Origin of the sequence: Psychrobacter immobilis, assembly GCF_904846065.1 — a bacterium.
GTDB lineage: Bacteria > Pseudomonadota > Gammaproteobacteria > Pseudomonadales > Moraxellaceae > Psychrobacter > Psychrobacter immobilis_H.
The window spans coordinates 288,358-519,043 of the sequence record NZ_CAJGZV010000001.1 but is presented as its reverse complement, the minus strand read 5'-3'; the positions used below and the strand labels follow the sequence as shown (position 1 = coordinate 519,043).

General features: G+C 42.6%; 194 protein-coding genes, 7 tRNA genes and 1 other annotated feature (2 of these 202 running past the window's edge). Of the genes, 88 read left to right on the top strand and 113 right to left on the bottom strand.

Annotation, left to right across the window (positions count from 1 at the left end; translation table 11 throughout):
• Positions 1–250, top strand: the end of a protein-coding gene (locus tag JMW64_RS02245; protein WP_060490365.1) for a hemolysin family protein. It extends 1,025 nt beyond the left edge of the window; only the last 250 of its 1,275 coding nucleotides appear in the window; its start codon lies beyond the left edge, outside the window; the stop codon is at positions 248–250.
• Positions 251–261: 11 nt separating this feature from the next.
• Here JMW64_RS02245 and JMW64_RS02240 read toward each other — a convergent pair whose 3' ends face one another.
• Positions 262–978 carry a YggS family pyridoxal phosphate-dependent enzyme gene (locus tag JMW64_RS02240; protein ID WP_201552684.1) on the bottom strand — a complete coding sequence of 239 codons (717 nt, stop codon included), beginning with the start codon at positions 976–978 and terminating at the stop codon, positions 262–264.
• A gap of 399 nt (positions 979–1,377) precedes the next feature.
• Between JMW64_RS02240 and JMW64_RS02235 the strand changes: the two genes are divergently transcribed.
• The gene (locus JMW64_RS02235; RefSeq protein ID WP_045443495.1) at positions 1,378–2,433 is read left to right on the top strand and encodes a type IV pilus twitching motility protein PilT; all 1,056 of its coding nucleotides are present in this window, start codon (positions 1,378–1,380) and stop codon (positions 2,431–2,433) included.
• Between the two features lie 161 nt (positions 2,434–2,594).
• A complete protein-coding gene (locus JMW64_RS02230) occupies positions 2,595–3,716 on the top strand; it encodes a PilT/PilU family type 4a pilus ATPase (RefSeq protein ID WP_055123483.1) in 1,122 nt (373 codons plus the stop codon).
• Positions 3,717–3,863: 147 nt separating this feature from the next.
• Here the strand turns inward: JMW64_RS02230 and fur are convergent, their stop codons facing one another.
• The gene (gene fur / locus JMW64_RS02225) at positions 3,864–4,298 is read right to left on the bottom strand and encodes a ferric iron uptake transcriptional regulator (protein ID WP_045443492.1); all 435 of its coding nucleotides are present in this window, start codon (positions 4,296–4,298) and stop codon (positions 3,864–3,866) included.
• A gap of 327 nt (positions 4,299–4,625) precedes the next feature.
• Between fur and JMW64_RS02220 the strand changes: the two genes are divergently transcribed.
• Complete coding sequence (locus JMW64_RS02220; RefSeq protein ID WP_201552682.1) at positions 4,626–5,045, top strand: outer membrane protein assembly factor BamE; 420 nt, start codon at positions 4,626–4,628, stop codon at positions 5,043–5,045.
• A gap of 44 nt (positions 5,046–5,089) precedes the next feature.
• Here the strand turns inward: JMW64_RS02220 and JMW64_RS02215 are convergent, their stop codons facing one another.
• From JMW64_RS02215 to JMW64_RS02200, 4 genes are all read right to left on the bottom strand, one after another.
• Positions 5,090–5,470 (bottom strand): RnfH family protein, encoded by a 381-nt coding sequence (locus JMW64_RS02215; protein ID WP_227675949.1) that lies wholly within the window; start codon positions 5,468–5,470, stop codon positions 5,090–5,092.
• Positions 5,458–6,600, bottom strand: coding sequence for a hypothetical protein (locus JMW64_RS02210; RefSeq protein ID WP_201552680.1), 1,143 nt, complete (start codon positions 6,598–6,600; stop codon positions 5,458–5,460). Before JMW64_RS02210 ends, JMW64_RS02215 begins: the two co-directional genes overlap by 13 nt.
• A gap of 446 nt (positions 6,601–7,046) precedes the next feature.
• The gene (locus tag JMW64_RS02205; protein ID WP_201552678.1) at positions 7,047–7,715 is read right to left on the bottom strand and encodes a c-type cytochrome; all 669 of its coding nucleotides are present in this window, start codon (positions 7,713–7,715) and stop codon (positions 7,047–7,049) included.
• Between the two features lie 338 nt (positions 7,716–8,053).
• Positions 8,054–8,389: a c-type cytochrome gene (locus JMW64_RS02200; RefSeq protein ID WP_201552675.1), complete on the bottom strand. Its 336-nt coding sequence runs from the start codon at positions 8,387–8,389 to the stop codon at positions 8,054–8,056.
• A gap of 409 nt (positions 8,390–8,798) precedes the next feature.
• Here JMW64_RS02200 and yihA point away from each other — a divergent pair, with 409 nt between their 5' ends.
• A complete protein-coding gene (gene yihA / locus JMW64_RS02195) occupies positions 8,799–9,587 on the top strand; it encodes a ribosome biogenesis GTP-binding protein YihA/YsxC (RefSeq protein ID WP_201539847.1) in 789 nt (262 codons plus the stop codon).
• Positions 9,588–9,750: 163 nt separating this feature from the next.
• On the opposite strand, the gene JMW64_RS02190 is transcribed toward yihA, so the two are convergent.
• Both JMW64_RS02190 and JMW64_RS02185 read right to left on the bottom strand, forming a co-directional pair.
• A complete protein-coding gene (locus JMW64_RS02190) occupies positions 9,751–10,464 on the bottom strand; it encodes an HAD family hydrolase (RefSeq protein WP_201552673.1) in 714 nt (237 codons plus the stop codon).
• Positions 10,465–10,584: 120 nt separating this feature from the next.
• The gene (locus JMW64_RS02185; protein ID WP_201552671.1) at positions 10,585–11,595 is read right to left on the bottom strand and encodes an RluA family pseudouridine synthase; all 1,011 of its coding nucleotides are present in this window, start codon (positions 11,593–11,595) and stop codon (positions 10,585–10,587) included.
• 1,225 nt (positions 11,596–12,820) lie between these two features.
• Here JMW64_RS02185 and JMW64_RS02180 point away from each other — a divergent pair.
• Positions 12,821–17,134 (top strand): Rne/Rng family ribonuclease, encoded by a 4,314-nt coding sequence (locus JMW64_RS02180; protein ID WP_201552669.1) that lies wholly within the window; start codon positions 12,821–12,823, stop codon positions 17,132–17,134.
• Positions 17,135–17,238: 104 nt separating this feature from the next.
• Here JMW64_RS02180 and JMW64_RS02175 read toward each other — a convergent pair whose 3' ends face one another.
• Entirely contained in the window at positions 17,239–18,168 is a 930-nt protein-coding gene (locus JMW64_RS02175; protein WP_201552661.1) for a DUF808 domain-containing protein, read from the bottom strand.
• Positions 18,169–18,581: 413 nt separating this feature from the next.
• Between JMW64_RS02175 and JMW64_RS02170 the strand changes: the two genes are divergently transcribed.
• From JMW64_RS02170 to JMW64_RS02150, 5 genes are all read left to right on the top strand, one after another.
• Complete coding sequence (locus tag JMW64_RS02170; RefSeq protein WP_201552658.1) at positions 18,582–19,436, top strand: DsbC family protein; 855 nt, start codon at positions 18,582–18,584, stop codon at positions 19,434–19,436.
• A 270-nt stretch (positions 19,437–19,706) separates the two neighbouring features.
• A complete protein-coding gene (locus JMW64_RS02165; protein WP_201552656.1) occupies positions 19,707–21,065 on the top strand; it encodes a homoserine dehydrogenase in 1,359 nt (452 codons plus the stop codon).
• Between the two features lie 96 nt (positions 21,066–21,161).
• Positions 21,162–22,343 carry a thiolase family protein gene (locus tag JMW64_RS02160; RefSeq protein WP_201552654.1) on the top strand — a complete coding sequence of 394 codons (1,182 nt, stop codon included), beginning with the start codon at positions 21,162–21,164 and terminating at the stop codon, positions 22,341–22,343.
• Between the two features lie 428 nt (positions 22,344–22,771).
• Positions 22,772–23,620, top strand: coding sequence for a DUF2382 domain-containing protein (locus tag JMW64_RS02155; protein ID WP_045443477.1), 849 nt, complete (start codon positions 22,772–22,774; stop codon positions 23,618–23,620).
• Positions 23,621–23,878: 258 nt separating this feature from the next.
• Positions 23,879–24,523 carry a YsnF/AvaK domain-containing protein gene (locus tag JMW64_RS02150; protein WP_201552652.1) on the top strand — a complete coding sequence of 215 codons (645 nt, stop codon included), beginning with the start codon at positions 23,879–23,881 and terminating at the stop codon, positions 24,521–24,523.
• Between the two features lie 72 nt (positions 24,524–24,595).
• Here JMW64_RS02150 and JMW64_RS02145 read toward each other — a convergent pair whose 3' ends face one another.
• Together JMW64_RS02145 and secA are read right to left on the bottom strand one after the other, a co-directional pair.
• Positions 24,596–25,129, bottom strand: coding sequence for a hypothetical protein (locus JMW64_RS02145; RefSeq protein WP_198329586.1), 534 nt, complete (start codon positions 25,127–25,129; stop codon positions 24,596–24,598).
• A gap of 287 nt (positions 25,130–25,416) precedes the next feature.
• Complete coding sequence (gene secA / locus JMW64_RS02140) at positions 25,417–28,194, bottom strand: preprotein translocase subunit SecA (protein WP_201552650.1); 2,778 nt, start codon at positions 28,192–28,194, stop codon at positions 25,417–25,419.
• 491 nt (positions 28,195–28,685) lie between these two features.
• Between secA and mutS the strand changes: the two genes are divergently transcribed.
• Together mutS and fdxA are read left to right on the top strand one after the other, a co-directional pair.
• Entirely contained in the window at positions 28,686–31,826 is a 3,141-nt protein-coding gene (gene mutS / locus JMW64_RS02135; RefSeq protein WP_201552639.1) for a DNA mismatch repair protein MutS, read from the top strand.
• Between the two features lie 206 nt (positions 31,827–32,032).
• The gene (gene fdxA / locus JMW64_RS02130; protein ID WP_057758216.1) at positions 32,033–32,356 is read left to right on the top strand and encodes a ferredoxin FdxA; all 324 of its coding nucleotides are present in this window, start codon (positions 32,033–32,035) and stop codon (positions 32,354–32,356) included.
• A gap of 231 nt (positions 32,357–32,587) precedes the next feature.
• Here fdxA and JMW64_RS02125 read toward each other — a convergent pair whose 3' ends face one another.
• The 14 genes from JMW64_RS02125 to JMW64_RS02060 are packed head-to-tail and all read right to left on the bottom strand — an operon-like array spanning position 32,588 to position 47,200.
• A complete protein-coding gene (locus tag JMW64_RS02125) occupies positions 32,588–33,346 on the bottom strand; it encodes a glycosyltransferase family 2 protein (RefSeq protein WP_109592331.1) in 759 nt (252 codons plus the stop codon).
• Positions 33,324–34,373, bottom strand: coding sequence for a glycosyltransferase family 4 protein (locus JMW64_RS02120; RefSeq protein ID WP_109592329.1), 1,050 nt, complete (start codon positions 34,371–34,373; stop codon positions 33,324–33,326). The genes JMW64_RS02125 and JMW64_RS02120 overlap by 23 nt, the downstream gene beginning before the upstream one ends.
• Before the next feature lie 7 nt (positions 34,374–34,380).
• The gene (locus JMW64_RS02115; protein WP_109592327.1) at positions 34,381–35,238 is read right to left on the bottom strand and encodes a glycosyltransferase family A protein; all 858 of its coding nucleotides are present in this window, start codon (positions 35,236–35,238) and stop codon (positions 34,381–34,383) included.
• 9 nt (positions 35,239–35,247) lie between these two features.
• Entirely contained in the window at positions 35,248–36,069 is an 822-nt protein-coding gene (locus JMW64_RS02110) for a glycosyltransferase family 32 protein (RefSeq protein WP_109592325.1), read from the bottom strand.
• A gap of 11 nt (positions 36,070–36,080) precedes the next feature.
• A complete protein-coding gene (locus JMW64_RS02105; RefSeq protein WP_201552637.1) occupies positions 36,081–36,980 on the bottom strand; it encodes a glycosyltransferase family 2 protein in 900 nt (299 codons plus the stop codon).
• A 1-nt stretch (position 36,981) separates the two neighbouring features.
• Positions 36,982–37,953, bottom strand: coding sequence for a GDP-L-fucose synthase (gene fcl, locus JMW64_RS02100; protein ID WP_201552635.1), 972 nt, complete (start codon positions 37,951–37,953; stop codon positions 36,982–36,984).
• A 33-nt stretch (positions 37,954–37,986) separates the two neighbouring features.
• Positions 37,987–39,105 carry a GDP-mannose 4,6-dehydratase gene (gmd, locus tag JMW64_RS02095; protein ID WP_201552633.1) on the bottom strand — a complete coding sequence of 373 codons (1,119 nt, stop codon included), beginning with the start codon at positions 39,103–39,105 and terminating at the stop codon, positions 37,987–37,989.
• Positions 39,106–39,137: 32 nt separating this feature from the next.
• Positions 39,138–40,097, bottom strand: coding sequence for a GDP-mannose 4,6-dehydratase (locus JMW64_RS02090; RefSeq protein WP_201552631.1), 960 nt, complete (start codon positions 40,095–40,097; stop codon positions 39,138–39,140).
• The gene (locus JMW64_RS02085) at positions 40,094–41,200 is read right to left on the bottom strand and encodes a glycosyltransferase family 4 protein (protein WP_201552629.1); all 1,107 of its coding nucleotides are present in this window, start codon (positions 41,198–41,200) and stop codon (positions 40,094–40,096) included. The genes JMW64_RS02090 and JMW64_RS02085 overlap by 4 nt, the downstream gene beginning before the upstream one ends.
• Positions 41,201–41,216: 16 nt before the next feature.
• Complete coding sequence (locus JMW64_RS02080; protein ID WP_201552627.1) at positions 41,217–41,984, bottom strand: class I SAM-dependent methyltransferase; 768 nt, start codon at positions 41,982–41,984, stop codon at positions 41,217–41,219.
• Positions 41,977–43,128, bottom strand: a complete 1,152-nt coding sequence (locus JMW64_RS02075; RefSeq protein WP_201552625.1) for a glycosyltransferase — start codon at positions 43,126–43,128, stop codon at positions 41,977–41,979. The genes JMW64_RS02080 and JMW64_RS02075 overlap by 8 nt, the downstream gene beginning before the upstream one ends.
• Positions 43,109–44,398, bottom strand: a complete 1,290-nt coding sequence (locus tag JMW64_RS02070; protein WP_201552623.1) for a flippase — start codon at positions 44,396–44,398, stop codon at positions 43,109–43,111. The genes JMW64_RS02075 and JMW64_RS02070 overlap by 20 nt, the downstream gene beginning before the upstream one ends.
• A gap of 45 nt (positions 44,399–44,443) precedes the next feature.
• Positions 44,444–45,931 (bottom strand): mannose-1-phosphate guanylyltransferase/mannose-6-phosphate isomerase, encoded by a 1,488-nt coding sequence (locus JMW64_RS02065; RefSeq protein WP_201552614.1) that lies wholly within the window; start codon positions 45,929–45,931, stop codon positions 44,444–44,446.
• Positions 45,932–47,200, bottom strand: a complete 1,269-nt coding sequence (locus JMW64_RS02060; protein ID WP_201552612.1) for a sugar transferase — start codon at positions 47,198–47,200, stop codon at positions 45,932–45,934.
• 144 nt (positions 47,201–47,344) lie between these two features.
• Here JMW64_RS02060 and JMW64_RS02055 point away from each other — a divergent pair, with 144 nt between their 5' ends.
• Positions 47,345–49,216, top strand: coding sequence for a PglL family O-oligosaccharyltransferase (locus JMW64_RS02055; protein ID WP_201552610.1), 1,872 nt, complete (start codon positions 47,345–47,347; stop codon positions 49,214–49,216).
• 22 nt (positions 49,217–49,238) lie between these two features.
• Here the strand turns inward: JMW64_RS02055 and JMW64_RS14200 are convergent, their stop codons facing one another.
• From JMW64_RS14200 to JMW64_RS01945, 22 genes are all read right to left on the bottom strand, one after another.
• Positions 49,239–49,616 (bottom strand): pilin, encoded by a 378-nt coding sequence (locus JMW64_RS14200; protein WP_201552608.1) that lies wholly within the window; start codon positions 49,614–49,616, stop codon positions 49,239–49,241.
• A 308-nt stretch (positions 49,617–49,924) separates the two neighbouring features.
• The gene (locus JMW64_RS14240; protein WP_406947481.1) at positions 49,925–50,359 is read right to left on the bottom strand and encodes a prepilin-type N-terminal cleavage/methylation domain-containing protein; all 435 of its coding nucleotides are present in this window, start codon (positions 50,357–50,359) and stop codon (positions 49,925–49,927) included.
• Positions 50,360–50,688: 329 nt separating this feature from the next.
• The gene (locus tag JMW64_RS02040; RefSeq protein ID WP_320158178.1) at positions 50,689–51,150 is read right to left on the bottom strand and encodes a type IV pilin protein; all 462 of its coding nucleotides are present in this window, start codon (positions 51,148–51,150) and stop codon (positions 50,689–50,691) included.
• Positions 51,144–51,662, bottom strand: coding sequence for a type IV pilin protein (locus tag JMW64_RS02035; RefSeq protein WP_320158177.1), 519 nt, complete (start codon positions 51,660–51,662; stop codon positions 51,144–51,146). Before JMW64_RS02035 ends, JMW64_RS02040 begins: the two co-directional genes overlap by 7 nt.
• On the bottom strand, positions 51,663–55,655 hold the full coding sequence (locus JMW64_RS02030; RefSeq protein WP_201552606.1) for a pilus assembly protein: 3,993 nt from the start codon (positions 55,653–55,655) through the stop codon (positions 51,663–51,665).
• A 23-nt stretch (positions 55,656–55,678) separates the two neighbouring features.
• On the bottom strand, positions 55,679–56,518 hold the full coding sequence (locus JMW64_RS02025; protein WP_109591230.1) for a PilX N-terminal domain-containing pilus assembly protein: 840 nt from the start codon (positions 56,516–56,518) through the stop codon (positions 55,679–55,681).
• Positions 56,515–57,558 carry a PilW family protein gene (locus JMW64_RS02020; RefSeq protein ID WP_201552603.1) on the bottom strand — a complete coding sequence of 348 codons (1,044 nt, stop codon included), beginning with the start codon at positions 57,556–57,558 and terminating at the stop codon, positions 56,515–56,517. The genes JMW64_RS02025 and JMW64_RS02020 overlap by 4 nt, the downstream gene beginning before the upstream one ends.
• A complete protein-coding gene (pilV, locus tag JMW64_RS02015; RefSeq protein ID WP_227694036.1) occupies positions 57,558–58,139 on the bottom strand; it encodes a type IV pilus modification protein PilV in 582 nt (193 codons plus the stop codon). Before pilV ends, JMW64_RS02020 begins: the two co-directional genes overlap by 1 nt.
• A complete protein-coding gene (locus tag JMW64_RS14010) occupies positions 58,139–58,648 on the bottom strand; it encodes a pilus assembly FimT family protein (RefSeq protein WP_227694034.1) in 510 nt (169 codons plus the stop codon). The genes pilV and JMW64_RS14010 overlap by 1 nt, the downstream gene beginning before the upstream one ends.
• A gap of 366 nt (positions 58,649–59,014) precedes the next feature.
• Positions 59,015–59,866, bottom strand: coding sequence for a ComF family protein (locus JMW64_RS14005; protein WP_227694032.1), 852 nt, complete (start codon positions 59,864–59,866; stop codon positions 59,015–59,017).
• Positions 59,867–59,893: 27 nt separating this feature from the next.
• Complete coding sequence (locus JMW64_RS02000; RefSeq protein ID WP_201552601.1) at positions 59,894–61,321, bottom strand: phospholipase A; 1,428 nt, start codon at positions 61,319–61,321, stop codon at positions 59,894–59,896.
• A 359-nt stretch (positions 61,322–61,680) separates the two neighbouring features.
• On the bottom strand, positions 61,681–63,816 hold the full coding sequence (locus JMW64_RS01995; RefSeq protein ID WP_201552600.1) for a cytochrome c biogenesis protein CcdA: 2,136 nt from the start codon (positions 63,814–63,816) through the stop codon (positions 61,681–61,683).
• A gap of 67 nt (positions 63,817–63,883) precedes the next feature.
• A complete protein-coding gene (locus JMW64_RS01990; protein ID WP_201552598.1) occupies positions 63,884–64,447 on the bottom strand; it encodes a protein-disulfide reductase DsbD domain-containing protein in 564 nt (187 codons plus the stop codon).
• Positions 64,448–64,710: 263 nt separating this feature from the next.
• A complete protein-coding gene (gene gspG / locus JMW64_RS01985) occupies positions 64,711–65,178 on the bottom strand; it encodes a type II secretion system major pseudopilin GspG (protein ID WP_406947497.1) in 468 nt (155 codons plus the stop codon).
• Between the two features lie 625 nt (positions 65,179–65,803).
• Entirely contained in the window at positions 65,804–67,006 is a 1,203-nt protein-coding gene (gspF, locus tag JMW64_RS01980; RefSeq protein WP_201552596.1) for a type II secretion system inner membrane protein GspF, read from the bottom strand.
• An 81-nt stretch (positions 67,007–67,087) separates the two neighbouring features.
• Positions 67,088–68,140 (bottom strand): hypothetical protein, encoded by a 1,053-nt coding sequence (locus tag JMW64_RS01975; protein ID WP_109591219.1) that lies wholly within the window; start codon positions 68,138–68,140, stop codon positions 67,088–67,090.
• Positions 68,141–68,431: 291 nt separating this feature from the next.
• Positions 68,432–69,367, bottom strand: a complete 936-nt coding sequence (locus tag JMW64_RS01970) for an AraC family transcriptional regulator (RefSeq protein WP_045452534.1) — start codon at positions 69,365–69,367, stop codon at positions 68,432–68,434.
• Positions 69,368–69,899: 532 nt separating this feature from the next.
• Positions 69,900–69,975: transfer RNA gene (locus tag JMW64_RS01965), tRNA-His, on the bottom strand.
• A gap of 39 nt (positions 69,976–70,014) precedes the next feature.
• A tRNA-Arg gene (locus JMW64_RS01960) sits at positions 70,015–70,091 on the bottom strand.
• Positions 70,092–70,187: 96 nt separating this feature from the next.
• Positions 70,188–70,264, bottom strand: a tRNA-Pro gene (locus JMW64_RS01955).
• Between the two features lie 243 nt (positions 70,265–70,507).
• Positions 70,508–72,088, bottom strand: coding sequence for an McrC family protein (locus JMW64_RS01950; RefSeq protein WP_201552594.1), 1,581 nt, complete (start codon positions 72,086–72,088; stop codon positions 70,508–70,510).
• 11 nt (positions 72,089–72,099) lie between these two features.
• On the bottom strand, positions 72,100–73,560 hold the full coding sequence (locus JMW64_RS01945; protein ID WP_201552592.1) for an McrB family protein: 1,461 nt from the start codon (positions 73,558–73,560) through the stop codon (positions 72,100–72,102).
• Positions 73,561–73,906: 346 nt separating this feature from the next.
• Here JMW64_RS01945 and JMW64_RS01940 point away from each other — a divergent pair, with 346 nt between their 5' ends.
• Together JMW64_RS01940 and JMW64_RS01935 are read left to right on the top strand one after the other, a co-directional pair.
• Positions 73,907–74,608: a DUF4442 domain-containing protein gene (locus JMW64_RS01940; protein WP_198329573.1), complete on the top strand. Its 702-nt coding sequence runs from the start codon at positions 73,907–73,909 to the stop codon at positions 74,606–74,608.
• A 118-nt stretch (positions 74,609–74,726) separates the two neighbouring features.
• On the top strand, positions 74,727–75,215 hold the full coding sequence (locus tag JMW64_RS01935; RefSeq protein ID WP_201552591.1) for a RidA family protein: 489 nt from the start codon (positions 74,727–74,729) through the stop codon (positions 75,213–75,215).
• Positions 75,216–75,391: 176 nt separating this feature from the next.
• On the opposite strand, the gene gspE is transcribed toward JMW64_RS01935, so the two are convergent.
• Positions 75,392–76,945, bottom strand: a complete 1,554-nt coding sequence (gene gspE, locus JMW64_RS01930; RefSeq protein WP_201552590.1) for a type II secretion system ATPase GspE — start codon at positions 76,943–76,945, stop codon at positions 75,392–75,394.
• Between the two features lie 161 nt (positions 76,946–77,106).
• On the opposite strand from gspE, the gene JMW64_RS01925 reads away from it, so the two are divergent.
• Together JMW64_RS01925 and JMW64_RS01920 are read left to right on the top strand one after the other, a co-directional pair.
• On the top strand, positions 77,107–77,931 hold the full coding sequence (locus JMW64_RS01925) for a thiazole synthase (RefSeq protein WP_087814573.1): 825 nt from the start codon (positions 77,107–77,109) through the stop codon (positions 77,929–77,931).
• A 113-nt stretch (positions 77,932–78,044) separates the two neighbouring features.
• The gene (locus JMW64_RS01920; protein ID WP_109591211.1) at positions 78,045–79,484 is read left to right on the top strand and encodes a WS/DGAT/MGAT family O-acyltransferase; all 1,440 of its coding nucleotides are present in this window, start codon (positions 78,045–78,047) and stop codon (positions 79,482–79,484) included.
• Positions 79,485–79,537: 53 nt separating this feature from the next.
• Here the strand turns inward: JMW64_RS01920 and JMW64_RS01915 are convergent, their stop codons facing one another.
• Both JMW64_RS01915 and dxs read right to left on the bottom strand, forming a co-directional pair.
• Complete coding sequence (locus tag JMW64_RS01915; protein ID WP_045452546.1) at positions 79,538–80,365, bottom strand: inositol monophosphatase family protein; 828 nt, start codon at positions 80,363–80,365, stop codon at positions 79,538–79,540.
• A gap of 346 nt (positions 80,366–80,711) precedes the next feature.
• Positions 80,712–82,769, bottom strand: coding sequence for a 1-deoxy-D-xylulose-5-phosphate synthase (gene dxs / locus JMW64_RS01910; RefSeq protein ID WP_201552589.1), 2,058 nt, complete (start codon positions 82,767–82,769; stop codon positions 80,712–80,714).
• A 554-nt stretch (positions 82,770–83,323) separates the two neighbouring features.
• Here dxs and ribA point away from each other — a divergent pair.
• The 3 genes from ribA to JMW64_RS01895 all read left to right on the top strand — a co-directional run bounded on the left by ribA (position 83,324) and on the right by JMW64_RS01895 (position 85,903).
• Positions 83,324–83,995 (top strand): GTP cyclohydrolase II, encoded by a 672-nt coding sequence (gene ribA / locus JMW64_RS01905; RefSeq protein ID WP_045452548.1) that lies wholly within the window; start codon positions 83,324–83,326, stop codon positions 83,993–83,995.
• A gap of 30 nt (positions 83,996–84,025) precedes the next feature.
• The gene (gene hemF, locus JMW64_RS01900) at positions 84,026–85,021 is read left to right on the top strand and encodes an oxygen-dependent coproporphyrinogen oxidase (RefSeq protein ID WP_201552588.1); all 996 of its coding nucleotides are present in this window, start codon (positions 84,026–84,028) and stop codon (positions 85,019–85,021) included.
• 411 nt (positions 85,022–85,432) lie between these two features.
• Positions 85,433–85,903 (top strand): c-type cytochrome, encoded by a 471-nt coding sequence (locus JMW64_RS01895; RefSeq protein ID WP_045443409.1) that lies wholly within the window; start codon positions 85,433–85,435, stop codon positions 85,901–85,903.
• A 112-nt stretch (positions 85,904–86,015) separates the two neighbouring features.
• Here the strand turns inward: JMW64_RS01895 and JMW64_RS01890 are convergent, their stop codons facing one another.
• The 3 genes from JMW64_RS01890 to JMW64_RS01880 all read right to left on the bottom strand — a co-directional run bounded on the left by JMW64_RS01890 (position 86,016) and on the right by JMW64_RS01880 (position 88,490).
• Positions 86,016–87,002 carry a mechanosensitive ion channel family protein gene (locus tag JMW64_RS01890; protein ID WP_109591203.1) on the bottom strand — a complete coding sequence of 329 codons (987 nt, stop codon included), beginning with the start codon at positions 87,000–87,002 and terminating at the stop codon, positions 86,016–86,018.
• A gap of 115 nt (positions 87,003–87,117) precedes the next feature.
• Complete coding sequence (gene gloA, locus JMW64_RS01885) at positions 87,118–87,699, bottom strand: lactoylglutathione lyase (RefSeq protein ID WP_109591201.1); 582 nt, start codon at positions 87,697–87,699, stop codon at positions 87,118–87,120.
• Between the two features lie 152 nt (positions 87,700–87,851).
• Positions 87,852–88,490, bottom strand: coding sequence for a carbonic anhydrase (locus JMW64_RS01880; protein WP_045443399.1), 639 nt, complete (start codon positions 88,488–88,490; stop codon positions 87,852–87,854).
• Positions 88,491–88,982: 492 nt separating this feature from the next.
• Between JMW64_RS01880 and potA the strand changes: the two genes are divergently transcribed.
• From potA to JMW64_RS01855, 5 genes are all read left to right on the top strand, one after another.
• Positions 88,983–90,245 (top strand): spermidine/putrescine ABC transporter ATP-binding protein PotA, encoded by a 1,263-nt coding sequence (potA, locus tag JMW64_RS01875; protein WP_201552581.1) that lies wholly within the window; start codon positions 88,983–88,985, stop codon positions 90,243–90,245.
• Positions 90,245–91,123, top strand: coding sequence for a spermidine/putrescine ABC transporter permease PotB (gene potB / locus JMW64_RS01870; RefSeq protein ID WP_201552579.1), 879 nt, complete (start codon positions 90,245–90,247; stop codon positions 91,121–91,123). Before potA ends, potB begins: the two co-directional genes overlap by 1 nt.
• Positions 91,123–91,953 carry a spermidine/putrescine ABC transporter permease PotC gene (potC, locus tag JMW64_RS01865; RefSeq protein WP_201552577.1) on the top strand — a complete coding sequence of 277 codons (831 nt, stop codon included), beginning with the start codon at positions 91,123–91,125 and terminating at the stop codon, positions 91,951–91,953. Before potB ends, potC begins: the two co-directional genes overlap by 1 nt.
• Positions 91,954–92,061: 108 nt before the next feature.
• Positions 92,062–92,952, top strand: a complete 891-nt coding sequence (locus JMW64_RS01860; RefSeq protein WP_045452563.1) for a LysR family transcriptional regulator — start codon at positions 92,062–92,064, stop codon at positions 92,950–92,952.
• 321 nt (positions 92,953–93,273) lie between these two features.
• Positions 93,274–94,266, top strand: coding sequence for a tetratricopeptide repeat protein (locus tag JMW64_RS01855; RefSeq protein WP_201552575.1), 993 nt, complete (start codon positions 93,274–93,276; stop codon positions 94,264–94,266).
• A gap of 127 nt (positions 94,267–94,393) precedes the next feature.
• Here JMW64_RS01855 and JMW64_RS01850 read toward each other — a convergent pair whose 3' ends face one another.
• The 4 genes from JMW64_RS01850 to JMW64_RS01835 form a co-directional block, all read right to left on the bottom strand.
• Positions 94,394–94,765 carry a CrcB family protein gene (locus JMW64_RS01850; RefSeq protein ID WP_109591191.1) on the bottom strand — a complete coding sequence of 124 codons (372 nt, stop codon included), beginning with the start codon at positions 94,763–94,765 and terminating at the stop codon, positions 94,394–94,396.
• 61 nt (positions 94,766–94,826) lie between these two features.
• A complete protein-coding gene (gene tsaD, locus JMW64_RS01845) occupies positions 94,827–95,885 on the bottom strand; it encodes a tRNA (adenosine(37)-N6)-threonylcarbamoyltransferase complex transferase subunit TsaD (RefSeq protein WP_109591189.1) in 1,059 nt (352 codons plus the stop codon).
• A 351-nt stretch (positions 95,886–96,236) separates the two neighbouring features.
• Positions 96,237–96,746, bottom strand: coding sequence for a c-type cytochrome (locus JMW64_RS01840; RefSeq protein ID WP_109591187.1), 510 nt, complete (start codon positions 96,744–96,746; stop codon positions 96,237–96,239).
• An 84-nt stretch (positions 96,747–96,830) separates the two neighbouring features.
• Positions 96,831–97,229 carry a hypothetical protein gene (locus JMW64_RS01835; RefSeq protein ID WP_109591186.1) on the bottom strand — a complete coding sequence of 133 codons (399 nt, stop codon included), beginning with the start codon at positions 97,227–97,229 and terminating at the stop codon, positions 96,831–96,833.
• Positions 97,230–97,638: 409 nt separating this feature from the next.
• Here JMW64_RS01835 and rpsU point away from each other — a divergent pair, with 409 nt between their 5' ends.
• Both rpsU and JMW64_RS01825 read left to right on the top strand, forming a co-directional pair.
• On the top strand, positions 97,639–97,854 hold the full coding sequence (rpsU, locus tag JMW64_RS01830; RefSeq protein WP_010195908.1) for a 30S ribosomal protein S21: 216 nt from the start codon (positions 97,639–97,641) through the stop codon (positions 97,852–97,854).
• Between the two features lie 144 nt (positions 97,855–97,998).
• Entirely contained in the window at positions 97,999–98,448 is a 450-nt protein-coding gene (locus tag JMW64_RS01825) for a GatB/YqeY domain-containing protein (RefSeq protein ID WP_201552573.1), read from the top strand.
• Positions 98,449–98,495: 47 nt separating this feature from the next.
• Here JMW64_RS01825 and JMW64_RS01820 read toward each other — a convergent pair whose 3' ends face one another.
• A complete protein-coding gene (locus JMW64_RS01820; RefSeq protein WP_227694030.1) occupies positions 98,496–100,166 on the bottom strand; it encodes a M48 family metalloprotease in 1,671 nt (556 codons plus the stop codon).
• Positions 100,167–100,675: 509 nt separating this feature from the next.
• Here JMW64_RS01820 and JMW64_RS01815 point away from each other — a divergent pair.
• The 4 genes from JMW64_RS01815 (at position 100,676) to thiS (ending at position 103,035) form a co-directional block, all read left to right on the top strand.
• A complete protein-coding gene (locus JMW64_RS01815; protein WP_109591182.1) occupies positions 100,676–101,131 on the top strand; it encodes a sulfurtransferase TusA family protein in 456 nt (151 codons plus the stop codon).
• Between the two features lie 241 nt (positions 101,132–101,372).
• Complete coding sequence (gene rpoH, locus JMW64_RS01810; protein ID WP_198329691.1) at positions 101,373–102,236, top strand: RNA polymerase sigma factor RpoH; 864 nt, start codon at positions 101,373–101,375, stop codon at positions 102,234–102,236.
• Between the two features lie 96 nt (positions 102,237–102,332).
• The gene (locus JMW64_RS01805) at positions 102,333–102,710 is read left to right on the top strand and encodes a DUF423 domain-containing protein (protein ID WP_109591180.1); all 378 of its coding nucleotides are present in this window, start codon (positions 102,333–102,335) and stop codon (positions 102,708–102,710) included.
• Between the two features lie 124 nt (positions 102,711–102,834).
• The gene (gene thiS, locus JMW64_RS01800) at positions 102,835–103,035 is read left to right on the top strand and encodes a sulfur carrier protein ThiS (RefSeq protein WP_045443372.1); all 201 of its coding nucleotides are present in this window, start codon (positions 102,835–102,837) and stop codon (positions 103,033–103,035) included.
• Positions 103,036–103,272: 237 nt separating this feature from the next.
• Here thiS and hpf read toward each other — a convergent pair whose 3' ends face one another.
• A complete protein-coding gene (gene hpf / locus JMW64_RS01795) occupies positions 103,273–103,641 on the bottom strand; it encodes a ribosome hibernation-promoting factor, HPF/YfiA family (protein ID WP_060490316.1) in 369 nt (122 codons plus the stop codon).
• Positions 103,642–104,057: 416 nt separating this feature from the next.
• Complete coding sequence (locus JMW64_RS01790; RefSeq protein WP_201552571.1) at positions 104,058–105,713, bottom strand: RNA polymerase factor sigma-54; 1,656 nt, start codon at positions 105,711–105,713, stop codon at positions 104,058–104,060.
• Positions 105,714–106,026: 313 nt separating this feature from the next.
• Between JMW64_RS01790 and JMW64_RS01785 the strand changes: the two genes are divergently transcribed.
• Positions 106,027–106,923, top strand: a complete 897-nt coding sequence (locus JMW64_RS01785) for a nitrilase-related carbon-nitrogen hydrolase (RefSeq protein ID WP_201552569.1) — start codon at positions 106,027–106,029, stop codon at positions 106,921–106,923.
• A gap of 48 nt (positions 106,924–106,971) precedes the next feature.
• On the opposite strand, the gene JMW64_RS01780 is transcribed toward JMW64_RS01785, so the two are convergent.
• The 4 genes from JMW64_RS01780 to lptM all read right to left on the bottom strand — a co-directional run bounded on the left by JMW64_RS01780 (position 106,972) and on the right by lptM (position 110,902).
• Positions 106,972–108,006 carry a tyrosine recombinase XerC gene (locus JMW64_RS01780; protein WP_227694028.1) on the bottom strand — a complete coding sequence of 345 codons (1,035 nt, stop codon included), beginning with the start codon at positions 108,004–108,006 and terminating at the stop codon, positions 106,972–106,974.
• 14 nt (positions 108,007–108,020) lie between these two features.
• A complete protein-coding gene (gene dapF / locus JMW64_RS01775; protein ID WP_045443366.1) occupies positions 108,021–108,908 on the bottom strand; it encodes a diaminopimelate epimerase in 888 nt (295 codons plus the stop codon).
• Between the two features lie 260 nt (positions 108,909–109,168).
• Positions 109,169–110,524, bottom strand: a complete 1,356-nt coding sequence (gene lysA / locus JMW64_RS01770) for a diaminopimelate decarboxylase (RefSeq protein ID WP_201552567.1) — start codon at positions 110,522–110,524, stop codon at positions 109,169–109,171.
• A 93-nt stretch (positions 110,525–110,617) separates the two neighbouring features.
• Positions 110,618–110,902, bottom strand: coding sequence for an LPS translocon maturation chaperone LptM (lptM, locus tag JMW64_RS01765; RefSeq protein WP_201552565.1), 285 nt, complete (start codon positions 110,900–110,902; stop codon positions 110,618–110,620).
• Between the two features lie 674 nt (positions 110,903–111,576).
• Between lptM and JMW64_RS01760 the strand changes: the two genes are divergently transcribed.
• From JMW64_RS01760 to JMW64_RS01705, 12 genes are all read left to right on the top strand, one after another.
• A complete protein-coding gene (locus tag JMW64_RS01760; protein ID WP_109591163.1) occupies positions 111,577–112,809 on the top strand; it encodes an acetate/propionate family kinase in 1,233 nt (410 codons plus the stop codon).
• 215 nt (positions 112,810–113,024) lie between these two features.
• Positions 113,025–115,181 (top strand): phosphate acetyltransferase, encoded by a 2,157-nt coding sequence (pta, locus tag JMW64_RS01755; RefSeq protein WP_109591161.1) that lies wholly within the window; start codon positions 113,025–113,027, stop codon positions 115,179–115,181.
• Between the two features lie 282 nt (positions 115,182–115,463).
• The gene (locus JMW64_RS01750) at positions 115,464–116,378 is read left to right on the top strand and encodes a nicotinate-nicotinamide nucleotide adenylyltransferase (RefSeq protein ID WP_201552563.1); all 915 of its coding nucleotides are present in this window, start codon (positions 115,464–115,466) and stop codon (positions 116,376–116,378) included.
• A gap of 141 nt (positions 116,379–116,519) precedes the next feature.
• The gene (gene rsfS, locus JMW64_RS01745) at positions 116,520–116,933 is read left to right on the top strand and encodes a ribosome silencing factor (RefSeq protein ID WP_045443355.1); all 414 of its coding nucleotides are present in this window, start codon (positions 116,520–116,522) and stop codon (positions 116,931–116,933) included.
• Positions 116,934–117,158: 225 nt separating this feature from the next.
• Positions 117,159–117,941 (top strand): MOSC domain-containing protein, encoded by a 783-nt coding sequence (locus JMW64_RS01740; RefSeq protein ID WP_201552561.1) that lies wholly within the window; start codon positions 117,159–117,161, stop codon positions 117,939–117,941.
• Between the two features lie 202 nt (positions 117,942–118,143).
• On the top strand, positions 118,144–119,019 hold the full coding sequence (locus tag JMW64_RS01735; RefSeq protein ID WP_109591155.1) for an N-acetylmuramoyl-L-alanine amidase: 876 nt from the start codon (positions 118,144–118,146) through the stop codon (positions 119,017–119,019).
• A 211-nt stretch (positions 119,020–119,230) separates the two neighbouring features.
• Entirely contained in the window at positions 119,231–119,977 is a 747-nt protein-coding gene (locus tag JMW64_RS01730) for a pyridoxine 5'-phosphate synthase (protein ID WP_201552553.1), read from the top strand.
• Positions 119,978–120,242: 265 nt separating this feature from the next.
• Positions 120,243–121,433, top strand: coding sequence for a glycine C-acetyltransferase (kbl, locus tag JMW64_RS01725; protein ID WP_201552550.1), 1,191 nt, complete (start codon positions 120,243–120,245; stop codon positions 121,431–121,433).
• 77 nt (positions 121,434–121,510) lie between these two features.
• On the top strand, positions 121,511–122,536 hold the full coding sequence (gene tdh, locus JMW64_RS01720) for an L-threonine 3-dehydrogenase (RefSeq protein ID WP_201552548.1): 1,026 nt from the start codon (positions 121,511–121,513) through the stop codon (positions 122,534–122,536).
• A gap of 118 nt (positions 122,537–122,654) precedes the next feature.
• A complete protein-coding gene (locus JMW64_RS01715; RefSeq protein WP_201552546.1) occupies positions 122,655–122,825 on the top strand; it encodes a hypothetical protein in 171 nt (56 codons plus the stop codon).
• A 111-nt stretch (positions 122,826–122,936) separates the two neighbouring features.
• Positions 122,937–124,736: an HD domain-containing protein gene (locus JMW64_RS01710; protein WP_201552543.1), complete on the top strand. Its 1,800-nt coding sequence runs from the start codon at positions 122,937–122,939 to the stop codon at positions 124,734–124,736.
• Between the two features lie 466 nt (positions 124,737–125,202).
• Positions 125,203–126,024: a hypothetical protein gene (locus tag JMW64_RS01705; RefSeq protein ID WP_201552541.1), complete on the top strand. Its 822-nt coding sequence runs from the start codon at positions 125,203–125,205 to the stop codon at positions 126,022–126,024.
• 261 nt (positions 126,025–126,285) lie between these two features.
• On the opposite strand, the gene purL is transcribed toward JMW64_RS01705, so the two are convergent.
• Positions 126,286–130,284 (bottom strand): phosphoribosylformylglycinamidine synthase, encoded by a 3,999-nt coding sequence (gene purL / locus JMW64_RS01700; RefSeq protein ID WP_201552539.1) that lies wholly within the window; start codon positions 130,282–130,284, stop codon positions 126,286–126,288.
• Positions 130,285–130,687: 403 nt separating this feature from the next.
• On the opposite strand from purL, the gene JMW64_RS01695 reads away from it, so the two are divergent.
• Positions 130,688–131,182, top strand: a complete 495-nt coding sequence (locus JMW64_RS01695) for a pyridoxamine 5'-phosphate oxidase family protein (RefSeq protein WP_201552537.1) — start codon at positions 130,688–130,690, stop codon at positions 131,180–131,182.
• Between the two features lie 140 nt (positions 131,183–131,322).
• Here the strand turns inward: JMW64_RS01695 and JMW64_RS01690 are convergent, their stop codons facing one another.
• The 7 genes from JMW64_RS01690 to acs all read right to left on the bottom strand — a co-directional run bounded on the left by JMW64_RS01690 (position 131,323) and on the right by acs (position 138,426).
• Positions 131,323–132,078, bottom strand: a complete 756-nt coding sequence (locus JMW64_RS01690) for a hypothetical protein (RefSeq protein ID WP_201552535.1) — start codon at positions 132,076–132,078, stop codon at positions 131,323–131,325.
• A 214-nt stretch (positions 132,079–132,292) separates the two neighbouring features.
• A complete protein-coding gene (gene pgsA, locus JMW64_RS01685; RefSeq protein ID WP_201552533.1) occupies positions 132,293–132,964 on the bottom strand; it encodes a CDP-diacylglycerol--glycerol-3-phosphate 3-phosphatidyltransferase in 672 nt (223 codons plus the stop codon).
• 830 nt (positions 132,965–133,794) lie between these two features.
• Complete coding sequence (locus JMW64_RS01680) at positions 133,795–134,031, bottom strand: hypothetical protein (RefSeq protein WP_227675952.1); 237 nt, start codon at positions 134,029–134,031, stop codon at positions 133,795–133,797.
• Positions 134,032–134,163: 132 nt separating this feature from the next.
• Positions 134,164–134,415 carry a hypothetical protein gene (locus JMW64_RS01675; protein WP_193009251.1) on the bottom strand — a complete coding sequence of 84 codons (252 nt, stop codon included), beginning with the start codon at positions 134,413–134,415 and terminating at the stop codon, positions 134,164–134,166.
• Positions 134,416–134,548: 133 nt separating this feature from the next.
• Positions 134,549–134,977: an MgtC/SapB family protein gene (locus tag JMW64_RS01670; protein WP_193009250.1), complete on the bottom strand. Its 429-nt coding sequence runs from the start codon at positions 134,975–134,977 to the stop codon at positions 134,549–134,551.
• A 78-nt stretch (positions 134,978–135,055) separates the two neighbouring features.
• On the bottom strand, positions 135,056–136,234 hold the full coding sequence (locus JMW64_RS01665) for an NAD(P)/FAD-dependent oxidoreductase (protein WP_201552531.1): 1,179 nt from the start codon (positions 136,232–136,234) through the stop codon (positions 135,056–135,058).
• 230 nt (positions 136,235–136,464) lie between these two features.
• Positions 136,465–138,426: an acetate--CoA ligase gene (gene acs, locus JMW64_RS01660; protein WP_201552529.1), complete on the bottom strand. Its 1,962-nt coding sequence runs from the start codon at positions 138,424–138,426 to the stop codon at positions 136,465–136,467.
• A gap of 190 nt (positions 138,427–138,616) precedes the next feature.
• Between acs and JMW64_RS01655 the strand changes: the two genes are divergently transcribed.
• The 3 genes from JMW64_RS01655 to JMW64_RS01645 all read left to right on the top strand — a co-directional run bounded on the left by JMW64_RS01655 (position 138,617) and on the right by JMW64_RS01645 (position 141,648).
• Positions 138,617–138,793: a hypothetical protein gene (locus tag JMW64_RS01655; RefSeq protein WP_201552527.1), complete on the top strand. Its 177-nt coding sequence runs from the start codon at positions 138,617–138,619 to the stop codon at positions 138,791–138,793.
• Positions 138,794–139,015: 222 nt separating this feature from the next.
• On the top strand, positions 139,016–140,332 hold the full coding sequence (locus tag JMW64_RS01650; protein WP_201501872.1) for a BaiN/RdsA family NAD(P)/FAD-dependent oxidoreductase: 1,317 nt from the start codon (positions 139,016–139,018) through the stop codon (positions 140,330–140,332).
• Between the two features lie 347 nt (positions 140,333–140,679).
• Positions 140,680–141,648 (top strand): pirin family protein, encoded by a 969-nt coding sequence (locus tag JMW64_RS01645; RefSeq protein ID WP_201552525.1) that lies wholly within the window; start codon positions 140,680–140,682, stop codon positions 141,646–141,648.
• Between the two features lie 138 nt (positions 141,649–141,786).
• On the opposite strand, the gene nemA is transcribed toward JMW64_RS01645, so the two are convergent.
• The 3 genes from nemA to trpB all read right to left on the bottom strand — a co-directional run bounded on the left by nemA (position 141,787) and on the right by trpB (position 145,623).
• Entirely contained in the window at positions 141,787–142,890 is a 1,104-nt protein-coding gene (gene nemA / locus JMW64_RS01640; protein WP_055123564.1) for an alkene reductase, read from the bottom strand.
• Between the two features lie 399 nt (positions 142,891–143,289).
• On the bottom strand, positions 143,290–144,192 hold the full coding sequence (locus JMW64_RS01635; RefSeq protein WP_193011821.1) for a DMT family transporter: 903 nt from the start codon (positions 144,190–144,192) through the stop codon (positions 143,290–143,292).
• A 204-nt stretch (positions 144,193–144,396) separates the two neighbouring features.
• Positions 144,397–145,623 (bottom strand): tryptophan synthase subunit beta, encoded by a 1,227-nt coding sequence (trpB, locus tag JMW64_RS01630; protein ID WP_201552523.1) that lies wholly within the window; start codon positions 145,621–145,623, stop codon positions 144,397–144,399.
• A gap of 392 nt (positions 145,624–146,015) precedes the next feature.
• On the opposite strand from trpB, the gene JMW64_RS01625 reads away from it, so the two are divergent.
• Complete coding sequence (locus tag JMW64_RS01625) at positions 146,016–147,614, top strand: GMC oxidoreductase (protein WP_201552521.1); 1,599 nt, start codon at positions 146,016–146,018, stop codon at positions 147,612–147,614.
• A 229-nt stretch (positions 147,615–147,843) separates the two neighbouring features.
• On the opposite strand, the gene JMW64_RS01620 is transcribed toward JMW64_RS01625, so the two are convergent.
• Both JMW64_RS01620 and JMW64_RS01615 read right to left on the bottom strand, forming a co-directional pair.
• Positions 147,844–149,063, bottom strand: a protein-coding gene (locus JMW64_RS01620; RefSeq protein WP_406947480.1) for an IS3 family transposase whose coding sequence is annotated in 2 segments (ribosomal slippage) — positions 147,844–148,787 and positions 148,787–149,063 — 1,221 coding nt in all. Because the reading frame shifts where the segments join, the coding sequence is not laid out codon by codon here.
• Positions 148,672–148,788: a sequence feature (AL1L pseudoknot), on the bottom strand. Its footprint overlaps the gene before it by 117 nt.
• 12 nt (positions 149,064–149,075) lie before the next feature.
• Positions 149,076–150,752: a DUF4209 domain-containing protein gene (locus tag JMW64_RS01615; protein ID WP_201552519.1), complete on the bottom strand. Its 1,677-nt coding sequence runs from the start codon at positions 150,750–150,752 to the stop codon at positions 149,076–149,078.
• 466 nt (positions 150,753–151,218) lie between these two features.
• Between JMW64_RS01615 and JMW64_RS01610 the strand changes: the two genes are divergently transcribed.
• From JMW64_RS01610 to JMW64_RS01565, 10 genes are all read left to right on the top strand, one after another.
• The gene (locus tag JMW64_RS01610) at positions 151,219–152,238 is read left to right on the top strand and encodes a lipoate--protein ligase (RefSeq protein ID WP_201552516.1); all 1,020 of its coding nucleotides are present in this window, start codon (positions 151,219–151,221) and stop codon (positions 152,236–152,238) included.
• Positions 152,239–152,458: 220 nt separating this feature from the next.
• The gene (locus JMW64_RS01605; RefSeq protein ID WP_201552514.1) at positions 152,459–153,406 is read left to right on the top strand and encodes a PAAR domain-containing protein; all 948 of its coding nucleotides are present in this window, start codon (positions 152,459–152,461) and stop codon (positions 153,404–153,406) included.
• A 73-nt stretch (positions 153,407–153,479) separates the two neighbouring features.
• Complete coding sequence (locus JMW64_RS01600; RefSeq protein ID WP_109591117.1) at positions 153,480–154,172, top strand: hypothetical protein; 693 nt, start codon at positions 153,480–153,482, stop codon at positions 154,170–154,172.
• Positions 154,173–154,243: 71 nt separating this feature from the next.
• Positions 154,244–155,260 (top strand): PAAR domain-containing protein, encoded by a 1,017-nt coding sequence (locus JMW64_RS01595; protein WP_201554987.1) that lies wholly within the window; start codon positions 154,244–154,246, stop codon positions 155,258–155,260.
• 290 nt (positions 155,261–155,550) lie between these two features.
• Positions 155,551–156,120, top strand: coding sequence for a hypothetical protein (locus JMW64_RS01590; RefSeq protein ID WP_109591111.1), 570 nt, complete (start codon positions 155,551–155,553; stop codon positions 156,118–156,120).
• A 134-nt stretch (positions 156,121–156,254) separates the two neighbouring features.
• Positions 156,255–156,608, top strand: coding sequence for an IS630 transposase-related protein (locus JMW64_RS14000; protein ID WP_045456530.1), 354 nt, complete (start codon positions 156,255–156,257; stop codon positions 156,606–156,608).
• Positions 156,580–157,101 carry an IS630 family transposase gene (locus JMW64_RS13995; protein WP_406947496.1) on the top strand — a complete coding sequence of 174 codons (522 nt, stop codon included), beginning with the start codon at positions 156,580–156,582 and terminating at the stop codon, positions 157,099–157,101. Before JMW64_RS14000 ends, JMW64_RS13995 begins: the two co-directional genes overlap by 29 nt.
• A complete protein-coding gene (locus tag JMW64_RS01575) occupies positions 157,062–157,970 on the top strand; it encodes a tetratricopeptide repeat protein (protein ID WP_320158183.1) in 909 nt (302 codons plus the stop codon). Before JMW64_RS13995 ends, JMW64_RS01575 begins: the two co-directional genes overlap by 40 nt.
• A gap of 31 nt (positions 157,971–158,001) precedes the next feature.
• Positions 158,002–158,190: a lipoate protein ligase C-terminal domain-containing protein gene (locus JMW64_RS01570; protein ID WP_109591103.1), complete on the top strand. Its 189-nt coding sequence runs from the start codon at positions 158,002–158,004 to the stop codon at positions 158,188–158,190.
• A 79-nt stretch (positions 158,191–158,269) separates the two neighbouring features.
• Complete coding sequence (locus tag JMW64_RS01565) at positions 158,270–159,169, top strand: hypothetical protein (protein WP_201552510.1); 900 nt, start codon at positions 158,270–158,272, stop codon at positions 159,167–159,169.
• Between the two features lie 162 nt (positions 159,170–159,331).
• Here the strand turns inward: JMW64_RS01565 and JMW64_RS01560 are convergent, their stop codons facing one another.
• On the bottom strand, positions 159,332–161,467 hold the full coding sequence (locus JMW64_RS01560; RefSeq protein WP_201552508.1) for an NADPH-dependent 2,4-dienoyl-CoA reductase: 2,136 nt from the start codon (positions 161,465–161,467) through the stop codon (positions 159,332–159,334).
• A gap of 432 nt (positions 161,468–161,899) precedes the next feature.
• On the opposite strand from JMW64_RS01560, the gene JMW64_RS01555 reads away from it, so the two are divergent.
• The gene (locus JMW64_RS01555; protein ID WP_201552506.1) at positions 161,900–163,564 is read left to right on the top strand and encodes an AMP-binding protein; all 1,665 of its coding nucleotides are present in this window, start codon (positions 161,900–161,902) and stop codon (positions 163,562–163,564) included.
• A gap of 127 nt (positions 163,565–163,691) precedes the next feature.
• On the opposite strand, the gene JMW64_RS01550 is transcribed toward JMW64_RS01555, so the two are convergent.
• The 5 genes from JMW64_RS01550 to hemA form a co-directional block, all read right to left on the bottom strand.
• Positions 163,692–164,111 (bottom strand): DUF6691 family protein, encoded by a 420-nt coding sequence (locus JMW64_RS01550; protein ID WP_109591096.1) that lies wholly within the window; start codon positions 164,109–164,111, stop codon positions 163,692–163,694.
• A 74-nt stretch (positions 164,112–164,185) separates the two neighbouring features.
• On the bottom strand, positions 164,186–164,623 hold the full coding sequence (locus tag JMW64_RS01545) for a YeeE/YedE family protein (RefSeq protein ID WP_109591094.1): 438 nt from the start codon (positions 164,621–164,623) through the stop codon (positions 164,186–164,188).
• A gap of 161 nt (positions 164,624–164,784) precedes the next feature.
• A complete protein-coding gene (locus JMW64_RS01540) occupies positions 164,785–165,918 on the bottom strand; it encodes an aminotransferase class V-fold PLP-dependent enzyme (protein ID WP_109591092.1) in 1,134 nt (377 codons plus the stop codon).
• A gap of 388 nt (positions 165,919–166,306) precedes the next feature.
• Entirely contained in the window at positions 166,307–166,483 is a 177-nt protein-coding gene (locus tag JMW64_RS01535) for a hypothetical protein (RefSeq protein WP_170108286.1), read from the bottom strand.
• A gap of 100 nt (positions 166,484–166,583) precedes the next feature.
• Positions 166,584–167,939: a glutamyl-tRNA reductase gene (hemA, locus tag JMW64_RS01530; protein WP_055123581.1), complete on the bottom strand. Its 1,356-nt coding sequence runs from the start codon at positions 167,937–167,939 to the stop codon at positions 166,584–166,586.
• 551 nt (positions 167,940–168,490) lie between these two features.
• Between hemA and JMW64_RS01525 the strand changes: the two genes are divergently transcribed.
• The 10 genes from JMW64_RS01525 (at position 168,491) to JMW64_RS01480 (ending at position 177,555) form a co-directional block, all read left to right on the top strand.
• Positions 168,491–170,467 carry a tetratricopeptide repeat protein gene (locus tag JMW64_RS01525; RefSeq protein ID WP_201552503.1) on the top strand — a complete coding sequence of 659 codons (1,977 nt, stop codon included), beginning with the start codon at positions 168,491–168,493 and terminating at the stop codon, positions 170,465–170,467.
• 156 nt (positions 170,468–170,623) lie between these two features.
• Positions 170,624–171,256 (top strand): lipoprotein insertase outer membrane protein LolB, encoded by a 633-nt coding sequence (gene lolB, locus JMW64_RS01520; RefSeq protein WP_201552502.1) that lies wholly within the window; start codon positions 170,624–170,626, stop codon positions 171,254–171,256.
• Between the two features lie 66 nt (positions 171,257–171,322).
• Positions 171,323–172,303, top strand: a complete 981-nt coding sequence (gene ispE, locus JMW64_RS01515; RefSeq protein ID WP_201552500.1) for a 4-(cytidine 5'-diphospho)-2-C-methyl-D-erythritol kinase — start codon at positions 171,323–171,325, stop codon at positions 172,301–172,303.
• Between the two features lie 167 nt (positions 172,304–172,470).
• A tRNA-Gln gene (locus JMW64_RS01510) sits at positions 172,471–172,546 on the top strand.
• 244 nt (positions 172,547–172,790) lie between these two features.
• Positions 172,791–172,866 (top strand) — tRNA-Gln (locus tag JMW64_RS01505).
• 110 nt (positions 172,867–172,976) lie between these two features.
• Entirely contained in the window at positions 172,977–173,924 is a 948-nt protein-coding gene (locus tag JMW64_RS01500; protein ID WP_201552498.1) for a ribose-phosphate pyrophosphokinase, read from the top strand.
• A gap of 422 nt (positions 173,925–174,346) precedes the next feature.
• Positions 174,347–175,021, top strand: coding sequence for a 50S ribosomal protein L25/general stress protein Ctc (locus JMW64_RS01495; RefSeq protein WP_045443278.1), 675 nt, complete (start codon positions 174,347–174,349; stop codon positions 175,019–175,021).
• Positions 175,022–175,217: 196 nt separating this feature from the next.
• Positions 175,218–175,799: an aminoacyl-tRNA hydrolase gene (pth, locus tag JMW64_RS01490; protein ID WP_045443276.1), complete on the top strand. Its 582-nt coding sequence runs from the start codon at positions 175,218–175,220 to the stop codon at positions 175,797–175,799.
• Positions 175,800–175,899: 100 nt separating this feature from the next.
• The gene (gene panD / locus JMW64_RS01485) at positions 175,900–176,280 is read left to right on the top strand and encodes an aspartate 1-decarboxylase (protein ID WP_045443274.1); all 381 of its coding nucleotides are present in this window, start codon (positions 175,900–175,902) and stop codon (positions 176,278–176,280) included.
• A gap of 294 nt (positions 176,281–176,574) precedes the next feature.
• Positions 176,575–177,555 (top strand): calcium/sodium antiporter, encoded by a 981-nt coding sequence (locus tag JMW64_RS01480; RefSeq protein ID WP_055123587.1) that lies wholly within the window; start codon positions 176,575–176,577, stop codon positions 177,553–177,555.
• 62 nt (positions 177,556–177,617) lie between these two features.
• Here JMW64_RS01480 and JMW64_RS01475 read toward each other — a convergent pair whose 3' ends face one another.
• The 3 genes from JMW64_RS01475 to JMW64_RS01465 form a co-directional block, all read right to left on the bottom strand.
• Positions 177,618–178,271 (bottom strand): RDD family protein, encoded by a 654-nt coding sequence (locus JMW64_RS01475; RefSeq protein WP_201552496.1) that lies wholly within the window; start codon positions 178,269–178,271, stop codon positions 177,618–177,620.
• A gap of 241 nt (positions 178,272–178,512) precedes the next feature.
• A tRNA-Arg gene (locus JMW64_RS01470) sits at positions 178,513–178,589 on the bottom strand.
• Between the two features lie 187 nt (positions 178,590–178,776).
• Positions 178,777–178,866, bottom strand: a tRNA-Ser gene (locus JMW64_RS01465).
• 356 nt (positions 178,867–179,222) lie between these two features.
• Between JMW64_RS01465 and JMW64_RS01460 the strand changes: the two genes are divergently transcribed.
• Entirely contained in the window at positions 179,223–180,029 is an 807-nt protein-coding gene (locus tag JMW64_RS01460; protein WP_201552494.1) for a hydroxymethylpyrimidine/phosphomethylpyrimidine kinase, read from the top strand.
• A gap of 102 nt (positions 180,030–180,131) precedes the next feature.
• Here JMW64_RS01460 and JMW64_RS01455 read toward each other — a convergent pair whose 3' ends face one another.
• Both JMW64_RS01455 and proC read right to left on the bottom strand, forming a co-directional pair.
• The gene (locus JMW64_RS01455; protein ID WP_060490268.1) at positions 180,132–180,701 is read right to left on the bottom strand and encodes a YggT family protein; all 570 of its coding nucleotides are present in this window, start codon (positions 180,699–180,701) and stop codon (positions 180,132–180,134) included.
• Between the two features lie 152 nt (positions 180,702–180,853).
• A complete protein-coding gene (gene proC / locus JMW64_RS01450) occupies positions 180,854–181,687 on the bottom strand; it encodes a pyrroline-5-carboxylate reductase (protein ID WP_198332257.1) in 834 nt (277 codons plus the stop codon).
• A 218-nt stretch (positions 181,688–181,905) separates the two neighbouring features.
• On the opposite strand from proC, the gene JMW64_RS01445 reads away from it, so the two are divergent.
• Positions 181,906–182,418: a GNAT family N-acetyltransferase gene (locus tag JMW64_RS01445; protein WP_201552492.1), complete on the top strand. Its 513-nt coding sequence runs from the start codon at positions 181,906–181,908 to the stop codon at positions 182,416–182,418.
• A gap of 43 nt (positions 182,419–182,461) precedes the next feature.
• On the opposite strand, the gene tilS is transcribed toward JMW64_RS01445, so the two are convergent.
• From tilS to ppx, 3 genes are all read right to left on the bottom strand, one after another.
• Positions 182,462–184,072, bottom strand: coding sequence for a tRNA lysidine(34) synthetase TilS (gene tilS / locus JMW64_RS01440; RefSeq protein ID WP_201552490.1), 1,611 nt, complete (start codon positions 184,070–184,072; stop codon positions 182,462–182,464).
• A gap of 230 nt (positions 184,073–184,302) precedes the next feature.
• On the bottom strand, positions 184,303–185,106 hold the full coding sequence (locus JMW64_RS01435) for an acetyl-CoA carboxylase carboxyltransferase subunit alpha (RefSeq protein ID WP_201552481.1): 804 nt from the start codon (positions 185,104–185,106) through the stop codon (positions 184,303–184,305).
• 226 nt (positions 185,107–185,332) lie between these two features.
• The gene (ppx, locus tag JMW64_RS01430; RefSeq protein ID WP_201552480.1) at positions 185,333–186,859 is read right to left on the bottom strand and encodes an exopolyphosphatase; all 1,527 of its coding nucleotides are present in this window, start codon (positions 186,857–186,859) and stop codon (positions 185,333–185,335) included.
• A gap of 471 nt (positions 186,860–187,330) precedes the next feature.
• On the opposite strand from ppx, the gene JMW64_RS01425 reads away from it, so the two are divergent.
• Complete coding sequence (locus JMW64_RS01425; protein WP_227676045.1) at positions 187,331–187,669, top strand: DUF962 domain-containing protein; 339 nt, start codon at positions 187,331–187,333, stop codon at positions 187,667–187,669.
• 19 nt (positions 187,670–187,688) lie between these two features.
• Here the strand turns inward: JMW64_RS01425 and JMW64_RS01420 are convergent, their stop codons facing one another.
• From JMW64_RS01420 to JMW64_RS01410, 3 genes are all read right to left on the bottom strand, one after another.
• Positions 187,689–189,437 (bottom strand): AMP-binding protein, encoded by a 1,749-nt coding sequence (locus JMW64_RS01420; RefSeq protein ID WP_201552476.1) that lies wholly within the window; start codon positions 189,435–189,437, stop codon positions 187,689–187,691.
• A 281-nt stretch (positions 189,438–189,718) separates the two neighbouring features.
• Positions 189,719–191,020 carry a glutamate-1-semialdehyde 2,1-aminomutase gene (gene hemL, locus JMW64_RS01415; RefSeq protein ID WP_201554985.1) on the bottom strand — a complete coding sequence of 434 codons (1,302 nt, stop codon included), beginning with the start codon at positions 191,018–191,020 and terminating at the stop codon, positions 189,719–189,721.
• Between the two features lie 111 nt (positions 191,021–191,131).
• Positions 191,132–191,485: a zinc ribbon domain-containing protein YjdM gene (locus JMW64_RS01410; protein WP_055123598.1), complete on the bottom strand. Its 354-nt coding sequence runs from the start codon at positions 191,483–191,485 to the stop codon at positions 191,132–191,134.
• Positions 191,486–191,811: 326 nt separating this feature from the next.
• On the opposite strand from JMW64_RS01410, the gene ygfZ reads away from it, so the two are divergent.
• Both ygfZ and JMW64_RS01400 read left to right on the top strand, forming a co-directional pair.
• Positions 191,812–192,585: a CAF17-like 4Fe-4S cluster assembly/insertion protein YgfZ gene (gene ygfZ, locus JMW64_RS01405; RefSeq protein ID WP_109590736.1), complete on the top strand. Its 774-nt coding sequence runs from the start codon at positions 191,812–191,814 to the stop codon at positions 192,583–192,585.
• A 74-nt stretch (positions 192,586–192,659) separates the two neighbouring features.
• A complete protein-coding gene (locus JMW64_RS01400; protein ID WP_201552474.1) occupies positions 192,660–193,985 on the top strand; it encodes a D-amino acid dehydrogenase in 1,326 nt (441 codons plus the stop codon).
• An 83-nt stretch (positions 193,986–194,068) separates the two neighbouring features.
• On the opposite strand, the gene JMW64_RS01395 is transcribed toward JMW64_RS01400, so the two are convergent.
• Positions 194,069–196,282, bottom strand: coding sequence for a molybdopterin oxidoreductase family protein (locus JMW64_RS01395; protein ID WP_201552472.1), 2,214 nt, complete (start codon positions 196,280–196,282; stop codon positions 194,069–194,071).
• Between the two features lie 241 nt (positions 196,283–196,523).
• Positions 196,524–197,213: a TetR/AcrR family transcriptional regulator gene (locus JMW64_RS01390; RefSeq protein WP_201552470.1), complete on the bottom strand. Its 690-nt coding sequence runs from the start codon at positions 197,211–197,213 to the stop codon at positions 196,524–196,526.
• A gap of 503 nt (positions 197,214–197,716) precedes the next feature.
• Between JMW64_RS01390 and JMW64_RS01385 the strand changes: the two genes are divergently transcribed.
• From JMW64_RS01385 to JMW64_RS01375, 3 genes are all read left to right on the top strand, one after another.
• Entirely contained in the window at positions 197,717–197,920 is a 204-nt protein-coding gene (locus JMW64_RS01385) for a CsbD family protein (protein WP_045443240.1), read from the top strand.
• Between the two features lie 758 nt (positions 197,921–198,678).
• On the top strand, positions 198,679–199,341 hold the full coding sequence (locus JMW64_RS01380; protein WP_201552468.1) for a PepSY domain-containing protein: 663 nt from the start codon (positions 198,679–198,681) through the stop codon (positions 199,339–199,341).
• 295 nt (positions 199,342–199,636) lie between these two features.
• A complete protein-coding gene (locus tag JMW64_RS01375) occupies positions 199,637–200,008 on the top strand; it encodes a hypothetical protein (RefSeq protein ID WP_201552466.1) in 372 nt (123 codons plus the stop codon).
• 9 nt (positions 200,009–200,017) lie between these two features.
• Here the strand turns inward: JMW64_RS01375 and JMW64_RS01370 are convergent, their stop codons facing one another.
• Together JMW64_RS01370 and JMW64_RS01365 are read right to left on the bottom strand one after the other, a co-directional pair.
• Positions 200,018–200,329 carry a Nif3-like dinuclear metal center hexameric protein gene (locus tag JMW64_RS01370; protein ID WP_201552464.1) on the bottom strand — a complete coding sequence of 104 codons (312 nt, stop codon included), beginning with the start codon at positions 200,327–200,329 and terminating at the stop codon, positions 200,018–200,020.
• Between the two features lie 53 nt (positions 200,330–200,382).
• On the bottom strand, positions 200,383–201,030 hold the full coding sequence (locus tag JMW64_RS01365; protein ID WP_201552462.1) for a DNA-3-methyladenine glycosylase: 648 nt from the start codon (positions 201,028–201,030) through the stop codon (positions 200,383–200,385).
• 229 nt (positions 201,031–201,259) lie between these two features.
• Between JMW64_RS01365 and JMW64_RS01360 the strand changes: the two genes are divergently transcribed.
• The gene (locus tag JMW64_RS01360) at positions 201,260–202,579 is read left to right on the top strand and encodes a short-chain fatty acid transporter (RefSeq protein ID WP_060490252.1); all 1,320 of its coding nucleotides are present in this window, start codon (positions 201,260–201,262) and stop codon (positions 202,577–202,579) included.
• Between the two features lie 260 nt (positions 202,580–202,839).
• Here the strand turns inward: JMW64_RS01360 and purC are convergent, their stop codons facing one another.
• From purC to JMW64_RS01335, 5 genes are all read right to left on the bottom strand, one after another.
• Positions 202,840–203,553: a phosphoribosylaminoimidazolesuccinocarboxamide synthase gene (gene purC / locus JMW64_RS01355; RefSeq protein ID WP_109590721.1), complete on the bottom strand. Its 714-nt coding sequence runs from the start codon at positions 203,551–203,553 to the stop codon at positions 202,840–202,842.
• Positions 203,554–203,683: 130 nt separating this feature from the next.
• A complete protein-coding gene (locus JMW64_RS01350; protein ID WP_227685480.1) occupies positions 203,684–203,998 on the bottom strand; it encodes a hypothetical protein in 315 nt (104 codons plus the stop codon).
• A 35-nt stretch (positions 203,999–204,033) separates the two neighbouring features.
• Complete coding sequence (gene dapA / locus JMW64_RS01345; protein WP_201552460.1) at positions 204,034–204,939, bottom strand: 4-hydroxy-tetrahydrodipicolinate synthase; 906 nt, start codon at positions 204,937–204,939, stop codon at positions 204,034–204,036.
• Between the two features lie 498 nt (positions 204,940–205,437).
• Positions 205,438–206,646, bottom strand: coding sequence for a metallophosphoesterase family protein (locus JMW64_RS01340; RefSeq protein WP_201552458.1), 1,209 nt, complete (start codon positions 206,644–206,646; stop codon positions 205,438–205,440).
• Between the two features lie 259 nt (positions 206,647–206,905).
• Positions 206,906–208,270: a Do family serine endopeptidase gene (locus tag JMW64_RS01335; protein WP_406947495.1), complete on the bottom strand. Its 1,365-nt coding sequence runs from the start codon at positions 208,268–208,270 to the stop codon at positions 206,906–206,908.
• 971 nt (positions 208,271–209,241) lie between these two features.
• On the opposite strand from JMW64_RS01335, the gene JMW64_RS01330 reads away from it, so the two are divergent.
• Positions 209,242–211,614: a cation:proton antiporter domain-containing protein gene (locus tag JMW64_RS01330; RefSeq protein WP_227694025.1), complete on the top strand. Its 2,373-nt coding sequence runs from the start codon at positions 209,242–209,244 to the stop codon at positions 211,612–211,614.
• A 150-nt stretch (positions 211,615–211,764) separates the two neighbouring features.
• Here JMW64_RS01330 and tmk read toward each other — a convergent pair whose 3' ends face one another.
• Entirely contained in the window at positions 211,765–212,490 is a 726-nt protein-coding gene (tmk, locus tag JMW64_RS01325) for a dTMP kinase (protein WP_201552456.1), read from the bottom strand.
• A 106-nt stretch (positions 212,491–212,596) separates the two neighbouring features.
• Positions 212,597–213,889 carry an endolytic transglycosylase MltG gene (gene mltG, locus JMW64_RS01320; protein WP_201552454.1) on the bottom strand — a complete coding sequence of 431 codons (1,293 nt, stop codon included), beginning with the start codon at positions 213,887–213,889 and terminating at the stop codon, positions 212,597–212,599.
• A gap of 167 nt (positions 213,890–214,056) precedes the next feature.
• On the opposite strand from mltG, the gene JMW64_RS01315 reads away from it, so the two are divergent.
• A complete protein-coding gene (locus tag JMW64_RS01315; RefSeq protein ID WP_201552452.1) occupies positions 214,057–214,821 on the top strand; it encodes a DpnI domain-containing protein in 765 nt (254 codons plus the stop codon).
• On the opposite strand, the gene JMW64_RS01310 is transcribed toward JMW64_RS01315, so the two are convergent.
• Both JMW64_RS01310 and JMW64_RS01305 read right to left on the bottom strand, forming a co-directional pair.
• Positions 214,818–215,312: a hypothetical protein gene (locus JMW64_RS01310; protein WP_201552450.1), complete on the bottom strand. Its 495-nt coding sequence runs from the start codon at positions 215,310–215,312 to the stop codon at positions 214,818–214,820. The genes JMW64_RS01315 and JMW64_RS01310 overlap by 4 nt on opposite strands.
• Before the next feature lie 59 nt (positions 215,313–215,371).
• Positions 215,372–215,938 carry a hypothetical protein gene (locus tag JMW64_RS01305; RefSeq protein WP_201552448.1) on the bottom strand — a complete coding sequence of 189 codons (567 nt, stop codon included), beginning with the start codon at positions 215,936–215,938 and terminating at the stop codon, positions 215,372–215,374.
• Between the two features lie 155 nt (positions 215,939–216,093).
• Here JMW64_RS01305 and JMW64_RS01300 point away from each other — a divergent pair, with 155 nt between their 5' ends.
• On the top strand, positions 216,094–216,291 hold the full coding sequence (locus JMW64_RS01300; RefSeq protein WP_227694023.1) for a DpnD/PcfM family protein: 198 nt from the start codon (positions 216,094–216,096) through the stop codon (positions 216,289–216,291).
• Between the two features lie 6 nt (positions 216,292–216,297).
• Here the strand turns inward: JMW64_RS01300 and JMW64_RS01295 are convergent, their stop codons facing one another.
• Together JMW64_RS01295 and JMW64_RS01290 are read right to left on the bottom strand one after the other, a co-directional pair.
• On the bottom strand, positions 216,298–217,284 hold the full coding sequence (locus JMW64_RS01295; RefSeq protein ID WP_227694021.1) for an aminotransferase class IV: 987 nt from the start codon (positions 217,282–217,284) through the stop codon (positions 216,298–216,300).
• A 3-nt stretch (positions 217,285–217,287) separates the two neighbouring features.
• A complete protein-coding gene (locus JMW64_RS01290) occupies positions 217,288–217,956 on the bottom strand; it encodes a hypothetical protein (RefSeq protein WP_201552446.1) in 669 nt (222 codons plus the stop codon).
• Positions 217,957–218,400: 444 nt separating this feature from the next.
• Here JMW64_RS01290 and aroE point away from each other — a divergent pair, with 444 nt between their 5' ends.
• Complete coding sequence (gene aroE, locus JMW64_RS01285; protein ID WP_201552444.1) at positions 218,401–219,261, top strand: shikimate dehydrogenase; 861 nt, start codon at positions 218,401–218,403, stop codon at positions 219,259–219,261.
• 95 nt (positions 219,262–219,356) lie between these two features.
• Here the strand turns inward: aroE and JMW64_RS01280 are convergent, their stop codons facing one another.
• A complete protein-coding gene (locus JMW64_RS01280) occupies positions 219,357–220,484 on the bottom strand; it encodes an FUSC family protein (RefSeq protein ID WP_201552442.1) in 1,128 nt (375 codons plus the stop codon).
• 398 nt (positions 220,485–220,882) lie between these two features.
• Here JMW64_RS01280 and JMW64_RS01275 point away from each other — a divergent pair, with 398 nt between their 5' ends.
• Both JMW64_RS01275 and JMW64_RS01270 read left to right on the top strand, forming a co-directional pair.
• The gene (locus JMW64_RS01275; protein ID WP_201552440.1) at positions 220,883–222,703 is read left to right on the top strand and encodes an acyl-CoA dehydrogenase C-terminal domain-containing protein; all 1,821 of its coding nucleotides are present in this window, start codon (positions 220,883–220,885) and stop codon (positions 222,701–222,703) included.
• Between the two features lie 191 nt (positions 222,704–222,894).
• Positions 222,895–223,377, top strand: a complete 483-nt coding sequence (locus JMW64_RS01270) for a hypothetical protein (protein WP_201552438.1) — start codon at positions 222,895–222,897, stop codon at positions 223,375–223,377.
• 37 nt (positions 223,378–223,414) lie between these two features.
• Here JMW64_RS01270 and JMW64_RS01265 read toward each other — a convergent pair whose 3' ends face one another.
• Together JMW64_RS01265 and ybaK are read right to left on the bottom strand one after the other, a co-directional pair.
• Positions 223,415–223,789 (bottom strand): 5-carboxymethyl-2-hydroxymuconate Delta-isomerase, encoded by a 375-nt coding sequence (locus JMW64_RS01265; RefSeq protein ID WP_109590693.1) that lies wholly within the window; start codon positions 223,787–223,789, stop codon positions 223,415–223,417.
• A gap of 87 nt (positions 223,790–223,876) precedes the next feature.
• Positions 223,877–224,365, bottom strand: a complete 489-nt coding sequence (gene ybaK, locus JMW64_RS01260; protein ID WP_109590691.1) for a Cys-tRNA(Pro) deacylase — start codon at positions 224,363–224,365, stop codon at positions 223,877–223,879.
• Positions 224,366–224,623: 258 nt separating this feature from the next.
• On the opposite strand from ybaK, the gene plsB reads away from it, so the two are divergent.
• Complete coding sequence (gene plsB / locus JMW64_RS01255) at positions 224,624–227,422, top strand: glycerol-3-phosphate 1-O-acyltransferase PlsB (protein WP_109590689.1); 2,799 nt, start codon at positions 224,624–224,626, stop codon at positions 227,420–227,422.
• 146 nt (positions 227,423–227,568) lie between these two features.
• Here plsB and ettA read toward each other — a convergent pair whose 3' ends face one another.
• Positions 227,569–229,230, bottom strand: a complete 1,662-nt coding sequence (gene ettA, locus JMW64_RS01250; RefSeq protein WP_045443195.1) for an energy-dependent translational throttle protein EttA — start codon at positions 229,228–229,230, stop codon at positions 227,569–227,571.
• 437 nt (positions 229,231–229,667) lie between these two features.
• Here ettA and JMW64_RS01245 point away from each other — a divergent pair, with 437 nt between their 5' ends.
• On the top strand, positions 229,668–230,686 hold the 5' portion of the coding sequence (locus tag JMW64_RS01245; protein ID WP_109590764.1) for a flavin reductase family protein. 205 nt of this gene lie beyond the right edge of the window; 1,019 of the gene's 1,224 nt are visible here — the first part of the coding sequence; its start codon is at positions 229,668–229,670; its stop codon lies off the right edge, out of view.

Sequence of the window (230,686 nt, the reverse complement as noted above, 5' to 3'; positions counted from 1 at the left end):
GCGTACGGATAACTCATGGTTGATTGATGGTATGACTCCTATCGAAGACGTCGTACGCGCTTTAGATATCGTTGATCTGCCACGCAGTCAGAACTATGAAACCATTAGTGGCTTTATGATGTACATGCTACGCAAGATTCCAAAGAAAACCGATACTATCGAGTATGCCAATTATCGATTTGAGATTATCGCAACGGACAATCTCAAAATCACTCAGATGCTGGTGACTAGAATGGATGAGACTGCCTGATAAATAAAAATTTAAGCTCGTGCGCCAAATATGGCGCTACCAACCCGCACCATTGTCGAACCACTGGCTATCGCCTCTGTCATATCACCGCTCATGCCCATGCTCAGTGTATCCCAAGTATCTAGCTCTGCATGAGCCTCTTTAATCTCATCAAATAACTGCTTGGTACGGGTAAAAGCGTCCGTACCTCCCTTAGCAGGAATAATCATCAAACCACGCAGCTGTAACCTGTCATACCCCTTGATAGCAGTTATCAAATCAGGTAGCTGTGCTGGCAGGCAGCCTGATTTGCTTTCTTCGTTATCGATATTCAACTGAATCAATACATTCAGTGGTGGCAGCTCAGCTGGGCGCTGGTCGTTTAAACGCTGAGCAATAATGGCACGCTCAACCGTTTGTACCCAATCGAAATGCTCAGCAATATCGCGGGTCTTATTGCGTTGGATACTACCAATATAATGCCAAATAATGCCTTTAGTTTCTGGCTGTCGTTTTAGCATATCGATTTTTTCGATGGCTTCTTGCAAATAATTTTCACCAAAGTGCTGCTGTCCTTGCTGAGCCAAAGTAGCAATCATATCAGCTGGTTTGGTCTTGGAAACTGCCAGCAACGTCACACTATCTGCTTGTCGTGCCGCATGCTCACACGCTTGAGTCATTTGCTTACTCACTTGCTGCCAGCTCGCAATCAGATTTTGGCTATCAATGTTATTTTCTATTTCTTTCATATATTACTCACGAGAATAATTTAATCCATTTTTTAATCAGTCACTTTTAATGACTTCTATTTTTACTCACTTCTATAATGAACTTTTATTAATTAGGGTTAAACTTTATATAAATGTCTTCTAATCTAGATAAACTCAACAAGGATCGATCTATAAATCGATACTCATAATGACTAATTTTACATTTTATTGGTGTAGTAGATGGTTAATTGTCGGTAGTCTTGTTATTATATTGTTACATGGTTTAACATATGCTACTGAATATAATAGTAATGGTAAAGACCATCGCTACTCCTTTATTAACGTGACCGACTTTAATCAGATCGTTGATCGATTGATAATCACTCCCCTTTTTTGCTCTTTTGTCCTACCCTTATTGATTGATAGGAATATCCGATTATGGCTGAAAAAAACAATTTAAGCATCGAAGACTTGCTGCGCTTTACGGTTAAGCATAAAGCATCAGATTTACATATTTCAGCCGGTATGCCAGCAATGATACGTGTTGATGGTGAAATGACCCGTATTAATATGCCAGAGATGACTCATCAGGTTGTGCATCAGCTTATTTATGACATCATGAATGATAAGCAGCGCGCTGACTTTGAAGAATTTTATGAGACGGATTTCTCTTTTGAGATTCCCAATCTAGCACGTTTTCGGGTAAACGCATTCAATCAAAACCGTGGGGCAGGCGCTGTCTTTCGTACCATTCCGTCCAAAGTTTTGACAATGGAAGACCTCGGTATGGGTGATGTATTCAAGCGCGTGTCAGACTTTAAACGTGGCGTGGTATTGGTCACGGGTCCGACAGGTTCTGGTAAGTCCACAACGCTGGCTGCCATGATTGACTATATTAATGAGAGCCGTAAAGAGCATATTTTAACCATTGAAGATCCGATCGAATTTGTCCACGACTCCAAGAAAAGCCTGATTAACCAACGTGAGGTGCACCGCGATACCTTAGGTTTCGAGCCTGCATTGCGCTCTGCGCTACGTGAGGATCCCGATGTGATTTTGGTCGGTGAGCTACGTGACCTTGAGACCATTCGCTTGGCATTGACAGCAGCAGAGACTGGTCACTTGGTATTCGGCACTTTGCATACCAGCTCTGCCGCTAAAACCATTGACCGTGTCATTGATGTATTCCCCGCCGCAGAAAAAGACATGATTCGGGCGATGCTATCAGAGTCACTACAAGCCGTTATTTCACAAACGCTTTTGCGTCGTCAAGCAGGCGGACGTGTAGCAGCACATGAAATCATGCTCGGCACACCTGCTATCCGTAACTTGATACGTGAGAATAAAATCGCTCAAATGTACTCTGCTATCCAAACAGGTGCAGGTGAAGGTATGATTACGCTGGATCAAACGCTCAAAAACCTAGTAGCAAAAGGCACCATTAGTAAAGACGTAGCCCGTCCTTATGCCAAACAGCCTGAGGCATTCTTGTAATATTATTCATCGTGCGTCACCGGCTTATCTTGATTGATGTGTGAGTCAATAATACAAGCATTCATAAGCCATGATATGCCTTAATTCTATTGCTACTGGCGATTTTTAAAACATGATTTCAAATACTTTTTTAGTCGATTTACATCGAATGCAGGTACGATATGGACATTGATAAACTATTGCAGTTAATGATCAATAAAAATGGCTCGGACCTTTTTATTACCGCTGATGTAGCGCCTTCCATGAAAGTGAATGGCAAAATTTTGCCTGTCGGTAAAACGCCTTTAACTGCTGAGCAAACCATGCGATTGGTCAAAGGTGTCATGACACCAAACCAGCAAAAAGAGTTTGAAGAGACCAACGAGTGCCAATTTGCCATTGCTGATGAAGCACAGCAAGCACGTTTTCGGGTCAGTGCCTTTATACAGCGTGATATGGCAGGGATGATTTTACGGAAAATTGAGAATAAAATTCCGACTGTCGAAGAGTTGCGTTTGCCGCCCGCGTTAAAAGAGCTGGCAATGAAAAAACGCGGTATCATTCTGCTAGTGGGTGCAACAGGTACAGGTAAATCAACGACTCTTGCTTCTATGATCGGACACCGTAATCAAAACTCGCATGGTCACATCATTACCATCGAAGATCCTATCGAGTTTGTCCACAAACATCGTGGTTGTATTATTACCCAGCGTGAAGTTGGTATCGATACCCATTCATTTGAGGCAGGGCTAAAAAACACGTTACGCCAAGCACCCGATGTCATCTTAATCGGTGAGATTCGTAACCGTGAAGTCATGAGTTATGCTATTCAGTACGCAGAAACAGGCCATCTAGTGTTTGCAACGTTGCACGCCAACAACGCCAACCAAGCGATTGACCGTATCATTCACTTTTTTGAAACCAGTCGCCACAATCAGTTATTTATGGATTTGTCGCTCAACTTGCAAGCCATTATTGCGCAGCAGCTCATTCCCACTCCTGATGGTAAAGGACGCCGTGCGGCTATCGAAATTCTATTGAACTCACAGCTGATTAGTGATTATATCCGTAAAGGCGAGGTTCATGAAATCAAAGATGTCATGACACGATCGCGGGATAGCGGTATGCAAACCTTTGATCAGGCTCTTTTTGACTTATATGAGCAAGGAGAAATCACCTATAAAGAAGCGATTCTTCATGCTGACTCTCCTAATGATTTGCGCCTAAAAATCAAACTCAGCAGTAAGAATGGCACCGCCAATCTGGATGAAGGTGCGGATAACTTATCATTAGATATCAGTTAAGCATGGCTTTTGAGCGTTGTTATTCGTTTTTGCCATAAAAACTTATAAGAAAGCCCTCATATTATTATGAGGGCTTTCTTATTTTATATATGGCGATAATGTACTAAAAACGATATCAAATATAGAGCATGCTCACCAATTAAAAAATTACTTGATGCTATCCCGACACTCTTGGTCATTACAAATACCGTATAGCACCAATGAATGACCTGATAACTTAAATCCGTGCTTTTCTGCGACTTTAAGTTGCTCTTCTTCGATGACTTCGTTATGAAACTCTATAATCTTGCCACAAACATCACAAACCAGATGGTCATGATGCCCTTCTTGGGTAATCTCAAACACCGATAAATTATTTTCGAAGTTATGACGCTCGACGATACCAGCTTGCTCAAATTGCGTCAGTACTCGGTAGACAGTCGCTAAACCCACATCCTCACCTTGCTCTATCAGTGCCTTATAAACCTCCTCAGCACTCATATGATGCAACTCTGCACTCTCTAGTAGCTCTAAAATCTTGATGCGAGGTAACGTGACTTTTAATCCCGCTTTACGTAAATCTTGATTGGTAAAAGAAGCCATAATATCCCTTCTGACTGTGACAGTCTTAGCAAATAAAGAACCAAAAATATGAGATAAATAATCGTTAACGATTATTTTTTATAGTATATGAAACATTTTAATAACAGCAGACTGGCTGATTTGACCTCATGTCCAAGCCTGTTATTCTCTATAATAATCCTAACGCAAGTCTATGAATTTAAAATATAAATAATAAAATGACTCAGGTAGCATTTGGTAAATAATGTCGTAAGTGGTAGGAAATTGCAAGTAAATGACGTATCATTTGTCCAAGATTGTCAGCCAGACTCGCATTAACAACCTCTGGCTGCGCCTAATTCATTTCTTATGAGTCATCTTACCATGATAAAGACATTAACTTTTCGTCCGTTAAGCCCTACAAGCGTATTACGCAAGATTGTCATAACCAGTATGCTTAGCGCTACTGTCGCTGTGTCTGGCTGCTCATTATTGAGTGTTTATAAGATTGATTTGCCACAAGGCACTGCCATCACTCAAGCACAAGCGCAAAAACTGCAAGTGGGTATGAATCAAAACCAAGTCCTTTATATCCTTGGTAGCCCAGCTATTAGAGACACCTTAGAACCTAAGCGTTGGGATTATATTTACGATTACAAAGCAGGGACAGAAGGTAGCCGCAAGGGTATTGCTGATGTCAAAAATGCCAGTCAGCACTTAATTATCTACTTTGATAATAATGGTTTGGTCAATCGTATTGAAGGTATCGAAAGCCTGCCTGCCTCATAATCAAGAACGGCAACTGGCTTTGATGATAGATGGCGCAACATCGCTTAAACTCGAGATTTATTTTTGCGCTGAGACATGGGATCAGCGCTTAAGCTGCGATATACTTCGATACGATCAAAAGGCTGCAAGCGATAGCTGAGCGGCTGTTTTTGTGCATAGATACCCACATGCCAACGCTTCGCCGTTGGCGTGGTAATATCTGCCACTTGCTCACACCAACGTGCTAACGCTGGAAATTTCACCAACCACCCTGCCTGCCTCAATGCCTCATACAAACTTGTTTCATCATTAACTTGTAGGGTTAAATAATGCTGACATTTTGCATCTTCAGCGTATGCCAAATAAACAGTCATTAGCATGGTCTGCTCAGATGACGGCGCACAATTATTATCAGATTGAACGCCATTAGCAGTTAACTCAACCACTGCATCACCCAACCTATCAATGCCAATAACAGTGCTAGTGGCACAATCAAACGAATCGCTATTCGCCATAAGTTATAAAACGCTTCATTGCCAAAATTTAATGACTTACGCAGATGACTAATTTTCATCTGCCAACCCGCAAAGATAGACAGCAACAATACCGCTATGCTGCTAATAATCACTAAAAGTCCGACCAGCCAAACAGTTGGTATGATAACGACTAACAAAAGCGCCAAGACAAAGGTTAATACCAAACTGACCAGCAATCCAAACTTGTGCGCTAATTGCTGGGTACTATAATGCAGCAAATAGCTGGCGACAAATAACACCCCTATCCAATACGATAGCTGTCCAATCGGTGGCAATGCCATGCCACTAATAGATAACGCCACAACCCCAACGATCAATTGCAATATCCAAATCGGGAGTACCAACTTGGTTGCCCGATACTCACTCGTCGCACGGCTGCGAGCAGGTTTTTGCGCATTGATATTATCCGTGTCTACTGCTGTTGCCACTTGGTTCGTTACCAAGTTTTGACCAAACCAGTATAAACCTGTGCCTGCACCCACACTAACCAACGCTAACGCGACTGCACGCGCCCATTCATTTAAGCTGATATCAGTCATCGCAAAGTCAATATTGGGTAGGCCATTTGCCACGCCGAGCAACAAGCCTATCACCATTAATCCCAGGCCAATCGGTAATGGCGCAACGCCCAATAAACTGAGTAACACAGCAATGACCATCAGGCCAGCAGCGATCGCAAAATCTGGTATAGCAGGAGCGCTATTAAGCTCCGTCAATGCCGCCAAAATACCTGTGCTCGCGCCTGAGATCACTAACGCCGCAATCAGAATAGAGACCAGCGCGGCGAGCCAACCAAAACTACGCCATATTGGGCTGGCATCTGCTTCGCGAGTAAGCTTTTGCATCCCTGCTAATGGCGCATCGACACTACGATAGGCTAAGGCAATTTCCGCATAAACGACGGGCAAGGATACCAATACCATAGCCAATAGCCAGAGTAACCAAAAGTCAATCTCACCAATGGATGCTGGTGCAAACCAACGAAACAGCAGTAGCGGTAGCAGTGCCGCGATAAAATAAGAAGCATAACGGATCATCATAATCTAAATCCAAACGATCTAATACCTTTCACAAAAATGAGAATAGCTAGGAAAACGAGTGTCCGTACTACGCATTGTAGACGAAACAAGTTTGACACCGCCAATCATACTCTGTGGGTTTGGTATAAAGTGAATAACGATAATTTATCATGATACAGAGCAACGATAGGCCTCTGTAAGCAGTTTTATTTTATATAGTCGATTCCATTTAAAAGAAGCACAAGGTAACCAGAAGCAAATATATATTCAATACTTCAAGAGAGGTTAATGCAGCGACTCTTTTATAATGGAATAACTATAAGGTCTCTATAATATAAGGGATGAACAGTTATAAAAAAACCCCGAAATCGGGGTTTAATAATGAAACAATGGCGGATATATGGTCAAGTGCTTATTAATTTCAGCGAGGTAACGTGCATTAGGCACTCGTAGCTGATACCAATCAATTAGTGAACAGCACTGATATAATCTGACAAGATACGAATATCACGATCCGATAGTTTCGATGCGACTGTCTGCATCATGCCCATATCGCCTTCTTTCGCAGCATCATTGACACGTTTTTGCTCATCACTGTCAACATCATCAACACGGCCAGCCGCACGGAAGAGTTTTAGCTGAGTGGAGATGTACTGTGCATGCTGACCACCTAAGCGTGGAAATGCCGCCCAAGTATTACCAGCAGCGTCTGGACCATGACAGCCTGCACAACCGATGACACCGCGTGACTTGTCACCGCCTAAGAATAGCTTAGTGGCTTCTTGGTTGGTCGCAGGATTACCAAATCCAACACCCCAAGGCGCTTGGCTAGCATAATAACCAGCCACGTTGGCTAAATCTTGCTGCGATAAATTTGCAATTTGTGATTGCATAATACCGTTCTTGCGATAACCTGCTTTAAAGTTGACCAACTGTTTGTAAAGGTATTTTACGTTTTGGCCACCCAAGTTAGGCTGCGCAGGGACAACACTCACACCATCAACACCATGACAAGCAGCACAAACCGTTTCTGCAATTTGCTTACCGGCATCGACGTCGTACTCAGGAACAATAATAGCAGCTTGTACGCTGAAACTTGCAACGCATAAGCTGGCAGCAGCGATTAACTTTTTCATTGATACAAATCCTACTAGCTCGGCGTAAGCATTATTTAGAGTGATTGCACTGATAAGATACCTCATATAAACCACCCTACTATTGATTAGGTAGGTATATGTTTTAAGGTCTTGGCCACAAGCAGTCTGAAAGTACTTACTAACATCAGGGTTTATTTTCGATTATTATAGCAAGACTTTGTAGCATTTGCCTACTTAATCGTCACATCCATCAGTTTTTCTAACACATAGACAAGTATGCCAACAAAAAACAAAAAGCGCTTACAGGCTAAAAAACCCAGCGCTTTTTTAAGTTGTTTTATAGTGTGTCGTATTGTGTTGCTTTATCGGTCAGCGTCTCACTTACTCATGTACTCAATCAACTTACGATAATCATCATCGCTACAACTGTTACAAAGACCACCAGCAGGCATCTGCGTCATACCACTTTTGACGGAATTGATAAGTGTCGGCATGCTTTTTTGTTTGATAAGCTGTTGCCATTTGGCACTATCACCTTTTTTGATGGCGTTCAGCGCCCCACTATCGTGACAGGCAGCACATGAGTTATCATAGGTGGCTGCAATATCAGCAGCATTAGCGCTAGTCATGATAGCACTACTGAGCAGTAATACCGCTCCGCTACCTACTAAAACTCGATAGGTCTGGCTAAAAAATGCATTGATTGAAACCATAGAACACCTCCTTTTGATGCTTCTCTCGTTTAATCAATCTTGCTATTAAACGTCGTTCGTTCAGTATATCTTATTAAACATTGTAACAATGTATGTCGTATAAATATAGATAAATATAGTTTGGCTTTGGTAACGTATGAACAAAAGCGGCAACTTGCTCTAATGAGCGCTTATTTTAATGGTATTCTGTCATTTATGTGATGCTAATCATAGTTATTTCAATAAGTAAGATAAGTAATAGTATAGAATAGTCGGTAACTTGAAATGACTGTGTTTATGACCAATAAACATTGAAAGTTATGATGAATAACTTCGTAACGATTTTTTGTCTAATGCACTGTCTTCTCGACAACCAGTTGATTAAAATTTTATAACCGTATCCAATTTCTTAAAGATTAATGAGCCATTTATGAGTACCCCGTTTACTGATGTCGCCGCCGAACATGCATTGTTCAACACTAAATCTCGTCAAAAAATTCAGCAAACTGAGTTTATGATGTCAGCGCCTACTTTTCGTCTCTGCCCACCCGATATGGGCTTAGAAGTTGCCTTTGCAGGACGCTCAAACGCAGGTAAATCCTCTGCTATTAATGCCTTAACCAATCAGCGCCAACTGGCACGCTCATCTAAAACGCCTGGTCGCACGCAGATGATTAACTTTTTTAGTATTGGTGATGCTGATAGGCGTTTGGTGGATTTGCCAGGTTATGGCTACGCAGCCGTACCGCTTGAGATGAAAAAAGAATGGCAGGTTGAGCTAGAAGAATACTTGGTGGCGCGCTCAAGCCTTGCAGGTTTGGTGCTCATGACTGATATTCGTCATCCATTGAAGTTCTTTGACGAGCAAATGCTACGTTGGGCAAATGATGGTGAACTGCCGGTGCATATCTTATTAACCAAAGCAGATAAGCTAAAGTATGGCGCATCTAAAAATGCGTTACTTAATACTCGTAAAAGACTAAAAGAACTGGGATTGAACTGTAGCATTCAGCTATTTTCAGCACTAAGAAAAGAAGGTCTTGATGAGCTGGCTGGTGTCATGGGCAACTGGTATGAGTATCAGCTCGATGCAGACAAAATCATTGAATCCTCTTTTGCGTTACTAGAAGGCGCTGAGTTGGAAGAAGCGATCGAAAAAGATAACATCGAAAAAGACGCTATTGAAAAGGAAAGTACTCAGAAGGATAGCACTCAATAAGGATAGTGCTCAATAAGGATAGTGCTCAAAAATAAAACAAATAAATATCATCGTCTCCAAGTAAAAAGGGTTTATCATTATTATCGATAAGCCCTTTTTTTATTATCATTTTTTAGCATTCAAAAAGTTTTTTATTGAAGCACCTTTATTTAAGTGCTTTTAGTTAAGCACATAGAAGCTCAGCCAACGCTTGTGGCGTGTCAACCTGATAAGTGGGTTGCTGTGCGGCGAGCTCTGTAGGTGATGCTGTACCATAATTCACCGCAATACTGGTCATGCCCAGTCTCGTTGCCATTTGGATATCGTAGATACTGTCACCGATGAAAACAGCATTGGCGATTTGCTGCTGCGTATAATCCAAAATATCGGTCAACATCTGCGGGTCAGGTTTTGAGCCTGCCTCATCGGCACAGCGGGTCATCACAAAATAATGGTGGCTCTCTGAAGCATCTAATACGCGGTCTAAGCCCTTTCGCTTTTTACCAGTTGCAACCGCGAGACTTTTACCTTGGGCTTGTAGGGTCTGCAACATCCCTTCTATCGGCGCAAAAAGCGGTGTACTGTGGCTGTTGGCAATATAGTGGTCTGCATAGTTTTGCTGAATCGCAAGCTTTTGCGTGTCATTGGCTTGCGGATACAAAATCTCAATGCCATTCATTAAGCTCAGCCCAATGATGTCTTGTACAGCTTTATCGGTGGTCTGGAACCCATGCGCCTCTCCTGCCACATGCATTGACTCAACGATTAATCCAATGGAATCCATCAGCGTCCCATCCCAATCAAAAATAATCAGCGTCTTATCCGCTAAACGATGGCTGGCTGATAACTGAGTTCCTTTGGAAGCGCTAGAGATACTAGCGACAGATTGATTGCTCATAAATAGACCTTAACGAATATCAATAATAAATGGTAGATACGAAAACGTCACGGCGACTTATTAAGAAAAATAAGCGTTCGTGACGTTTAAAGTTAATGCTTAAAAATTTTATTTGGCGACTTATTCAGGCAATTTAATTTGCTCTGGCAACCAATCTGCCATGTCATCTGGTAGCGGTGCAGTAATAGTTTCATAGCCTGGAATGTCTAAACGCCACGCATGCAGACACAGGCGATGGACGCCTGATTTATCATGCACATTATATTTATCATCACCCAAGATAGCGTGACCAATATGAGCCAAATGCACACGGATTTGATGAGTGCGACCGGTCAGTGGTTTGGCTTCAATTAAACTAACTGGCTGATCAGCAATCATAAAACGACCATGAACGACGATATCCGTATGGCTTTCTTTAGATTGTGGGTCTTGCGCATCTACTTTGACGCGGCGTTCACCACTAGCAACTGTATAGCGTAGCAATGATGCATCAATGCGTTGCTCATTTAATGCTGGCTGACCTTTAGCGATACATAAGTAATGCTTTTGGATGGTTTTATCGACGAGATGCTGTTGCAACGCTTTTAACGCTGAGCGTTTTTTAGAAATCATCAATAGACCTGAGGTGTCTTTATCAATGCGATGTATCAGCTCTAGGTATTTTTTACCTGTCACTTCACGCATGGCTTCGATAACACCAAAGTCCAAACCACTCCCACCGTGAACGGCGATGCCAGAAGGCTTATTCAGTACTAACATTCCTTCGTCTTCATATACTACGCGCGCTAACAAGCTTTTAGCAAACTCGGCACTGATAATTGGTTTTTCGCGGGTAGCAAGTACCACTGGCGCGATACGTACCACGTCTTCACGCTGTACTCTGTCGTGCGCTTTGCAGCGTTTATTATTGACCCGAATCTCATCTGAGCGAATCATTTTATAGATATGCGGTTTTGGCAGACCTTTTAAACGGTTCAGTAAGAAATTATCCAAGCGCTGATCGTGTTGATGGCGGGTTACTTCAAGATAGTTTACCTTACCAAAGTTGCTGATTTCATCATCAGCGCTTTGCGGGCGTGTTTTACTATTAAAAATAGCAGGGGCTTCATGGGTAGGTGCGTCGTCAGTCATTTTTGGCTTCGTCATTTTTAGTTAGGTATTTACAGAAAGATTTGCTATAGTTTAGCATGTTGAGCGACAATTAAGCAGAGACTGCAGCAATAATCGTTGTTGTTGTTCTAAATAGCGCATTACCATATAGCGCATTACCATTTTTACGAACTTTTAATGAAAAGGTATTAGCGGTATACCCTGCAAACATTGTATGTTTAATCGGATTTTAGGGCGCAGTATCTGTTTAGAAATATCACTTGTAGATATTTATAGATATGTCCCCATAAATTGTAAAATGAAAGTATCGTACTGACTTTACTCAGTACCATAGAATAAATAGTGACACTAAATACCTTTGTGTTCATAAATTCAGCGTTGATAAGTTTGGCTAAGCGCCTGTTTATTGACCGATAATGACACTACATTGACTCACAACCTGCATGACAACGACTTTATTTGATAATTATTCATGATTTAATGACTGGTTATCTGGCGGTCCTTTAGGCAAGTGTAGTTGAGCAAGTATGGGTTGTTTAGCATTAGGATCGAGAAGTATATCGATAGCTGCCTACGTATTGGTGGTCAAACAGATAACGATAAAAAAGATATGAATACAGCACCACACCGATAGTTTGGTCATTTATTCTGTTTGCCAAGTACGCCCCGCTGATCACCGGAGCCGCGACACCTAACCGTAAAACACCCAAGATATTATTGACGTTATACCAGAAAGAACGATAAATAAAGAGTGACCAATTGCTTTACCTAAACAAATAATTGCTGAATATCACCATTTCATATAATGGTATTTATAACAGCGATATTATTGCTAGACTTTGATGGATGGATTGCAGCAGCATAACGCCTTTTGAATATCAGTATATTGAATCTCGTCATTGCCCGTCGCCTGCTCTTACAAAGTAAGCTGGCATGACTACCAATAAAGCTTGCTGATAGTAAAACTGAATCGCATGCTGACGCATTAATATTTGTACCAAACCTATCAATAATAGGATATAAATAGATAGCCTTACACCCTATAAATTTTATATTTACGTTAGTTTTGCTAACACACTTTAGGTAAAAAACAAGCCATTGACAAAGCCCAAGTGCTTTATTAACCCATGATTTACGTTCTATCGTTGATTAACATCTGCCCATGCTAATTTAAATATTAGCCATACTTGCCATTGCGCTCTAAAGCCCGTCTCGTCGTTGTTATGCGTACTCATAGGATACAAATATGAAACGCATTTTGATCAACGCTACTCAAAACGAAGAAATTCGTGTCGCCTTATGTAAAGGCAACCATCTTTACGATTTCGATCTTGAAAACCGTACTCGTGAACAAAAAAAATCCAATATATATAAAGGTCATGTGACCCGTGTCGAGCCATCGCTTGAAGCGGTGTTTGTCGAATATGGCTCACAGCGCCAAGGTTTTTTACCCATTCGTGAAATCTCTGCTGAATACTTAAGCGGTAATCCACGTGACGAAAACATCAAAAAGCTGATCAAAGAAGGCGATGAATTAATCGTCCAAGTCGAAAAAGAGGAGCGCGGTAACAAAGGCGCTGCCCTATCGACGTATGTCTCATTAGCTGGTCGTTATCTGGTATTGATGCCAAATAACCCTCGTGGCGGCGGTATCTCACGTCAAATTTCAGGCAAACTTCGTGAAGACATGAAGCGTATGCTAAGCAATCTTGATTTGCCAAAAGGTATGAGTGTCATCATTCGTACTGCGGGTATTGGTAAAACTCAAGAGGACTTACAGCACGATTTAAACCACCTTCTCAATATCTGGCAAGCCATTCAAGAACAAAATCAAAAATACCCGTCGCCGCGCTTGGTACATCAAGAAGCAGGCGTCGTAACCCGTGCTGTCCGTGATTATCTACGTGATGATATCGCTGAGATTTGGATTGATAATGAAAACGCTTATATTGAAGCGGCAGGTTTTATCGATGCAGTGATGCCAAAACAAGCAGAAAAGCTACGCAAATATACCGATTATGAGCCGATGTTTTCGCGCTTTAATATCGAAAAGCAAATCGAAACTGCCTATCAGCGTGAAGTGCGTTTGCCATCAGGCGGCTCAATCGTTATTGATCAAACTGAAGCACTAGTCTCTATCGATATCAACTCAGCCAAGTCGACCAAAGGTTCAGACGTTGCTGAGACTGCCTATCATACTAACCTTGAAGCAGCCGATGAGATTGCCCGTCAGCTACGTTTGCGTGATATGGGTGGTTTGATTGTCATTGATTTTATTGATATGAATGACAATAAGCATCAAAAAGAAGTCGAAAAACGTCTGATTGATGCCACCAAATATGACCGTGCACGTGTGCAATTTGGTGATATTTCTAAGTTTGGTTTGATGGAAATGAGCCGTCAGCGTCTGCGTCCATCGCTAGAAGAGTCAACTGGTTATATCTGCCCACGCTGCCATGGTAACGGCATGATTCGTGACTTGCGCTCATTGTCACTATCAATTATGCGTCAGATTGAACAAATCGCGCTAAAAGAACGTCAAGGCGAAGTACAAGCAGAAGTTCCAACAGATATCGCCGCCTTCTTATTAAACGAAAAACGTGATGCCTTAGTTTATCTTGAGCAAGACAGTGGCACGCGTATCACGATTTTGCCACACGCGCATTTAGAGTCGCCTAACTTTAAACTACACTTTAACCGTGATGGCTTTGCGCCTTCAAGCTATGAGCGTATTACGGATACAGCCCAAGAACATAGCGATTTGGGTTATGAAGTTGACTGGCAAACGGCTGAAAAAGAGCGTCCAGAGCAACAGCCAACGCGCCAGCCACGTCAGGTAGCGAGCAATGATACTGCTAGCCAATCAAACAAACCGACCAGTACAGCTGAGCATAGTAAACACAGTAACGACCATCGTAACAATAAGAATACGACCAACGTTTCATCGGCGCGCGCGCCACAAGCAAACAACAACCAGAGTGTGGCAGCCCCTGCCCCTGTTGCTCCAGTAGCAGCAACTACAGCTCCTGCACATGTTGAGACAGCAGCTCAGCCACAAGCAGTGGCGTGGTTATCAAACCTATTTGCGCAAGCACCACAAGCCTCAACGACGCCTAGCGTCAGTAGTCGTGATGCAGCGGAAGCCATTGAAGCACTAGTAAATAATGGCGCACAAAGCTTAGGCTCATTTGGACAAGTGGATAGCAGTGCCCTGAGTAATTCATCAACGGGTGCATCGAACAATGTACCAGCAAATCAGCAGAACAGTCAGAAAAATGACGAACAACCGTCCGACAACAACGCCAATCGTCAACAAGCGCGTCGTAGCTCAGACAGCGACACCGATGATGATAGCAGTAATGAAGATAGAAGAAGACGTAAGCCACGTAAATCTAGATCATCTAAACCTCGTCAAAGAAAAGATCAGGCAGAAGAGTCGAGCAATGAAGTAAGCGGCGATACCGAGAACAACACCTCAAATAATGCGGCAAATAACGCTGATGACAAGCAGGCTGACAATCGAAACAAACGTCAGCAGGAGACCAGACGCACGAATGAGCGTAACCGCAACAATCGTCAAGACAATAACCAGCAAAACAGTAATCGTCAAGACAGTAGCCACCATGCAAACGAGCGCAATGATGATGCTGATAAAGACAGTAATACGGCAGATGAGCAAACTCGTGCGAAGCGTAAATCGCATAGTCAACGCGGTTCACGTGGCAAGTTAGAGCGCGGCGAGACACTAACAGCTGAAAATATTAAGCAACCCAATCAGCAAGCGACGACAGGTGCAAACGGCCGAAAAAATCACTCTAACACGCGTCGAAATCAAGATCCTAATGAAGTCGTGCTACAGGTCAATGAAGCACCTGTTGAGCTGAAATCGCCAGAAGTCGTACACTTGTCTCTAGATGACAGTAAGTCTACACAGACAAAACCTCAATCTACTGAAAAGCAAAAATCAGCGAATGATGTTAATAAAGAAAGCAGTAAAAAAGAAGCTAATACACAGCAAAGTGATAATCAGCAGAGCAATGACAAAAAAATTGCTCCTGAAACAGCTGCTGTGAAGGGTAACGACGAAGGCACTGTAGCAACACATGATGTTAATGTTGATGATGTTAACGTTAGCACCACTGAGGACAAGGGACAAAATAATGCCCCGAAAACAGACAGTAACACTACTGACAAAAAACCTGCTGTAGATGAGCAACCAACATCTAACAGCGTTACCAAAGACCAAACTGACCATTCAAAATCTGTGGATACTAACGTGGACAGCGTAGCAATAACGCCAAAACAGCCCGAATCAGAATCGACAGAAAAAGCGAATAGTGACACTGTTGACGCTACCGACAGTGACGCCGATGTTAGCAATACCAATGACAGTCATAGCGCAAGTGGTCATAGCGCAAATGATAAGAACAACTCAGCACTGGCACTAACGCACGAAGCATTATTTGCCAAGCGCTACGTGACTGCTGAGAAGTTTGGTCAGGCTAGTAATGATCCACGTGTGGTTCGTAGTCAGCAAGCGCAAGTAACTCAACAACCATCAGTAGCTGAGCCTGTAGTGGTAAGCCCATCGACTATTCGTGGCACCGTTGGTGATTTTGTTCGTAAAGCATTAACAGATGCAGAAAGTCGTTTGAAAAATGACGGTGTCATTAGTTGCTTTATTGCTGCTATCGATGCACATACGCAGCAAGCAAAATCAGCTAACAAATCAGCCAACATTGGAACGAGCGTCACACCGACTGCTGATACTAACGTTGAGGACAGCAATTTCGACTTTAGCAACTATGGCTATCAGCCATTGGCGGCAGATTACCTGACGCGCTTTGAAACGATGACACAAGCGGTCAGTCAGTTTGCGGCAACGCAAGGTAAAACAGACGTCGAACCACGCGCCATTGGTAAGCGTGCTGGCAACGATCCACGTGGTCAACATCCTAGTTATCAGGAGCCCGCAGTGTTGAGTCTACCGACCGAACAAGTGGCTTATACTGAGCAAGCGGTTATTGAACATGATGATAACAATGCGGATGCTCATGATATTGAGGCAAATGCTTTAGCAAATCAAGCTCAGGCTGATAATATCAGTGCTCATAGCGAGCAGTTGTTAGAAGTGGATCAGGCGCTAGTAGAAGCAACTAACGAGCCGTCGAATGAAGGCACTGTTATAGCTGAGCACGTAGCAGCTGAAAAGATTGACGGGGCACATGACGATAGCGAAGCTGCTGACATTGAAGAGGCTAATACTCAAGAAGCTGACGTTGAAAAAATTAAGCCAGCAGATGAGCCTAAGGTAGAGCAACCTATCAATACCAAAGAAGCGGGCAAAGACGACAGTCAGGCTGCTAAGTCAAAAACCACGATTGCCAGTTATAAAAACATGATTGAGAATGTGGCTGAACAACTGCTGCCACAGACTGGTATGTTTAATTTGACCACACCAAAAGTACCAAAGGCACGTAGCCGTAAGCCTAAAACGGAGCATAAAAAGCCCACGCAAGCTGAAAAGCTAGAGGCTGATGACTCAGATAGCGAAAGCTAATCGTATAACTCCCAACGCAAAAGCCCCAAAGTTGTCAGCAACTTTGGGGCTTTTTTACGAAATAAAGTCACAATCAATATAAAGCTAAAGCACAGGTAACTGACTTAGTGTGCAGATGACGCTGTGTCGTCCTTTCCACGAATTTTACTAATAACTGTGAAGATAGCCACAACCGCAGCGCCAATGATAAAACCAATGACGCCATTTAATATCGTTGTCGTTAAGCTTTCAAAGATACCCGTTAAATCAGCGATATCCTCTACTCCATGATGTAAAAAGCCGATACCGTGTACCAAGATACCACCGCCTACTAAAAACATCGCCAACGTGCCAGCGATAGATAGAAACTTCATCAGTTTGGGTGCCGCTGCAAACATTAACTTGCCCAATTTTTGCTTGAACGCCCCTTCTTGTTCCATTAAATGCAGACCTGCATCGTCTATCTTCACGATACCAGCAACCAAGCCATAAATACCAATCGTAATACCGATGGCTAAAATAGACAGCACCAAGCTTCGTTCTAATAAAGTGGCGCTTGCCGTTGATCCCAAGGCAATCACGATAATCTCAGCTGACAGAATAAAATCCGTACGTACTGCACCTTTGATCTTTTCCTTTTCAAAAGCGACCAAATCTATAGTCTCATCAGCATTGGCTTGCCGACGAGCATTTTGCTCCTCATCATGCGGCAAAGCATGTGGCCAAAATCGATGAATGACTTTTTCAGCGCCTTCGTAAACCAAAAACAAACCACCACACATTAGTAAAAAAGTGACCAGCGGTGGATAAACAGCACTAATCAAGAGTGCCGCTGGTACTAGAATAAGCTTATTAATAAATGAGCCTTTGGCGACCGCCCAGACCACTGGTAGCTCACGATTGGCTTTGACACCCGTGACCTGTTCTGCGTTGAGCGCCAAATCATCGCCCAATACACCGGCGGTTTTTTTAGCAGCGACTTTGGTCATGACGGAAACATCATCCAATATCACACTGATATCATCAAGTAGGGTTAATAAACTGGCACCTGCCATGTGTGCTCCTTAGCAAAAATTTATTGAAATAAAGGGTTAAAAATAACTGATACCAATAGTTTTATATGAATTTTTATAAAAACACTGTTATTAGCCGTAGACTACAAGGGCAAGCGTTGATATTAAATAGTACAAATGTATCTTATTTTTTTGAATTGACGTTTATTTCTACTACTATTATCACCGCCCTCACCTCCCTATACCACCTCATAGCCTGTGGCTGTTATTTGCCATAAATATGTTAATATAGGCGACATGATTACTTACCTTTTATAATTATTAAATTGTAAAAAAACCTTTTAATTTTAAACCTTTAAGACAATATCGATACGTATTGCTTTATATAGAAATTTATTATCATTTTTCTTAAAACGACCTCACGATTAGGCACGATGCCTACAGGACACCTATATATGTCATCCCCGATTGCAAAAAACATCTTTGCTCATAACCGCTTTTCTCGAAATAATTTATCTCGCTTTATGATGAGTGCACTGCTTGTTGTGGTTGCTGCGGGCTGCTCAAACAATGCAGCAGATGCGACCAGCAACACCAGTATCGTCAATAATACCGATGCTAAAACCAGTACAAGTAACGTATCTGCTGATAGCGATGCTGCCGTGGTAAAGGCGTTGCAGGCGAATTTAAATACGTCTGGTATTGAAGAAAATATCATTTCAGCCGTACCAACAGATATGGATGGTATTTATTGGGTTACAGCGGAAGGACTGCCTTCTTTCTTTACTGATAAGTCTGGCAAACACATTATCCAAGGTCAGATTATTGCTGTTGGCGAGGCTCTGCCTGTCGATATCAGTGCGGCATTGGTTGCTAGTACCGCACAAGAAGCCCTAAAAGCCGTCGATAAAAAAGACATGGTGATTTATCCAGCAATAGGCGAAACGAAGTCAGTGGTCTATGCCTTTACCGATGCAGACTGTGGTTATTGTCGTAAATTGCATGAAGAGATGGATGATATCAATGCACGTGGTATCGAAGTACGTTATTTGGCATGGCCGCGCAGTCAGGAATCAGTGCCAAAAATGGAAGCCATTTGGTGTAGTCAAGATCGTAAGGCGGCCATGAATCAAGGAAAAATGGGCGCTGATGTACAAGCGCCTAGCTGTGCCAGCCCTGTACAAGAACACATGGCACTGGGTGCAAAACTTGGTGTGCGTGGTACTCCCGCTATCTTTACAGAATCTGGTCAGCAAGTAGGTGGCTATCTACCTGCGGCGGAGTTGGCTCAAGCTGTCGGTGCTAGCTAAAATCTGTTATTGTTTCAGGTATTTGTGATACCTATGACGATGGCGACATTGTGTAGACGTCACAACTGCTTGTCGGTATGATACGATAAAGCGCTATGAAAAATCAGCAGCATACTTTTTATTTGAGTATTTTTTATTCAACTGTAATGAGAAATCGATAAAGCTGCGACTGTCAAAATGCACGCAAATACTACAGCTAGTAGCGCATGTGCATTTGACTCTGTGACAGCGTTATCATTGGTTCATTATATTTAACCTCTTGAGGATACTGTGAGTAATTCCATCAAACTAGCGATACTTGGTCTGGGCACCGTCGGAACGGGCGTGATCAATCTAATCAATGACAACTTAAATGAGCTAAAACGCCGTAGCGGACGCGACATTATCATTACCGAAGTTGGTACGCGCCGTCATCGTGATGATATTAATCCCAATATTATGCAAAACAGTGACTTGATGGCAACTGCTGCAAGCGACAATGTCGATATCGTCGTCGAGGTGATTGGCGGTACGACCCTTGCCAAAGACGTAATTATGCACGCCATTAAAAACGGTAAGCATGTGGTGACTGCAAATAAGGCGCTATTGGCAGAACATGGCAACGAAATCTTTGCCTTTGCTGAAGAGCATAACGTCCATGTCGCTTATGAAGCAGCAGTCGCAGGCGGTATCCCCATTATCAAAGTCATGCGTGAAGCGCTCGCTGCCAATAAAATCGATTGGCTAGCAGGTATCATCAACGGTACTGGCAACTTTATCATGACCGAAATGCGTGACAAAGGTCGCCCGTTTGCAGACGTGTTGAGCGAAGCACAAGAATTGGGTTATGCAGAAGCAGACCCGACTTTTGATGTCGAAGGTATTGATGCGGCTCATAAACTGGCATTACTCGCCTCTATCGCCTTTGGTATTCCGCTGCAATTTGACAAGGTCTACTGTGAAGGCATCACTGGTATCACCTTACAAGACGTCAACTATGCGGAAGAGCTTGGCTACCGTATCAAGCATTTGGGCTTTGCCGTACGCCGTGATGGTCAAGGTAATGATGAGGCTTCTGGTATCGAACTACGCGTGCACCCAACGCTCATTCCGCAGGATGCGTTACTCGCCAACGTCAATGGCGTAAAAAACGCCGTACTGGTCAACTCTCATCCGCTTGGACAGACGCTATATTGCGGTGATGGTGCTGGTGCTGGCGCAACCGCTTCTGCGGTAATGGCCGATGTGATGGATTTGGTGCGTGTTCTAGGTAGCAAAGACAGTAACGATGAAAGCAACAGTAATCAAAACAACCACGGTCACCATGTGCCGCATTTAGCATTTATCCCTGAGCAGCTATCAGACACGCCCATATTGCGCGCTGAGCAGATGATTACCGGTTATTATCTGCGCGTACATGCTTATGATAGCCCTGGTGTGTTGGCAGATATTACTCGCATTCTAAGCGATGCTGGTATCAATATCGATGCGATTTTACAAAAACCTGCGCACAAAGTTGGTCAAGTTCCGGTTATTATTTTGACGTTGCCCGTGGTCGAAAGTCAGATGAATCTAGCCATCGAAAAAATTGAAAAATTAGAGACCATTACTGATAAAGTAGTACGCATTCGCTTAGATGAGCTAGCATAAAGCCTGCAGTTATTGAGCCTAAAAGATGCTATCTAGTCCGCGTTTGGTTTTAATTAAAACAAACTCATTTAAAATACGTAAAAAGGAATAATAACGATGTCAAATGATGCAATTGTAATTTTAAACGGCGCACGTACTCCAATGGGCGGCTTCCAAGGCGCACTAAAAGACATGAGCGCAACGGAACTTGGTGGTGCTGCTATTAAAGCCGCTGTCGAACGCTCAGGTGTGGCGGTCGATAGTATTGACGAAGTCATTATGGGCTGTATCTTGACCGCAGGCTTGGGTCAAGGCCCTGCGCGTCAAGCGATGCGTAATGCAGGTTTATCTGATTCAACTGGCGCTGTCACTATTAACAAGCTTTGTGGTTCAGGGCTAAAAGCAGTCATGCAAGCACATGACGGCATCAAAGCAGGTAGTTTCAATGTGGCAGTCGCTGGTGGCATGGAATCAATGACCAATGCGCCATACATTATGCCAGGGTCACGTGGTGGCTACCGTATGGGACATAAAGAAGTCAAAGATCACATGTTCTTAGATGGTTTAGAAGATGCTGAAACTGGCAAACTGATGGGTATGTTCGCACAGGAAATGGCTGATGAAAAAGGCTATACCCGTGAGCAAATGGATGCGTTTGCTATAGAATCGCTAAATCGTGCGCTCACTGCTATCAAAGACGACCACTTCAAAGATGAAATCACGCCAGTGACTTTTAAAACCCGTAAAGGCGAGCAAACCGTCGATACCGATGAGCAACCAGCGCTTGCTAATGCTGAGCGTATCCCTACTCTACGTCCAGCCTTCGCCAAAGATGGTACCATCACGGCAGCAAACGCCAGCTCAATCTCAGACGGTGCGGCAGCGGTTGTGGTCATGAAAGAATCGCAAGCAAAAGCTGAAGGCCTTGATTATCAAGCGCGTATCGTTGCAACCGCATCAAACTCTCGTCACCCAAGCGAATTTACCATTGCTCCGATTGGTGCAATTGAAAAAGTACTGGCTAGTGCTGGTTGGTCAGTCGCTGATGTTGACTTATGGGAAATCAACGAAGCGTTTGCAATGGTAACCATGGCGGCGATGGACGAGCTAAAAATTGACCATGCCAAAGTAAACGTTGAAGGTGGCGCTTGTGCACTCGGTCATCCAGTAGGCTGTTCAGGTGCTCGTATCTTGATCACGCTTATCAACTCTCTCAAGCGTACTGGCGGCAAAAAAGGCGTTGCAACACTTTGTATTGGTGGCGGTGAAGCCGTGGCTGTTGCTATTGAACTTGCTTGATACTCAAGTAGATTAATTAATCGATTGCTATGTTAAATTAGCTTCTATCATTATCGTTTATTATAAAATTTTCAACATATCAGGAACCGCATCGCTATTTGCTTTGCGGTTTTTCTGTGTCTATGACTCTTAAATAAGCTAGAAATATTGCTCTGTGTAAAGACACGTTAATCTTTGACCCCAGCTATGTTATGCCACTTACAGCGTATTACACGCAATTACTTCAAGCGCACACTTTGCTACCTTGCTCATATATCTCATCGAAAATCATGATGTTAAGATTCTTACAAGTCGATGTAGAGGCTACTCACATGGCTTGCTACACATTTTATTATAAAAATATTTTTACTAGAAATTTAACTTTTCCAAAACAACGATTGTTTTTAAAATAATTAATAATGATTAACTCATAAAAAAGGAAGACAACAATGAGCCAACTAATTCGTTTAAAAGATATCCAAGCTACTCATAAAGATTTAATCGGTGATGATTATTATGACCCAACAGGTAAAACTGCTTATGGCGTCAATGAAGAAAAAATCGGTAAAATTGAAGGTGCATTAGTAGAAGATACCACTGGTCGCATTCGTTATTTGATCGTTGATGCAGGCGGTTGGTTCAGTTCAAAAGAAGTGTTAGTACCAGCAGGTTTGGCACGTATCGTTGGTGATGACGTATTCTTTGACAGCTTGACCAAGTCTCAAGTCGATGCCATGGAAGTATATGACCATGATTATCAGTATAGCTATAAAGACCAGTATCAAAAGGATCGTCAAGCATTTGTCGCGGATACAGTTCCAGTTGCAGAGCGTATGGAGATTGCAGACCATGCCTATGACGCACCAAACACACTAGAGCTACTAGAAGAGCGCTTGACCGTCAATAAAGATCGTATCGTGGCAGGTTTGGTTAAAGTTGGTAAGCATATAGTGACCGAAGAGCGCAATGTCGATGTTGAGCTAGAAGAAGAGCATGCTAATATCCAGCGTACTAACGTAGATCGTCCAACAGATCGCCGCATCGGTGACATTGATGGCAATCAAACCATTGAAGTTGAACTAGAGGCTGAACGTGCCCGCGTTGGTAAAGACACTTATGTATCTGAAGAAGTAAACGTCGGTAAAACCACTGAACGTCATACTGAAACTATCGTTGAGACTATCCAACGTGAAGAATTGGATATCGATCGCGATGGCAACGTAGTAGACCGCGAAGGCAACATAATCGACCGTGATGGTATTACTGCAGAAGACGTACGCCGCGCTCGTGGTATGTAATACGCTAAACCGTCAGACTGTTTGGCTCTCATTAAAAAGTAAGAACGCCGAACAATACATGACCGTAATAAGCAGCTAAGTATTTTTACTTAGTGGATTAAGACCAGAGCATCCCTCTGGTCTTTTTTTGCTCATTATACTCAAAAATACTTAGGAATTAAAAATACTTAATGACATCTGATAAGGCTAACTTTGCAAAATTTGCAAAAATGGCTCTAAAATATTGTATAACGATTATTTGATAAAGATAAGGACATTATGATGACTAGCAATCACGACGACAGCATCCAGAACGATAGCTTTCTACAAGAGGCTTTACATAACAAGCAAGTAACACCAAACGCTATAACTGCCCCAATTGATACTCATAATGGCACAGTAGCTAATGACATAAGTAGTAATAACATAGATAAGAGCAATCATAATGTTGGACACTTAGAACTATTAGAAGAGCGTCCTGTCATCAACAAAGAGCGTTTAGATGTCGGTAAAGTAACGGTGACCAAGCATGCTCGTACCAAAACTATTGACGTGCCTATTGAGTTGGTAGAAGAATATATTACTATTCGCACCGAATACCACGATGCGAAAAGTCAGGACTTATTGTCAGGCAATTATGATGAAAAGGATATATTGCGCCATGTCGAGCCATCGTTAGATAGCAATGCGGTCGTTACCGTGAATGGCAAACAGATCGAAATTGGTGATGAACCGATTGAAATTGTCCTATCACGTCAAGTGGCTACTATTACTAAAGACACTTATGCTATCCAAGAAATCGATATCAATAAAACCACTCATACCCATACAGATAGTATCCAAGTAGTGCTTAAGCATGAAGAATTAGATGTGAAGGAAGAAGGGTTCTTGGCACATGAGTCTAGCGCCAATCCTCATAAATAATTTTGCTGACTCATTAAAACCAGACATAAAAAAAGCAACGTTATCGTTGCTTTTTTCTTGATTGCTTACTTATTATGAGGTTTTTTTACATTCATAAGTGCTGACATTCGCCGCATCTGTACCTGCTGTACGCATCACACCCGTCTCACGCGCTTCGTGTGCTACACGCCACTGGGTAAAGCCCTGACTGCCATCAATAGCAGTTGCTACTTCAAACACTTCTGGATTACTGGCATCATTGGTTTTATTTAATGTCACCGTACCCGTATCAGTCGCGATGACTACTTGTTTGGCATCTTCTTTATAAGTTGCATTAACTTTCAGCTCAGGTGAGCAAAGATAAGCTATTTGACTGACGCCACTATTTACCGAAGCTACGGTATCATCCTGTACTTCACTGAGCGATGCATCCGCTGTATCGACAACCACCTCATTAGGCTCAGCAGGTTCAGCGGACATCGGTACCGTTTCTTCGCTATGAGCACCATCATCTATACCCGCTTCTGTCTCTGACTGTTGTTGACAAGCACTAAGCGTCAGAACGCCAGCAAGTAAGCCAGTCAGCGCCACAGAAGTACGCAATTTTTTTAATAATTCTATAGTCATAACACTTTCCCCAATGAATATGTTAAACACTATAACGTGTCCATAAATTCACGCCTATGTTGAATTTGTAAGTAATCAATACGAAATATAGCCAACACGTTTGTGAAGAGTCAACTTTACTATCTACAAATAATATAGTCGATTCAAGATGATTTAGAGACAAAGAATACGAGCAAATACAGAAAAGCCCTTATCTACTTTAGATAAGGGCTTTTGAGACTAAGGAATATTAAAGATATATAAGCAGCAATGCTTAAGTATTTATTATCAATATTCGCTTATGAATGCTATATTTTACCATGACATTGCTTGTACTTAAGACCTGAACCACAAGGGCATGGGGCGTTACGACTGATATTCATACCAGCATATGGGTCTGCCTCATTGGCATTATTACCACTACCCACAATAGCACCTGCGACTGCACTACCAGCAAGATTGCGATTTTGCGCGGCGGATTTTTCAGCACCGCTATCCATATTATCAATATCACTATGCTCGAACTGCATTTGCATATGAGCAGCATTCTCACGCTGCTGTATTTCCAGCGCTTCTAGCTCTTCTTTGGTCGGAATATGGACACGTGATAAATCTTGAACGGTCTCAGATTTAATTGCGCCAAGCATCATTTGGAACAGCTCAAATGATTCACGCTTATATTCTTGCTCAGGGTTTTTCTGTGCATAACCACGCAGATGAATCCCTTTACGTAGCTGATCCATTTGGGTCAAATGCTCTTTCCAATGCTTGTCTAAACTTTGTAGCATAAAGTGACGCTCAAGCTGAGCAGCATCTTTTTCGCCCATCTGCTCACGGCGGCTATGATAGCGATCGATAGCTGTTTGGATGATTTTGGCACGTAAGCCTTCTTCATCTAAGCGGCGATCTTCATCGAGCCAATCATTGATCGGCATCGCAATCTTAAATTCATTTTCAAGCTCGTCTTCTAAGCCATCAACATTCCATTGATCATCGATAGAACCTGGTGGAATAAACTGGTTAATCATGGCGTTATAAACTTCTTCGTGCATAATCTCAATGGCTTCAAGTAAATCCATCTCTGCTAGCAAGTCATCACGCTGACCATAGATCACTTTACGCTGCTCATTGGCGACGTCATCATATTTCAACAGATTTTTACGCGCATCAAAATCGCGGCTTTCTACTTTACCTTGGGCATTTTCAATCGATTTTGAGACCATCTTATGCTCAATGGCTTCATCTTCTTTAAGACCCATGGCACGCATCATATTTACGACGCGGTCGCCAGCAAAGATACGCATCAAGTCATCTTCGAGCGATAAAAAGAAACGCGACATCCCAGGATCGCCCTGACGACCAGCACGACCACGTAACTGGTTATCGATACGACGTGATTCATGGCGCTCAGAACCAATGATATGCAAACCGCCAGCCGCAACCACTTGGTCATGTTTGACTTGCCATTCTGCTTTTAGGCGTGCCATTTCTTCAGGACTGACCGAATCGATATCTTCAATAAACGATTGCCAGTTACCACCAAGGATAATATCAGTACCACGACCAGCCATGTTGGTCGCGATCGTCACAGCCTTTGGACTACCTGCCTGCGCGATGATTTCGGCTTCACGTTCGTGTTGTTTGGCGTTGAGGACGTTATGCTTGACGCCTTCTTGATCGAGCAAGTAAGACAACTCTTCACTGGCTTCAATCGTCGCCGTACCAACCAATACTGGGGCACCTTTGGCTTGAATCTCTTTGATTTCGCGAATGATACCTTTGTATTTTCCTAACTTGGTTAAGAAAATCTGGTCATCCATATCGATACGAGCAATCGGCTCGTGCGTTGGAATCACGATGACATCTAAGTCATAAGTTGATTTAAATTCTGCTGCTTCGGTATCAGCGGTACCTGTCATGCCTGATAATTTTTCATACAAACGGAAGTAGTTCTGGAACGTCGTGGTCGCAAGCGTTTGGTTTTCTGCTTGAATTTCGACGTTTTCTTTGGCTTCTACCGCTTGATGCAGACCTTCTGACCAACGGCGACCCGGCATGGTACGACCGGTGTTTTCATCAACGATAACCACTTCACCATCATCGACGATATAGTGTACGTTTTTAACGAATACATGATGGGCGCGAATGGCAGCTTGTACGTGCGCCAATAATGGCAAACGGCTTGGGCTGTATAAACTTTCATTTTCACCCAACTCACCGACTTCGATTAAGAAGCGCTCAATTTTTTCATAGCCTTTTTCACTGATTTCGATTTGACGATTTTTTTCATCAATCCAGAAATCTTCTTCTTCGTTATTCTTATTGGCCTCTTCGTCTTTTGAGCGAATCAGCACCGGGATAATGGTATTAATCAGCGCATACATACGTGAAGAGTCTTCGGCTTGACCTGAGATAATCAGCGGCGTACGAGCCTCATCGATTAAAATAGAGTCAATTTCATCGATAATACAGAAGTTTAATGGACGCTGCTTTTTCTCTTTTAAACTAAAGACCATGTTATCGCGCAGATAATCAAAGCCGTATTCGTTATTGGTACCGTAAGTGATATCCGCTTGATAAGCGTCGATTTTTTCTTGCGGTGGTTGCTGTGAATAAATGACTCCGACGGTCATGCCCAAAAAGCCAAATAATGGACGGTTCAATTCAGCATCACGTGCCGCCAAATAATCGTTGACCGTAACCAGATGGACACCTTTACCACTGATAGCATTGAGGTACATCGCCAAAGTACCCATTAGGGTTTTACCTTCGCCGGTTTTCATCTCAGCGATTTTGCCTTCGTGCAAGGTGATACCACCGATCAGCTGCACATCATAATGACGCATGCCATTGACGCGTAATGACGCTTCACGGCAGACGGCAAATGCTTCTGGTAGTAATGCATCTAAGCTTTCACCTTGTTGGTGGCGTGCTTTAAACTCTTCGGTTTTTTGTTGTAATTGCTCATCAGACAGGGCTTGTACCGCAGCCTCTTGTGCGTTGATTTTGCTGACCACTTTGCGCATGCGCTTTAATTCGCGGTCATTTTTAGTGCCAACCACACTGCCTATAATCTTTGATAACATAATTTTTTGACCTATGGAAATATTCGATAATTAGTGCGCATTAGCCAAAGCTTCGCCCGCTGCCGCCTTGTCATTACAGTCATCACCTGACTAAGTACCTTTTGTTAACAAAGCACTGATTAATAAGGTACTGCCTAATGAAGTGTCGCCTAATGAAGTATCGCCCAATTAAGTGTGACGTCATTATATATGGTTATGACGCCGATGGATACAAGGGCAGCGAGTAGATATTTGCCGACGTAAAAGCGCGGCAGGACGTGCTAGAATAGTATTTACACTTTCACACTTCTTAGTCTTTCGACTGCTAAATTTGCGCGCTATGATGACCCTTTAATAAAGCTATTTTGGTAAAAATCAACCAGAATCTTGCAAATTAACCACTCATAAGCGAGTGTTTTTCTCATCTATTTTTTTACGCTGATATGTATATACCGTCGTACATCTAACGCCAGCCGACTAAAAACCCATTTAAGCATTATAAGAGACTCTGCATGACCGCTAAGCCATCCGCTCAAAACCTTAACGCCGCCAAACCTACTCCGTCAAAGTACGCAATATCAAAACAACAGACCGCGACACCTTTGACCGCCGATCAGTTGATGGTAGGCGATGCCGTTTATCACTTGGCAGATCATACGCCGATGATGGTGCAATATCTAACCATGAAAGCCAACTATCCACAAGCGTTACTGCTGTACCGCATGGGTGATTTTTATGAGTTATTTTTTGATGATGCCAAGCGCGCGGCACAAATATTAGACATCACCTTGACTCGCCGTGGTACGGATAAAGCGGGCAATACCATTGCCATGGCAGGTGTGCCTTTTCATGCGGCCGATAGCTACATGGCAAGGTTGATAGCTGCTGGGCAAACCGTCGTTGTGTGTGAGCAAATTGACGAATCAGCCACTGGCACTGACAACACGAATAACCCTTCCAATGCTCCGACGATGGGCGATAAGCAGAAAAAAGATAAAAGCAAATCTGCTGCTGGCAGTATTATGCGCCGTGAAGTGGTTAAAACGCTGACCGCAGGGACAATTACTGATGATGCTTTAATTGCGCCCAATCATACGCCAACTGTGGTCGCCATTGATATCGAGATACCTAAATCGAACAGCAAACAACCTATGCAAGCTGCCATTAGCCAAATGGATTTAGCTGCTGGAACACTAACGACGCAAACGCTTAGTGCCAGCTATAATAACAACCATGATGATGTTAAAAATTTGCAAACGCAAATGCTGACGGTGCTGGCACGCTTTGCGCCTAGTGAATGTATCGTTAGCGAAGCACTTAACGACCGTATCGGCGAAGATTGGATGCTGTGGCTACGTCAACATCTCGACTGTCCTATTATCCAAGTGGCGGCAAATGACTTCCATCGTGAGCATGCCAGCGCAACCCTTTGCCAACAGTTTGACGTGCAACGCCTTGATGGACTAGGAATCAATGACGCACTTCTTGCCCAATCTAGCTGTGCGGCGCTCATACATTATGCACGGCAAACTCAGCAGCGTCATGTGCCACAACTTAATCAGCTGATCGTTGAGTACAGTGACGATTATTTAATTATCGATGCCAATAGTCAGCAAAATCTTGAGCTATTTACACCCGTTAGCAGCAATGGAACCTCATTAATATCTGTCCTCAATCATTGTCAAACACCGATGGGTCGACGCTTACTGGTGCAGCAAATGAAACGCCCACTGCGTCAGCATTCGCGCATTAATATGCGCTTAGATGCGATAACCAGTTTGTTAAATACTGATAAACAGCCTGAGCAAAGCTCGGGAAATATCTCATTAGTTACTAGCTTACGCGAAACCTTAAACGCTATTGGTGATATGGAACGTATTAGTAGCCGTATTGGACTAATGAGTGCTAAACCGCGTGACCTGCGTAAACTTGCTGAGGGTATTGCTAGTAGCGCCCAGCTTACGACGCTACTGACGAATGCAGATATTCGCCATGAGCAGGCAGGACTGTTGCCGATGCTAATGCAGCAATTGCCTGCGCAGTTACCTGCCGTACAGTCCGTCGCTGAGCTGATTGAGCGCGCTATTATTGCCGAGCCGCCTGCTCATATTCGCGATGGTGGCATGCTAGCCGCTGGCTATGATGAAGAGTTTGATCGCCTGACTCATCTCCATGACAATATCCAAGTAACCTTGGATGAGATGGTAGAGCGCGCGCGTTTAGAGAGCCAATTACCCAGTCTAAAAGTAGGTTTTAATAAAGTGAGCGGCTTTTATTTTGAATTGCCTAAAATGCAGGCAAAGAATGCACCAGCACATTTTATCCGTCGGCAAACGCTAAAAAGCAGCGAGCGCTTTATCACTGATAAGCTAAAAGAAGTTGAGACAGAATATCTCAGCGCGCAAAGCTTAGCATTGACCCGTGAAAAGCAGCTGTATCACGAACTCTTAACTGAACTCAGCAACCATTTAGCCGAACTGCAACAACTGAGCGCTGCGGTTGCGCAAATAGATGTGCTCAGTAATTGGGCACAGCTTGCAATTATTTATAACTGGCAGCGTCCAGTCATGAGTAACGACTCAAAAGAAGATAGCGGCTTAAAAAACAGTCACTTAAAAAATGGCTTGAATAATAACAATCAAACCAGTATCGATATCAAAGCAGGTCGTCATGTCGTCGTCGAAGCCGCACTAAACCCTATTCATACTCAAAGCAATACTCCTGCCAAGCATAGCAGCCATTTTGTCGCTAATGATTGTGCACTAGGCAGTGATGAAAACCCTGAAAGACTGTTGATGATTACTGGTCCTAATATGGGTGGTAAATCAACCTATATGCGCCAAACGGCATTGATCGTCCTACTTGCTCATTGCGGTAGCTTTGTGCCAGCAGCGAGTGCTCATATCGGCGATATCGACCGTATCTTTACCCGTATTGGCTCAGCGGATGATTTGGCGGGCGGCAAATCGACCTTTATGGTTGAAATGATTGAAACGGCTAATATTCTCAATCAAGCAACCAATAAATCGCTGGTACTGATGGATGAAGTCGGACGCGGCACAGCGACCACTGACGGTTTGGCCATTGCTCATGCTTGCGTTAATCGATTGCTAGAGATTGGCTGCCTGACATTATTTGCCACTCACTATTTTGAGCTGACAAAATTGGCGGAAAACTATAAAGAAAGCAGTGGAAGTAATGACAAACTTATCCGCAACGTCCATGTCGCTGCCAGTGAAATCGACGGTCAACTGCTACTACTGCATCAAATCAAAGATGGTGCAGCAAGCTCTAGTTTTGGTCTTCATGTGGCAAAAATGGCAGGGATTCCTACCCAAGTACTGGATGACGCCAAGCGCTACTTAGCAGATAACTTAAAATTGGACCCTAGCAGGTTAGAAAACGTGATAACCGTTGATGACAAAAATGAATTAGCTAAGTCAGTAAATGATAAATGCGATCATATGAATGGTCATGAAATAGAGAGAGATGATATAAAAATCACCAATCAATATCAAATAATGGCTGATATTCCACAACAAAATCAGCTGCTTAGCTTACAGGATGAACTAAGCGCGATTGATCCTGATACCTTAACGCCAAAGCAAGCGCATGATTTACTCTATCATTTGAAAAAAATCATTAGTCATTAAAGGGAATTGTCAATTAGCCGTAAAGGCGTTAAAATGTGCCTTATTTTCCAACTATTCTATGTAGCCCTTATCGTTGATTCAATTTAAAAGAAGATCATGGCAACCAAGTGCAGATGTATCAATAATACTTCAAGCACGGTGAGCACAGTAACTCTTTTAAAAGGGATGAACCATATCAGCCAATCCAATAACAGGTAGACCTCACTATGACCTTTGTCGTTACAGATAACTGCATTCTTTGCAAATACACCGACTGTGTGGAAGTCTGTCCTGTGGACTGCTTTTATGAAGGCCCGAACTTCCTCGTCATCGATCCTGACGAGTGCATCGACTGCGCGCTATGCGAGCCTGAATGCCCTGCCAATGCGATCTTCTCAGAAGATGAAGTACCAAAAGGACAAGAGATGTTCACCCAGCTAAACGAAGAGCTGGCGCAAAAATGGCCAAACATCACAGAGATGAAAGGACAAATGCCAGAAGCTGAAAAGTGGGATGGCGTGGAAGGTAAGATTCAGTATTTAGAGAAGTAATCCACATAGACTAGGGCGTGTCCTCATTTCAAAAATGGTGATAAAAACGAGATAAATTACCGTCAAACAAGGAAAATAGCACAGATAATATCAGGATATTAACCAGCTATTTAACGATTTTTGGCAAAATTTAGCCATTTTTAGCCCGTTTAGATATGATCAATTGAATTAAGGACACGCCCTAATGATAATAAATTCCAGCATTAAAAAAGCGATAATAAAATCTTTTTATTATCGCTTTTTTAATGCTTCATAAACATAAATTGAGAAAAACCATAGACTTGTTATCAGACTAAGCTTTAACTCTTTTCTGTATATATACCATTGCCAACTTGCTGCTCGAAACTTATTAGAAGATAAAGACTTATTTGATACGCGGTAATAAGCAAGTGGCTCTTGTACACAATATCCAATGCCAACTAGTTTAACTATTTCTAACCACATCAGATAGTCTTCGTGACCTATTTGTTTTTGATAAATTTTACCTATTAGATCACAGCGGTACATACCTGTGAGATTGCCTATCTGATTAGACTTTAACATATCACTAAAACTAAACTCTTCCTTATGTTTAACTTCTACAGTGTTAGCATTTGGCTTAACTCTAATATAGTTTGAACATACCAAGTCATATCCCTCTTCAATCTTGGTAATTTGTCTCTCAAGTTTGTACTTATCCCAGTAATCATCAGAATCTAAAAAAGCAATGATTTGCCCTTTCGCTTGAGCAATACCTGTATTTCTAGAGATGACAACGCCTTGATTAGTCGCGTTTTCAATTTGTATAATTTGAGGACTATTTATAACCTGATCTCTTATCACTCGACAGCTATCCTCTGGACAGGCATCATTAATAATAATGAGTTCCCAGTTGTTATAAGACTGAGTAACGACACTTGCAACCGCTTGTTCAATAGTCGTTCTAGCCTTATATACTGACATAATTATTGAAACTTTTAAATCGGTATTATTTATTTCTTTTACATTCATCGTCAATTAAGGTTATCCATTGATTAATAATCTGATCAGGCTCAAAGCGTTTAGCAGATATCAGTGCGTTAGCTGAAAACACTTGCCTAATAGAGTCATTATCTATCAAATAGCCTATTCTTTCAGCAAGCATTTCAACATTTCCATTTTCTACTAAGTAGCCGTCAATACCCTCACTGATAATCTCAGCTGGTCCTGAAGGGCAATTAAAACTGACTATGGGTAATCCTCGGCTTTGCGCTTCAATAAGTACAACGGGTAAACCTTCAAATCTTGAGCTCATAACGTAAAAAGCAGTATTGTCATAAACATTTTGAACATTATTTGTCATACGTTTTAAACGAATGTTTCTGAGTTTATTGTTTCTAACCATTTGTTCTAGTTTTTCTCGACTCTCACCTTCACCATAGATGTGAAGTGACCAATCAGGATAAATCTTTTCTACTAATGACCAAGCCCTGATTAAATAATCGTAGCCTTTTTGATAGGTCAGTCTTCCTATAGAAACAATAATTTTTGAATTATTTTGATGAGAGATTTTTTTTATTTTTAAGGGGGTAGCATTAGCTATGATTTTTACATTGTTAGAAAATCTCTTATAATTCACAGCATCATCATTAGTAAGCGTAACAATAACATCTAACTTACTATAGAGCCGTTTTCTTAGTTGCTTGAAGATCCAAGCATGAGAATCATAAGAAATATGCTCAAGACTCCAAATATTCTTAGTCTTGATACCGCTTAATAATAAAGCAGACGTCAGCTTACTCATTGTATGAATAATAACTATATCTGGATGGTTACTGTATATATACTGCTTACACTGATTAATAAAATACCAGCTATTTCCTTGGAACTTAATATCTGTCACTCGATCATTTAGATAGTAGGCATTAGCTAAAGTATTAACCTGCCTTGAAAGAATGGTTATTCTATAGAATGTGCTTAACTCATTTGCTAATAGAGAGGCTACTCTTTCTGTCCCGCCTCTGTCTTCCAAACTATTTATAATAAATATTATGTTCATTGTATAATCATTCACTAAAGTGAAAATATTTTTTTATCTTTCTTGGTATCACAAGTACCGCTTGTCCAACCTTATAATTTAAATGCTTACTACCTGAAATAAAATCCACAAATAATTTCTCATTTTCTGATAACTTAGCAAAAATTTTCGCATTTTCTACTATCATCTCATCAATAAATTCCATTACTACCTGCTGATTCACTTCGTTAACAGGTAGAAAATTCAGACCATAATCAAAATCATGTAGCATACCTTTATTATTCTGTCCTTGAATACCAATATGCTGAACGTAACTATTCTCTAAACACGCGAGTCTTATACCTTTTTTTTGAAGAATGGAAGACCACTGCCAATCAAAACCTTTAACATTTTCTTTAGGAATGTCATTTATAATGATATCAACAATCTCTCTAGTCATTACGACACCTGCAGCTCCTAAACTATTCTTAAACCCTAGTCCATTGACTGGTGGCTGAATGAAGTCGTGTTTATTAGAGTGATAAAGGGACAAAACACCATCCGTTTGAGGTAAATACTTTTTGACCATTGCTAACCAATCAGGACGAAATATTAGATCTGAATCAGCATTAAAAAAAATATAATCGTCTGTATTTAAAAAGTCTTTATACATTCTATACATATTCATGTCTGCTTTAAGATTGCTTTCTCTAACAACAATTTCAGTGGCAAAGGGCAGTATTTTCCATAGGTCATGCTGGTTAATTTCTGAACTGTTATCGTCATATACTCTTATATGCAGTTTCTTGCAATCTACAGAAACCTGTAAAGATTCTGCCATCTTCTTTATATAGTTAATTCTATTAAATGTAGCCACTCCAACCGTAATATTTGAAGTAAATGGCATAAATTATCCTTAATTTTTTAATACATCTTCATTAATTATTTCTTCTGTATCCTTGTAAATTCGCCTCTGAAAAACACGTCTTAACAATCTATTGCTCTCAATATTTTTTAAGACTTTGTCTCTCCATGAATTGATACGCCATTCACCAAAGAAACAATGAACGGCATAAGTTTCATGATTTAACTTGTCACCAACTAAGCTTCCATTGGGGAAAGTATGGCTTGGATGTATAATCGTATCATTAGGCAAGCTTTGTCTTTCGTCTTTATACTCAAACCCAAACTGCTTTAACACGTGAGCATAAATATCTGGAGCAACAATCTTGTCAAAATAAATACCATCCTCAGTTATGAAATGTTTATTTTCATACCATTCCATACAAGCCTTTATATAAGGATGCCCAGCGACTGCGCCCAAGACTGCAGCTTGAATAGTGATATCTCTGTCTTGTGATAGCTCTAAACCAGCTACTTTTGCTATTGCTAAAGTTTCTTCGTCAAAATAACTATCTACATTCTGCTCTACAGAGGTAAAAAATCCACACTTTAGCAATTCATCAAATTTCTGTTTAACAATGACATCAGTATCTAAATAAATACCACCTTCTGTGTATAAGGCATACAATCTTATATAATCCGCTGCAAATGCCCATTTTCTTTGCTGATAGGCTTCATGTACAAAGGGTATGGAAGTAATGTCAAATTTATTAGTATCCCATAGCACTAACTCATATTCAGGCATAGTCCTTTGCCAAGTTTGCATGCATTGTTGAATTTTCTCTGGCAGTGGATCGCCACTTAACCAGCAATAATGGATCTTTTTAGGTATCATCAGTTTAACCCTTAATTTTCTGTAAAGACTTTAGGCTTGCCTCTTAAGCTCTTCACAAAGTCTAGCAACCTAACGTATCTTTCTTCTGATAAGAGTCTTACGCCTTGTTTAGATACTTGATAGCGCATATGACCTTTTACTTTTACGGACAAAGGTATCTTAATTCTAAGTTTTTTAACAGCTTCATTCAATTCTTCATAACTTGCAATTATTCCACTGATCGTTGCCGATATACCGCCCAATGGCATTATATTGATGATAAAGGGTACATAGAGAAAGTTCTTATCTAAATTCTGTAATAGAAAATGACTATCTGATACAATTTTGAACTGTGTATCAAATTGCTGTCTAATGAACATATCCTTATTGTGGAAGATAGCGGGATGTGGTGGTAGTCTAGGTCTATTACCTTCCCACTTCCCTTGATAATGCTCCCAAGGCTCGCCCGAAATATATAGCTCCTTCCTACCTTTTTCGCTAATATGCATCACTTGTCCATAGACTAGCTCATAGTTTGGATAAGCATCTTTAAGATATGAAGCCACTTTTTCTAAAGTATTAGTCTCATATAATTCATCACCTGCACCGATGAATTGCACCCAATCACCTTTGACATGCTCAAGCGCTTTATTCCAAGCATCATAGATGCCCGTATCAGGTTCACTAAACCAGTAATCAATCAACCCACTATTTGCTTCAAGCATGGCAACCGTACCATCGGTTGAGGCACCATCGGCTATTATCCATTGTATATTAGGATAGGTCTGCTCTTTAATAGAGTCTATCGTCCAGTGCAGGTCTTGCATGACATTATAGGTAGAGGTGATTATAGTAATAATAGGCAAATCGCTGTGTTTGCGGACTTCATCCCAATCTTTTTGGCTTCCGCCTTGCTGTCTTTGACTAGTCATCTTATTCTCTAATCTCATTAGTTTGACAGAACCACTCATAAGTACTTTTGGTCCCTTGCTCAAGTAATATCTGTGCCTGCCAGCCAAAATTAGTTAGTAAACTACTATCTAATAGCTTACGCGGCGTACCATCAGGCTTGGAGTCGTCAAAGACAATCTGACCTTGATAGCCTACTATCTTAGCGATTAATAACGCTAGCTCTTTAATACTGATATCAGAGCCATAACCGACATTGATATGCGAGCACATAGGCGTCACGGCTTGCTGCCAAGTAGATTTTTCTAGCGTCATCACATGCAAACAAGCTGCTGCCATATCATCAACATGTAAAAACTCACGCTTGGGCGTGCCACTGCCCCAAACGACGACTTTAGGTATATCATTTTGCTTAGCTTCATGAAAGCGACGTAGTAATGCAGGAAGCACATGGCTGTTCTCAGGATGAAAGTTATCGTTTTGACCATAAAGATTGGTCGGCATAACACTACGAAAGTCAGTAGCATATTGCCTATTGTAGCTCTCGCACATCTTTATTCCTGCTATTTTGGCGATAGCATAAGGCTCATTAGTAGGCTCTAGATGACCAGATAACAACGAATCTTCAGTCATCGGTTGATCTGCATTCTTGGGATAGATACAGCTAGAACCCAAAAAAAGCAGTCTCTTTACATTAGTTTTGTGAGCGGCATGAATAATATGGTTCTGAATCATCAAATTATTATAAATAAAATCCGCAGGATAGCTACTGTTGGCCTGAATACCGCCTACTTTTGCCGCTGCCAAGAACACATAGTCTGGCTGATGCTTCGCAAAAAAGTCTGCTACTTGCTGCTGAGATAGCAAATCTAGCTCACTACGATCCGCAGTCAACAGATTATGATAGCCAAGCTTGGTTAACAAGCGAAAGATAGCACTGCCCACCATGCCTTGATGACCAGCGATATAAATCTTATCTGAATATTGCATAGGCATTGAACGCGCCCCTTTATGTATTCTTAGTATATTTCAGTCTTCGTGTGTCAATGGCAAGGAATAACCGTTAGCTAGTAACAGCGCATGGCGTTTCGCTATTGATAAGTCATAAGCGACCATCTCTTGACACATCTGCTGCGCGGTTATCTCTGGCTCCCAGCCTAGCTGAGTCTTAGCTTTACTTGGATCACCCAATAAAGTTTCGACTTCGGTAGGTCTGAAATATCTAGGATCTACTTGAATAATGACATCGCCGACTTTTACCGCTAGTGCCAAATCAGTAGATACCCCCGTAACGATACCTTTTTCTTCTACGCCTTCGCCCTTAAATTCAATGCTAATCCCTAAAGCAGCCGCTGACCACTGTACAAACTCACGTACACTATATTGCTTACCCGTCGCAATCACATAATCATCTGGCTCATCCTGCTGCAACATCAGCCATTGCATTTTGACATAGTCTTTGGCATGACCCCAGTCGCGTATTGCATCCATATTACCTAAGTACAAGCATTGCTCTAAACCCTGTGAGATATTAGCCAGTCCGCGAGTGATCTTACGAGTGACAAAGGTCTCGCCACGGCGTGGCGACTCGTGATTGAATAAGATACCATTACAAGCATACATGCCATAAGCTTCACGGTAGTTAATAGTCATCCAATAAGCATAAAGCTTGGCGACAGCATAAGGCGAGCGTGGATAAAAAGGTGTGGTCTCTGACTGCGGCGACTCTTGTACTAGTCCATATAGCTCTGAGGTCGAGGCTTGATAAAATCGGGTCTTTTTCTCTAGGCCTAGTAGTCTAATGGCTTCTAGCAATCGCAGTGTACCCATCGCATCGACATCAGCGGTATATTCCGGTGATTCAAAACTGACGGCGACGTGAGACTGTGCACCTAGATTGTAGACTTCGTCGGGTTGTATCTCTTGGATAATACGGGTCAAGTTGGAGGAGTCAGTCAAGTCACCATAATGCAAGATTAGATTTTGGTGCTCGACATGCGGGTCTTGGTAGATATGATCAATACGTTGGGTGTTAAACGATGAGGCACGGCGCTTGATCCCATGAACTTGATAGCCCTTCTCCAATAATAGCTCGGCGAGATAGGAGCCATCTTGTCCAGTGATACCAGTGATAAGGGCTTTTTTCATATTAGTTATTCCTGTGTTCATTAGTCACAAACTTACCAGTACTGATTTTCAATCATGTTTTCAATGATTTGAGGCAGCATAGTTTTAGCATACCAACCTAGCTTATCATTAATTTTTTTAGGATTAGCCTGACTAAAAACAATGTCTGAAGGACGATAAAATTCATCAGATTGAACGACATGATCTTGCCATTTCAATCCGAAACTTTGAAATGCTATATCTATAAACTCTTCCAAAGAATAACTCTGCCCTGTCGCTACTATAAAATCTTCTGGCTCATCTTGTTGAAGCATTAACCACATAGCTTCTACGTACTCTGGAGCCCAGCCCCAATCTCTATTAATATCTATGCGTCCTAAAGTAACTTTATCAATTTTACTTTCAGAAATCGCTCTAGCACTCTCAATTATTTTTTGAGTCACAAATCTCTTAGGTCTCAAAGGAGATTCATGATTAAATAAGATTCCTGTACAAGCGTAAAGATCATATGATTTGCGATAGTTATCTATTAACCAATATGCTGATGCTTTAGCAACTGCATAAGGAGAACTGGGTTTGAAAGCAAAGCTTTCATCAGCTACTGCTGACCCTACATCTCCATAACATTCACTCGATCCTGCCTGATACAGACGCACTGGTTTTGCGCTCATTCGACATGCTTCTAATATATTTAAAGTCCCTAATACTATACTTTGTATGGTCTCAGATGGTAGATCAAAAGATAGACCAACAGAGGACTGACCTGCTAGATAATATATCTCATCGGGTTCGACCTGATTTGTAGTGGTCAATACGCTTCTAAAATCTAAAGGGTCCATCGTAATCAGCTTTACTTTATCGACTATATTCAATCTAATTAGATTGATATTGTTGGAGTTTGTGGCATCTCTTGACGTACCCCAAACGCTATAACCTTTATTAAGCAAAAAATGCGCTAAATAACTTCCGTCTTGTCCTGTCATTCCGCAAATAAGTGCTATTTTTTGACTCATAATATAGACCTATATACTTCTAAAGTATCCGCAGCACATTTTTCCCAAGAAAAAATTTTAGTTCGTTCCAATCCTGCTAATATTAAGTCATCTCTAATTGAAGAATTATAAAGTACTTTTTCCATAGTATGACTTATATCCTCAACATCGGATGGTGAAAACTTCAATGCTGCCTTGCCTACTACTTCTGGAATAGAGCTAGTATTACTACATACTACTGGACAGCTATGATCCATCGCTTCAAGCGGTGGTAAACCAAAACCTTCATACAGTGACGGATAGACGAAGAGGGTGGCTTTACTATACAAAACTGATAGCATATTGTCTCCGCCTTGAATGTTTTTGACTTGGTTTTCTTCTAATCCTAATTCAGAAATATATCTTTTTTCATCCACAGAAAATTTGCCACCACCAAAAGCAACAATATCGAAGTCTTTCACTAATTTTTCTGATATAGAGACAGCTTTTAAGAATCTTAAAAAATTTTTATACCCTCCTCTATGCCCTACAAAAAGCAAAAAAGGTCTTTCAGAGTTATTAAAATTTTGATTTTCAATATGGGTTGATTTCACATCTGGTAGAGAATGATAGGCTAGATAAGTGACTGAAATATTTGATTCTGGAATATCATAAATTCTTAGCAAATCATTTTTGGTGGATTCAGATATGCAGATGACATGATCTGCCTGCTTGATAGTAATACTCTTTAAGTCAGCAGTATTATCTTTAACTGAAAAATCATCAGGAAATAATTCATGAATCATGTCATAGACAGTGATTACATTGATAGATTTTTTAATCTTGTTCTTATTGTTGTAGTAAGTACGATGTACGATATCTGGTCTTTTGATATTGAAGTAACTATCTGCTAAAACATTATTAGTTTTCAAAAATATGTTTGCTGTTTTGGGTAAATAAGTTGTCTGCTTGCCTATTACGAAGCTAGCTTCATACTTTTGGATGTACTCGTTTTTATGGAGTCCAGCAAATACCTTCATGTCTATGCTCTCGTCATACAATTGGAACGCTAGCTCAGTATAATATCTCGATATCCCACCATATTTCTGCATGTTAAAAATTTGATTGTCATAAGCTATTTTCATCTAAGTAGTCCGTTAATTATCTGACGATCTGCTGATGATCTGCAAATGTTCTAGAAGTCATCAAAAATCTACTAATTACCTTGGATACACCATAATTTGAAAGTCTAGATAATTTTATTTTGGTAGAAGATATATGATTACGAGTCAGAATATGAATAAATCCATCTGAATAGAATCTCAAGTCATACTTTTTAGCTATATACTCTAAAGTTTCATGAGAATAGAAAGAGATATGTTGACCATGATCTAAACCAAAATACCACCACTCTTCAGGTGAAGAATTATGTTTAGGATAAAGCTCTGTCGTAAATATAATAGTATCTGATATACCTAATAGATTTTCAATTTCCTTAATAGGATTGACGAAGTGTTCAAATACTTCGAAAGCAGTCACTGCTTGTAAAAAGGTATCCTTATTCCATTCAAAACCTTTAGAAAACAGATTATCTGTATATTTATCTTCCCAATAGAAATTAAAACCAATATCTCTCATCATTCTTACTAGAACACCATAACCTGCAGCATAATCAAGGTATTTTCCATTCTTATCGAACACAAAGTAAAGTAGAAATGTTAACTTTTTGGAAATTAACAAGTTCCTAGATATATAGCCTGTATCACTTGTATTAATAGGTTCTTTGTAAGCTTCATCTAACCAATATGGTTCTTCTGTTTGGATGAACTTACATTTAGAGCAAAGATAATATTGAATTACGTATTTTTTAAGAATTAATGCTTTGAATTTTTTTGTTGAAGCTGAATTACAAACTTTGCATTTAGTCATTCAGAATGGACTCCAATGATTCTTTTAAATTCACAAAATAATTGTCATGCGTATTCTCAACACAAAAGTGTTCTAGATTTTTTTTCTGCAAATTTATTATCTCTTCATCATTTAGATCCAAAGATTTCCTAATAGCTTTATCGATTTCTCTATAGCTAAAATCTTTGATGACTATTCCATATTCCAAATTAACACTTGTTTCTTTTGTTGCAATAGGAATTAACGCACCATTCATTATGGTCGTCACTAAACTTGCACAACCTCCTTCCGAACATGAAGGGAGTATAGAAAAACTACATTTTTTCAAAATATCTTCAAATTCAATCGTTGTTATATCAACAAAGCCGTACACATAGATATTGGCTGATTCAAAAATTTCTTCGCTGTATACACGTATGAACTCTTTTTCATAAAAAATATCACCGCATATATGCAAATTTATGTGACTATTTATAGAAAAATAGTCTAATAGCAAGTCCAAGCCTTTATGAACTAATCCAGAGCTTCCAAACCATAGGAAATGCCTATTAGAGTCTGACTCTCTTTTCTCAATAATTTCTTTAGCATCTTTAGTTACATAGCATGGTACAGGAATAGAATGAACAGCCCCAGAATAATGCTTCTTGTAAGTTGAAGCGCATTCTTCGTTACCTAAAGCTATGATCCCATCAACTAACGTAGTCTGATATGACCAAGTTTTGTCTACATACCTAACAGACCCTGTTATCCAAATTCCTTTTTTATGATAAACATCTTTCAATCGTTGAAGAGTAGCTGTGTTCTGATGACAAACATGCATACCTGTACCATAGTATATGGTTTTCATCTCTTTAGTAGAGTTCTCAAAATAAAACTTGAATATATCGCCAAAACCTAAGATTACATCATAGTTATTCATATTGCTAATACTAGTCGTTGTGTATTCGATAATGTCTACTAAGTAGCCCAAATCATCCATTGCTTTAGCTAAGGCTTTAGCTTCGAAATAATTAGTATGAGAGAAACTCTGTTTCCTAAAAGGTTGTGTTATATAAGATATTAAAACCTTTTTATCATAATTTTTATTATAGTAATTTTTTATTGGTCTTTTCCGCCATAGATTCACTAAATATACTAATTTTTCTCTAAAAATTTTTTTTATCATTCTTAATAATTCCCAAGGTAAATACTGTTTTTATAATTTTCCTCATATCCAAATCGAAGATGGAAAATAACAGCATAGTTATCAATAGAGCCATTATTATTGAAACTGAAGCTCCATAAGCTCCATATTTAGGAATCAGAAGTATATTAGAAATGATATTTAATATCGCTGCTAAACTATGAAAATATAAAATTGAATATTCTTTACCTTGTATAATTTTAGAGTAGTTCCAAGATGAATTTAAATAGATGAATACATTGACCCATATTAGAATGACTACTATGTTTGCAGCTTCTTTGTACTGATTACCATATGTTACTAATACAATATATTTAGAAAAAATTGTAGTGAATAGTGCGATAGTGAAGGCTATCCAGAATAGAAAAGATGTCAATAAGCCCAACCTGCTATCATAATTTACAGGATCGTTTTTAACGTTAATAAGAGCTGGCGCTAGAGAGCTAAGCAATAAACCAGGTAGGAAATACCAAAGATTAGTTAATTTGTAGGCGGCTGAATACAATCCAGTCTGTTTCTCACTGGTGAACTGCTTTAACATTACCATATCTATATTTGAGAAAGTTACGAAACATAACCCACCTATTAGCAAAGGCCAAGAATCCGCTAACAACCGCTTCGCCACTACTTTATCAAACTGCCATTCTCTTAATGAGTGATGCGTCCTTTGCCAATAGAAATAAATCAAACCTAGCGATAAAATAACAGTATCAAACACCCCTACGATAGCAAAAGCGAGTAATGAAGCCTCATTCAATATCAGCACAATTTTAACAATACTCGATATTGCCAACGTTATGGTATTAGCAAAGGCCACATATTTCGATAACACCGACGACTGATAGTAGAAGTCTATGACATTAAAGCTCTGAAATATCGTACCACTGGCGATAATAAAGATCAGTAGATTGGTATAGCTATCATTACTAGTGAACTGTACGCCCAGCCATAGCAGCGGTAACATACAGAGTGAGCCAATGAGCTTTAAACTAAACGCCGTACCTAATAATACGTTGCGTTGTGAGTTATCTTTTACCAGCTCCCTAACCACAATACTATCCAAGCCAAGGGTAGCGATAGCGGTAAACAGAAATACAAAACTCTGCGCGTAGCTTAGCAGTCCAAACTGCTCAGGACCTAGATATCGCGCGATCCAAATGCCTACGAATAGCCCCATAAACATACGTAGGACTTTTTCGCCCATTAGCCATGCCGTATTGGCACCGTAGCGCCTGATACCTTCATGACCCAATAGCTGTGCTTTGAGTAATAGTAGCCTATTCCACATCAGGCAAATTTATCCACGACCATAATTATCTTCTAGCCTGATGATATCGTCTTCCTCTAAATAGCTCCCCGACTGTACCTCTATCATCTCAAGTGGAATACTCCCTGGATTGGATAAGCGATGTACAGCGCCCAAAGGAATATAAGTCGATTGGTTTTCGCTGAGTAGCATCGTCTTATCATCGCATAGCACCTCTGCCGTACCCTTCACTACCACCCAATGCTCAGCGCGGTGATGATGCTTTTGGAGGCTTAGGCTAGCTTTTGGCTGCACGCAGATACGCTTAACCTTAAAGCGCTCGCACTCATCAATACTTTGGTACCATCCCCACGGTCTATAGACTCTTCGATGTATGTTGGCCTCTACACGCTTGTCCTCGTTAAGTTTATTGACTATCTTTTTGACATCTTGGCTATGCGACTTGTGCGCGATCAATAGCGCATCATCGGTATCTACGACGATCAAATCCTCTACGCCGAGCAGACTGACTAAGCGCTGTTCGGTATGCACGTAACAGTTAGAGGTATCAATACCGATGACGTCCCCTAGCCAAACATTGTCATCATTATCAGCGTTATCCGTCTTTTGGTAGTCATTGACCGCTTGCCACGTTCCTAGATCGCTCCATGCTGTGGTTAACTCAAACATGCCTAACTGGTGGTCGTCTTTTATACTATTCGTACAAGGCTCTATCACCGCATAGTCAATAGAATTACTGGGTATAGCTTTGAATAGCTCAGCGTTAGGGCGAATAAAAGGCAGGTCTAACTTTTTGCTCTGCCAAGCGCTAGACACGCCTGCATAAATATCATTATCGAATTTTTCGATAGCGGTCAGCCAAAACTGGCTTTTGACGATGAAGACGCCACTGTTCCAATAGAAGTTAGACTGCTCAGTATATTGTTGTGCAAGCTTTAAATTAGGCTTTTCGACGAACCTTGCGATTTTATGATAACTAAACTCAGTGCTATCAGTTTGACATTCGATATAACCATAGCCTGTCTCAGCATAACTAGGTTTGACCCCTAAGGTCGCTATCTTAATCTTATTAGCAGTTACTGCGCTAACCGCATTATTCAAAGTTGAGCAAAAGTCATCATTATCATTAATAGCATGATCGGCAGGTAATACTATCAGTACCGCATCTTCGTATAGCTCATTAGCTTGTAAAGCAGCCAATGTCAAAGAAGGCGCGGTGTTTTTAGCTACTGGCTCTAGGATAATTTCTGCGGAATGGTCAATTTGATGTAATTGATCCAACACTAAAAATCGATGCGATTCGTTGGTCACGATAATAGGTTTTTCTACTCTTAGCTTATTCTGAGTTAAAGACGCAAGTCGTATTATGGTTTGTTGAAACAGAGAATGCTCGCCTGCCAGTTTTAAAAACTGTTTGGGATAGCTCTCGCGTGATAGCGGCCATAGGCGAGTACCAGAACCGCCACATAATATGACAGGAACAACAGTAATTTTATTATTATTATTTGTAGCAAACATCTACCGCGCCCCAAATCCTGTTACCATCGTCTGTATCGTCTTAATCACTATCAATAAGTCTAATGTCAATGAGAAGTTTTTAATATAAAAGAAATCATGCTCTAACTTTACCTTCGTTTCATCTTCGTCACTGGCATACCCTTGCATCACTTGCGCCCAACCTGAGATACCTGGCTTGACGATATGGCGATAGCGATAGAAGGGTATGGTCTCATTAAAGCGTTTGACGAAGTCGAGCTGCTCAGGTCTAGGCCCGATTAAGCTCATATCACCTTTTAGCACATTGACGAACTGCGGCAATTCATCAAGACGTGTCTGCCTAATAAAGCTACCAAACTTGGTCACTCGCATATCGTCGCTAGTTGCCATCTGCGCGCCATTGGCTTCTGCACTGGCTACCATACTGCGAAACTTATACATGGTAAATAGTTTACCACCTTGGCCTATACGCTGCTGCGTAAAAAATATTGATTCCCGATTGTAACGGTTTTGCCACTTGATTATGCTAGCTATCAAAAGCGCTATCGGAATGACGATAAACGCAGTAATTAGGATAACTAGCGTATCCAGTAGCCGTTTCAATAGCAAATAGCTCTGTGATGGTAGCAGCGAGCCCAGGTTATTCTCATAGAGGTGTTTGATAGGCAATCGGCCAGTCAGCGACTCTCGCACTTGCAGCACATTGTAGACGGGCGTGCCTTGAAGTGCCGTTTCTGCTAACAGCTGCTCCCATTGAGCTGTCAAACTACTGTCTGCTAGATCCGCCACTACCGCATGAAAAGGCAAGCGTGGATGACTAGCAGGTTCAAAACAGGGGGGTAATCTAACCCAACGCACGTCAGTAATATCTAGCAAGCTTTGGCAGCGTCCTATAGGCACGTAAGCTATCGTCACTTGCGTCACCGCGCGTAGATAAATTTGCGATATAAAGCAAAATAGCACACCTATAATTGCACTAGTAGATAGATAATAGACTGAATAGGGTAAACGAAAGATCAGCAGTATCAGTCCCACTATTAAACCAACACTTAGTAATGTCGGCAGTACGGTTATCATAGACTTCTGCCCAGGGAACTGGGTCAGTCGCTCCAATCCAATTATACTTAGAACTACAGCGCTACTACTCGCAATGACACTATGAACCTGCGTGAGTTGTATATTATCAGCGATTATATAACCCCAAAATAGCAAGACTGCTGGAACGACAGAGACGATCAGCCACCCTACTAGGGTACGTACGCTTAAGTATTGCCAAAGATGCTGCTGCATATTCTTGCTGATCTCTTGATAAATTTAAGCAATAAGACATTATTTACTATTATTCGCCTTTAAGGTAAAAACAACTTTCTACAGAAAAGTTATCAGTATAATACACTCATTACAATCCATAACAAAACTATAGAGATTGATAGTATGGCACTGATATCTAACGAGCGAACATTTACATGGCAAAACCTTCAGAGTGTCACCTCTTTTGATATTATGAAGGTATTGCTATTCTGTGCCGTTGCTTTACCTTTTTTCATCTATAAAAGAGCGGCGCCTCAGTTTGCCTTTTTTGCTGAGTTAACTAGCGTTATCTTTATCGCGCTCTTTATCATATGTGCTAGCCTAGCCATCAAACGCTCAGAGCACTTTATCATACCTAACCGTCTTAGTGTCTTTCTTGCCATTTTCGCAAGCTATCTTGCCATTGATATGTATATTAATCAGCCAGTATATCCTTCTATACAGTGGCTCTATATTGGTTCTATCATATTAGGAGCATTGTTAGCATCTGTGACAGTCTCCTTATGCTATGCCCATAGTTATCAAAAAATATTTCGTCTGCTATGTTACTGCCTAATGATAGGTGCTGTGTTACAAGACCTTGTTGTCTTACTGCAAATGCAGCATCAAGAGTGGCTCTACGGTTGGATATACACTATCGAAGTCGGTGGCTCATACTCAGGTAACATAGGTCAGCGTAATCTACTAGCCCATTATCTTTCATGGGGCGTGTTGGCTACTGGTTATCTCGTGTATAGCAAAAGCATAAACAATCTAGCTGGATGGGGGCTCATCATATTCCAGACTGCTATTATGGGTAATATTAGCTCTAGGGCGATACTCGTTTATACACTCGCTATATTAGTTTTCGTCATTATCACCACTATATGGCAGAAACAACTACCAAGTCGGCTTTTCAAAATAATAGCTGGTATCACACTACTCATCTTAGCTTTTCAAGTTTTGACATCGCCGCTTTTAGCAATGATACAACCTACCTCTCAACTGGAGGACAATAGTATAGCGCGTATGGCGACGGGCTCTGGAATATTATCCAGAATGTCTGAGTGGCATAAGGCATGGTTAATATTTTTAGAGCACCCTTGGTTTGGTAGTGGCTGGGGTAGTTATGGTTATGAAGGTTTCATCATGTCTTCATCCCCTGAGTTCACCCACACCCCTTATGAGAATAGACTGTTTTCTCACTCTCATAGTCTTATCTTCAATCTACTAGCTGAAAATGGCATTATAGGCACGCTGATTATTTTAGTTGGGTTTGGGTATGTAATTAAGCCACTCTTTACCAAGGATTGGCAAGTCGAGACGGTATTTCTACTGTCCATGCTTATCGTCACTGGTGTTCACAGCTTAGTCGAGCTTCCATTGTGGCATGTACACTTCTTCATCGTGTTTGTCTTACTAGTAACGATTCTAATTAGCACCCTTACTGCCAGTTATCAGCAAAGTCATTACTCGCAGTCTTCTATTTTAAAGCCCGTAGTCATTGCTATCGGGATAACCTATGCTTTACTAGCGGTTCAATTATATTATTACTATTGGCAAATGGAGCAATATACCTATGCGTCTGACAAAAACGAACAAGAGCGCCTAACAACTGCACAAAACATATTGGCTGTGGGTCAAAAGCAGCCGTTATTGAGTGCTTATAGTGATTACCTTGCTAGTTCTTATCTAATAGGTTTGTCTCCAGATAAAATACCTACAAGCTTTCACCAACCTTTGAATAATTTTTCGCATTATTTACCACAAAAGAACTTAGGTATTTATTATTTAGCAACGCAGTGTGATACAGAAGGTAAATGGAGTGACAACCAATGGCAATATTACAGTCAATTAAAGCATTATTACAATAATGTCATATCTAGCACAAGCATTGTGCTAGATATGACGGATCGCTGTGATGCTGTATTTAAGAAAATATATACAGAATGTAAAAGCATCAAGTTGGAGTCCAATCAAAAACCTATATGCTCTTATCCATACGTTAATGAATGAAAAGAGTAAAGGTAGTGATAATCTAAGGCAAAGTTTTGCAGGGGTTACCTTTAGATATATCACACTGGATAATGGTAGTGGCTGTGGACCTAGAGGTTGCTGTGATGATCTGCTGGGTAGCGACAGTCCAACTGGACGCATCTGTCATTGTCAAACAACTATCTAATACCGGGGCCTCGGGTACAGAATCGGCCTCTTGGTCATTAAGCGCTAAGAAGACCTGATTGCTATATGCTTTGGCTTCACCCAAACAAGCATTGTCATTAGCTCTAGACGTAAATACAACATAGCTTGGTATAGCAATAGCTGCTAATAAGCTAATAATAGCAGCTACTATCATAAGCTCTATCAATGTAAAGCCGGTTTGACAGTCGTAATAACGTTCTGAGATCTTAAACATTATAGTCACTTAATAGTAAGTCATAAGATAATACTGCATGCACTATGCCACCATTAGTACGGCAACCAAAAACCATCTATATGATGTTTTTAATCATATAAATATTCACTAATGACTTTAATCAAATTTGAAATATTTACATGATAAAATCTCTTGATAGATATTTGAATGTGATTAAGCATAATTAGAAATCTGCTTACCCAATATCATAATCTATGTTTGAATAATAAAGACATGCACAAAAAAGCCGAACATATTGTTCGGCTTTTTTTAATATAGTTTCTATTGCATATATTTACTAAATAAAATTAACGGCCTGTGATTGTAGTACCAGCTACTAATTCACAGTTACCACCGTTTGAAATATCACACTTCACTTGATTGTCACCAGGTGCTTTTGGTGTAAAGATAACCGAGTCAGTGGCTAAGGTAACTTGTGCAGTAGTATTTACTGCGGTCAAAGGTGTAGCACTGGCTGCTTCAACGTTAGCACCATCGCAAGCACTTTGATTTTCATATAGAGAGGCTAGCAATATACCACCTGAGCCTTGTGTGCTTGAAGGATCTTGTAACTCAATAACTGCTATGTTAGAAACAGATTTAGCTTCAGCTAAGCATGCGTTATTAGCCGAGCGCTTAGTATAGTTCTGGTAAGCAGGAATAGCGATCGCAGCCAAGATACCGATGATAGCAACAACGATCATTAGTTCGATTAAGGTAAAACCTTTTTGAGCAGTGTTCATAAGAACTCCTTTTGGGGTATATAAAGATAAGTGTCTGTTATTGATACAGCCGCACTTTATCTTTAGTAATATAATCTATTTTCTCTTAGAATAATTAATGCATATAACGTGCCAAATTTTAATCACGAATAGCTTAAAGTTACAATGCTTGAATAAATCATGGCGTTTATTGTTTAAACGATATCATTGTCTAAAAAACTATATATAGGATACAAATAATATTGCTGCAACCCTACTAATAATTGTCAATCCAGTTACTGTATAAAAGTAATTTGTAAGTATGACTGACATTTTTTGTCAGTTTTGAATATTCTTTTGCTGATATTGTGTTAGTTCCATTCATCAGCCATACCACATTTTTGATTTAAACCGCTACCTCGACATTTTTCCCCCTCAAAATTGAGAGTAAGTATGCCGTCATTGGCCATTTGAGTGCCAGATATAGGAGCAGCAGTGAGTATCCAGTCTCTGTCATCAAACCCAGTACCATCGACGGAAGTGATGCTAATGTTGTACAACGCCGTACCCGTATTAGGAAAAGTAGTACCTGCACCACTGACAGTATTATTGAATATCTCGTTGAGTGGAATACGGTCATAGCGTTTATAGGCAATCTTATTGGCTTCTATTCGTGATCCTATCTGTTGCATTTCAGACATCATATCGACGCGCTTACCCTTTTCTATATACCCCTGATAACTTGGATATACAATCGCTGCTAATATGCCAATAATAACAACGACGATCATAAGTTCGATAAGTGTAAAACCATTCATACCTTGCTTTACCATATCTTGCTCCCAAGTCCACAATTCTGTACTGACCCAGCCGCTACCATTATATTACTGGCTTTAGATTCACACTTAACGCCTTGACTGGTATAAGCCAACATAGGGCTGTTTTCGACCAAACTACCAGCACGCGGTGTTGCTACCATCACCCAGCTATTGGCAGGCGAGGCTGTGGACAAAGAGACAGCAATAGGAGTAATGGCTGAGCTAACATGCATGATACGTATAGCATAGTTATGAGTCGTTGCACTACTACCGTTAGGAACATATACCGTATTGGCCGTAGTCGACCATCCACTACTTGGTGTAAATCCTCCATAGGTCAACGCTTTTGCTCGCCACTGCTCAAGCTCTATACTTAACCTGAGCATGTTTGCTTCGGCTTCGCTCTGTGCATTTTTTCGCACATATTGCCTATAAGATGGAACTGCAACGGCGGCCAGTATCCCAATTATCATGACAACTATCATCAATTCAATGATAGTGAATCCGCGCTCAAAAGGTCGCCGCACTTATCGCTCCTTCCATTCCATGGGATCTAGCTGCGAATCTGTCACTACTTTACAGCTAGTACCCTGACAATTTAATTCTTCAGTAATAGGATTGACAACCAAATCAATTTTACCGCCGCCACAATTCCCACTTGGACAAGAGTTTTCTAGTACTACAACACTGTTTTTTACATCACCGTCGAAATTACCGTCTGCAATAATGTTATCGACGATACCTATACCTGCATTAGAGACGTAACGCGTTTTTCGCACTGCCCAATTTCCAGTAAGATTGCCACTGGCGTCCAACCCTTTACTCAAACATACACCGTAAGGTAAGCATAGTTGCTCTCTCTGAGTACGTCCAGTCACACCTGCAGAACAAGTACCTGAAGTATCTCCCACATTAGGATTGTAGACGGTAGTGAATAACAAACCAGCTATCGCATCTGGCTGGTTAAACATCTTGAGACCTCTATTATTTGTCGAAATAGCCTGCGTACCATTAGTCTTGGCTTCAGACCACATCGTTAATGGCATATACCAACCAAGTTTTGTATAGTTGTCCATTGTCGTTTTGATTGTATTGTTATTAGTAAACTCACCAGAGGTGTTGGTGGTGAGCTCTACTAAGTTTGTAGGTGTTATTGCTGTTTGCTGCTTTAGAGTCAGCGTCACGTTTGCACATTCATCGACCGTAGTATCCTGAACGTCGTAACAAAACAAATCAGGACGTGCAATATCCTGATCTACAAAAGTATAGATGCGATCGGCTACGTTTCGTTGTGCTGTGACAGGAGAGCTTCTATCGCCCGTACCTACAGTTACTAGCCCCACAATATCAGTGCCTTCACCTAGCCTAGTAAATGTCACTAATGGTTTTTCATATATTCTTGGAAGTGCATCAGTCCCACTAGATGCAGCATTAGTACCGCCAGCGGACAGATCAAGTACCTTAGTGACTCTTTTGACAGAAAAGTCACGAGCATCTGTGGCACTATTAATATCTACTCGCCATACTTGCCCACCCAAGTCTGCAAAAACTATTTGATCTGTTAGTCCATCGTAGTTTCTATCTAGCACTCGAACTTCAGTGACTACACTATGCTTCATATCTGATGCTTGAGTGAACTTACTGTTTCCAGCGCCATTATTGTCGCTGCTCGTCCACCACAATAAATCGCCATTACCTGAGGTCGTATTAAAGCTGTTTTCGTTAGTTGCATTCGGAGCAGTAGATGTTGTTTTATCAACTTCTTCTTGACCTACTTGAACCATATAGATGCCGTTGCCTTGAGCAGTGGCTTTGCCATTACAGTTTGCTAGCGTATTGGTCGTTACAGCTGTGCCAAGTTTAAATTTAGTATCTTCATAACAGCGATCGTAACCACCAGCCAAGAAATTTACCATGACTCGCTTACCATCTTTCATGACATAGCCTACACTAGGCTCAGCAAAACTAAGACCCATTTTTGCATATGCTTTTTGTTCATTGCTATTAGTAGTAGCGTTGGCAACAATGTCATTTTTGATCCCTTTTGCAGTTGCACTACCATCAATAGCATAGGTCGAACCGACTGAATAGATCATTTTAGGATCAGTGAGGTCAGATAAATTAAGACCGTAATACATAGACCCACCCATTCTCAGGCCACCAAAAGCAAGAGACTGTAATGCTTCAACTTTTGTACTTGTATATTTGTAGTTGGTAAATACTGTCCAAGGCCCATCAACACCAAATATAGACTCGCTAGCCACTCTATCAGGATCAACAAAACTGGCGCCTTGCTGCTCTAAAATATGCTTAGGGATAAAGGTGAATACTTCTTCACCTGCTTTATTCGTACCATAGTCTGTATCCTTGATAACATGAAGTGCACCATCAAGTGAACCATATAGCACGTAATCTTCGCGTTTAGTATTATCAATTGAGCCATCTGTCTTCAATTCTGCTTTCTTAGAGATCAGCTGTGGCAAAGAATGCAATACGCCACCCAGCTGTTTTTTATTTATATTAAATGCTACCCCAGTCGCTTTTGTATCATTGACATCCAACGTATTTGCCACTGGAAAGCCTAAAAAATTTAAAAGTTGTTGCTTTTGAGTCGGAGTGTAAGTCGTCAGCGCATTAAACCCTACTGGCTTAGCTGAAGCCGTAAGTGCACTAGTACCAATACTTTTTAAGCTTCCACCTTGGTTGACAAAGAGCTTACGGCTGTTATTATTTTCAAAGATATGCTGATACGTGCCACCTACCTGAGGTTTTCCTTGATCAGGCCGTCTAGCGTCTGCGCGACTTGTATTAATGATAGTGTTATAAAGATCAGAGGTATTTAATGCAAATACCCCATCCTTGTCAGTAAAAACCACCTTGTTGTCTTTATCGACTAACGTTCCATTTTTTATATTATATTTTTTAAGGTTTCCTCTCCATAACTTTTTAGGAGATAAAGGGTCTGGGTCAAGTATTGGCAGATAGGCAAATTTACGTGAAGTAGATACATTAAGATCATCTAGAGGTACGGCCATACTGCCTGTAGAGATAGGAGGAATAACAGTGGTTAATTTACCTGTCAAGGACTTGACGCTATTTACAATATCTTGTGCACTCTGTGCATAATAAAAACCACCTTGACCTTTAATACCTAGATTACATAGTTTTTTGACATTATCATCAGAAGCGGCATCGCAATCCACTGTTGTTGTAGCATTTTGCAGGCTACTATACTCACCACCAAACCCAACCGTCGCTGTTTTGATCGCAATCTCACTTGGGTTGGCAGTGTTTAATAGCTTATCAGCAAAGCTAGACATACAACTCCAGCCAGATTCATCTCTATAATCGTCATCACTACAAGTGACTGACAAAGAGCCTGAGGTTGAGCCTACGGGCGTTAAGGCGTTGTTCATAACCGTTGTGGCAATGGTGGCACTCGATTGGTTAGGTTCACCATCCGTTAAGAAATAAATACCATTACCCGCGCAAGTTTTATCACTTGGAGGTAGAGGCGACGCATAGTACTTTTCGTCGTCGGTCTTAGTATTTTTTGGTGAATAGGGGAAGCCGCTATAAATATTATTGGTAAAGTACTGCTCCTTAATTGGATAAGGACTAATGTTGTTACTGGTAATCAAGGGATCATTAGCCGCTACCTCTTTTTTGTAATAAGAAATATAGTGGTCACGCCGCCCATAATATGTATGCCGTTCCCAACCTTGTTTATATTCAATATCACCATTTAAATCGCTGGTATATAACGGCCTCCCTAAGTCTCGCCAGTTATTACATTCTATGAAATTGCTACTGGCACTAATTAAGTTTATATTAATAGGCTCCCAACCTACGCATACAGCATCTTCACGTCCGTAGCCAGTATTACTTGTTTGATTATTACGAAAAGTTTCTTTTTCTAAGGTAAAGATATTCTTTATTAACTTATTAGTCGTCGTACCCATCATATACGCCCCAGCCTCGGCATAAGCTTGAGCAGCCGGTGTACCTCCATCCGGCTTGAGATCTTTAATGAAGTTATCTATATCTGTCTTATGTGCGGCATCTAACTTTTTAGCAGGTATATCGATATGCCCGTTTGTAGTATAACTGCCAGATTGTTTAGGGTAAGTACCAATAGCAATTTTGACAATACCTTGCAAATCGGAGTCTTTAACCAAATCAGAAACGCCCATCTTGAGGCTATCGATACGGCGAAAATACTTATCACTTCCTACTTTACAGTAATATCTTGGGTAAGGATAACTTGAACTATTATCAGTATAAAAATAGCGACCATTATATTGACAGCCACTAGGAGCATCAACATCATTCATACTACCTGAGATATCTAGCATCAAAGTAATGACTGGCAGTGCCTCTTGCGGACCTTTATATATTTCCAAGTCACCATGACGCTGCAAGCTGGCCTGAGCAGTGGTAGATATCATAAATGATGTGACTGCTACCGTTAACGTTTTAAGCTGCCACGAATGAATTTTTTTAGCAACTGTATTATTCATAATATTTACCTTAATTCTAGGAATCAGCTTAAGCAGCGCACGCCAATAGGTTTAGACTTATAAGCTTGCATTTGAGTGTTGTATGGTACGCCAAGATTTTCAAGACAGGCATCGATACTGCATTCTATAAACAATTCAGGACGTGTCGCATAATCCGAATTTTCGGCCTTAACTTTTTCTTCACACTTATCTTTTAGAGTATCTGTATTTACAGTCTTTAGGCACGCGTTTATTTTTGCAGTAGCAGCATTAGAGAATGCTGGTATCAGCGAGGTTGCATACACTTCAAAATTCGCACATTCAAATGGAGTTTGTCCTGTCTGAGAAACTTGATCATCTGTAAATGTTTTATCACCCTCTAGACTATAAGGTAATGCATCGTTAGCTGAGCTTTTTGCAAACGTCATTTGAGTAACAGTGCGACTTTCACCAACATAATCTTCAGAGTCACCTACATCGCAAAACCCATCCTTCTTTCCAGAAATATATCCTGTACCATCAGATGTTTTTTCTGTTAATTTATTTTGATTAAAAAACCTATTAGTTTTTGGTCGTACACAGAATATGATTTCACGTCCAATATACTGCTTGCCAGGTCTAGTTACATAGCCTCTGACATTATCAACACTATTGCCCTTACCTAAAGACCTATCTTCTTTTTCAAGTTTATTAAATGCTGCATCAGTAGATTGAAAAGTCAGCTTTCCAACTTGTGAAGCAGTAGCAAGCTTTAAATCAGTACTACTTCTTTGAATAGCTATAGTACCAACCAATGTTATTAAGATAAGTACTAATAAAACCACAATCAGTACTGCGCCTGATTCTGAACCTTTGATATCGTCACCTTTAGAAGTAAATATCATGGCTTACCTCGTGCATTACGAATTAATGTGGTAGTTTCATATACATTTCTTAAATATTTACTATCATTAGCGGCTAAAGTACTAAGTTGTTGGTTGCGTTTATCCAATATATTAAATCGCAAGCTATTGTTCTCTTGCTTAGATACTGTCGCAGTATCAGAGTGAATTAATAGACCAACTTGTAAGCTCACGATGCGCTGTCCCATTAGTGTAGTAGGGTCTGAAGGAATGGGCCGATAGACAAGTGCTAAGTTCGTGGGGTCTGTAGCAAAATTATCTTGTGCAGTAGTGCCCAGCAGTACCCTAAAATAATCTACATTAGGAATGACAATCATGCCACTTCCTTTGAGCTTAGCTAAATTTGGCGCTGTTATGTTTATGCCAGCACTGTTAGCATCAGCTTCATTATAAGTGTAAATAAGCGAAGCACATGCTAGCCCATTTTTGTTTGGCGTCACAGATGTATCACGACGAACAAAATAACGCTCTACAACATAGTCTTCCTTATCCACACTTTCCCCATCACAAGTAAACATACCGTTTTGATAAGCCTGATATTGTATAGTCAATTGATCACTCTTAGTGACCCCTTGTATATTACTCAGACTATTTATCGATTCATTAGCAGAAAGTATGTCTGTTGGCAAAGCAGTAGAGCCACTTTTTAACCCGTTTAAATTAGATTTAGACCATGGGCTGGTGGATCCACTACTAGGTGCTGTACCTGTAGGTCTAGTTAGGACCACCCCTCCCTGCGGAGTTAGATAATTTAAATAAAATCCACTAGTGGCATTTGAGTTTGCTCCATAGTTTGCTCTTCGAAGATGCTTACTAAAACCATCTATACCAAATACTGCATTATCCTGAAGCTGCGAACCCGCTTTTTGTCGATTGTTATTGACACTACTAGTATAGAATATCTGCAATGCTGCTGCAGATATTAGCAACCCTAATATTAAGGCAACCATTAACTCTATCAAAGTAAAACCATATTGACCCATGCGAATATCTATATATATAGGATAACTTTTTTGCTTCATTAGGTTATCTCCATAAACATGCAAGTCGCGCTTGGATGATATATACCACCTTTAGTAATCGAGTCATCTTCATTGGTTTTTTGAGAGGTCAAACAGTCCATTCCGCCTTCAGGGTTACTATCAATACCGATAGTAGGTCTAGTATTACCCCACGCACTAACTAGGCACCATGAATACATAATATTAGTAGCCGTTTGACCACCAGTACTAGGACAAGGATGCAGATTAACTGTAAATCCATGATTATTCATATCTTCGGTATATAGATAAGCTTCAGCGGTAGCTAACTGAACTGGTGTGCATGCCGTTTTATCAGTACCATAGAGCCCACAACTTTTCCCAGGCGCATTGGTTGCTGGAGCATTAATTGCAGTCTGATAAGCACTAATGGCTGTTGGGTTGAGTCTTATTTTTTCACCCATATTTCGCATCATCACCAAAGATTGAGTACGCTCAAGAGATTCGTCGGTAGCTTTTATCGCTTGACCTTGCATAGCTGCAAAACCTAGTACAGCGATCGCTAAAATTAGTAGGGACACCATCACTTCAATTAATCCAAAACCCTGTTGATTAGTATCCATTAGCAATTCGTCCCTGAACATTCAAAAGCCCGTTTCGTATTTACTCTCACTCGTTGTGTCGTAGCTCCAGCTCTAGTATCCCCTACATTGATTACTACATTAGCAGGCATGATACCGCTGACACCTTCTGTTATCATGCCTTCTTTACTAATTGATAGAGTCGTTGCTGTAGTAGGATTGAAACTTAATACACTGCTATCACTTAAGCTATAGCTAGTAATAATAACACCTTCATTGTTCCGTAATTTAATATCATTACTAGTGCCACTATAAGCCCAAGTGGTAGTACTACGTGAAATAGCACTTTCAGCTTTTGCTCTTGCGATAGAAGTCTGAATTAAAGTAGATGTTGCTTTTATTTGATTGCTTGCTAATTGCTCGATGATACTAGGCCCAGCAATACCGACAATAATAGCCAATACTGCAATGGTCACCATCAGTTCAATCAGGGTAAATCCTGAGTTGGTTGTTCGTAGCGTAAGTGGTAGATTATTTGTAGATGCGTTCACATCAAATCCCTATTTATAACGGCAATTTTATAATAACTATTGTTTGTCTAATACCAATACTGAACCAAAAAACTAACAATGAATTCATATTTTCGTATCATTTTTGCCAGTCTTTTTATTGTTATTTAATAAAAATGATGCAATTTTTGTTCCATAATATTTAACAAAAGTTTTGCATAGAAATAATAATAGCTATAACAGTTATGCAAGCTATTTAGAAAATATCATTTTATAAGAAATGCTATTGAGTAATAAGCACAATATTTTGGGAGTTAATAACAAATAAATATATATTATTTTAATAATATAGCGTTAAGGCAACATATTAGCAACATATTAGTGATTATCAATAGAGAGGAACAGATTTTAAGACTGATTTCCATGCGCTAAAGCATAGGCAGAAAGATGGTATTTATGATTGGTTTGAATATCTGACATGGTGACTGTCTCAGCCGAGGTAAGCAGTGTACGTCCCAATGCTTGTAAACTGGCACCCGTGGTCGCAACATCATCAAACAATAATAAGCGTTTCACAGGAGGTTTTTCGATTAAAACAAAAGCATTGTCTAGATTACTCAGGCGCTCAGCACGTGTAAGCCCTTGCTGACTGACAGTGTCGTCAATACGCTTTACACCATGCCATAAAGGTATCTGCCAATGCTTAGACAATTGCGCGGATAAAATACTAACAGGATCGAAGCCACGCTTGACCAGTCGTTGCTCGGTTGTTGGCATGGCGATAATCACGCTATTATCATGATGACAACCATGAGGACGTGGTAGCTGACGTATAGCATGTAACAATAACGGCAATTTGGTCATGTCTTCATGATGCTTAAAAGCTCTGATCGCTTGACGCAGCGGATACTCATAATAAGTCGCCGTTTGGATAGATAAAACCGTACCAGCAGCAATATCAACATTGAAGGATTTCGGCAACCACGCGATACTGTCATGACAATGTGAGCAAAGTAGTCCGCTGTTAAAACGGTGGTTAAATTGCTGGCGCAAATTAGCAAAAAACGAAGGATCGTTTGGCAAGGGGTTTAGAGAGTGCGGTGTAGGATCAGCCGTTGGCAAGCTACTAATATTTGATAAGAGGTAATTTTGAGATAGCTGAGATTGTGGCGTGCTGCGATAAACACGGCACAACTGGCAGCGTATATCGAGATACTCTGCCAGCCATAGTCCAGTTTGATAAGGCGCTAAAAGTCGCATGGACAATTGTCAAAATGTGCGCTGATATTAGAAACCTTTCCAATCATTCAGTACGATACCAAAGCCAATAGAGGTATTTTCGTGGTTATAATCGATGATAGATTCGCCATAGCCTTGGAAAATCTGCACAAAGCCATTAACATTTTCTGATAATGGATAAATATAATCGACTTGCGCCGCCCCTTTGTTGGTGCTTGGATTGTAGCGCAATGTACCGCTCAGGCTCTGTTGATCAGGCAAATCATATAAGAATTTGATATCACCGTAACCCATGTAGTCTTCGATATCTGGATTGTCTTCACTGCTGCTGCTTTCACTATTCACTCGAGCCCACAAGCGCGGTACGATTGATAGCTTACCCCACTCTGCCCCTGCCATGAGATAAGCACGGTTCCATGAGCGTGATAACGGATCGTCTTGTCCATTAGAATGATGAATGGCACCAGCACCAAGCATACGAAGACGACCACCAAAAGGTAAATCTGCGGTCACTGGCTGAGTCAAAAATATTTCAGGCTGATAATCGGTGGCACGGAATGGTCGCGAGTTGTCTTCGTTATAAACTTGCCAATGTGACTCTTGGGTATAACCAAACCACAAATCAGCACTGGTATCGAATAAGTCTTCGGCAACTTTGGTCTTCAAAGACAACTGAAATTTTAGTTCAGTATTGCGTATGTCATTAGAAGTAAAGGACTCAGTTTCCTGTGACGGTGTGCTTGGATCTAGGTTAGGGTCAAAGGTATAAAATACTGGCAATACATAGGTTGGTCGGTATGGTCTGACGGTCCAAGTCCCACGCTCACTGTTTTTATCTAGATCATAGGATAAACTAAGCGGTGTATATTTTTCGATATCTTTTTGAGTGACCCCAACATTTTCTAGAACTTGTGCTTCTCTTTGCGTTAGCCCAACGGTGTCTAAACCTTCATTAGTAGCAGGCGCGCGCGCAACTGAGTCAGTAGCGGCATTATTAGCACCAGCAATGGTAGATTTCTCTTCTACAAAGACAACTTGCGGATTACCTGAAAGCGTACTTTGAAAGGTTTTTGCCAAATCTACTGGCTGCTTAGTTGTGGTGTAGCTCGGCGTTTTACCTTCTTCGGCTACTTTGTCAAAGCAAGCCAAACGGGCGGCACTGGTCTGTACTTGGGTACATTCAAAAAACAATTTTGCTTGCTGAGCGATAAATTCTTTACTGACTACTTGGCGATCTTGCGCAGCTGTATTGGCATCCTGTGACACCTGATAATCTTCAAACTCAAACGCTGCCTCCGGTACTGGGAACTCATTATCGCTCTGAGTTTTATCGGCAGCTTGGACTTGCACGGTAAAGCAGGTTAGCGCTAGACCAACAGCAATATTCAAATAATGCTTTCTTGTCTGAAATAAAGTATTTTTGCGCGCTGTAATAAGAGGCATAGGGCGGCGCTGTGCGGTGATATGGGAAAACATAAGTGTCCTTTATCTAACTGACATTATCGCCAGCAGAGTATATAAGATAATGAGTATGACCATTAGCGTCATCGCTAAAATAAACCCAATGACATTCAGACATAGAAGTCAGCAATTACAACGAGTAATGCGCCTTCAGCATTGTTGCTTTATTGTAATGAAAATGTGTGTACTATACTAGCCTTATCGCTGCCCTATACCAATGTAAATATCAATAATCAACGCTAAACCAAATACTTAGCGTCAGGATGATAAGTAACCATTGGTAAAAATAAAAGAGCCAACGTACTGTATGAATAGTACATTGGCTCTTTTGTATTGTTAAGCCTTTAGAAAAGACTTATTCGTTTTATTAAGTATCAGTTATTAAGCATCGTCAACGTTTGCTCAAATTCTGGACGATCAATCTCACCTACTTGTTGATTGGTCAACTGACCATCTTGATAATACAGCAATGCTGGCGGGCCAAACAATTTATAGCGCGCTAAGATTGCTTTAGAATCGTCAGTGGTTTCTGTTATATCCAGTCTCACCAACTGCCAATCCTGCATCTGCGCTGGACGATTATGAAATAAGTTTTTATCCATAATACGGCATTCGATACACCATTCAGCAGTGACATCGACAAGCACTTTAGGGTTGGCGGCGATAATGGCATCTAACTCAGTCAGCGTTGTGACGGTTTTATCTGTTGTATTACTCATGGCTGGCTGACCAGTCGTCTGCATCATCGGAGCAGCACTTAAAGATGCCAGCGGATGCAAGCTATCATCGTTACCCAACGCCGCGCCGATGATTAAACATGTTGCCCAAATACCGGCAATTAACCCTAATGCTTGGGTCAGCATACGACCTTTACCCAACCAACTCCACGCCCACATCGCTACAACCATAAACCATAACGCCCATACCATTAGCATCACGGGTGAGATAAAGACGCGCTCAATTAATAATAAAGCAACGGCAAAGAGTAATAAGGCAAAACCTTGCTTGACCCAGTTCATCCACGCGCCCGCTTTCGGCATAATTTTACCTTGGGTGGCTCCAATTAAGATAAGCGGTGCGGATAAACCAAAACCCAGCATAAATAAAGCCGCAAACCCAAGTAGTGGACTACCAATCGTCGATACGGCAAGCAGTGCCCCAAACAATGGCGCAGAAACACAAGGCGATACTACGAGCGCAGATAAGAAACCCGCGATTAAACTACCGCCCGTACTGCCCAGCTTGCTATCCCCTGCTTGACTCAAGCCTTGCATTTTATTACTAATAAATCTCGGTAAGCGGATACTAAACACACCCAGCATATATAGTGCGAGTAGGACAAATACAATCGCAAAACCAATCAGGATAATGGGGTTTTGTAGCCAGCCGATAATGCCTAATGATTCACCAAACACGGCGATAACTGCGCCCAAAATACCATAAGCCGTTGCCACGCCAATAGCGTAACTGGTGGTGAGAATAACACCGCGTTTCACCGTTGGGTTTTCCTCACGGGCAACGATATTGGCAACGATTGGCAACATTGGTAGTACGCATGGTGTCAATGCCAAACCCAGCCCTGCTAAAAACAATAATACCAATGCCAACCAAGGATGAGAAGCCAAACCAAAAGGATCGCTATCAGTGGCATTAGCTCCAGCAACAGTATTATTGGTTGTTGCTGGCACTTCACTTGTCGCAGTGCCATCGACGCCTTGTTCATCTGCGCCAGAAATCGTATTGGTAGCGCCAAGCTCTCCATCTAAAGCCTCATCATCCAACAAGGCATAATCAATCACCCCATCATCAGTCAGCGCTTGCTCTGCTGCAAGACTATCGGCAACCGTTGCACTTGACTCGGCGGTATTGTCATTACCTGTCAGACTGTTGTTGTTAGCAGCTTCTTGAGTAGAAGTACTGGCGCTATTTCCTGGAATTTGTGGCGTTGCAGCAGCGATATCAATTGTCGTTTTAATTTTTTCGGGTGGATAGCATAGTCCTGCTTTGGCACAACCTTGCCAGCCAATCACCACGGCGGCATCGTTGACGCTTTTACCACTACTACTGCTCAAGGTCGTCGTAGCCACCATATTCGCTTGGTCAAACACCAGTACTTTTCCGAATGTCGGATCATCGATTGACACTGGCTTTTGACTAAAGGTAAAAGGCGCAGCGGTCACGCCAGCTGGCAACGTCAGTTTGATTTGGGCTTTATAAACATAATGCTCAGGCGTAATGTCAAAATTAATGGCTAAGCGCGTGCCATTATTGGTAGCTTTACTGCTATCGCTGACTTGGAAGGCTTTGTCGACTGGTAAAAACTTCGTCTGTGCCGCACTTTTATCACTGCTAAATAAATCACCCAGCCCTGCCGCATGAGTCATCATGGGCATCGCAGCCAGTCCTGTAAACAACGAGCTACTAGAGACCGCAAATGCTAGTAGATAAGATTTTTTGGACGAGCGATGTACCGTTAGCGATGGTTTTTTTTCTATTGTCTTGATGGACATGAAGAGCTACCTATTTATTACCTAATATGCTATTTATTACCAATATTTGAGTCGATCGGCTTGTGGTCTATTTGCGTGTCACGGCGATATCAACCGTGGTTTTGATTTTCTCTGGCGGATAGCACAGCCCAGCTTTTGCACAGCCTTGCCAGCCAATGATAATCGGTGCATTTTTTGCGCCTTTACCATTGTTAGTAGTCAGAGTCGTGGTTGCTACCATATTTTTTTGGGTAAAAACGGGAACCTTACCAAAGGTTGGGTCGTCAATGGAGACCGGCGACTGACTAAAAGTAAAAGGGGTTGCACTCACGCCTTTAGGAAAACTGAGAGTAAGCTGATCTTTATAGACATAATGACCTGGCGTAATATCAAAATTAATAGATAAGCGCGTGCCCTTAGACGTGGCCTTAGTGCTGCTGATAACTTGAAACGCTTTATCGACAGGCAAAAACTTCGATTTTTCGGCACCGTTATTAGCAAATAACTCGCCCAAACCTGCAGCTTGAGCGCTCATAGATGCCATCGACAACCCTATCATCAATGAAGTACTCATGATTGCAAGTGCGTGAGACAACTTAGAGACTCGTTTATTTGTAATGGCGCCTTGTAAATTGAGTTTGTTGGTAAACATGAGTAATGACCTCTACTGGCTGATTTTAATGACAAATGAGCGGGGCGATATGACTGGTATCAAACGTATAGCTTGTTGGAAAAATGGATGGTTTGACATTATCTATGGAATGCCACGCCATTTATTTACTGATATAAAAATATCAACCAATAAGGTCTTATTGGTTGATATTTAAGAGCATTAGAGCGACCGTCACCAATAAATATACTATGGAGTAAGGGATCGTTAGCTACCCATATTTTAACTGCTCATCAAGCTAGTACTTATAATTGGGCATAAAGATCAGCATCTTGACCTTCGCCGCCTTGCTGACCATCTGCACCCAGCGAGAATAAATCATAAGGACGACCTTCACTGCCTGGGGCGACATATTGCATCTCGTTTTCCCAGCCATCTGTTGGATAGCCGCCTTTGATATAACCACCATCTGGGTAGTTTTTGGCCTCTGCTGGCGGTGTGGTTAATGCTTCTAAACCTTGTGCGGTAGTCGGATAGCGCGAATTATCAATCTTATACATATCAAGGGCGTTGGATACTGTAGCAAGCGCTGTTTCAGTGGTCTTGACGCGAGCTTTATCACTTTGTCCCACCACTTTCGGGACAACTAAGCCTGCAAGAATTGCCAAGATTACAATCACGACCATGATCTCGATCAGAGTAAATCCAGACTGGTTATTACGGATAGGCAGTGGCTTGTTGGCTCTCATAGGAGCTGGTTTGTTGGCACTCATAGCACTTGTTGGCATAGTAGTTACTTGAATTTTGTCAATTATAGTCATCGCTTTTATCATCGCTTTTGGCATCAGGGTGATGTAAATAGGAAAAGTGGCGTTCAAGTAACATTAATGATCGGCGTATTAATGAGCACTGAAACGATTATCACTATAAACCATGATTTTATTTTTATCTAGGGCGTGTCCTCAATTCAATCGTTTACTTTCTAAATGGGCTAAAAACAGCTAAATTTTGCCAAACATCGTCAAATAGCTTGTTAATATCTCGATATTATTTGCGCTACTTTCCTTGTTTGACGGCAATTTATCTCATTTTTATCACAATTTTTAAAATAAGGAAACGCCCTAGCATCGCAAGTAGATTGTTATGAACCTTGACTTTTATAAGCATCAATATTGAACCACAGATTGAACCACAGCATGACGAGTAATATTTATAAGGATAACTTTTGACTGACGCTTACTATAGCTTGATGGCTGGCTTTACCCTAATAAAAACGTGACTCAGTCAACAATCTACAACAGTAAGCAAATCTTAAGAAAGCTAGCGTAATATTTAGTAAGATGGCTACAATAGAAATGTGAGCGGGAGGCACACAAGCTCAGAAGGCTTAAGTGCTCATTATCCTGCCAGATCATTCATATTGACAATCGGCAGCATCACTGCCATTACGATAATCATGACTACCACGCCCATCAGCACTAGCATCAACGGCTCAAGTAGCGATAATAGGGTACTGATAAAGTTAGTGGCTTCCGCTTCCTGCATATTGGCGGCGCGGCTGAGCATATTTTCGAGCTCGCCTGAGTTTTCACCACTTTTAATCATTTGCACCATCATCGGCGGAAAGTAACTGGACTTTTCTAATTGACTCGATAAGCTTGAGCCTTCCGTCACCCTATCAGCCGCAGTGATGATGGTTTTTTGAATGTGTAAATTGGTCGTCACCGCCGCACCAATATGCAATGCCTCAATCAACGGCACCCCTGAGCGTACCAATATCGCCAATGTACTGGCAAAACGTGCTGCATTCAGCCCTTTTGATAACCGCGCCAATATCGGTAGTCTTAGCACGATGCTGTCTATCGCTAACTTACCCGCTTGCGTCTGCGCGAAACGATAAAACAAAAACGCCGTTCCGGCCAATACTAGCAGCATCAGCCACCACCACTGTGTAATGAGGTTAGATAGGCTAAGAACAATTTGGGTAATGAGCGGTAGCGCTTGCTCAGATTGCTCAAACACTTTGACAATTTTGGGCACCACAAAACTCATCAAGCCCATGATCACGCCGACTGCCATCACCATCAGCACAATCGGATAAACCATCGCGCCTTGGATTTTCTTTTGCAATGCAAAGCGGTTTTCGGTGTAATCTGCCAACTGGTTCAAGATTAAATCCAAGTGACCTGACTTTTCTCCTGCCGCAATGGTCGCGATATATAGTGGTGGAAAACTGGCGGCTTGCTGCAATGCTCGCGCCAAGCTCAAACCCTCTAATACATGCGAGCGCACGGCAAGCATGAGAGATTTAATATGGGTTTTTGGTGATTGTTTGGCGACGGCGGCAAGCGTTTCCTCTAACGGAATACCCGCTGCCAATAATACCGACAATTGACGGGTCAGCAATACCAACTCGTAAGCAGACGGTTTTTTATAGCGGTTTTTATTCTGGTTTTGTCTATCATTGACGGCACTGACTTCAACGGGCGTCCATTGTTTATCACGCAGCTGCTGGCGAACTTGTCGAGCAGAATCACCTTCGAGCAAGCCTTTTTGCACACTGCCATGGTCATCTAACGCTTTATAATGATAAGCGGGCATAGCAGCGAATATCCTAAAGTGGTCAATAAGAAAAGGTAATAAACAAGGACTTATAAAGGAGGTCTATCGAGATTTAATGGCTTAAAAAAGCGGCGTAGAATCGCTACTGTCTGGCATCAAACCTTGCAATAACAAAACATCTAAGTGCTGCTGCTGCAGTTTTTTATCGAAGTCGTTGACCTCAGCAATGAGCATTCTCTCGATACGCTTGTCACTGGCAAAGACACTCAATCGTGCACAGATAACTGCCAACTGATAAATACGTTTTTTACAGTAGCCATCCAGCCCTTGTAGCAGTCTAACCATGTATGGCGTCTCAAGACTGGCATAATCGTAATCAGCTATAACCTGCGAACCAAGTGCCGTAACACCATAGCTAATAGATAGATGGGCACAAAAATAACAGCTGAATAAGTAGCCAACGACATGTCCAATATAATAGCCGCGGTCATAGGTAAAACTACTCACACCGAAGTGCCCAAGTACATAGCTATTTAGACTGCCTTGATCACGAATAGGCTTACTGTTCTTTAATTTGCCAACGGTGGCAAAGCATAGCGGATTTCGCCCATCTTGAGTAGTCAGTTGCCAACCTGCTGGCTGCTGAGCTGGCATATGACGGACAATATCAGCGATAATGTCATCGACCACATGCAGCTGCTGCCAAAGACGCTCTAATCCATCGGTATCCATCAAGCCGCGTTTATCAAGCTGCTGTGCCAGCAAGTATTGCTGATGTTCTGCGAATTGTGATTTGAGCGTTTGTACCAAATAAGTAGGTCGCGTGGCAGCGGATGCCATATATAATAATCGCGTACGCTCATGCTGGGTACGATACAGTGCCACACGCTGCTCGGCAATATTCATCTCGCTAGCAGCAGGCTGTTGCACCGTGCTATGGGTATTAGACAACTCATCAGCTGCGCCTTTAACGACCTCTTTAACACCTACCTCTTCAATATCTGTCAGCGTAAACAGTGCCAATAACATCGCTTTGTCAGGTGTTGCACCCGCCTTGTCTTTTTGACCATGCTTGACATTGCTTGGATTCATATCGCTTTGTTTTTTAGCGGACACAGCTGAGCCTTGTTGGCTATTGGCTCCTGCGCGTGGCTTTGCGGTCGGTTCAGTCATAACATACCATCAGCAGCAAAAATAAATATCATTTAGAACAAACGATCTGACCACCATACAGTGACATATCTTACGCTAAAAACAAGCGTTTGCGCCTAGATGACTCATTATTCCATAGTACCTGAACACAAGCACATTGTCAGCTGTCCATCGTCAAAATACTCCCTATCAATACCTGTCAACCATAGACGAAATATCTTCATAAAAGTCTCATACTTCGCTATGAGAAAACAAAAAAGCGTTAAGGGCCTAATGGCAACCTTAACGCTTTTATGGTGTATTAACGATACGTTATGCGATATTTTCTTGTTGATATTGTTGGCGATAGGCTTTTGGTGATACTCCATAAACGCGCTTAAATGCTTGACTAAAGGTCGAGTCTGACGCATAGCCAACCAACTCACTGATACGGCCAATACTGTTTTGCTGCAAGCGTAGATAACGGGCCGCCAAGCGCAAGCGATAATCAATGAGATAGGTCAACGGCGGCATACCAACTGTATCTTTAAAGCGCTGCGCAAAGCTTGAGCGTGACATTCCTGCGACTTCAGCCAGCTTATGAATGGTCCAGTTTTGATTGGGCGCTTGATGCATCGCTGCTAACGCCTTGGTCAAAAACGGGTCTTTCATGGCTTTTAGCCAATTTTCTGTGGCCTCAGGCAAACTTTCAATATAAACCCGCAAACATTCAATCATCATAATACTTGCCCAATGATTGATGATTGCGGTCTTGCCCATGCGCTCACGCTCGGCTTCTAAGGTCAGCAGCTTAATCTCGACATCAATGACCTCAAACCTACCGTCAGACTCATCGTTGATTTCAGGCAAAATCGCAGGCAGCACAGACAACAAAGGACGTATCATTTCTTTATCATACTTGCATTCAATCAATATCAAAGACGAGTTAGGATCACCGTTGCCATCGATATCAAGGGTGTTTTCCTTACAATGAGTCAGCAACTCATCTAGCGGTAGCGCATCGTCACCATTATGATCTAAGGCATAGCTCACATGCTTATGAGCACTGGGAATCATAATCATATCGCCTGCGTGCGCCTGTCGCAAACCATTGCCGACATCGATGCAAAAGCTCCCAGACATCACTAAATAAAACAAAATCGTATCTTGTCTAGTGATGGAATAAGACCAATTACCAGTCCCATTCAAACGATAATACTTGGTTTCAAACAAATGCACGTTTTGTAGCAATACGCTCAATGCGTCCATCAATCACTTCCTCAATAATATAAGATCCATAGCAGCGCATCTCAGACAAGCACTCACATCCCTACTACGGTCTTAGGCTTACTTAATCTATTCAATATATTTTTTAACTGACCTTTGGTTTTCTTAACACTCGTATCATCTTCAATGGATCACTTCTTAATGGATGACCTAATATATCAACGGGCTTTAAGACCTTATCATGATGCATCACTAAAAGCGTTGCCTTTGTTATTCTATATTTCGTTATCCTATATAAAGGCGGTTAAAGAATAACAAAGCAGGTTTAAGGCACGTACAGAGGTAACGAGCATCTCAAAAGAGAACCCATAATAAAAATAAATGAGACAAAAGGCCAGTAAATCAATAGACAATCAAAGGGCTGATAAGTCTACAAATTTTAATCGCAGAAGGTAAGATAGGTTAAAACCAATCATACAGGCACAAAAAAAAGCCAAACATGGCAAGTATTATTATTTAGAATAAGGTTTTTATAATGAGGTATAACAAGGAGAGGATAATGCAGAATAAAATATGGGGCGACTGATGGGACTCGAACCCACGACAACCGAGATCACAACCCGGGGCTCTACCAACTGAGCTACAACCGCCATAACTATTGCCTAATGAGGCAAGATTTGCAGGCTAAATGGTGCGCCTGGCAGGATTCGAACCTGCGGCCACCTCCTTAGAAGGGAGATGCTCTATCCAGCTGAGCTACAGGCGCTCTTAGAGGACTTTTATATACTAAAGCAAGTTTTAAATAAATCTAAAACTAAACCATTATACATAAAAAAAAGCCTGTAAGGCTCTTAAAAATAGATGGTCGGAGTGATAGGATTCGAACCTACGACCCTCTGGTCCCAAACCAGATGCGCTACCAAACTGCGCCACACTCCGAAATTTCTATTATCACGATAGTTTGTTGATTAACTCGTTGTTGACAATACCACTAACTTGTTAACGTTCCTTGCTATCGAGGTGCACATATTAAGGGGAAAAGCCGATGGTGTCAACACCTATTTTTAATTAATTTAAAAAAACTGCTAAATTACTTAAAAAACGCTCATTTATCATAAAAACCACTATGATAAATTCTTTTCTCCACGATGCTAAGTACTACTTACTCATCGACAGCGCTCATTATACTCTATTCCTATCAGGAAGCAAGCTGCCGTTTATCGTACCAGTAAGAACATTGAATGGTACGAGCCACAATGGCGCAGGACTCACTTTTTCATCAGTAGCATTATGGCTATTATCATGGTTGTTAGCGCCATCAGTCTTTTTATAATCATGCACTTGTTGGCTGAGCGCAACTGGCAACCGCTCATTATCTTGTACTGGATAAACCAGCCACACCTGCCCTGCTTGATAGGGCTGAGCGTAACTCATCAATTGATAAGCATCGCTGGCACTAATGCTGGCTGTCTGTGATAAATATTTCCATTTAATATCGATGACATGGCTATAGTGACCTTTTTCTCTAGCTTCAATAACCGCAGTGCTACTCTGATTTTGACAATTATCATCAGCATCAGTTTTATATATGAGCAAATCAGGCCGTATGGACAAACATGCGCGCCCTTCTGCATCCGTTAGCCAGATACTTTGCGTTTGATATAACGGCTGATATTGTTGACTCACTTGCTGAAACATCGAGGCAATGCGCATACTTGCCCATTGTTCAAAGGCTTGATTCATATCAATCAGCAAGCATAAACGCGGAGACGACAGATTTTGCTTGAATGGTTTATTTGGCGCAATACCATTACCTGTTGCCACATTGGACTGCCTTAGTAACCAATAAGCCATATCTAACAACTGCTGAGCAGCTTGTAATTGCGGTGCTCGAAGCGGTTGCACGGCTAACTGACGCTTTGCTTGCTCGTATATCGACTCTAACTGTGTCAGCTCTTGATAACTCAACGCCGCTACTCGCTGCCAAGCCTGCAAAAATTTAGGCGCAGCTGCTTTCGATAGCGTTGATTGAAAAAATAAAGGTGTCATCAAAACCAACGTGCTCTTAATCAGCCGATTACCTAGCATGTCTTGGCTCAGTATACTGCTCTCACAGACAAACTTATGCGGCTGCATGCTGTTGTGGCGCAATTGTTCTTTGATGAGCAGTCGACCTTGTAGCGATGCTTGATTATCGACCTGCGTCTGATAGTGTTTGCTTGGTCGATAATGTACCAGCCGCTGCAAAAACTGCGTGATAAGCCAATCTGACAATGGCAGTACAGCTATCGATAGCGGCGACAATTGACTGCTAAGTTGACCTAGATTTTTTGTATGGGGTAGCTTGTTTTTGGCATGACTGCTATTGGTCAAATCCGATAGCATGTCCTGCACCCATTGGCGAGTTTGCCCGATATCGGGGCGATGACTGGCATTCTGTGAAAGGTATGATTGCTGCGCGACTTGATCGCTAGAAGTTTTTGCCGCGAGTTTGGGTAATATCTCAAGCGTCATGCCGCTGGGCAGTAAAATAACCCCTATATAATGTCCGACTTTTAATTGCCATTGTCCCTGTCTGCGCTTAATGCTAAAGACCGCAAACTCTTGCGCCATCAACCAATGGAAATCAGATACCCGTAAGAAATCATGCGCTGTTAGACGCTGGTGTTCAAACACAGTGATGGTATTGGCATCAAGCGCATTAACGTTAGCACTGTCAATATTATTGGCTATGACTTTATGATTGAAACTTTTATTTATCAACGCTGAGTACCTTATGGATATAAACGTTGATAGACAGAGGGTTTGGCAAATTCACCTATCCCCGCAATGAGGTCGGCATTTATCTTATAGCCAGCTGTGCTCATAGACTGACCGAAAAATGCATTTTGACCAGTAAACAGCGGATTTTGACTACTAGCATTCACTTGGTCATTCACACTGTTATTGATCGATGCGTGGCTATCATGAATAAACCGCGCTCGCAGTGGCTGCTGCTCGTCTCTAAAGATATATTGCAAAGTACCCTCTTGCCCACCCGTCGCTTGCATTAACTGCGGAATAATTTGTTCAACCAACACCGCTTGCAATTGTCCAAGATCCGTCACTGACCATAAAAAAGCATGACCCAATTGCGCCTCCATTCCCAATGTTTGCGTGATGCGATTGTTCAAACCAGCTAAGAGCTTTGCCAAATCTACCATCGCCGCTGGACTGTCAGTTTCTGAGTTTTGGGGTACATGAATAATGGGTAATAATTCTGGTTGCGGTGGACATTCGATAAAACGAAAGCGCCGACGTAATGCCATATCAAGTGGTGCTAACGAGTGATCTTGGGTGTTCATCGTGGCATAAATATCGATATTGGCAGGGATGCTAAAAGCCCGTCCAGAATAGGCCAAATGAACGGTCATCGCGTTTGCCATGCCAGCCCGTTTGTCTGGCTCAATTAGACTGAGTAACTCGCCAAATACTCGTGACACGTTGGCGCGATTGATCTCATCAATTAAGATGGCATAACGCTGCTCTGGATCATTTGCTGCCCTTTGACACAGTTTTAAGAATGCACCATCCTGAATGGCGTAATTCATTTGAGATGAGCTATTCATTGTATGATTAGACGCTGCCATGACAGGACGAATGCCTTCGACAAACTCTTCATAGCCATAGGCTTGATGGAAGCTGACCATGGTAAAACGCTGCTGGCTAAAACCTTGATTTGGGTTATCTTGGCTTTGGTTGACACTGTTATCACGCTGCGCTTGCTGAAATTCGGCAAGTTGCTGCGATAGCTCTGTTAATAACTCAAAGCTTTCTGGCAGCAAATACCACGCACCACCCTCATCTTTATCAAAATAGGCTTGGCTGGCACGGTTTTTATAAGTCACAGTTTTTGAATTGGTAGGGCTATGCATTTGAAGGACAGACCAAGCCGTATTGCTTAAGTTTTTTTCGCGTGCATTCTGCGCCGCTTTCGCGACAAAGAACGCATGATTGACGATTTCAGGCACTTTTACCAGGTCTTGGTGTTTAGATTGGAAATCCAAAAGTACCAAGCATACGATTTCACGCCAGCTAAGCTCTTGCAATAGCTGCCCCAACAAATCTGCCTCATCGGCTCTCGGCAGATAGTCGGTATATCGCTTAGCAATTTGTAACAGTCGATAGGTTTTCCCCGTACCAGTAACGCCTGTATAAATGATATTGGTCGGCACATGAATTGACGTGTCAGGCATAGCTTCATCCAGCATAGAAAAAGGAAATAAGAAAAATAATCAATAAGATACACTAAAATGTCATCATTATAGCGTGGCTGTCTTTATGGCATCCAGCAGCACTGTTTATGAAAGCATCTGAGTGATACGATAGTGCTTTGAGCGATAGCATTCCTAGCATCTAGAGTATCATGACGTTAGCCCTATTTTATAAGCGCAGCAGTTCATGCTAATAATAGTAGGCAGACGGCGGTTAATGTACCATAGTGAGCATGGCAGCTTGCACAATAGGCATCCTATCAGCTGCTATGATGAAATATGTAACACTCAAAGCATCATTTAATCTATCTACATTAAGGAATTTTGTATGTCAGGATTATTAAAAAAACTCCCTAGCAAGCTAACCAATAAATTGCCAGCCAAAACCTCTGACAGCACAAGATCGCCCGTCGAAAAACCCAACAGCACGCTCAAGCCCATCAGCAATCAATTTACCAAACTGTTATCTATCACCAAATACTTACCTGCCAGCGCACGTTCGAGCATCTTATCCAAAGCCTTTGGTAAAGTGGTGCCATATGTGGGCACAACGGGCGTCTATTATGAAACGGTCGAACCCAACCAAGTCGTCGTGAGCTTAAACAACACCAAAGCGGTGCAAAATCATATTGGCTCTATTCATGCGGTCGCCATTACCTTACTTGCCGAAACAGCAACCGGTTTTATTCTGGGTTTAAACCTACCCTCTGACCGCGTACTATTGATTAAATCGTACTCGGTTAATTTTTATCGCCCGATTAAAAAAGGTCAAATTGCAGCAGTGGCATCTTTATCGGATGAGCAGCGCTTAGATATCCTAAATACACCAAAAGGCGAAATGGTAATTCCGTGCGTCATTCATGACCGTGAATCTGACAGTGATCGTGACCCTATCGTGGTTGAGATGACATGGGCTTGGATACCTAAGTCTGAGTTAGAAGCGCGCCGTCAGGGCAAGACCAGCGACAAGCCGCTAGAAGCTGACACTGAATCTAAAACAGAAGTCGAAGCTGAGCAAAACGACCAATAACTGGTTAAGCATAAGTAAGACATAATGTGTCATCTAGTGTGATGAGACATTATGTTTGTTAAACTTGTATAGTGCATTTAAAAAAATTGTGAAAAAAACGTATAATAAGGAGACAGCGATGTCCAAGATTACCCATAAATTGACTGCCCATTTAACTAAGGCGTTGCTCGTGGGCGCGTGCTCACTAGGCCTTACCATGACAGCAAATGCGGCGCCAATGGCAAATACCGCAAGTGTGACTAAATCTAGCCCTGTGTTTCTTGGTGATGGCGGTAATTATCCTTTTTCAGAAGCAGTACGGGTGGGCGATACGCTATACATGTCTGGACAAATTGGTTTTAAAGATGGCAAATTGGTCAAAGGTGGTGTCAAAGCCGAAGCCAAGCAAGCATTGGATAATATCAATGAAACCTTGTTAAAATATGGCTATCAAAAATCAGACATCGTCAAATGTATGGCTATGCTGACAGACATGGATGACTTTGACGATTTTAATAAAGTCTATAAAGCGGAATTGGCCAAACCTTATCCGGTACGTTCAGCCTTTGGCGTCGCTGAATTGGCTGCTGGTGCCAGCGTTGAAGTTGAATGCATCGCTGCAAAATAATAGCGATGTCACACGTTAAATTATTAAAAGCACTGAAGTATTCAAAACACTAAAGTATTCAAAGCAGTAAAGAATGACCATCAAATAACTGGCTACCATAGCCAGTTATCTTTTATCTGCTATACAAACCCTTTGGCTGAGGTACGTTGAACAATCACCAACACACCTTAAATATTTTATACAAGTATCGTGTCATCAGCTAAGGCACTCTCTTTCGTCACTCGTAGCACTTCCTCTAACGTCGTACGACCTGCAATGACTTTATGCAACCCATCCGCACGAATCGACGCTGTCTGCTGACGTGCGTACTCCTCTAGCTCATACTCGGCGGTATTACTATGAATCATACGGCGCAAGGTATCATCAACGGGCACCACTTCGTATATCGCCGTCCGTCCTTTAAATCCTGATTGATTGCATTTATCACAGCCAACTGGTTTGGGTAAATTGATAGGTTTACTTGTCAAAACTTTAGCGCCATTCTCTGAGACTGGCACAATACCAATTTCAGTAAATAACTTAGCCTGTTCGCTATCAGCCACTTGCCAGCCATGACAATGTGTACATAATGTACGCACCAAGCGCTGGGCGACGACACCAATCAGTGATGACGATAATAAAAATGGCTCAACACCCATATCTTGCAGACGCGTGACGGCACCAATGGCGGTGTTGGTGTGTAAAGTTGATAAAACCAAATGTCCAGTAAGCGACGCTTGTACGGCAATCTCTGCCGTTTCTAAATCGCGAATCTCACCAACCATCACCACGTCTGGATCTTGGCGTAACATTGCACGTAAACTTTTGGCAAAAGTCATATCGACTTTATTATTAACCTGCGTTTGCCCAATGCCATCGAGCTGAAACTCAATCGGATCTTCAGCGGTCAAGATATTACGGGTTTGGTCATTGAGATCGGTCAATGCTGAATATAACGTCGTGGTTTTCCCTGAACCTGTCGGCCCTGTCACCAAAATAATGCCGTGTGGGCGATGAATCAAGCGCTTGAGCTCGCTATAATCGTTATCAGACAGCCCTAAATACGTCATATTCAGGCGACCTGCTTGCTTATCTAATAGACGCATGACCACGCGTTCACCAAAACTCGATGGCAATGTCGATACCCGCACATCAACCTCACGCCCTGCCAGCCGTAAGCTGATACGTCCATCTTGTGGCACGCGTTTTTCGGCAATATCGAGCTTGGCCATGACCTTAATACGCGATACCAATAATGGCGCTAATTGGCGTTTTGGCGTAATAATTTCTTTTAATTCACCGTCAACGCGAAAGCGAACGACCAAGCGTTTTTCAAAGGTTTCAATATGGATATCTGAGGCGTTTAAACGTATCGCTTCGGACAACAACGCATTGATGAGACGAATGATAGGTGCATCATCTTGTTGATCCATCAAATCTTCAGTTTCAGGGACACTGTCTGCCAAACTATCGAGATCAGGATGGTCTTCGAGCCCAGCGGCAATATGTTGCGACTCACCAGTATTGCCTGCATAAGCGGCGTTCATGCGCTTTTCAAAGTCATCGGCGCTGATGCTTTCATAAGTGGGCACACCGCGTACACCTTGCTGCTGTAAAAATCGCACTGCCTCATTAATCGCTGATAATGGCGTGGCTTTGGTCAGCACCAAAGTCGCTGGCAGCTCAGGATCAATGGCAAGTATGGCCAAAATTTGATGGCGTTTCGCAAAACTGTACGGCAGTTGCATCATAAAAGCGACCTGATAGATAAAGATAAACTCAGAAAGAAACTCGTGTCAAAGCGTGGCAAACGTATTATGCTTAACTGGCTAAACCAAAAAAGACTGCAAGTAAGATTGCATGATTTTGTTATAATAGCATTTTGTTTTACTCGCCATTAGGATTTTCAGTTATGTCAGAGAACACAAGCACTGCTACTCATCCGACGCCCCTTTTACAAGACACTTTTACGGTCGGGAGTCGTACTTTTTCTTCTCGTCTGTTGGTCGGTACGGGCAAGTATAAAGATATGACTGAAACGGGCGCCGCCATTGGCGCGTCGGCAGCAGAGATTGTCACCGTTGCTATTCGTCGTACTAATATTGGACAAAACAGCAATGAGCCCAATCTACTTGATGTGATTTCCCCCGATAAATACACCATCTTACCCAACACTGCTGGTTGTTTCGATGCCGAGACTGCCATTCGTACCTGTAAGCTTGCTCGCGAGCTGTTAGGCGGGCATAATCTGGTTAAGCTTGAAGTATTGGGCGATGAAAAAACCCTCTATCCGAATGTGATGGAAACGCTAAAAGCTGCCAAAGTATTGATTGATGATGGCTTTGAGGTGATGGTTTATACCTCAGACGACCCTATCGTCGCTCAAGAATTAGAAAGTATGGGCTGTGTGGCAATTATGCCACTTGGTAGCTTGATTGGTTCAGGTCTTGGTTTGCTGAATCGTCACACCCTCAGCCTTATTATCGAAAATGCCAAAGTACCGGTATTGGTCGATGCAGGCGTTGGCACGGCCTCTGATGCAGCGCTGGCTATGGAGCTTGGCTGTGATGGCGTCCTGATGAATTCGGCGATTGCCAATGCGCAAAACCCAGTCATGATGGCCCATGCCATGAAGCATGCCATCTGGGCAGGGCGCGCGGCGTTCTTGGCGGGTCGTATGCCAATGCGTAAAATGGCGACTGCCAGCTCACCGCAAACAGGATACTTTTTTCAATAGCTTTTAAATTTAATGACCATTATTAAATTGATAGTATTTAATAAAAAGTCAGCTATAAAATAATAATAAAAGAAGTAACTTTTACTCAACTTATCGTCATAAAAGGATTTATTATGCGGCTTCTCACAGCAGTCGACCAGTTGTTTTTACTTCTTGAGTCGCGTAAACAGCCCATGCATGTTGGAGGTCTATTCCTATTCGAATTGCCAGAGAATGCGGGTAGCGGCTTTGTTTGCCAATTGGTCAAACAGATGCAAGATTCTGATGTGTCGCCTACCTTTCCTTTTAACCAAGTGCTTGAGCATTTGGCTTTTTGGAAAAAGGACAAGCATTTTGATGTTGAGCATCACTTGCATCATGTTGCCTTACCAAAGCCTGCACGGGTTCGCGAGTTGTTGATGTATGTTTCAAGAGAACATGGTCGGCTGTTGGATCGTGCCATGCCATTGTGGGAATGTCATGTGATTGAGGGTATTCAACCAGAAAACGAAGGCGACCCTGAGCGTTTTGCCCTATACTTCAAAATTCACCATTCATTGGTTGATGGCATTGCTGCCATGCGCCTTGTCAAAAAATCATTATCGCAATCGCCCACTGAGCCAGTAACGCTACCGATTTGGTCATTAATGGCACGCCATCGCAATCAAGTCGATGCGATTTTACCCAAAGAGCGCTCCGCATTACGCATCATTAAAGAGCAAATATCTACTATTAAACCTGTATTTACCGAACTGCTGGATAATTTGAAAAATTATGGTGATGACAGTTATGTCGGTACTTTTGATGCGCCGATGAGTGTGCTCAATAAACGCATCTCAGCATCACGGCGTATAGCCGCGCAGTCTTATGATATTCAGCGTTTTAACGATATTGCTGAGCGACTAAATATCAGTAAAAATGATGTGGTACTAGCGGTATGTGCGGGTGCTATTCGTCGTTATCTCATCTCCATGGATGCGCTGCCTAGCAAGCCACTCATTGCTTTTGTACCGATGTCGCTGCGTACAGATGACAGTGTGGCAGGCAATCAATTATCCTTTGTACTGGCCAATTTGGGCACGCATTTAGATGATCCCTTGAGCCGAATCAAACTGATTCATCGCAGTATGAATAACGGCAAACGCCGCTTTCGACGCATGAATCAAGCCCAAGTGATTAACTACAGCGTGATTGCCTATGCTTGGGAAGGTATCAACTTAGCGACCAGTCTATTTCCCAAAAAGCAGGCGTTTAACCTGATTATCTCTAATGTGCCTGGTTCTGAAAAACCACTATATTGGAATGGTGCACGTTTGCAATCGTTGTACCCTGCGTCTATTGTCTTCAATGGTCAAGCAATGAATATCACCCTTGCTAGTTATCTAGATAAGATTGAATTTGGGATTACGGCTTGTAGTAAAGCACTGCCGCATGTACAAGAAATGCTGACGCTTATTGAAGAAGAGTTGCAACTGTTGGAAACTACCAGTAAAGCGCTTAAGTTCCAAGGCATTACGGTTGAAGATAAAAGTAGCTATAAAGTTAATGGTAAAACAAAAAAGCTGGCTCCATAATGGAACCAGCTTTTTTGTTTTAATTTGTCTTAATAATTACGCTTAAGTGGTGCTTAAAATGCGTCACCCCACGTTGGAACAACCACTTGCATCAATGGCTTCAATAACTTAATGTTACAGGCGAAAATAGAGCCTGAAGTCATTGAGTTGTGTGCGCCTGTATGGTCAACCACCACGCCACGTGCTTCGGTCACGATAAGCTCACCTGCCGCGATATCCCAAGGCTTAATTGACATCTCAAAATAGCCATCAAAACGACCGGCAGCGACATAACATAAATCAAGCGCAGCTGAGCCTAGACGACGAACTTGACCGCCTGCTTCAGAGATCTTTTGCAAGCTTTCAAAATGCTGCTTGGCATAAGAGATGACTTCGCCATTGCGTTTACGCTCAAGCGGATGACCAGTGGTAAATAGACCACCATCAATCGTTTTGCGCTCGCTCACTTGCATGCGGCGATTGTTCAAGCGCGCGCCTTTACCACGGCTAGCAGAGAACATCTCATCACGGACAGGATCATAGATCACGCCATGTTGGGTTACGCCTTTATGCTGTACGGCGATAGACACACAAAACTGCGGCACACCATGGACGAAGTTTTTGGTGCCATCTAGCGGATCAATAATCCAGCACCAGTCTGCATCTTCACCGCGACCTTCTTGCATACCAAACTCTTCACCCAAGTACGAGTGATTTGGATAGCTGGCTTTTAGGGTTTCAATCGTCAGCTCTTCGCTAAAGCGATCAATACGCGTAACCAATCCATCAAGCCCTTTTGACTCAATATCCAATTCAATTTTATGGCGGTTTTGATGCGCATATAAAATCTCTTTACCAACTTTTTCAGCAGTACGTGCTGCGATGACGACCATGGGTTCCATAAATAACCTATTTGCTTGATGAATGAATGTCAAAAATAAGACGAGCTCTGTGCCCACAACATGCCAATCAGCCGCTGCATCACACTGTATTTATACGATTAAAAAAATGCGCCATTTAAAAGCGATGATCGCATTATACTAAAATTGTTCGATAAAAAACGAAAAAAACCATGACGTTCGCCAAACCAACCCAAATTTTGGTGGTCATCACAAACTGCGTAAGTTGTAAAAAAGTCAGCACCTACGACTAAGTAGGCGTTCGCTCTATCGATCGAGCTTTTATCTATTTAACCAATACTCTGTCCAAATGACAGCTAAAAATCTTAAAAATGTTCAAAGGTATAACTTACAACAGCAACTTTTCAAGCTGCCTTACCACACCATTAACATCTAAACCACAATCAGCCATTTGCTCTGCTTGTGAGCCATGGGCGACAAAGCGATCTGGAATGCCGATATTAATAACGGCAGGACGGTTATCTTTAAAGGCTGGTGATTCGTTAAGCAAATACTCATTTACTGCACTGCCCGCGCCGCCCATAATCATGTGCTCTTCCAAAGTCGCAATGTGTGTAATACCTTGCTCTAACAACTTTTCTAATAATGCCGTGTCTAAAGGTTTTACCCAGCGCATATTAATGACATGTACCTGACAATCTGATTCTATATCATTGTCAATTAAGCTTTCTGCCGCTTGCTGAGCCGTCGCAACCATGGTACCAAATACGAGTAGCGCCAGCTTTTTAGGCGCATCCTCACTACCTAATACCGACTCTATCACTGCCTCGCCAACGTTATAAGTCTGTGCTGGCGATGCGATAACTGCGCCAGTACCGACACCACGCGGATAGCGTACTGCCGTGCAGCCTTGATATTCATAGCACGTATTGAGCAAATGGTAGCATTCGTTTTCGTCTTTTGGCGCGGCGATCAGCATATTGGGCACGCAGCGTAAAAAGGCAAAATCGAATACGCCTGCATGCGTTGCACCGTCTTCACCGACTAAACCTGCTCGGTCAATAGCAAACATCACATCAAGGTTTTGCAAAGCCACATCATGAATCAGCTGATCATAACCACGTTGCAAAAACGTCGAATAAATCGCCACAATCGGTTTGACGCCTTGGGTTGCCATACCAGCAGCCAGTGTGACTGCGTGTTGCTCAGCGATGGCTACATCAAAAAACCGCTCCGGAAATTGACGGGCAAAATCAATCATCCCCGAGCCTTCTTCCATAGCAGGTGTGACGGCAAGCAGCTTATCGTCTGCGGTTGCTTTGTCACATAAGAATTGCCCAAACACTTGCGAGTATTTTAACGCAGGTTTGGTGTTGGACAGTGATTTTTCTGTGGCGACAGCCTGAGTATCATTCTTGACTTCGACAGGAAGCTTGCTGATAGCATGATAGCCGACGGGATCTAACTCAGCTGGGGCAAAACCTTTGCCTTTGGTGGTATAAATATGGACTAAAACAGGCCCTTTTATCTGCTTGGCAAGTGACAATACCCGCAGTAGCTCAGGGATATTGTGACCATCAAACGGACCAAAGTAGGTAAAACCAATCGCTTTAAATAAATTGTCTTCTAACTGCGGCACATCACGCATCTCTTTGTGACGCTTACGGCGATCAAAGCCTTGCATATCAGGGCGTTGGCATAGTACTGGCTCGCCTGCATCAGAGATATCAACCTGATATCCTGACTCCCACAGCATCGCTAAATGCCGTGAAAAACCACCGATAGAACAAGAGATCGACATGTCATTGTCATTTAAAATGACCAATAAATCCGCATCTTGTTGCACCGCATCATTCATCGCTTCAAACGCCATACCACCGGTCATTGCACCATCACCAATGATACAAGCTACTGTTTGCGCGCGACCTTGATAACGCAGTGCTAAGCTCATGCCTAGACCAGCTGAGATTGACGTCGATGAATGACCAACGCCAAAGGTATCGTAAACGGATTCTGCACGCTCAGGAAAAGCAGTCAAACCATCTTTTGAGCGAATCGTCGCCAACTGATCACGGCGACCCGTCAATACTTTATGAGCATAGGCTTGATGACCCACGTCCCAAACGATTTGATCTTGCGGCGTATCTAATAGGTAATGCAGCGCAATGGTCAATTCAACCACGCCCAAATTGGCACCAAAATGCCCACCGCTTTGACCTGCTGAATACAATAGAAATAGCCGCAGCTCATCAGCCAAGGTGATAAGTTGAGCAGTTGTCAGAGTATTAAGATCAGCTGGCGCTGCAATGCTATCCAGCAAAGGCGTATCAGGACGGACGCGTGGAATCACAGTATAAGTCTGCTGTAAATTCGACAGCTGGGCAGCAGAATCGACAGCTGGCATAGATACGGACTGAGACTGTGGGGAATGAGGTGACTGCTGCATAAACCGTACGATACCTACCAATCTGCTGACAAGACAGCCTCTTAGTGCATAATGCTACCTAAGTGACGTCAATAATATCTACACCATTACTGGTGTAATCGACCATATAACTGTTCATACATTTATTCAGGCAGCCTTTATGTCTTTATATCAACATATAGAAGCTGCGCCGAATAGCACATACGCTGCCGTAATAGACAGCGATGGAGCTTTGCTGTGGCGCTTTCATAACAAGGGATAATATTATGCCTTATTATTCTGCATCAATATCGGATGTTAGTGACGACATAGTAATGTAAGGGCAAAGACTTGTCACTGTATCCGTCAAAATAGTATGGCATAATAGCATTTATTTTTAATTGTCGCTTTAATCATCGTGCGTCGTTTGTGAACTTTGTGTGTTTTTATAATAAAGACAATCAGCATGCACTCTTTACGAATGAATTATACTGGCATTATCCTACTTTCATCATGCAGCTAGGATATCATCGCTGTTTTAATATGGTTAAAAAAGACCCTCTACCGCCACGCTTATCGGCTTATGCAGGACATTAATGTCATATCAATTTATTACCAGTGCCAAACTACCTACTCGTCATGGCGAGTTTGATATTCATATTTTTGAAAACGACGAAGGTCAAGAGCATGTGATGCTGACTGTTGGTTTGCCTGTCGTCGATCAACATACGGCGGACAACTCACCGAGTCAGACGGACGCCACGCGAGCAGAAAAAACCATTCCATTGATTCGTATTCATTCAGAATGCTTGACAGGTGATGCTTTTAGCTCATTAAAATGTGACTGTGGACCGCAGCTCAACACGGCGATGCAAGCAATACAAGAGACTGGCTGCGGGGCGATATTATATTTGCGCCAAGAAGGTCGTGGTATTGGTCTGACCAATAAGATTCGCGCTTACGCCCTGCAAGACCAAGGTCATGATACTTTAGATGCCAACCTCATGTTGGGCTTACCTGCGGATGCGCGCATTTATGATATGTGCGGCCCGATGCTCGCTCATATCGGTGTTGACGCCGTCAGACTCATCACCAACAATCCAGACAAAGTGGCTTATCTAACTGAGCACGGTATTAATGTCGTGGAACGCGTGCCTTTATTGGTTGGGGTGAATGATATGAATGCTGAATATTTAGCGACCAAGCGCGACCGCATGGGCCATTTATTAGATAAAGATTTCAATACCGCGTTACATCTTAATAAGTAGACATCAATACACTAAATAAATAGATATTTTATGAGTATTTCAAATACAGATAATAAGACAGAGCTATCAGCGACAGACTTAACAGTGCCAGCCAATAACGACATCATGCGTGTGCGTGAATTTTTGGTCGATTTGCAGGCTCGTATCTGTCAAGCCTTAGAAGCGCAAGAACGCGATGGTGGCGGCAATGCAACCTTTGTCCCTGATGACTGGGAACGTCCTGAAGGCGGCGGCGGTCGCTCGTGTGTCCTAGCAGATGGTGAGGTGATTGAAAAAGCGGGTGTGATGTTCAGTCATATTCACGTGCATAACTTGCCTGCTTCAGCCACTGCACGCCATCCCCATATCGCTGGTCGTAAAGCTCAAGCCATGGGTGTCTCATTGGTTGTCCATCCCAAAAACCCGAACGTCCCAACCAGCCATGCCAATGTGCGTTTGTTCGTTGCTGAAGCTGAGGGCGAAGAGCCTATTTGGTGGTTTGGTGGTGGTTTTGATTTGACGCCGTTTTATCCCGTACTCGCTGATTGCGTGCATTGGCATCAAGTCTGTCATGATCTGTGCGCGCCTTTTGGTGACAGCGTCTACCCTGATTTCAAGCAATGGTGTGATGAGTATTTTCACCTACGTCATCGTGATGAGCAACGCGGTATCGGCGGCTTGTTTTATGATGATGTCAATACAGAAAGTCGTGGCTGGGACTTTGAAACCTGTTTTAATTTTATGAAGGCGGTCGGCAACGGTTATCTTGACGGTATCATGCCCATCTTTGAGCAGCGTAAAGATACCCCTTATACCGAGGCACAGCGCGAATTTCAACTTTATCGCCGTGGTCGCTATGTTGAGTACAACCTTGTTTATGACCGCGGCACGCTATTTGGACTACAAAGCAATGGCCGTATTGAGTCTATCTTAGTCAGTATGCCGCCGCTTGCCAGCTGGCATTATCGCTTTGAGCCGACTGAAGGCTCGCCTGAGTTTGCATTGACCGATTTTTATCTAAAACCACGCGATTGGTTGACTCTATAGTTTGTGTGAATATAATAAAGGCTAAGGTATTTGTTAGCTTGTCTTTAGAGAGTATCAAGAAGGTCAGCTATCCACGCTGACCTTTTTATATGAGCGCAAATTTATATGAGCGCAAATTTATATGGGCGCAAATTTATATGAACGATAATCACTGACTCAAAAATTACGATGATATAACAACTAAATTTACGTCCACTGCACAGATAACCGTTACAATGAAAACTATTGTTGGAAAAATCCTTTAGAAGCGAATGCGTTTCCAAAAGATGATGAGGTAATTTTTATAACAATACGCTTTATTTAAAAGCAGTATTTAAAAGAAGCCTTTAAGTGCAGATACTTAAAAACAGTATGTAAAGCCAGCGTTTATAAGCGCGCCTACTACTAACCAATTTTACAGGAGTAATTCACATGGCACAGGTTCATACCAACCAATCATTAAAATCTATCTTTGGCATCACATTGATGGCAGCCGCCCTAGGTCTAACAGCGTGTAGCACTGCCACTGACCCTGATGTAAAAGCCCGCCAAGATAGCATGAAAAGCTATGGTGATGCGATGGGTGTCATGGGTGATATGATGAAAGCACCTGACACCTTTGATGCCGCCGTATTCAAAGAGCAAGCCGCATTTTTAGCAGAAGACGCTGCTACGCCTTGGAGTCATTTTGAAAATAAAGAAGCCGTTGGCAATGCGACTGATGCCGTTTGGTCAAATGCCGATGGTTTTCGCGCAGAAGCAGAGAACTTTCAAAAAGTCACTGCTGAGCTGAACGCTGCTGCACAAACAGCCACTAGCATCGACGATGTCAAACCAGCCTTTGGTGAAGTCGGCGCTAGCTGTAAATCATGTCATACCGATTTTAAAGTCAAAACTGACTAAATTGTCATAAATTGATATCGTAAAAAAATCCGCCATGTCATTTGATATGGCGGATTTTTATTTCGAAAATATTGTGTAAAAGGTAGTTCTTTAAAATAACGCGCTAAACAAATTACTCTGCTACAGCTTTATTAACATCGTTATTAACATCGATCGCCTTTTGCTCATGCAATTTATTCATAATCGATGTCACTGATGGATCACTCAAATCTATCGTGCGTATCGGGAATGGAATGTTGACGTCTGCTGCATCGAGTGCGCTCTTAATCTCTACGATCACTTGATGAATCGAGGTCACTTTGTTGGCTTGAGTGCCATCTTCGATAAACCAACGTACCATCAAATCAATCGTTGAATCACCAAAACCCGTAGCAATCACACTTGGCTGCGCTTTCTTCGATACGCTTTCGACTTTATCTAACGCCTGTAGAATCTCAGCTTTTGCTGCTTCGATATCATCTTCATAGCCAATACCAACAGCCACTTGCAAACGGCGCTGCTTATAGGCGGTATTGACAGTCAATGCTGAGGTATACAAATCAGAGTTGGGAATAACCACTTGCCGACCGTCATACGTCTTGATAGTCGTGGCGCGTATTTTAATATCCTCAACCGTCCCTTCATAGTCGCCTGAGACAATCTGATCACCGATGCGAAACGGCTCTGAGATCAGCAGCAAAATACCAGAGAGCAAGTTTTGAAAAATATCTTTAAAGGCAAAACCAATAGCGACGGAACCAATACCGAGTGCACCAATCAGCTTGGCAGGCGTAAATCCTGGTACGGCAATCACCATAGCAATCATAAAACCGATAAAGATGATGAGTGCGCCGCCTACTCGCTGAAACACTTTAACCAAATTCTGATGCCGACTGCGACTGCCTAAAAGTTTGTATACCACTTTTTTGAAGACAATCGATAGAAACCAAAAAATCAGAATAACAATAATTGATGCGACAAAATAGGGAATGCGTTCAACAAAGCCAACCACTATCTCATTTGCTGAATCAATGATGCTTTGATATGTCAGCACATCTGTTGTCACTGGTTCAGGCGCTATATTGGTATTTACTGTCGTTTCTGCCTCAGAGGTAGGCATCTAGACGTCACTCCTTTGGTTGGTTGGCTTTATGCTTCCATTCACTCGATTAATTGATTGTTTGACTGGGGCATGTCCTAGATTAACTGACGTATTGACATACCAGCCTGTCAAGCTAGCCCATTAAATTTGCTTGTACAATTTCAATCCAGTAGCCATCAACATCTTTGATAAAGGCAATGTTTTTCATACTGCCATCTTCTGGACGTTTTTTGAATTCGACATTATTTTTATCAAACCAAGCAACCGCTTCATCGAGACTAGGTACGCTAAAGCAGATATGCCCAAAACCTTGTGGCTCACCATTACCATCATGATAACTGAAGTCAGCTTTCGTTTCGGTACCATAATTATGGGTCAATTCTAAAATGCCGCGTTGACGGAAGGCAAAGATTTCCAAATCATCACCCGCGGGCAAATTGTCGCGCTCGCTTTCGGTTAACTTGGCTAAAAAGTACAAATCAAAACCCATATCAGGGAATTTTTTTACCGCCAGCAAAGTCATACCAAGGACACCGGTATAAAACGCCAACGACTTGGCAGGATCTTTGACACGTAGCATGGTGTGATTAAAAGTAAAACCTGTCGTCTGTACTGAGATAGGCTGCACACCATCGGTATTGACGCTGCTCGTTGGCTGGGCGATAAGTGATTCGTTATTATTATCAGTGGCTGAGCCAGTATTTGCTGTAGACATAGTCATCCTAATATTGACAAAATAGAGAGTTTAAAAGCAAGCGCGTGAATACTTTTTACGCGCTTGACCCTTTTATCATAATAAAAAATCGCGAAAGCATTGAGTGGGTTTTGTAAGAGCGCACACTTGGTGCTACCCATTTAACCGATTAATTAGCTGTCTAAGAAACGTACTTTTCCTGTCTCCAAATCATACTCTGCACCCACGACCAGCAATTGACCGCTATTGGTTAAATCCTCTAATGCCCGCGAGCCGTGTTTGAGCTGGCTAACTGACATACGGACGTTAGCGCGGATAGAGCGATCGACCAACTCGTCGGCATCGACATCTTGACCATTAGCAGTGGCCAGCTCATGCAAATTATAAACGCTTGGGCGAATGCGATCGACAATCGACTGCAAGTTGGGCGAATAGTTTTTCTCAGGATTGATCAGTGTCTCAACACAAGCCGTGACAGCGCCACAATGTGAGTGCCCAAGCACGACCACCAATTTTGTACCGAACTTTTCGGCCGCAAACTCAATCGAGCCAATCTGTGAAGGCGCGACGACATTACCAGCGACTCGAATAACGAACAAATCACCCAGACCTTGATCAAATACAATCTCAACTGGTACTCGTGCATCCGAGCAACCCAAAATAATGGCCAAGGGATCTTGATCTTTAACCAATTCAGGTCGTCTTTGCATTGTTGGATCAGTAGTGGTCAAACTATCTATGTAGCGCATATTGCCTTCTTTTAAAAGCGCAAGAGCTTCTTGACCGGTTTTCGGGCGTGTATCGTTAGGCATAAGACATCCTTTATCATTAATAATATTAGCGTTGTAAACAGCTTTACACACATGTATTCAAACATAGATTTGCGAATGGCTACTAACCTATCAGGCGCATTGTGTTTGTCTGCCATACCGTGATTGTATAGGAATAAAAACCAAAAAATGATAAAAAATTTTGTTTAAATATCGTCATAGAATGGCAGTTATTGCCAATCATACAGAATTATAAAGTTGGAAGTGAAACTGAAAAACAGAAATGCATTAGCCAAAACCGAGCATCAAACAGACAACACCGAACTATCAAGCATCAACAGCCATTGACAGCTTAATCGTGTTGCTCGCAGAACTTATAACGAACTTGCACTGATTTATATCAAGGGTTTGTTATAATACGCGGCGACCAAATCGGGTTTACACCCATCGCTTATATCCATATCAAATCACCTTGACCACAGTGTCCTAAATAAATAGCTGTACTGCGATGTCGGACACGTAGGAATAAATATTATGACCAATTCACCGCCAAATATGCACAGAGCCTCTGCATCAGCTCAAGATGACAAAGTACTACTGCAACTGACTGGTCTAAAAAAAACCTATGATCAAACTGAAGTATTAAAAGACATCAATCTTGATATCAAGCACGGTGAATTTTTGACGCTACTTGGTCCATCAGGCTGCGGTAAAACAACCTTACTGCGCCTAATCGCTGGTTTTGAGCAGCCAAATGCTGGGGCAATTTATCTAGACGGCGTACAGATGGCTGGCTTGCCAGCGGATAAACGTCCCGTGAACACAGTATTTCAACAGTACGCCTTGTTTCCACATATGAGTGTCGCGCAAAACGTTGCTTACGGGCTTAAGCTCAAAAAAGTACCGAAAGATGAGATTCAAACCCGCGTGCGCGAGATGCTCGCCATGGTACAGCTGGAGCATTTAGCCAATCGCAGGCCACAAGACTTGTCTGGTGGTCAGCAGCAGCGTGTCGCCATTGCACGGGCGGTCATCAATCGTCCTAAATTGCTGCTACTTGATGAGCCACTATCTGCGCTCGATCATAAGCTGCGTTTACAAATGCAATCTGAGCTTAAACGGCTGCAACGAGAGCTTGGCATCACTTTTGTCTTTGTCACCCACGATCAAGAGGAAGCGCTATCGATGTCGGATCGTATCGCCGTGATGAAAGATGGCACTTTTCAGCAAATCGGCACGCCTATTGAGATTTATGAAACGCCCGCGAATTTATTTACCGCCAAGTTTATCGGTGAGACCAATTTGTTTAAAGCGGAAGTCAGAGGCGTTTATCCTAACCAACCAGATCGCGACGGTCGCGTGACCAATGGCCGTATCGAAGTCGAAGTTTGTGAAGCACAAGCGCAAGATGGTCCGACCACCTTACGCAATTTACGCCGTCCTGATTTTGCTAACGACGTACAAGTGGGCGATATCGTTAATTTATTGTTACGTCCTGAAGATTTGCGAATTTATGACCCCAATGATAAAGAACATGGTGGCTTACTCGGGCGAGTGATTGAAAGCAACTATAAAGGTAGCACCTTAGATTCGATTATTGAATTAGCAAACGGTCACATTATTAAGGCTTCTGAATTCTTTGATGAGGACGATCCAAGCTTTGATTACAAGTTATATGAAGGTGTCAAAGTATCATGGGTCGATGGCTGGGAGTGGGTACTACCAGAAGACGGTACGCTTGATGATGAAGCCAATCATCAAGCTGCCAGTTTAGCTACTCAAAAGGATATTAGCTGATGGCAGGTCATAGCTTAGGCAGCAAAAGTCCTTTTCGTACCGTAACGCTCTGGCTGATTTGGGGTTGGTTATTGATATTTGCGCTATTGCCAAATATCTTAGTCATCGCTGTCAGTTTTTTGACCCGCGATAGCAGTGCTTTTATTAGCTTGCCTGTCAGCATCGACAGCTATATACGCATGATTGATCCGCTATATTTTGGCGTATTTATTCATTCGTTATGGATGGCAGGCATCACAACCATCATCTGCTTGTTACTTGGCTACCCTTTTGCTTGGCTGATAGCCAAAGCCAAAACCCGTTGGCAGCCGCTACTCATGATGCTGTTAATCCTACCATTTTGGACCAACTCGCTTGTGCGTACTTATGCACTCAAGTTACTGTTTGCCAATAATGGTTTGATTAATAAATCGCTGCTGGCAATCGGTATCATCGATACTCCTATCGATATTTTATACACGCAAGTGGCGGTGATTGCTGGTTTGACGTACTTATTGTTCCCATTTATGGTGTTGCCGTTATACGCAGTATTTACCGATTTGCGCAATGACATGCTACTCGCTTCACAGGATTTGGGCGCATCAAAGACCCAGACTTTTTGGCATATCATATTGCCATTGACGATGCCTGGCATTATCTCAGGGGTATTATTGGTGCTGCTGCCTGCAATGGGTATGTTTTATGTGGCAGATATTTTGGGTGGTTCACGCAATTTATTGGTCGGCAATATCATCAAAAACCAATTCTTGGATGCGCGTGACTGGCCATTTGGCGCAGCTGCCAGCGTGTTATTAACACTAGCAATGGCGGTACTATTACTCGCCTACCGTGCCAGTAGTCGCCGCATTGGCAAGACCAACTTTAATGAGGTGGCCTAATGTCTGATAGTTCACTGAATCATCAACTGAATAGCTCGGCAACTAAAAAAAGATCGTCTATTAAGATTGGCAGCATCGCGGCTAAAGGCTATCTTAGCCTCATTTATACCATGCTGTATTTGCCAATTATCGTCTTAGTCGTCATGTCCTTTAATAAGTCAAAAGTCGGCTATAACTGGGGCGGCTTTAGCTTAAAGTGGTATGAGTCGCTGTTGAATAACCAAGCGATGCTCGATTCTTTTTGGCATTCTATTGTATTAGGATTGGTCGCAGCCACCGTCTCAACTTTGATAGGAACGCTAACTGCTCTCGCGCTACATCGGTATAACTTTCGCGGTAAAGGCTTATTAAATGGGTTGTTATTTGTATTAATGATGTCGCCTGAAATTGTACTCGCTATTTCATTATTGGCATTATTCTTATTAATAGGGTTGCAATTAGGGTTCGTCTCGCTGTTACTCGCGCACATTACTTTTTGCTTACCGTTTGTAGTCATCACGGTGTTTGCACGATTGAGCAGTCTGGATGAACGCTTGATGGAAGCCGCACGCGACTTGGGTGCTAGTGAATCAACGATGGTGCGTACCGTGCTCATTCCTGTCATTCTGCCCGCAGTGATGGCAGGTTGGTTGCTCGCCTTTACCTTATCGCTTGATGATGTAGTGGTTTCTACCTTTGTCACGGGGCCCAGTTATGAGATTTTACCGCTACGAATTTATTCGATGGTACGGGTAGGACTCAAACCAGAGGTCAATGCCATTGGGACTATTTTATTGGTTGCCTCGCTGATATTGGTCATTATTTCGCAGCTATTATTGCGTCGACGCTAATTTATCGCTGCTCATTTAATATTGCTGATTAAAAATCGGACTTTGAATGAAAATCAGCGCTATATCGATTATAATGAATTTTTCTCACTTTAGCGGTTAGGTTGTCTTATGTTAGAGCTTCGTCATCTCAATACCTTAACCGCGCTACGAGCGCATGGCTCATTGGCGGCGGCTGCCGATGAATTGCACGTCACAGCGTCTGCGGTCTCGCATCAGCTAAAAGAGCTGGAAAATTATTACGATATCAGCTTGGTCAATCGCCGAACACGCCCGCTGACTTTTACGCCAGCTGGCAAGACGGTATTGGCATTGGCAGATAGCATCATGCCGCAGGTCACTCGTACCAAATCCAACCTTAAACGCTTAGCTCACGGTCAAGCGGGTAGATTACGGCTAGCCTCTGAATGTCACAGTTGCTTCGATTGGCTAATGCCGATACTCAATCATTACCGCCGCGAATGGTCTGATGTAGAGCTAGATTTTGCGACTGGTTTTGAGCCAGAGCCGCACCACTTATTGATGGAAGGTGATATTGATTTACTCATTACCACCAGCGATTTACCGATAGACGGTATCAGCTATCAGCCGTTATTTGAGTATGAAAGTCGCTTGGTGCTATCACCAACGCATGATTTGGCGGCGCAGAAATTTATTGAGCCAGATGACTTAACCAATGAAACCCTGATTGCGTATCCAGTGGAAGCCAAGCGTCTCGATATTATTGCCAACTTTATGACCCCTGCGCAAGTAAGCTTTGATAGTATTCGCACTACAGAGTTGACGGCGATGCTGATTCAATTGGTTGCTAGTGAACGCGGTGTGGCGGCGTTACCTGATTGGGTGGTTGCTGAATATGAGAAAAAAGGCTGGGTCGTCTCGCGTCCATTGGGTACGGGTGTGCATTGTCAGCTATATGCAGCGACGCGCACATCAAGCCAAGATACCGCTTATATGCAAGGTTTTGCGAATTTATTAGAAGGTATTGTGAAGCCGGTGTAGTATTTCACTATCTACTAAATTATTCCAGTTAAGAAATATCATCCGCTCTCTTACGCTATGACGAGCGTTATGGTAAATAACGGTACCCTAGTGAGGACTTGAAGGTTCGGCTGTGTGCTAATGATAATAAGAGTTTGAATTATGGAAATAATTCCAGTGTACTTCGTAGTGTACATAACAGGCATTGAACATATTCCAATAATGGGTCTTATATTAAATGAAAATTAGCACAAAAAAGCCACCGAGCCGACAGCTCTAAAATATACCTGCTAACATGTTATTAACTTTACAACCTTCCAACTTTATAAATAGAGACTTGCCATGTCACTGCTGAAAAACTCAGTCATATACAAGCTAGTAATTTTTATAGTATCAGTATTTTTTTCTATATTAGCCACTGCCTCACCATTATCAGATGCTGAAATATTAGCCTTCGCATCAGCGACCATACCGGCTGAAGGTTCAACGATATTTAATCCTGTGAAACCTGTAACGTACCCAAAAACAGATGCAGATATAGCTCAAGATCGAGCAGATATAGCTCGGGCTGAGGCAGATATAGCCCAAGCGCAAGCAAATACAGCTAATGAAGACGAAATACATTTAGCTCAATATCAAGCAGATTTAGCTCAAGATCAAGCAAGTTTAGCTCAAGAGCTAGCTACATCTATGAAATTTAAAAATATTAGCAATCCACTGGAAGTACTAGCAGAGCAAGGTGATGCTAAGGCTCAGTATCTTGTTGGAGCAGAGTATTTCGGTGGTTTTGGTAGTGTCAAGGATTCTAAAAAGGCGTTTGAGTGGTGGCAGAAGTCAGCCAGTCAAGGAAATATTGATGCTCAATCTGATCTTGGAGGAATGTATTTTCATGGCGATGGAACCACTAAGAATTATAAAAGGGGGATTGAATGGTGGGAGAAAGCAGCTAATCAAGGAAATGTTAAAGCTCAACATAATCTTGGTGTGACATATCACAAAGGTTATGGTACTTATGGCGCAGGTAAGGATTATAAAAAGGCACTTGAATGGTATCAAAAAGCAGCTAATCAAGGGGCAGCCAGCTCACAAAATAATCTTGGTTTTATGTATTTCGAGGGTCTTGGCGTCCGTCAAGATTATAAAAAGGCATTTAAGTGGTATCAAAAAGCAGCTAATCAAGGAAATTTTGATGGGCAAAACAACCTTGGTCGGATGTACTTCAAAGGCTATGGGGTTCGCCAAAACAAGGCTAAAGCTAAAGAAATATTTGGTAAGACCTGTGATGGTGGAAATCAAGCTGGATGTGATAACTATCGACTACTGAACCAAGAATAGAGTTCTGGGTATACCCCAACGGAACCACCTAATTAGGCTGATTAATCAATTAATAGACCACTTAAAACAGACTGGTATAATGGAACCACTTATATTAGACCATTATGCGAATGGCATCTATCAAAGCTTATAAAACCAGCTTAAAGAAGTAAAATCCGATAGCGGTTGCTAGTAACGTCAGTCCCACATGTAGCCCAACCAATCCCAAACCTGCTAGTAGTTTACCAGCATTGATAAAGGTAAAAACTTCTGCACTAAAAGTACTAAAAGTGGTCAATCCGCCCAAAAAACCGGTAATCACAAATAGTCGGACATTGGGCGATAAACTGCTGCCCACGCGCTCAAACCACACCAGTGCCAACCCTATTAATAGTCCACCCAATACATTAGCACCAAGCGTCCCAAGGGGTATCCAGTGGTGCAGCGGATTAAAGCGAGCCAACCATGCCCGCAGGCAAGCCCCAATGGCAGCCCCTAGTCCAATAGCAAGCCACTGCATAGTTCATCCTTAGGTTTAATAAAGGTTAACGGAGATAGTATTAGTATTGAGCAAAGCCGTCTTACACTGCTGGTAGCTCAGTCATCGGCCAACGCGGCACACAGCTCACCGCTAAATCATCAGACTGCCCTGCCTGCAAGCGCTCATAACCAGCATAAGCAATCATCGCCCCATTATCAGTACATAATGCAGGCGGCGCATAATGCACAGTGGCATTTATCTTGGCAAGCTCACTCTCCAAAGTTTCACGCAAATGAGTGTTGGCACTGACACCGCCCGCAATCACCAATCGACTCATCTCTACTTGCTTTAGTGCTTTCACGCACTTTCGCACTAGCGTATCGACGACTGCATGCTGAAAGCTGGCGGCGATATCGGCGCGAACTTGCGGATCGCTGTCCGTATTATTCCCTGAGCCACCTGAACCATCGGTGTCTTTAATAAGGTTATGCACGGCGGTTTTCATACCACTAAAAGAAAAATCTAATCCGCGATGTAGCATGGGTCTTGGCAAATTGTAAGCAGTTGGGTTGCCTGTTTCAGCCAATCTGGCAATATTGGGACCACCCGGATAGGGCAAACCTAACATTTTGGCGGCTTTATCAAAGCATTCACCTGCGGCATCATCGATCGACTCACCCAATATCTCATATTGCCCGACACCACGTGCGGCGATGAGTAATGTATGCCCACCTGAGACCAATAACGAAACAAACGGAAAGGCGGGTGGATTGGCACCCATCAGCGGTGCGAGCAGATGTCCTTCCATATGATGGATACCAATGGCAGGAATATCCAAACCATATGCCAAACTGCGCCCAAATAATGCGCCCGTCATCAGAGCGCCAATGAGTCCAGGTCCCTTGGTATAAGCAATGGCATCAATCTCGCTTTTCTTCACATTACACTGCTCTAACAACTCATTAAGCAAAGGCACCAACTTACGAATATGATCGCGACTGGCAAGCTCAGGCACAACGCCACCATACAGTGCGTGCAGCTCTATTTGTGAATACAGGACTTGTCCAACCAGCCCTTGATTGTCACTATTCATCTGCTCACTGTCAAAAATCGCCAGACCTGTCTCATCACAAGAAGTCTCTAAACCCAATACTTTCATATTTTTGCCTTTATCATACTTTGGTCTGCGTATTATTTTTTACAACGCTGCTATCTTTTAGGTCGTGTCGTCTTTTTAAAAATGGTGATAAAAATGAGATAAATTGCCGTCAAACAAGGAAAGCAGCGTAAATACTATCGAGATATTAATAAGCTATTTGACAATGTTTGGCGATGTTTGGCGATGTTTGACAAAGTTTAGCCATTTTTAACCCATTTAGAGGTTAATCGATTGAATTGAGGACACGCCCTAGTATCTGCCAAAAAACGTGCATAAAAAAACCGCCATTGTCAGTCACAATGACGGTCAGTTTAACAAATTTCAATGGTCAATATCTCTTAATATACCGGATCAGCTAACTGCTTCAATCATGTAATCTACAGCTGCGTAAACTTGGGCTTCACTGACCTTATCGGTGGCTTGGGCTGGCATCTTATTAAAGCCTTTTGCCGAATGCATGTGCAGCGTCTCTGTGCCTTTAGCCAGACGCGGCTCCCACGCGGCTTTATCACCATATTTCGGCGCGTTCAGCAGCCCTCCTTCATGACAAACCTTACAGTTGGTCTCATAAAGCTTGGCGCCTGCATCCGCAGCCAACACTTCAGGCTCCGCGGAGATTTCCTGCACTGGCTTATCTTCAATGACCGTCGTCTCGGTATCTGCCACAGGTTCAGGTGTAACGACTTCAGGTTCGACTATAGGTGCGTCTTCTACCACTGCCGTTGTATCGGCAGATTCATTGACAACAGCAGGCTCTTCAACCGCTGCATTGTCACCACTACAAGCAGTGATTGCTAATAGCGCACTTAAACTAATGGCAGATAAGACCAGTTTATTCATACGCTGCTGTTTACTTATCATGATCACACCTCTATTCGATATTTCATGTTAGCGACTGTTTATGACAGCGCATAAATTCAAAACCTATCAACCCACAAACCGTGATTAGTTCGTAGCTGGTTCAGCGTCAGCAGTAGGCGTTGCCGCCGTATCAGCAGCTGGCACATCTGCACTACTAGCTGGCATAACTGCACTGTCAGCGACAGCAACATCGCTATCCGTTGCATCTGTCATATCAGTAGCAGTCGTCCCTGCTTCAGCAGCTGCAGCACCATCTACTGTGCCATCAGCTTCAGTTACTGGCGCTGGAGCCGTTTCTGGGAACTCCATTTTTTCAGCTTCAGGTGCGTTTTTGCGAGCCAGCTCAGCGGCTTCATCAACGCGATCTTTTGCCAATACTTCGTGTGATTCGCCTTCTTTTTCACCACTACAAGCGCTAATGCCAAAGCCAAGAGCAAGGATAAATGCGGTGCTTAGCGCTATATTTAGTCCTGTTTTTTTCATTCCAACATCCTCAATAAAATACACATAAAATGGTTAATATGCTGACTATTATATGCAAATTATCATAGCATAAACTCCAACCAAACCGTTATAGACAGTAGGGTTTTTTATTCATAGTAATTTTATACTTTGCATTTATAGTTTCATTAAAGCGGGAGCAAAAACCTGCGTTCTAACTACTTTTCTAATTGTCTCTGCGTATTGTACCTTGCAACTTAATGATAAATATGGATTAATGTGCTAAAATCATTGACTTAACTGACATTTTTTATTAAAATGCTTGCCCTTGTGCTCATGCGCAAGATTATCCTAGTTTGAGCTGATGCCTGTAATCTTGAGATATTACGGCTAAATACTAATACACAGCCAGACTAATGCCCTTATATCTCATCCTAATCGAGGAGTCTTCATGCCTGCAGTTAAGGTTAAAGAAAACGAACCAGTTGACATCGCTATCCGTCGTTTCAAGCGTGCTTGCGAAAAAGCTGGCGTATTATCAGACGTACGTAAGCGTGAGTTTTATGAAAAACCAACGCAAGTACGTAAGCGTAAAAAAGCTGCTGCCGTAAAGCGTTATAAGAAAAAATTACAACGCGAAACTATTCGTACCACTCGTATGTACTAATCGATAATTCGATTAATTAAGTACAAGTGCTACATTAACGCCACTGTTATCCATTGATATCAGTGGCGTTTTTTATGCTACAATTTTTATTATTATTGCTTAAAAATTTGAATAAATACCTCTTAACAAATAAGGATAATAACAATGAGCCAACTGAAACAGACTTTATCAGACAATGTCAAAGTGTCTATGAAAGCGCGTGAGCTTGAGCGTGTCAAAGTACTGCGTAACGTGCAAGCGGTTATCAAGCAAATTGAGATTGACCGTCAAATAGAGCTTGATGATGCGCAAGTCTTAGATATACTGCAAAAGCAGCTAAAACAACGCCATGAGTCGTTGAATATTTTTACCGAAAACAATCGTGATGATCTGGCAACCAAAGAGCAGTTTGAGATTGATATCATCAATGAATTTATGCCAAAACAAATGGATGATGCTGAACTTGCGGCCTTGGTCAATGCGGAAATCGCTGCACAAGGCGCAACCTCTATGCGTGACATGGGCAGTGTGATGGGTGTATTAAAGAACAAAACCGCAGGACGCGCAGACCCTGCGCTCATCTCTAAGCTGGTGAAAGATGCGCTGCAAGGCTAGTAATTAGTGTCATCAAAAGCTAATGACGACATCGTAAAAATAACCGCCTAAGGCTCAAAGTCTTTGGCGGTTTTTACTGCTTTGATTTCTGCATTGATATTGGCAAGCAATGGACGGGCGCTACTGGCTTGAGCCGTGGTTTGTAGTTTTTCCGCCAGTTGTTTGGCTTGGGTCAGTGACGTCAACGCACTCTCGTAACGACTACTCCATAGTTGGTCATGACTGCGATAGCGTAGCGCGTTAATGGTGGCAATATTTTTCAGGGACGCAGAGTCGGTCATTTTTGCCAGTTTTTCATTGGCCAGTTGCAGACTTTGCCAAGCATAACGGTCGCTTGGCTGCTGCTCGGTCAGTGGTTTAAGCAACGCTTGGGCTTTGATGGGCTGATTGCTATTGGTAAGCGCTTCTGCCAAATAAAGACGCAGATCACGACGCTCAGGATAAACACGCTGCTGGCTGGCTAATACGTCCGCCGCTTGTGACCATTTATTCTGCTCCGTTAGAATTTGGCTATGAGTAATCGATAGTAAAGGCTCTAAATTTTGGCGCTGCGTAGGCGGCAGTCGATTGATTTCAGCCAGTAAATCGCTTGCCTCTGTAAAGCGTTGCTGTTCGCCATACCAGTTCATCAAAGCCAATTTGGCACCTATGCTATTTTTAGCAGCCGTCATTAGCACTGTCTCTGAGGCGTGTTTACCCGTACTTTGGACACGCCAATAGAGCAGATCAAACAACGCCTGATGGCGCTGCTGCTGATTTAGTGACAGTGAGGGATAATGCTGGGCACGACTTTGTGCTTCACTTAAGCGCTCGTTACTCAGTGGATGCGAGCGTACGAAGCTTGGTAAAAATCGATTTTCAACTTGGTTGAGCTGGCTACGTTGGTTCATCGTGGCAAAGAATCGCGGCATCGCCCTTGGGTCGTAGCCTGCTTGGGTCATGATTTGCATGCCCACCCGATCGGCCTCGCGCTCATTATTTCGACTAAATGCCATCGTGCTGTTCATCGTTGCCGTTTGGCTACCCATCATCACTGCCGCCGCTGCATCACCATCGACCGCCGATGCTGCAATCGCAGCCAGCATACCGCCTATCTGCATCAGCAAGGCCTTTTTGCGCTCATCAGCACCACTTTCATAATGGCGCTGACTGATGTGAGCAACTTCATGCGCCACCACACTGGCAAGCTCATCCATACTGCTAGCGGCCAGAATCGTCCCTGTATTGAGTCCAATGACACCGCCTGGTGCTGCAAAGGCATTGATACTTGGGTTATCAATGATAACCAAACCCATCGGCGCTTGCTGCCTTGCTTGCGCATTGAGACGCCAAGTCATGTCTTTGACCGTTTCTTGAATCCAAGGATCATGCTCCATTTTGATACGACCATTGACGTTCCGTAACGACCATTCGCCGAGCAATTTATTTTGATATTGCTCAGCGAAGCTCAAGCCTTGTCCGCGCAAATTGGGCAGATTTAGCTCTTCTGAGCCGGTGGTTTGCCATGAATTATAATTGGATGCCATCGCTTTGCTGCTCGTATTAGCATTATTAAGACTATTCTCGCTCATGGCAGCAGTGGTCATCGTCATTAGTATCGCCGACAACGCCAATTTAATAGCGCTCGATAATGCCATCGAACACGCGGCACTTTTACATTTTTTTCCCTGAGTCATGGGCGCATTACCAAGTATCGATTGTCTATTAAAATGGTTCAAGTACGTATCCTATGCAAGTGAGTAATGATACTGTTTTTGAAGTAAGGTGTTTTTGAAATAAGGTGTTTTTGAAGTAAGGTCTTTTCGAATGATTTTTTGACTAAACGTTTTTCGACTATACGAGCTTGCTGATATAAGGTCAATTCTAGTCTGCATTCGACTACCAATAACTCAGCTGTCCGTCACTATTGTGCAACATGGCTTTAGTCAATCCCCTATAAAATAGATATGGTGTCAGGCGCGCTCAGTCTACTATTTTTAGTACTTTTGCTCGTTTTCCTTGTATCTAAATTATCTTGAACAAACTATAGGTGATTCTAATGAACTGAATGTGACGTTGATTATATTCAACTTCAACTACATATCGGCTATTTGGTATAATGGCATTTCATGATTATAGGGTCTGGCCACTGCCGAGTGTCTTTTATGAATTACAGGCACTGTCATTGCGTGTTTGCGAATGTTCAATACAATCTAGTACAAATCAAAATATTTATAAGGTTTATTTTATGTCTGCTGATCGTCAGTCAACCACCGTATATTTTCCTTATTCTATAAACTTATCAGCAGATTTGTCTGATACTGAGCAGCAAGACATCAGCAACCTGTTAGACTTGTTACCAGCGCATACTGTCACTACAGATCATGAGGCGAATGAAACGCAGCCTGTTCATGTTCAACGTTTCGTTGATGGTCGCGGACTTGCTTGTCCAATGCCGCTGTTAAAAACCAAAGTGGCACTACGTGACGTCACAGCTGGCGGTTCATTATACGTGGTCGCAACTGATGCCAACTCACAGGCTGATATCACCGCTTTTTGTCAACAAAACCAGCAAACAAATGCCGCAAGTCAACTGCGATTAATCGTTAGTAGCATGACGGATCAGCCATCAGCGGATAGCTTATCAGCACAGCGTTTCGATACAATATATCACTTCATCATTACTAAAACTGATAGCAACTAAGTGTCGCTATCCTTTACAATTACAACTATAAAGATTTTTATCTGACTATTTGCGTCACTATTTAATCAAGGTCAAGAATATGGCTAATAATTCTACTGATACGGCAAAAACGAATAAAAAAGATGAGGCAGCTCCTATAAAAAACGAAGCACGTGATGCCGCATTAAAAGCTGCCGCCCAACGTCCACCTTATGATGCTAGCGCCTTAGGCGACACTAGCACCCGTGACTTAGTGCCAGCGATGCCGACTCATTTGTCAGCGCCTGGGGTCAATTTGGGCGCTTATATCAACACGGTGCACCAAATCCCAATTTTGACACCAATCCAAGAGCAAGAGCTGGCACATCGCTATTATGATGAAGGCGATGTAGAAGCGGCGCGTCTGCTCGTGATGTCGCACCTGCGTTTTGTGATTCATATTGCCCGCAGCTACTCGGGTTATGGTTTGCCGCAAGCAGACTTAATCCAAGAGGGCAATCTGGGACTAATGAAGGCTGTAAAACGCTTTGACCCGAATAAGGGCGTGCGTTTGGTGTCATTTGCAGTGCATTGGATTAAAGCAGAAATCCATGAATTTGTGATTCGTAACTGGCGCATTGTCAAAGTCGCGACCACCAAAGCGCACCGTAAATTATTCTTTAACTTGCGTAGTCTCAAAAAAACCAACAACCAGCTAACTCTAGAAGAGGCTGATGCCATTGCCAAGGACTTAAATGTCACACGCAAGCAGGTGTTAGAAATGGAATCGCGGCTTACCTCTTATGACGCCTCGTTTGAGGCGCAATCTAGCGATGACGACGATGGACGTTATGCACCGCAGCTATTTTTAGAAGATGGTATCGATCCTGCCGAGCAGTTAGAAGAAGCAGATTGGGAAGAAAGCAACTCATCTGCATTGATTGCGGCAATGGATACCCTTGATGAGCGCTCACGCGATATCGTGGAGCAACGCTGGCTCTCTGAGCAAAAATCAACCTTACACGAATTGGCAGCCGTCTACTCTATCTCAGCAGAACGCGTACGCCAAATCGAAAAAAATGCCATGGACAAAATCCGCGAGGCAATGACTATTGATAGCGTTATTTTGCCAGACGATATTCAGTAGTTATTACTTGTCAATAATTACTACCTGTAAATAGTTGTTACCTGTCAGGAATAATTGACTTTCAACAGCTATAGTTTTCAATAATACGAGTTTGTCATGTTAAATTGGATAGGAATTGCAGCGATCAATATGGCCATCGCCGTCGCTTTAGGGGCGTTTGGGGCGCATGGCCTAAAAAATATCGCCAGTGCTCAACAACTCGAATGGTGGCACACTGCAACACTTTATTTGTTTATACATGCGCTGGGTTTATTACTGGTTGGTCTGTTTATTCGCATGAAATATGCTACTCAAATCACTGCATGGCTATTACAAATTGGCATTATCATATTTGCTGGTAGCTTATATGCGATGACACTTGGCGCACCACTTTGGTTTGGCGCGATCACGCCTATCGGTGGTGTACTAATGATTGCAGGTTGGCTATGGCTAGCATTGTCATCATTTAAGATGAACAAATTGGTCGCAAAATAACCAATCGATCAAACAATAAGTAAGTTGCACTCTATAGCGTATCCTCGTTTTGAAAATGGAGATAAAAATGAGGACACGCCTTAGTACGCATAAAAGGATAAAAAATCATTAAGGAGTATATTTTATGAGTACCATTATCGTTAATGGTAAGAAACTACAGACTACCCATCAGACTGTGCAACTGGTCATCAATGAGCTTGGTCTTAGCCAAGGTCGTTATGCAGTAGAAGTCGATGGTGAACTGATTCCAAAGAGTGAGCTTGCTCAATTAAGTATCGCTGAAGGTATGAATATCGAAGTGGTACAAGCAGTCGGTGGTGGCTAATTAGCTAAAATGATGATCTATTGATTTGAAAATGAATGTGCTTAAAGAAATGTATTTAAAGGTGAGTTTTTAAAAAATAATTGCTCATAAAAAAGACCTCAACGTAGCAAACGTTCGAGGTCTTTTTCCGTTTTAGGCAATGTCATTTAGAGATATCTAAAAATGCGGCTATTTATACTATTTATTATTTCATCAGCCAGTAATCATTAACCTTTAAATATCCTAAACTCTATAACATTAGACTGCTGGAGCGGCATCATCTGTCATCAGCTCTTCATAGCGTCCATCACGCCCAGCACCCTGAGTCTTTTTGCTCTCCAACTTAGTTTTGTACTTGCGTACTTGTCTATCAAGTTTGTCTGCCATCTCGTTAATGGCTTTATACATATCATCGTCAAGCGCTTGGACAAACATCTCTTTACCCGATACTCGCATAATCGCTTCAGCCTTATGGCTCTTTATAGCACCGCTGTTATCTAATGATAAAATGACTTGAATACTTTGTATTTGATCAAAATGACGACCAATTTTATCAAGTTTTTCTTGAACAGCTGTGTTCATAGCGTCGGTAACACTGATATGGTGACCACTGATAGAAACATTCATATTATTGTCCTTTTATTATGACTTACATTGTTGCCTACGTTGTTGCTTACAATCAACAGATGAGCCAGCATTCCTGCTTTTTCACCCTGCCTTACCAACAATGAATGGGGTGTCTTTATTGATCAGCGCCTTTAGTAATCGATGCTTTTAGCAAAAATCGAACGTGTCCTTTCGTTGTCATTTTGATTAATGAGATAAGTAAATACGCTAAATCGACACTTAGATTTCGTTGTTGGTATGACTCTAATTTGTCATGAATATCAAATAGTAGCAAGACAGCAAAGTGTAATTAAATGTAATAAAAACGGTTGTTTCCTGAATGTTTCTATATAATCAAAAAATTTTATTTTTTATATTTATCAAGAAATATATTAGCGATAGCACGATTTCTCTCTTAACTCATTGAATTGTGACATTTAATATTTCTGTTTACGCTGAGTAGACGAGCCAATATTCATTGCTTCACGATATTTGGCCACGGTTCTTCTGGCGATATCGATACCTTCCGATAATAAACAATCTTTTATGCGACTGTCAGATAATGGCTTTTTGGCATCTTCATCGGCTATCAGTTGCTTAATCATGGCGCTAATGGCAGTCGATGAAATATCGCCGTCGGTACTGCTAACATGAGATGAAAAGAAATGCTTGAGTGAAAATAATCCCTGCGGCGTCAAAATTGTTTTACTGGTGGTTAAACGTGAAACGGTCGATTCGTGCAAATCCACTTCTTCCGCAATGGCTTTTAGAATAAGGGGTTGCATGGCTGTCGCGCCATGCTGCAAGAACTCTTGCTGATAACGCACGATACTGGTTGCCACTTTTAATAAGTTTTGATTACGCTCTTCAATACTACGAATAAACAAGCGGGCATCGGTGAGGTTTTCACGCAGATATTGATTGTCGGGGCTGTCATCACCGCGCTTCACCAAATTGGCATATTCTTGATTGACTCTTAGCTTTGGCATGGTGTCAGGATTGAGGCGCACATTCCAGCCGTCCTCTTGCGTCGATGTATCTGAACTCGTCTGACTCTGATGGTGACGTATAGGCGTGACCAAAACATCAGGAATATCATAGCTGGCTGGCGACTGAGTATAGTCTGGTTGGCTGCTTTGAAACAGCAGGCCAGGTGATGGATTCAAGGTACGCAGTAAGTTAAGCGCGGGGGTAATCTGTGCAGGCGCGAGTCCAGTCCGCTCAGTCAATGCTTTGATGTTATTGCTCACCAAATGCTCACTGGCTGACAATAATGCTTGCGCTTCTTTTAGATGGTCAGTATTTGCATCAAGCTTGGACAACTGAATCGCTAGGCACTCACTGAGATTTCGCGCCCCGACACCCAGCGGATCGCAAGACTGAATAACACGTAAAACAGCCATGACTTCATCGTGCTCAACCGATTCGTCCCATTGATAAAAACTTGCCATCGTATCGAAGCTTTGCAACAGCTCATCGATATCAAGCCGCACAAAACCCATGTCATCCATAGAATCCATCAGATAGGTTGCAATCAACATGTCCGCTTCTGAGAGATGCTTAAAGTTCAGCTGCCAGCGCACATGGTCTTGTATGGTGGCAGAAGTGCCGCCTTGATAACTATCAAAATCCTCGTCACTTTTGCTCCCCGAACTGCTTGCCGTAGATGCATAATTACTGCTATCAACACTATTTTCAAAGCTACTATAGTCGTCACTATCCATCGTATGATTGTCTATGGCACCATCATCGATACTGGCCTGCTGTAATTTGTCCAAGCTGTCACTAAAGTCTTCATCTGGTTCAGAGGTATGGGTATTACCCTCAGAGGTTGCGCTAAATGAGTCAATATCAGCACTCTGGTTCCAGCTATCAAGTGTCAATGACTCATCTACTCTATCGCCGCTGCCATAATCGTATTCATCTTCATCATCCTCAATACGTTCAAGCAATGGATTACTATCCAGCTTGGCCTGAACTTCTTGCGCAAGCTCAAGACTAGAGAGTTGCAGCAATTTAATGGCTTGCTGCATTTGCGGGGTCAGTTTTTGTGAGGTGCTCAGCGTGGTCGCCAATCCGAAAGACATACTCATGGGTGGCTTATTACACTCCGATACTGGTGATAGTCTATATATGTTGCCACTTAAAGTAGCGATTTAACGTTATCAGGACATGACGATAGCATTTTTCGTGGCAATTTTGCTATGATAATTTATAGACGGCCCAATACGCTTATTGCTCTCTACTTATAAAATCCTATAAATTTAACCGTTTTAGCATGAACTGCTAAATAATAAACAACCAAATCTTGTTGATAATAATAAGGCTATATAAAAAATACAAGGTACATGACACAAAACCTTCGAGCCAATTGAATCACTCTTAACATTAACCGAGAATAATACGATGAATGACCAAGCAAATAAACCGCACCTTGTCACTGCTGCGATTCAAATGAATAGCCAGCAAGACATCGAAAAAAACGTAGCGGCTATAAAAGCTGCCATCAGCGATGCCAGTCATCAAGGTGCTCACCTTGTTGTCTTACCTGAAAACTGCTGTAGCATGGGCGAGCAATTTGCCACCGCAGAGCGCTTTGATGCGCTATCAGCGACGATAGCAAACTATGCCAGTACTTACGGTGTCTATGTGCTGGCAGGCTCACTGCCCTGCCCTTATCGCCCTGATGGCGTCATCGTGCCTGATGGCAGACTGCGCCAAGTCAGTCAGCTATTTGCCCCTGACGGCACGCGAGTGGCACGCTATGACAAAATTCACCTATTCACGGCGACGGTAGCAGATAAACATGGCAGCTATAATGAAGCGGCGACGTTTGAGCCCGGCACACAGACTGTAGTTGCAACAATAGAAAGTAATCATGCTGCTTATCAACTGGGTATGATGGTTTGTTTTGATTTGCGTTTTCCCGCATTGGCACAGCGCTTACGTCAAGCAGGCGCAGACCTATTAAGTGCGCCATCGGCATTTACTTATTTAACGGGGCAAGCACACTGGTCGCTGTTACTTCGCGCACGGGCGTTAGACAGTCAGTGCATGGTCATTGGCGCAGCACAAGGCGGCGACCATGTTTATAAAAACGGTGATATCCGTCAAACGTGGGGGCATACCACTATCACAGCTTTTGATGGCACGATTATTAACAGCTATGAGGATAGTGAATTAAACAACGCTATTAATAAAGATAATAAAAATTATGCTTTGATCTTGGCAACCTTAGATAAACAGACTCAACAGCAAGGCCGCCAAAAAATGCCTATTTTTGATTGTCATCGTTTGGCGTAAGTCAGTTTCAATGCTGAGTACTGAATAGTAAGTATTGAATATCGAATATTAGGTGTTGTTTTCTTCGGTCCGTGTATGAGTCGCGCGCGGATGAGCGCGATCATAGACTTGCGTGAGTTTAGCAAAATCGACATGGGTATAAATTTGCGTGGTACTGATATCGCTATGCCCAAGCATTTCTTGCACCGCGCGCAAATCACCACTGCCCGACAGCATGTGCGAGGCAAAACAATGACGCAATAGATGCGGATACATATTTTGTGCGATGCCAGCACGGGTAGCCGCAACTTTGAGACGCTGCTGCACTGCCCGTGTCGATAAACGCGTACCCAATTTTTCACTAATAAATAATGCGCTGTCCATTTGCTCCACCCACAGATTACGATGCGGTAGATAACGACTAATCGCTTCTGCTGCCTTGATACCTAACGGCACCAAACGCGTTTTATTGCCCTTACCTGTCACTCGCACGCGCAAATCAGCCAAATCTACATCTACCACATCCAACGCGACCAACTCACCTACGCGCAGACCGCTGCTATAAAGCAATTCAAACATCGCTTTATCACGTAGCCATAGGCGCGCTTGTTCCGGTGTGTCAGGCATCTCTTGGTCAAGCAGCTGAGTGAGCAAATCAACATCAGCGATAGACGGCAGCGGTCGAGGACTACGTTTGAGCTGATAGCCAGTCGTTGGATTGATACGTGCCAAGTTCTCTTCTATCAACCAGCCATAAAAATGGCGAATGGCTGACAGCTCTTGCTGGACGCTAGCAAGTGCCAGTTTATCTTCATCCAAGCGTTGACTAATATGCTGGGCTAATTGGCGCTTATCGCAGCGCGTCCACGTCAGGCGTTTCCCACGTAAAAATAGCGCCAATTGGTTCAGTCCTGCAAAATAAGCGGTCAACGTATGCGGCGAATGATTGCGCACCGACAAGACATTAAGCCAACGATGCACGGGCGCTAACAAATCACGTAATGCAGCATCCGACTCTATAGCCGCGGCGTGCTCGACTGATAGCCATGCTTTTGCCTCAGAATCTGAGGTAGGCTCCATCGTATGATTGTTTTTATTAGACATAGCCCTATTATCCATTAGCCTTCTGGATTGGGCTTGATGCCCGCTTGTGCCATCAGACCATCTGGGCTAAATACGCCTTCGTAAACAAAGGCGGTCGGACCGGTCATCATCACTGAATAACCCGGCTGCCATTTGATGATCATACTGCCACCATAAAGCTGCGCACGCACGTCTTCGCCTTCATCGAGCCAGCCTTCGCGGATACCAACCGCTACTGCGGCACAAGCGCCAGTACCACAGGCTTGCGTCTCGCCGACACCGCGCTCATACACACGCAGACGAATGTGACGCTGGTTCATCACTTGCATAAAGCCGACATTGACACGGTCAGGAAAGGCGGGATGCGATTCGATGGCTTTGCCTAAGGTTTCAACGTCGGCATCGAGCACGTTATCAACTTTGATAACGGCATGCGGGTTGCCCATATTGGCAACATAAAGCTGTACAGGAGTGCCATTTACATCGAGATGATAGGCGTTTTGAATTTTGGTCGTGGCTCTGGGGGTAAAAGGAATCTCGCTTGGTTCAAACTTGGGCTTACCCATATCGACTTCGACCCAGCCATAACGATCAGTGGTCAATGAAATGATGCCGCTTGCCGTCTCAACACGCAAACGCTGTTTAAATGACAGTTTACGCGCTTGCACAAAACGGGCAAAACAGCGCGCACCATTACCGCACTGCTCAACTTCTGACCCATCAGCATTAAAAATGCGATAACTAAAATCAACGTCAGGACGCATCGGTGGCTCAACGACGAGCAGCTGATCAAAGCCAATACCCAAATGACGGTCACCCAGTAACTGTACCAAATCCTTGGTCAAATCTAAGCGCTGAGTCACCAAATCGATGACCATAAAATCATTGCCCAGACCATGCATCTTCGTAAATTCTATTAGCATATCCTTGTTATCCTATCCTATTTTTATGTATGTCTTATATTAGCACGCTGCCAGATACAATCATAACTATCACCGCTATCAAATACTAAGTTAACACGATGCTAAATCCACCTTGTAAAGCCAAACTGACATCTCTCATTAGAGCACGCCATAAAAAAGCCCATCATCAAAGACAACGGGCTTTTTATCTAGGGCATGTCATCAATCTGAACGAAAACGCCTAAATGGGCTAAAAATGGCTAAATCTGTTGGTCACCGATTTATTTACCTTGCCACAATACTTCGTCTGCATATAACGCTTCAATGGTTTCGCGTTTGCGAATCAGTTGATGGCTATCATCGGCTACCATTACCTCACTAGCACGCGGGCGTGAATTATAATTACTACTCATGGTAAAGCCATACGCACCAGCGCCTGTGATTGCTAAAACGTCGCCTGCCGCGAGCGACAATAAACGGTCTTTCGCTAAAAAATCACCCGTTTCGCAAATAGCGCCAACGATATCCCATGGCTGCGTGCCATCAGTGCCGATGCCATTCTCAGGCAAAGCACTTGGAATGACTGCCATTTCAGCTTGATATAACGCCGGACGAATCAAGTCATTCATTGCTGCGTCAACAATGGCAAAGTTCTTATGTTCCGTTGGTTTTAGCACATCAACCTTAGTCAATAATACCCCAGCATTTGCCACAATACTGCGACCCGGCTCAAAGAATACCGTTAAGCCAAGCTCGCTAAGTTTCGGTAATAACGCTTGAGCAAACTCGTCGATAGATACTGGTGTCTCATCGATATAACGCACACCCAAACCACCGCCCAAATCGATATGACGCAGCTCAATACCTTTATCATGTAAGTTATATATCAGCTCAATCACTTTATCCAAAGCCGCGACAAATGGCGCAACTTCAGTCAACTGCGAGCCAATATGACAGTCAATACCGACGATATCGATATGAGATAATTGCGCCGCTTGCTCATAGACGGCAACTGCGTCTTCGTGGGTGATACCAAATTTATTGTCTTTTAACCCTGTTGAGATATACGGATGCGTCTTGGCGTCGACATTCGGATTAACCCGTAGTGAAATTGGCGCAGGCTTATCCAATTTCTGTGCCACATCATTAATCAAAGTCAGCTCGCTGATTGACTCTACGTTAAAACAACCAATACCTTGGGTCAGGGCATACTCGATATCGCTATAAGTCTTGCCCACGCCTGAGAACACCACACGTGAAGCGTCACCACCTGCCGCCAATACCCGCATTAGCTCGCCGCGTGAAACGATATCAAACCCTGCGCCTGCTTGCGCCAATATACCAAGTACTGCAAGGTTAGAATTAGCTTTTACAGCATAACAAATCTGGTGCGTTAAACTGGCAAAGCTATCGCTATAAGCTTGATAGACATCCAAAATGGCTTGTTTTGAGTAGACATAACAGGGCGTACCATAGTGTTTAACCACATCATCAATGCTCACCTGCTCCATATACAATGCACCATCGCGATAATCTAGCGCGGGTAAATGGGCGGTTAAAGCTTGAGGATTAACATACAAGCCTTGCTCAGTTTGGATCGTGACAGATTCGCCAGTTTGTTGCTCAGAATGACTCATATAAACATCTCTAATTTCATCAGGTTACAAAGTTAAAAAAATCTTAGGGTGCACACCGAAATCTCGTTGACGGCATTGAGTTTTTAATAAAAATCAATAATCATTCGGGTCTTCACTGGGTTCCGGTAGCTTAAAATCATCCATTTCTTGATGACCATCATCTTGTGTCGAATAGGTACTACCCTGTATGTTAGCGCTATCCGTAGCTCCTTGAACCGTCTGGCTACTAGCGTCGGCGAGGTATAGATTGCCTTTTTGACCGCAACCCGTCAAACCCATTATAACCACCCCACTAATAATAAAAGTGGAGATAACACGGCGACCAAGATCAGCGACATTAGTGTGCTCAGTTTTCGAAAAGCGGTTAATAGTAAACATAGAATAGAGAACCTGTGACTTTGCAATGGCATGAGAATGATAAAAAGCACGAGTCATAAAGGCGATAGATCCAACCCTATAGACAGCTAAATAAAAGCTATCGCCATCGCTAAAAAATGACAATATGACTGCTTTGGATAATAGCATTATTACATAATGCTGTGTGCATACTGAATATCCCTAATCAATAAATTTGGACGAGTTTGGTTTTTCTAAGTTTTACTAGACCGTGCGACTGCCATTTACTAAGCGAGCGTTGATACTAGCGGTCTTAATGTATCGCTATAATGGTAAAACAGTCTATTATATTTACTTAGACAAATTTTCTTACAATTTATTATGAGCTATTATATTTGGCTGTAGCAGCCGACAAACCCTAGCGACACTCGGTGTACAGTTGTATTGTCTATACCACATTCTATCGATTTAACCCTTATAGTTATCGTGGTATAGCCCTAAAACTATGGTACATTATGTGTAGACCTTGCGACTGTGTTGAGGCGCTAGCATGCGACTTAACAAGCACTGATCAATAGTGCCAGCCCAAGAGTGACCAGAATCAGCAATGTACTTGCTTGACCTATGTCGGCATGGATGCGGCTGGTTTTTGTTTATTCAACCGGTACTCGTCTGTGATGAGTCACCCTTTACAAAATACAATCTAAGGACAGAGTATGAGCGCCAGCCTAACCACCACTTTTGATGACAAAAATACCGAAACATCGAATCTAATCAATCCCACCTTAGTCCTCAACTGTGGTTCCTCTTCTATCAAATACGCGCTGATTAGCGAAGACAATTCTATTCGTATCACTGGTTTGGCCGAAAACTTAGGGCTCGATACTGCTCGTATCAAACACACGACGTTAAATGGAGATAAGCTGGAAATCTCTATCTCAGGTGGTCGTCATCAGTTAGCACTACAAAAAATCCTTGAGCTATTAGAACAGTATCATTTCATCGCCGTTGGTCATCGCGTGGTTCATGGTGGCCGTGAGTACTCTGCAGCAGTCCGTGTCGATGAGCATGTGCTGGACGAAGTAAAACGCTTAAAAATACTCGCACCCCTACATAACCCTGCCCATGCTTTAGGTATCGAAGCGGTACAGGCGATTTATCCTGATATTCCTCAAGTCGTCGTCTTTGATACGGCCTTTCACCAAACCATGCCTCCTGTTGCTTTTCGCTACCCACTACCAAAAGCCCTATACGAAGAACACAAAATCCGCCGTTATGGCTTTCATGGTACGTCTCATGCCTATGTCTCAGAGCGTGCCAGTGAAATTACTGAGTCTAAAGGCCCACATGGCTGGCTTACAGCGCATCTGGGTAATGGCTGCTCGGCAACTGCCGTTTATGACGGCAAAAGTTTTGATACCAGTATGGGTCTGACCCCGCTTGAAGGGCTCATGATGGGTACGCGTAGTGGTGATGTTGACCCAAGTCTACACATACACCTAAAGCGCCAGCTCGGTATGAGCTTGGAAGAGATTGATGCCATGCTCAATAATGAAAGTGGTCTATTGGGTGTCTCAGGATTGTCTAATGATTTACGTACCGTCGAACAAGCGGCGAACGAAGGTCATGCAGATGCCAAACTCGCTATCGAGATGTTCTGTTACCGCGTCGGTAAATATCTTGCCAGCTTAAGCTGCGCGTTACCAGAATTCACAGGCATTGTCTTTACAGGTGGTATCGGCGAAAACTCAGTCACCACCCGAACCAGTATCCTAGAAGTGATGCGTCATTTCGGCATAAAAGTAGACGCTGACAAAAATGCGAGCTTGTTTGGTGGTAGCGAAGGCAGCTTCCACGCAGACAATAGCAGTATCGAGCTATGGGTTGTGCCAACTGATGAAGAGTGCCGTATTGCTCAAGAAACACGTGAAGCATTGGGCTTACTCTAAGCTCGACACTTTTTATAAGTTGCTTATATTATAAGTTACTTGTAATTTTCTCATAAGCTTCTAGTCGTCTTATAAGCTTTTATTCATTAGACGTGTTAAGTTATTTTTTTGCCCAGCGCTTCTTATACATAGCCTATGATGAGAAGCGCGACGTTTTACTCATTCCAGCAAGGATGAAGTGAGCTTTAAAAATATAATAAACCGTAGGATACTTTATGCAAACCATTTTACTAGTTCCCATCAGCCGTGGTATCGGCGTAACGTCAGCAGCGCTTGGATTGATCCGCGCTCTTGATTACAACGGTATCAAAGCGGGCTTTATGAAGCCATTTTTGCAAGATGATACACTTGATAAGCAAAACAGTTTAGACAGCTCAAGCGCGTTAGCAATGCATGCTTTTGGTCTGACGCCACCTAAATCTATCAGTCGGCAGCGTGTCGAGCGTATGATTGGTGATGGTAATCTTGATGACTTGATGGAAGAAGTGGTCGTCAATTATCATACTCTGGGCGATGATTACGATGTGGTGATCTGTGAGGGCTTAGTACCGACCACAGAGACCTCTTATGCCTCACAAATCAACCGTGCGATTGCCCATGCATTAGATGCTAGAATCATTTTTGTTAGCACTGCTGATACCAGTAAACCAGCCTATCTGGCTGATAAGCTTGACGTTCACGCTCGTGAGTTTGGCGGCATCGCCCATGAGCGCACACTCGGCGCGATTTTGATGCGTGTACATGACTTGCCAAATGCGCAAAGCACCGTAGAAAATCAAATCGTTGCCCCTGGTGAAGCGGTTGTGAGTTTAGATGAAGGCTTTATGCAAGAAGTCCAGCGCCTATCACCGCATTTTAATACTGATGCGTTCCGTTTAATCGGGGTAGTGCCATTCAGTGATTCACTGTCCGTGCCTCGTACGTGGGATATCGCCACTGAGCTTGATGCCAAATGGCTCAATGTCGGTGAAGCTAAGTCACGCCGTATTAACCGCATTAGCCTAACCGCACGCTCGGTCGCACGCGTCGATGAGGTGTTTAAACGTGGCACCCTTATCGTCGTACCGGGCGATCGAGATGATTTACTATTAGCAGCAGGTTTGGCTTGTATCAATGGTATCCCGCTGGCAGGATTGGTATTAACTGGCGGCGTCGAGCCGAGTGCAACCGTCGCTGAGCTATGGCAATCTGCCCTCAAAACAGGCATCCCTGTCATGAGTGTCGAAAGCGACAGCTATGAGACCGTACAAAGCCTCATGCACATGAGCGCAGAGATTCCAAGTGATGATACTGAACGTGCTGAAGAAGTGGCTCGTTATGTCGCCGCCCATTTAGATCTTAGCTGGATTAAAGACTATTTTAGTCAAAATCATGAGCCGCGCCTCTCACCATCTGCATTCCGTCATCAAGTGGTTAAAAAAGCACAAGACGCCAAAAAACGCATCGTGCTACCAGAGGGTTCTGAGCCGCGTACGGTTGAAGCCGCTTGTATCTGTCAAAGCCGCGGCATCGCCAACTGTGTACTACTCGCTAAGCGTAGCGATGTCGAGCAAGTGGCTAAAAATCTCGACTTAGTTTTACCTGAAGGTCTTGAAATAATTGACCCCGACACGCTTGATATGGATAAGTATATCGCTGCAGTGGTCGAACGCCGTAAAGGTAAAACCAGCGCAGAAGTCGCGGCTGAATACTTAAAAGACACCGTATATCTAGGCACGACCATGCTACAGATGGATGAAGTCGACGGCCTCGTTTCTGGCGCGATTCATACCACTGCCAATACTGTCCGTCCAGCGTTTCAGTTGATTAAGACCGCACCGCAATACTCGCTCGTATCATCAGTATTTTTTATGCTGCTACCTGAGCAAGTGGTTGTCTACGGTGACTGTGCCATTAATCCTGATCCAAATGCCGAAGAACTGGCTGAGATTGCCATTCAATCAGCACAGTCTGCTGCCGCCTTCGGTATTGATCCAAAAGTTGCGATGATTAGCTATTCTACAGGCTCATCAGGAACTGGCGCGGACGTCGAAAAAGTCACCCGTGCAACCCAAATCGTCCGCGAGCGTGCGCCACACCTAAAAGTCGATGGACCGCTACAGTATGACGCCGCTTCTGTCATGAGCGTCGGCAAGCAAAAAGCGCCTGATTCACCGGTTGCTGGGCAAGCCAATGTCTTTATTTTCCCAGACCTCAATACGGGCAATACCACTTATAAAGCCGTACAACGTAGCGCCAATGTAGTGAGTGTTGGCCCAATGCTGCAAGGTTTGAATAAGCCAGTAAACGACTTGTCTCGTGGAGCCTTGGTCGATGATATTATCTACACCATCGCCCTTACCGCTATTCAAGCTCATAGCGACGCGATTTAATTGCATTCAAATGTAGGACTAATTGCGCTATAGGTAACCGACTATCAACATGATGGTCGGTTTTTTATTGGCTACGTTTACAACTGACTTTTTAAAAAATTTTCATTACGGATAGCTAAGTGCTCATTTTACCTAGTATTTCAGCGCTTTTAATGACAGATGCCCGCTTGCCCTCTACAATAGCGCTACCATCGAAGCATTTAACTTAAAAAAGGTCAGCCGATAAAAGGGTAATATGCATCAACGACAACGTGCCTCTTATCTATTTTTACGCATTTATTTATGCCAAATACCAGCAAAAATCCTCAAAAAAATACACCTGCGCCAGCCATTCGTGCTTATCTTGGCGGCTCATTTGATCCCGTACATGAGGGTCATCTGCAAATGGCGATGACTGTTTATCAGCGTTTGCTACCGATAGCCAAGCAGCAACAGCGCGCGCTGCACGTGTCACTATTGCCCAATGCGCGCTCTCCCTTTAAAGAAAAAAGTACAGATCCTAAACACCGTCTGGCGATGTTAAAGCTTGCGACACTCCATACACCGCTACAAATTAATGAGCTTGAGCTGTGGCAAACACCGCCTGTTTATACCATCGATAGTGTACTCACGTTGCGCCAGCGTTATCCGTATGACAGTCTAATATTCATTATCGGTATGGATAGCGCGCTGAGTTTGAGCAAATGGAAAAACGGTTTAGAGCTTACCGATTACGTCAATCTTTGGGTGTTTAATCGTGATGACTTGTCTGATATTAATAATAAAAATAATCACCTGTTGGCAACCACGACTCATTCCGCCAACAAAACGTTAATCGCGCAGGATACGATGAACTTGCACGCCCAATTACCTGCGCAGCTGCAATCTTTACGCATCGATGCGCCTACTGACTTATTACAGCCAACCTCTCAAGCATCGACCGATAGCCATCTCTTGAAAAACACCCATCAAGGCCACATTTATATAGACTCGCGTCCTATCGCCACGATATCCAGTACACAGATACGCCAACAGTTACAGCCGACGGAAAATCGATCGAATATAATATCCGCAGCGGCAAGGCAAATGACATCTATCGCACCAATAAATGATATCATAGACAATACTGCACCCAATCCATTAGCTAAATGGCTAAATCCTGCTGTTTATCAATATATTATCGCCCATCAGCTATATTCTGCTGCTCAATTCCGTTAAAATCGCCTTATCTTTGTCATTTTGCCCATCCAGTCTCTACAGCTGACTGGCGACATCTAGTCCATTCGACAATGCCAACGCATGCAAATTGACGATTTACCTTTTTATTTTTAATATTGACGATTCAAGAGATCAAAATTTATGACCAACACCATGACTGAAGAACGCTTAAAAGAATGCTTAGCCGTTGTTGAGACCGCTCTAGACGATATGAAAGCGAAGAACATCACCGTAATGAATGTAGAAGATTTGACTGACGTAACCGAACGCATCGTTATCGCTGACGGTACTTCTAAGCGCCATGTACGCGCGATGGCTGACAATGTCGGTGCTGAGGCGAAGCAAGCGGGTTTTATGCCACTTGGTCGCGAAGGCGGTATCGACTCTGACTGGACATTGATTGATCTGGGCGCTGTCGTCGTGCATGTGATGACGCCACAAGCCCGTGAGTTCTATGACTTAGAAGGTCTATGGTCATCACCTGAGCAATTGGCTGAGCTGGTCGCTGTACCACGTGAAAAGAAAACTGCTGGTCGCCGCAATAAAAATAAATAATTTTATTTATTTTTATAACGCTGTGAAAACCAAAAAGACCAGATATCTATTCTGGTCTTTTTTTGTCTAAAATTTACCGTTCTAATACCCTTTCACCTACTGCTAAATTTTAAGCGGCTGAATGCTTAGCATTAGATGAATGATTAAGCTAAGATAATACGCATTATTAATACCAGTATTAAAGTAGCCTCTCCCCTAATAAATCCCTATAGATTAGGAAAACCTATGAGCTTAGAACCTATAAATATAGCAACGCTAATATCTTCTACCCCAAAAAATGTAGCCGACTTTAACCAAACCCTGCCGCTACATATCGCCAATCTAATCTGCGTCCGCGCTGGCAAAGCCATGCCATTCACCCGTGAGCAACTAAGTGCCATCGATAAAGCCCCAATCAAAGCCCCTGTTGCGGTCAATTTCATGGGATTGATTACTGATGAGCAAGCCGATCGCAAGCATCATGGCGGCCCACTCAAAGCCGTGCATCAACTGGCACCTGCAACTTATGAAAGAATCAATACAGAGTTTGGGCTAAACGTGCGCGTCGGTACATTGGGCGAAAACTTCACGACCGAAGCAGTAAATGATTTGCCTGAAATGACCGAATCTACAGTTTGTATTGGCGACGTTTTTGAATATGGTAATACGGCTACTAGTACAGATGATGTTGATAATTTACAACTGCGTATCGTGCAACCGCGCCGCCCCTGCTACAAAATCAATGATCAGATCGGACAGTTTACCAAAGTGCCGAATATCGCGGCATGGATCAGCAAACAAGGTATCGCTGGTTGGTATTTCAAAGTGGTACGTGATGGCATGATTAGCGCTGATTTACCAGTTTACTTGATAGAACGTCCCTATCCTTTTGCGACACTTGAGACATTATGGCAGCTATCAAATTCAAAAGAAAAATTTGCAGCGGAAGTCATTGAACCTTGGCTTGCGATTGAGTGTTTGGAGGACAGTTGGAAAAAGGTGTTGGCGAAGAAGATTCGCAAGAATTAAAAAAGCTTTCAAAGATATCTCGACCTCATCTATCTACTATCAATAAAAAAATAAAGGCAAGTATAGTCAATCCTATATAAATCAGATACGGTGTCAGGCTCGCTTAGTCTACTATTTGTAGTACTTTCGCTCGCCTTCCTTGTATCCAAATTATATTGAAACGACTATATCAAAGCTCACCTTTATTCACACAGAGCATTTCATGGTAAAAAACATCTTCTTAGCGTTTGGCTTAACACTGCCCTTGATTGGCTGCGTAACCACAACCTCTCCAGTCGCAACCACCAAGAGCTACATCGTGGACAGTAAAACCCACCAAGCCACTGGCAAAAGCGAGCGCATCAAAACCATCGTCCTGCACTATACGGTGTCAGACAACGACAGATCGATCAAAACACTGACCACAGGCAAAGTCAGCGCCCACTATTTATTGTTAGATAATGACGATGATAAAATCTATAATCTAGTCCCAGAAAACGAGCGGGCTTGGCATGCAGGTGATGGCGGCTTTGCAGGACGGACGATATTGAACGATACCTCTATTGGCATAGAAATCGTCAATGCAGGGATTGCGCCTAAGTATCAAAATGCATTAAAAGACGGTAAGTTGGCGTATCATCCTTATGAGCATTATGTCGCCTTTAATGAGTGGCAGATTAAAAAGGTCGCGGAGTTGGTGCAAGATATCACGGCGAGATATGACATTTCACCAAAGAATATCATCGGTCATTCTGATATGGCACCCTCGCGCAAAATAGACCCCGGTGCAAAGTTTCCTTGGGAGCAACTGTATAAGCAATATGGCATCGGTGCTTGGTATGATGACGCTGATAAGCTTGCTTTTATGGATACAGACACATTTGCAGCGGCCACGATACCTGAGCTTAAGCAGCAATTTCGAGACTATGGCTATCAGATTAACAGTAGCGACGAGTGGGACAAAGCCAGTCGCGATGTCGTCTATGCGTTTCAACTGCACTTTAGACCCCGTAACCCAACAGGAACGGTAGACTTAGAGACTTATGCTATTTTAAAGGCATTGAATAAGAAGTATGCTGATACCAATGATTTTTATTAGGGCATGTCCTCATTTTAAAAATGGTAATAAAAATGAGATAAATTTCCGTCAAACGAGGAAAATAGCGTAGATAATATCAGGATATTAACAAGCTATTTGACGATGTATGGCAAGATTTAGCCATTTTTAGCCCATTTAGAGGATACTCAATTGAATTGAGGACACGCCCTAATTATGTCATCAATAATAAACGAGCTGTACAAGGAATTTTATGAGCACATTGTTTAGCGTAAATTTGAATAAATTGGCTTTAATCCGTAACTCGCGCGGTACTGATTACCCTAACTTGTTGACCTTTGTGAAAAAGCTGATTGACCTAGGGGTTAAAGGCTTTACCGTACACCCGAGACCCGATGAGCGTCATATCAGATACCAAGATGTCTATGATATCAGTGCATTCTTAAAGGACTACCCAGAGATTGAGTTCAATATCGAAGGCAACCCAAATGAGCAGTTTTTAAAGATCATTCGTGAGGTAAAACCGCATCAATGTACGCTCGTACCAGACAGTGACGATCAGCTGACCTCGGATCATGGTTTTGATATCATTAAACATCATGAGTTTTTATCAACTTTAAGCAAAGAGCTGCAAGCCTTTGGTACGCGCTGTGCGGTGTTTATCGACCCTGATATCGAACAAATCAAAGCGGTCATCGAGAGCGATGTACAGACGATCGAGATGTATACCGAAGAATGGGCGCGCGCCTACAGTAATGGTAAGAGCGGCGACAATATTGATTTCGATGAGGTCAAGCAACGCTTTAGCGACTGTATTAATCTAGCTAATCAAAACGGTATCCGCGTCAATGCTGGTCATGATTTGAATTTGGATAATTTAGCTGATCTGCTCGCGCTTAGTGATATCGCTGAAGTGTCGATTGGTCATGCATTTACGATTGAATCACTGGAGCAAGGCATGGATAATGTCGTGCGTCAGTATTTAGAGATTTGTGGTTAGTCCATACTAGGGCGTGTCTTCAATTCACTCGATAGTCATCTCAATGGGCTAAAAATGGCTAAATCTTGCCAAACATCGTCAAATAGCTGGTTAATATCCTAATATTATCTGCGCTATTTTTCTTGTTTGACGGCAATTTATCTCATTTTTATCACCATTTTTGAAATGAAGACACGCCCTAATAAGCAAATAGTTTGGTTCTATCAGTAGTCTTAATATCTACATTATCAGCGCAAACGCTAATAATATTAAAAAAGGAATCTTTATGTATCAAGACTTTCAGAAACACCTACAACAAGAAATCAGCGATATACGTGAGGCAGGACTGTATAAAACTGAGCGCGTGATCACCTCTCCGCAAGATGCGCTTATCAAAATCACTGATGGCCGTGAAGTGCTTAACTTCTGTGCCAATAACTACCTTGGACTGTCTGACCACCCTGAAATTAGAAAGGCGGCTATCGAAGCCATTGAAAACTCAGGTTATGGCATGTCATCGGTGCGGTTTATTTGTGGTACACAAGATTTGCATAAGCAATTAGAAGCAGCGATTTCTAAGTTTTTTAATACCGAAGATACGATTCTTTATGCGGCCTGTTTTGATGCCAATGGCGGTGCCTTTGAGCCACTACTGACCAGTGAAGACGCCATTATTTCTGATTCGCTAAATCATGCTTCAATCATTGATGGCGTACGTCTGTGTAAAGCCGCACGTTATCGCTATGCCAATGCGGATATGCAAGATTTGGAGACGCAATTACAAGCAGCGCAAGCACAGCGTTTTCGTTTGATTGTGACCGACGGTGTGTTTTCGATGGATGGTAATGTCGCGCCAATGGATGAGATTTATGCGTTGGCACAAAAATATGATGCCATGGTCATGATTGACGAGTCGCATTCAGCAGGCGTGGTCGGTCACACTGGTGGTGGCGTGACTGAATTGTTCAATCTACGTGGTGATATTGAGCTGATCACTGGTACTTTGGGCAAGGCCTTTGGCGGTGCTATTGGCGGCTTTACCACGGGTAAAAAAGAAATCGTTGAGATGTTGCGTCAACGCTCACGCCCGTATCTGTTTTCAAATTCTATTCCTCCTATGGTGGCTGCCGCTGGGGTAAAAGCGTTTGAAATGCTATCGCAAGACAATACCCTACAAGATAAATTGCATGAAAATACCGCTTATTTTGTGAAGAAAATGCAAGATGCAGGCTTCGATATCAAGCCTACCGAATCGGCAATTTGTGCGGTCATGCTTTATGACGCCAACGTCTCACAGCAAATGGCAGACGCACTGCTTGAAGAAGGCATTTATGTGATTGGCTTCTTTTACCCTGTCGTGCCCAAAAACGAGGCTCGCATTCGTGTCCAACTCTCTGCTGCCCATACTCGCGAGCAGCTAGACAAGTGTATCACCGCCTTTATCAAAGTCGCCAAGCAAATGAAAGTGATTGATTAAGCGTCGTTCGGTATTTGTTCAGTATTCACTCGCTAGATTCAACCATTAAGTACAACACCGTTAAATAAGAGAAAAGTATGAAAGCACTGGTTAAAGCCCATGCCAAAAAAGGCATCTGGATGCAAGACATGCCAGAACCTACGGTTGGCATCAATGACGTTAAAATTAAAATTAAAAAAACCGCCATTTGCGGTACAGATTTACACATTTATAAGTGGGATGAGTGGTCAGAAAGAACCATCAAGACACCGATGATCATCGGACACGAATATGTCGGTATCATTAGCGAAATAGGCGATGGCGTGAAGCACTTTGAAGTGGGCGACCGAGTCACTGGCGAAGGACATATCGCTTGCGGGCATTGCCGTAACTGTCGCCGTGGCAAGCTGCATGTGTGCGAAAACACCATCGGCGTGGGCGTCGACCGCGATGGCGCGTTTGCCGAATATTTGGTGATACCTGCCGATAATGTCATCAAGCTTGATGAGCGTATCAGCGATGAGATGGCAGCCATCATGGATCCCTTCGGCAATGCCACGCATACTGCCCTTTCATTTCCTGTCCTTGGTGAAGATGTGCTAATCACTGGTGCGGGACTGATTGGTTCTATGGCGACAGCGATTTGCCGCTTCGCAGGGGCGCGTAATATTGTGGTCAGTGATATCAGTGATTATCGCCTAGAGCTTGCCAAAAAAATGGGCGCGACGATGACCATCAACCCAGCCAAAGGTGAAACCATCGAAGGTGCCATTGCTGAGTTAAAAATGCACGGCTTTGATATTGGGCTTGAGATGTCAGGCTCACCTCAGGCCTTTGATTCGATGATTAGTAACATGTATAACGGCTCTAAAATTGCGCTCTTGGGTATTTTGCCTAACACCACCACGGTGGATTGGAGCAAGATTATTTTTAAGGCGTTAACCCTAAAAGGTATTTATGGGCGCGAGATGTGGGAGACGTGGTATCAAATGGAGCAAATGCTGATTAGCGGTATTGATTTGTCGCCCATCATTACCCATCGCATGCACATCGATGACTTCCAAGAAGGCTTCGATATTATGGAAAGTGGGCAATGCGGTAAGGTGATTTTAAGCTGGGATTGATAACGTGGTGCGTCAGTATTTGAGGAGTCGTGATTAGGATTTCCATTATCACGACTGATAGAACGGCACTGATCTCAGTGCCGTTTTTTATAGGGTAAAATTATACGAGGGATAAACTATGAGCGATTCTGAAGCCGAAAAACTTGAAAAGTATTTAGCAGAAAAAGCCAAGCAAGATCAGGAAAAAGAGCCTGAGCCACTCTCTGCTTATGATGCTTGTGTGCTAAAGGAAAGTGCTAAGATTCATGAGTTGATAGCTGAGGCTCAGAAGCATTCAGAAGATGAGTAGTGGGATAAAAATATTTTTTATCCGTTAATCGTGCGTTTACGGTAAAATCGACCTATGTTTATAAATAATGTAAAACTAAAACGTTAAGTGAAAAAATAAAAGGGACTTACCATGAGCGCAGGCTTAATCAAACATCTAAGAAAGAAAACTGATGAAGACAGTAATACTAAAATATTGATGTCGCAATGGGAGTTTGATGAAAAGCTCGTCGGTAAGTCACTTGAAAATGTGGGTAGTTATTACCCACACTTTAGTAGTCACAACGAATCGCACTCTCAGCAAATACTTGTCAATATCGAACGTCTACTCGGTAGCAATATTGAAAAGCTAACAGCGACAGACACATGGTTAATATTAGAGGCAGCCTACTGGCATGATATCGGTATGCTATTTAATGCTGATGAAGTTCAAAAAGTCTTTGAAGAAGATGACTTTAAAGAATATGTCGAAAGCCTAGCTAATGATAATACACAAGACTTGCATGAATTTGCCAAAGTCTGGCATGAAGATGGTTGGAATAAAGCACTTGTCAATCATTCAGACCCACATACAGGCGTCGAAAAATACCGTCAGATGATTGCTGAATGGTATCGCCGTGGTCATGCCAAAAACTCAAACTCCGTGGTTTTAGATCCTTTTGAAAAACTCGGGATTACCTCACCTCGCACAGAACTTCTCCCAAAACGTATATATCGCTATCTTGGTCAAATATGCTGGGCACACGGTCTTGGTTTTGAAGATTATGTGATGAAAATATTACCCTTTCGCCAAACAGGCATGGGTACAGAAAATTGTCATCCTCGTTTTGTCGCCTGCTTACTACGCTTGGGTGATTTATTTGATATCGATGACAACCGCTTTTGTCCTGTAATGGCAAGGCAAGTTAGTAATATGCCCTCGTTTAGTGAGACGCATAAACATAAACATCAAGCGATTCGTGAGTTTCAGCTAGATAATGAAACGGTTAGCATAACGGCTGTTTGTAGTACGGAAATGGCATATATTGAATGTCGCAATTGGTTTGATTGGATCAAGGAAGAAATTCAAAATCAGATGTCGCAGTGGAAAAATATTGTGCCTAGTCGTGACTTTGGGTTACTTCCAACTATCAATAAACTTGATGTTGAGATGACTGATAAAAAAATTCTGCTTAATGATAAGCCAATGAAATTCTCGCTAGACGAGCGTAGTGCTATTGAGCTATTGCAAGGTAATAATCTATATAAAGATGATATGAGCATCTATCGAGAGCTTATTCAAAATGCCATTGATGCAACAATGATCAGGGTTTGGCTAGAGCATGGACAAGAACATAGTACTAAGAAATTGCCTAAAAATGCTAATCCTTACGACGCAGAAACTCGTGAATTATTCGGAGACTACTCTATTATCTTAGATTGTAAAAAAATCGCTGACGATGAAGATTCGACGTTATGGGAATTTAGTATTGAGGATAATGGTGTTGGCATTTCGCGTACAGACCTTGAGTATATGCAAAAAATTGCAGGGTCTAAAAACAATAAAGAGAAGAAAAAGATAATTTCCCAAATGCCAGAATGGATGCGACCTTCGGGTGAGTTTGGCATTGGTCTTCACAGTGCATTTCTTCTAATGAAAGACTTGCCTGCTAAACATCAGAAGATAACTATTTTTACAAAAAGTCGATTAACTAATGAAAGTTTAAAAATTGAACTTAACTCGCCATTATTTGGGAAAGCAGGATATTGTTTTATCGAAGAAATAGATGATCTTAAGAAGTTTGGTACTAAGCTTTATATTACAGAAAAGGCATCTAAGGTTGATATAAGAGATCATAGAAAAAATAAAAATAGTTTCCTAGAAATAAAGGACTTAGTATTTTATAAAGGGATAAAAGCTATAGATTTGAGTTTTCTGAAAAAAAATCACTAGTATAAAAAGACTGCTAAACCCACCATTAGTTTCAATAGCTTATAGCAAGAAATTATATGACTTAATTCCAATTCAAAATATAGATGATGATACAGACAATAGAAAAGGTTACTTTTGGAGTTCAAACGCTAACTCTGCAATAAAAATCTATTTTATAGATGAAAGTAAGGAGGAAACTACTTTTCAACGTTTGCACACTCTAAAGTATAAAGGTCAAAGAGTAAGTAGTTTCGATTCAAATGAAACGTTGGTTCATCTCCCCGACATCTTCAATATTAAAACACTTTATTACACAATTGATGTTTATAGTGAAAAAGCATCTGAAATTATTAGTCTGAGCCGAGAAAATATTTTAAATGAAAGCCTAATTAACTATAGAGCATTGCAAGCTTATAACGACTTAGTAAGTCACATAAAAAACTATAATGACGACATCTTAGATGACATGTTCAATTCCGATCATAGAATGGTAGCGTTATTTGAGAAGTTCTCAAATGAAGGTTTATCTACAACCAATGAGTCATGGAAAGAAATTTTTGTATCTAATAAGGGTTTTACAGTTGACGATATTTTAAACTGTAATAGTTTCTGCAATGCTCGAATTAGCAAAGACGACTTAAAACCTTTATCTAACATAATAAATATTAATGAAATACTAGTTTTTGAATCCTATTTATTAGATTCTTTATTAGAAGATGAGGGTTTTCAAAATACTCTCATAAGTAAGGGTTTTACTAAATATGAGATATTAGATGAAAAAGTTAATAAGGGCTATTTTCAATGTTTATATACAAAAGAAAATATAAAAACCTCTACTAATAGTCTTAGAAAAATTGATATACATCATATGCATTCAACGCTTAGTAACATTGATGACTTTTATAAAATATTTAATTGGAAGCATGCTATTGCACCATCAGAATTAGTCAAGGATATCTTAATTATAAAATCTTCTACTATTAGACATAGCTTCTTTAGTAACTGTATAAAAAATAATTTATTAAAAATTTTAAACAATAAGCTAATTAAAGGCTCTATTGTTGTGCCATTTATCAATAACACAGATGGAACTATAATAGAAATAGCTAATGAACAACTTGTTCAACTCGCTGATGCACCGAATGAAATGAAAGAAGAAATCGACCAAATTTATACTGATTTAAAAATGTTTGTAATAAATAAAACAAAAGAACAAAATTCTGAGTGGTACAAAGCATACATCAAAGGGAAAAAATTCGAAGCTGTTGATTTATCTGGTTTAAATGAACTATATAAATCTGCTACTTAGATAAAATAGTAGTCTTGAGGCGCGGTTTAGCCCCGACTGTAGCGGTATCCTGCTGGTTTGGGCGAGTTGCGATGGCTAGGTTTTGGGGTGACGACGCGAAGCAAGCGACGACCCAAACCGTAGCTAGCGCCGCGCCCAGACTGGCAGATACAAGCGGAAGGCGGGAAATAGCTCCCCTACTTCTTAAAAACCCAAATCCCAAACACAAAAAAGGTGAGCCGAAGCCCACCTTTTTTATTATCTAAAATTACTCAAACCAGCTTATCTTAACCAAGCCCGCGCATTACGGAACATACGCATCCACGCGCCGTCCTCGTCCCACTCTTCTGGTTTCCAGCTGTGGTTGTAGGCTTTTAGGTTACGCTCAGGATGCGGCATCATGATAGTGACGCGACCATCGGTGCTACATAGACCCGTGACACCACCGAGCGAACCGTTTGGATTGAGCGGATACGTCTCGGTTGGATGACCTTGGCTATCGACATAACGCATCGCGAGCTGACCGTGTTTAGCCATACCGTCGATTTCGGTATTGTCTAGTGTGGCATAGCCTTCACCATGCGCCACAGCGATTGGTAAGATGCTGTCTTGCATCCCTTTGAACAGGATCGACTTGGTACGCTCAACTTTTACATTGACCGTACGTGCTTCAAATCGAGCTGATTTGTTCGCGACGAAACGTGGGAAGTTTTCCGCACCTGGGATGAGGTCTTTTAACTGCGCCATCATCTGACAACCGTTACAGACACCTAATGAGAAGGTATCAGGACGGGCAAAGAAGCGGACAAACTGCATGCGTAGCTCGTCATGGAACAAGATAGAGTTCGCCCAGCCAGAGCCTGCGCCCAGTACATCACCATAACTAAAGCCACCACAAGCGACCAGACCGTCGAACTCACGTAGATTTATGCGGCCACTGAGTAGATCACTCATGTGTACATCGACCGCTTCAAAGCCCGCTTGGGTAAAGCCTGCTGCCATTTCTGTCTGACCGTTTACGCCTTGCTCACGCAAGATAGCGACTCTTGGTTTATTCTCACGGCTAGCCAAGTATGGCTCTTCAACTTTTTGATTGAGATCAAAGTTTGGCGCAGCGATCAGGCCTTTGTGGCTCGCATCAGCAATCAAGTCATACTCTTGCTGTACGCACGCTGGATTATCACGACGACGCGCGATTTGATAGCTGACCTGACTCCATTCTTGTTGTAATTCGCTACGGCTAAAGCTTAGAGTTTCATTACCCATGTGCAAAGGCGTTTGGATAATTAAGCTGTCTTCTTCCGAGCTTTGACCAACTAGGCTGAGCATATCGCTAACGTTAAATTCTTCTGCCAATTGCATTAATGCGGCGACGTTTTCAGGCAAGACTTGGATGACCGCACCCAGCTCTTCACTGAACAGCTGACCGAGTAAGTTATCATCAGTTAATGACAGCTTGATACCTTGACGACTGGTAAACTGCATCTCAGCAATCGTTGCAAGCAAGCCACCATCACCGATATCGTGATAGGCGCTGATGACGCCTTGCGCGTTGCCCGCTTGGATAAAGTTGAAGAAATCGATTAAATCGCTTGGTTTATCGAGGTCAGGACATTCATTGCCCAATTGACTTGCCGTTTGCGCAAGGATTGAGCCACCTAGACGTAATTTACCTCTAGATAAGTCAATACGGTAGAAGGCGCTATCACCGTTAATAAGTTCAGGCGTTAGGGTTTTTGCCACGTCAATAACAGGCGCAAAAGCGGTAATGACCAAGCTCATTGGCGAAACGACTGATTTATCCGTGCTGCCACTCTCGTCTTCATCCGTCCAGTTAGCACGCATCGATAGCGAATCTTTACCGACTGGAATAGCGATACCGAGTGCTGGGCATAGCTCTTCACCAACGGTATATACAGCGTCGAATAATACCGCATCTTCAACGTCTTCACCACAGGCTGCCATCCAGTTCGCTGACATGGTGATGTCAGATAGCTGTGCAATGCGCGCACCAGCGATGTTAGTAATCGCTTCACCAACCGCCAGACGTGCTGAGGCTTTTGGATTAATCAAAGCAACAGGCGTACGTTCGCCAACACTCATCGCTTCACCCGTCATCACCTGACCATCTAACGCTATAAGACCTGAAGCGGTAACGGCACAATCAGCGACGGGGACTTGGTAGCGACCAACATATTGATCACGCACCACCATACCCGTGATAGAGCGGTCACCAATACTAATGAGGAATGACTTGCTAGCGACAGTAGGATGACGTAAAACATCTTTGATGGATTCAGCTAGATTGACGTCGCCAAGCTCAAGCGGTGGCAACTCGTTTGCCTGTACGTTAAAGCTACGCTGCATCTGCGGCGTACCACCGAGCAATACTTGCATCGGCATATCGACAGGCTGATCGTCTAGCAATTCATCGGCGACATTAAGCTGACGGATTTCGGTCGCTGTACCCAAAATCGCATACGGGCAACGCTCACGCTGACAAATAGCGTCAAACTGGGCTTGGCTCTCTGGGCGAATCGCTAAGACATAGCGCTCTTGCGCTTCATTTGACCAAATCGCCATCGGTGACATACCCGCCTCAAGCGACGGAATGTGACGTAGATTGAGCACTGCACCCATCTCATGATCGTTGACCAATTCTGGCATCGCATTGGATAGACCACCTGCCCCGACGTCATGTAGCGAGACGATTGGGTTACCGTCCGCGCTGTTGTTACTAGAGTCGATATCATTACCAGCTAAGGCCCAGCAGCGATCGATAACTTCCTGACAGCGACGCTCCATCTCAGCGTTATCACGTTGCACTGAGGCAAAGTCTAAGCCTTCATCTAATGAACCGCTATCGACTGAAGACGCCGCACCGCCGCCTAGACCAATCTGCATCGCAGGACCACCAAGGACGATTAATAAATCACCTTGCTGAATGGTGTTTTTTTCAATGAGGTTGCGTTTGATATTGCCATAACCACCTGCCAGCATAATTGGCTTATGATAGCCGCGCATTTGGCTGCCGTCTTTTGCCGCTGACGTATCAAGCTGAAAACTACGGAAATAACCACATAGATTAGGACGACCAAATTCGTTTGAGAAGTTGGCTGAACCGAGTGGCGCTTCAGTCATAATTTCAAGGCTGGTTGCCATACGATCTGGCGTACCATAATCCTGTGTACTTACTTGACCTGATTGCTCCCATTTTTCAGCGAGCTCTGGGATATGTAGGTGTGATACATGAAAGCCTGTTAGACCTGCTTTTGGCTTACCGCCACGACCAGTCGCGCCTTCATCACGAATCTCACCGCCCGCACCTGTCGCCGCACCCGAATAAGGGGCAATCGCGGTTGGATGATTATGGGTTTCGACTTTCATTAAAATGTCGATTTCTTCTTGATGAAAGCCATAAGGATGAATTGAATTGGCATCCATCGCGTCAGTCGGGGTAGGATAAAAACGCATGCCGTTAGAACCTGCCATTACCGCGGCATTGTCTTTATACGCTGACAAGATACCTTGTGGATTGGCTTTATAAGTATTCTTAATCATTTGGAACAGTGACTTTGGCTGTACTTCGCCATCGACTGTCCATTCAGCGTTAAAAATCTTATGACGGCAATGCTCTGAGTTTGCCTGTGCAAACATCATCAGCTCAACGTCCGTTGGATTGCGTTTTAGCTCATTGACATAAGCATTCATCAGATAGTCAATATCTTCGACAGATAGCGCAAAGCCAAACTGGGTGTTGGCTGCTTCTAACGCTGACTGACCTTGTCCAATAACATCGATATGATTCAGTGATGCTGGCGCTTGATCGTCGAACAATTTACTGACATCGCTCAAGTCATAGACCAAGCTCTGCGTCATACGGTCAAACAACACCTGCTCAGCGGCAGTAGACAGCTTTTCACTGACTTCACCATCGATTGTTATGGTATAGACAACGACACGCTCAACGCGATTGATCGCAATTTCACAGTTATTAAAGATATCAGTCGCTTTACTTGCCCATGGCGAAATCGTGCCAAAACGTGGACCAACGATGACTTGTAATTGATTGCTTTTTGGGGCTTCAAGGACAGTGCTACTGTCGACAGCAAGTAAGTCTAGCGCTTTTTTATGCTCATCACCTTCTAGTTCTCGTGATAACACATACACTTGCTGGGTATGGATTTGGCTGACATTTAGCTCGGTTTTTTGCTGGAACTGACTGATGAGTTGCTGCGTCTGAAAATCGGTAAGAAACGGTTGTCCGGCGATGGTCATCATAAAGGCATAATCCGTAAGATCAAGGCATCTCTGCCATGCAAAGTAAATGGTCTGCGTATTATAACAAGAAGCCCTGTAATAAGCAGGTCTAAACCAAGATAAATTGCCGATACGAACCATTAAATAGTCATGAAATATCTGAGGTGAGTAAAATATTCGTTACTTTTCCCATACTCTCTTTTCATCGTAGAAACCTTTAGAGCATATCGTCACAATTTTTACTTAACCCTTATATTCCTTACAAACGCTGACATCGTATTACTGGCAGCCTATATAAATAGACCACTGATTATCGGTATTCTAAACACAAGTTGTTAGATAGCTAGAAACTAACAAATAAGAATCTAACTAATAAAAACTTCATAACTATTAATCAAATACTATAAAGAAAAGGAAATTTACTATGAGTAGACAAGACCATATCGATAAAGTGCAAGAACTGGTAAAAGACATTAAATTTGCCATGATGACCACTCGCACTCACGAAGACCATCTACATGCTTGCCCGATGACCACCAGCGAAACCAGTATCGGTGCCAAAGAAATCTGGTTTATCGGTGACAAGACCACCGAAACAGTCAAAGATATTGAAAAAGACCCACAGGTCAACTTAGCCTACGTCAGCCAAGATGCAAAAGACTATGTCTCAATTAATGGTAAAGCAGAACTGGTTGAAGACCAAGAGAAACTAGATGAGCTATGGTCGCCGATCTATAATGCGTTTTATGAGCAAGGTAAAGAAGATCCAAACATACAGCTGATTAAAGTCGTACCACATGGTGCTGAGTATTGGCTAAGTGGTAGTTCAGTCGTCAACATGTTTAAGATGACCACGGCTGCTGTGATGGATGGCAAAAAAGCGACGAATCTAGGTGAAAATAACTCAGTGACTTTATAAAAAAAACTCAGTGATCTTGTAAGAACTAGCAACGTTATAAGAAACCGTTATTTGAATGCAAAATAGCAGAATACAAAAACGCCAGTGGCTAAATGCGACTGGCGTTTCTTTATGTGTTATCTATTATCTATTGATAACCATTACTGTGGTGGTTTTGCATAGCCATTGTCAGCTGGATAAGCCTGTGGCTGCGCTGGCTTGGGCTTAGAAGGATCGTATAGCCCATAAACTGCCGTACCGATTATACCTGTGTTATTGATAGAGCCAGAGCTGGTATTAGCAGCATAGGCACTCTCTGGCTTGCTAAATATAAAGGATGCTACCGAACTCTGACTCTTGCGGAAGCCTTCAATCACCAAATCATCATTGGGATTTAGCACATATCCACTATCATAACGGCTGGCAGCGCTACCATTCAGGACATTTATTCCATCGACACTAGCGACGATTTCATAAGTATTGGCGCTGTTATTATGATATACCAAACGGTAGGCCTGACCCGCTTGACCTTGGACATAGTAATTGCCCGAGTCTCGATAAAGGGATAGTGCACCCGTATCTGTTTCCATCGAAAAATCAACCTTGCCCGCCAGTAGCGACATGCTATTTACCGCACGTCCATCATAGGCTTTGTCTGCATAACGAACCTGCATCTGCTCGATCGGATCACTACTCGTACGGCGCAGATCAACAGTCGTCACTTCAGAGTTGACATCATCACCCCATTTGGTACCCAAACGTTCTGATTCTGCTGCGTCCTGAGTAGAACGTTCTGCAATAGATTCTGTTTGAATAGTTGAGGATGATTGCTCCTGAATGTTTGAGCCAGAGGAACACCCCGTTAATAGTGCCAGTACCAATACAGCCGCACCTGACTGTGCCTGATATGAGGTCATACCTATTTCCTTATCTAGATAACGTTTCGTTCTAACTTAGCAAATTTCTTGTATTTTGTTTACTAATTTTTAGTATATATGAACCATACAAACAATGTCTAAGACAAATTGACACCATCAGCAGCATTTTAAGTAGACCATAAAAAACGCCAGTGGCAAATGCGACTGACGTTTTCTATTTAAATTTTATCATTTTTACGTTAAGGCTTTATACCTAACCACTTTGCTTCAAGTACGGCCAAGCAGCTCTTAGATAAATCATCATCGACCACAAAGTCAAAATAACGGCAGCAACCATCAGTACATAACCAATCATTTCAAGTGATTCCCAGTTGAGCAATAGCACCGTAATTGCCACCATTTGAAATGTTGTCTTGAGCTTACCCACATAAGAGACAGCCACGCTGGTACTTTTGCCCAGCTCTGCCATCCATTCACGCAGTGCGGATACCGCAATCTCACGTGAGATAATCACGATAGCGGCAATCGCCATTATAATATTGGGATGCCACTGCACCAAGATAATAAGCGCTACTGCTACCATTAATTTATCAGCGACAGGGTCTAAAAATCGACCGAAGGCTGAGATAACATTAAGCTTACGGGCAAAATATCCATCAAGCCAATCAGTAATCGCTGCAATAATAAAAACGCTAGTCAAAAGTAAATGACGTAATAAGCTATCACTAAATTCGCTCATGCCGACCCGCGCAATCACATTGTCTGAGATGGCAGGCATGCCAATTCCCATAGCAGGTGGCCAATAAGCAATCGCGACAAATAGCGGAATCATTAAAATCCGCGCGATAGTAAGGTTATTAGGCAAGTTAAAAATACTCTTGGTATTTTGCGGCTCCTGCGTATGCAAATGCGTATTCTCAGTCATGGCAAACCCAGTTTTATATAAACATATTAATGGTAGATAGCTTAGCATTTTTCACGCAGGTCGTCATGCCATCTCTTTAGCTATTCAGTTATCGATATAGTCAGTTGAATTTAAAAATAGTCGGTTGAATTTAAAAATAGTCGGTTGAATTTAAAAATAGTCGGTTGAATTTAAAAATAGCACAAGGCAACCGATTGTAGATGTATCTTTACTATTTCAAGCGAGATTAACGCAGTAATATTTTTATAGTGGAGTGACTATTAAAATTAATCAATCTTTCATATACAACTACAAAACTTTGCTACGCATTTTTCAATGCTAGATATGACACGACCAAAAGACTCATCTACTGGAGATGAAATATGACGTTAATTTTCTCTCTCATAAGCTCTAAACGTAATGTCATGTAACCAAAATAGCCAAACCGCTGTCAATTGCGCTATGATAGCGATTCTGATAAAAACACTTGTACACTTAAATATGTAAGTAAATATATGCAGTTATTGAATTAATCACCACCACCCTAATATTAGTTAATATAGAAAAACTCATAATAACAATAGGTCACAACCACTGCCTCTGTAGTTCCTTTACACGATCAGTTTTCCTCGGCCCACAGTTCCTCCTCTGTGGGCTCTTTTTTTGCCTACAATTTATGCTTAGTTAAAGGTTTTTGTTATATACAAGTATAACCATTTGCAAAAATCTGTATCGTTTGAGCAATAATCTAAGAAGTGGCATATTGCTTATAAGGAAAAACCCACCATAAGGTGGGTTTTTATAATACAAATAATGAAGCGGCGATGGCTTAATAAGACAAAGAAAGGTATTCAGAGCTTTACATCACTCAGTGTCATCGCAGTTATCTTAATTGGCACAGCGAATAGCCACGCAGTACCAGCAGTACAATAGAATCTGTTGTTATGATAAGACACGATTTGGGCAGTAAAATCGTTCGAATCTTGATCACACATAGCTTCTTCATCACTATTATCATCTACCGCACACCATATCTCATGGCAGCCATGCTCAAGCATTACACGAGTCAGCTCACTTCCTCTAAGCACTATATTCACCTCTAACTTCGTACTATTTTGTATATTATGTTATACGAATATAACTGTTTCTTAGCAATTTGGGTAGCTTTATTTTCAATTAAAGTATTACAAATTAATACACAAATTTTCAGTTATAAGCGGCTATAGATTTAGATCATCATAAAAAAGTTCTACTTTTTTTACTGGTATGGCGCATTGCCATTCAACGCCTTCTTTACAGGAGAATTTATCATTTTCAAAAGAAATAATGTGCCTTAGCGAATCATATTCAGTGCTATCGATACTAGCCATCGCTTGCTCGTCGCTCTCATTACTGACCGCGCATAAAACCTGCTTATCCCCTCGTGCTAGCATGGCACAAGTCAGCCCACTACCTCTCAATCTGGTACTCATAAACTATCCTTTATTTTCAACAATTTATAGATTTCTTGCTATATCATATAGATATAGAAATACTATATAGTATTGATTTATAGTCTCTTTAGTATTTAAGTGTATATGCAGGTTAACTCGTCGCACCCATCGCTTAGTGTTTTTTAACTTTAAAGGGCTCTGAGAATTGCAAAATCAAAAAACCAACGACCGATAATATAATGGCAATCTCATAACGACCGTAAGCCACCGAAATACCGATGGCACCTGTATTCCATAAGCTCGCTGCAGTGGCAGTGCCCTTTGAGCCTTTTTCATTTTTAAAAATCGCCCCACCACCGATAAATCCCATACCTGTGATGATGGCATACATGATTCTCGCTTCACCAGTAGCATCATAAATATCCATACCAACCAACATAAACGCGCATGAAGCAATGGTTACCAGTGGAAACGTCCTTAACCCCGCGCCGTTGTCTTTCATCTCACGATTAAGAGCAATCGGTAATGACAATACAAAGGCGATGCCCAACTGGAAAAAATGATAGCCCATCAGCTCTAAATCTATGTCGAATCCAAACATCGTTATCACCTTTTCATATTAAGAAAACACCCTTAAAGTCCAGTTTCGGATAGCGCAGTCGCTAAGTAAACTTGGCCATTATTTTGCTTTGTTAATTGCCTCAACCGTCTGTTGCGCCATTTGATAGCAACTTTCGATATTGCCTTGTCCGCACCAATCACCACTGACAATCCATTGATGAGACTCGTCTATCAAGATGCCTAATACTTCTTTATCACTATCAGTGACAGTGGCGGCATAACGCCAACGATGGCAATCTATTTGGCTAGGAGCATGTTCATCATTCCAATTCAATGCTTGCTTGGCAGCTATTAATAACTGCACTTTAATCGTCTCCATATCGTCATCGACATGCTGCTCTGACCAATCGTTGCGCGCATGAATAGTGACACTGGGTAGCAGGTCATCGCGAGCAGGTTTTTGATGCTCGATAAATATTCTATCGAGTATAGAGTTATTCAGATAAGCCACATCCCAGCGTGGCGCTGCTTGAGCGCTTAACATTTTTGGTAATGTATCAAAATTATCCCATCCTAACATCAGCGTATAGCACGCCAGCATTGTTGGCTTAGAAATCTTGGCTTGCTCAGCAAAGCCGCTCTCTGCCATTAGCTCTATGGTCTGACCATTAGGCGCGGTACATATCACCCAGTGAAAGTGACCTAGACTCGCACCAGTTTCGTCAAATAGCTCAGTTTTTTTATCAACCTTTGCCGCTATAGACCTGTCAAATTGAGCCAATGGCGCAACGCGGGTTTTAAATTTTATGGTGCTGTACTGCAACTCATCAGCCAGTGTACGTCCCCAACTGGTCATTTTTGGCGTACTAATATAGCGGGCTTGCGTGGTGTTCCATTGCTCTTTGATGTAAATATCAGGCGATTGAGTATCATGATTCGCTGGTGTTAAATCGATCACCTGCGCGCACCATGGCTGTAGCAATCCCGTCTCTAACCAAGGCGTAATGAATTGCTTAAAACTTGCCGTCTTGGCCGTAAAAAATTGTGCCCCAAATGCCCATTGCCAGTTTTTGCCAGTGTGGCTATCAGTACGATATCGAGTGGCTAAACGCCCTACACTACGTGACTTTTCAAAGACAGTAATTGGCGGTAAGGGTCTTTGCGCACTATCTTGTGCTATGTTTTGAGCAAAGGCGCGCTCTAATAATGTAGCGGTAAACAGCCCCGTCAAACCACCACCAATGATAGCGATTTTTGGTGATTCTGTAGCGACAGCGGGCAAAGAGTGATTGGTCATAATGACAGCAGGCCTCATATAATGTTTGATAAAAAAGGGAGCGATAATAGTAGGAATGTTTTAGATAATGTGGTTATCGTTAGATAAGATGGTTATAGAAAGTATTGAACCTTTAAAGTTTGTTGATATCAATATCGTCTGCGTAAAAAAGCCATGCTAGTTTTCATAACATGACTTTTCTGAACGCTAATCGTCTATTTACTGAACGTGCTTTTAATCGATAATTTAGCCTACTCTCCTCGCGCAGCTTTGACTACCTCAACCAGCTGATTAATCACCGAGCTATCCGCAAGAGTAGACAAATCACCCAAACCAACATATTGACCTGCCGCAAGGTTACGTAAAATCCGGCGCATGATTTTGCCCGAGCGGGTTTTGGGTAACGCTTCAACGATATGAATAGCATCCAAATTGGCAATCGGACCAATCTCAGCGCGAACATGTCGATTCAGCTCAGCCTTTAGCGCCTCTGTCTCTTTTTCACCCGATTTTAGAATAATAAAGGCACAAACGCCCATGCCGCGAATCTCGTGCGGCATCCCGACAATGGCGGCCTCCGCTGTCGCAGGATGCGCGACCACGGCGCTCTCAATTTCTGCTGTTCCCAGACGATGCCCTGCAACGTTAAGCACATCATCGACGCGACCTGTGATCCAGTAATGTCCATCTTCGTCACGCTGCGCCCCATCACCAGTGAAATAATAACCGGGATACTCACTAAAGTACGTCTGTAAAAAACGCTCATGGTCATTATAAATAGTACGCATTTGCCCCGGCCAACTGCTGTTAATAGCTAGGTTTCCTTCAGCAGAGCCTTCTAGCATAGTACCGTCACTATCAACAATCTCTGGCTTGATACCGTACAAAGGATTCATCGCTGCACCCGGCTTGAGGGCGACCGTGCCCGGTATCGGTGCCATGAGGATGCCGCCTGTCTCAGTTTGCCACCAAGTATCTACAATCGGACACTTGCCGCCGCCGACGACATGATAATACCAGTCCCATGCTTCTGGATTGATCGGCTCGCCGACTGTTCCGAGTAGTCGCAAACCTGAACGATCAGACTCCCTCACAAAGACATCGCCCTCCTTCATCATCGCTCGAATCGCCGTCGGTGCAGTGTACAGAATGGTCACATCGTGCTTATCGATAATATGACCGATGCGTGCCCATGTGGGATATTCTGGTACACCCTCGAACATCACCGTCGTCGTGCCATTGGCAAGCGGGGCATAGGTTGCATAAGTATGACCTGTGATCCAGCCTACGTCCGCAGTACACCAGTAGACGTCATCGTCTTTAATATCGAACACATCTCGAAAAGTAGAGAGAGCATAGGTGATATAGCCGCCCGTGGTATGCAGCACACCTTTAGGTTTGCCAGTAGAGCCAGAGGTATACAACAAAAATAGCGGGTCTTCGGCATTCATAACTTCTGGCTCGCAATGTTCTGACTCGCCATCGACCAAGTTATGATACCAAACATCACGGCGACCACTCATCGGTACAGAATTGCCCGTACGATGAACGACTATGACGTTGGTCACGCTATCAGTGCCATCCATATCTAGTGCCCGATCGACATTGGCTTTGAGCGGCGTATGCTTATTACCACGTAAGCCTTCATCAGCCGTAATGATGATTTTTGAGCGGCTGTCTATCAGGCGATTGCCCAAGCTCTCAGCAGAAAAGCCACCAAAGACCACGGAATGTACAGCGCCAATACGTGTACATGCCAGCATCGCTATCATTGCTTCAGGTATCATCGGCATATATAAGGTCACGCGATCGCCTTTTTTGACCCCAAGCTTACGCATGGAATTACCCAAGCGACAGACCGCTTGATGTAGCTCTTTAAAGGAGATGATTTTGTGCAGTGAAGGGTGATCGCCCTCCCAAATAATGGCAGGCTTGTAAGGATTTTTTTTGACATGTCGGTCGAGACAATTGACAGAGATATTCAACTCGCCATCCTCAAACCATTTTATGCGAAAATCATCCAAATCATAGTTAACGTCGCTGATTTTGGTCGGTTTTTTTATCCAATCGATCAGCTCGGCACGCTTCGCCCAAAAAGCATCATTAGCCTGAGGTGATTCGATAGATTTTTCGTAGTCTTCGCGATATTGTTCAGCGGTAGTATTGGCAGCAGCGATAAATTCGGCCGCAATGGGGAATGATTTTTGAGTCATCGTATTTGTCCTTTTTAATTATTATGACCTGCACGCATAACGGTCGAAAACGACTGCCTGTACAGGTGATAAGGGTCATCTTCCATAATGTGTGACACTCATGGTTAGTTTGACAAATAAGCAGAACGGTTGCAAGGTATCAAAAGCCATTCATAACAATATGCCTATATAGCGGTATACTTGCTCACCCATGATAAAATTTATTGACGAGGTGTGGTTTTGCATCTACTCGCTTTTACTATTGGTATTGGTATTGGTATTGGTATTGGTATTGGTATTGGTATTGGTATTGGTATTGGTATTGGTATTGGTATTGGCCAATTTAAAACATGTTTTGATTTTGGCACAAATTTTGATTTTGGTATAAACAAAGGCATCACCGTCCAGATATCAGATAACGATATGACATTTAATCCTTGTAACCTTGTATGAAATATGGACAATAGCTACACGCGAGATACGACGCCAAAATACACCCTTCACCAAACCCTCTTATTGACCTGCTGCTATAAAGATAAGCAATCGGCGTTGTTGATTCGATGACGGATTTGGTGGCTGGTTTTTAAACCTATTATTTTATGAGACTACCATGAGCAATCTGCGCAATGCATCACAATACACCCACTATGATGTCATCATCATCGGCGCTGGCGCGTCAGGGCTATACTGTGCGCTCACAGCGGGTCGCCGTGGTCGCCGCGTACTGGTATTAGACCATGCCAATAAAGCGGGCAAAAAAATCCTCATGTCAGGTGGTGGACGCTGCAACTTTACCAATTATTATGTGGAGCCTGAGCACTTTATCGGTGCCAATCAACATTTCTGTAAATCCGCGCTCAGTCGTTATCCCAGCTGGGAATTTATTGGTATGGTGGCAGCACATAAGATCCCTTACCATGAGCGCGAACATGGTCAGCTGTTTTGTGATGATTCAGCGCAAGATATTTTGACCATGCTCCTCGCGGAATGTACGGCAGCTGGTGTACAAGTAAAGCTAAATGCGCAGATTGACAGTGTGCAAGCTATCGAAAACGGCAAGAACGCCAAATTTGAATTACTGACCAGCAAGCAGCTTAGCAAAAAAGAAAAGCAAGAGAGAAAAGAATCCGCCAATCAAACCAAACTGCCGCAAACAGGCTACCGCTGTGAGTCACTCGTGGTCGCCACGGGCGGACTGTCTATTCCAACGATGGGAGCCAGTGGTTTAGGATATGAATTGGCGCAGCAATTTGGGCACACGCTGATCGCAACCGATGCCAGCTTAGTGCCTTTTACCTTTACGGATAAAACGGGCGAGCTTATCCGATCTTTGGCTGGTATTAGTTTGCCAGTCATCGCTAGTAATGAGCGCATCTCTTTTAAATTGCCCATGTTGTTTACCCATCGCGGGCTGTCAGGCCCTGCTATGCTACAACTATCAAACTATTGGCACACTGGCGAGACCATTAGTATTAACCTGCTGCCAAATATCGACATGACAGCGCTGCTCCTTGCGCACAAAAAATCGCACCCAAAGCAACTGATTCGGACGGTCGTCGCGGATTATACCGATAGCGGCGATGACAGTAATAAGTTACCAAAAAAGCTGCTTGCCGCGCTACAAACGCACCTTTGGGACGATATCAAAGATACCGAACTTGCCAATATTAAAGATGAGCGGCTGACGGAGCTTGGCGCGACTTTGAATGGCTGGCAGCTCAAACCCTCTGGTACAGAAGGCTATCGTACCGCTGAGGTGACCCGCGGCGGCGTAAAAACTGATGAAGTCTCCTCAAAGACCATGCAAAGCAACATGCAAGAGGGCTTATACTTTATCGGTGAAGTGCTGGATGTTACTGGTTGGCTCGGCGGCTATAACTTCCAATGGGCATGGGCCAGTGGCTTTGTCTGCGGTGAAGTGGTTTAACCTCATTTAATCATAACGATTTGGCATTGTTTAATCATAAACAGTGCTTATCGGCAGTGCTTACAGATAGCAATTATAAACAGCAATTATAAACAGCACTTATAAACAGCACTTATAAACAGCACTTATAAACAGCACTTATAAACAGCACTTATAAACAGTGCTATGGCTAAATGCCCAACACACCCTAACGAGATATCTCTATTTTTATTCTACTTAAGTTGCCTTTTATCGACATTAGACCTTGATAAATTATTAAAATAAACACAATATAGGTAGCTATAAATGTAGCGTAACTTAACAGAACTTTTTTATTAAAAAATACGTTTTGTCTGACGAGGTAATAAATGCGTCCTATTAAAAATATTCATGGTGATAAAGCGCCGCACTGGGTAGGTGACGGTTTTTATGTAAAGACCTTAATCAACCATCTTGACGACAACCCTCATTTTAATTATAGCCATACCGACCCTTTTTTATTATTCGATTATGGCAAACCAACGACCTTTCATCCGAACCCCAATTATAAAACACAGCCGCATGGGGTTGGACAGCATCCACACAAAGGCTTTGAAACCGTCACTATCGCCTACGAAGGTGAAATCAGTCATGCCGATTCAGTAGGCGGGCAAGGGATTATTCAAAAAGGCGATGTGCAATGGATGACCGCAGGTCGTGGCATCATGCACGAAGAGTTTCATTCGGAGGCTTTCGGTAAACGCGGTGGGGTCTTTAGTATGGTGCAACTGTGGGTTAACTTGCCAAGTGCGCACAAACTGACCGACCCAAACTATCAAAGCATCAAACGGGCAGATCTGCCTATCGTTGAGCTGATCGACAGCAGCAACCCTGATCACCAAACGATAATTGGTAAGGCGGCTATCATTGCTGGTGCGTGGCAAGAAATCACAGGCGCGGCAAATACCTTTACCCCGATTAACTTATGGGATATTGAGCTGCATACTGCGGGTGCGACGACGCTAAAAGTGCCCAACACCCACAATACACTACTGCTAGTACAAGAAGGTGAGCTACTGGTCAATGGTACGTCAGTCAGTGCCGGTAATTTGATTCAATTTGATGCGCCAACTCAGCACCGTACTGATGACCAAGCTCAGCAAACACTGGCTACTGATAACATTGAGCTGCATTATCCTGCTACCGAAAATGGCGAGCAAGCACCAGTCAAGCTTTTACTATTAAGCGGCGAACCTATCGGTGAACCAGTCGCAGGTTATGGACCCTTTGTAATGAATACCCAAGAAGAGCTCCGCCAAACGTTTCGGGATTACCAAACGGGCAACTTTGTCAAATAGTTAAAATACAGGCATCAAAAAGCCACCTGACGGTCTGCGTCAGGTGGCTTTTTATTATGTGCTTATGTATCGGCTAACGGTGAGGGTGTTTTTAACACACCTTAAGGTTAGCTAATCATAAGGGCAGCTGATTATCGATTATGCTTGGTTAAGGAATGGATAATCGGTATAGCCTTCATTACCGCCACCATAAAAACTCTCTGGGTGCTGCTCATTGAGCGCCGCCCCTTCCCGGATACGCTCAACCAAATCAGGATTGGCGATATAATCACGGCCAAAAGCAACCGCATCGATATAGCCTTCCTTGATATTTTTCTCCGCTTTTTCAGCCGTATAGCCACCAGCAGCGATAATCATATTATCAAAAGCATCACGGACACGCTGACGGAATGCATCACTATAAGGCGTGCCACCTGCCCAATCAGGCTCAGAGATATGCAAATACATCAGACCACGCTTATTGATCTGTTCAACTAGCCAGATGTTTTCGTCTTCGTTGTAGCCTGCTTCTACATTGTTAAACGTGCCAAGTGGCGAGATACGAATACCCACATGATCAGCATCCCACGCATCAACACAAGCATCGATAACATCAAGTGTTAAACGCGCACGATTCTCACGGCTACCGCCATACTCATCATCACGTTGATTGGTTTGCTCAACCCAAAACTGATGCAATAGATAACCGTGTGCACCATGAATCTCTACCCCATCAAAGCCTGCTTCTTTAGCATTTTTGGTCGCTTGGGCAAAATCAGCGATGACTTGCTTAATTTCGTCAAGGGTGGCTGGACGTGGCGTGGTCGCTTCAACGCGGATGGCGTGGTTATTGCTATCACGCAATGACGTACGCACACCGACATGCACATCAGACGCTGAGATCGGCGCTTTGCCATCAGGCTGCACGCTTTCATGCGCGACCAATCCTGTGTGCCATAGCTGTACGACAATTTTGCCACCTTTGGCATGGACATTATCAACGATGGTTTTCCACGCAGTGATTTGATCTTGGGTATGGATACCCGGCGCGCCAGCATAGCCCTTTGCCTGAAAAGATACCTGCGTCGCTTCAGTAATAACAAGCCCAGCACTCGCACGCTGTGAATAATACTCTCCAGCAAGTGCCGTCGGTACATCGCCAGGTTCGATCGAACGCAGACGTGTCAACGGTGCCATGATGATACGGTTTTTTAAGGTCTGCGTACCCATTTTTACGGGTTCAAATAAATTATCGTGTGCCATAAAAAGCCTTACTTTGTTTGTTTTTATGAGTTGGTATTCATTATTATGATACTTATTACTCTTAAGTAATTTGATCAAACTATGAAAACCTTCTAAGTTATTGGGTCAATAGAATGCATCGTTGCTTCGCTAATAGCTTAACTAGAAATAAGTGAAACACTACATTAACCAGCCATTTTCTTAATGAGGAATAGCTGCTTATATTCAAGTATAATTTACAAACAGATACATTTAATAAAGTTAATCTAAACTATTGGCATTGGATTTGGCAGTAACCCTCTCCATTGAAAAACATAAATAGCAGAATATTATTAATTACAAATAACTTGTACTCATAACCTCTCAGTCAAAAATCTACTCATCACCTATCCGCCTGAACGATGAATCAATCAAAGACCTTTATGACTTGAGCATCTTTTTAATAGACAACTCTAAAGATAGATACGTACCAAATAATATCACCATCGAGCCAATAATCGCTGGTGTGTCCAACGCCTCACCAAGCAGCAGATAACCAAAAATAATGGCAAAAATCGGAATCACCAAGGTAATACTGGTGGCGCGCATAGGGCCAATGCTTTTTATCAATTGATTCATAAAAATCAGAGCAATGGCGGTTGAAAATACGCCAATACAAATGACAGAAACCCAAGCAGTAAGGCTAATGCTTTTGCCATATGGGAATTCGTAGACCGCTATTGGCAGCATGATAATACTGGCAATGATAAGCGAACCTGCGGTAATAGCGACTGGTGAGACATTATATAAGTAGTTTCTGGTGATATTGGCACCGACGGCATAACCGACACAGGCCAGTAACGCATAGCCCATTGGTAGCAACCCTGAACTTGACTCAGCACCCTGACCGCTACCGCCAAATAAATTTTCACTCATCAAAATAATCACACCAATAACACCGATGACTAAACCGAGAATTTGCTTTCTTGACAGTCTGTCTTTAAAAAAGGTGCTGGCGATGAAACCGCTCATCATTGGCACAGACGCATTGAGCACCGCCAATACTCCAGCGTTTACCGAGCGCGCTGAAAAAGCAAACAGGATAAAAGGAATAGCCGCAGAAAATAATCCAACCAGCGTCAACACTTTCCAATTATCCCGTATGCCCTCTCTGTTTTTTGGGCTGATTAAAACAAAAACCAGCATGGTCAGCCCAGCCAAGACCACACGCAGGCTCGCAAAAGCCAACGAGCCAAATTCAGGCACACCAATACGATAAAAAATAAAAGACAGCGACCACATAAAGGACAGTGTCATAAAAATAATGAGGTCGCGGTTAGACATGAGTGAATCCTATCAAGCGTTAGACGACTGCTCCTGACTTATAAAATGGCGATTTATGAACTTCTCATTATCAAAAATTCATCATAAAAGCGCATTTATAAAAGGCTGAGTCGTAAAAAGTATCGTGTGATAAAAAAAACCTCGATGATAACTTTTTAATCGCTCAATGGGTGTTGTATTTTTTGTATTTATAGCCAATTTCTTCTACAAATTCACTTTATCCAAAATAAAATCAATGTCTTTATCGCCTCGCCCTGACAAATTGACCAAAATCGTCTCATCCGCTGACATATCTTTGGCGATTTTCATCGCATAGGCGATGGCATGTGCCGACTCTAAGGCAGGAATAATACCCTCAAGGCGCGACAATGCCATGAACGCTTCTAGACATTCAGCATCAGTTGCCGACTCATAAGTAGCCAGTTTTAAATCTCGCAGATGTGAATGCTGTGGTCCAACCCCTGGATAATCAAGACCGGAGGCAATCGAATGTACGGGAGCTGGCTCGCCTTTTTCATCGAGCAGCACGTAGCATTTAAAACCATGAATCTCACCTTTCACGCCGAGCGACATCGTCGCCGCATGATTAGGGGTATCCAGACCTTCACCTGCGGGTTCCACGCCTATTTTTTCTACATCTTTATCATCAAAAAAGCCGCTAAACATACCAATTGCATTGGAGCCGCCGCCAATACAGGCCACAACCTTATTAGGTAGCCTACCGGTCGTCGCTAGGAACTGCGCCCGTGCTTCATGTCCGACCACCGATTGAAAGTAGCTGACCATTTCAGGATATGGCGCTGGTCCCAATGCCGAGCCAATCGCAAACATACTGCTATCAAGCTCATTCAAATAAGTCTCAAAAGCGCTATCGACTGCTTCTTTTAGCGTACCCGCGCCACGCGAGACTGGCACGATATTGGCACCCAAAATCTTCATACGACTGACGTTTGGATGCTCCTTTTTAATATCGACCACACCCATGTGAATCTCACACTCCAAACCCATCAATGCTGCTGCCGTTGCCAACGCTACGCCATGTTGCCCCGCACCCGTTTCGGCAATCACCTTTTTTTTGCCTAATTTTTTGGCTAACAACACTTCACCCAGACAGTGATTAATCTTATGCGCGCCCGTATGATTTAAATCTTCACGCTTAAAATAAATCTGCGCGCCGCCGCAGTGCTCGGTCAAACGCTGCGCATGATAAATAGGACTTGGACGACCAACATAGGTCTCACGCAAGCGCTTCATCTCAGCAATAAAATCGTCATTTTTAATGATTTCACGAAAGCCTACTTCGATTTCTGCCATGGCTTTGGCAAGCTCAGGATGACCGATTTTGCCACCGAACTCTCCGTATAAACCATCGTCATTGGGCAAAATTGATTGATGTAATCCATAGCCAGTAGCGGTATTTTGCGTTGTCATAGTTAAGCCTTATTATTTTAAATGAAGTATTAGCATTAATATTTTTGCCGAATTATTTAGCTTTTTTAAGGATAAGAGTATTTCAATGTATTTGTGTTCTAGTACATTGAAACAAGATAATAAGGTAAATTCCCTATTTGGTCAAGTTTACGACTTACTATAAAAATAATTTGCTAAGTAACTGGTTAAGTCATTAACTAAAAACTTGCAAGAATAATCAGTGAATTAAAGTTCGACTTGCCTATAAGTATTACAGCAATCGTGTGACTGAAATAATAATGCAACCTATGTTTGCTAATATGATGCTCGCTTGGCTTAGCGCATCTTTGCGGTTGAAAGCTAATATTATTTCATACGGGCTTTTTAGCTTAAATATCAAATTAGGATACACCATGCAACGACGCCAACTGATTAAAGCCATGGGTTTAACCTTAGGGGCTATCAGCACCTCCGCTACGGTGAGTGGTTGCCAAGCGCTTGCCAAGCAGCCAAAGCTACCGAGTCAAGTCATCCAAGCTGGGCATTTTCCTAATATCATCGTTGGTAGTGGCTATGGTGGTGCGGTATCGGCGCTGCGATTGAGCGAAAAAGGTCATAAAGTGTTGATACTTGAGATGGGTATGCGCTGGGACAGAACACCCGAACATGATACCTTTTGCAAAATGATTAGCGCTGATAAACGCTCAAGCTGGTTTAGCAATATGCCAAACGCTCCTATTCCGATTCCAATCCCTATCAGAAAATATCCTGGGGTGTTGGATTTAATCGAATACGACGATATGAAAGTATTCGCAGGGCGTGCTTATGGTGGCGGCTCTATCGTCAATGGCGCGATTGCTATTCAGCCAAGACGCTCGCACTTTGAAGAAACGTTCCCTTGGATTGATGCTGATGAGATGTACGACACTTACTTCCCTCGTGCTATGCGAGAATTAAAAGTCAGCCAAATTCCGGAGTCATTTTTTAATCAATCCGAGCACTACGAATTTACTCGTTCAGCTGAACGCCAAGCCGAAAAAGCGGGACTAAAAACAGAGTTTTTCGGTAATAGCTACGATTTTGACTATATGCAAAAGGAAGCGAAGGGCGAAGTCTATAAATCAGGACTGGGCGGTGAAGTCATCTACGGTAATAACGCTGGCAAGTTCTCACTGGACTTAACCTACCTAAAAGACGCTGAAGCCACTGGCAACGTCACGGTAAAAACCTTGCGCAAAGTTAATAGCATTCAAGCGCTCGATAACGACCAACTGCGTTTAGAAGTCCATGTCATCAATAAAACTGGCGGTGTGGATGAAGTGGAGCATTACACTTGCGATAAGCTCTTCCTTAATGCAGGCAGTACGGGCACCTCAGAGCTGCTACTTAAAAGCCAAGCGGAGGGCAAGCTTAATAACTTAAACGAGCATATTGGAAAGCATTGGGGACCCAACGGCAACATCATGACGGGACGAAATTTCGTCCATGCGGCTGGCACCACCCAATCTACTATTCCGGTTAAAGGCATCAATATGTGGGACGGTGATAGAGGCGGCTCGAAGTACAAAATCTTTGCCGAACTCGCGCCATTACCGTTAGGGCTTGAGACTTGGACGACGCTCTATCTCGCCATCACTGACAATCCAGAACGCGGCAACTATTACTTTGACAAAGCCAGCAAAACCGTCAAACTGAATTGGAAACGCGAGCAGAATAAGTATTCAGTAAATGCTGCCAAAGAGCTGTTAGATAAGCTAGCCAAAGTAAATGGCGGCTCTACTTCAAGCCTTTTATTTACCAAAGGCTTCGGCGATAACTTCTGCTATCACCCACTTGGTGGCTGCGTATTGGGCAAAGCGACCGATGAGGTTGGACGCGTCAAAGGGCACGAAAATATCTACGTGCAAGATGGCGCGTTAATCCCCGGTAGCGCTGGCGTCAATCCGTATGTGTTTATTACCGGACTTGCCGAACGAAATATGGTGGCTATATTGAAGGAAGATCTTGGGTAGGTTGTTGGGGTTTGGTTAGATAAGAACAAAACGTTCTTTAGCGCTTTTCATCTAACAAGCTCTTATTGCGATAAGTTCTCAGGTTTCTGTCACTCTTACCTGTGCTAAACAAAGAATTACATGCACAACCCTATCTGCTACAGAGCAGTTGAATGCTCCTGATGGACTTATCGCATGGCATACATCATTATGAACCGCCCCGACTTTATCGGAGAGTGATTTACTTGAGTCAGGCAGCGATGCCTGACAGGGTTAAATTATCATAATACCGCTTTTCAAAATCAAAAGGTGACACATAACCAATCGTACTATGCAGTCGTGTTTTATTAAACCAGTCCACCCACTCAAGGGTTGCCAGTTCAACATCGTTCACACCAGTCCAGTTTTGCTTTAAATAATGAATCACCTCAGACTTATAAAGCCCATTGACCGTTTCAGCCAATGCGTTGTCATAAGAGTCGCCTGTTGTACCAACAGAGGCAATCACGCCAGAATCCGTCATTTTATCAGTATAGCGAATGGATAAGTACTGAACCCCTCGATCACTGTGATGAATGACATCTTTGGGATGGTTTCTATCTGCTATTGCTTGATTTAAAGCCGCCATCACCATATCGGTGTTCATACGATTAGATACCTTCCAACCAACGATAGCACGGGCAAACACATCAATAATAAAAGCGGTATAGACCCAGCCGCTTGTCGTCTTGATATAGGTAAAATCTGCAACCCACAGCTGGTTAGGACGATAAGCGCTAAAGTTACGATTGACTAAGTCATCAGCGCGCTTTTGGTCGTCACGGCTGTTGGTGGTAATCTTGCCTTTGCCACGCCAGACGCCTTGTAGGCCATACTGCTTCATTAATCGCTCTACGGTACACCGAGCAACCTTTAACCCGTCAGCTTTCATCTGCTGCCATACTTTACGCGCACCGTAACGGCATTTGCTGTCCTGCCAGATGCGTTTAATCTCGCTGAGATAGTAGTCGTCATGCTGACTGCGCAGTGAGCGTTTTTCAGGGTAGCTCTCCAAGTCTTTAGCACGGTGATAGGTTGATGGGGCAATCGGTAATACTCTACAGATCAGCTCGACCCCATAATTATTCTTATGATCGTCGATGAATTGAATCATGATTTTAGTCAGCGGTCGAGCTCCGCCTGGGCGAAAAAAGCGGCAGCCTTACGTATGATCTCATTGGCTTGCTTGAGCTCTCTGCATTCGCGTTCAAGCTCCTTGATGCGCTCTTTATCACTTTGCGCTTGCACCGATGCAGGAATAGTTTGATCGATGTGTTTTTTATGCCACGACCGCAGGGTTTCAGGCGTACAGCCAATCTTAGGGGCAATGGCTTGAATCGCTGACCATGTGGAGGGATAGTCGCCCAACGCTTCTATCAGCATGCGAACGGCGCGTTCTTTAATCTCAGGAGTGTAGGTTTGTTTTTTCATTGTCGTATTCTCTCAGAATGTTGAGTCTCCGACAATCCCGGGGCGGTTCACATCATTACGTATATTCCAACCTCTCTGTTCTGTAAGTAATACCCTAAAATAAAAAGATAAATCAATACCGAAACATTCTTTGACTTCCTCATCTCTAAGTAAGTCATCAAAGGTTCTTAATTGCAATCCACCTTGCCTATTTCTTTTTGAAGTTGCCCCTCCTGTTAATTCGACTAACGACCGAATAGCAGCTTCTGTTTGAGGTACTAATATGTGTATTGCTGAAATATAATCTTGATCCAAATACGCTTGTAAACCAGCATGGATAAGATCCTTTTTTGTTTCTTCAAATATAGGTGACGCTAATACAAAGTCAGTCAAATCTTGCACTTTTATATTGTAAACTTCTAACGCCTTTTTTAATGAATGCCTAAGAAAAAAGGCATTAGTATTTAAATTACTAGAAAGTTGGTGAATCACATGCCCTTCTAAGTCGTCTTCAACGCTGCCAATAGTTGCGATAGGTCTGCCTTTGTGATCTTGAATTGTCTTAGTAAAAAAGTATGTCAGCGGATAATTTTTTGCTAGCTCTAAAACTTGTTCCTCTACTTGATCTTTCTTTGGAATAAAATGTGCTGCAATTCTTACAAGTGTATTTTCTAGACCACCATTTGTCATTGAGTCGAGATAAGCTTCTAACTGTTCTTTTGGTATTTCTATGCTGTGAGAGAAGGATTGCATACTATCTACAACTTTTGGACCTATCTCAGTTATCTTTCTCGTTACTCGCTCTATGTCACTTTTCATATTGAAGCTAACATATATATTGTGCACATGTTGCAACCATGAAGAAGCTTGTATAGGTGCCACGTCATCGCACGCATCCTCGAAACTTCTACCAACTACCTTTATTACTCGAGTTGCTTCTTCTTTGTTTCCTTTAACTCTATAATAATCTGCTAAACGAACGCCTGCTGACTCACATCCCCATGGAGAGCTATCTTTAGAAAGCCGAGTTAATCGCTGCTCAAGATCTTCTATCAATTTTTCTCTTTGATCCTCAGATAGATACTTGCTCTTACCTAAAACAAAAAGATCGAAGCAAAACCCCCAAAGTCCCGCTCTACTGTCCTCCGCTATACGATCTTCAAGGTTAATAGCACTTTCAATACACCTTTCTATGAGATCGCTATTGTTAAAGCCAACTGCAACCTTGTAAGCTCTAATAATTTTTTTAATAGCGTCAGTCGGATGCTTACAAAGATCTTTATCTATTATCTCAAGAAGCGCGTTTATATAATCAACGGCAATAGTATATTCAGGTTTTTTGTTAATGGCAGGTTTAGAAAAATCCCATATAAGACCACAATAACGTGCTTTTAATATTGGGTTAGAGGTACTTTTTGATCTACTTATCCAGTGTTCCAAAACTTCTTCAGTAATCGAAGAAATGCTAGGACTTTCATAAGCCTTACCATCATCTCCAAACCATACCATCATAGGACCAAAGTAAGTGCCCCAACCACTCTGTTTATGCTGATAGTCCTCACAAAATCCAAATGCAATCCTCTCTGCAATAGACTCCGAACTTGAATCTTCGTGTGTAACTTCATTAATCTTTGTTGCAATGGATGACTCGGTAAGCTTTTCATCTGACTGATCTAATTCAACCATTAGCTGGGCTAGCTCAATATTCATCGCCATTCTCCGTTAAAACCATTCAACACTTTACTCAGCGAAATAATTTTTTATTTACTTAAGTTTAGTCCTAATAATAACATAGGAGTAAGTGAAGCTTTAAGATATCAATAGTCAATTTGAGGAGCGGTTTAGCCCTGATAGTAGCGGTATCCTAACGCAGACGATGGCGATGCGGACTATGGCTGGGGGCGGTCGCTCGAATGTTGGAACGCCACCAGACAAACTAGTTCGCACGCCATCGACAAGTTAGATACAAGCGGATAGCAGGATTGGCTCCAAAAACAACCATTCCTCGAAAATCTATAAACCCTCGTCCAAACCTCAATAAAAATACTTCGCCCTATCCTCACACCCCAAAACTCCCTACCCGTCCCCATTGAATTCCAACCTCGCATCAGCAACAATGACAGTATCTATTGATAAAACATAGTCTAGAAAAACCATTTAATAAAAAGGACACCCAATGAAACTGCGCATCTTAAAATCTGCCGTCACCAACCCTTGGTTTAACCTCGCGACCGAGGATTGGATATTTAATACGCTCAATCCCGACTCGCACACACTGTTCTTATGGCGCAATAGCGAGACTGTGGTCATCGGGCGCTCGCAAAACCCATGGGTAGAATGCAAAATCGATAAGATGGAAGAAGACAATGTGTTTTTGGCGCGGCGTCAGAGTGGCGGTGGCGCGGTGTTTCATGATTTGGGCAATACCAACTTTACCTTTTTATCGCCCAAAGACGACTACGATCAAGCAGCGAACTTTACCATCATCATCAATGCGCTAAAAAAGTTAGGCATAGACGCGGATTTATCAGGTCGTAATGACATGCAAGTCGGTGATAAGAAAATATCAGGCAGCGCCTTTAAACATGCAGCCGATCGTAGCTTTCATCACGGGACATTACTCGTGAACGCCAATATGCAGAAGCTCGGCGATTATCTCAATCCGCATCCGCTGAAACTGAAAGCCAAAGGCATCAAGTCCGTACGTTCTCGTGTCGCCAATTTGGTTGAGTTTAATGCAGACATCAATCACGAGATCTTATCCGATGCGATTATCGAGGCCTTTTGTGAATATTATCGTGACACTGATTATGGCGACACTACGCCAGTCGAAGAATTGGATGAAGCCACACTTGCAAAAGAGCCGTCATTAAAAAAATACTATCAACAAATGGCAGATTGGGATTGGCGTTTTGGTAAGACCCCTGAATTTACCCATCATATTGAGACGCGCTTTGATTGGGGCATTATTGATTTGCACCTTGATGTAAAGCAAGCAGTGATTACGGAGGTGGTTATCTTTTCTGATGCGTTAAATGTCGAGCTGATTGACCTATTAAAAGAGTCACTGACTGACGTTAAATATAATAAAGAAACTATTAAAGCAAAGCTGGACGAATTAGGTATAGGGCATCCTGAATTGGCAGCGCAGATTGATGACGTGTCTGTGTGGCTAATTGGAGAGATGGAAGGTTAGATTTTTGCTTGTTATTAATAATGAATAAAAGGACTCAATTTCCTTTTGTGTTCAATTTTTCAAAATCTTTCATAGTTTACGCCGACTGAGCTTGCCATATAATTTATACCTTTAAATAAACTTAAGTTTGATATTTTACGCTGTAGCCATCTATAATGTGATGCAAATAATAGAATCGCTATAACAATCCAAACTTTAAACGTTTAAGCAAGGTAGCACTATGGCAGCCTATATCACCGTCGGCGCAAAGACCTCTCACGGTGGGACGGTCATCTCCGGCTCACCGCACACCACTCATAACGGTATCCCAGTCGCGCGTAAAGGCGATAAAGTCATCTGTAAAAAATGCAAAAAGGTGACCACTATTCTTAGTGGTGATGCATCCTTTATTGTCGATGGCGCACCTATTGCTCGCGACGGCGATGTCACTAGCTGCGGCGCTAAGCTGATTGCGATTCAGCAAGCGTTTGCAGAGTCTGACTTTGATGTTGGCAGTATTGCACAGGCAGCGCCTTTGGTGTTTGCGAAGTCGGAGCCTGATGCTTTATTTGGGAATAGCTTTGTAGAGGATGATGAGGAGCCTATTGAAGATGACTATGTCATTACTAATTTAGGTGATGACGTTGATAAAATTGCAGCTGACTCACCTACTTTGCAGGAAAATATCAAAGATTTGCAAGAAGCAGATTGGAACATAATGTATGGTCCTGATTCTGGAGGAACATATACTAATTATGAAGATAGAGAAATAGTAGTTTCTGAATATTATAGAGATAAGCCAGCTATGGCTATGCATGCGCTCACTCATGAGGTAGGTCATGCTACCTATCAAGGAGAGATCGACATATCAAGTAGAGATGCTTATATTGATAGTAAGCTAAAAGGAGAAGGAGGCGCTGCGATTTACAGTGTCATGATCAGAGAAGAGTTACTAGATAATGGTGCCATAGATATTATGAAACCGCATAGTGATCCAAATGAGCTTAAAACTCTTGTATCAGCATATGAGAAATATGGTGATGATCATAGCGCTTGGAGTGAAGCGGGAAAAGTATATGGAAATCGTAAGACATCTACTACAGGTGAAAAATATAACGACTTTTACGGTAACCGTTATGATGAATATGAGAACGAAGGCAATTTAAATGAGCTGCTATTGAATTTTTAAAAATAGTATTTACTACAGTAAAATAAATTTTTACTAATAATAGTAGTTTATTAAAAAATATAGGTTGATACTTGTGAATAACGATAAAACAAAAAAAATCATTAGAAATATTTTACTATTAAGTACAATAATGTTTTATTGCACAACTGCCCACTCATCTATTACTATGAACAATGCATCCCATATAGATATTGATAGCTTAAATGAAGAAAAACGAATGATTTTTAACACAATTGACTATTTTTCAAATAACTACCCGTATTCAATTCATCAAGTTGAAAATTTTTATAACCATCAATTTCAATTAATTGAAGTAGCGCATGGTCTTAATAATTTTTTTGAAATTTCTCAGGACACAAACGAGCATCCTTTTATTCAGGACATAGACTTAAGGGTAAGTGATATAAATAGCAAGTTGCTTATTATTGATTTCAAAAATCCTATCTGCTTCAATAGTTCAGAATATAATAAATTAATATCTGATTACAAAAAATCTTATAACAGTCACTTTCAATCATACTACCGCGTTTTAGATAAAAAGAACGATATAGGAAAAGTCTTTCTGACCAATAGGTTAGTTATTGTTGGCATAAAAGATCACATAAGAGGCTACAGCTCCTCCTCAGATCAAAGCAACAACTCAAAACCTTTAAAAATAATCAGTGATTTAGAGAAAGAAAATAATAGTCGATGTATTACTAACTTAACATTTAATACATTTGATTCGATAAAACCAAAACGTTATGGTCGCTACATTAGAAAATAAACGATAGATAGTTCTGTGGTTTTATACTCGATGATACATAGCGCCCAGAATAGCTTAAATATCAGGGACACATCTACCCAAGTCTGGCTTTAAATATAAAGCTTTTATCGGAGGTAGTAAGCTCCGGCTCATCACACACACACCACACCACTCATAACGGTATCCCAGTCGCGCGTAAAGGCGATAAAGTCATCTGTAAAAAATGCAAAAAGGTGACCACCATTCTTAGTGGTGATGACTCCTTTATTGTCGATGGCGCACCCACTGCACGTGGCGGTGATGTCACCAGCTGCGGCGCTAAACTAATTGCCAGTCAGCAGTCATTTGCGGAGTCAGGTTTTGATGTAGGCAGTATTGCGCAGGCAGCGCCTTTGGTGTTTCCTAAAACTGATCCAGAAACTGTACTTTCTAACTTTGCAGCTTCTGACAACAAAGATTCTGTAGATGAAATGTCTGATGATGAGTTAGGGATGTGGGTTGACGTATCTACTGAACAAGCATTGAAAGACGGTGGGCTTTGGGCAGGAGCAGGTACTCCCGAAGAGCTAATTTATCAAGAACGTCTTAATTCTCTCTGGATAGATGTCAATGGTGATCGTGCTAAATATTATGAAGGTGTGCAAAAAATTGGTGATGAGGCGGGATTAGTTTTTGACATTATGTCATTTCCGCTAGGTTTGGGTGCTTTATCTGCTAAAACTAGTGTTAAAGCTGGACAGTACGTGATTCGAAAACGAGCGGTAAGTAATAACAATATCTACAGAGACTCTGAAAAAGGTTTCGACTGGACTTCTACTAAGAAAAGATATCCTAATACAAACCTAGCAGAGCATTGGAGTAAACATAGCAAAGAATTTCCTGAGCTAAAATCTCAAAATGACTACTATCGTCATGCTCAAGAGTTTGTCAGTGACCCTCCGCGTGGAACTTTAAATAAAACAAGAAAGAATGGTGATACGGTTTTATATAATCCGAAAACAAACACATTTGCCGTCAAAACGAAAGATGGTGCACCTCGAACAATTTTTAAGCCTGATGCTTCCACACATCCCTACTCAACTAATTTGGAATATTTTCATGCTCAATAGAGAGTTACACAGTTGTAAAATATGCGGTTACTATGATGAGGATTTCTTGCCATGGGGTCTTGACGGTGAATTCCCATTATATGAAATATGTCCTTGTTGTGAAGCGGAGTCTGGTTATGAGGACTTTACCTTAGAATCAATTATTCATAATCGTAATAAGTGGATTGAATCTCCAAAATTTAAATCGGATGAGAAATATAGAGAACAATTAGTTAACTACTTAGAATATTTAAAGCGCATTAAATAACCTAGTTTTGAAAAATATTATTGAGTATGTAGGAAAATAATCAGTGAAAATAAGAGGTAGAGAATATAAGTTTTCTGATATTTCACTTATTGCATTCGTTGTTATTTTATTTGTATGGACTGTAGACTTAGAACCAAATAAAGAGCTTGAAATATACCAACGAGAATTGGTTGAGAAAGAAAGCTGGCTTATATCCGAACTTGATACAATTGCTAAGTTTATGAACTTCAAAGTAAGCGATCATAGTTATTCTAATAGGGATGTGTGGTACACATCCAGATATGCAAGCCCCGAGTTTGACAAGAATAGACTGTTACATTTACATGGCTTTCTTCTCAAAGAAGGCTGGGTAGATATGACTGATAAAATTGACGAAAACGATTATATAGCTAATACCTCAAGTAGATCTGATAAAACAGCCAAACGTGTCCGTATTCTATGTAAGGATAAAGCTACCATTTTTATGTATATGACCGAAATGCAAAATGATTATCTTATTGATTTATTTAAAGCTCGTACTTTGGTAGAACTTAAGTATGATTACAGTTTATCTTGTTATGACTTGAATATAAAAAAACATGATAATTCTATTGCTATAGAGTTGGATAATTAATAGTTATAACAATTAAAAAAAGGATATTCAATGCATCAAAGAAAAAATACTACTCTCATTCAGTCTTTACTATAGTCAGTTCTTTTTAAATAAGATACAATCGTTTTAAAACAAGCGAAATGGCAGAATAACAAATGACCTATTCAGCAGATTTTCGAGCACAAGTGATTAAAAGTGTCAAAAACAAAGACATGAGTATCCGTCAGGCTTGTACTTTTTATAATATTAGCAAAACCGCATTACAGCGCTGGCTCAAAGATTCAAGTATCAAACAAACCCGGAATAAACCACCGACTAAAATACCGAATGAAGCACTCTTAAAAGACGTTGAACAACATCCAGATGACTATTTATATGAGCGAGCTAGGCGATTCAACTGTAGTAAGACCGGCATGCACAATGCTTTAAAACGCCTAGGTATCAGTCAAAAAAAAGACCTTAGAGCATCCAAAAGCCTGCCTGATAAAAAGAGCGTCGTATCAGAGTAAGCTTGATAGCTTTACACAGCAAGGCTATCCCATTGTGTATATGGATGAAAGCGGCTTTGAGGCTGAAACTATAAGACCTTACGGATACTCACCGATAGGCAAACCCTGTATCGACAGCTTCAACTGGCAAGCAAAAAAGCGCACTAATGTCATCGGTGCTTTGTATAAAAAGATGCTGTTTGCGCTTGATTACTTTGAACAAAATATCAACAGCCATATATTTTATGACTGGTGCAAGTTCACGCTAATTCCAAGTCTCAAGACTAAATGCGTGATCGTTATGGATAATGCCCGCTTTCATAAGAGCAAGCGTATTCAAAAACTACTGAACAGGCACGGTCATCGTATTCTATGGCTGCCACCCTACAGTCCTGATCTAAACCCCATTGAAAAGAAATGGGCTCAAGCTAAGTTTCTACGCCAAGGGTGGATGGAGAATAATCTGCCTAAGCTATTTCAGGATATGGGCTGTATTTATTTTATTGTGAACTGACTATATTAGCTACTTTATTATCAAATATATTAATCGTTTCCGCTTGTTCAGCTGAATCATCAAACGCACCAGTACTATCAAATCAAAGCACTCCTGCTGAGACCTATGATCTTGGCCTTGCCTACTATGAAGGCAACTCAGTTCCTGAAGATGATAACAAAGCTTTTGAACTATTTGAAAAAGCTGCCAATCAAGGCTATGCCCCTGCTAAACATTATCTAGGTATTATGTATTATGAAGGTTTAGGCGTAGATCAAAATTATCAAAAAGCATTTGAATGGGTTAAGCAAGCTGCTAACCAAGGAGATTCTGATGCTCAATTTGATTTAGGTGTTATGTACCACGAAGGTATTGCTGTTAAGCAAGATGATTTCAAAAAATTTGAATGGTTTCAAAAATCTGCTAACCAAGGAGATTCTGATGCTCAATATCGTATAGGCATCATGTATTATGAAGGTAGTGGTGTTGAGCAAAATTACCAAAAAGCAATGGAGTGGTATGTATTAGCTGCTGACAATGGATCTTTTGATGCTCAAAACAATATTGGCAATCTTTATGAAAACGGCTACGGCGTGCCACAAAGCTATACCGAAGCATTGGAATGGTATACCAAAGCTGCCGCTCAAGGTCTGGATTTAGCACAACTTAATATCGGTGGTCTCTACGAAAACGGCTATGGCGTCCCTCAAGACTATGACGAAGCTTTTGAATGGTACAAAAAAGCGGCCGATCAAGGCAATCAAGAAGCCAGTAATCGCATTGGTAGATTGGTCATGAATGGTAAAATTGATGATACTGGCATCACTATCTATAGCACTCAAGAAACGGGGCTTACATTGGGTGATATCGAGAATAGTTTAAACAACTAGAGTGATACGCAACTTGGTTTAATATTTATACATGATTGCTATCTTCTCAGATGCGCTAAACGTTGAATTGATTGATTTGTTAAAAGATACGCTGACGGGTATTAAATACGATCGCAATACTGTCAAAGCGGCACTGGATGGGCTAAAACAAGCGCATACGGAGTTGGCGGCGCAGGTTGATGATTTTGAGCAGTGGTTGGTTGGGGAGATGGAGAGTTAACTTTTCGCATATATGGTTCATACCTCTTATAAACTATATATTTATTTTTCCTTATAACAGCCTATTAAGGTGATTAACCATGTCGGACAGTCAAGATTCTATAGATAATGAGCTGAAAATAAAGATACCGAAAAGAGCGAGATTTATTGCTATAGGATGGCTTTTTACTTGTGGAGTCATTTTTTCTTTTTGGCTAAATTTTTCTCCTGATAATACAATACACTCCCTATCACTTGGCGACATTGGTGCATTTTTGTCGGGCATATTTTCTATATTAGCTTTCTATGGGTTTATAGAAGCTTACCTTATACAAAGTAAGGAGCTTAAATTACAGCGATTTGAGCTAAAAGAATCTATCAAAGTTCAGCAAGGTTCTGAAATAGCGCTTAAAGAGCAATCAAAAGCTTTGGAAGCTCAGTTGGCTATAACTGAAAAACAGTTTAATCAATATCAAGATGAATTAAGAGCTAGAGTGCCTATCTTTCGCATGCTTGGTAGGCCTTTGATAACGGTTAAAGCGATGGATAAAGAAGGTCAAACTTATCTGATTGATGAACTAGATTATATAAAGGACTTTAGTTCAGAAAACGTTCATGTTAATGACATTTTAGATAAATGCAGTAAATCTATCGAAATTTCATTTAAGTTAAACAACATTGCGATGGAATGCTACGTAACAGATATTAGTATAGTTAGGAATGATGTATTAGGTAATAACGGATTATTGACACCTATAAAAAAAGATGGTGAACATAATTCTATAGGTCAAATTGATAATTATCAGTTCTCTTTTAGTATTTTTGGGGATGATATAGACAAACTCAGTGTTGTGGGAAATTTTGAATATATATATAAGTTACTAAGTTCAATTGTCATAAAAATATCTTATAGAGGAAAAGACATCTCATCAACTGTACAATATTTACTGTACTATGAATATGGTTCATACTGTTTTATGGAACTTACCGATAAAGTATAAATAGTAATTATGAATAAGCATAATATAAGCTAGCTTATTAAAATTTCATAGAAATTAAAAAGTGAAGAAACTACCCGATCCTGAAATCGTAAACACCCAAACCTAAAAAAGACGGCAGGAAATAATATTCCTGCCGCCTCATAGTTACTTTCTATTTAACCATTAAATCCCTGCTGCAACCTCAGCACCATCACGAATCGCGCGTTTGGCATCTAGCTCAGCTGCGAGCTTAGCACCGCCGATTAGGTGATATTGAGCGTCTGGCGCATCACCGACATTTGGCATCAGCTCGACCACGGACTCTTGACCAGCACAGACCACGACGCTATCAACACGTAGCAACTGGCTTTGACCTTGGTTATTAGTGATCCAAATGCCTTCATTGGTGATCTTATCGTACTGAGCACCTGATACTTGGATGACGCCGTGTGATTTGACATGGGCGCGATGTACCCAACCCGAGGTTTTATTCAGCCCACTGCCCAAGCGACCTTTGGTACGCTGCATCAGATACACTTGACGTATAGGTTTGATGGCTTCAGGCTTAATCAGTCCACCGTCAGTTTGATAGTTGGTATCATTAGTCACGCCCCACTCTTCACGCCACTCTTCAATAGACTGCGCTTTTGGACGATAGCTTGGATCTTTTAGTAATTCAGGACCAAGTTCATCTAATGGCTGACCATGTTTGGCGGTCAGATATTCACTGACGTCAAAACCAATACCGCCAGCACCGATGACGGCAACCGTGTCACCAACTGATTTTTCACCAGAGAGTAATTCCGCATAGCTCATTACTTGTGGCAAATCCGCGCCTTCCAGTTTGCCAGCTAGGCTTCTAGGGACAACACCAGTTGCGACGATGACATGATGGAACTTGGCTTTCTCAAGCATGGCTTTATCGACTTTGGTATTAAGTTTAATCTCAACGCCTAAATGCTCAAGCTCATTAATATAATAGCGGATGGTTTCAAAGAACTCTTCTTTACCAGGAATGACTTTGGCGTAGTTAAACTGACCGCCCAAAATATCTTTGGCTTCAAATAGTGTCACTTCATGACCACGCAAGGCGGCAACATGAGCGGCTGACATACCAGCAACACCGCCACCGATAACGGCGACTTTTTTAGGTTTTTTGGTCTTCTTATAAACCAATTCTGTCTCATAACACGCTTGTGGATTGACCAGACAAGTTGAGCGTTTATTTTCAAAAGTATGATCGAGACAAGCTTGGTTACAGGCAATACAGGTATTAATGCGATCGGCTTCGCCATTTTTAGCTTTATTCACCCAATGGGCATCGGCTAAAAATGGACGCGCCATTTGAATCATATCAGCCTGACCACTAGCCACGATTTCTTCTGCCGTTTCTGGCATATTGATACGGTTAGCCGCCATCATGGGAATGCTAATATGCTTTTTAATTTCAGCAGTGAAATCAACAAATGCCGCACGCGGTACGCTGGTGACAATCGTCGGTACACGCGCTTCATGCCAGCCGATACCCGTATTCATGATGGTCACGCCCGCTTCTTCTAACGCTTTGGCAACGGTAATGACTTCGTCCATCACGTTACCGTCTTTGACCAGATCAATCACTGACAAGCGGAATAAAATAATAAAATCTTCACCAGCAGCTTCGCGTACGGCTTTGACGACATCGACCGCCAGCTTCATACGACCTTGAATATCACCGCCATATTCATCGGTACGTTGATTCACATGACGCGATAAAAACTGATTGAGCAAATAACCTTCTGAGCCCATGATTTCCACACCGTCATAACCCGCTTGCTTGGCAAGTTTAGCCGAACGGGCATAATCCTTTACCGTTTGTTCGATGTTTTTAATGCTCATCTTACGCGGCTTAAAGGGTGAAATTGGTGATTTTATTGGACTAGAGGAGACGACAAACGGATGATAGCCGTAACGACCACTGTGCAAGATTTGCATGATGATTTTGCTGTCATATTTATGCGCCGCACGGGTCACTCGTTGATGATTAATCACGTCAGCGCGCGTATTCATGGTACCACCAGCAGGGAGTAACCACCCTTCGCGATTGGGCGAGATACCGCCAGTAATCATCATCGCCACGCCACCTTTGGCACGTTCTGCGAAATACGCCGCCAGTTTACCGTAGTTATAAAAACGGTCTTCAAGCCCCGTGTGCATTGAGCCCATCACCATGCGGTTTTTAAGCGTGGTAAAGCCCAAGTCTAATGGCTCAAATAAATGTGGGTAGTGTTGATTGGTGCTAGCAGTTTCGATGGTATTGGCAGTACGGCTGGCGGACATATCATTTTCCTTATGAATGGTTTGTGGAAATGCTTATTAAAGCTGGCCGGGCTTTTTAAAAGTAAGATTTTTAAAAATGAGGCTTTTAGAAATAGTTAAGCGATAGGATTTAACATCACTGGTATCGTAACACACCGCCATTATCATCAGCTATGCAGACAAGCGACTGATGAGTGAACACTATGTGCATTAGACTAATTGATCATGTGATTCAATATAAGCAAGCGCTAAAAACATACTCGCTTTTCACAGAGCATTGTCTATAATGGACGAACAAATATTTACCGTGAGTCACCTATCAGCGAGTTGCTACAAGGAATGTCAGCAAAAATATTAACGGCTTATCAAATTGCGATAAATAGCGAAGCCAACTTTATAGCAAGTTTGTAGCGTATTCACTGAATTATAACAGCAAGATAAAGGACTATCCCCATGACAGACTTCCACACAGGTCTCGGCAAAAATACTGCCAACCATCAACCGCTTACCCCTATCGACTTTATTATCCGTAGCGCACAGGTCTATCCCGATAAAACTGCCATCATTTATGACGATTTAGAACACAATAACCTCATGCAAACGTGGCAACAGACTTATGACCGTTGTCGTCAATTGGCGGATGGTCTACGCAAATTAGGCATTGATAAAAATGACACAGTTGCGGTCATGATGCCAAACACCCCAGCGATGGTCGAATGCGCCTTTGGTGTACCTATGTCAGGTGGCGTACTTTGCACCCTTAATACCCGCCTCGATATCAATGCCCTGACCTTTTGTCTGCAACACTCAGAAGCCAAAGTGTTGATTCTAGACAGCGAGTTTGCTGAACATGCTGAAATTATCGACGAAGCATTTCCTAATCTCATCGTGATTCATGCGACAGATGCGGCGCTCAATACTGAACGTTTTGGACAAATGAGCTACGAAGCATTAATCGCCAGCTCAGACAGTTTGGATAATTGGGAAAAGCCGCTCGATGAGTGGGATGCTATCGCCCTCAACTATACCTCTGGCACCACGGGCAAACCCAAAGGCGTGGTTTACCATCATCGCGGTGCCACGCTCAATGCCGTCTCCAATATTTTAGATTGGGATGTGCCCAAGCACCCGATGTATCTATGGACGCTACCATTATTTCACTGTAATGGTTGGTGCTTTCCCTGGACGATTGCCGAACGTGCGGGCGTCAATGTCTGCTTGCGTAAGATTGATGCTGATTTGATTTTGCAGCTGATTGCCAAGCATAAAGTTAGCCATTATTGCTCAGCGCCTGTGGTGCATAATATGATTGCTGGCGGCAAGCCTGAATATAAAGACGCCATCAATCATGAAGTCAAAGGCTGGGTCGCTGGTGCGCCGCCGTCTGAAACCATGCTCGCTGCCATGGAAGCTATGGGCTTTCATATCTCTCACGTTTACGGTCTTACCGAAGTCTATGGTCCAGTCACCGTCTGCGCTGAGCAGCAAGAATGGGATGAACTGGATGTCGCTACTCGTGCACAAAAGAAATCACGTCAGGGCGTAACGTCACATTTGATGACTGGCTTTGAGCTGTTTAAACAAGGCACCACGGAGCCAGTTGCCGCGGATGGCAAAGAGATGGGTGAGCTGGCACTACGCGGTAACATGGTGATGAAAGGTTATCTAAAAAGCCGTAAAGCGACCGAAGAAGCCTTTGCTGATGGTTGGTTCCGTACTGGTGATTTGGGCATTAAATATCCTGATGGTTATATAAAAATCATGGACAGGCTCAAAGACATTATCATCTCAGGTGGCGAAAACATCTCTAGTATCGAAGTCGAAAACATCTTATATAAAATGCCAGAAATCCAAAGCTGTGCGGTCGTTGCAGCGCCGCATGATAAATGGGGTGAAGTGCCCGTCGCCTTTATCGAGATTCATGAAGGCAGCACCTTGCAGCGCGACACTGTGATGGAACATTGCAAGCAACATTTGGCGGGTTTTAAAGTGCCCAAATATATTATCTTTGCTGAAATTCCAAAAACCAGCACCGGTAAAGTGCAGAAATTTGAGCTGCGTCAAGCGGCTAAATCATTAGCACACGAAACGCCAAAAGTAACGGCTAGCGCTAAGTAAGACTTTATCATTAAGCCTTAATAATACGGAAGTATCGTTAATATTAATGAAGCATCATTGATGAAAAAGGGTCAGCCTAATCGAATTAGACTGACCCTTTTATTGCGCTAAAAAAACCAAGCCAATGTTAATTAAGCTTAGGTTCTAGCCACTGATACACCAACATCCCGACTATCATCGCAGGAATAAAGACATAAGCCTGCCACTGTCCTGTACCAAGCAGCACAATACCGGGGCCCGGGCAAATACCAACCAAACCCCAACCGATACCGAATAGCATCGCGCCAATCAGTAGTTTTTTATTAATAGTGGTTTTGGTTGGCATCTCAATTGATGACCCAGTCCAGCTGGTCTTTTGACGCTTAGCCAATTGTACACCGACTATCGCTACCATTAGACCGCCGCCCATCACCAGTGCCAGAGAAATATCCCATGCACCAAAGACGTCCAAAAAGCCCTGTACTTTAACAGGATCAGTCATACCTGATATCAGCAGTCCAAAGCCAAATAATAACCCTGCCAGTAATCCAATTATATTTTTTAGCATGTTTTTTCTCGCTGTCTTTATTTTTTCATAATAGTACTAAAATCTTTCTTCGCAACGTACTTTCTATGTGATGTTTAAATCAAACCCAAGACATGACGACCAATATAAACGGTCACAATACCAAATAACATAAAGGTCACCGTCGCCGCCATCGAACGTGGCGACAGTCGCGCATTACCGCAGATACCATGTCCACTGGTGCAACCTGAACCCAAACGTGTCCCAAAACCAACTAGCAATCCTGCCCCAATAAGCAGTGGCAAAGAGCTACTAATCTCTATATCAGGTAACGGTTTTACCAGACCATAAAGTAATGGCGAGATAACAAGACCAAGTATGAATAACACCTGCCACATCTCGACGCACTTGGGTTTAAGAAGACTTGAGAAAATACCACTAATACCCGCAATACGACCAATGCCCAATAGCAAGATGACCGTTGCAACGCCTAGCATCAGCCCGCCTACCAAGGAAATTGGCGTAAATGCCTGCCAGTCTATTTGTATACTCATAATAGTTACCTAAGCCAATTTTTATCAAAACAGTTTTGAATGTCGTTTTATATAAATACATTATATTATAAAATATAATAAATAGGTAAAAAAATACTGAACCCTCGTTACACGGGCTCAGTATTCTTTTTACTTAAAGAACATCTTACGAGATAAAGATATTATTTCGCCAATACTTCATCAAGTGCAGTTTCAAAACGCTGTACCGCTCCGTCTACATCGGTCAATTTATCTAGACCAAATAAACCTAAGCGGAACGTTTTAAAGTTATCTGGCTCACCAACTTTTAGCGGTACACCAGCAGCGATTTGCATGCCTGTTTCGGCAAACGCACTGCCTTTATGCATATCATCGCGATCGGTATAAGCAACCACAACGCCTGGCGCTTCAAAACCTTTTGCCGCAACGCTTTCAATGCCTTTAGCGGCTAATACTTCACGAATACGGTTGCCCAATTGCCACTGCGCGTCACGCAATTTATCAAAGCCAATCTCTTTTGACTCTAAAATAGTATCGCGGAATTGACGTAAGCTATCGGTTGGCATGGTGGCATGATAAGCGTGACCGCCATTTTCATAGGCGCGCATGACATTTAACCACTGCTTTAAGTCTAAGCTAAAGCTATCTGATTCTGTATTGTCTACTTTTTCGATTGCCGCAGCGCTTAGCATGACTAAGCCTGCACACGGAGTACTGCTCCACCCTTTTTGCGGGGCGCTGATGAGAACATCAATACCCAAGTCTTTCATGTCCAACCACACACAACCTGAAGCGATACAATCAATGACCAATAAGCCGCCAACGCTATGTACAGCCGCGCTTATCGCTTTGATATAGTCTGATGATAAAATAATACCCGATGAGGTTTCGACGTGCGGCGCAAAGACCACTGCTGGCTTCTCTGCTTTAATTTTAGCAACGGCTTCATCGATATCAACGGGGGCAAATGGTTTTGGTGACTCACCCTCTTCACGATGTGCCGTCAATACCGTAGACGACTTGGCGATTTTTCCTTTTTCTAAAATTTGTGTCCAGCGATAGCTAAACCAACCGTTACGAATAATGAGGCAATCTTCATCATTGGCCAATTGGCGCGCAACGGCTTCCATTCCATAAGTGCCAGCACCCGGCACAATCACCACCGCTTCGGCGTTATACACGGATTTTAGGTCGCTAGATAAGTCATTCATCACTTGTTGAAAGACTTTTGACATGTGGTTTAAGGCGCGGTCAGTATAGACCACTGAGTATTCTAATAAGCCGTTTGGATCAATATCTTGACGTAATGCAGTCATAGGAAGCTCCTAGTTTATAGTTAGATAGTTTAATTTTCTCAAGCATTGGCTATAGCAAAATCCAGATACTCTCTTAAACCAACCTGCCTTAATAACGCTAACCAATCTAGACAACTACTGTTCGCCAACTTAGCCAAATAATGCTTCTATTAGATAACATGGGTGTGAAATAACGTTTTTGTTAAATAATCTGGCTATCAAATAGCATTGCTGACCAATAGCATAGTCGTTAGATTGCATAGCAGCTAGATACTACTATGGGTAGTATTAACTGAATATTAATATTGGGTAATAGTCGAGAGCATGACGCAGGGTTGACGATATAGCACTTTATCCTAGCGCTATTGCCGTTGGTGATTGTGTTTTGCACGCCGTGTTTTTATTGATTTTAGACAAAGTCGTACAGAACAGGTGCGCCACTATAGGGGCTACGCGGTGGTAGGCTAATAATGGTCACTAACAACTGATGAGATGAATAGGCATCAAGCGAGAACATATACACTAAGGTTTTTGGAGAATAACCGCTCGCATATAACAAAAGATTATCATCGCTTAATATACTCATAACAGCTTGATATTAGCACTGATAATGCAGGTTGACAACGATATGTTTGCGCAATAATAACGTTTGCGCCACTTATGTTTTTTTGATCAGTCCATAATGGCTATCGACGTCCGCGATGAGCCTCTTGCAGCCCAGACACCACAAAGTCTAGCAACTCACTATCCCCTTCACGGGCAGCCTTGCGCATAAGCTTCGATGGTGCGTGGGTTAGCGTCTGCGTCAGGCGGCGTGACAGCTCAATGATAATATCTTCAGGACTGGCATTATCCTGTTGTAGCTTGGCAATGGATTCATGCAGGAGTTTATCTACTTGATCCTGCGTATGCGCGCGATACTGCTGAATGTCTTTACCGACTTGGCGCACTTGAAAGCTGCGATCCATCTCAACGACTAATTGGCTAACGAGCAATTCTGCATCAACTGCTGCTTGCCTCCGCTGTTCAATATTTCCAGCGATCACGTGTTGTAAATCATCGACAGAGTAGAGATAAACATCATCGATACGACTAATGGTCGAGTCAATATCGCGCGGTACGGCTAAGTCAATCATCAACATGGGCTGATAACGACGATGTTTCAGCGCGCGCAAAGTCATGGTTTTATCGATCAACACATCCATACTACCGCTACAGCTACTAACGATATCGGCTTCTGCTAAAACTTGTGGTAACTCTTGCAAAGGTCTGACTTCTACCAAGTGACCTGCGCGGCGCAGCTCCACTGCCAGCGCTTCAGCGCGCTCAGGGTTGCGGTTGCAAATAATCACGCGACCTACACCAAGCCCAGCAATGTGGGTGGCAACCAAACGGTTCATCTCACCTGCCGCGACCACCAGCAATGTGCGACTGGGTAAATCATCAAATATTTGCGTCACCAATTTGGCGGCCGCATAGCTAAGCGATACCGCTTGAGCACCCACTTGGGTCTCATTACGTACGCGTTTGGCAGCAGCAAATACTTGATCGATAATCCAGCCAAGCTGATTACTCAGGGCTTTTTGTTCTTGCGCGAGCTGTACTGAGCGCTTGATTTGACCGAGTATCTGCGGCTCACCCAATATCATAGAGTCAAGCCCTGCGGCGACCCTAAGCCAATGGGTCAGCGCGTGAGTGTCACGGTGTACATAAAGATAGGGATCAATCTCAGACAGTGACAACTGCTTAAAGTCAGCAAGCCACGCTTTAATTTTTAAGATATGAGCACTAATGGCCGCCGAAGATGTCTGAGCACCAACCGCGCCATTAGCAGACATAGAGGGGACATCTTGCGGCTCTGCTAGCTGCGGCACAAGCGCATAGATTTCCGTACGATTGCAAGTCGAAACAATCACACTGCCATCAGTAAAGGCCTCTAATTGTTTGAGCGCGATATTCACATCGTCACCCACAAGCGCCAAACGCTCTCTCAGAGCGACTGGTGCAGTTTTGTGATTGACCCCAATGACCACTAATCTCATTATTGATAGACCATAAACATGACGCTCACCTGCCAGCCCACGCTATCTCATTATTTTTAAAAGACAGTTGTAGACGACAGCGCTGAAAGGAAGACTTTAAAAGCCGCTTATTATATCATTATTGCCAGCTTTAATTAACACTCAGCTATCGATGATAGCTATTTGCTTGTATCTGGGCACATGAGTAACAAATCAACTACCGATACGATTGTTAAAACCAATATCTATGTTTTAGCGAGTGCTTATAGAAATGGATAGAAATCATTCGCTTACTTGACGTTAACTTGTTATATTTTCACAATATTTAGGCTAAGACTTACAACCAATGAAATACCTCGTTGATACAGGTTATCGGCCAATCCTACTTTGTTAGCAAAGACTTGGTAGAGCGGCGGCTATTAATAACGGAGTAACACGGGCACTATTGTTTATCCCATCAGTCTGCTTTTATAATGTCAGGCATGGGTACTCGTTACCAATAGTTAGTTTGAAATGATTAAAATAAAATTGTCTTATCGATATAGATGAACAATGGGCGAATACGGTTATCTATGATTTTTTTTGGGTCATTATTTCGATCACAACTTGCGCATGACGACCAATCTAATCTGCGTGCTCTATTGCATGCGGTTATCGAACGTCTGTGCCAGCGTTATAAGCTAACCTTGTCGTTGGCCTTTTGCCTATGCTTAGGATCGTCTTCCGTTCATGCCAGTCATCCTGATATCTCGCTCGAAGCCCATGTACCCAAACTATCCATTGAAGCCCATGTACCCAAACTATCCATTACTGATAAGAACGACAAGGCAGTCCGTAGCGACGGTATTGATAATAGCCGCTCAACGCTACCAGCAATTGCTCCTGCCAATACACAACCAATAGAAAATGTCGCCAATATTAATGGGTTAGCGCCAACTACCTTATGGCAACCTGAGCTCAAAGAGCCTAGCCTGTATGCGCTGCTTGATGCAGAATTCGCAGCAGATCGCGGTGATAGACAACGAGCGATTACCATCTATAAGCAGCAAGCATTTAAAGAAGATGCAACTGCCGTGTTTGAAAGAGCACTCAGCCTTTCTTTACGCACTGAAAGGGTTGAGAAATCGTTACAATTTGCCAAGTCATGGCAAGACCAAAATCCGGATCACGTGCCTGCTTGGTTTTATGTGGCGCATTTGGCCCTGCGAGCTCACGATTATCTGTTAGCTGGCGAAACCTTGAATCGTATTCTGCTTTATGATCCTCGAGCGGACTTAAGCGAAATCCTTATCGGTATCTATCCAAACAATGATGAAGACAAACGTGAATTACTTGCCGCTTTGCAACCACTAGATAGCGAGCTGAATGCCTCATTGTCGGTATTGAAAGCAGGGTTACTTTACCAATTTAACGAGCCTGAGATTGCCATTGTCCATATCAATCGTGCGCTAGAACGCCAGCCTGACTACGTACCTTTTATTACGCTAAAGGCAGACATACTGCGCAAAATCGTCACGGCTGAAACCGTCGTCAATTATGTGAGCCAAGCACGCCTGCGTAATCCCGATAGTAAAAGTCTCTATCTGTACGAGATTCGCTACTTGCTTGACTTAAAGCAAAGCCAAGAAGCGTGGCAATTATTGCTGGATGCCCATGGTCGCTTTGCTGATGATGCCGAGATTACTTTGTTGGCTGCGTTGGTGAGCTTAGACATCGAAGAATATAACAGTGCCGATGAGCTACTCAACATGCTCGCAAAAAACCCCGCTTACCTTGATCAAGCTTATTATTATCTTGGTATCAGTGCCGAGCGTCAGCAGTACTTTGACCAAGCCAAATACTATCTCAACGGTGTCATGCAAGAAGACTTGGTATTAGAGGCTCGTAGAAAAGTAGTGGCTTTTGAATTGCTTAACGATGATGTAGATGCGGCGATTGCCACTTTAGAAAAGCTGCGTAAAGACTTTAACGTCTTTGCGCCAGATACCTTTGTGCTACAAGCCGATATTTTATGGCAGCAAAATGAGTCCGAAGAAGCTCTGCGCCTACTAACCAAAGCTGCTCGCAAGTATCCTGATAATGAGATGCTCTTGTTTGCACGCGCCCAGCTCCTTGACGACAAAGACGACTATATCGTTAAGCGCACCTTGCTCAATCATCTGCAAGCACTTGACCCAACCAACCTCTCCTACCAGCTCAGTTATGCGCAGCTATTGCTAGCCAATGAACGCAGCTCTGAACAAGGATTGGCATTGGCCACCGCCATCATTCAGATTCGCTATGATGATCCACGTTATGACAATGAGGTGCACCTGCAAGCGCTGAATGTGCTAGCTGGCAATGCATTGGCCAATGAGAACTACCAACAAGTCATCGACTACCTGCAAACCCCTTACGATGTGTTTCCTACCTTGCGCTCTGGCAGCTTACTGCTGCGTGCTTATCAAGGTTTAGGCAACAATGAAAAAGTCAAGGCGTTACTCGCAGACTTGCAGCAGCGCTTCTCATTTGGGCAACACAATATCAATGACCGCATACAGCTTTACTGACCCGCCATTTTATAGTGGACAAATCGTTGCGTGCTATGATTACAAGGCACTCATAAGATACTAACAGCCACGCATAACTGAGTAACATACAACCATTAAGCTAATCTATTTTCGAAACAATGATTTCGTAAATTTGTCTATCTTTGAGGAAACATCATGTCAGTATTGGTCCATGCTAATAAGCCTAATAAATTGGCGCTATTCGCTGCCGTGACAACCGCGCTCGTCATCACGTCTGGTTGTCAATCACTAAAAACAGCCAACGCTACTAACCAACCCAGCACGACTTTACAAGGTCAAAACGCTGAGCCACCGCAAAAGCTTGAGAACTTTAATATCACTGGCAAAATTGGTGTGACGATGCCCGCCAATGACACCACAGGCACTCAAGGTGGTAGTGCGTTCTATGCATGGGGGCAGCAGAATGATCGCTTTGCCATTGAGCTGATCGGCGCGCTCGGCATTGGTAAAACCAACATCGAGTATAATGGTCAAACCGCCACTTTAGTCAGCGAAAAAACAGGTACCTTAACTGCTGATGATCCTGAGACTTTGCTCAAAAAGGCCACAGGGTGGCAAGCGCCTATTTCACAAATGCCCTATTGGATATCTGGTCGCCCAGCGCCTTCCGATAGCACACCACAGCTCGATGATCAGAATCGTTTAATCAGCTCAGTCAATGGTGAATGGACCGCAAGCTTCACCTATAAAGGGTCCGACAAGTTACCAAATAAAATCAGTGCTGTGCTGCCACAAGGCAATAAGGTAGTAATGACGATCAATCATTAAGACGTCACGCAAAAACGATAAAAACTGCTTATTACTTATTACCATAGCCGTCTACAACCAAACATTATGATTAAAAACCTAGCCGCTACGCCTACTTCCACCATCACCCGCTTATCACCGGCAAAGATTAATCTGTTTTTGCATATCACAGGTAAGCGTGCTGATGGTTATCATAATTTGCAAACCGTGTTTCGCCTGCTTGATTGGGGCGATTATTTGCATTTTTCAGTCATAGATGAAGCCGTAATTTTTACAGTAGATAGTGAATCTACGGCAAATAGTGAACTAGATGCCAATAATCTCTGTCATCAACTTCTAATATTGGCTGGTGCAGAGACTATAACTGCCGATATAGAAGACAACTTGATTTTTAAAGCAGCGCGTGTATTGCTAGCGGCTGCCATACAGTCAAATACTCTACCTGAGCAGTTAGCACAAGTGCATATCGCTTTAGATAAGCATTTGCCGATGGGTGCAGGCTTGGGTGGCGGCTCATCCAATGCCGCAACGACATTGATGATACTTAATGAAATTTGGCAGCTTAATTTTGATCAAGATACGCTTATAAAAATTGCTGCCACTATTGGCGCAGATGTGCCGATTTTTATCTTTGGGCAAAATGCGATTGCTATGGGTATTGGAGAGCAGTTAACCGCAATCAAGTTGCCCGACCAGCAGTATTTAGTATTGACGCCCAATGCTCACGTTAATACTGCCCAGCTGTTCGCGCATCCTAAATTACAACGTGATATCGCTGTGCTATCGGTTGAGACAATTAAACATAAACAAGCTGACTATGTACAACATTTAAACACGCCCTATCACAATGTCTTTACGCCAGTGGTGACCAGTCTTGCTCCTGCCGTCAGCGAAGCATTACGTTACTTACAAGGGTTAGAGGCGCAAGCACTCGGCACAGCACGAATGACGGGCTCTGGTAGCGCGGTGTTTTTGCCTTTGGGTGTAAGCGTGGCTACTGACAAAGCACTTTTAGCAAAGTGGATTGAAGAGGCGCCTTGTGCTGCCTATTTAGTTCGTAATCTATAAGTTAGGTTTGAGCTGTAGTACGAAGATAAAATGATTATAAATACAGCGTAAAGCGTTTTATTGACCCAATATTCATTTTGTTCTTGACCTATTTTTCAATAAAAGCCATAAAAAGGCGCAAATGACTTGCAAATTCTGAAAATTTAATTATAATAGGTCGCCTCAATAGGGGTATAGCCAAGTTGGTAAGGCATCAGGTTTTGATCCTGACATCCGTTGGTTCGAGTCCAGCTACCCCTGCCATTTTTTAGTACGAAGCGTTTGATATGCAGTGATCATAGGTGGTTTATAAATAGCCGCTTATCTTATTGACGTTGACAACGTTATCCCAGTTTCGGTATAGTTCGCAATGGACACCGCTAGGGAACAGTTATGTTTTAAATGGTTTATCCGTTTACAATATAGCGAACAGGTCGTGACGCTATTCTAACAATGACTTTTATTAAAAGTTGCTATTAGATATCGACGTACACAGCCTAGACATTACAGGGGTATAGCCAAGTTGGTAAGGCATCAGGTTTTGATCCTGACATCCGTTGGTTCGAGTCCAGCTACCCCTGCCATTTTTTACTGTAATAGTAGTCATCAAAACTTTTCACCACTCTTTTCTGAATTTGAGCAGTTTGACACTGCTTAGCGGTCGCTGCTTGAGTCAATCAATAGGACTTCTGTCATGCCTTATTTGGCGATTTTTACGGGTAATGCCCACCCTGAATTAGCAAAAACCGTAGCCGATCATCTCCATATACCTCTTGGTAAAGCTGACATCACGCGTTTTTCTGATGGCGAAATCGCCGTAGAAATCAAAGAACACGTGCGCGGTAAAGACGTGTTTATCATGCAGCCAACTTGTGCACCAACCAATGACAATTTGATGGAAATCATGATGATGGCCGATGCGCTGCGTCGCTCTAGTGCGGGTCGCATTACAGCAGTCATGCCGTATTTTGGTTATGCTCGTCAAGACCGTCGTCCACGTTCTGCTCGTGTGCCTATCTCTGCTAAAGTCGTTGCTGATATGCTCAATATCGTTAGTATCGATCGGGTGATGACTGTTGATTTGCACTCAGACCAAATTCAAGGTTTCTTTGACATTCCTGTAGACAATATCTACGGCACGCCTGTGCTATTGAATGACCTACAAAAACAAGATTACGACAACATCATGGTTGTTTCACCTGATGTAGGCGGCGTGGTGCGTGCGCGTGCTATGGCTAAACAGTTGGGCGATACTGACATGGCGATTATCGATAAACGCCGTGCCCGTGCCAATGAGTCGCAAGTCATGCACATCATCGGCGATGTTCGTGACCGTGATTGCGTCATCGTTGATGACATGGTTGATACCGCAGGTACGCTATGTAAAGCAGCTGAAGCATTGAAAGCAAACGGTGCACGTCGCGTATTGGCTTATATTACGCACCCTGTCTTATCAGGCAACGCACTACAAAATATCAGCAAATCTGCGCTAGACGAAGTCGTTGTTACCGATACGATTCCATTGTCTGAAGCAGCAAAAGCCTGTAGCAAAATCCGCCAAGTGAGTATCGCACCGATGCTTGCTGAAAGCTTACGCCGTATCAATAACGAAGAATCTATCAGCGCCATGTTTGACGCTTAGATTTTTAATGAGCACTTGCTCTACTTTCTGTTGGCAATGCTCGTTATAAAACACTGCTTAAGTTTAAAAAAAAGCGTCAAGTATCTTTACTTGACGCTTTTTTTGCCTATTGGCGCTGCACAGTCATTTTGCGTAGGTCTTTATTATTACTACAAAATCACGTATAATGCGCGCCTGTGCCAACCATTTGTTCGATTTAATTAGGTTGGCATTCTCAAAAGTGCTGATCATGCCCAAAAGTAACGATTGTCATGATAATGACTATCCAAAAAATCGTTATGATGAGCAAATGGTTACATTTAGCAATTGTGAATTTTATTAGCAATCATAAATGTTAGCTATCATCACGTATTAGTGGATTGGTCGCAAATCCACTTTTTTATGACCAGACACTTCATCATTCTTTTTATAGGATTATATCCATGAGCATTAATCATTTTGAACTAAACGCTGTTGATCGTTCTGCTGAGCAACAAGGTAAAGGTGCGAGCCGCCGCCTACGTAAGCAGAATCTAGTTCCTGCTATCATCTATGGTGGTAACGAAGAGCCAACGTCTATCTCAATCAAGATCAACGAGCTAGTAAAGTCACTTGAATTCGAAGCGTTCTTCTCACACATTTTGACAATCAATGTTGATGGCGTAGAGCATCAAGCGGTTATCAAAGACTTGCAACGCCATCCAGCTAAAGGCTTCCCAATGCATGCTGATTTCCAGCGCGTTGTGAAAGGTCAGAAAATCAACATGAACGTTCCTGTGCATTTTGCTGGTCGTGAAGAAGCGCCTGGTACTAAAGCTGGTGGTGTTCTATCAACGCTAGTATCTGATATCGAAATCGTTTGCCTACCATCACAATTACCTGAATACCTAGAAATTGACGTATCAGGTATGGAAATTGGTGATCTATTCCGTCTATCAGACATCAAACTACCTGAAGGCGTTATCATCTTTGATCTTGACATGGAAGATGCTCACGACCGTACTATCGTTAACATGCAGCCACCAACGGTTGAAGAAGTTGACGCAGACGCTGAAGAAGTTGATGCTGCTGACGTACCTGCTACTGAGCAAGGCACTGAAGACAAAGACGGCGAATAATAAACCACGGTTACATAGAGCACGCAACCTAGCGTCTGCTATGTAATACAAGGTTTGTTTAGTCAAAAAACAGCAGGTGATAAATATCTCCTGCTGTTTTTGTAAGTAAGGTTTGAAAAATAACGGATATGCTATGAATAAATAGCATAATCGCAAACCTTATGCCTCATTTATTCAATTTAAGCAGGGTGTTTTTATGGCCATAAAGCTTATTGTCGGTCTTGGTAATCCTGGTCAGCAGTATATGTTTACACGTCATAATGCAGGGTTTTGGTTTGTCCATCACTTGGCTCAGCAGTTCAACATTACCCTCTCTCATGATAAAAAGTTTCATGGAATCACAGGACGTGGGCAGATTCATGGGCATGACGTACGTCTATTGATGCCGCTCACCTTTATGAATAAGTCTGGTCAGTCAGTGGTGCCGATGGTGAAATTTTATGGCATTGAAAATGATGAGTTACTGATTGCTCATGATGAGCTCGATATTCCAGCTGGCAGTATCAAGCTTAAGACGAATGGTGGTCATGGCGGTCATAATGGTCTGCGTGATATCACCCCTCATATCGGCAACGACTTCCATCGTTTGCGTATTGGTATTGGTCATCCTGGTCATAAGTCTAAAGTTAGTGGTCATGTGCTCTCAAAAGCTGCGCCCGATGAACAGATTGCCATTGATAGCGCTCTGACAGCAGCGTTTGAGGCGCTACCATTATTACTAAATGGCGATATTGAAAAAGCACGTTCACAAATTAATGGCTTCAAACTGCCAGAATAAAATCATGCTTTAACCATAATAGCCTTTTATTTTAGCAAGTTATCCCCCATTAACCTTTTGATTTGAATCATTAATCTCAGTTACGCTAAGGAAGCAACCTATGCTACTTAATATGCTTAAATGCAAATTACACCGTGCTCGCGTCACCCATGCCGAACTTCATTACGAAGGCTCATGCGGTATCGATGGTGATTTATTGGATCTTGCTGGTCTGCGCGAAAATGAGTCTATCGATATCTACAATGTGACCAATGGCAAGCGCTTTCGCACCTACGCTATCCGCGCTGAAGCGGGTTCTGGTATCATCTCGCTAAATGGTGCGGCGGCTCACATGGCAGATTTAGGCGACATCGTTATCATCTGTGCCTATGCTCATTTTGATGAAGTAGAAGCGGCAACCTACCAACCAAAACTGGTGTATTGCAACGAAGATAACACCGTAAAAGACACAGCAAACATCATTCCGGTACAAGTGGCTTAAAGCACCAGAACACCGAAGATTTTTGGATAAAGCAAGGATAAATAATCGACTAAGCTGTTGAAGTTATTCTTATTATCCAACCAAAACCGCTATGCTAATATGAGAGCTGAATCTCCATTCTGATTCAGCTTTTTTTATGCCATTTTTATATGGCAAATTCACATTTTATACCACTCTTAAAAGATAAAGTCGTCAGAAAAATAAATGTCAGCGCTATGTTTTTAAGCTAAATGAATTTGACACGGCTAAGCGTATTTTTAGGTTTGGTATTAACACTAATAAGGAAACAAACTGATGTGGTTGGCAGTTATTGCAGTATTGATCGGACTAGCTATTCTTGTTTGGAGTGCAGACCTTTTTGTTGATGGCGCCACTGCCTTAGCAAAAAAATTCAACGTTCCCAGTTTCTTAATAGGTGTGTTGATTTTGGGTGTCGGTACATCCGCCCCTGAGATGGTCGTGTCGGTATTGGCGGCACTAGAAGGCAGCCCTGATTTGGCATTAGGCAACGCTTATGGCTCAAATATCATCAATATTGCGCTGGTACTGGGCGCAACCGTATTGATTAGCCCTATTATCATTCGTAAGGGCATCATCAAGCGTGATTTACCTCTATTGGTATTGATTACTATGGTCGCCGCATGGCAGCTGCGTGATGGGCAATTAGACCAAGCAGATGGTATTGTGTTGATAGCACTGCTGGTGGTGACTTTAGGCATTCAGATTGTACTAAGCTTACGTGAAGGCAACCATGAGCACGAAGGAGAACCCATAGCAGAAAGCGTTGATGCTGAACACATCGAGCAAACCTTAACACGGGGACTCATCAGCTTAGTTATCGGCATGCTTTTACTGGTCATTAGCTCGCGGGCTATAGTTTGGGGTGCAGTAGAATTGGCAACGCTGTGGGGCGTTAGCGAACTGGTGATTGGATTGACGATTGTTGCTGTGGGGACATCGTTACCTGAGCTGGTATCGAGCTTATCAGCTGCCCGTAAAGGCGAACACGACATGGCACTGGGTAATATTATTGGCTCTAATATATTTAACACCTTGGGCGTCGTTGGTCTCGCAGCGCTTATAGCGCCAATCACAGTCAGTCCAATCATCTTATCACGCGATATAGTGGCGATGGGATTGGTCACCTTATTACTCTTGGTATTGTGCGGGTTTGCCTTTATGAGTAAGCGTCCATTCGGTCGCACTTCTGGGTCAACTTTGGTCTTATTCTTTGTCGGCTATACTTTATGGCTAATACAAACTGTTAACCTGTAACGCTCAGAGTGTATTAACAGACCTCAAAATGTATGAACAGACTATGGCGATGATAATGTGGTTTATTTTCCTTGCTTGCGATTTCTAATCACCCGCCATAGTCCTTCATTCTCTGTTTTTGGCATTTTTAAGGTAATGGTATTCGATAGCATATCTTGCACTGCGAGACCACGTGGGTTAAAGAGGCAAAAAGCATAGTTAAAGACAAAGCCCAAAAAGGCACTGGTCAATAAAACAGCACGCGAGCCATCGATGACACTACCAATGATACCAAATATAACTGGCATGATACTGGCCGCTAAAATCCGCTTAAATGACTGTCCCCACGTTAGCAAATGACCATTACTATTGACCGTCTTTAACCGCCAAGTCTGCATACCTAATGTCTGTCCACCGCGACGCCAAAATATCCCATAGAATCCTACTAACGTCAGTATAAAAGACGGCGTCATAATCACGTTTTGATACCACGTTGGCAGCGACTGCGCTTGTGACGACTCGCTACCCGTCTCCATCGTGATAAGTGTACCAATCACGGTTAGCAGGGTACCGACCAAAAACAACAACGCTAAAATTAACATGCCATCATAGAGAATGGCTGCCATACGGGTGCCAGGTTTAGCAATCGCTAGCTCTTCACTTTCAGAGGCATGGCGTGCTGATGCTTTAGTTTTAGCATAAGATTTGGTAGGTCGTTTAGGTAAACTTTTTGACATGGTACAAGCTCATAGCAAGCAGTGAATAGTGGCTCTATTGTACCGTAATTCACTGTCTTATCGTACATTATCCTAAGATGCCGTAAGTCATATAACAATGTGGTATAACCATGTCGTATGACTCATCAGCTCATAAGTCTATCACACAGAAATTACAGACATAAAAAAATCGCCAAATTGTCATAAGACAGGCGATTATTTTAAGGTTTCTTTAACTGGGTTAAAGAAGTGATGATGCAAATGGTGCGCTTGGAGAGATTCGAACTCCCGACCCCTTAGTTCGTAGCCAAGTGCTCTATCCAACTGAGCTACAAGCGCGTACTTTGCACATCATTTACTGCGTTGTTAAGAAACAATTGCAGCAAATTAGGTTGGTTATTATATAGATAATTTCGCTTGTGTCAACATCTTTTTTTATTAAAATCAAATTATTTTTTGCTTTAATAAAACAGAAGATTATTAACGCTTTTATATCGCGTCACTACTCTACTAAAAACCGAATAAATGGAGGTGAAGGAGGGATTCGAACCCTCGATACGCGCAAACGTATGGTTCCTTAGCAGGGAACTGGTTTCAGCCACTCACCCACTTCACCAAACGACGTAAGACTTTTTAAGTTCTAAAAAATAGTATTATTGCTGATAATACGTCTTATCCCGTGGGCGAGTATTATAGCAAAGCCAAAACGAATTGCAAGCACTGTCTACAAATTTAATGCAGTTTTTATCATATTTATTTGTTTATATTGTTTCATAGCCTCTTAAGCAGCTCAAATATCAATAAAAACCAGTAAAAACGATGTTTAAGTTGGTCAGCACGCTCTGGGTTGTTGTTAATTGATTAATTGATGGATGGATTGTTTATATACCATCTCTCACCTACTATGGCTTTTTTAGCAGTGGGTGTCTATAGTATTTATTACTCATTTTAGATTATGTCAAAGGAATTTTTATGCGACCAGTGGTACTGTGTTTTTCAGGATTAGACCCCTCAGGCGGCGCTGGATTACAAGCGGATATAGAAGCCATCGGTCAAGCAGGTGCGCATGCTGCCATTGCTTGTACAGCTATTACCATACAAAACTCGCAGCAAGTCTTTGGTTTTGAAGCTTGTGCAGCAAATTTGGTAAAGGATCAGGCCACCGCAGTGCTCGATGATTTGCCTGTTGCAGCTATTAAGTCAGGTATGTTGGGTACGACTGATAATATCGCTATGCTGACTCAATTGTTTGCCGAGCGCCTTATCACCACTGATACGCCATTTGTATTAGATCCCGTATTGGTTGCCAATAGTGGTGGCAGTTTGGGCGATGAAAAGACGCTCGTTAGCGCATTTAGAGAGCTGTTACCATACGCGACCCTTATCACACCGAATACTCATGAGCTACGCGCATTAAGCGGTGAGCAAGACTTACATATTGGCGCGCAAAAACTATGCGCCCAAGGCACCTATGCCGTATTGGTAAAGACCTCACATGACTTTGATAGCGGCGATATAGAGCAGTATTTATACATAAAGGGTGAGATGGTACATAAAAGCACCTTGCCGCGCTTAACGGGCGAATTTCATGGATCTGGCTGTTCGCTTGCCAGCTTTATCGCTGGGCGCTTAGCAATGGGTGATGCGCTTATCGATGCAGTAAAGGCAGCAGACAGCTGGATTACCCAGACGCTGCGTGCCGCTGATGCACCGCACCCTAATAATGACCAAGCCCAATTGATACCCAATCGTTTTATAGACTTTCAGCATAACCTCTAAATAATTAATAAAAAAAGGGCGCTCTATATCTCATAGAACGCCCTTTTTTAGATAGCTATTGGTAATTTTAGATAGCGGCTTTCAAGTGACCATTAATCCAGCTCAACCCAACATCGGCATGAAGCTCGCGGCAAAGCCACCAATAAACATCTCAAGCAAAATAAAAGCAATGAAGGCGACCATTGGTGATAAATCAATCATACCCAAGTTTGGTGTGATTCGACGAAATGGTGCCAAGATTGGCTCCGCTAGATTGACAATGATACCAATAATCGGATGCTGAGATTGGGTAAATACCACAATCCAGCTGACAATGATGGAACCAATGACGAGATAGCGACACATACGTAAAAAGTCTAATACCAAGCTGATAGTACCAGTAAAAAATAACGGTACAGGAGCGATACCTTTATGTGTCAGTGCTGCTTTTCCAGAGATATCGATCAAACGAATCAAAAACATCAGGACGATAGCCGCAATACTGATACGCCCTTGCCCAACGGTTGGAAAAATACGCCCAAACACGTCGACAATGTGCGTCGCTTTATAAGCAGGCGCAATCATGGGGTTGCTGGCATCCATCCCTGCAAATTGCAGCATAAAGCGAATAAACACCAACATCATGGCGAAGGTGGTGACCAAATCAAAGATTTGAAATAACATGTTGTTCATGAAGTGCTACTCAATGTGACATTATTAACAGGTTTTGGGATGACGACTGTCATTGCTAGGTGCTTGGTATTGGTGCTTAGTATTGGTGCTTAATATTGGTGCTCAGGCGCGTCATTCGCTTTTAGCAAATAACGCGCCTGAGATATGGATGATTATTTACTCATCTCTTCACTCAAGGCTTGGCTACGGTCATAGCAGGCCTGCATAGCCTCAACGATTTGACCACCGATATCATTGGCTTGCATTGACTCAACAGCGGCTTGGGTTGTCCCATTTGGCGAGGTGACCTTGCGACGCAATTCGGCAGGTGCATCCTCACTATTCATCGCCATTTTTGCCGCGCCTAGCATGGTTTGCATAGCGAGCGCTGAAGCCTGCTCTTTATCCAAACCTAAAGCCACTGCCCCGTCAATCATGGATTCAATGAAGTAAAACATATACGCTGGCGCTGATCCTGATACGGCGGTTACCGCATGCATGTGTTCTTCATTATCGACCCACATGACCAATCCTGATGCTTCCATCACCGCCGTTGCTAACTGCTTTTGTTCAGCAGAAATATTATCAGTACCGTACAGACCCGTTGCGCCCATTTGAATCATTGCAGGGGTATTTGGCATCGCACGGACGATATTGTCATAGCCACCCAACATGTCAGATAAAAGCTCAGTCGACAAACCTGCTGCCACTGAAATTACCAACTGCTTGTCTAAGACATCCGCAAAGCTACTGACTACCGCTTTCATCACTTGCGGCTTGACCGCCAGCACCACAATGTCAGCATCGATAATGGCAGCTTTTGCATCAGCAGTTGGATCAACCGTATTCAGTCCTTTAGCAGCCAATTGCGCGCGCGCTTCACTGCTAGGATCAGCAACGGTAATTAAACTCGGTTTGACACCGCAGCTAACAAGCCCGCTAATCAAAGCCTGCGCCATATTTCCGCCACCGATAAAGCTGATTTTCTTATTATCTAATACTGACATACATGTCTCCTATTCAAAAATCCAAAGGTACTCAAACTAACATAATGATAGGTAAAATGACACTCAGTTTACCATACTGCTACTGGCATCGTTTGATAAATTGACGGCATCTAACCCGGTTGTAAGCTTCATCGAACCACTGAATTGCCATGGACTATTGCTCAACCAAACGGTTAAATTAACAAGGGCATTATATAAAATCAGTGACGGAGAGTAATATGTTTTTCATTCGTAAAGCTAACCCAAAGGATTATGCAAACATTGCTAACATTCACTTCAAAAGTTGGCATGCCGCCTATTTAGATTTGCTACCAGCGTCCTACATCAATGATAAAAACAACTTATGTAATAAAACAAAAATGTGGCAGGAGTTAATAGCGCATCCTGATGTTATTGTCTGGATAGCATATGATGTTCATAATAATAATTTGGGGTTTATTGGCTACTTCATTAATAATAAAAATTATGAAATTACCACGTTGTATGTTTTGCCCGACTATCAAGGATTGGGTATAGGCACTCAATTAATGACAGCATCATTACAAGCCCTCTTAGAATCTCATATCCATGCCCATTTTTATTTATGGGTATTAGAAAATAATGTGGCTGCTATTGATTTCTATCAAAAATTTGGCTTTGTAGCTAATGGCGAAAAGAGTGAAGAATGCTACAAAAGCATGCCAATAATAGATATCAAAATGGTTAGAAAACTTGTTGACCTAATGCCCTAGCCCTAGATAACCTAAACCTCCTAAAATATTTAGGTTACAAATATTAAAAAGCGTTATTGATGCTTAGACTGTTTCTAATAACATTGTTTTTAATAGCACTATTTCTAATAACATTCCCTCTAATAGCACTGTCTAAAACACCAGTATTGTCTATCGTGTCTATTAGCGACCTACTCGTCCCTAGTATCCAGCTCTCAAAAGGTGATACCAGTAATAATGGCCACTCTTTATCCTGCTGTACGGATACGGCAACGGCACTGACCACCACCAAACTCTCGCGCAACCATACAGGTACACCAAGCGTTTGATATAGCTTCTTGCCCGCTTGTGGACGTGATGCCAAGGCAGTTTGCACACGCTGCTGACGACCTAATGGTGCGAAGGTAATCTCAAACTTCTCATCACCATCTTGGTCGCTGTCTAATAGCTCTGCCAAGGCATTTGGCATCATTTGTGCTTGCCAAGTAAATTTACTATCCCTGCGTAAGGTAACTGATACAGACTGGGCAGCCTCTGAATCAGCATCAGCCACAACAAAATCAGATAAGGGTTGAATCTGTTTGGTAAGCGGCAACTCAAGCCATGTCAACCAATCGCTGCTGAGACGATAAAGCTGCTGACGGTAGCGGCAAATCGTATAGGACTGCTTGCGAGCTTGCCAAAAAAGCGCCGTTTGGTGATCAGGATCTTCACGTTGGCTTAGCATAAATACATCATCGACCAGCTGCTTAGCAGGCGGTAACGGTTCATCTTGACCGAGCCAATGATGCAATAGTTGCCGCTGACGATAAATGGGTAATGCTTGTAGCTTGTCTATATTTAGCACACGCTGGGCAGACGATAGCTGTAATGATGCTACCTCTATCTGCTGTAAATCTTCTGCCGCTTGTGCATTGATTATTAATTGGGCATCACGCAATAGCTGTGCGCTACGGGCGATATTGTCAATGACATTGGAATTATAGGTTGCCAATACTGGCATGATGTCGAGGCGTAGCCCACTACGTACATTATCGCCAGCATCATTGGTTGGGTCATCGATATAAGGGAGCTTTAGGCGCTGAGCATAATTGCTGATATTGGCGCGTTTGACCGTCAGCCAAGGTCGCCATAATGCCATACGCTGTGTGCCTTGCGTTTGGATACGCCACGGCTGCATACCCGACAGACCATTCACCCCAGCGCCTTGTATCAGCCGCATCAGCACCGTCTCTGCTTGATCATCGGCATGATGCGCTAAGAGCAATACATCATCTTGATTGAGTTGCGCTCGCATGACATCATAACGAGCCTGCCTTGCGGCTTGCTCATCATGACCATTCACTTGCGCACGTAAAATCCGACACGGTATCTGCTGCACTGCTGCCCAGTTAGCAACATGTGTCGCCCAAGTGTCACTATCTGCTTGCAAACCATGATTGACATGCAGCAATTGCGGCAAAAATGGCAACTTACCTTGGCGATAGAGCTGCACACACAGCGCAGCCAATGCTAATGAATCACGACCACCACTACACGCCAGCCAAAGCCGTCGACCGTGCAGCTGTTCACCATATTCAGCCATACTGCTCAATAATGCTTGTGCCAGATCGGCATCGACAGGCAAGTCTGCGATTGGCTTCATAGGATGCGAGAGGATTGCACTGCTGGTCATAATCAGCCTTATTTATTTAGCATGCATACATGAATTGACATATAAATGAATCAGCTTATACGTCAGCTACTACATCAGTTACAGCGTCAGTTAGCACCTATATTAACAGCCACAAAAAAACGCGCCATAAAATGACACGTTTTTATTTTAGCATTAAGACTCAGTCTCTAATATGAAAAGCTTTGTGTCCATGAATAGAAGCTTAGTAACAGAGATGTCATAGCGACCAATTAAGCAGGCAACATCACTTCTGAGTTAAAGGTTTTCAGCTTCTCATAACGTAGCTCACAACGCGCGTGTGCGTCTAAATCTTTAATCTCATCTAACTGCTCAGCAATAAGTGCTTTCAAGGCGATCATGACTGGTTGCGGCTTGATATGTGCGCCTTCACCTTCTTCAATGACGGCATCAATCAGCCCCATTTGATATAAATTAATCGCATTTAATTTCAAGGCTTCACTAGCGTCTTGTGCTTTTTCAGCTGTTTTCCACAGGATAGAGGCACAGCCTTCCGGAGAGATAACCGAATAAATACTATTTTGTAGCATATTGACTTTGTCACCAACACCAATTGCCAACGCCCCACCTGAGCCGCCTTCACCGATGATAGTCACGATAATAGGCACTTTTAGGCTAGAAAAAACGGCGATACTTTCTGCAATGGCTTGCGCTTGTCCGCGTTCTTCCGCGCCAATACCCGGATAAGCGCCTTGAGTATCGACAAAGGTCATCACAGGGATATTAAAGCGCTCAGCCATTTTGACCAAACGAATCACTTTGCGGTAGCCTTCAGGATTGGCCATGCCAAAGTTATGGGCAATACGCTCACGGGTACTGCGACCGCGATGTTGACCAATTACCATCACAGGCTGATCATCAAAACGCGCCAGACCACCAAGAATGGCTTTGTCATCGGCAAAAGCACGGTCACCGTGCAGCTCATCGAATTCGGTAAACAACTGATTAACATAGTCCATAAATAATGGACGCTTGGCGTGCCGTGCAAGCTGCACACTATCCCAGACAGTGCTCATAGACGCTTCCCTTTAATAATTATACTTAATGTATTTATGTTTAAGAATAATATCGTTATCGATTTTTAGATAATGAAAGTACAGTTGTAAACTCAATAGAGGCTATAGTAGCACATCTTAAATGGCATGACATTACTGACAAAGCCGCTTTTGTTACGTTAATCTATAGCATACTCATTACAATAGTAACGGCATCATGTTGATCGTCAGTGCAAAGCAGGGCTGTCTAGCCCTCAACCACGCTCAGCGTCACGCCCCATTTGGCAAACTGCTCAATCTCAGTATGCAGATCCGGCAATAAGAAAGCGTAATGCTCACTGCTATTGGCAACGGTGATTTGCCAGCAATGATCGTCCATGGCTTGTAACTGTAATTCTGGTAATTCATAATCGCTGCGGCTGTGATGCGCCAGTACAGCCAAACGTAGCAACAGGCAAAGATAAACGAGCTGATTACCACCAACATTACAGGTCTGCTCTAACATATCAGCCTTGAGCTTACGACGATGATTGAGCATCAGCTGTGCCATGCGCTTTTGATCGACTTGTGAGAATCCTGGAATATCAGAATACTCAAGCAAATACGCGCTGTGCTTATGATAACTACTATGACTGATTGCCAATCCTATCTCATGCAAGAAAGCCGCACGTCTGAGTAAATCACAATCATCATTGGTAAGGGCGAGCTTCTCCTTCACTTGCTCAAATAAATGACGACTGGTTTTCACCACTTGTTTGGCTTGTTTTTTGTCCCCTGAATAACGCTTAATCAGCGCCAGCACACTGCGGTCACGAACATCTTCGCTAGCAAAGCGTCCAAGCATGTCGTACATCACACCTTCACGTAGTGCACCATCTGAGTAAGTAATGGTATCGACACCCAGCACTTTCATGACCGCACGCAGTACCGCAACGCCTGCTGGGAAGACGGCTTTGCGATGTTCCTTAACGCCTTCTAAATCGATGTCATCGACGTTGCCAATTTTAAGCAATAGCTTCTCTAACTTTTTGACACCTTTATAAGTGATGCGCTCTTGCTCATCAGCCCAGCCCTTAGATACCAGCACATTACGTACCGCTTTAATCGTCCCACTCGAGCCAACCACACTACTCCAGCCCAATTTTTGATAACGACCCTGAATCGCTAACACTTCTTTGCGAGCGGCTGATATCGCATTATTAAAGGCTTCTTTCGTGATTTGACCATCGGCAAAGTACTTCTGGGTAAAGGCGACACAGCCCATCTGCAAACTCTCGGTCAATAGCGGATCGAACTCTTGACCAATGATAAACTCTGTCGAACCGCCACCAATATCGATGACCAAACGCTTATCACTACTGGCATTGGTGTGTGAGACGCCCAAATAAATCAAGCGCGCCTCTTCTCGTCCCGCGATAATCTCAATGGGTTTCGGCAATATTTTATTGGCACGGGCAATAAAGTCATTGGCATTTTTGGCTTGGCGTAAAGCATTGGTCGCAACCACGCGAATGCGTTCGGGTGGTACCGAATCCAAACGCGCCACAAATCGGCTCAAACAGTCGAGACCTCGCTGTGCAGCTGCCGCACTTAAGATATTATTCTCGTCCAAGCCTGCGGCAAGCTGGACTTTTTCAGACATAGAAACGACTTTTCGCACCTCACCATGGTCAAGACGCGCAATGGCCAGATGAAAACTATTGGAACCGATATCAATGGCTGCCATCATTTCATCATCAGCAAGCGGCGGATTTGTAAGGTAGTCAATAGGCATAAGAGGAATCGTTACCGTGTTGGATAAAAGGGGGAGGATATGGGCTAAAAATTAGACGATTGAGTCATATAAACATCATAGCTGCACCAAATAGAGCCATTCACGCAAAGCGGCTCACGTATTTGACGCAATTTTCGCCATTAAAGCATTTATGCCAAACACTGGCAAGTGACCCAAATGCTAATTAAGCAGCAAGCGCATCATCAACAAAATAACAAATGCGCCATAAATATCCATTGCTTGTGTTAAGGATAGCGTTTTGCTACATTAAAAACGACCAATATTATAATAAATAACAGTCACTTAATGAGCGCCAGCCGCTTTATTAAAACAGAAAGCCCCCTAATGAATCGCCCTAATGCCTATACTCAATAAACGATTGGCAAGGAAGCTGAACAAATGAATCAAACGACCACACAAAACACTACCAAAAACGCTGATGCTCAAGCGGTCAGCAATACTAAAAAAAACATGATGACAACCGTCAGCCCAACAAAGCAGAAATTTTATGACTTCTATTTAGCTGAACATCAAAACATGGCTTGCCGCCGCTTACATTTCGCCGGTAGTAGCTTTGGCTTATTGGGACTCGCAAAGTCGGTCAAAACCGCTTCGCCAAAACCATTACTTAAAGGCATCGCTGCTGGATATGCTTGCGCTTGGGTCGGTCATTTTTTCTTTGAAAAAAACAAACCTGCCTCGTTCAAATTCCCGCTAAAAAGCTTTGCTAGCGACTTTCGTATGTACAGTGATGTCCTACGCGGTAGACTCAGCTTAAAAGACCGTAAATTTGATAAAATCGGACGATAATAACTCGCCCCTAGCCCAACTAACGTAAAGACTTACGTAATATTTTTCCTACCGCGGTTTTGGGCAATTCATCGATAAACTCGTATGACTGCGGGCGTTTATAACCTGTTAAACGCTCGCTTGCGAAGCTTTGTAACTCTTCTACCGTTAGGCTCAAATCCTTTTTAACCACAAACGCCTTGGGTACTTCACCGCTGTGCTCATCTGCAATACCAACCACCGCGACTTCAAGTACTTTCGGATGCTCTGTCAATGCCGCTTCCACTTCGTTTGGATAGACGTTAAATCCTGAAACCAGTATCATGTCTTTTTTGCGATCCACCAGCGTCAAAAATCCATGTTTATCTAGCACACCAATATCACCTGATTTAAAGTAGCCATCCTTTGTAAAAGTATCTGCATTGTCTCGTTGCCAGTAACCACGCATGACCTGCGGGCCTTTAATACAAACCTCGCCCCGTGTACCTATTGCACAAGTTGCACCCTGTTCATCAATGATTTTAATATTCATCATCGCAAGGGGCAGACCAACGCTACCGTTGAAACGATCTATACCAGGTGGGTTAAAAGAGATAACTGGTGCAGTTTCGGACATGCCGTAACCTTCATTGATAATCATACCAGTGACTTGTTGCCACTGATCAGATACCGCTTTGATAATTGCGGTGCCGCCACCGATAGATAGTGCCAAGCGACTAAAATCAAGGTTGGCAAACTTTGGATGATGCAGCATACCAATAAATAAGGTATTAACCGAAGGAATGACATGCGGACGATGCTGCTCGATGGTATTGACTAATCCATCGATATCACGCGGATTGGTGACCAGTATATCTTCCCAGCCACCATAAATGCCTAGTAAGCCGCAAACGGTAAATGAGAAGATATGATAGAGCGGCAACGGATTGAGTATTTTAATCTGCTCGCTACGACCCGCTTCAATCGCATGACCAAACATCGCATAACACTGACAGACATTGGCCATGACATTGTAATGCGTGAGCATCGCACCTTTTGGCTTGCCGGTCGTGCCACCCGTATATTGCAATAAAGCTAAATCTTCACGCTCAATAGTAACAGGCTGATATTGCTCAGCGTGGTATGCACTCATAATATGGGCAAAGCTTATATTCTGCTCTGAGATATTTTTTGCAGCATTATCGGCTGTGGTTTGGTTGGTTTGATTGAATTGACGAGTAGTATCGGTCGACGGTTCAAGTTGGGTAAGCAAGGCAATATCGTTATCAGCAGGTGCAGCATTCGGATTGACGGAACAATGTACAACCAATGACAGTTGCGCTTTGACTGCATCATCTAACTGATCGTAAGCAGAGGTCATACCATCGAGGACAATCAGCACACTAGCTTGAGCATCCGTCAGCTGATGTGCCAATTCATAATGGGTATACATCGGATTGACATTCACCAATACCGCGCCTGCTCGCAGACAACCAAGTAACACCACGGCATACTGCAATATATTGGGTAATTGCACAGCAACACGGTCGCCTTTGCTGATTCCTTGTGCTTGCAAAAAAGCAGCAAAGCGGCGGCTGGCAATATCCAATTGTGCAAAGGTAAGGGTGGCGGGCCCCATACTAAAAGCCACAGAATCACTATGCTGATCTATTTTGGGTTGCAATAAATCTAGCAGGTTGTGCTTGTTCTCTAATACATCTAAATTATTTCTTATTCCATATTTCTCATATGAGGCTTGCCATAACGGTGGCGTATTACTGCTAGGCATATCATTAGTGCTTGTAGTCATCAGTTGGCGTCCTTGCTCAATTGTCTTGATTCATCTCAGAATAGCATAATTTATTGTTTATTTTGCAATCACCCAAAGAAGGAATTGTCTTCGTCCTAGTTTTTTAGTTTATGCAATCATCGTCAGAAAATCTTTATCTTTCATAGTGAAAATCAGAAAAGGATAAATATTGGGCACAAAAAAACCAGCATGATCTCTCATACTGGTTCTTGTAAGTACATACATTTTAAACAGATCTTAAATAAACAAGGTCTTAAATAAACAAGGTCCTGAACAAACAGTTACGCTTTTGCCATTTCTGCAAAAATTTCGTCAGCGGCTTTAATCGACGCATCAATATCTTCATTGCTGTGTTTAATTGACATAAAGCCTGCTTCATAAGCAGACGGTGCCAGATAAATACCGCGATCCAACATGCCATGGAAGAACGTATTAAACACCGTCATATCACACTCTGTCACGTCATCGAAGTTCTTTGGCGTGTCAGTTTCATTGTCTTTAACAAAGAACATGCCAAACATACCGCCCAATTTATTGGTACGCATGTTGATGCCATGTTTGTCAGCTGCCGCTTGAAAACCGCCTACTAGACGATCAACTTTCGCTGCTAACTCAGCATAAAAGCCATCTACGGTTAAGTCTTCAAACATCGCGATACCCGCACGCATTGCCAGTGGATTACCTGACAATGTGCCGGCTTGGTAGACGCCGCCGAGTGGCGCAATGCAAGACATCACTTCTTTTTTACCACCGAAAGCACCAACTGGCAAACCTGCACCGATGATTTTACCAAAGCAGGTCAAATCAGGATCAATACCGAAGTATGCTTGTGCGCCGCCCAGTCCGACACGGAAGCCCGTCATCACTTCATCAAAGATCAGCACTGAACCGTTGGCAGTACATTCTGCACGCAAGGTATCATGGAATTCTTGGGTCGGAATGACCATATTCATGTTGCCAGCGATCGGTTCTAAGATCACGCAAGCGACTTCTTCGCCCCATTTCTCAAAGCAATCTTTAATCGCTTGTGGGTCATTATAAGGAATCGTAATGGTGTGCTTAGCAAAATCAGCTGGCACACCTTTTGATGTTGGCTCGCCAATATCTAGCATGCCCGAACCTGCTTTTACCAATAAGCTGTCTGAATGCCCATGATAGCAGCCTTCAAACTTAACGATTTTGTCACGCTGGGTATAGCCACGAGCCAGACGAATTGCACTCATGGTCGCTTCTGTACCGGAGCTGGTCATACGAATCATCTCAACGCTTGGGACAATTTCGCAAATTTTATCGGCAACAGTCGTTTCAAACGGCGTTGGCGTACCAAAACTTAAACCATCATCCGCTGCTTTTTTGACCGCATCAATCACTTTAGGGTGCGCATGACCCAAAATCATTGGACCCCAAGAGCCGACATAATCGATATAAGCATTGTCTTCGGTATCATAAATTTTGCTGCCGTTAGCACGGTGCATAAAAATAGGCGTGCCACCGACACCAGCAAAGGCACGGACTGGCGAGTTTACGCCGCCAGGAATATGTTTTCGGGCTTGCGCAAATAGCTGTTCGTTTTTAGTGCTCATCATTATTCTCTACTTATTATTTCTTTAATATTGGTTCTGTCTTATTTTATTAAAAATAACTTTGCGGCTTGTTGTTAATGCTTAGCAGATTTTTAAAGCACATTTAATAATTTATGCTTTTTTAACAACAGATGATTTAAGCTTCATTGGGCCAAAACCATCAAGTTTACAGTCAATATCATGACCATCAGAGGCATCGGGCAGCAGGCGAATACCTTTTGCTTTAGTACCGACTTTAATAACAATCGATGAACCTTTGACTTTTAAGTCTTTAATCACGGTGACGGTATCGCCATCTTGCAGCTCATTACCGACCGCATCACGAATGACCGCGTCTTGCTCTTCAGCTTGTGCCGCATCGGTTTCAGCCGCAGTCCATTCATGAGCACACATGGGACATACCAGTAACGCACCATCTTCGTACGTATATTCAGCATCGCATTTTGGGCAATTGGGTAAGCTCATAATTTCCTCGTCAGCCGTGATAAATTGGGTGTATTCTAGAGCTAACATTGTACCGTAACTCGCCAGCTTTAACCAATCGCTTCGCTCGTAAATGCGGTGCTGTGACTAATTGATAGATTCGCTCATGTCTTACAGCGGACGTTTTTTATCACACAGTGTTTTGTGGTACTCTGCTTTAACTAAATTTGGTTTGATGGCCATATATCTTTAGATGGTAAAAACCTCAATATTTACTTTAGCAATTACTTTAACAACTCAGTATTCACCACAATATCTGAGGCTATGGCTACTGATAACGATAGCGACTTATGAATAGGATAATAATAATGACTCAATCAAACGTATCGACCCTCTCATCAACATTGCCACAATTTGTTCAACTAACGATTCAAGGTGAAGATGCAGAAAAATTCTTGCAGGGTCAGCTAACCTCTGATGTCACCAAGCTCGGACTCAGTTATCAAGCAACGGCGCTTAGCAATTTAAAAGGTCGCATTGATTTTGGTTTATGGATAAAAAAACAAGCTGAAAAGCATTATGATGTGGTTATCAGTGCCGATTGCGCTGAGGCTTTTCAAGCCCATTTAAAAAAGTTCGGTGCCTTTTCAAAATTTGACACCAGTGCGCCCGCGCCCATTTATCCTTGCGTGCTTGATGACGTGCCAACCTTTAGCCATCAAGAAGACCACAATAAGCCAACCGATACCCAAGCGTGGATGCAAGAGAGTCTTGCCATTGGCAACTATTGGATAGTTGCTGCAACCCAAGGTCTGTTTCAGCCACAAGAGCTGCGTCTGCATCAGCGCGGCGGTATGGACTATGATAAAGGCTGCTATCTTGGTCAAGAAGTGATTGCCCGTATTTATTTTAAGGCAGCGCCAAAAGCGTTTTTACATTATGTCAGCGGCGCAGGTGACGTGCCAGCAGCCGGTGACAAGCTAGAAAAAATTCAGGTGGTTAATGCGATTGCCGATGACACTATTAATGGTAATGGTTTTAAAGCATTGGTCGTTGCCCGTCCAGAGCATTTAGCCGATAGTGAGCTTACTATATTAGACTTACCGCAAGCGCTGCAAGCCGATGTTGCGCGCCAAAAATAGTGCGATATGATGAGTGACGCGTAATAAGCAGCACTCGTCAAAACATTTTTACTAAAAAAGCAGCAGAGTAATCTATGACCCATATTGCGGTACTCGGAGCGGGTGTGGTGGGCGTGACCACCGCATGGTATCTTCGCCAAGCAGGCTACGATGTGACCGTCATTGAGCGTGAGCCAGCTGCCGGTATGCAGACCTCATTTGCCAATGGTGGTCAAATATCTGTCTCGCACGCAACCCCTTGGGCCAATCCTGCGGCTCCTATGAAAGCGCTTAAATGGCTGTTTCGCGAGGATGCACCGCTGCTGTATCGCTTGCGTGCTGATAAGGCGCAGCTTAAGTGGGCGATGCAGTTTTTGCAAGAATGCCGTGCAGATAGAGCCGATGCCAATCTGGTACAAATGGTACGTTTAGGCTTGTATTCACGAGATGCACTACAACAGCTGCGTGCTGATATTGATATTGATTACGAGCAGCAAACGCGCGGTATTATGCATTTTTATACCAATCAAGCGGAATTTGATGCCGCCATTGCGCCAACGGAGCGCATGCAAGAGTTAGGCTGTGAGCGTCATGTCATCGATATCAATAATGCCGTTAACTTAGAGCCTGCGCTTTACCCTATTGCTCATAAGCTAAAAGGTGCGACTTATACCAGCCGTGATGAATCGGGTAATGCCCATTTATTGACCCAACGCTTAGCCGAGCGCTGCATCGAGGCTGGCGTTAAGTTTTTATACGATACCGAGATTCTGGCGTTAAACACTGACGACTATTCTGCGCGCCCGCATGTGCATAGTATTACCATTCAACCTAAGGGAGAAAACGCGCAAACCTTTAGTGCAGACAGCCATGTACTGGCATTGGGCAGCTATAGCGTATCGCTCATGAAACCGCTGCATATTCATCTACCTATTTTCCCTGCTAAAGGCTACTCGGCCACTTATCAAATCAACCCTCGCGCCCCGCATCTGGCACCCTTTGTCAGTCTCATTGATGATGAGTTTAAGCTGGTGACATCACGCCTTGGCGACAAGCTACGCGTCGCTGGAACAGCAGAATTTAACGGCTACAATTTGGATTTAAATAGCACCCGCTGTGCAGCCATTACCCGCCGTGTGCAGCAGTTATTTCCCAAAGGTATCATCGCCAATTCTGTACAATACTGGACAGGGCTGCGTCCGATGACACCTTCTAATGTGCCGTTAATTGGGCGCGCGCACAGAGGTCAAGTCCGTCATGGCAGTCATAATGTGGATGCTAGTTTTGATAATTTATGGCTTAATACGGGTCATGGTACGCTTGGCTGGACGCATGCTTGCGGTTCGGCGCAGGCTATCAGCTTATTGATACAAGGTGAGACGCCGCCAGTCGATTTTGATTTTGTTGGCCTAGTAACGTAAGAATAAGAAACGTAAAAAAGGCGCTACCAATATAAGTCAGCGCCTTTTTTCTTTATATGGAAGACTTTTATTCTAGAACTATTTTATGCAGCGCTCCCTGATTTCATATCGAAATCAACGTCAGAATCAGCCGTCTCCAAATCAGTCGCTTCTGGCGCGATTGCTTCCAATTGTACTGGTACACCATTGACTGCCGCATTGCCACTTAGCTGATCGATTAAGGTATCGTCCGTCAAATCATTGACACTGACGCCCGCATGCGCTTGAGCGATTTTTTGTCTTACCCCTTTACGGCCGTGACCCCAACCATGGGGGATACTCACCACTTTGGGCATCAGCTCATCCGTCACTTCTGCTACGATCGTCACACTACCCACACGCGACGTTACTTTTACGTTTTGACCATCCTCAATACCGTACTCTTTCGCTGTTTCAGGATGCAGCATCAAAGTACAGCGCGGCTTACCTTTTACCAAGCGATAGCTGTTGTGTAGCCACGAATTATTACTGCGTACATGACGACGACCAATCAATAGAATTTGCTTGTCATCATAGTCCTGCATCATCTCCTGTACGCGCTCTAAATCTGCTTGATAAAAATCAACATTGAGATGAATCTGCTTGTCTTTGTGTTTTAACGCTTGTGGCAGCATAGTTTTGAGCGATCCCAAATCAATTCCATGCGGATTTTCCTTCAATTGCTTTAGATTGAGACCCTTATAAGGCCCACGTTTTAGACCTTGATTAAGCACAAATTTCGGACCCAAAACTTTTATTATTAGGCGTTCAACTTTGGTTGCAAGGGCGGCTTTTTTATCCAAGCGTTTCGCCAGCTCTAAGTAAATTTGCCAGTCATGCTTGGCGCTTCTTTGCTTAGCAAACAATGCCTCTGAATATTTAGCCACGTTATGGACGGCAAAATTGTTAAAGGTGACGTCATAATGATCGCGCTCTAGCGGCGATACCGGTGGCAAAATGATATGCGCATGACGGCTGGTTTCTGTGACAAAGTAGTCAATAGCGACCATAAAGTCTAAGTTGGCAAAAGCCGTATCTAACTTTTCACCATTTGGCGTGCTGAGTACAGGGTTGCCCGCGACAGTCATAAAGCCTTTTAACTGCCCCGCCCCTTCTACCAACATCTCATCCGCCATTGCCACGACGGGATAATCGCCATTAAAATCAGGCAAGTTACTCACGCGGCTATGGCGCTTACCTAAATAACCTGGGCCTGAGTTATTGACCACGTCGACCGCAGGATTGGGGAACATCAGACCACCCACTTCATCCAAACGACCTGTGACAATATTAATCAGCATGATTAGATATTGACTCAGTAAGCCAAACTCTTGCACCGAGACGCCCATGCGCCCATAACAGACCGAGCTTTCGGCTTCACAAAACTCTTTGACCAGTCGTTTAATCTCTTTTGCCGCAATGCCAGTAATCTCAGCAACGGACTCGGCGCTATAGTCTTTTGCAAAGTCTGCAATGCGTGCAATCTCTGGCACGAGCGCCGCCGCTCTACTATTTTTAGCATGTGGCTTATCCGCATATCCTTGGAGATAAATTTCATTGAGCATGGCAAGCAAGAGCAAAACATCGGTCGCTGGGCGGATAAAATGATGCTCGCTAGCAATATCTGCCGTTTCGGTGCGTCTTGGATCAATGACTACCACTTTACCATCACGCGCTTTGATATCTTTTAGTTTTTGACGCATATTTGGTGCGGTCATAATACTGCCGTTAGACGCTAGCGGATTGCCACCAATGATGAGCATATATTGAGTACGATTGACGTCAGGCACAGGGATGCGCAGCATATGCCCGAACAGATGCATGCTAACAATGTGATGCGGCAACTGGTCGATGGAAGTCGCAGAAAAGCGACTGCGCGTCTTGATACTGGTTAATAGATGCTTAATAGTTAACATGCCGCCCAAATTATGGACATTAGGATTGCCTAGATAAATACCGAAAGCGTTTTGACCATGTTTTTTCTGTACCGACTGAATACCGGCGGCAACCTTATCGAGAGCTTCAGCCCAGCCAATCTCTTTCCAACCGTTAGCGGTTCTCTCAACGGGATGACTCAGGCGATCACTGTCTTCATGCAAGTCTTGCAAAGCAGTCGCTTTTGGACAAATATACCCTTTAGAAAATGGATCATCTTTATCGCCTTTAATCGATAATACCTTTGCTCCATCGTGCTTTATTTCAATACCGCACATTGCTTCGCATAAATTGCAGGTTCTAAAATGTGTTTGTTCATCCTTGTGACTCTTTTCACTAGCCATGGTCGCGCTCCCTGTTATTTTTTACTATAGTCATTCCACTATAAAAGTATTACTGCTTTAACCTCGCTTGACGTATTAAATATACAGCTACACTCGGTTGCCTTGTACTACTTTTCAATTGAATCGACTATATTGCTTTCACTATATAAATTCCGTTTTATGAGGTTAATACATTTGCTCATTTTAACAATCTTAAAAACACTGAGAATTAGCCAAAGTGCAACATTGATAAGCTGGATGACTAGCCATTTACTCTGCGCTTGTCTTTGGCGAAAAAATAGCTAAAGACGCCATCAAAGTTTTTGCACAATATCTCAATAGCTTGCTGCCGTGAATAACGCTGTTGATGACAGCCCAATATCAATTCATGTACTTGGGCGGCAGCGACATCAACACAGAGATTAACCTCAAATCTATCAAAAGAGCACTCGGCTGACTGCAACCCTGCTATAAATATTTTGGTCCACTCGTCTCTTATCTCTATGATTAGACTTCCCAACCCGTTACGTTCTATGTTTGAATCAAAGCGCAGACTGTCTTCGAGCAAACGTTGAAATAAAGTGATGTTTTGAAAGGCGGCATCAAAAATCAATGTTAGGCATTCCTGACAACGATCATTGAAATCCTCTTTAGACAGCGTTGGATAGTCTTTAAGCATATCTACCCATGCCATGCGCATCGGCGATAAATAGTTGTCTTTAAGTTGCTTGCTTAACACCTGCTGCAACGCATCTAAACTATAAAAATGATTATAAAAACTTGGCTGAGCAATACCTGCGCCTTTCGCGATTTTATTCATGCTCATACCAAGAGCGCCCTCTACGCTATACAGCTGCAAGGCACTTTTGAGTAACGTATGACGCGTTTTCGCCTTTGCCAGCTCGCGTTTTGTTTCCGGTTTTTTAGCACTTACGCTGTTAAGTACATTCACTATCAATCTGCCCCAACTTAATCTATAAAACAATTGTTATTTCAACTATAAGGCTATAGTCATTTAAACAAGAAGTCTATCACTAAATATTTAACCTTACTCATTCTTGATGATTCGTTTTAACCCATCCTAAAACAATCATAAAAAATAGCCGCCATATTTATGATGACAGCTACTTTTTTTATTCCTATATTTACAGCGTGTGATGACGTCATTTTTTATAAATCATTGCCAGACTTGTTGTTTCTCTTTACGTATGTCACTGATAAAACACTTCATTCATTACACAAATGGACGCTGCATAACATAGCTGTGCAGATTTCAATAATGGAGCAACACTCTCAACATTGCATATACAGACATGGCGATGGTGAGCACTTATATTAGATATCACCAGTTAGCTGATTCATAAGTACTGATAGCAGCTGAGTAAAATGTCGATTAAAGACAGATGGAATAATTGTCTCAATAACCAACTTTATAATAAAAGAAGGAACATAAAAATGAACGAACATACTCTAAAAGGTGAATGGAACCAAATAAAAGGCTCAGTAAAGCAAAAATGGGCTGATCTTACTGATGATGATTTATTACACGTTGAAGGTAGCCGTGATAAATTGGTCGGAAAAGTTCAAGAACGTTATGGTCATAGCAAAGATGATGCTGAACGTGAAGTAGACGCATGGCGTACTGAACATAAATACTAAGTTATTGTAATTTCAAAAAACAAAAAACCGTATATTGCCTATACGGTTTTTTTATTACTAGCACTTCATCTAAATTTCGACAAATATATTTAGCGAAGTTTCTAGAAGCTAAATCAAATATCGATTACTTTAGGGATTAGGCTTTTCTCAAAGTCTAGACACAATAAAACCGCATAGCAATTAACTGTTATGCGGTTTTATTGTTAACCATCCATGTTACCTATCACCACTGTTTCCCATGCATCCTTGCATAATATTCAGCATATTGTGATACTGGGCATCCTGCCCTTTTTACTACAACTACCAGCATTAACTACTGATAGCAGCAAAGGGTATGTGTCCTTACTCCACTTATCATTATCATCCTGATGCTAATAAGTGAATCATTATCCTTAATGCGGTCAACTCAATCCTTGAGTCACATTCCCTAATGCCGTGTGACTATAATGCCTAATTCCTAACCTGATGTTAAGTCGCGTAAGCGTCATTACGTGTAAGCATATGCTTACATGATTCATATTCGTTACCCTGATTACAACTTATTAACGCAAAAGACACTAATCATCAAGCTTTGTCCATTATGATAGATAATGTAAGAAAATATTTCAAAGCGCATAATGGTAATGACGATGGTAACAATTAATTTGCCAGTAAGTTATGAATACGATTATATGAACAATTTATAGAGTGCGTACGTGCTCGGCTATCACCAGCAATGATGCGACGGGTAATTTAAAAATATTATAGGATATTGGATCATGAAAACTCTAAAGCCTTTCTCATTTAAGACCATTATATCTACTGGTCTTGCGATTGCATTATTGGGCACTACAGTTGGGTGTACCGTCGTCGGTCCAGGATATGATAATTATCCAGTATATGGTGGTAATGATGATTATGGTAACACTGACTATAACCGTATTAGTCAAAAGCTACGCGCTGATCTGCGCCGTAAAGGCTATCAGGTTATGGATATCAAATCCGATAACTACCGTGGCAATCGCATAATGACCGCTTATGCCAAAAAGAACAACCAAGCATACGAGCTAAAATACACGTATCCTGATCTAAAACTTATTAGCTCAAATAAAAAAGTTTGGTCTAATGTTTGGCAAGACGATAGATATGACAAAGACCATTACAAGAAAGACAAATATAAAAATAATGGCAAGCATAAGAATAATAAGCACTATAAGAATGACGATATCGAAGATAGCATTAAAAGAGACTCGCGTTATCCAGCAATTAAACAACGTGCAATCAATAAAATACAAGGCATGGGCTATCGGGTCAAAGACATTGAGCTGGAAGAAAAGAACGGACGCGGCGTGTTCGAGATTGAAGCCAAGCGCGGCTCGCAAGAGTATGAAATACGACTTGGTTACCCAAATTTAAATGTGATTAAGATTGAAAAAGACTAGGGCATGTCTTCCATTCAATTGATAGTTATAGTCAATCCTATATAAATCAGATACGGTATCAGGCTCGCTTAGTCTACTACTTATAGTACTTTCGCTTGCCTTCCTTGAATCTAAATTATATTGAACCGACTATATCTAAGTGCGCTAAAAATGAAATTAGTGAAATAAAGCTATTAAATAAAGTTTTGGCATCATTGATTACTTGATGCCTTTGGTCAAATAAGCCAGCCCTTGGTTTATTTGACCCTTTTTTATAAGATCAGCAAAAACATCTTTGACATCATAAGAGGATTTGATGAACCACCATACTTTATTAAAAACCACTACTAGCGCCAGTATGATTGCAGTGTTGCTGACGATAACGACTGGCTGTGTCACCGCACCTGGTTATAATGCTTACGGCGACCTTTATGAAGATATTTATAAAGACAGTAAAGTCTACAAAAAGCACAAGAAGACCATCAACTCCATTGATAAAGAGCTTTATCAGCCTGCTATCGAGCAAAGGGCTGCCAATAAAGTCAGCAATATGGGTTATCGAGTCAAAGACGTCAAATACAAAAAAGGTGACAGTAAAATAAAAGTAAAAGCCAAACACGGCAGTGAAGATTACAAAATCGAGCTTGGCTATCCGAGTTATAACGTGATTAAGATCAAAGAGGACTGATAGCTAACCCTAAAAGTCTAATACTTCAATCACATCATAGGCAGGTGTTTCATAAGGATGCGCCTGCTTTAACGCCTCGACGACTTGTTTAATATCAGCATCAGCCACTACCATTTCTACCCGCCATTCCTCAACGGTTTCCAGTCGATCATGTGCTCCAATATTCGGATTACTGCCTGCCAGTGGCCTAAATTGCCCTGTCCCCTGCACTTGCCAACAGCACTGTTCATAATTGCCAATCGTCCCAGCGCCTGCCGAAAATAAAGCGGACTTTACCTGCTCTAATGCTGTATCTGGAATAAAAACCGTCAATTTATACATGTATTACTTCCTTCAAGTCTATTTAGAAAAACAGCCATCAACTATCAATCTTGCTATTTTTTGGATAACGAAGGATGGGCTGTCCAAATGTAGCGCAATAACCACTCTTTTGCCTCGCCCGCATAATCAATGCCAATCCGTGGACGCAGCGATACTGGCGGCTTGCAACCGTCTTCTTCTATCCAAACGGCTGATGCTGGATGAATAGATTTGCCATACAAGTCACGGTCGATTTGTAATCGCTTGGTCAGCTTACCGGGACCAGCGAACTGCTTGGGATGAATCAGTTGTTGATCTAAGCTCAATAATTGCTCATCTCGCAAGCGGCCACTATCTTCTGCTAAAAACCCCGCACGTATCAGCACCGACTCAGGGGAGTCGATAGCACCACTGATTAAATTGAGCATATGATGGACGCCATAAGTCAAATACACGTAAAAAACACCACCTTGCTCATACATGATTTCAGTGCGCGGCGTTCGACTGCCAGCATGTGAATGACAAGCGGGATCGCCCGCACCGATGTAAGCTTCGGTTTCTGAGATACGCATACGTAGTATTTTAGGCGTGCCATCCGTATCTAACAGCTTTCTACACAGCACTTTACCTATTAAGTCAGCAGCGACCACACAGGTTGGTCGAGTAAACCATGATGGCGCTAAAATAGTAGGCTGCGCCGTGGAAGTTTGAGACGTTGACATTAGTAATGACCTTTTATGCTTTTATATCATTGAATAATTAATAAGTTATCATAAAATTAAGAAAAGGTATGGCACACAGTGTTTAAGGAATGTTTAAACAAACCTTGCAAGGTCGATATAGCATTCAAAAAGATGATTTCTGCTGAATGAATAAGCATAAAAAAGGAAGAATGAGGTAACATTGGAATGAGGAATGAAACGTAAACTTAGACAAAAAGGAAGTCAAAAAATGAAAGGGATTACACGCTTCTCGAATAGCTTGATGGAAAAATATTTACCAGATCCATTTCTGTTCGTCATTATTTTAACCTTGGTTATTTTTGTAATGGGCTTAGGTTTAACCGACTCTTCACCGGTACAGATGGTGGCGTTTTGGGGTGAAGGCTTCTGGGCTTTGCTGGCATTCTCAATGCAAATGGTGTTGGTGCTAGTAACTGGTTTTGTATTAGCAAGCAGCCCCATATTTAAAAAAGGGCTGGGTAAACTTGCCAGTTTCGCAAGCTCGCCAGGTAGTGCGATTATACTGGTCACCTTAGTATCGCTTGCAGCAAGCTGGATTAATTGGGGATTTGGCTTGGTCATTGGGGCATTATTTGCCAAAGAGCTGGCGAAGCGTGTCGAAAATGTCGATTACCGTTTATTGATTGCCAGCGCCTATTCTGGATTTATCATTTGGCATGCCGGATTCTCTGGGTCGATTCCATTATCCATTGCAACAGCAGGCCATCCCTTCGTTGATAAAATCGGTGTTATTCCAACAAGTGCGACCATCTTTGCTAGCTATAACCTAATTATCGTCGCAGCATTGGTTATTATCGTCCCTTTATTAAACCGTCTGATGATGCCAAAAAAAGAAGATACGATTACGGTAGATCCAAAACTTCTAGTAGATCCTATCCCTGAGGATCTGCCAGCCAAATCGGATATGACACCAGCAGAACGCTTAGAAAACAGCTGGATTTTATCAATGGTCATTGGCGTATTGGGCATCGCCTTTATCGTGTATTATTTCGCACAGAACGGTTTTGCTCTAACGCTCGACTTGGTTAACTTTATGTTCTTGTTTCTTGGTATTATATTTCACGGTACACCTCGCAAGTATTTGATTGCAGTTCAAGAAGCGGTTAAAGGTGCAGGCGCTATCATCGTCCAATTTCCTTTTTATGCAGGCATTATGGGAATGATGACAGCTTCGGGGTTGGCAGGTGTGATGTCAGAAGCGTTTGTCAACGTTTCAACAGCGGAGACGCTACCACTTTTTGCTTTCCTCAGTGCAGGACTCGTCAACTTTTTTGTTCCTTCAGGTGGTGGACAATGGGCAGTACAAGCACCAATCATGTTAGAAGCGGCGGAAATGTTGGGTAGTGATCCGTCACGAGTTGCTATGGCTGTAGCATGGGGTGATGCTTGGACAAATATGATTCAGCCATTTTGGGCATTACCAGCACTGGCGATCGCAGGTCTAAAAGCCAAAGATATCATGGGTTTTTGTGTCATCGTGCTGATTGTCAGTGGTGTTGTGATTGGTTTAGGACTCTTGTTTTTATAATAAATCCTATAACTCCAACATTAACTATTTTAATAAAGAGGTTGTTCTTATCTTTAGATAATAATGAAGTAAATCAAATAGCAGTGGAGCTATTCAGAATAGCCATATTTGATAATAACGACTACCTTTAGGTCAAAGCCTTTATATTATTAGTCGTAAGATAAACACGAAGATTAATTTAAAATCACAAAAAAACTGAGCACATGGCTCAGTTTTTTTTACGCTAAAGATTGACCTGCAGTGCAGTGCCAATCAAACATCTAGCTTAATGGCACACCAATACGGTTAGCCACTTCTTCATAAGCTTCAATGACATCGCCTAATGATTGACGGAAGCGGTCTTTATCCAGCTTCTTCTTAGTCGTCTTGTCCCAAATACGGCAGCCATCTGGTGAAAACTCATCCCCTAAGACGATACGGTCATGGAACACACCAAATTCTAGTTTGAAATCAACCAGTATCAAATCACCTGCTTCGAATAACGCCTTTAACACTTCATTTACTTGATGAGTCAGCTCTTCCATTCTTGCCAGTTGTGCTTCGGTTGCCCAGCCAAGAGACACAGCAAGTGACTCATTGACCATTGGATCACCCAGCGCATCATCTTTATAAAACAGCTCATAAGTAGGTGGCGTCAATGCTTGCCCTTCTTCTAAGCCTAAACGACGCACCAAACTGCCCGCAGCAAAGTTACGCACCACGCACTCAACCGGAATCATATCCAAACGCTTGACCAATACTTCATCTTCAGACAATTGCTTTTCAAAATGCGTTTCGATACCAGCATCAGCCAATTTTTGCATGATGAAAGCATTAAAACGATTATTGACGACGCCTTTGCGGGCTAACTGTTCAATACGCTTGCCATCAAGCGCTGAAGTATCATCACGGAAATGTAGAATCAAAAGATCATTATCTTCAGTTTCATAGACAGATTTGGCTTTGCCTTTATACAGCAGTTGTTGCTTTTGCATTATGGGAATTCCTGTTCGTTCAAGCTTATGTGGTAAAAACGCGCAGCGACCGCTGATTTTTGTATGACAGAATGAATAATATTTACATTAATCACTGTAAAATGTCAGCGGTATAAATAAGGGAATAGCTTTAATTCGAAGGACTACTGACAGCGCGCTCAGGCTTCGGTAGCTGGTACTGATTACCTGATTCGTTCTGTAATTTCAGCGTATTTGCACCAGCATTAGGAGTTGCATACAAAGGTACAAAAGGCGCTGGTTCTTTGTTAGCAGGCAGCTCTATTGGCACAAGCTTCTTGCTTTGCTGATATTCTAAGCTACCATTGTCACGCTTACCAAGTAAGTTTTTAGCACTTTGGCAACCGCTCAATACTAAAGTACTTCCCAATATTAAGGTCAGCAGCGCAGGGAATATTTTTGCAGTCGGTGATGATGTTTTCATCATATTATCTCTCTGAGTTAGCATTTACACGCATCATTTTATAATAAGTTCGCACGCACCAAGGCGTCATCAATAGTGGCATGATGTTGTTCAGCCAACCATACCAAAGGCAGACGAATACCAGTATCTATCATACCCATTTTATGAAGCGCATATTTTGCTGGGATAGGACTTGACTCAATGAACAAGTCACGGTGTAAATGCTTGACCACATCATGTACTTTATGAGCCGCATCAAAATCACCACGAAGCGCCGCTGTAAAAGTCTCGCTCATCGCTTTCGGGGCGACGTTGGCAGTGACTGAGATATTACCTTTACCACCAAATGTCATCAAATCAAGCGCCGTACTGTCATCGCCAGATAGCACGACGATTCTATCGCCCACTGCTTTGATCAATTGCTCACCGCGAGCAATAGAGCCTGTGGCATCTTTAATCGCGACGATATTATCGATATCAGCCAGACGTTCTACCGTCTCTTGTGCAATATCAACGACCGTACGTCCTGGCACATTATAGAGCATCTGTGGGATATTCACCGCGCGCGCGATAGCCTTATAATGTTGGTATAAGCCTTCTTGTGGCGGCTTGTTATAATAAGGCGCAACCAATAAGGCACAATCTGCACCAGCGTTGGCAGCATCTTGGGTCAGCTTAATGGCTTCCATCGTATTATTGGCACCTGTTCCAGCAATCACTGGTACACGACCTTTGACATGCTGAACAAAGTAGCGAATAACATCGCTGTGCTCTTGCATAGATAATGTCGCTGACTCGCCAGTAGTACCAACGGCAACGAGACAATGCGTGCCTTGCTCAATCTGCCAATCTATGAGATCCGCCAGACGTTTATAATCGACCGTGCCGTCAGGATGCATGGGCGTTACCAAGGCTACCATTGAGCCTTGTAGTCGGGTTTTGATCTCGTCGTATGCTGTGCTCATAACCGTGCCTTACTGTATTATCCTAGCTTTTTTCAAAGCTGTCACATGATAGGTCGTTGGCAAGTGTCAATGATTATATCTACGCCTGTACTCACATTGTGTACATTCATAGGCGCCATTGGCAATATCTTGCTTGATATTAATGCTGAGTATTTTTTATGATCAATCTTTTTCTATGATAAAAGCGTTCGCAATATAGATGCTCAAAGCCGTCTTGGCTTTATTTTTGCCAATGACCGACAACGCTTATTTAATACTAAAAATAGAATAATAAAAACGCCTGCTAGTGTAGCATATTTTGATTTGACCGCTATCAATCAATTAACGTTCAATCAATTAACGTTCAATCAATTAACGTTCAATCAATTAACGTTCAATCAATTAACGTTCAATCAATTGAATTGCTGACATGCCATTACAACCTACAAACCAACAGCCTTATTATTCGACTCTCAGTTTAGCGCAATGAATCAGCGCTGATAAGTCTTTTGAATCATGTTAACGAATCGTCAACACATCGATAGTGGGGCGATACAAGCGAAAAGGCAGCCCTCGTGTACCGATACCGCTACTGACAAATATCTGCGCACTGCCATGTTGGTATAAACCCCGCTGCTTACCCATGCGGCTATTATTCAACAGGGTTGACTGCTCGCTACTACGCTCAATATTTTTTTGTTTTTGTGCCAACCATATATTTTTTTGAATCGCCTTTGCTGCACCAGTAATCAATAGTGGTCGTGGCTGTAAGGATTTTGGCAAATCGCTAATACTATCAAATCGTGAAGCCAAGATGATGACGGGCTTCGTGGTATTAGCAATTTCAGCACCAAGTGCGGCTTTATCAGACGCATTTGCCTCTTCAATATCAGCAAACTGTTTAGGAACATCTTGCCAGCCGCAAAGCACGGCGACGGTTGGGCTATTTTCCAAATTTTGCTGTCTAAAACCCTCTTTATTATTTTTAGAATAGCTCGCACTGGGCATTACTGGAAGCGCATTAGTAGCCCCAGTACATTTGAGCGGCAGCGATGTGCACTGCTGACCGATATAGCTGATATCAAGCACATCAAAGGCACTGGACAACGTATCTTCTAATAACGGCTGTCCTTGCTTGGTCGTATTAATCGATTGATAACGCAAGTCTGAGGTACTCATCACTGTATAAATAGGCTTATTAACCCCTTTAAACAACATGAGCTGACCCACTAAATCAGCACTTGGGTAATACAACCAGTCGCCTGTAATCAGCACCGCATCTGCTGGTAACGCATTGATGGTAGCAACCAGTTTACGAATATGACGCGGCTTGCCGCTATACAAGCCAATGCGTAAATCAGCCAATACGGCAACCGTCAGCGGTGTGGATAAATCTAAGTCGATTGCATGGTGATCTAAACGTAAACGATTGGGTTGTATCACCACAGTATAAAAATAGAACCCCATTGCAAATACAGCCACTAGCACGAGTGGCAGTGATAGCTGTGCAAGTATCGGCAGCATGTCTTGCGACCAACCTATCACCAACAGCAAAGCCCAAACGGGCATAGTATAGGCAGCATAATATAGTGCCAATTTAAACCAAATACGCATAAAACGTTTGGTAGGATTGGCATTGAACGTTTGTAATCCTGACCACAGTATAATATACGCAAGCAATACTGCTGTCGTAGAGATACTTAGGATATAAAGAGCATGGTCAGTCATAATTACCTGATGGTTACGGGAGGGTATGAGCCGAGCAACTGGCTTACCCTATATTAGAACGTATAGAGCGATAAATAAATCGCTCCATGAATAAGTTAGTGACAGTATTGGAGCGTTTTGAGTCATGGGTAAAAAAATCAGCCATTATAGGGGTCGAGCTCTATCATAGACAAGTAGAATTATTGACGCGACTGTTATGCCATGCTCAGTTGCTGCCCCGACTACCCATTACCCATTACCCCTACTAAGCTATCAAAGCTTACTCAATACGTAAACCAATAATCGCGGGAATACCTTGGCGGATAATTTCAATGGTCACTACGCCTTTTTTGGGCAATGATGAAATCGCGCTTGAAAAATCTGTGACCTTTTTAATTGGCTTTTGGTGAAAATTGGTAATCACATCACCTGCCAACAGACCTGAGCGCGCCGCCAATCCCGTTGGGTCAACTGTGGTGACCAAAATACCTGTCTTATTATCCACTGCGATTTCTGCTTGCTCATCAGCGGTCAAGTTACGTAAACGCAAGCCTAACTGCACCTCATCATTCTGCTGATCGCCGCCTTGTGCTCTCACATCATTGGGCGCATAAGTGAGTTTGCCGCTGATGGTCATCTGCTTACCATTACGCTGAATCTGTGCGCGGAAGCTATCGCTCGGTTTGGCACGATTGAGCAAGTTTAATAAATCTGAGGCGCGCATAATTTGCACTTCATTATATTGCAAAATGATATCGCCAGGTTTTAGACCAGCTTTTTGTGCAGGTGAGTCTGGTGATACCCTTGTCAGTAGCGCACCTTGAGGACGATCTAGATTATAAGCTTCTGCTAAATTGCGATCGATGTCCTGCGGATAAATACCTAAATAAGCACGTACCACTTCGCCATCGGTTTTTAGCTGCTCGTAAATATCCATCGCCGCATCAATCGGAATGGAAAACGACAGACCCATGTAACCACCAGTACCACTAAAGATACGCGAATTAATACCAATCACTTCACCGCGCTGATTAAATAGTGGACCGCCTGAGTTACCAGGGTTCAATGCCACGTCTGTTTGGATAAATGGCACGCTGGTATCGCGTGAAAAACTGCGTGATTTAGCACTGACAATGCCCGCCGATGCTGAGTAATCAAAACCAAATGGCGAACCAATGGCTAGTACTGGTTCCCCTACTTTCAGAGCATTTGAGTCGCCGATAGGCAAAGCAGGAAATTGGTTGCCCGAGACTTTTAGTACAGCCACATCAGAGCGCTCATCACTACCAATCAAGGTTGCATCAAGCTCCGTTCTATCGTTAAGAGTGACAGTGATTTTATCAGCGCCCTCCACCACATGATGGTTGGTCAGCATATAACCATCGGCTGTGACAAAAAAGGCCGTGCCATAAGCATGCTCAATCGCTGGCGTGGCAGCCTGATCAGGAATACGTAAACGATCACCAAAGAACTGCCGTAACAATTCGGCTGTTTGGGCTTTGGCAAGCTCAGCCTCGCTGACGGTCTTGGTGACATTTACGCGGGCAACGGCTGGGGTAACTTGCTGTACTAAGTCAGAAAAATCTGCCGTGGTGACGACAGCTTGAGCGCTTGCCATGGCGGTGGCAGTGACGCCAGTAACCATCGAGGTACTGACAGCAAGCACCAGCGCACTACGTTTTAACCAATGCGGCACATAAAACTTAGATTGCGCTGTAAGCATATTGATAGGCATGTTGTCCTCCATATAAGTAATCGTTGTTATTTTTAATGGTTATGTTTTGGCTACTATCGCTAGTGACGTGTATACGATATTTTAATTTTAACCAAGTCCGTATATGACAAACGTTGCATCGGCACTGAATGTTATGACGGCCAACCTTTTTAGTCGCTATCTAGTCGTTTATTAGGTTACTGTTTTTTATACCCTTATGCCATCGACCATTCGCCTTTCCTTATATAAAAACCCCAAAACAATGATAATCCTCGCTAGGTGCATGATAAAGACGGCTACTGTATGATAAGTCATCGTGCTGTTTTGTCATTATTTCAATTATGTAGGATAACCCAAGGCGCAATTATTTGACCCAGTTATTGTATATTTTTATCGCTGCCTACTGATATCGTGCTAGATACGGCCTTGCTCAGCATGAAATAAAAGCATGTTATGATAGCAAGCCAAATAACTTTTTAAGCAAACTAAAGTCTATAAATAATCATTATTGACTATTGTTTTATAAAGCTGGCTATTATCACCCTTATTGTTCATCTTTTGCATTACTAGAATAATGCGATGGTCGATTCAAGATAAATGGATAAAAAAGTCGCGTGACAGTACTATCAATAATAGACTGAGCGAGCTTGATGCCATATGCGATTTATATGAGATTGACGATTTTTTCTAGTAATGCTTTTGTCTTTACTACTCTATAGTAGTTATATCATATCTGGCTCATGTTGTGATTCATGATGGATACCATTGTCGTCGCTTACGTTTTATAGAGATGTGTCTCTATAGCGAGTAGCGTCAACTTATTACTATACTACTGGCAGCCGCTACTCTAAAAAAGCGGTTGATAGCTATAAAATACGACAAGATTATAAAAGGATCAATTTATGGATACCGCCCTATTATTATCTGGCGTGGTTGGGATCGGCATTGCTGCCCAATGGTTGGCTTGGTATTTAAAGCAACCGTCCATTTTATTTTTATTACTGATTGGCATTATCGTGGGCCCAGTGCTGGGAGTCTTCGATCCTGACTTGGTGCTGGGAGAGCTGATGTTCCCCTTCATCTCTTTGGGCGTGGCGATTATCCTATTTGAAGGCTCGCTGACGTTAGAGTTTGACGAGATTAAACAGCATGGCACCGTGGTGCAAATGCTGGTGTCGGTCGGTGTACTTATCACCATTGCTATCGTGGCGTTATCGACTTATCTCTTATTCGATGTCGATCCACTGATTGCTTTGCTGTTCGGTGCGCTCGTGTGCGTCACGGGTCCAACGGTGATTATGCCGCTATTACGTAGTGTGCGTCCCAATAAGACCATCTCTAATATCCTTAAATGGGAAGGTATCATCATTGACCCAATCGGCGCTATTGCCGTGGTTTTGGTCTATGAATACATCATCTCAGGCGGCGAAGCCAGCAGTATCTTATTGTTTGCCAAAATCGTGGTATTAGCGACAGCGATGGGTATGGCAGGCGCTTGGCTGCTTGCCTTCTTGATGCGTCGGCATATGATTCCTGAGTTTTTACGCAATGTCTTTACGCTTGCCTTTGTCTTGGTGTTATTTTCAGTATCGAACCATTTAGAGCATGAATCTGGGCTATTGACAGTCACCGTGTTGGGCGTGGCATTGGCGAATTGGCCAAAATTCCCACGCGATACGATTTTAGAGTTTAATGAATCTTTAACCATCCTTCTTATCTCTGTGCTGTTTATTATCCTTGCAGCACGTGTAGAGCTGGAAAGCTTACTTAGCGTGGGTTTCGCAGGGCTAGTATTACTAGCCATCGTCATGTTTGTGGCGCGACCCTTATCCGTTTGGGCATCGTCTATTGGCTCAAACTTAAAGACCAATGAAAAGCTGATGATCAGTTGGATTGGGCCACGTGGTATCGTCGCTGCAGCTATCTCATCACTGTTTGCTATTCGTCTGCAAGAGTATGATATTCAAGGTGTTGAACTGCTCGTGCCCTTAGTATTCATGGTCATTATTGGCACGGTTATGATTCAGGGCTTGGGGGCAAAAATAGTCGGCAACTTGCTGGGTGTCCGTGAGCCTGAGACCAATGGTATTCTTATCGTCGGCTCAAATCCCATTGCCCTTTTGGTAGCAACTTCTCTAAAAGATCAAGGCTTTGATGTCATCGTCGCACACAACAACTATACCAATATTGCCCGCGCACGCATGAGTGGTCTACGTACTTATTTTGGCAATCCTATCTCTGATCATGCCGATCATCATCTTGACCTGATCGGTATCGGTCGGCTGTTTGCCATGAGTATGGACAAAGAGATGAACACCTTGTCTGAGATTCATTATCGTCATGAATTTGGTGAGCGCAAATTGTACCGTCTCAAGTTCAGCGACGAAAAGGTCAAAAGCGAGCGCGATGATAAGCAAGGTAACTTCCACTCGCAGTGGCTGTTTGGCAAAGACGTCACCTATACCAAACTTGCCAGCATGCTGTCGAAAAAAGCCCGTATCAAGATTACCAACATCACCGACAGCTACAGCTTTGAGCAATACAAAGCCGACAATAAGCAATTCGTGCCGCTGTATACAATCGACAAAGAAGGCAAGCTGCACGTCATTACCGATAAGTTTGATGGCATCGTGCCACGCGATCGCAAACTCATCTCACTGGTGGTAGAAGATGAGGTACAGCCAAAACCTGTCGACGTGACACCTAAACAAGAGCAGGCGCGACTGGCAGCTGATGCTAACTTTGAGTCCAGCTCAAAAGCACCTGAAAAGCGTAAAGAAAAAGAGCTGAGCGATGATAGTGTTGATGCAACAGAACAATCCACTGCCACTGATAGCGACAGCGCTAAAGAAATAATCGCTGAGCAGGCAATCACTGAGCAGAGAGTCGCTGAGCAAAATGCAGATACTGAGGTATCAAACCATTCGAGCAGCAGTGCTGGAACTAAAACCACGCCAAACACCTTGAATGACAAAGTAATAACGTCAAAAGATGAGTCTATTGACGTCGTTAATAAAGGCGTCATGTCAGCCAACTCGACAGCGACTTCGAAGGCAATTCCTAAAAATAAGGTGTCTAACAATAGTAGTACGAATGGTAATGGCAACGCACCTAAAACTAAGAAGGGCGCGCTTGATCCAAATCGTTTACCCGACTCTGGTCAAGATAATACAACCAATGCAAGCTCTAATGGCGATATCACTAAAGACAACATTAACAAAGACAATGTTCAAGAAATTTCAAATAATAAAGCTGTGAATAAACAGGATAAATAATCGTTGCCACAGCTTTGATTTAACACAGTTTTGACAATACCTTTATGACTGTTTTGATACTTTATAGAATATAACAGTCTATAAAACACAAAAGCCCCAACGCAATGTTGGGGCTTTTTATTTGGCTAGGTGATGGCTTTATAAAATCCGTTACGAAACATCAAATCTGCCTTGTACCGCCTGCCATACTCGCGCGCTCACCTCATCGGCGCTGCCTGATGCGTCAATGCGCTGTATCCGTTCGGGGTGCTGAGTCGCCAGCGTGTTAAAGCCTTTATGCACCCAAGTAAAAAATTCGGTCGCTTGCTGCTCAAACCTATCAGCGGCGCTACGTTTATTAGCGCGTGTCATGCCTTCTAATACGGGCAAATCCAGCCACAATGTCAGCTCAGGTAGTTGCGGCACAAACTGCTCGATAAGCGATTCAATTTTGGCTCGTACCACCGCATCGCCATGTGCCCGCCCAAAGCCCTGATAAGCAATGGTAGAATCGGTAAAACGATCGCATATTACCCACGTCCCACGTTGTAGCGCTGGCAGAATCACCTGCTGCATATGGTCGCAGCGCGCCGCAAATAGTAGCAATAGCTCTGTATCATCATTGATGTCGGTCGCAGGGTCCAATAATATAGCGCGCAAACGTTCTGCAAACGGGCTACCACCCGGCTCACGGGTACGCAGATACGCAATATTGTTATCGTCTAAGCGTGTGCACAGCTGCTCAATGGCAGTCGTTTTGCCTACGCCCTCAGTACCTTCAAAACTGATAAAGCGCCCTTGATTGAGTGCGATATCATTGATGTCATTGCTTGTTTTGGGCTGACTTGCTTGCGACTGGACTGTTTGAGATACGTGGTCTTGTATAGATGCTGACATGATATGACCTTATGTCATTGATGAGCGTTATGTCTTTATGTCGTTATGTAGACAGTTGCATAACGCTCATTTCACGATAGGTTTGAAGAAAAGATAGAGGATTAAATTACTGCGGCGGGGTTTGTGATTTTTTCTCACGCATGACGCCGAGATATTCTTTTACCGCTTGATTGTGCGCCGCCAAGCTATTGGTAAATTTGTGCCCGCCATTACCCGTCGCTACAAAGTACAATGCGTCACTATCTGCTGGGTGCAAGGTCGCTTCGATAGAGGCAGCCGATGGTAGCGCGATAGGTGTTGGCGGTAGGCCGTCAATTTGATAGGTGTTATAAGACGTTTTTTCATCAATGTCTTTACGGCGAATGTTGCCTTCATAGCGACTGCCCATACCATAGATGATGGTCGGATCGGTCTGCATTCGCATGCCTTTATCTAAGCGATTTCTAAACACCGCAGAGACCAAAGGACGCTCTTCTGCCACACTGGTTTCTTTTTCGATGATAGAGGCCATCACTAACGCCTCATAAGGCGTCTTATAAGGCAAATTGGGCGCACGATTTTCCCACGCCTCAGTCAATACTTGCTGTTGACGCTTATATAAATCGGTCAGTACCTGCTTATCAGTGCTGCCTTCCCCATAATAATAAGTGTCAGGGGCAAACCAACCTTCAAGATTGTGATTGACGATAGGGTCGCTACTATTAATCACTTCATTTGGCAATATACCGACCAAATCCAACGCTTGAGCAATACCAGCATTGTCTCTATCATTGCCACTATCGTCGGTCAGCACCTCTTTTTTGATGCCTTTATTATCCCGTAACGTCTGATACAAATCTTTAGAGGTTTTGCCTTCGATGATTTGCACTTTTACCATCGATGCTTTTACCCCTTGCCCAAGTATATGTAGCGTTTCAGCAAAGGTAGGGTTTTCTGGTAATTGATAAATACCAGCATGTAAGGGGCCATCGACTTGTGTTTTCATATAGAGCTTGGCAATCGTGGCAGAAAACAGCGGGATTTGCTGTTGCCACTGCGGCAGTAAGCCGTAATAGCTCTGACCCTGCTCAATGGTGACCATTTGCTTTGGCTGCTCAATCCGCCCAAACAATGTCTGATAGACCATCACTAAGAAAAACGCAGCGATAAGCCCCAGCACTAGCAACACTTGATAACCACGCTGCATAAAGAACGATTGATTATCCGCTTTATATTCGCGTGGTTTAGCCGCTCCACTAATGAGTGACACATCTGTCGCTGGCGTTTCCTCTACCCCATCGACTGCTGGTTGCGTGTCCGGTAGTGTGGTATCGACACGCTCCTCAACACTGCTATCTGGTTTATTCGATGGCGTTTCATTAGGGCGTTCAGGAGGCGTTTCAGATGTAGGCTTGCTCATGGCAACTCGCGAGGCAGAAGTTTGCTAGAATTTAGCACTGAACCGTGCGATTTTCAATGGTATTTGCTTAGCTTATCAATTATCTTGGTATTTACGCCTGCTGATATGGGCTAATATTTCTACCTTCTTTTGGTGTTTTTCCTTTTCTCTAATAACGAAAACTGGTTATGAACCTACATTTTAATCAAAGTCTCGCTGCAAACTACAAATCCGAACCTCAAAAAATTCGTGTATTAAGCGAGGATTGGGTTGCTAAGCAAAGTTACTGCCCTAATTGCGATGCTGAACCATTGGCGGAATTTACTAACAACAAGCCTGTCGCTGACTTTTATTGTACAAATTGTAATGAGCAATATGAGCTCAAAAGTAAGCAAGCAAAGTTAAGCAACATTATCAATGATGGCGCTTATGACACCATGATTGAGCGTATCAGTAGCGACAACAATCCTAACTTTTTCTTTTTAACCTATTCTCAAGAATATAGCGTTAACAACTTCCTGATTATTCCTAAGCATTTTTTTAAGCCTGATATGATTGTCAAACGTAAGCCTTTATCAGTCTCTGCTAAACGTGCCGGTTGGGTTGGTTGCAATATTGATTTACGACAAGTGCCCGAATCAGGCAAAGTATTTTTGGTGAAAAACCAGCAAGTCATATCACGCGATAATGTCACCGAGCAATTTCAAAAAACCTTGTTTCTACGTAAGCAATCTACAGCTTCGCGTGGTTGGACACTGGATGTTTGGCAATGTATTGATAGACTGGATGCTAATTTCTCTCTCAATCAGGTTTATGCTTTTGCTGATGAATTACAGCGTAAACATCCTGAAAATAATCACATTAAAGATAAAATCCGTCAGCAATTACAACTATTACGTGATAAAGGAATTATTGAGTTTTTGGGTCGTGGTCACTATCGGAAATTATACTAAGCTTGATTATCATCCCAAAGTGGCAAATAGGCACTTGCCACCAATCGTTCATAGAATTTGTGTGGAGGATAATCCATTTCCAACTCATCATTTACTTTAAAAAAAGTGTCCATATTGTCTTTAATACATTTAAAAGATTTATTTCTTACGTGCATATTCCAGCCTATTAATAATCCTAGTGGCGTACGAGAAGCCTTGGTAAAAGCTTGTCTTTCTACTGTGAGCGCACACATGACAGGTTCATCATGAGGCATTTTATCCACGCCTTGTTCTATGACTTCTTGGCGTATATGCGCATACTTAAATACCCCACCAAACGCTGTATATTTTTTATCTTTCTTAGAATAAACAATATTGAATGCTATCTTCGAATAACCCGCTAAGTGAACGACTTCATCAGGATATTTTTTTGCTTTATGACATATCTCATTAAATAGCATTAAGCGGCGGATTTGTAGCGGAATTCGTTTTTCTTCATAGGTAGTACACATTTTTTATCTCCTGCTAAATAATCTTTGATCAGATACGATTGATTTCTACGTATTTTAAATTATATTAAACGTTTCTCATTGAAGCGCTCAGGTCTTGGTTTTCCCTCATTATCACGGTACACGTCTGCAATTAACTCCTCTCTATCGTCCCATAAAGGTAAACGTGCCGTTGCAACTAAACGGCCATGAAACTTATGCGGTGGATACTCTCCATCAATTTCATCATTGATTTTAAAAAAATGCTCTTCTCGATAATCGACGTAAGCATGCATTCTATTTTTAACATAGTTATTCCAATACCAGACCAGCTGGATAGCTGTACGCGCAGGTTTAGTAAACTGCTTTAAGTTAACTGTCAGCGCACGTGTGACTGGTTCATCGTTAGGAAAAACTCTAATATGCTGCTCGATAACTTCTTCTCTTGTTTCTGCGTACTCAAACACGCCGCCAAACGCGATAAATTTTTTAAAGTCTTTCAAATACATAACACCAAGCGATAATTCAGTGAATCTTGATAAATGAATAATTTCATCAGGTTGTTTTTTTGCTAATTTGCAAATCTCATCAAAAATTAATAGTCGACGGATTTGTAAAGGTATTCGTTCATCTTCGTAGATGTAGTCCATGGATATCTCTCCTTATCAAAACACTATCATTGATCGATTTTCCTTATCGCACAAGTCTACGTAACAAAAGACGATCACTTCTTTTTAAGCGCCTTTACTAACCTAGAATATATAAATACTCAAGAAATTTTGATAAGCATATATCGGGAATAGTAATGATGAAAGTAGATAAAAAACTGAAAAGAGCCTTTCAGATAGAGATTGTCGAGACGTTGAATAATATAGTGGAGGTTAACGCAGAGAACGAGCAAGAAGCACTATTAAAAGTGCGAGATATGTATCGCAATGAAGAAGTTGTTTTGTACCCAGATGACTTTATTGATACCAAGTTTAATATTTTTAAATACGATTAGAATCGCTTAAAATCTCACCACCTCACCCGATAATAACGTCAGGCTACTCATTGGCATCAAACCGCGCAGCGCATTGCAAAAGAATAGCTGGCTTAGTCGTGGCAAATCCTCATCTTTTAATGATCTGATAATGACAGGATGTTTGCTAGTCGATAACGCATCGATAAGCACTTGCCGCATCACGCCAGCGACGCCCGATTGCGCCATGGATGGTGTATACCATTGACCAGTGGTTAGATAGTTTGCATTGTCTTCATAAAGCGGTAGCGTAGACAATTTTTCTGATGCCGTTTTTTCTGATGATAGTGTTGATAAAGGCGAGTCTGATAACTGATAGAAGACATTGCTCATCGTACCTTCAACCCAACGACCACTCATATCTCGTAGCAGCCCCTCACTGATGCTGGGTTTGATATTGTCTTCCGATACTTGGGCTTTGATGCTTTGTAGCTCGCCACTTGCCAGCACATTATCAAGGCGATTGAGGCTTTTGAGTCCGGCTAATAGTGGCGGTAAGCAGGCAAGCTGCGAAGATAGGCAAATGGCAGAACTGATAGGCTGCATCGGGATTAAGCATCCATCAGGCAAGCGTAATTGCTCAGTCGTAGTGACGGTCATCGCAGAGGATTTCAGCCAAATCTCACAAGCGCTACCAGATGCGGTTGGCACATAGCCATAACCACGGACATCTTGCACGGCGCGAGTCACCATCAGCTTCAGCATGCCTTGTTGTAGTTGCTCGGCATGCGTCTGCAATAAAGCCATGACAGAATGACTGTCTAATTCAAGTTGTAAAGCTTCAGCATGGGAAACAAGGCGCTGCTGATGATGAGCCAACCACAGTATCTGCCCATCGATGACCCCCATCGTGGTAAAAAATCCATCGCCATATGCTAACCCACGATTGTCTAGCGATACTGTGTCTGAGATATCCGTCGTAGCACTTGATGGATGTATGCATAGCCAATTATTGAGCGGCATGATAGCAAGCACAGCTTACTTCTTATCTGTTTGGGCAGCAGATTTATTGATGACCAACATACAACTGTAGAACTCACATTTTGCCAGTTCTATTTTTTGACCACCGATGACTTTATTTTTGATAATTTGACCATTAAGCATATCAGAAATCAGTTGTCCGCCCTCATCACCCATCAGTTGGCGGGCAAGCTTATGCGCTTTTTCGGCATGGTTTTGGCTTATCTCTTTTTCTTTATCAGAGTCAGTAGGATTGGCAAAGTACCAGCCCAGTTCGAGATACTTTTCAGAATCAATCAGATCCAAATACGGCGCATCGGTATCCATAAAGCGATATTTGGCGGCTGGATTACTGGCATAGTCGAGGCTGTTCTCATCAGTGCTCATGACCTTGCCAAAAGTCGCTTTGATCTCATCTAAATTATCGACGGTCAGTGACGCTACATTTTTAGTGCCCCATCCCGCAACGTCATATTTCACTTGTGTACCTTGCTGAGCAGTAGCACCGTCTAAGTCGGCTTTCGGCGCAGCATTGTCCTGTACTAGCGCATCGTCAGCGACGGTTTGCTCGCTCATATCGGCATCTTGTTTTTGGGCGTCGTCTTTACTGCTATCACAACCACTGAGCGACACACCGACTGCCATTATCGTACCGACTAAGAGGGTCTGCAGGCTATTATTCCACATGGGCAATTTACTCACACTTTTAGATGATTCTCAAAATAGTATTAACGAGCAGGCAGATAGGCCGCTGATAATGGACATTATATTTTATAAACAAGCGTTCTTATACTTGGTATTGTATGACTCAGTTTGTTATGTCAGTTTCTTATGACTTGGTTTTTGACAGTTCAGTTACTGATAGTTATGCAACTGCCAAAATATCAATATAAAATTTTCATACTCTCTAGTTTACCCAACTGCTTAACACTTGACCACCCTTTACGTTACGGATAACGCTCCCAGACAGTACAGATTTGTTAAAGACATAATCTGTCAAAAAACCTACCTATTCAAGTGTTTACTCATTAGACCACTGATTTGTCAAATATCGCGTTATCCCTTATGATGATTGCATATCAATGCCCTTCCACTGATTAATTTTTGCCTCTTACCGCAAGCAGACCTATTATGACCCAGTATTTTATCGTTATCGGCAATCCCATTGCCCACAGCAAATCCCCTGAAATTCATACGTTATTTGCAGCGCAGACGGGTATTGAGATTAGCTATCAACGCCAATATTGCCCCGATGATGCAGCCAGTTTTACCGCGGTGCTTGAGGCGTTTTTTCAAGGTGGCGGCGTTGGAGCCAACATCACTGTACCTTTTAAGCAAATCGCTTATGACTGCTGCGCGGCGCGCGGTGGTTTATCTGAACATGCCAAGGTTGCAGGCGCAGTCAATACGCTGTTACTAAATAAAGCGCTGGTAAAAAGTGGCGTGCCAATCACCGAGGCATTGTATGGCGATAATACTGACGGACAAGGACTGGTCAATCACATCATAAGTTTGGGTTGGCAATTGAATGGTGCACGTGTGGCACTCATTGGTGCAGGCGGCGCAGCACGTGGGGTGATATTGCCATTAATTGAAGCTGGTATCGCACATCTTACGATTGCCAATCGCACGCTGAGCAAGGCAACAGCGTTAGTCACTGAGCTTAGCGCGGCAAGCACTGCTATTCATGAGCAGCAAATTGAAACTTGTCGCACGACTGAATTAAATGGACCGTTTGATATTATCATCAATGCGACTTCTATTGGTTTATCAGCAGATACGCTACCACTAAGCGACACGCTAAACGGTGATTATGCTTATGACATGATGTATGGACGCCCGCTGCCATTTTTGCAGCATTTTTCTGCACGTGGCGCGCAGATTTCTGATGGCTATGGCATGCTCATCGGGCAAGCAGCGCTAAGTTTTGCGCGTTGGACGGGTCATACGATCGATGTTGTGCAAGCCACTGAAACGCTACACAGTCGTTAATCGAAAATCGACATAAAAAAAGTCGCATGAACTCAGCTCATGCGACTTTGATTAATACTTGATTTCAAATGTACTGATGATTTGACACTCATCAATTAGCCAAAGCGCGCCAGTAGCCAGTTTTCGATACGCCGTAGCGGTATGCGTAAGTTGGTCGAATGCATCACTACTCCGCCGCTCAGACCCACCAAGCAGCCAATCACAGTATCAAAAAGGCGCGTGCGAATCACTTCTTGATAGGCGGACTCAGAAAACGGTAGACCACTGCCGTATTCTGCAATAAATATCGTCAGCGGCGTGATAAATATGACTGCCAAACCATAATGTCGATCCACCAACGTCTCGATACAAAGCATCATCGTCAGTATCGCCAGTGCGACACCCCATATTGATAATCCCCAAGACAACATCCAACTCGCCAAAACCACGCCCAATACTGTACCGAGTAAACGATGTATTTGCTTAATCCACATGGTACGCAAATGAATACCTTGGATAATCAAAAAGCAGCTAACTGCTGCCCAATAGGGGTTGGACAGCTGTAAAGTGACGGCGATGATCAAGGCTAAGCTGACAAAACTGGCGACAATCAAACTTTCAGTAATGGTATCTGGCTCGTAGCTATAAGTAAGCGTCGGCGTCGCTGGGCGCGTCGCCAGTAAAAACAACGAATACAGCAACGCCATCACTAAAGCAAAGCCACTACCAAGCATCACCAGTCCAGTTGCACGTAAGATGTCTTCCAAAGGCAGCGGTATAAATAGCGCAATAGCGCCTGCCATCATTACAAAAAGTCCCGCTGGCGGTGGCTGACGATAATAACGTCCAAAAATCACAATACCAAACGCCATGAGCGTAAATATCGGCAGCTTTAATAGCGGGACTTGCTGAGCAATTAGACCGAGCGCAAAGCACAGCGACATGGCAAAACCCCAAGCCATCACCGTCACCAATCGATACGGCAGCTTGCCCACTAAAGGTATATTCAAAATAACCATCGCCCCCAAAGACGCTTTAATGCCTGACGATAAAGCATCAAAATAAGCGCCCACAAACACGGGGAAACTGATGGCAATCGCCGCGATAATCGGCATATGCCACAGTCTCTTACTACGGTTCACTGTCAGTAAATGCGCCAGCTCCCCATCAATTAAAGCCTTTATGCGAGCAAATAACGCTGTCAGCCAAGATGCTCGCGTTGCCTCGCGCTTGGATGCGCTCATAATTGGCTTTCCTTATATCGTAAATGCAGTTAAAAAATGTTTTTCTGATACAGTCACATCTATCATAAATAGGTACTTAACCACAGACACTAATAAAAATCGAACCCATTAACCCATAAATTAATGTTTTGATTTAAAATATTAATTATGAATATTAGTTATTAGTTATATATTTGTCGCTATAGAAGATTTATACTGACAGTAACGCCGCGACAGCTGTTCTTTATCAAGGATGCCTTAACGGCAATCAAAATGGATGAGCTGTTTTTGATAAATCTGAATGACAAGCCGTGATATCGTCTATTCTTACCCCAAATGATTAAACACCCTTTTACATGAAACGTGGCTCAAATACCGAGCTAGCCATTTATGATAGCGAATAACTAAAGAGAGCGACTATGTTAACTTACAAAGCACCTTTACGTGATATCAAGTTTTTAATAAATGATGTTTTCGACTTTCAAACTCATTATAAAGATTTGGACAATGGCGAAAATGCCGATCCTGAAACCGTTGATATGATTCTTCAAGGGATGGCAGATTTTGCTGAAAATGTCTTGGCGCCTTTATACCAGCCAGCAGATGCTGAAGGTTGTCATTTTGAGAATGGTGTTGTCACAACACCTAAAGGCTTTAAAGAAGCTTATGATCAATTTGTAGAAGGCGGCTGGCAAGGTATTTCTTACCCTGAAGAGTACGGCGGTATGAACTTACCGACCTCATTGAACTTAATTAAAGCTGAAATGATCGGTACGGCGAACTGGCCATGGGCAATGTATCCTGGTCTATCAACTGGCTGTATCAATACCATTATGCAATATGGTACCGATGAGCAAAAAGAAACCTACTTGCATAAATTGGTCGAAGGCTCTTGGGCTGGTACCATGTGCTTGACTGAACCACAATGTGGTACGGATTTGGGTCAAGTTAAGTCTAAAGCCATTCCACAAGATGACGGCTCTTATAAGCTTAGCGGTACTAAGATTTTCATCTCAAGTGGTGAGCATGATTTAACGGAAAACATCGTTCATATTGTTTTAGCTCGTTTGCCAAATGCACCAGAAGGCACACGCGGTATCTCATTATTTATCGTACCGAAATTCTTGCCAACTATTGAAGGTGAAATTGGCGAGCGTAATGGCGTGACTTGTGGATCGATCGAACACAAAATGGGCATTAGCTCATCGGCTACTTGTGTGTTGAACTTTGATGATGCCGTTGGTTACTTAATTGGTGAGCCGAACAAAGGTCTAAAAGCCATGTTTACCTTTATGAATACTGCCCGTATTGGTACTGGTATCCAAGGTTTGGCGCATACTGAATTGTCATTCCAAAACGCGCTGCCGTATGCAAAAGATCGCCGTTCTATGCGCACCTTATCAGGCACGAAAGAGCCTGAAAAAGTTGCTGATGCCATCATCAACCATGCTGACGTACGTCGTATGCTATTGACCCAAAAAGCCTTTGCCGAAGGCGGTCGCTCGATGATTTATCATTCTGCGCGCTATGCTGATAAAATGGCGCAAGGTATCATCAATGGCGATGATGAAGAGTTTGAAAAATGGGATGACAAATTGGGTTTCTACACACCAATCCTAAAAGGCTTCTTAACTGAGCTAGGTATCGAAGCGGCTAAACACGGTCAGCAAGTCTATGGCGGTCACGGCTATATCAAAGAATGGGGCATGGAGCTAATCGCTCGTGATGCTCGTATCGCCACCATGTACGAAGGTACAACTGGTATTCAAGCATTGGATTTACTCGGTCGTAAAGTGATCTTGCAGTCTAAAGGCAAAATCATCCGTGATTACACCTCAAGCATCATGAAATGGTGTGGCGAGTATGCACTTGACAAAGACATGCGTAAATTCGTTTGGGCGCTCACCAAGCTATGTGCTGAGTGGAATACATTGACTGTCCGCTTGATGCTAATGGCACGTAAAGATCGTGAAATCATCTCAGCTGCATCAGATGACTTCTTGATGTACTCAGGTTATGTCATGATGGGTTATCATTGGGCGCGTATGGCAGCAGTCGCTTATGACAAGCTAGAAAACGGCGGCACTGAATCCCCAGAATTCTACAAAGCTAAGATCCAAACGGCTGAATTCTACTTTGATAAGCTGCTGCCACGTACCTCGGGGCATGCCGAAGCCATGGTTGCACCAAGTGACAGCATGACAGCAATGAAGATTGAGAACTTTGCTTTTCTAGACTAAGTTTTTTAGACTAAGATAGCATCACAATTAAGCAGTAATTAATAAGAAAAGCGCCTAGCATGTAGGCGCTTTTTTATGCTTAACTAAAAGTACAGACGTTCTCATTAAAGCCTATCGATAATAAATATACATCATAGATGAGAGACAACGAGTAACTCATTATAGATAAATGGCCATTTTAGGAGCCAATCATGTTATCCACTGATCATCAAAAAACTTCCTTAGCTTCATCATTTATACGAGTGCTACTGCTCAGTACGGCACTGATCAGTTTTAGCGCAACTAGTGCTACGGAGCTGGCTAAAAATCCTGACATTCCTATTAAATTTGCCAAAGGCGCGATCAGTAGTACGGTCACTGGCAAATTAAGCCCCAATGAAGATGAGCGCTGGTATCGCTTTGATGCCACCAGCTGGCAATATGCCATTATTAATATTTCGCCACTTACTGGTACGCCTGAGACAGCCAATGTCGGCGTATTACATATGCCAAACGGTACGCAAGATGGCAGCAAAGGCGGTATCGTGTATCAAGGCTGCCTACCTGCAACCGGAGAATATCGCTTACGTATTGCCCGCAATTTGATGGCGACTGAAGGCAAAACGGCTGGTTATAGGGTTGAGATAATAATATTACCCACGTATGCCAGTAAATCGCTATGTGAATACTTATAGCGATTGATGAATCGTCGTTTCGGACGATATCAGCATTTTAGCTACCCAGCATTTTTTTATGATACACCGCGCTAATTTCTTCAACTTCCACACATATCTGTAAGGCTGCTCGCCCTGATTGCTCTGCGCCTATCTCCTGCTCTATCATCGTCACCAGCAGCCCTGCTAGCTGATTACGAATCACCATGTCACGACCAGTCATTAGTTTTAGATGCGCATAGATAAAGCCATACGTCTGCTCATCATCTTCAACGCCTACCAAAAATGTCTCAATGGGTACGATCCGTGCTTTAATATCAGTCGGCGTGCCAAAGTGCCCACTGTCCCATAATGCTTTATTTAACGCTTTAAGAAATGATTCTTCATGAGCAATACTGACATTGGGCGTCATTTGAATGGTTAAATGTGGCATGAATATTTCCTTATAAAATATGAGTGAGGGAGTAAAATATTAGCCATCGTTTCAGGCTTGATTGAGCAGCCCGTCATCAATAACTTTTTAGTCATCGATAATAGTACTAAAGCAAGCAGCAAGGGTCTCAGCTAATTGTGCTGGTGGCAGCTCAATTTCTAAACCACGGCGACCACCGCTGACATAAATCGTTGTCTGCTCTGCAGCCGAGCTGTCTATGATAGTCGGCAAGCGCTTCTTTTGTCCCAATGGGCTGACGCCGCCTAGCACATAGCCCGTACTACGCTCTACCTGCTTAGGATCCGCCATTTGCACTTTTTTGCAGATCAGCAACTTATTCGAAGATAGCGCCTTAGCCATTTTTTTAAAGTTTAACGTTTTATCCACGGGTAAGATAGCAACGGCAAGCGCACTAGTCTCTGTCGACACCACCAAGGTTTTGAACACTTGTGACACATCCACGCCTAGCTTTTCTGCCGCCTCTAAGCCAAAAGAGGCGGCATTACTGTCATGGACATAGTCGTGTAACTGATAGTTCAGAGCGCGTTGTTTGGCAAGATTAATCGCTGGTGTCATAATATTTCAGCTTATATCAATGATATTAATAGGTAGATTTAAACATAATTACTCTATAGTGACTCTTGGTTGTCGCCGAACTATTATTGCGCTAAATACATTAACTTTCAATTATTTGAGCTTATTAAGAGCGACTTAACTCACTATATAGTAACCAGACCGTATTAATATTAGCAGTATATACAGACACTATATATCGCTTTGGTGGCTTTTATGGCATCATAAGCGCAACATATTTGACTATTTTTGATACTGATTATGATACCGAAGTTCTTAAAAAAACGGATTTTTAAAGCGCCAGTCACAACCGACAGCACTTCTAATACTGACGTCAATCCAATCGCCCCCAAGCCTTATTCCAATGCGCCGATTAATCAAATTTATCGCAAGCTATCGGGGCAGCTACTCGATGTCGCTGTTAAACCTAAGTTATTGGGTGAATTACCTGAGTTCGATACCGACGATCAAACGCTAAGATTTTATGTGTTGCAAGATTATTCGCGCTCCAACAGTATTTTAATTGACCTGCAGACGCAAGAGCACAACCTACCACCAGCATTGGTTGGGGTACATGATGCCGCCCATAATATCAAAGAAAACGCAGCCATCATATTTTTGAACCATCCAAGCGCTAAAGACAGTCAGCTATCGCCGCGCCTGTCACGTTTGGTGTCTGCTGTTTTACAACATCCAGAGCTAAAAGTACGTTTGGTGCCCGTCTCTATATTATGGGGACGCGCCCCAGAAAAAGAGGATTCACTGTTTAAGCTGCTGACCGCTGACAACTGGCAAGATCCTAGCATCACCAAGCAGCTCTTTAATATCGGAGTAATGGGGCGTGACACCTTTGTACAGTTCCATCCACCTCAAGATCTACGTACCCTTATCAATGATAGCCTTAAAGGTGATGAAGAAGGGTTTTCTATTTTTGATTCACTAGCCGTTGATTCAAAAGAGAACTCTATAAAAGAAGACACTGTAAAAGAAAGCTCTGCAAAAGACAGCAATTTAGACATCAACAGTAGCTTGGGCGATGCCGACGAAGCACCAAACTATGCTTTGGTAGCGACCGCTGACAGCAATCGTGAACTGGTACGTATGCTACAGCAGCGGCTTACGGTTTATTTAGACAAGCAGCGTGCCAGTATGCTCGGTCCTGATTTATCAGACAGACGCAACTTAGTAGACAAGCTAGTGTATTCACCAGCTATCAAACATGCGATAGAGGCAGAAGCCGTAGAATCTGGTATCAGTGTACGTGAAGCCCGTGTCTTGGCTAAAGGTTATGCCAATGAGATGGTCAATGACTATTCACATTCCATCGTGCGCGGTTTTTATAAGTTTTTAACGTGGTTATGGACACAACTCTATGATGGCGTAGAAGTCCATCATTTCGAGCGCGTACGTGAGCTTGCGACTGACTATGAGCTGGTTTATGTGCCTTGTCATCGTAGCCATGTCGATTATCTATTGCTATCTTATGTCATCTACAAGCGCGGTCTGAGCATCCCTTATGTCGCTGCTGGTGACAACCTAGATGTACCCGTATTAGGGCCATTATTACGCGGCGCGGTTGCCTTTTATATACGTCGTAGCTTTCGTGGCAATGCACTTTATACCGCCGTCCTCCGCGAATATATGCACACCCTTATTACACGTAACACACCGATTGAATACTTTATCGAGGGTGGTCGCTCGCGTTCAGGACGTTTATTACCACCGAAGATGGGCATGCTAGCAATGACAGTGCACAGTCAATTACGTCATTCTGAGAAGCCAGTGGTTTTCATTCCGACTTATATCGGTTATGAGCGTATTATGGAAGGTGGCACCTATGTTGGTGAGCTAAAAGGCAAGCCAAAAGAATCTGAATCTTTACTAGGCTTACTCAAAGTTGGTCGTAAAATTGAGCGTATCTTTGGTAATGTACATCTAAGCTTTGGCACACCGCTGCATCTTAGCGACTTTATGACAAAATTCGATGTGCCAGCCAATAGTTTGCCGACGGATCGCACCGATACCCCGCTCGATGATAAAGCCAGCGCGATGGTCGATAACATCGGCGTCAAAATCATGCAGCACATCAATAAGGCGGCGGTTGTGACGCCCGTTTCGTTATTATCATTGGTATTATTATCAGCGCCTAAAGCGGCTTTAGATGAAGAAATCTGTCGTGAGCAAATTGCCCTTTATCAAGGTCTTGCTCAGCAGTTGTCCTACTCAGATGATACCGTCATTACAGATATGAGTCCGCAGCAAATCATTGATTATGGTATCAAACTAAAGCTCATTGAACGTACGCCGCATATTTTAGGTGACATCATTCAGATTGCCGGTAAACAAGCGGCATTGCTCAGCTATTTCCGTAATAACATCCTGCATGTATTTATTTTACTGTCTTTCTTATCAGCATTAGTGGCGCGGAACGGTCGTATCGAGCGTAGTCGTTTGGACAATATTGCTAAGCAACTCTATCCATTTTTACAAAGTGAGCTGTTCTTATATTACCCAGCACATGGCTTGGCTGATACCTTGAACAAAAAAGTCGACAGCCTACTCTCGCATGGTCTAATTGTCGAATTGAGCGATGGCGTACTTAGCGTCCCTGAATCAAACAGCAAATGCTATCAGCAGCTGCAAGTGCTAGCGACGCCTGTCGGACAGAGCCTTGAGCGTTACTTTATGACGCTTGCCCTACTCGCCCAGCAAGGCTCAGGCAATCTAACCGAAAGCGAAGTCGTTGATCTGTGTCATCTGCTGGGTCAGCGCTTATCTGTACTATATGCAGACGATATTCCTGATTTCTTTGACCGCGCCTTATTCACCAGCTTCATCAGTGCCTTGACTCGTCTCGATTACTTGCAAAAAGATGATGAAACCGGCGTATTGACCTTTGATCATCGTATCAATGATATTGCTCGTCATGCTAAGTACGTGCTAACGCCTGACATGATGCAGATTTTGCAGCAAGTCGCCAGCTTAGATGAAGAAGAAATTACTCATGCGATTACTGAGATTAGTAATAAAAAGCAGCGTAAATTTGGGCGTAAGCGTTAATTTGTAACCAGCTACAATATTTAATGAGCTAAACTGAATATATCGAGCAAAAAAAGACCTCTAATTGATTAGAGGTCTTTTTTTATCTTCAAATTTAAAATTTCTAAGTAGCTGTTTTTTCAACAACTACTTTTTAAATAACAGTCCTAGGTCGAAATCTTTTTATATTTCATACGCTTAGGAGTGGCAGCATCACCCATCGTCTTTTTGCGATAAGTCTCAAACTCAGAATAGTTACCATCGAACCAAACTGGGCCTTCATCTTCGAACGCCAAGATATGAGTCGCGATACGGTCAAGGAACCAGCGATCATGCGAGACGACCATGACCGTACCTGGGAAGACCTGAATCGCATCTTCTAGCGCACGTAAGGTCTCAATGTCCAAATCGTTTGACGGTTCATCAAGGAGCAAGACGTTTGCACCCTGCTTCAATGTCTTAGCAAGCTGCAAGCGGTTACGCTCACCGCCAGACAATTGACCGACGTGCTTTTGCTGATCTGAGCCTTTGAAGTTAAAGCGACCGATATAAGCGCGGCTGGGCGTGGTGTAATCGCCAACTGTAATAATATCAAGACCGTCAGACACTTCTTCCCAAACGGTTTTGCTGTCATCTAAGTTGTCACGTACCTGACCAACATAGGCAACTTTAACACTTTCGCCCAAATCGACTGAACCCGTATCTGGCGTATCACGTTCGGTAATCATATTAAATAGCGTGGTTTTACCCGCACCATTTGGTCCGATGATACCGACGATCGCACCAGCTGGCACGTTAAAGCTTAGGTTTTCATAAAGCAAACGATCACCAAATGATTTGGAAATGTTATTCACTTCAATGACTTTATTGCCTAAACGTGGACCAGGCGGAATATAAATTTCAGCTGTCTCATTGCGCTGCTGGAACTCTGTTGAGTTCAACTCTTCAAAGCGCTGTACACGAGATTTAGACTTGGCTTGTTGACCTTTTTGGTTTTTACGAATCCAATCTAGCTCTTTTTTCAGTGCTTTAGCAAATGATTCTTCTTGCTTATTCTGCTGCTCTAAACGGGTGTTCTTTTGCTCTAGCCACTCAGTATAGTTGCCTTCATACGGATAACCATGGCCACGATCTAGCTCCAAAATCCACTGAGCGACGTTGTCTAGGAAATATCTATCATGGGTAATGGCAACGATTGTACCGCTGTAGTTCTGCAAGAACTGCTCTAGCCATGCAACAGATTCGGCGTCCAAATGGTTGGTTGGTTCGTCAAGTAACAGCATATCAGGGCGAGACAATAGCAAACGGCATAGTGCCACACGGCGTTTTTCACCACCAGACAGCTTACTAACATCCGCATCCCAAGGTGGCAGACGTAGGGCATCAGCCGCTTTTTCGAGCTGGGTATTTAAGTTATGGGCATCCCACGCTTGAATGATGTCTTCCATCTTGCCTTGTTCTTCAGCAAGCTTATCAAAGTCAGCATCAGGCTCTGCATATTCTGCATAAATAGCATCTAAACGTGCGAGCGCGTCTAAGGCTTCACGCATACCATCTTCGACATTTCCACGGACGTCTTTGCTGTCATCAAGCTGTGGTTCCTGCGGCAGATAACCTATTTTGGTGCCCGTTTGCGCGCGTGCTTCACCACTAAATTCAGTATCCACGCCCGCCATAATGCGTAGCAAGGTTGATTTACCTGAACCATTGATACCTAGGACACCGATTTTGGCACCTGGGAAAAATGATAAGTTAATATTTTTTAAAATTTCACGCTTAGGCGGAACAAGTTTTGACACGTTGTTCATCGTGTAAATATATTGAGCCATTAACACTCCGATAGACTGCATAAAAGAGGCGAGCAAATCATACTTAGCAATGATGCCAAGCGTGCTGCACCTCAAAATCAGGGTTACAAATTATAAGCCATTATCGCATTGTGGCGCATACCCTGCAAGCCAACAGATTGTTTTAACGATTGTTTTACGGCTTTTGTCACAGAGTGCTCAGCTTTGTAGCTAAAAGCGGTAACGAAACCTACTATCAAACCGTTTCGCTTAACATTCTGACTTATAACTGTTTTATAAAGACCACAAAAAATAGCATCAAAACTTTCGCAAATTTAATCAATAGCCATTAGCATGTTAGGATAGCTTAACAGATTCAAGCGACCTGACCTAAGTGATATCCGCTAAATTTGCGCACAGGTGAACACACTATTTATGATGTCAATCATTTTGATAGTATTAACAAAGGTACTGATAATATGACCAACGGCTATCGCCCTGAAATGATTCAACATGCGTTTATCGATTTTATTGGATCACACTTACAGCCGTTTTGGTCTTTCACTGTCCCAAAGCTGCGCCTTGTTGCGCGATATATCCTTAGCGATGACTTAATAGCGCTCAAATTTGAGACCAATCATGCTTTTCGACGGCAATTAGTGGGTTCGCAACGTGGTTGGCAGGGTGGGCAACATCTTAATTTAAGCGTTCTTATTGAAGGTGTGTATCATCAGCGCAGCTATTCATTATTAGGTTTGGCGCATCAACCGCTCTGGTGGCACGACGTTACTATTGGCAACAGTATTAATAGTGGCGCTCGCAAAAATCAACCACCTTACCTTGCGATTACCATTGCTATTAAGCCACAAGGCTTGGTTTCGGATTATTTAACCAAACATATGGCATTTGGCAGTGTCATCAACAGTAGTGTTCCCAGTGGCTCTTTCACTTTGGCACAAACATCTATAACAGTACAGACAAAATCAGCTGCCGAAAAGCCTGCTTTTTTATTATTTATCGCGGGTGGCAGCGGTATTACGCCCATGTTAGGGCTCATCACGCAAGCACTGGACAACGGACATCAGGTGACATTGCTATATTACAGTCGCACTGAAATGCTCCCGTTCAAAAACCAATGGCAACAACTGAGCACAGCGTATCCAGCTTTCACCTATCATCTGGTCAATACCGAGAAATCTGATACTTATTTGGCTGGCAAGCGACACTTGAGCGTAGACAGTTTGTTGGCATTGAACTTACCGCTGGCAGATACGCAAATATTTGCATGCGGGTCACAGGCTCTTTTAACTGGCTTATATAAAGCAGCGGCGAAGGTAACCTTACCGCACAATAAAAACCTGCGCGATAATATCATTGTAGAAAACTTTGGTCATGCGCTGCCTGATTTCAATTTTGATAACAAACAGGCGCTCGATAGAAAGAAATATACAGCACAACATACTGTTTATTTACGGGCGAGGCAACGGCAGTTTGACAG

Bases quoted from the DNA above. Each gene is read 5' to 3' on its own strand.
- JMW64_RS02240 (WP_201552684.1), bottom strand. From the start codon at position 978: ATGAAAGAAATAGAAAATAACATTGATAGCCAAAATCTGATTGCGAGC.
- JMW64_RS02235 (WP_045443495.1), top strand. From the start codon at position 1,378: ATGGCTGAAAAAAACAATTTAAGCATCGAAGACTTGCTGCGCTTTACG.
- JMW64_RS02230 (WP_055123483.1), top strand. From the start codon at position 2,595: ATGGACATTGATAAACTATTGCAGTTAATGATCAATAAAAATGGCTCG.
- fur (WP_045443492.1), bottom strand. From the start codon at position 4,298: ATGGCTTCTTTTACCAATCAAGATTTACGTAAAGCGGGATTAAAAGTC.
- JMW64_RS02220 (WP_201552682.1), top strand. From the start codon at position 4,626: ATGAGTCATCTTACCATGATAAAGACATTAACTTTTCGTCCGTTAAGC.
- JMW64_RS02210 (WP_201552680.1), bottom strand. From the start codon at position 6,600: ATGATGATCCGTTATGCTTCTTATTTTATCGCGGCACTGCTACCGCTA.
- JMW64_RS02205 (WP_201552678.1), bottom strand. From the start codon at position 7,715: ATGAAAAAGTTAATCGCTGCTGCCAGCTTATGCGTTGCAAGTTTCAGC.
- JMW64_RS02200 (WP_201552675.1), bottom strand. From the start codon at position 8,389: ATGGTTTCAATCAATGCATTTTTTAGCCAGACCTATCGAGTTTTAGTA.
- yihA (WP_201539847.1), top strand. From the start codon at position 8,799: ATGAGTACCCCGTTTACTGATGTCGCCGCCGAACATGCATTGTTCAAC.
- JMW64_RS02190 (WP_201552673.1), bottom strand. From the start codon at position 10,464: ATGAGCAATCAATCTGTCGCTAGTATCTCTAGCGCTTCCAAAGGAACT.
- JMW64_RS02185 (WP_201552671.1), bottom strand. From the start codon at position 11,595: ATGACTGACGACGCACCTACCCATGAAGCCCCTGCTATTTTTAATAGT.
- JMW64_RS02180 (WP_201552669.1), top strand. From the start codon at position 12,821: ATGAAACGCATTTTGATCAACGCTACTCAAAACGAAGAAATTCGTGTC.
- JMW64_RS02175 (WP_201552661.1), bottom strand. From the start codon at position 18,168: ATGGCAGGTGCCAGTTTATTAACCCTACTTGATGATATCAGTGTGATA.
- JMW64_RS02170 (WP_201552658.1), top strand. From the start codon at position 18,582: ATGTCATCCCCGATTGCAAAAAACATCTTTGCTCATAACCGCTTTTCT.
- JMW64_RS02160 (WP_201552654.1), top strand. From the start codon at position 21,162: ATGTCAAATGATGCAATTGTAATTTTAAACGGCGCACGTACTCCAATG.
- JMW64_RS02155 (WP_045443477.1), top strand. From the start codon at position 22,772: ATGAGCCAACTAATTCGTTTAAAAGATATCCAAGCTACTCATAAAGAT.
- JMW64_RS02150 (WP_201552652.1), top strand. From the start codon at position 23,879: ATGATGACTAGCAATCACGACGACAGCATCCAGAACGATAGCTTTCTA.
- JMW64_RS02145 (WP_198329586.1), bottom strand. From the start codon at position 25,129: ATGACTATAGAATTATTAAAAAAATTGCGTACTTCTGTGGCGCTGACT.
- secA (WP_201552650.1), bottom strand. From the start codon at position 28,194: ATGTTATCAAAGATTATAGGCAGTGTGGTTGGCACTAAAAATGACCGC.
- mutS (WP_201552639.1), top strand. From the start codon at position 28,686: ATGACCGCTAAGCCATCCGCTCAAAACCTTAACGCCGCCAAACCTACT.
- fdxA (WP_057758216.1), top strand. From the start codon at position 32,033: ATGACCTTTGTCGTTACAGATAACTGCATTCTTTGCAAATACACCGAC.
- JMW64_RS02125 (WP_109592331.1), bottom strand. From the start codon at position 33,346: ATGAATGTAAAAGAAATAAATAATACCGATTTAAAAGTTTCAATAATT.
- JMW64_RS02120 (WP_109592329.1), bottom strand. From the start codon at position 34,373: ATGAACATAATATTTATTATAAATAGTTTGGAAGACAGAGGCGGGACA.
- JMW64_RS02115 (WP_109592327.1), bottom strand. From the start codon at position 35,238: ATGCCATTTACTTCAAATATTACGGTTGGAGTGGCTACATTTAATAGA.
- JMW64_RS02110 (WP_109592325.1), bottom strand. From the start codon at position 36,069: ATGATACCTAAAAAGATCCATTATTGCTGGTTAAGTGGCGATCCACTG.
- JMW64_RS02105 (WP_201552637.1), bottom strand. From the start codon at position 36,980: ATGACTAGTCAAAGACAGCAAGGCGGAAGCCAAAAAGATTGGGATGAA.
- fcl (WP_201552635.1), bottom strand. From the start codon at position 37,953: ATGCCTATGCAATATTCAGATAAGATTTATATCGCTGGTCATCAAGGC.
- gmd (WP_201552633.1), bottom strand. From the start codon at position 39,105: ATGAAAAAAGCCCTTATCACTGGTATCACTGGACAAGATGGCTCCTAT.
- JMW64_RS02090 (WP_201552631.1), bottom strand. From the start codon at position 40,097: ATGAGTCAAAAAATAGCACTTATTTGCGGAATGACAGGACAAGACGGA.
- JMW64_RS02085 (WP_201552629.1), bottom strand. From the start codon at position 41,200: ATGAAAATAGCTTATGACAATCAAATTTTTAACATGCAGAAATATGGT.
- JMW64_RS02080 (WP_201552627.1), bottom strand. From the start codon at position 41,984: ATGACTAAATGCAAAGTTTGTAATTCAGCTTCAACAAAAAAATTCAAA.
- JMW64_RS02075 (WP_201552625.1), bottom strand. From the start codon at position 43,128: ATGATAAAAAAAATTTTTAGAGAAAAATTAGTATATTTAGTGAATCTA.
- JMW64_RS02065 (WP_201552614.1), bottom strand. From the start codon at position 45,931: ATGTTTGCTACAAATAATAATAATAAAATTACTGTTGTTCCTGTCATA.
- JMW64_RS02060 (WP_201552612.1), bottom strand. From the start codon at position 47,200: ATGCAGCAGCATCTTTGGCAATACTTAAGCGTACGTACCCTAGTAGGG.
- JMW64_RS02055 (WP_201552610.1), top strand. From the start codon at position 47,345: ATGGCACTGATATCTAACGAGCGAACATTTACATGGCAAAACCTTCAG.
- JMW64_RS14200 (WP_201552608.1), bottom strand. From the start codon at position 49,616: ATGTTTAAGATCTCAGAACGTTATTACGACTGTCAAACCGGCTTTACA.
- JMW64_RS14240 (WP_406947481.1), bottom strand. From the start codon at position 50,359: ATGAACACTGCTCAAAAAGGTTTTACCTTAATCGAACTAATGATCGTT.
- JMW64_RS02040 (WP_320158178.1), bottom strand. From the start codon at position 51,150: ATGGTAAAGCAAGGTATGAATGGTTTTACACTTATCGAACTTATGATC.
- JMW64_RS02030 (WP_201552606.1), bottom strand. From the start codon at position 55,655: ATGAATAATACAGTTGCTAAAAAAATTCATTCGTGGCAGCTTAAAACG.
- JMW64_RS02025 (WP_109591230.1), bottom strand. From the start codon at position 56,518: ATGATATTTACTTCTAAAGGTGACGATATCAAAGGTTCAGAATCAGGC.
- JMW64_RS02020 (WP_201552603.1), bottom strand. From the start codon at position 57,558: ATGAAGCAAAAAAGTTATCCTATATATATAGATATTCGCATGGGTCAA.
- pilV (WP_227694036.1), bottom strand. From the start codon at position 58,139: ATGGATACTAATCAACAGGGTTTTGGATTAATTGAAGTGATGGTGTCC.
- JMW64_RS14005 (WP_227694032.1), bottom strand. From the start codon at position 59,866: ATGCGACTTTTAGCGCCTTATCAAACTGGACTATGGCTGGCAGAGTAT.
- JMW64_RS02000 (WP_201552601.1), bottom strand. From the start codon at position 61,321: ATGTTTTCCCATATCACCGCACAGCGCCGCCCTATGCCTCTTATTACA.
- JMW64_RS01995 (WP_201552600.1), bottom strand. From the start codon at position 63,816: ATGTCCATCAAGACAATAGAAAAAAAACCATCGCTAACGGTACATCGC.
- JMW64_RS01990 (WP_201552598.1), bottom strand. From the start codon at position 64,447: ATGTTTACCAACAAACTCAATTTACAAGGCGCCATTACAAATAAACGA.
- gspG (WP_406947497.1), bottom strand. From the start codon at position 65,178: ATGAGTGCCAACAAACCAGCTCCTATGAGAGCCAACAAGCCACTGCCT.
- gspF (WP_201552596.1), bottom strand. From the start codon at position 67,006: ATGCCCGCTTATCATTATAAAGCGTTAGATGACCATGGCAGTGTGCAA.
- JMW64_RS01975 (WP_109591219.1), bottom strand. From the start codon at position 68,140: ATGACTGAACCGACCGCAAAGCCACGCGCAGGAGCCAATAGCCAACAA.
- JMW64_RS01970 (WP_045452534.1), bottom strand. From the start codon at position 69,367: ATGGACGCATTGAGCGTATTGCTACAAAACGTGCATTTGTTTGAAACC.
- JMW64_RS01945 (WP_201552592.1), bottom strand. From the start codon at position 73,560: ATGCCTGACACGTCAATTCATGTGCCGACCAATATCATTTATACAGGC.
- JMW64_RS01940 (WP_198329573.1), top strand. From the start codon at position 73,907: ATGTCAGGATTATTAAAAAAACTCCCTAGCAAGCTAACCAATAAATTG.
- JMW64_RS01935 (WP_201552591.1), top strand. From the start codon at position 74,727: ATGTCCAAGATTACCCATAAATTGACTGCCCATTTAACTAAGGCGTTG.
- gspE (WP_201552590.1), bottom strand. From the start codon at position 76,945: ATGATGCAACTGCCGTACAGTTTTGCGAAACGCCATCAAATTTTGGCC.
- JMW64_RS01925 (WP_087814573.1), top strand. From the start codon at position 77,107: ATGTCAGAGAACACAAGCACTGCTACTCATCCGACGCCCCTTTTACAA.
- JMW64_RS01920 (WP_109591211.1), top strand. From the start codon at position 78,045: ATGCGGCTTCTCACAGCAGTCGACCAGTTGTTTTTACTTCTTGAGTCG.
- JMW64_RS01915 (WP_045452546.1), bottom strand. From the start codon at position 80,365: ATGGAACCCATGGTCGTCATCGCAGCACGTACTGCTGAAAAAGTTGGT.
- dxs (WP_201552589.1), bottom strand. From the start codon at position 82,769: ATGCAGCAGTCACCTCATTCCCCACAGTCTCAGTCCGTATCTATGCCA.
- ribA (WP_045452548.1), top strand. From the start codon at position 83,324: ATGTCATATCAATTTATTACCAGTGCCAAACTACCTACTCGTCATGGC.
- hemF (WP_201552588.1), top strand. From the start codon at position 84,026: ATGAGTATTTCAAATACAGATAATAAGACAGAGCTATCAGCGACAGAC.
- JMW64_RS01895 (WP_045443409.1), top strand. From the start codon at position 85,433: ATGGCACAGGTTCATACCAACCAATCATTAAAATCTATCTTTGGCATC.
- JMW64_RS01890 (WP_109591203.1), bottom strand. From the start codon at position 87,002: ATGCCTACCTCTGAGGCAGAAACGACAGTAAATACCAATATAGCGCCT.
- gloA (WP_109591201.1), bottom strand. From the start codon at position 87,699: ATGTCTACAGCAAATACTGGCTCAGCCACTGATAATAATAACGAATCA.
- JMW64_RS01880 (WP_045443399.1), bottom strand. From the start codon at position 88,490: ATGCCTAACGATACACGCCCGAAAACCGGTCAAGAAGCTCTTGCGCTT.
- potA (WP_201552581.1), top strand. From the start codon at position 88,983: ATGACCAATTCACCGCCAAATATGCACAGAGCCTCTGCATCAGCTCAA.
- potB (WP_201552579.1), top strand. From the start codon at position 90,245: ATGGCAGGTCATAGCTTAGGCAGCAAAAGTCCTTTTCGTACCGTAACG.
- potC (WP_201552577.1), top strand. From the start codon at position 91,123: ATGTCTGATAGTTCACTGAATCATCAACTGAATAGCTCGGCAACTAAA.
- JMW64_RS01860 (WP_045452563.1), top strand. From the start codon at position 92,062: ATGTTAGAGCTTCGTCATCTCAATACCTTAACCGCGCTACGAGCGCAT.
- JMW64_RS01855 (WP_201552575.1), top strand. From the start codon at position 93,274: ATGTCACTGCTGAAAAACTCAGTCATATACAAGCTAGTAATTTTTATA.
- JMW64_RS01850 (WP_109591191.1), bottom strand. From the start codon at position 94,765: ATGCAGTGGCTTGCTATTGGACTAGGGGCTGCCATTGGGGCTTGCCTG.
- tsaD (WP_109591189.1), bottom strand. From the start codon at position 95,885: ATGAAAGTATTGGGTTTAGAGACTTCTTGTGATGAGACAGGTCTGGCG.
- JMW64_RS01840 (WP_109591187.1), bottom strand. From the start codon at position 96,746: ATGATAAGTAAACAGCAGCGTATGAATAAACTGGTCTTATCTGCCATT.
- JMW64_RS01835 (WP_109591186.1), bottom strand. From the start codon at position 97,229: ATGAAAAAAACAGGACTAAATATAGCGCTAAGCACCGCATTTATCCTT.
- rpsU (WP_010195908.1), top strand. From the start codon at position 97,639: ATGCCTGCAGTTAAGGTTAAAGAAAACGAACCAGTTGACATCGCTATC.
- JMW64_RS01825 (WP_201552573.1), top strand. From the start codon at position 97,999: ATGAGCCAACTGAAACAGACTTTATCAGACAATGTCAAAGTGTCTATG.
- JMW64_RS01815 (WP_109591182.1), top strand. From the start codon at position 100,676: ATGTCTGCTGATCGTCAGTCAACCACCGTATATTTTCCTTATTCTATA.
- rpoH (WP_198329691.1), top strand. From the start codon at position 101,373: ATGCCGACTCATTTGTCAGCGCCTGGGGTCAATTTGGGCGCTTATATC.
- JMW64_RS01805 (WP_109591180.1), top strand. From the start codon at position 102,333: ATGTTAAATTGGATAGGAATTGCAGCGATCAATATGGCCATCGCCGTC.
- thiS (WP_045443372.1), top strand. From the start codon at position 102,835: ATGAGTACCATTATCGTTAATGGTAAGAAACTACAGACTACCCATCAG.
- hpf (WP_060490316.1), bottom strand. From the start codon at position 103,641: ATGAATGTTTCTATCAGTGGTCACCATATCAGTGTTACCGACGCTATG.
- JMW64_RS01790 (WP_201552571.1), bottom strand. From the start codon at position 105,713: ATGAGTATGTCTTTCGGATTGGCGACCACGCTGAGCACCTCACAAAAA.
- JMW64_RS01785 (WP_201552569.1), top strand. From the start codon at position 106,027: ATGAATGACCAAGCAAATAAACCGCACCTTGTCACTGCTGCGATTCAA.
- JMW64_RS01780 (WP_227694028.1), bottom strand. From the start codon at position 108,006: ATGTCTAATAAAAACAATCATACGATGGAGCCTACCTCAGATTCTGAG.
- dapF (WP_045443366.1), bottom strand. From the start codon at position 108,908: ATGCTAATAGAATTTACGAAGATGCATGGTCTGGGCAATGATTTTATG.
- lysA (WP_201552567.1), bottom strand. From the start codon at position 110,524: ATGAGTCATTCTGAGCAACAAACTGGCGAATCTGTCACGATCCAAACT.
- lptM (WP_201552565.1), bottom strand. From the start codon at position 110,902: ATGTTTACTATTAACCGCTTTTCGAAAACTGAGCACACTAATGTCGCT.
- JMW64_RS01760 (WP_109591163.1), top strand. From the start codon at position 111,577: ATGAGCGCCAGCCTAACCACCACTTTTGATGACAAAAATACCGAAACA.
- pta (WP_109591161.1), top strand. From the start codon at position 113,025: ATGCAAACCATTTTACTAGTTCCCATCAGCCGTGGTATCGGCGTAACG.
- JMW64_RS01750 (WP_201552563.1), top strand. From the start codon at position 115,464: ATGCCAAATACCAGCAAAAATCCTCAAAAAAATACACCTGCGCCAGCC.
- rsfS (WP_045443355.1), top strand. From the start codon at position 116,520: ATGACCAACACCATGACTGAAGAACGCTTAAAAGAATGCTTAGCCGTT.
- JMW64_RS01740 (WP_201552561.1), top strand. From the start codon at position 117,159: ATGAGCTTAGAACCTATAAATATAGCAACGCTAATATCTTCTACCCCA.
- JMW64_RS01735 (WP_109591155.1), top strand. From the start codon at position 118,144: ATGGTAAAAAACATCTTCTTAGCGTTTGGCTTAACACTGCCCTTGATT.
- JMW64_RS01730 (WP_201552553.1), top strand. From the start codon at position 119,231: ATGAGCACATTGTTTAGCGTAAATTTGAATAAATTGGCTTTAATCCGT.
- kbl (WP_201552550.1), top strand. From the start codon at position 120,243: ATGTATCAAGACTTTCAGAAACACCTACAACAAGAAATCAGCGATATA.
- tdh (WP_201552548.1), top strand. From the start codon at position 121,511: ATGAAAGCACTGGTTAAAGCCCATGCCAAAAAAGGCATCTGGATGCAA.
- JMW64_RS01715 (WP_201552546.1), top strand. From the start codon at position 122,655: ATGAGCGATTCTGAAGCCGAAAAACTTGAAAAGTATTTAGCAGAAAAA.
- JMW64_RS01710 (WP_201552543.1), top strand. From the start codon at position 122,937: ATGAGCGCAGGCTTAATCAAACATCTAAGAAAGAAAACTGATGAAGAC.
- JMW64_RS01705 (WP_201552541.1), top strand. From the start codon at position 125,203: ATGGTAGCGTTATTTGAGAAGTTCTCAAATGAAGGTTTATCTACAACC.
- purL (WP_201552539.1), bottom strand. From the start codon at position 130,284: ATGATGACCATCGCCGGACAACCGTTTCTTACCGATTTTCAGACGCAG.
- JMW64_RS01695 (WP_201552537.1), top strand. From the start codon at position 130,688: ATGAGTAGACAAGACCATATCGATAAAGTGCAAGAACTGGTAAAAGAC.
- JMW64_RS01690 (WP_201552535.1), bottom strand. From the start codon at position 132,078: ATGACCTCATATCAGGCACAGTCAGGTGCGGCTGTATTGGTACTGGCA.
- pgsA (WP_201552533.1), bottom strand. From the start codon at position 132,964: ATGACTGAGAATACGCATTTGCATACGCAGGAGCCGCAAAATACCAAG.
- JMW64_RS01675 (WP_193009251.1), bottom strand. From the start codon at position 134,415: ATGAGTACCAGATTGAGAGGTAGTGGGCTGACTTGTGCCATGCTAGCA.
- JMW64_RS01670 (WP_193009250.1), bottom strand. From the start codon at position 134,977: ATGTTTGGATTCGACATAGATTTAGAGCTGATGGGCTATCATTTTTTC.
- JMW64_RS01665 (WP_201552531.1), bottom strand. From the start codon at position 136,234: ATGACCAATCACTCTTTGCCCGCTGTCGCTACAGAATCACCAAAAATC.
- acs (WP_201552529.1), bottom strand. From the start codon at position 138,426: ATGACTCAAAAATCATTCCCCATTGCGGCCGAATTTATCGCTGCTGCC.
- JMW64_RS01655 (WP_201552527.1), top strand. From the start codon at position 138,617: ATGATAAAATTTATTGACGAGGTGTGGTTTTGCATCTACTCGCTTTTA.
- JMW64_RS01650 (WP_201501872.1), top strand. From the start codon at position 139,016: ATGAGCAATCTGCGCAATGCATCACAATACACCCACTATGATGTCATC.
- JMW64_RS01645 (WP_201552525.1), top strand. From the start codon at position 140,680: ATGCGTCCTATTAAAAATATTCATGGTGATAAAGCGCCGCACTGGGTA.
- nemA (WP_055123564.1), bottom strand. From the start codon at position 142,890: ATGGCACACGATAATTTATTTGAACCCGTAAAAATGGGTACGCAGACC.
- JMW64_RS01635 (WP_193011821.1), bottom strand. From the start codon at position 144,192: ATGTCTAACCGCGACCTCATTATTTTTATGACACTGTCCTTTATGTGG.
- trpB (WP_201552523.1), bottom strand. From the start codon at position 145,623: ATGACAACGCAAAATACCGCTACTGGCTATGGATTACATCAATCAATT.
- JMW64_RS01625 (WP_201552521.1), top strand. From the start codon at position 146,016: ATGCAACGACGCCAACTGATTAAAGCCATGGGTTTAACCTTAGGGGCT.
- JMW64_RS01615 (WP_201552519.1), bottom strand. From the start codon at position 150,752: ATGAATATTGAGCTAGCCCAGCTAATGGTTGAATTAGATCAGTCAGAT.
- JMW64_RS01610 (WP_201552516.1), top strand. From the start codon at position 151,219: ATGAAACTGCGCATCTTAAAATCTGCCGTCACCAACCCTTGGTTTAAC.
- JMW64_RS01605 (WP_201552514.1), top strand. From the start codon at position 152,459: ATGGCAGCCTATATCACCGTCGGCGCAAAGACCTCTCACGGTGGGACG.
- JMW64_RS14000 (WP_045456530.1), top strand. From the start codon at position 156,255: ATGACCTATTCAGCAGATTTTCGAGCACAAGTGATTAAAAGTGTCAAA.
- JMW64_RS01570 (WP_109591103.1), top strand. From the start codon at position 158,002: ATGATTGCTATCTTCTCAGATGCGCTAAACGTTGAATTGATTGATTTG.
- JMW64_RS01565 (WP_201552510.1), top strand. From the start codon at position 158,270: ATGTCGGACAGTCAAGATTCTATAGATAATGAGCTGAAAATAAAGATA.
- JMW64_RS01560 (WP_201552508.1), bottom strand. From the start codon at position 161,467: ATGTCCGCCAGCCGTACTGCCAATACCATCGAAACTGCTAGCACCAAT.
- JMW64_RS01555 (WP_201552506.1), top strand. From the start codon at position 161,900: ATGACAGACTTCCACACAGGTCTCGGCAAAAATACTGCCAACCATCAA.
- JMW64_RS01550 (WP_109591096.1), bottom strand. From the start codon at position 164,111: ATGCTAAAAAATATAATTGGATTACTGGCAGGGTTATTATTTGGCTTT.
- JMW64_RS01545 (WP_109591094.1), bottom strand. From the start codon at position 164,623: ATGAGTATACAAATAGACTGGCAGGCATTTACGCCAATTTCCTTGGTA.
- JMW64_RS01540 (WP_109591092.1), bottom strand. From the start codon at position 165,918: ATGACTGCATTACGTCAAGATATTGATCCAAACGGCTTATTAGAATAC.
- JMW64_RS01535 (WP_170108286.1), bottom strand. From the start codon at position 166,483: ATGAGTATATTAAGCGATGATAATCTTTTGTTATATGCGAGCGGTTAT.
- hemA (WP_055123581.1), bottom strand. From the start codon at position 167,939: ATGAGATTAGTGGTCATTGGGGTCAATCACAAAACTGCACCAGTCGCT.
- JMW64_RS01525 (WP_201552503.1), top strand. From the start codon at position 168,491: ATGATTTTTTTTGGGTCATTATTTCGATCACAACTTGCGCATGACGAC.
- lolB (WP_201552502.1), top strand. From the start codon at position 170,624: ATGTCAGTATTGGTCCATGCTAATAAGCCTAATAAATTGGCGCTATTC.
- ispE (WP_201552500.1), top strand. From the start codon at position 171,323: ATGATTAAAAACCTAGCCGCTACGCCTACTTCCACCATCACCCGCTTA.
- JMW64_RS01500 (WP_201552498.1), top strand. From the start codon at position 172,977: ATGCCTTATTTGGCGATTTTTACGGGTAATGCCCACCCTGAATTAGCA.
- JMW64_RS01495 (WP_045443278.1), top strand. From the start codon at position 174,347: ATGAGCATTAATCATTTTGAACTAAACGCTGTTGATCGTTCTGCTGAG.
- pth (WP_045443276.1), top strand. From the start codon at position 175,218: ATGGCCATAAAGCTTATTGTCGGTCTTGGTAATCCTGGTCAGCAGTAT.
- panD (WP_045443274.1), top strand. From the start codon at position 175,900: ATGCTACTTAATATGCTTAAATGCAAATTACACCGTGCTCGCGTCACC.
- JMW64_RS01480 (WP_055123587.1), top strand. From the start codon at position 176,575: ATGTGGTTGGCAGTTATTGCAGTATTGATCGGACTAGCTATTCTTGTT.
- JMW64_RS01475 (WP_201552496.1), bottom strand. From the start codon at position 178,271: ATGTCAAAAAGTTTACCTAAACGACCTACCAAATCTTATGCTAAAACT.
- JMW64_RS01460 (WP_201552494.1), top strand. From the start codon at position 179,223: ATGCGACCAGTGGTACTGTGTTTTTCAGGATTAGACCCCTCAGGCGGC.
- JMW64_RS01455 (WP_060490268.1), bottom strand. From the start codon at position 180,701: ATGAACAACATGTTATTTCAAATCTTTGATTTGGTCACCACCTTCGCC.
- proC (WP_198332257.1), bottom strand. From the start codon at position 181,687: ATGTCAGTATTAGATAATAAGAAAATCAGCTTTATCGGTGGCGGAAAT.
- JMW64_RS01445 (WP_201552492.1), top strand. From the start codon at position 181,906: ATGTTTTTCATTCGTAAAGCTAACCCAAAGGATTATGCAAACATTGCT.
- tilS (WP_201552490.1), bottom strand. From the start codon at position 184,072: ATGACCAGCAGTGCAATCCTCTCGCATCCTATGAAGCCAATCGCAGAC.
- JMW64_RS01435 (WP_201552481.1), bottom strand. From the start codon at position 185,106: ATGAGCACTGTCTGGGATAGTGTGCAGCTTGCACGGCACGCCAAGCGT.
- ppx (WP_201552480.1), bottom strand. From the start codon at position 186,859: ATGCCTATTGACTACCTTACAAATCCGCCGCTTGCTGATGATGAAATG.
- JMW64_RS01425 (WP_227676045.1), top strand. From the start codon at position 187,331: ATGATGACAACCGTCAGCCCAACAAAGCAGAAATTTTATGACTTCTAT.
- JMW64_RS01420 (WP_201552476.1), bottom strand. From the start codon at position 189,437: ATGACTACAAGCACTAATGATATGCCTAGCAGTAATACGCCACCGTTA.
- hemL (WP_201554985.1), bottom strand. From the start codon at position 191,020: ATGAGCACTAAAAACGAACAGCTATTTGCGCAAGCCCGAAAACATATT.
- JMW64_RS01410 (WP_055123598.1), bottom strand. From the start codon at position 191,485: ATGAGCTTACCCAATTGCCCAAAATGCGATGCTGAATATACGTACGAA.
- ygfZ (WP_109590736.1), top strand. From the start codon at position 191,812: ATGACTCAATCAAACGTATCGACCCTCTCATCAACATTGCCACAATTT.
- JMW64_RS01400 (WP_201552474.1), top strand. From the start codon at position 192,660: ATGACCCATATTGCGGTACTCGGAGCGGGTGTGGTGGGCGTGACCACC.
- JMW64_RS01395 (WP_201552472.1), bottom strand. From the start codon at position 196,282: ATGGCTAGTGAAAAGAGTCACAAGGATGAACAAACACATTTTAGAACC.
- JMW64_RS01385 (WP_045443240.1), top strand. From the start codon at position 197,717: ATGAACGAACATACTCTAAAAGGTGAATGGAACCAAATAAAAGGCTCA.
- JMW64_RS01380 (WP_201552468.1), top strand. From the start codon at position 198,679: ATGAAAACTCTAAAGCCTTTCTCATTTAAGACCATTATATCTACTGGT.
- JMW64_RS01375 (WP_201552466.1), top strand. From the start codon at position 199,637: ATGAACCACCATACTTTATTAAAAACCACTACTAGCGCCAGTATGATT.
- JMW64_RS01370 (WP_201552464.1), bottom strand. From the start codon at position 200,329: ATGTATAAATTGACGGTTTTTATTCCAGATACAGCATTAGAGCAGGTA.
- JMW64_RS01365 (WP_201552462.1), bottom strand. From the start codon at position 201,030: ATGTCAACGTCTCAAACTTCCACGGCGCAGCCTACTATTTTAGCGCCA.
- JMW64_RS01360 (WP_060490252.1), top strand. From the start codon at position 201,260: ATGAAAGGGATTACACGCTTCTCGAATAGCTTGATGGAAAAATATTTA.
- purC (WP_109590721.1), bottom strand. From the start codon at position 203,553: ATGCAAAAGCAACAACTGCTGTATAAAGGCAAAGCCAAATCTGTCTAT.
- JMW64_RS01350 (WP_227685480.1), bottom strand. From the start codon at position 203,998: ATGATGAAAACATCATCACCGACTGCAAAAATATTCCCTGCGCTGCTG.
- dapA (WP_201552460.1), bottom strand. From the start codon at position 204,939: ATGAGCACAGCATACGACGAGATCAAAACCCGACTACAAGGCTCAATG.
- JMW64_RS01340 (WP_201552458.1), bottom strand. From the start codon at position 206,646: ATGACTGACCATGCTCTTTATATCCTAAGTATCTCTACGACAGCAGTA.
- JMW64_RS01335 (WP_406947495.1), bottom strand. From the start codon at position 208,270: ATGGTTACTGGCGTCACTGCCACCGCCATGGCAAGCGCTCAAGCTGTC.
- JMW64_RS01330 (WP_227694025.1), top strand. From the start codon at position 209,242: ATGGATACCGCCCTATTATTATCTGGCGTGGTTGGGATCGGCATTGCT.
- tmk (WP_201552456.1), bottom strand. From the start codon at position 212,490: ATGTCAGCATCTATACAAGACCACGTATCTCAAACAGTCCAGTCGCAA.
- mltG (WP_201552454.1), bottom strand. From the start codon at position 213,889: ATGAGCAAGCCTACATCTGAAACGCCTCCTGAACGCCCTAATGAAACG.
- JMW64_RS01315 (WP_201552452.1), top strand. From the start codon at position 214,057: ATGAACCTACATTTTAATCAAAGTCTCGCTGCAAACTACAAATCCGAA.
- JMW64_RS01310 (WP_201552450.1), bottom strand. From the start codon at position 215,312: ATGTGTACTACCTATGAAGAAAAACGAATTCCGCTACAAATCCGCCGC.
- JMW64_RS01305 (WP_201552448.1), bottom strand. From the start codon at position 215,938: ATGGACTACATCTACGAAGATGAACGAATACCTTTACAAATCCGTCGA.
- JMW64_RS01300 (WP_227694023.1), top strand. From the start codon at position 216,094: ATGATGAAAGTAGATAAAAAACTGAAAAGAGCCTTTCAGATAGAGATT.
- JMW64_RS01290 (WP_201552446.1), bottom strand. From the start codon at position 217,956: ATGTGGAATAATAGCCTGCAGACCCTCTTAGTCGGTACGATAATGGCA.
- aroE (WP_201552444.1), top strand. From the start codon at position 218,401: ATGACCCAGTATTTTATCGTTATCGGCAATCCCATTGCCCACAGCAAA.
- JMW64_RS01280 (WP_201552442.1), bottom strand. From the start codon at position 220,484: ATGAGCGCATCCAAGCGCGAGGCAACGCGAGCATCTTGGCTGACAGCG.
- JMW64_RS01275 (WP_201552440.1), top strand. From the start codon at position 220,883: ATGTTAACTTACAAAGCACCTTTACGTGATATCAAGTTTTTAATAAAT.
- JMW64_RS01270 (WP_201552438.1), top strand. From the start codon at position 222,895: ATGTTATCCACTGATCATCAAAAAACTTCCTTAGCTTCATCATTTATA.
- JMW64_RS01265 (WP_109590693.1), bottom strand. From the start codon at position 223,789: ATGCCACATTTAACCATTCAAATGACGCCCAATGTCAGTATTGCTCAT.
- ybaK (WP_109590691.1), bottom strand. From the start codon at position 224,365: ATGACACCAGCGATTAATCTTGCCAAACAACGCGCTCTGAACTATCAG.
- plsB (WP_109590689.1), top strand. From the start codon at position 224,624: ATGATACCGAAGTTCTTAAAAAAACGGATTTTTAAAGCGCCAGTCACA.
- ettA (WP_045443195.1), bottom strand. From the start codon at position 229,230: ATGGCTCAATATATTTACACGATGAACAACGTGTCAAAACTTGTTCCG.